Origin of the sequence: Planomicrobium sp. CPCC 101110 (assembly GCF_007859395.1) — a bacterium.
GTDB lineage: Bacteria > Bacillota > Bacilli > Bacillales_A > Planococcaceae > Planococcus.
The window spans coordinates 479,028-707,787 of record NZ_VOHD01000003.1; the positions used below are offsets into that span (position 1 = coordinate 479,028).

General features: G+C 46.4%; 233 protein-coding genes, 1 pseudogene, 3 riboswitches and 1 other annotated feature (1 of these 238 running past the window's edge). Of the genes and pseudogenes, 157 read left to right on the top strand and 77 right to left on the bottom strand.

Annotated elements, in window-relative coordinates; genetic code table 11:
* A pseudogene (locus FQV30_RS18100) lies at positions 1 to 228 on the top strand (polar amino acid ABC transporter ATP-binding protein); the annotation flags it as partial.
* A gap of 234 nt (positions 229 to 462) precedes the next feature.
* The gene (locus FQV30_RS02455) at positions 463 to 888 is read left to right on the top strand and encodes a CBS domain-containing protein (protein WP_146498555.1); all 426 of its coding nucleotides are present in this window, start codon (positions 463 to 465) and stop codon (positions 886 to 888) included.
* 91 nt (positions 889 to 979) lie between these two features.
* Here FQV30_RS02455 and FQV30_RS02460 read toward each other — a convergent pair whose 3' ends face one another.
* The 3 genes from FQV30_RS02460 to rluF all read right to left on the bottom strand — a co-directional run bounded on the left by FQV30_RS02460 (position 980) and on the right by rluF (position 2,956).
* Positions 980 to 1,396, bottom strand: coding sequence for a hypothetical protein (locus FQV30_RS02460; RefSeq protein ID WP_146498556.1), 417 nt, complete (start codon positions 1,394 to 1,396; stop codon positions 980 to 982).
* Between the two features lie 122 nt (positions 1,397 to 1,518).
* Positions 1,519 to 2,235, bottom strand: a complete 717-nt coding sequence (locus tag FQV30_RS02465) for a DUF6904 family protein (protein WP_146498557.1) — start codon at positions 2,233 to 2,235, stop codon at positions 1,519 to 1,521.
* Between the two features lie 13 nt (positions 2,236 to 2,248).
* A complete protein-coding gene (gene rluF, locus FQV30_RS02470) occupies positions 2,249 to 2,956 on the bottom strand; it encodes a 23S rRNA pseudouridine(2604) synthase RluF (RefSeq protein WP_146498558.1) in 708 nt (235 codons plus the stop codon).
* A gap of 232 nt (positions 2,957 to 3,188) precedes the next feature.
* Between rluF and adh the strand changes: the two genes are divergently transcribed.
* The 4 genes from adh (at position 3,189) to FQV30_RS02490 (ending at position 6,060) form a co-directional block, all read left to right on the top strand.
* Positions 3,189 to 4,709, top strand: a complete 1,521-nt coding sequence (adh, locus tag FQV30_RS02475) for an aldehyde dehydrogenase (RefSeq protein WP_146499544.1) — start codon at positions 3,189 to 3,191, stop codon at positions 4,707 to 4,709.
* A gap of 22 nt (positions 4,710 to 4,731) precedes the next feature.
* Entirely contained in the window at positions 4,732 to 5,094 is a 363-nt protein-coding gene (locus FQV30_RS02480) for a DUF779 domain-containing protein (protein WP_146498559.1), read from the top strand.
* A gap of 197 nt (positions 5,095 to 5,291) precedes the next feature.
* On the top strand, positions 5,292 to 5,477 hold the full coding sequence (locus tag FQV30_RS02485) for a hypothetical protein (RefSeq protein WP_146498560.1): 186 nt from the start codon (positions 5,292 to 5,294) through the stop codon (positions 5,475 to 5,477).
* The gene (locus FQV30_RS02490) at positions 5,470 to 6,060 is read left to right on the top strand and encodes a Fic/DOC family protein (protein ID WP_146498561.1); all 591 of its coding nucleotides are present in this window, start codon (positions 5,470 to 5,472) and stop codon (positions 6,058 to 6,060) included. The genes FQV30_RS02485 and FQV30_RS02490 overlap by 8 nt, the downstream gene beginning before the upstream one ends.
* A 9-nt stretch (positions 6,061 to 6,069) precedes the next feature.
* Here FQV30_RS02490 and FQV30_RS02495 read toward each other — a convergent pair whose 3' ends face one another.
* The gene (locus FQV30_RS02495) at positions 6,070 to 6,894 is read right to left on the bottom strand and encodes an AAC(3) family N-acetyltransferase (protein WP_146498562.1); all 825 of its coding nucleotides are present in this window, start codon (positions 6,892 to 6,894) and stop codon (positions 6,070 to 6,072) included.
* An 89-nt stretch (positions 6,895 to 6,983) separates the two neighbouring features.
* Between FQV30_RS02495 and FQV30_RS02500 the strand changes: the two genes are divergently transcribed.
* Positions 6,984 to 7,463, top strand: coding sequence for an acyl-CoA thioesterase (locus FQV30_RS02500; protein WP_146498563.1), 480 nt, complete (start codon positions 6,984 to 6,986; stop codon positions 7,461 to 7,463).
* Positions 7,464 to 7,505: 42 nt separating this feature from the next.
* Here FQV30_RS02500 and FQV30_RS02505 read toward each other — a convergent pair whose 3' ends face one another.
* From FQV30_RS02505 to FQV30_RS02520, 4 genes are all read right to left on the bottom strand, one after another.
* Positions 7,506 to 8,009 carry a DUF421 domain-containing protein gene (locus tag FQV30_RS02505; RefSeq protein ID WP_146498564.1) on the bottom strand — a complete coding sequence of 168 codons (504 nt, stop codon included), beginning with the start codon at positions 8,007 to 8,009 and terminating at the stop codon, positions 7,506 to 7,508.
* A gap of 200 nt (positions 8,010 to 8,209) precedes the next feature.
* Entirely contained in the window at positions 8,210 to 9,232 is a 1,023-nt protein-coding gene (locus FQV30_RS02510; RefSeq protein ID WP_146498565.1) for an SEC-C metal-binding domain-containing protein, read from the bottom strand.
* 51 nt (positions 9,233 to 9,283) lie between these two features.
* Positions 9,284 to 9,808, bottom strand: a complete 525-nt coding sequence (locus tag FQV30_RS02515) for a GNAT family N-acetyltransferase (RefSeq protein ID WP_146498566.1) — start codon at positions 9,806 to 9,808, stop codon at positions 9,284 to 9,286.
* A gap of 11 nt (positions 9,809 to 9,819) precedes the next feature.
* Positions 9,820 to 10,722 (bottom strand): acetamidase/formamidase family protein, encoded by a 903-nt coding sequence (locus FQV30_RS02520; RefSeq protein ID WP_146498567.1) that lies wholly within the window; start codon positions 10,720 to 10,722, stop codon positions 9,820 to 9,822.
* Positions 10,723 to 10,861: 139 nt separating this feature from the next.
* On the opposite strand from FQV30_RS02520, the gene lepB reads away from it, so the two are divergent.
* Positions 10,862 to 11,392 carry a signal peptidase I gene (gene lepB / locus FQV30_RS02525; protein WP_186725500.1) on the top strand — a complete coding sequence of 177 codons (531 nt, stop codon included), beginning with the start codon at positions 10,862 to 10,864 and terminating at the stop codon, positions 11,390 to 11,392.
* 75 nt (positions 11,393 to 11,467) lie between these two features.
* On the opposite strand, the gene FQV30_RS02530 is transcribed toward lepB, so the two are convergent.
* Positions 11,468 to 12,631 carry a pyridoxal phosphate-dependent aminotransferase gene (locus FQV30_RS02530; RefSeq protein ID WP_146498568.1) on the bottom strand — a complete coding sequence of 388 codons (1,164 nt, stop codon included), beginning with the start codon at positions 12,629 to 12,631 and terminating at the stop codon, positions 11,468 to 11,470.
* An 87-nt stretch (positions 12,632 to 12,718) separates the two neighbouring features.
* Here FQV30_RS02530 and FQV30_RS02535 point away from each other — a divergent pair, with 87 nt between their 5' ends.
* The 3 genes from FQV30_RS02535 (at position 12,719) to FQV30_RS02545 (ending at position 15,158) form a co-directional block, all read left to right on the top strand.
* Positions 12,719 to 13,522 (top strand): carbon-nitrogen family hydrolase, encoded by an 804-nt coding sequence (locus FQV30_RS02535; protein WP_146498569.1) that lies wholly within the window; start codon positions 12,719 to 12,721, stop codon positions 13,520 to 13,522.
* Positions 13,523 to 13,710: 188 nt separating this feature from the next.
* Positions 13,711 to 14,652, top strand: a complete 942-nt coding sequence (locus FQV30_RS02540; RefSeq protein ID WP_146498570.1) for a carbohydrate kinase family protein — start codon at positions 13,711 to 13,713, stop codon at positions 14,650 to 14,652.
* A gap of 32 nt (positions 14,653 to 14,684) precedes the next feature.
* A complete protein-coding gene (locus tag FQV30_RS02545) occupies positions 14,685 to 15,158 on the top strand; it encodes an OsmC family protein (RefSeq protein WP_146498571.1) in 474 nt (157 codons plus the stop codon).
* An 87-nt stretch (positions 15,159 to 15,245) separates the two neighbouring features.
* Here FQV30_RS02545 and FQV30_RS02550 read toward each other — a convergent pair whose 3' ends face one another.
* Entirely contained in the window at positions 15,246 to 15,938 is a 693-nt protein-coding gene (locus FQV30_RS02550) for an NAD(P)H-binding protein (protein ID WP_146498572.1), read from the bottom strand.
* Positions 15,939 to 16,070: 132 nt separating this feature from the next.
* Here FQV30_RS02550 and FQV30_RS02555 point away from each other — a divergent pair, with 132 nt between their 5' ends.
* The 3 genes from FQV30_RS02555 (at position 16,071) to FQV30_RS02565 (ending at position 19,265) form a co-directional block, all read left to right on the top strand.
* Positions 16,071 to 16,751: a TrkA C-terminal domain-containing protein gene (locus FQV30_RS02555; RefSeq protein WP_146498573.1), complete on the top strand. Its 681-nt coding sequence runs from the start codon at positions 16,071 to 16,073 to the stop codon at positions 16,749 to 16,751.
* Between the two features lie 74 nt (positions 16,752 to 16,825).
* Positions 16,826 to 18,934 carry a type IA DNA topoisomerase gene (locus FQV30_RS02560; protein ID WP_146498574.1) on the top strand — a complete coding sequence of 703 codons (2,109 nt, stop codon included), beginning with the start codon at positions 16,826 to 16,828 and terminating at the stop codon, positions 18,932 to 18,934.
* Positions 18,935 to 19,064: 130 nt separating this feature from the next.
* Entirely contained in the window at positions 19,065 to 19,265 is a 201-nt protein-coding gene (locus FQV30_RS02565) for a hypothetical protein (RefSeq protein ID WP_255473354.1), read from the top strand.
* Between the two features lie 600 nt (positions 19,266 to 19,865).
* Here the strand turns inward: FQV30_RS02565 and FQV30_RS02575 are convergent.
* A complete protein-coding gene (locus tag FQV30_RS02575; protein ID WP_146498577.1) occupies positions 19,866 to 20,492 on the bottom strand; it encodes a Na-translocating system protein MpsC family protein in 627 nt (208 codons plus the stop codon).
* A 212-nt stretch (positions 20,493 to 20,704) separates the two neighbouring features.
* Between FQV30_RS02575 and FQV30_RS02580 the strand changes: the two genes are divergently transcribed.
* Complete coding sequence (locus FQV30_RS02580; RefSeq protein ID WP_146498578.1) at positions 20,705 to 21,211, top strand: DUF2243 domain-containing protein; 507 nt, start codon at positions 20,705 to 20,707, stop codon at positions 21,209 to 21,211.
* Positions 21,212 to 21,218: 7 nt separating this feature from the next.
* Positions 21,219 to 22,004 (top strand): cytochrome c oxidase assembly protein, encoded by a 786-nt coding sequence (locus FQV30_RS02585; protein WP_146498579.1) that lies wholly within the window; start codon positions 21,219 to 21,221, stop codon positions 22,002 to 22,004.
* A gap of 54 nt (positions 22,005 to 22,058) precedes the next feature.
* On the opposite strand, the gene FQV30_RS02590 is transcribed toward FQV30_RS02585, so the two are convergent.
* Positions 22,059 to 22,640 (bottom strand): protein-L-isoaspartate(D-aspartate) O-methyltransferase, encoded by a 582-nt coding sequence (locus FQV30_RS02590; protein ID WP_146498580.1) that lies wholly within the window; start codon positions 22,638 to 22,640, stop codon positions 22,059 to 22,061.
* Between the two features lie 80 nt (positions 22,641 to 22,720).
* Positions 22,721 to 24,157, bottom strand: a complete 1,437-nt coding sequence (gene dacB / locus FQV30_RS02595; RefSeq protein WP_146498581.1) for a D-alanyl-D-alanine carboxypeptidase/D-alanyl-D-alanine endopeptidase — start codon at positions 24,155 to 24,157, stop codon at positions 22,721 to 22,723.
* A gap of 178 nt (positions 24,158 to 24,335) precedes the next feature.
* Here dacB and FQV30_RS02600 point away from each other — a divergent pair, with 178 nt between their 5' ends.
* From FQV30_RS02600 to FQV30_RS02620, 5 genes are all read left to right on the top strand, one after another.
* Positions 24,336 to 25,016: a peptide-methionine (S)-S-oxide reductase MsrA gene (locus FQV30_RS02600; RefSeq protein ID WP_146498582.1), complete on the top strand. Its 681-nt coding sequence runs from the start codon at positions 24,336 to 24,338 to the stop codon at positions 25,014 to 25,016.
* Positions 25,017 to 25,112: 96 nt separating this feature from the next.
* Positions 25,113 to 25,808, top strand: coding sequence for an MgtC/SapB family protein (locus FQV30_RS02605; protein ID WP_146498583.1), 696 nt, complete (start codon positions 25,113 to 25,115; stop codon positions 25,806 to 25,808).
* Between the two features lie 145 nt (positions 25,809 to 25,953).
* Positions 25,954 to 26,778, top strand: coding sequence for a metallophosphoesterase (locus tag FQV30_RS02610; protein ID WP_146498584.1), 825 nt, complete (start codon positions 25,954 to 25,956; stop codon positions 26,776 to 26,778).
* 13 nt (positions 26,779 to 26,791) lie between these two features.
* Positions 26,792 to 27,262 carry an NUDIX hydrolase gene (locus tag FQV30_RS02615; RefSeq protein WP_146498585.1) on the top strand — a complete coding sequence of 157 codons (471 nt, stop codon included), beginning with the start codon at positions 26,792 to 26,794 and terminating at the stop codon, positions 27,260 to 27,262.
* Between the two features lie 13 nt (positions 27,263 to 27,275).
* Positions 27,276 to 27,755 carry a GNAT family N-acetyltransferase gene (locus tag FQV30_RS02620; protein WP_146498586.1) on the top strand — a complete coding sequence of 160 codons (480 nt, stop codon included), beginning with the start codon at positions 27,276 to 27,278 and terminating at the stop codon, positions 27,753 to 27,755.
* Between the two features lie 32 nt (positions 27,756 to 27,787).
* On the opposite strand, the gene FQV30_RS02625 is transcribed toward FQV30_RS02620, so the two are convergent.
* Positions 27,788 to 28,111 carry a CHY zinc finger protein gene (locus FQV30_RS02625; RefSeq protein ID WP_146498587.1) on the bottom strand — a complete coding sequence of 108 codons (324 nt, stop codon included), beginning with the start codon at positions 28,109 to 28,111 and terminating at the stop codon, positions 27,788 to 27,790.
* Positions 28,112 to 28,196: 85 nt separating this feature from the next.
* A riboswitch (FMN riboswitch) is annotated at positions 28,197 to 28,352 on the top strand.
* A gap of 455 nt (positions 28,353 to 28,807) precedes the next feature.
* On the opposite strand from FQV30_RS02625, the gene ribE reads away from it, so the two are divergent.
* From ribE to FQV30_RS02675, 10 genes are all read left to right on the top strand, one after another.
* Positions 28,808 to 29,437 carry a riboflavin synthase gene (gene ribE, locus FQV30_RS02630; RefSeq protein WP_146498588.1) on the top strand — a complete coding sequence of 210 codons (630 nt, stop codon included), beginning with the start codon at positions 28,808 to 28,810 and terminating at the stop codon, positions 29,435 to 29,437.
* Positions 29,438 to 29,452: 15 nt separating this feature from the next.
* Positions 29,453 to 30,646, top strand: coding sequence for a bifunctional 3,4-dihydroxy-2-butanone-4-phosphate synthase/GTP cyclohydrolase II (locus FQV30_RS02635; RefSeq protein WP_146498589.1), 1,194 nt, complete (start codon positions 29,453 to 29,455; stop codon positions 30,644 to 30,646).
* Positions 30,647 to 30,659: 13 nt separating this feature from the next.
* Positions 30,660 to 31,124, top strand: a complete 465-nt coding sequence (gene ribH / locus FQV30_RS02640) for a 6,7-dimethyl-8-ribityllumazine synthase (protein ID WP_146498590.1) — start codon at positions 30,660 to 30,662, stop codon at positions 31,122 to 31,124.
* A gap of 294 nt (positions 31,125 to 31,418) precedes the next feature.
* The gene (locus FQV30_RS02645) at positions 31,419 to 31,970 is read left to right on the top strand and encodes a histidine phosphatase family protein (protein ID WP_146498591.1); all 552 of its coding nucleotides are present in this window, start codon (positions 31,419 to 31,421) and stop codon (positions 31,968 to 31,970) included.
* An 85-nt stretch (positions 31,971 to 32,055) separates the two neighbouring features.
* Complete coding sequence (locus FQV30_RS02650; RefSeq protein WP_146498592.1) at positions 32,056 to 33,876, top strand: LTA synthase family protein; 1,821 nt, start codon at positions 32,056 to 32,058, stop codon at positions 33,874 to 33,876.
* A gap of 70 nt (positions 33,877 to 33,946) precedes the next feature.
* Entirely contained in the window at positions 33,947 to 34,960 is a 1,014-nt protein-coding gene (locus FQV30_RS02655; RefSeq protein ID WP_255473286.1) for a GTPase, read from the top strand.
* Positions 34,961 to 35,206: 246 nt separating this feature from the next.
* Entirely contained in the window at positions 35,207 to 35,887 is a 681-nt protein-coding gene (locus FQV30_RS02660; protein ID WP_146498593.1) for a response regulator transcription factor, read from the top strand.
* Positions 35,868 to 37,283, top strand: a complete 1,416-nt coding sequence (locus FQV30_RS02665) for a sensor histidine kinase (protein WP_146498594.1) — start codon at positions 35,868 to 35,870, stop codon at positions 37,281 to 37,283. The genes FQV30_RS02660 and FQV30_RS02665 overlap by 20 nt, the downstream gene beginning before the upstream one ends.
* Positions 37,284 to 37,398: 115 nt before the next feature.
* Positions 37,399 to 38,262 (top strand): peptidylprolyl isomerase, encoded by an 864-nt coding sequence (locus FQV30_RS02670; protein ID WP_186725501.1) that lies wholly within the window; start codon positions 37,399 to 37,401, stop codon positions 38,260 to 38,262.
* Positions 38,263 to 38,273: 11 nt separating this feature from the next.
* On the top strand, positions 38,274 to 39,464 hold the full coding sequence (locus FQV30_RS02675; protein ID WP_146498596.1) for a S1C family serine protease: 1,191 nt from the start codon (positions 38,274 to 38,276) through the stop codon (positions 39,462 to 39,464).
* Positions 39,465 to 39,555: 91 nt separating this feature from the next.
* Here the strand turns inward: FQV30_RS02675 and FQV30_RS02680 are convergent, their stop codons facing one another.
* Positions 39,556 to 39,759: a hypothetical protein gene (locus FQV30_RS02680; protein WP_146498597.1), complete on the bottom strand. Its 204-nt coding sequence runs from the start codon at positions 39,757 to 39,759 to the stop codon at positions 39,556 to 39,558.
* A gap of 41 nt (positions 39,760 to 39,800) precedes the next feature.
* Positions 39,801 to 40,511: a type 1 glutamine amidotransferase domain-containing protein gene (locus FQV30_RS02685; protein ID WP_146498598.1), complete on the bottom strand. Its 711-nt coding sequence runs from the start codon at positions 40,509 to 40,511 to the stop codon at positions 39,801 to 39,803.
* A 208-nt stretch (positions 40,512 to 40,719) separates the two neighbouring features.
* Between FQV30_RS02685 and FQV30_RS02690 the strand changes: the two genes are divergently transcribed.
* From FQV30_RS02690 to FQV30_RS02705, 4 genes are all read left to right on the top strand, one after another.
* On the top strand, positions 40,720 to 41,142 hold the full coding sequence (locus tag FQV30_RS02690) for an organic hydroperoxide resistance protein (protein WP_146498599.1): 423 nt from the start codon (positions 40,720 to 40,722) through the stop codon (positions 41,140 to 41,142).
* 178 nt (positions 41,143 to 41,320) lie between these two features.
* Complete coding sequence (locus FQV30_RS02695; RefSeq protein WP_146498600.1) at positions 41,321 to 41,641, top strand: hypothetical protein; 321 nt, start codon at positions 41,321 to 41,323, stop codon at positions 41,639 to 41,641.
* Between the two features lie 21 nt (positions 41,642 to 41,662).
* Positions 41,663 to 42,487 (top strand): manganese catalase, encoded by an 825-nt coding sequence (locus FQV30_RS02700; RefSeq protein ID WP_146498601.1) that lies wholly within the window; start codon positions 41,663 to 41,665, stop codon positions 42,485 to 42,487.
* 59 nt (positions 42,488 to 42,546) lie between these two features.
* Positions 42,547 to 43,242: a YqjF family protein gene (locus FQV30_RS02705; RefSeq protein WP_146498602.1), complete on the top strand. Its 696-nt coding sequence runs from the start codon at positions 42,547 to 42,549 to the stop codon at positions 43,240 to 43,242.
* 86 nt (positions 43,243 to 43,328) lie between these two features.
* On the opposite strand, the gene FQV30_RS02710 is transcribed toward FQV30_RS02705, so the two are convergent.
* The 6 genes from FQV30_RS02710 to FQV30_RS02735 form a co-directional block, all read right to left on the bottom strand.
* Positions 43,329 to 43,721 (bottom strand): DUF2512 family protein, encoded by a 393-nt coding sequence (locus FQV30_RS02710; RefSeq protein WP_146498603.1) that lies wholly within the window; start codon positions 43,719 to 43,721, stop codon positions 43,329 to 43,331.
* A 95-nt stretch (positions 43,722 to 43,816) separates the two neighbouring features.
* Positions 43,817 to 44,692, bottom strand: a complete 876-nt coding sequence (locus FQV30_RS02715) for an SDR family oxidoreductase (protein ID WP_146498604.1) — start codon at positions 44,690 to 44,692, stop codon at positions 43,817 to 43,819.
* A 161-nt stretch (positions 44,693 to 44,853) separates the two neighbouring features.
* Positions 44,854 to 45,462, bottom strand: a complete 609-nt coding sequence (locus tag FQV30_RS02720; RefSeq protein ID WP_255473287.1) for a superoxide dismutase family protein — start codon at positions 45,460 to 45,462, stop codon at positions 44,854 to 44,856.
* 109 nt (positions 45,463 to 45,571) lie between these two features.
* A complete protein-coding gene (locus FQV30_RS02725; RefSeq protein ID WP_146498605.1) occupies positions 45,572 to 48,202 on the bottom strand; it encodes a YfhO family protein in 2,631 nt (876 codons plus the stop codon).
* Positions 48,203 to 48,221: 19 nt separating this feature from the next.
* Entirely contained in the window at positions 48,222 to 48,617 is a 396-nt protein-coding gene (locus FQV30_RS02730; RefSeq protein ID WP_146499548.1) for a GtrA family protein, read from the bottom strand.
* Positions 48,607 to 49,548: a glycosyltransferase family 2 protein gene (locus tag FQV30_RS02735; protein ID WP_146498606.1), complete on the bottom strand. Its 942-nt coding sequence runs from the start codon at positions 49,546 to 49,548 to the stop codon at positions 48,607 to 48,609. The genes FQV30_RS02730 and FQV30_RS02735 overlap by 11 nt, the downstream gene beginning before the upstream one ends.
* 331 nt (positions 49,549 to 49,879) lie before the next feature.
* Between FQV30_RS02735 and FQV30_RS02740 the strand changes: the two genes are divergently transcribed.
* The 8 genes from FQV30_RS02740 to FQV30_RS02775 all read left to right on the top strand — a co-directional run bounded on the left by FQV30_RS02740 (position 49,880) and on the right by FQV30_RS02775 (position 58,398).
* Positions 49,880 to 50,497 carry a TerD family protein gene (locus FQV30_RS02740; RefSeq protein ID WP_146498607.1) on the top strand — a complete coding sequence of 206 codons (618 nt, stop codon included), beginning with the start codon at positions 49,880 to 49,882 and terminating at the stop codon, positions 50,495 to 50,497.
* A 14-nt stretch (positions 50,498 to 50,511) separates the two neighbouring features.
* Positions 50,512 to 51,090: a TerD family protein gene (locus FQV30_RS02745; protein WP_146498608.1), complete on the top strand. Its 579-nt coding sequence runs from the start codon at positions 50,512 to 50,514 to the stop codon at positions 51,088 to 51,090.
* A 107-nt stretch (positions 51,091 to 51,197) separates the two neighbouring features.
* A complete protein-coding gene (locus FQV30_RS02750) occupies positions 51,198 to 52,346 on the top strand; it encodes an HpcH/HpaI aldolase/citrate lyase family protein (protein WP_146498609.1) in 1,149 nt (382 codons plus the stop codon).
* Positions 52,276 to 53,646 (top strand): phosphoribosyltransferase family protein, encoded by a 1,371-nt coding sequence (locus FQV30_RS02755; protein WP_146498610.1) that lies wholly within the window; start codon positions 52,276 to 52,278, stop codon positions 53,644 to 53,646. Before FQV30_RS02750 ends, FQV30_RS02755 begins: the two co-directional genes overlap by 71 nt.
* Positions 53,643 to 54,749 carry a cysteine protease StiP family protein gene (locus FQV30_RS02760; protein ID WP_146498611.1) on the top strand — a complete coding sequence of 369 codons (1,107 nt, stop codon included), beginning with the start codon at positions 53,643 to 53,645 and terminating at the stop codon, positions 54,747 to 54,749. Before FQV30_RS02755 ends, FQV30_RS02760 begins: the two co-directional genes overlap by 4 nt.
* Complete coding sequence (locus tag FQV30_RS02765) at positions 54,746 to 55,561, top strand: HAD family hydrolase (protein ID WP_146498612.1); 816 nt, start codon at positions 54,746 to 54,748, stop codon at positions 55,559 to 55,561. Before FQV30_RS02760 ends, FQV30_RS02765 begins: the two co-directional genes overlap by 4 nt.
* 16 nt (positions 55,562 to 55,577) lie before the next feature.
* Positions 55,578 to 57,191 carry a YceG family protein gene (locus FQV30_RS02770; protein WP_146498613.1) on the top strand — a complete coding sequence of 538 codons (1,614 nt, stop codon included), beginning with the start codon at positions 55,578 to 55,580 and terminating at the stop codon, positions 57,189 to 57,191.
* A 124-nt stretch (positions 57,192 to 57,315) separates the two neighbouring features.
* Entirely contained in the window at positions 57,316 to 58,398 is a 1,083-nt protein-coding gene (locus tag FQV30_RS02775) for a toxic anion resistance protein (protein WP_146498614.1), read from the top strand.
* Between the two features lie 50 nt (positions 58,399 to 58,448).
* On the opposite strand, the gene FQV30_RS02780 is transcribed toward FQV30_RS02775, so the two are convergent.
* Positions 58,449 to 59,711, bottom strand: coding sequence for a TRAP transporter large permease (locus FQV30_RS02780; RefSeq protein WP_146498615.1), 1,263 nt, complete (start codon positions 59,709 to 59,711; stop codon positions 58,449 to 58,451).
* The gene (locus FQV30_RS02785) at positions 59,699 to 60,199 is read right to left on the bottom strand and encodes a TRAP transporter small permease (protein ID WP_146498616.1); all 501 of its coding nucleotides are present in this window, start codon (positions 60,197 to 60,199) and stop codon (positions 59,699 to 59,701) included. Before FQV30_RS02785 ends, FQV30_RS02780 begins: the two co-directional genes overlap by 13 nt.
* Positions 60,200 to 60,679: 480 nt before the next feature.
* Here FQV30_RS02785 and FQV30_RS02790 point away from each other — a divergent pair, with 480 nt between their 5' ends.
* A complete protein-coding gene (locus FQV30_RS02790; RefSeq protein ID WP_146498617.1) occupies positions 60,680 to 61,705 on the top strand; it encodes a DctP family TRAP transporter solute-binding subunit in 1,026 nt (341 codons plus the stop codon).
* A 100-nt stretch (positions 61,706 to 61,805) separates the two neighbouring features.
* Positions 61,806 to 62,189 carry a 4-carboxymuconolactone decarboxylase gene (pcaC, locus tag FQV30_RS02795; protein WP_146499549.1) on the top strand — a complete coding sequence of 128 codons (384 nt, stop codon included), beginning with the start codon at positions 61,806 to 61,808 and terminating at the stop codon, positions 62,187 to 62,189.
* 17 nt (positions 62,190 to 62,206) lie between these two features.
* Here the strand turns inward: pcaC and FQV30_RS02800 are convergent, their stop codons facing one another.
* Positions 62,207 to 63,130 (bottom strand): AEC family transporter, encoded by a 924-nt coding sequence (locus FQV30_RS02800; RefSeq protein ID WP_146498618.1) that lies wholly within the window; start codon positions 63,128 to 63,130, stop codon positions 62,207 to 62,209.
* Positions 63,131 to 63,279: 149 nt separating this feature from the next.
* Between FQV30_RS02800 and FQV30_RS02805 the strand changes: the two genes are divergently transcribed.
* The 17 genes from FQV30_RS02805 (at position 63,280) to serA (ending at position 81,284) form a co-directional block, all read left to right on the top strand.
* On the top strand, positions 63,280 to 64,215 hold the full coding sequence (locus tag FQV30_RS02805) for a hydroxymethylglutaryl-CoA lyase (protein WP_146498619.1): 936 nt from the start codon (positions 63,280 to 63,282) through the stop codon (positions 64,213 to 64,215).
* Positions 64,216 to 64,252: 37 nt separating this feature from the next.
* Positions 64,253 to 65,047: an enoyl-CoA hydratase/isomerase family protein gene (locus tag FQV30_RS02810; RefSeq protein ID WP_146498620.1), complete on the top strand. Its 795-nt coding sequence runs from the start codon at positions 64,253 to 64,255 to the stop codon at positions 65,045 to 65,047.
* A gap of 46 nt (positions 65,048 to 65,093) precedes the next feature.
* Positions 65,094 to 66,461 (top strand): MmgE/PrpD family protein, encoded by a 1,368-nt coding sequence (locus FQV30_RS02815; RefSeq protein WP_146498621.1) that lies wholly within the window; start codon positions 65,094 to 65,096, stop codon positions 66,459 to 66,461.
* Between the two features lie 30 nt (positions 66,462 to 66,491).
* Entirely contained in the window at positions 66,492 to 67,010 is a 519-nt protein-coding gene (locus tag FQV30_RS02820) for a PaaI family thioesterase (RefSeq protein ID WP_146498622.1), read from the top strand.
* A 3-nt stretch (positions 67,011 to 67,013) separates the two neighbouring features.
* Complete coding sequence (locus FQV30_RS02825) at positions 67,014 to 67,859, top strand: fumarate hydratase (RefSeq protein ID WP_146498623.1); 846 nt, start codon at positions 67,014 to 67,016, stop codon at positions 67,857 to 67,859.
* 9 nt (positions 67,860 to 67,868) lie between these two features.
* The gene (locus FQV30_RS02830) at positions 67,869 to 68,420 is read left to right on the top strand and encodes a Fe-S-containing hydro-lyase (RefSeq protein WP_146498624.1); all 552 of its coding nucleotides are present in this window, start codon (positions 67,869 to 67,871) and stop codon (positions 68,418 to 68,420) included.
* Positions 68,421 to 68,456: 36 nt separating this feature from the next.
* Positions 68,457 to 69,344 (top strand): NAD(P)-dependent oxidoreductase, encoded by an 888-nt coding sequence (locus tag FQV30_RS02835; protein ID WP_255473355.1) that lies wholly within the window; start codon positions 68,457 to 68,459, stop codon positions 69,342 to 69,344.
* Between the two features lie 87 nt (positions 69,345 to 69,431).
* Positions 69,432 to 70,097, top strand: coding sequence for a GntR family transcriptional regulator (locus FQV30_RS02840; protein WP_146498626.1), 666 nt, complete (start codon positions 69,432 to 69,434; stop codon positions 70,095 to 70,097).
* A gap of 58 nt (positions 70,098 to 70,155) precedes the next feature.
* Complete coding sequence (locus FQV30_RS02845) at positions 70,156 to 71,220, top strand: tartrate dehydrogenase (protein WP_146498627.1); 1,065 nt, start codon at positions 70,156 to 70,158, stop codon at positions 71,218 to 71,220.
* Between the two features lie 94 nt (positions 71,221 to 71,314).
* A complete protein-coding gene (locus FQV30_RS02850) occupies positions 71,315 to 72,169 on the top strand; it encodes an HpcH/HpaI aldolase/citrate lyase family protein (RefSeq protein ID WP_146498628.1) in 855 nt (284 codons plus the stop codon).
* Positions 72,170 to 72,209: 40 nt separating this feature from the next.
* Complete coding sequence (locus FQV30_RS02855; protein ID WP_146498629.1) at positions 72,210 to 73,376, top strand: mandelate racemase/muconate lactonizing enzyme family protein; 1,167 nt, start codon at positions 72,210 to 72,212, stop codon at positions 73,374 to 73,376.
* Positions 73,377 to 73,413: 37 nt separating this feature from the next.
* On the top strand, positions 73,414 to 74,106 hold the full coding sequence (locus FQV30_RS02860; RefSeq protein WP_255473288.1) for a class I SAM-dependent methyltransferase: 693 nt from the start codon (positions 73,414 to 73,416) through the stop codon (positions 74,104 to 74,106).
* Positions 74,107 to 74,224: 118 nt separating this feature from the next.
* The gene (locus FQV30_RS02865; RefSeq protein WP_255473289.1) at positions 74,225 to 75,622 is read left to right on the top strand and encodes an SLC13 family permease; all 1,398 of its coding nucleotides are present in this window, start codon (positions 74,225 to 74,227) and stop codon (positions 75,620 to 75,622) included.
* A gap of 96 nt (positions 75,623 to 75,718) precedes the next feature.
* Positions 75,719 to 76,900, top strand: coding sequence for a CaiB/BaiF CoA transferase family protein (locus FQV30_RS02870; RefSeq protein WP_146498631.1), 1,182 nt, complete (start codon positions 75,719 to 75,721; stop codon positions 76,898 to 76,900).
* Between the two features lie 58 nt (positions 76,901 to 76,958).
* Positions 76,959 to 78,134 (top strand): acyl-CoA dehydrogenase family protein, encoded by a 1,176-nt coding sequence (locus FQV30_RS02875; RefSeq protein ID WP_146498632.1) that lies wholly within the window; start codon positions 76,959 to 76,961, stop codon positions 78,132 to 78,134.
* A 121-nt stretch (positions 78,135 to 78,255) separates the two neighbouring features.
* Positions 78,256 to 78,478, top strand: a binding site (T-box leader).
* A 59-nt stretch (positions 78,479 to 78,537) separates the two neighbouring features.
* Positions 78,538 to 79,701 carry a pyridoxal-phosphate-dependent aminotransferase family protein gene (locus tag FQV30_RS02880; protein WP_146498633.1) on the top strand — a complete coding sequence of 388 codons (1,164 nt, stop codon included), beginning with the start codon at positions 78,538 to 78,540 and terminating at the stop codon, positions 79,699 to 79,701.
* Positions 79,698 to 81,284, top strand: coding sequence for a phosphoglycerate dehydrogenase (gene serA, locus FQV30_RS02885; protein ID WP_146498634.1), 1,587 nt, complete (start codon positions 79,698 to 79,700; stop codon positions 81,282 to 81,284). The genes FQV30_RS02880 and serA overlap by 4 nt, the downstream gene beginning before the upstream one ends.
* A 63-nt stretch (positions 81,285 to 81,347) precedes the next feature.
* Here serA and FQV30_RS02890 read toward each other — a convergent pair whose 3' ends face one another.
* On the bottom strand, positions 81,348 to 82,133 hold the full coding sequence (locus FQV30_RS02890) for an HAD family hydrolase (RefSeq protein WP_146498635.1): 786 nt from the start codon (positions 82,131 to 82,133) through the stop codon (positions 81,348 to 81,350).
* A 140-nt stretch (positions 82,134 to 82,273) separates the two neighbouring features.
* On the opposite strand from FQV30_RS02890, the gene FQV30_RS02895 reads away from it, so the two are divergent.
* The 3 genes from FQV30_RS02895 to gndA all read left to right on the top strand — a co-directional run bounded on the left by FQV30_RS02895 (position 82,274) and on the right by gndA (position 86,658).
* Entirely contained in the window at positions 82,274 to 83,374 is a 1,101-nt protein-coding gene (locus FQV30_RS02895) for a nitric oxide synthase oxygenase (RefSeq protein WP_146498636.1), read from the top strand.
* Between the two features lie 311 nt (positions 83,375 to 83,685).
* Positions 83,686 to 85,137 (top strand): glucose-6-phosphate dehydrogenase, encoded by a 1,452-nt coding sequence (zwf, locus tag FQV30_RS02900; RefSeq protein WP_146499551.1) that lies wholly within the window; start codon positions 83,686 to 83,688, stop codon positions 85,135 to 85,137.
* Positions 85,138 to 85,248: 111 nt separating this feature from the next.
* A complete protein-coding gene (gene gndA / locus FQV30_RS02905) occupies positions 85,249 to 86,658 on the top strand; it encodes an NADP-dependent phosphogluconate dehydrogenase (RefSeq protein WP_146498637.1) in 1,410 nt (469 codons plus the stop codon).
* Between the two features lie 31 nt (positions 86,659 to 86,689).
* Here gndA and FQV30_RS02910 read toward each other — a convergent pair whose 3' ends face one another.
* Positions 86,690 to 87,304 carry a cyclase family protein gene (locus tag FQV30_RS02910; protein WP_146498638.1) on the bottom strand — a complete coding sequence of 205 codons (615 nt, stop codon included), beginning with the start codon at positions 87,302 to 87,304 and terminating at the stop codon, positions 86,690 to 86,692.
* Positions 87,305 to 87,465: 161 nt separating this feature from the next.
* On the opposite strand from FQV30_RS02910, the gene FQV30_RS02915 reads away from it, so the two are divergent.
* The 9 genes from FQV30_RS02915 to FQV30_RS02955 all read left to right on the top strand — a co-directional run bounded on the left by FQV30_RS02915 (position 87,466) and on the right by FQV30_RS02955 (position 95,131).
* Positions 87,466 to 87,696 carry a hypothetical protein gene (locus FQV30_RS02915; RefSeq protein ID WP_255473290.1) on the top strand — a complete coding sequence of 77 codons (231 nt, stop codon included), beginning with the start codon at positions 87,466 to 87,468 and terminating at the stop codon, positions 87,694 to 87,696.
* A gap of 125 nt (positions 87,697 to 87,821) precedes the next feature.
* Entirely contained in the window at positions 87,822 to 88,541 is a 720-nt protein-coding gene (locus FQV30_RS02920; RefSeq protein WP_146498640.1) for a YebC/PmpR family DNA-binding transcriptional regulator, read from the top strand.
* A 166-nt stretch (positions 88,542 to 88,707) separates the two neighbouring features.
* On the top strand, positions 88,708 to 89,694 hold the full coding sequence (locus FQV30_RS02925) for a quinone oxidoreductase family protein (protein ID WP_146499552.1): 987 nt from the start codon (positions 88,708 to 88,710) through the stop codon (positions 89,692 to 89,694).
* A 215-nt stretch (positions 89,695 to 89,909) separates the two neighbouring features.
* Complete coding sequence (locus FQV30_RS02930) at positions 89,910 to 91,157, top strand: dicarboxylate/amino acid:cation symporter (RefSeq protein ID WP_146498641.1); 1,248 nt, start codon at positions 89,910 to 89,912, stop codon at positions 91,155 to 91,157.
* 85 nt (positions 91,158 to 91,242) lie between these two features.
* Positions 91,243 to 92,121, top strand: coding sequence for a ribokinase (rbsK, locus tag FQV30_RS02935; protein ID WP_146498642.1), 879 nt, complete (start codon positions 91,243 to 91,245; stop codon positions 92,119 to 92,121).
* A gap of 99 nt (positions 92,122 to 92,220) precedes the next feature.
* Positions 92,221 to 92,490, top strand: coding sequence for a hypothetical protein (locus tag FQV30_RS02940; RefSeq protein WP_146498643.1), 270 nt, complete (start codon positions 92,221 to 92,223; stop codon positions 92,488 to 92,490).
* A gap of 148 nt (positions 92,491 to 92,638) precedes the next feature.
* A complete protein-coding gene (locus tag FQV30_RS02945) occupies positions 92,639 to 93,415 on the top strand; it encodes a gamma-glutamyl-gamma-aminobutyrate hydrolase family protein (protein WP_146498644.1) in 777 nt (258 codons plus the stop codon).
* Entirely contained in the window at positions 93,360 to 94,325 is a 966-nt protein-coding gene (locus FQV30_RS02950) for a dipeptidase (RefSeq protein ID WP_146498645.1), read from the top strand. Before FQV30_RS02945 ends, FQV30_RS02950 begins: the two co-directional genes overlap by 56 nt.
* A gap of 26 nt (positions 94,326 to 94,351) precedes the next feature.
* Positions 94,352 to 95,131: a class I SAM-dependent methyltransferase gene (locus FQV30_RS02955; protein WP_146498646.1), complete on the top strand. Its 780-nt coding sequence runs from the start codon at positions 94,352 to 94,354 to the stop codon at positions 95,129 to 95,131.
* Positions 95,132 to 95,179: 48 nt separating this feature from the next.
* On the opposite strand, the gene FQV30_RS02960 is transcribed toward FQV30_RS02955, so the two are convergent.
* The 4 genes from FQV30_RS02960 to FQV30_RS02975 all read right to left on the bottom strand — a co-directional run bounded on the left by FQV30_RS02960 (position 95,180) and on the right by FQV30_RS02975 (position 98,685).
* Positions 95,180 to 96,022, bottom strand: coding sequence for a YihY/virulence factor BrkB family protein (locus FQV30_RS02960; protein WP_146498647.1), 843 nt, complete (start codon positions 96,020 to 96,022; stop codon positions 95,180 to 95,182).
* Positions 96,023 to 96,140: 118 nt separating this feature from the next.
* Complete coding sequence (locus FQV30_RS02965) at positions 96,141 to 96,500, bottom strand: YolD-like family protein (RefSeq protein WP_146498648.1); 360 nt, start codon at positions 96,498 to 96,500, stop codon at positions 96,141 to 96,143.
* A 104-nt stretch (positions 96,501 to 96,604) separates the two neighbouring features.
* Entirely contained in the window at positions 96,605 to 97,918 is a 1,314-nt protein-coding gene (locus FQV30_RS02970; RefSeq protein ID WP_255473291.1) for a hemolysin family protein, read from the bottom strand.
* 137 nt (positions 97,919 to 98,055) lie between these two features.
* On the bottom strand, positions 98,056 to 98,685 hold the full coding sequence (locus tag FQV30_RS02975) for an HD domain-containing protein (RefSeq protein ID WP_146498650.1): 630 nt from the start codon (positions 98,683 to 98,685) through the stop codon (positions 98,056 to 98,058).
* A gap of 161 nt (positions 98,686 to 98,846) precedes the next feature.
* Here FQV30_RS02975 and FQV30_RS02980 point away from each other — a divergent pair, with 161 nt between their 5' ends.
* Together FQV30_RS02980 and FQV30_RS02985 are read left to right on the top strand one after the other, a co-directional pair.
* Entirely contained in the window at positions 98,847 to 99,041 is a 195-nt protein-coding gene (locus FQV30_RS02980; protein WP_146498651.1) for a hypothetical protein, read from the top strand.
* Entirely contained in the window at positions 99,038 to 99,511 is a 474-nt protein-coding gene (locus FQV30_RS02985) for a metal-dependent hydrolase (RefSeq protein WP_146498652.1), read from the top strand. Before FQV30_RS02980 ends, FQV30_RS02985 begins: the two co-directional genes overlap by 4 nt.
* Positions 99,512 to 99,619: 108 nt before the next feature.
* Here the strand turns inward: FQV30_RS02985 and FQV30_RS02990 are convergent, their stop codons facing one another.
* The gene (locus FQV30_RS02990; RefSeq protein ID WP_146498653.1) at positions 99,620 to 100,051 is read right to left on the bottom strand and encodes a hypothetical protein; all 432 of its coding nucleotides are present in this window, start codon (positions 100,049 to 100,051) and stop codon (positions 99,620 to 99,622) included.
* A gap of 167 nt (positions 100,052 to 100,218) precedes the next feature.
* On the opposite strand from FQV30_RS02990, the gene FQV30_RS02995 reads away from it, so the two are divergent.
* From FQV30_RS02995 to FQV30_RS03100, 21 genes are all read left to right on the top strand, one after another.
* Positions 100,219 to 100,908: an aspartate/glutamate racemase family protein gene (locus FQV30_RS02995; RefSeq protein WP_146498654.1), complete on the top strand. Its 690-nt coding sequence runs from the start codon at positions 100,219 to 100,221 to the stop codon at positions 100,906 to 100,908.
* Positions 100,909 to 100,968: 60 nt separating this feature from the next.
* Entirely contained in the window at positions 100,969 to 101,646 is a 678-nt protein-coding gene (locus FQV30_RS03000; protein WP_146498655.1) for an SOS response-associated peptidase, read from the top strand.
* 136 nt (positions 101,647 to 101,782) lie between these two features.
* Positions 101,783 to 102,229: a GNAT family N-acetyltransferase gene (locus FQV30_RS03005; RefSeq protein WP_146498656.1), complete on the top strand. Its 447-nt coding sequence runs from the start codon at positions 101,783 to 101,785 to the stop codon at positions 102,227 to 102,229.
* Positions 102,230 to 102,345: 116 nt separating this feature from the next.
* Positions 102,346 to 102,795 (top strand): Lrp/AsnC family transcriptional regulator, encoded by a 450-nt coding sequence (locus tag FQV30_RS03010; RefSeq protein ID WP_106533962.1) that lies wholly within the window; start codon positions 102,346 to 102,348, stop codon positions 102,793 to 102,795.
* 314 nt (positions 102,796 to 103,109) lie between these two features.
* Complete coding sequence (locus tag FQV30_RS03015; protein WP_146498657.1) at positions 103,110 to 104,672, top strand: ABC transporter substrate-binding protein; 1,563 nt, start codon at positions 103,110 to 103,112, stop codon at positions 104,670 to 104,672.
* Between the two features lie 316 nt (positions 104,673 to 104,988).
* A complete protein-coding gene (locus tag FQV30_RS03020; RefSeq protein ID WP_146498658.1) occupies positions 104,989 to 105,930 on the top strand; it encodes an ABC transporter permease in 942 nt (313 codons plus the stop codon).
* A 15-nt stretch (positions 105,931 to 105,945) separates the two neighbouring features.
* Positions 105,946 to 106,833 carry an ABC transporter permease gene (locus FQV30_RS03025; RefSeq protein ID WP_146498659.1) on the top strand — a complete coding sequence of 296 codons (888 nt, stop codon included), beginning with the start codon at positions 105,946 to 105,948 and terminating at the stop codon, positions 106,831 to 106,833.
* Positions 106,834 to 106,851: 18 nt separating this feature from the next.
* A complete protein-coding gene (locus FQV30_RS03030; protein WP_186725502.1) occupies positions 106,852 to 108,414 on the top strand; it encodes an ABC transporter substrate-binding protein in 1,563 nt (520 codons plus the stop codon).
* Positions 108,415 to 108,422: 8 nt separating this feature from the next.
* Positions 108,423 to 109,436, top strand: coding sequence for an ABC transporter ATP-binding protein (locus FQV30_RS03035; protein WP_146498661.1), 1,014 nt, complete (start codon positions 108,423 to 108,425; stop codon positions 109,434 to 109,436).
* Positions 109,402 to 110,406, top strand: a complete 1,005-nt coding sequence (locus tag FQV30_RS03040; RefSeq protein ID WP_146498662.1) for an ABC transporter ATP-binding protein — start codon at positions 109,402 to 109,404, stop codon at positions 110,404 to 110,406. Before FQV30_RS03035 ends, FQV30_RS03040 begins: the two co-directional genes overlap by 35 nt.
* A 59-nt stretch (positions 110,407 to 110,465) precedes the next feature.
* Positions 110,466 to 112,070, top strand: coding sequence for a gamma-glutamyltransferase family protein (locus tag FQV30_RS03045; RefSeq protein WP_146498663.1), 1,605 nt, complete (start codon positions 110,466 to 110,468; stop codon positions 112,068 to 112,070).
* Positions 112,071 to 112,111: 41 nt separating this feature from the next.
* Positions 112,112 to 112,663: a chromate transporter gene (locus FQV30_RS03050; protein WP_146499553.1), complete on the top strand. Its 552-nt coding sequence runs from the start codon at positions 112,112 to 112,114 to the stop codon at positions 112,661 to 112,663.
* Positions 112,660 to 113,193: a chromate transporter gene (locus FQV30_RS03055; protein ID WP_146498664.1), complete on the top strand. Its 534-nt coding sequence runs from the start codon at positions 112,660 to 112,662 to the stop codon at positions 113,191 to 113,193. Before FQV30_RS03050 ends, FQV30_RS03055 begins: the two co-directional genes overlap by 4 nt.
* A gap of 157 nt (positions 113,194 to 113,350) precedes the next feature.
* Entirely contained in the window at positions 113,351 to 113,833 is a 483-nt protein-coding gene (locus FQV30_RS03060; protein WP_146498665.1) for an RrF2 family transcriptional regulator, read from the top strand.
* Between the two features lie 16 nt (positions 113,834 to 113,849).
* On the top strand, positions 113,850 to 114,071 hold the full coding sequence (locus tag FQV30_RS03065; protein ID WP_146498666.1) for a DUF896 domain-containing protein: 222 nt from the start codon (positions 113,850 to 113,852) through the stop codon (positions 114,069 to 114,071).
* Between the two features lie 40 nt (positions 114,072 to 114,111).
* Positions 114,112 to 114,990: an Hsp33 family molecular chaperone HslO gene (gene hslO, locus FQV30_RS03070; protein WP_146498667.1), complete on the top strand. Its 879-nt coding sequence runs from the start codon at positions 114,112 to 114,114 to the stop codon at positions 114,988 to 114,990.
* A 172-nt stretch (positions 114,991 to 115,162) separates the two neighbouring features.
* Positions 115,163 to 115,765: an alpha/beta hydrolase gene (locus tag FQV30_RS03075; protein WP_146498668.1), complete on the top strand. Its 603-nt coding sequence runs from the start codon at positions 115,163 to 115,165 to the stop codon at positions 115,763 to 115,765.
* Positions 115,766 to 116,115: 350 nt separating this feature from the next.
* Positions 116,116 to 117,666: a DUF2382 domain-containing protein gene (locus FQV30_RS18105; RefSeq protein ID WP_255473293.1), complete on the top strand. Its 1,551-nt coding sequence runs from the start codon at positions 116,116 to 116,118 to the stop codon at positions 117,664 to 117,666.
* 82 nt (positions 117,667 to 117,748) lie between these two features.
* Positions 117,749 to 117,949, top strand: a complete 201-nt coding sequence (locus FQV30_RS03090; protein WP_146498669.1) for a YwbE family protein — start codon at positions 117,749 to 117,751, stop codon at positions 117,947 to 117,949.
* A gap of 184 nt (positions 117,950 to 118,133) precedes the next feature.
* Positions 118,134 to 120,260, top strand: a complete 2,127-nt coding sequence (locus tag FQV30_RS03095) for an ATP-dependent helicase (protein ID WP_146498670.1) — start codon at positions 118,134 to 118,136, stop codon at positions 120,258 to 120,260.
* Positions 120,261 to 120,309: 49 nt separating this feature from the next.
* Entirely contained in the window at positions 120,310 to 121,578 is a 1,269-nt protein-coding gene (locus tag FQV30_RS03100) for an MDR family MFS transporter (protein WP_146498671.1), read from the top strand.
* Between the two features lie 70 nt (positions 121,579 to 121,648).
* Here FQV30_RS03100 and FQV30_RS03105 read toward each other — a convergent pair whose 3' ends face one another.
* Positions 121,649 to 121,957, bottom strand: coding sequence for a DUF3243 domain-containing protein (locus FQV30_RS03105; RefSeq protein ID WP_146498672.1), 309 nt, complete (start codon positions 121,955 to 121,957; stop codon positions 121,649 to 121,651).
* A 172-nt stretch (positions 121,958 to 122,129) separates the two neighbouring features.
* On the opposite strand from FQV30_RS03105, the gene FQV30_RS03110 reads away from it, so the two are divergent.
* Complete coding sequence (locus tag FQV30_RS03110; protein WP_146498673.1) at positions 122,130 to 122,975, top strand: VLRF1 family aeRF1-type release factor; 846 nt, start codon at positions 122,130 to 122,132, stop codon at positions 122,973 to 122,975.
* Positions 122,976 to 123,007: 32 nt separating this feature from the next.
* Here the strand turns inward: FQV30_RS03110 and FQV30_RS03115 are convergent, their stop codons facing one another.
* Positions 123,008 to 123,688, bottom strand: a complete 681-nt coding sequence (locus FQV30_RS03115) for a hypothetical protein (protein WP_146498674.1) — start codon at positions 123,686 to 123,688, stop codon at positions 123,008 to 123,010.
* A 143-nt stretch (positions 123,689 to 123,831) separates the two neighbouring features.
* On the opposite strand from FQV30_RS03115, the gene FQV30_RS03120 reads away from it, so the two are divergent.
* Entirely contained in the window at positions 123,832 to 124,203 is a 372-nt protein-coding gene (locus FQV30_RS03120) for a VOC family protein (protein WP_146498675.1), read from the top strand.
* A 50-nt stretch (positions 124,204 to 124,253) separates the two neighbouring features.
* On the opposite strand, the gene FQV30_RS03125 is transcribed toward FQV30_RS03120, so the two are convergent.
* Together FQV30_RS03125 and FQV30_RS03130 are read right to left on the bottom strand one after the other, a co-directional pair.
* A complete protein-coding gene (locus FQV30_RS03125; protein ID WP_186725503.1) occupies positions 124,254 to 124,904 on the bottom strand; it encodes a hypothetical protein in 651 nt (216 codons plus the stop codon).
* Positions 124,901 to 125,728: an ABC transporter ATP-binding protein gene (locus FQV30_RS03130; RefSeq protein WP_146498677.1), complete on the bottom strand. Its 828-nt coding sequence runs from the start codon at positions 125,726 to 125,728 to the stop codon at positions 124,901 to 124,903. Before FQV30_RS03130 ends, FQV30_RS03125 begins: the two co-directional genes overlap by 4 nt.
* A 194-nt stretch (positions 125,729 to 125,922) precedes the next feature.
* Between FQV30_RS03130 and FQV30_RS03135 the strand changes: the two genes are divergently transcribed.
* Both FQV30_RS03135 and FQV30_RS03140 read left to right on the top strand, forming a co-directional pair.
* Positions 125,923 to 126,897 (top strand): ABC transporter substrate-binding protein, encoded by a 975-nt coding sequence (locus tag FQV30_RS03135; RefSeq protein WP_146498678.1) that lies wholly within the window; start codon positions 125,923 to 125,925, stop codon positions 126,895 to 126,897.
* On the top strand, positions 126,897 to 128,858 hold the full coding sequence (locus FQV30_RS03140) for an iron ABC transporter permease (protein WP_146498679.1): 1,962 nt from the start codon (positions 126,897 to 126,899) through the stop codon (positions 128,856 to 128,858). The genes FQV30_RS03135 and FQV30_RS03140 overlap by 1 nt, the downstream gene beginning before the upstream one ends.
* An 80-nt stretch (positions 128,859 to 128,938) precedes the next feature.
* Here the strand turns inward: FQV30_RS03140 and FQV30_RS03145 are convergent, their stop codons facing one another.
* Positions 128,939 to 129,364, bottom strand: a complete 426-nt coding sequence (locus tag FQV30_RS03145) for a pyridoxamine 5'-phosphate oxidase family protein (RefSeq protein ID WP_146498680.1) — start codon at positions 129,362 to 129,364, stop codon at positions 128,939 to 128,941.
* A gap of 100 nt (positions 129,365 to 129,464) precedes the next feature.
* Positions 129,465 to 129,692 (bottom strand): hypothetical protein, encoded by a 228-nt coding sequence (locus tag FQV30_RS03150; RefSeq protein WP_146498681.1) that lies wholly within the window; start codon positions 129,690 to 129,692, stop codon positions 129,465 to 129,467.
* A 190-nt stretch (positions 129,693 to 129,882) separates the two neighbouring features.
* On the opposite strand from FQV30_RS03150, the gene FQV30_RS03155 reads away from it, so the two are divergent.
* Complete coding sequence (locus FQV30_RS03155; RefSeq protein ID WP_146498682.1) at positions 129,883 to 130,902, top strand: STAS domain-containing protein; 1,020 nt, start codon at positions 129,883 to 129,885, stop codon at positions 130,900 to 130,902.
* Positions 130,903 to 130,977: 75 nt separating this feature from the next.
* On the opposite strand, the gene pepT is transcribed toward FQV30_RS03155, so the two are convergent.
* The 6 genes from pepT to FQV30_RS03185 all read right to left on the bottom strand — a co-directional run bounded on the left by pepT (position 130,978) and on the right by FQV30_RS03185 (position 137,205).
* Entirely contained in the window at positions 130,978 to 132,201 is a 1,224-nt protein-coding gene (gene pepT, locus FQV30_RS03160; RefSeq protein WP_146498683.1) for a peptidase T, read from the bottom strand.
* 202 nt (positions 132,202 to 132,403) lie between these two features.
* A complete protein-coding gene (locus tag FQV30_RS03165) occupies positions 132,404 to 133,606 on the bottom strand; it encodes a M20 family metallopeptidase (RefSeq protein WP_146498684.1) in 1,203 nt (400 codons plus the stop codon).
* 19 nt (positions 133,607 to 133,625) lie between these two features.
* Positions 133,626 to 134,468: a MetQ/NlpA family ABC transporter substrate-binding protein gene (locus FQV30_RS03170; protein WP_146498685.1), complete on the bottom strand. Its 843-nt coding sequence runs from the start codon at positions 134,466 to 134,468 to the stop codon at positions 133,626 to 133,628.
* Positions 134,469 to 134,511: 43 nt separating this feature from the next.
* Positions 134,512 to 135,162, bottom strand: coding sequence for a methionine ABC transporter permease (locus tag FQV30_RS03175; protein WP_146498686.1), 651 nt, complete (start codon positions 135,160 to 135,162; stop codon positions 134,512 to 134,514).
* Positions 135,152 to 136,183, bottom strand: a complete 1,032-nt coding sequence (locus FQV30_RS03180; RefSeq protein ID WP_146498687.1) for a methionine ABC transporter ATP-binding protein — start codon at positions 136,181 to 136,183, stop codon at positions 135,152 to 135,154. The genes FQV30_RS03175 and FQV30_RS03180 overlap by 11 nt, the downstream gene beginning before the upstream one ends.
* Positions 136,184 to 136,310: 127 nt before the next feature.
* Positions 136,311 to 136,426: riboswitch (SAM riboswitch) on the bottom strand.
* Positions 136,427 to 136,563: 137 nt separating this feature from the next.
* Positions 136,564 to 137,205 (bottom strand): glycerol-3-phosphate acyltransferase, encoded by a 642-nt coding sequence (locus tag FQV30_RS03185; protein ID WP_146498688.1) that lies wholly within the window; start codon positions 137,203 to 137,205, stop codon positions 136,564 to 136,566.
* A 129-nt stretch (positions 137,206 to 137,334) separates the two neighbouring features.
* A riboswitch (SAM riboswitch) is annotated at positions 137,335 to 137,449 on the top strand.
* Between the two features lie 106 nt (positions 137,450 to 137,555).
* Between FQV30_RS03185 and FQV30_RS03190 the strand changes: the two genes are divergently transcribed.
* Positions 137,556 to 138,845, top strand: coding sequence for an O-acetylhomoserine aminocarboxypropyltransferase/cysteine synthase family protein (locus tag FQV30_RS03190; protein ID WP_146498689.1), 1,290 nt, complete (start codon positions 137,556 to 137,558; stop codon positions 138,843 to 138,845).
* 12 nt (positions 138,846 to 138,857) lie between these two features.
* Positions 138,858 to 139,871 (top strand): homoserine O-acetyltransferase MetX, encoded by a 1,014-nt coding sequence (metX, locus tag FQV30_RS03195; protein WP_146498690.1) that lies wholly within the window; start codon positions 138,858 to 138,860, stop codon positions 139,869 to 139,871.
* 97 nt (positions 139,872 to 139,968) lie between these two features.
* On the opposite strand, the gene FQV30_RS03200 is transcribed toward metX, so the two are convergent.
* Positions 139,969 to 140,199: a helix-turn-helix domain-containing protein gene (locus FQV30_RS03200; protein ID WP_106533930.1), complete on the bottom strand. Its 231-nt coding sequence runs from the start codon at positions 140,197 to 140,199 to the stop codon at positions 139,969 to 139,971.
* Positions 140,200 to 140,308: 109 nt separating this feature from the next.
* Between FQV30_RS03200 and FQV30_RS03205 the strand changes: the two genes are divergently transcribed.
* The 4 genes from FQV30_RS03205 (at position 140,309) to FQV30_RS03215 (ending at position 144,298) form a co-directional block, all read left to right on the top strand.
* Positions 140,309 to 141,193 (top strand): DMT family transporter, encoded by an 885-nt coding sequence (locus FQV30_RS03205; protein WP_255473294.1) that lies wholly within the window; start codon positions 140,309 to 140,311, stop codon positions 141,191 to 141,193.
* 100 nt (positions 141,194 to 141,293) lie between these two features.
* Positions 141,294 to 141,986 (top strand): response regulator transcription factor, encoded by a 693-nt coding sequence (locus tag FQV30_RS03210; protein WP_146498692.1) that lies wholly within the window; start codon positions 141,294 to 141,296, stop codon positions 141,984 to 141,986.
* The gene (locus tag FQV30_RS17850) at positions 141,964 to 142,125 is read left to right on the top strand and encodes a hypothetical protein (RefSeq protein ID WP_186725504.1); all 162 of its coding nucleotides are present in this window, start codon (positions 141,964 to 141,966) and stop codon (positions 142,123 to 142,125) included. The genes FQV30_RS03210 and FQV30_RS17850 overlap by 23 nt, the downstream gene beginning before the upstream one ends.
* Position 142,126: 1 nt before the next feature.
* Entirely contained in the window at positions 142,127 to 144,298 is a 2,172-nt protein-coding gene (locus tag FQV30_RS03215) for a sensor histidine kinase (RefSeq protein WP_186725505.1), read from the top strand.
* Between the two features lie 35 nt (positions 144,299 to 144,333).
* Here FQV30_RS03215 and FQV30_RS03220 read toward each other — a convergent pair whose 3' ends face one another.
* The 6 genes from FQV30_RS03220 to FQV30_RS03245 form a co-directional block, all read right to left on the bottom strand.
* A complete protein-coding gene (locus FQV30_RS03220; protein ID WP_146498694.1) occupies positions 144,334 to 144,714 on the bottom strand; it encodes a VOC family protein in 381 nt (126 codons plus the stop codon).
* A gap of 158 nt (positions 144,715 to 144,872) precedes the next feature.
* Entirely contained in the window at positions 144,873 to 145,508 is a 636-nt protein-coding gene (locus FQV30_RS03225) for a response regulator transcription factor (RefSeq protein WP_146498695.1), read from the bottom strand.
* Entirely contained in the window at positions 145,483 to 146,529 is a 1,047-nt protein-coding gene (locus FQV30_RS03230) for a sensor histidine kinase (protein ID WP_146498696.1), read from the bottom strand. Before FQV30_RS03230 ends, FQV30_RS03225 begins: the two co-directional genes overlap by 26 nt.
* Entirely contained in the window at positions 146,526 to 147,224 is a 699-nt protein-coding gene (gene liaF / locus FQV30_RS03235) for a cell wall-active antibiotics response protein LiaF (RefSeq protein ID WP_146498697.1), read from the bottom strand. Before liaF ends, FQV30_RS03230 begins: the two co-directional genes overlap by 4 nt.
* Positions 147,225 to 147,289: 65 nt before the next feature.
* Positions 147,290 to 147,928, bottom strand: coding sequence for a PspA/IM30 family protein (locus tag FQV30_RS03240; protein ID WP_146498698.1), 639 nt, complete (start codon positions 147,926 to 147,928; stop codon positions 147,290 to 147,292).
* Positions 147,925 to 148,284 carry a lmo0954 family membrane protein gene (locus tag FQV30_RS03245; RefSeq protein ID WP_146498699.1) on the bottom strand — a complete coding sequence of 120 codons (360 nt, stop codon included), beginning with the start codon at positions 148,282 to 148,284 and terminating at the stop codon, positions 147,925 to 147,927. Before FQV30_RS03245 ends, FQV30_RS03240 begins: the two co-directional genes overlap by 4 nt.
* A 170-nt stretch (positions 148,285 to 148,454) precedes the next feature.
* Here FQV30_RS03245 and FQV30_RS03250 point away from each other — a divergent pair, with 170 nt between their 5' ends.
* The 5 genes from FQV30_RS03250 (at position 148,455) to trhO (ending at position 156,517) form a co-directional block, all read left to right on the top strand.
* Complete coding sequence (locus tag FQV30_RS03250) at positions 148,455 to 149,540, top strand: metallophosphoesterase (protein ID WP_146498700.1); 1,086 nt, start codon at positions 148,455 to 148,457, stop codon at positions 149,538 to 149,540.
* A 13-nt stretch (positions 149,541 to 149,553) separates the two neighbouring features.
* A complete protein-coding gene (locus FQV30_RS03255) occupies positions 149,554 to 150,168 on the top strand; it encodes a DedA family protein (protein ID WP_146498701.1) in 615 nt (204 codons plus the stop codon).
* Positions 150,169 to 150,247: 79 nt separating this feature from the next.
* Positions 150,248 to 151,198, top strand: a complete 951-nt coding sequence (locus FQV30_RS03260; protein WP_146498702.1) for a 2-hydroxyacid dehydrogenase — start codon at positions 150,248 to 150,250, stop codon at positions 151,196 to 151,198.
* Positions 151,199 to 151,559: 361 nt separating this feature from the next.
* The gene (locus FQV30_RS03265; protein WP_146498703.1) at positions 151,560 to 155,054 is read left to right on the top strand and encodes a DUF6359 domain-containing protein; all 3,495 of its coding nucleotides are present in this window, start codon (positions 151,560 to 151,562) and stop codon (positions 155,052 to 155,054) included.
* Between the two features lie 500 nt (positions 155,055 to 155,554).
* Positions 155,555 to 156,517, top strand: a complete 963-nt coding sequence (gene trhO / locus FQV30_RS03270) for an oxygen-dependent tRNA uridine(34) hydroxylase TrhO (RefSeq protein ID WP_146498704.1) — start codon at positions 155,555 to 155,557, stop codon at positions 156,515 to 156,517.
* Between the two features lie 88 nt (positions 156,518 to 156,605).
* Here the strand turns inward: trhO and FQV30_RS03275 are convergent, their stop codons facing one another.
* The 7 genes from FQV30_RS03275 to FQV30_RS03305 form a co-directional block, all read right to left on the bottom strand.
* Entirely contained in the window at positions 156,606 to 158,132 is a 1,527-nt protein-coding gene (locus FQV30_RS03275) for a tripartite tricarboxylate transporter permease (protein WP_146498705.1), read from the bottom strand.
* Positions 158,133 to 158,147: 15 nt separating this feature from the next.
* Positions 158,148 to 158,600 (bottom strand): tripartite tricarboxylate transporter TctB family protein, encoded by a 453-nt coding sequence (locus tag FQV30_RS03280; RefSeq protein ID WP_146498706.1) that lies wholly within the window; start codon positions 158,598 to 158,600, stop codon positions 158,148 to 158,150.
* 50 nt (positions 158,601 to 158,650) lie between these two features.
* Complete coding sequence (locus tag FQV30_RS03285; RefSeq protein WP_146498707.1) at positions 158,651 to 159,661, bottom strand: Bug family tripartite tricarboxylate transporter substrate binding protein; 1,011 nt, start codon at positions 159,659 to 159,661, stop codon at positions 158,651 to 158,653.
* 138 nt (positions 159,662 to 159,799) lie between these two features.
* Positions 159,800 to 160,477 carry a response regulator gene (locus tag FQV30_RS03290; RefSeq protein ID WP_146498708.1) on the bottom strand — a complete coding sequence of 226 codons (678 nt, stop codon included), beginning with the start codon at positions 160,475 to 160,477 and terminating at the stop codon, positions 159,800 to 159,802.
* Between the two features lies 1 nt (position 160,478).
* A complete protein-coding gene (locus FQV30_RS03295) occupies positions 160,479 to 162,077 on the bottom strand; it encodes an ATP-binding protein (protein ID WP_146498709.1) in 1,599 nt (532 codons plus the stop codon).
* Between the two features lie 239 nt (positions 162,078 to 162,316).
* Positions 162,317 to 163,324: a MerR family transcriptional regulator gene (locus FQV30_RS03300; protein WP_255473295.1), complete on the bottom strand. Its 1,008-nt coding sequence runs from the start codon at positions 163,322 to 163,324 to the stop codon at positions 162,317 to 162,319.
* A 201-nt stretch (positions 163,325 to 163,525) separates the two neighbouring features.
* On the bottom strand, positions 163,526 to 164,449 hold the full coding sequence (locus FQV30_RS03305; protein ID WP_146498710.1) for a diacylglycerol/lipid kinase family protein: 924 nt from the start codon (positions 164,447 to 164,449) through the stop codon (positions 163,526 to 163,528).
* A 122-nt stretch (positions 164,450 to 164,571) separates the two neighbouring features.
* Here FQV30_RS03305 and FQV30_RS03310 point away from each other — a divergent pair, with 122 nt between their 5' ends.
* From FQV30_RS03310 to FQV30_RS03330, 5 genes are all read left to right on the top strand, one after another.
* Positions 164,572 to 165,759, top strand: coding sequence for an alanyl-tRNA editing protein (locus FQV30_RS03310; RefSeq protein WP_146498711.1), 1,188 nt, complete (start codon positions 164,572 to 164,574; stop codon positions 165,757 to 165,759).
* Between the two features lie 63 nt (positions 165,760 to 165,822).
* Positions 165,823 to 167,976 (top strand): beta-propeller domain-containing protein, encoded by a 2,154-nt coding sequence (locus FQV30_RS03315; RefSeq protein ID WP_255473296.1) that lies wholly within the window; start codon positions 165,823 to 165,825, stop codon positions 167,974 to 167,976.
* Between the two features lie 103 nt (positions 167,977 to 168,079).
* The gene (locus tag FQV30_RS03320) at positions 168,080 to 169,219 is read left to right on the top strand and encodes a zinc-dependent alcohol dehydrogenase (protein WP_146498713.1); all 1,140 of its coding nucleotides are present in this window, start codon (positions 168,080 to 168,082) and stop codon (positions 169,217 to 169,219) included.
* Positions 169,220 to 169,322: 103 nt separating this feature from the next.
* Positions 169,323 to 170,078: a threonine/serine exporter family protein gene (locus FQV30_RS03325; protein WP_146498714.1), complete on the top strand. Its 756-nt coding sequence runs from the start codon at positions 169,323 to 169,325 to the stop codon at positions 170,076 to 170,078.
* A gap of 12 nt (positions 170,079 to 170,090) precedes the next feature.
* Positions 170,091 to 170,558 (top strand): threonine/serine exporter family protein, encoded by a 468-nt coding sequence (locus FQV30_RS03330; RefSeq protein WP_146498715.1) that lies wholly within the window; start codon positions 170,091 to 170,093, stop codon positions 170,556 to 170,558.
* A 36-nt stretch (positions 170,559 to 170,594) separates the two neighbouring features.
* Here the strand turns inward: FQV30_RS03330 and FQV30_RS03335 are convergent, their stop codons facing one another.
* Positions 170,595 to 172,601 carry a sensor domain-containing protein gene (locus FQV30_RS03335; protein ID WP_146498716.1) on the bottom strand — a complete coding sequence of 669 codons (2,007 nt, stop codon included), beginning with the start codon at positions 172,599 to 172,601 and terminating at the stop codon, positions 170,595 to 170,597.
* A gap of 165 nt (positions 172,602 to 172,766) precedes the next feature.
* Between FQV30_RS03335 and FQV30_RS03340 the strand changes: the two genes are divergently transcribed.
* The 6 genes from FQV30_RS03340 to FQV30_RS03365 all read left to right on the top strand — a co-directional run bounded on the left by FQV30_RS03340 (position 172,767) and on the right by FQV30_RS03365 (position 180,015).
* Positions 172,767 to 173,342 carry a copper resistance CopC family protein gene (locus FQV30_RS03340; RefSeq protein WP_146498717.1) on the top strand — a complete coding sequence of 192 codons (576 nt, stop codon included), beginning with the start codon at positions 172,767 to 172,769 and terminating at the stop codon, positions 173,340 to 173,342.
* Positions 173,339 to 174,400 carry a copper resistance D family protein gene (locus FQV30_RS03345; RefSeq protein WP_146498718.1) on the top strand — a complete coding sequence of 354 codons (1,062 nt, stop codon included), beginning with the start codon at positions 173,339 to 173,341 and terminating at the stop codon, positions 174,398 to 174,400. The genes FQV30_RS03340 and FQV30_RS03345 overlap by 4 nt, the downstream gene beginning before the upstream one ends.
* A 52-nt stretch (positions 174,401 to 174,452) precedes the next feature.
* On the top strand, positions 174,453 to 175,364 hold the full coding sequence (locus tag FQV30_RS03350) for a DMT family transporter (protein ID WP_146498719.1): 912 nt from the start codon (positions 174,453 to 174,455) through the stop codon (positions 175,362 to 175,364).
* A gap of 134 nt (positions 175,365 to 175,498) precedes the next feature.
* Complete coding sequence (locus FQV30_RS03355; RefSeq protein WP_146498720.1) at positions 175,499 to 177,226, top strand: ABC transporter ATP-binding protein; 1,728 nt, start codon at positions 175,499 to 175,501, stop codon at positions 177,224 to 177,226.
* A complete protein-coding gene (locus FQV30_RS03360; protein WP_146498721.1) occupies positions 177,219 to 179,042 on the top strand; it encodes an ABC transporter ATP-binding protein in 1,824 nt (607 codons plus the stop codon). Before FQV30_RS03355 ends, FQV30_RS03360 begins: the two co-directional genes overlap by 8 nt.
* 124 nt (positions 179,043 to 179,166) lie before the next feature.
* Positions 179,167 to 180,015, top strand: a complete 849-nt coding sequence (locus FQV30_RS03365; protein ID WP_146498722.1) for a GNAT family N-acetyltransferase — start codon at positions 179,167 to 179,169, stop codon at positions 180,013 to 180,015.
* Positions 180,016 to 180,060: 45 nt separating this feature from the next.
* On the opposite strand, the gene FQV30_RS03370 is transcribed toward FQV30_RS03365, so the two are convergent.
* Positions 180,061 to 180,570 carry a YusW family protein gene (locus FQV30_RS03370; protein ID WP_186725506.1) on the bottom strand — a complete coding sequence of 170 codons (510 nt, stop codon included), beginning with the start codon at positions 180,568 to 180,570 and terminating at the stop codon, positions 180,061 to 180,063.
* Positions 180,571 to 180,697: 127 nt separating this feature from the next.
* On the opposite strand from FQV30_RS03370, the gene FQV30_RS03375 reads away from it, so the two are divergent.
* Both FQV30_RS03375 and FQV30_RS03380 read left to right on the top strand, forming a co-directional pair.
* Positions 180,698 to 180,940, top strand: coding sequence for a hypothetical protein (locus tag FQV30_RS03375; RefSeq protein ID WP_146498724.1), 243 nt, complete (start codon positions 180,698 to 180,700; stop codon positions 180,938 to 180,940).
* A gap of 69 nt (positions 180,941 to 181,009) precedes the next feature.
* Positions 181,010 to 181,723 (top strand): glycerophosphodiester phosphodiesterase family protein, encoded by a 714-nt coding sequence (locus FQV30_RS03380; RefSeq protein WP_146498725.1) that lies wholly within the window; start codon positions 181,010 to 181,012, stop codon positions 181,721 to 181,723.
* Positions 181,724 to 181,749: 26 nt separating this feature from the next.
* Here the strand turns inward: FQV30_RS03380 and FQV30_RS03385 are convergent, their stop codons facing one another.
* From FQV30_RS03385 to FQV30_RS03395, 3 genes are all read right to left on the bottom strand, one after another.
* Positions 181,750 to 182,769: a DUF2804 domain-containing protein gene (locus FQV30_RS03385; RefSeq protein ID WP_146498726.1), complete on the bottom strand. Its 1,020-nt coding sequence runs from the start codon at positions 182,767 to 182,769 to the stop codon at positions 181,750 to 181,752.
* 184 nt (positions 182,770 to 182,953) lie between these two features.
* Positions 182,954 to 183,808, bottom strand: coding sequence for a DegV family protein (locus tag FQV30_RS03390; RefSeq protein WP_146498727.1), 855 nt, complete (start codon positions 183,806 to 183,808; stop codon positions 182,954 to 182,956).
* A gap of 131 nt (positions 183,809 to 183,939) precedes the next feature.
* The gene (locus FQV30_RS03395) at positions 183,940 to 184,506 is read right to left on the bottom strand and encodes a glycerol-3-phosphate acyltransferase (protein ID WP_146498728.1); all 567 of its coding nucleotides are present in this window, start codon (positions 184,504 to 184,506) and stop codon (positions 183,940 to 183,942) included.
* Positions 184,507 to 184,525: 19 nt separating this feature from the next.
* On the opposite strand from FQV30_RS03395, the gene FQV30_RS17855 reads away from it, so the two are divergent.
* Positions 184,526 to 184,699: a hypothetical protein gene (locus tag FQV30_RS17855; RefSeq protein ID WP_186725507.1), complete on the top strand. Its 174-nt coding sequence runs from the start codon at positions 184,526 to 184,528 to the stop codon at positions 184,697 to 184,699.
* Here FQV30_RS17855 and FQV30_RS03400 read toward each other — a convergent pair.
* Positions 184,694 to 186,067 carry a dipeptidase gene (locus FQV30_RS03400; RefSeq protein ID WP_146498729.1) on the bottom strand — a complete coding sequence of 458 codons (1,374 nt, stop codon included), beginning with the start codon at positions 186,065 to 186,067 and terminating at the stop codon, positions 184,694 to 184,696. The two genes, FQV30_RS17855 and FQV30_RS03400, sit on opposite strands and share 6 nt — an antisense overlap.
* 153 nt (positions 186,068 to 186,220) lie before the next feature.
* Here FQV30_RS03400 and FQV30_RS03405 point away from each other — a divergent pair, with 153 nt between their 5' ends.
* The 3 genes from FQV30_RS03405 (at position 186,221) to FQV30_RS03415 (ending at position 190,013) form a co-directional block, all read left to right on the top strand.
* Positions 186,221 to 187,462, top strand: a complete 1,242-nt coding sequence (locus tag FQV30_RS03405) for a hemolysin family protein (protein ID WP_146499556.1) — start codon at positions 186,221 to 186,223, stop codon at positions 187,460 to 187,462.
* Between the two features lie 406 nt (positions 187,463 to 187,868).
* Entirely contained in the window at positions 187,869 to 188,402 is a 534-nt protein-coding gene (locus FQV30_RS03410; RefSeq protein WP_146498730.1) for an RNA polymerase sigma factor, read from the top strand.
* A gap of 156 nt (positions 188,403 to 188,558) precedes the next feature.
* Positions 188,559 to 190,013, top strand: coding sequence for a phospholipase D family protein (locus tag FQV30_RS03415; protein WP_146498731.1), 1,455 nt, complete (start codon positions 188,559 to 188,561; stop codon positions 190,011 to 190,013).
* A 45-nt stretch (positions 190,014 to 190,058) separates the two neighbouring features.
* On the opposite strand, the gene FQV30_RS03420 is transcribed toward FQV30_RS03415, so the two are convergent.
* Both FQV30_RS03420 and FQV30_RS03425 read right to left on the bottom strand, forming a co-directional pair.
* A complete protein-coding gene (locus tag FQV30_RS03420; RefSeq protein WP_146498732.1) occupies positions 190,059 to 191,630 on the bottom strand; it encodes an ABC-F family ATP-binding cassette domain-containing protein in 1,572 nt (523 codons plus the stop codon).
* Positions 191,631 to 191,840: 210 nt separating this feature from the next.
* Positions 191,841 to 192,023, bottom strand: coding sequence for an SE1832 family protein (locus FQV30_RS03425; RefSeq protein ID WP_146496278.1), 183 nt, complete (start codon positions 192,021 to 192,023; stop codon positions 191,841 to 191,843).
* Positions 192,024 to 192,205: 182 nt separating this feature from the next.
* Here FQV30_RS03425 and FQV30_RS03430 point away from each other — a divergent pair, with 182 nt between their 5' ends.
* From FQV30_RS03430 to FQV30_RS03485, 12 genes are all read left to right on the top strand, one after another.
* Positions 192,206 to 194,029: a cation:proton antiporter gene (locus tag FQV30_RS03430; RefSeq protein ID WP_146499557.1), complete on the top strand. Its 1,824-nt coding sequence runs from the start codon at positions 192,206 to 192,208 to the stop codon at positions 194,027 to 194,029.
* Between the two features lie 167 nt (positions 194,030 to 194,196).
* The gene (locus FQV30_RS03435; protein ID WP_146498733.1) at positions 194,197 to 194,760 is read left to right on the top strand and encodes an NADPH-dependent FMN reductase; all 564 of its coding nucleotides are present in this window, start codon (positions 194,197 to 194,199) and stop codon (positions 194,758 to 194,760) included.
* A gap of 147 nt (positions 194,761 to 194,907) precedes the next feature.
* Positions 194,908 to 197,067 carry a DNA topoisomerase III gene (locus FQV30_RS03440; protein ID WP_146498734.1) on the top strand — a complete coding sequence of 720 codons (2,160 nt, stop codon included), beginning with the start codon at positions 194,908 to 194,910 and terminating at the stop codon, positions 197,065 to 197,067.
* Positions 197,068 to 197,124: 57 nt separating this feature from the next.
* Positions 197,125 to 197,616 (top strand): Cys-tRNA(Pro) deacylase, encoded by a 492-nt coding sequence (ybaK, locus tag FQV30_RS03445; RefSeq protein WP_146498735.1) that lies wholly within the window; start codon positions 197,125 to 197,127, stop codon positions 197,614 to 197,616.
* A gap of 64 nt (positions 197,617 to 197,680) precedes the next feature.
* Entirely contained in the window at positions 197,681 to 198,322 is a 642-nt protein-coding gene (locus tag FQV30_RS03450; RefSeq protein ID WP_146498736.1) for a YczE/YyaS/YitT family protein, read from the top strand.
* A 101-nt stretch (positions 198,323 to 198,423) separates the two neighbouring features.
* Positions 198,424 to 199,074: a class I SAM-dependent DNA methyltransferase gene (locus FQV30_RS03455; RefSeq protein WP_146498737.1), complete on the top strand. Its 651-nt coding sequence runs from the start codon at positions 198,424 to 198,426 to the stop codon at positions 199,072 to 199,074.
* Positions 199,075 to 199,260: 186 nt separating this feature from the next.
* Positions 199,261 to 199,734 (top strand): S-ribosylhomocysteine lyase, encoded by a 474-nt coding sequence (locus FQV30_RS03460; protein ID WP_146498738.1) that lies wholly within the window; start codon positions 199,261 to 199,263, stop codon positions 199,732 to 199,734.
* 11 nt (positions 199,735 to 199,745) lie between these two features.
* A complete protein-coding gene (locus FQV30_RS03465; RefSeq protein ID WP_146498739.1) occupies positions 199,746 to 200,681 on the top strand; it encodes a PLP-dependent cysteine synthase family protein in 936 nt (311 codons plus the stop codon).
* Positions 200,678 to 201,811, top strand: coding sequence for a bifunctional cystathionine gamma-lyase/homocysteine desulfhydrase (locus FQV30_RS03470; RefSeq protein ID WP_146498740.1), 1,134 nt, complete (start codon positions 200,678 to 200,680; stop codon positions 201,809 to 201,811). The genes FQV30_RS03465 and FQV30_RS03470 overlap by 4 nt, the downstream gene beginning before the upstream one ends.
* Before the next feature lie 200 nt (positions 201,812 to 202,011).
* Positions 202,012 to 204,108 carry an immune inhibitor A domain-containing protein gene (locus FQV30_RS03475; RefSeq protein WP_146498741.1) on the top strand — a complete coding sequence of 699 codons (2,097 nt, stop codon included), beginning with the start codon at positions 202,012 to 202,014 and terminating at the stop codon, positions 204,106 to 204,108.
* A 100-nt stretch (positions 204,109 to 204,208) separates the two neighbouring features.
* Positions 204,209 to 205,399 (top strand): glycine C-acetyltransferase, encoded by a 1,191-nt coding sequence (locus tag FQV30_RS03480; RefSeq protein WP_146498742.1) that lies wholly within the window; start codon positions 204,209 to 204,211, stop codon positions 205,397 to 205,399.
* A gap of 77 nt (positions 205,400 to 205,476) precedes the next feature.
* Positions 205,477 to 206,825 (top strand): IS3 family transposase gene (locus tag FQV30_RS03485; RefSeq protein WP_146498743.1). Its coding sequence is split into 2 segments (ribosomal slippage): positions 205,477 to 205,921 and positions 205,921 to 206,825, totalling 1,350 coding nucleotides; the frame shifts between segments, so codons are not numbered across the junction.
* A gap of 76 nt (positions 206,826 to 206,901) precedes the next feature.
* Here the strand turns inward: FQV30_RS03485 and FQV30_RS03490 are convergent.
* From FQV30_RS03490 to FQV30_RS03505, 4 genes are all read right to left on the bottom strand, one after another.
* Positions 206,902 to 208,086 carry a M20 metallopeptidase family protein gene (locus FQV30_RS03490; RefSeq protein WP_146498744.1) on the bottom strand — a complete coding sequence of 395 codons (1,185 nt, stop codon included), beginning with the start codon at positions 208,084 to 208,086 and terminating at the stop codon, positions 206,902 to 206,904.
* A 124-nt stretch (positions 208,087 to 208,210) separates the two neighbouring features.
* Positions 208,211 to 208,960, bottom strand: coding sequence for an amino acid ABC transporter ATP-binding protein (locus FQV30_RS03495; RefSeq protein WP_146498745.1), 750 nt, complete (start codon positions 208,958 to 208,960; stop codon positions 208,211 to 208,213).
* 35 nt (positions 208,961 to 208,995) lie between these two features.
* Positions 208,996 to 209,697: an amino acid ABC transporter permease gene (locus tag FQV30_RS03500; protein ID WP_146498746.1), complete on the bottom strand. Its 702-nt coding sequence runs from the start codon at positions 209,695 to 209,697 to the stop codon at positions 208,996 to 208,998.
* Positions 209,684 to 210,514 carry an amino acid ABC transporter substrate-binding protein gene (locus FQV30_RS03505; protein WP_146498747.1) on the bottom strand — a complete coding sequence of 277 codons (831 nt, stop codon included), beginning with the start codon at positions 210,512 to 210,514 and terminating at the stop codon, positions 209,684 to 209,686. The genes FQV30_RS03500 and FQV30_RS03505 overlap by 14 nt, the downstream gene beginning before the upstream one ends.
* Before the next feature lie 442 nt (positions 210,515 to 210,956).
* On the opposite strand from FQV30_RS03505, the gene FQV30_RS03510 reads away from it, so the two are divergent.
* Positions 210,957 to 211,901 (top strand): L-threonine 3-dehydrogenase, encoded by a 945-nt coding sequence (locus FQV30_RS03510; RefSeq protein WP_146498748.1) that lies wholly within the window; start codon positions 210,957 to 210,959, stop codon positions 211,899 to 211,901.
* 38 nt (positions 211,902 to 211,939) lie between these two features.
* Here the strand turns inward: FQV30_RS03510 and FQV30_RS03515 are convergent, their stop codons facing one another.
* From FQV30_RS03515 to FQV30_RS03535, 5 genes are all read right to left on the bottom strand, one after another.
* Complete coding sequence (locus FQV30_RS03515; RefSeq protein ID WP_146498749.1) at positions 211,940 to 213,292, bottom strand: YjiH family protein; 1,353 nt, start codon at positions 213,290 to 213,292, stop codon at positions 211,940 to 211,942.
* Between the two features lie 145 nt (positions 213,293 to 213,437).
* Positions 213,438 to 214,127: a bacillithiol biosynthesis deacetylase BshB2 gene (gene bshB2, locus FQV30_RS03520; protein WP_146498750.1), complete on the bottom strand. Its 690-nt coding sequence runs from the start codon at positions 214,125 to 214,127 to the stop codon at positions 213,438 to 213,440.
* A gap of 12 nt (positions 214,128 to 214,139) precedes the next feature.
* On the bottom strand, positions 214,140 to 214,490 hold the full coding sequence (locus FQV30_RS03525) for a YojF family protein (RefSeq protein ID WP_146498751.1): 351 nt from the start codon (positions 214,488 to 214,490) through the stop codon (positions 214,140 to 214,142).
* A gap of 274 nt (positions 214,491 to 214,764) precedes the next feature.
* Positions 214,765 to 215,598: a pyridoxine/pyridoxal/pyridoxamine kinase gene (gene pdxK / locus FQV30_RS03530; RefSeq protein ID WP_146498752.1), complete on the bottom strand. Its 834-nt coding sequence runs from the start codon at positions 215,596 to 215,598 to the stop codon at positions 214,765 to 214,767.
* A gap of 60 nt (positions 215,599 to 215,658) precedes the next feature.
* Positions 215,659 to 215,913 (bottom strand): hypothetical protein, encoded by a 255-nt coding sequence (locus FQV30_RS03535; protein ID WP_146498753.1) that lies wholly within the window; start codon positions 215,911 to 215,913, stop codon positions 215,659 to 215,661.
* A gap of 67 nt (positions 215,914 to 215,980) precedes the next feature.
* On the opposite strand from FQV30_RS03535, the gene FQV30_RS03540 reads away from it, so the two are divergent.
* From FQV30_RS03540 to FQV30_RS03555, 4 genes are all read left to right on the top strand, one after another.
* Positions 215,981 to 216,700 (top strand): DUF4230 domain-containing protein, encoded by a 720-nt coding sequence (locus tag FQV30_RS03540; RefSeq protein WP_146498754.1) that lies wholly within the window; start codon positions 215,981 to 215,983, stop codon positions 216,698 to 216,700.
* A 12-nt stretch (positions 216,701 to 216,712) separates the two neighbouring features.
* Positions 216,713 to 217,387, top strand: coding sequence for a uracil-DNA glycosylase (locus tag FQV30_RS03545; protein WP_146498755.1), 675 nt, complete (start codon positions 216,713 to 216,715; stop codon positions 217,385 to 217,387).
* A 116-nt stretch (positions 217,388 to 217,503) separates the two neighbouring features.
* Complete coding sequence (locus FQV30_RS03550) at positions 217,504 to 217,767, top strand: YwdI family protein (RefSeq protein ID WP_146498756.1); 264 nt, start codon at positions 217,504 to 217,506, stop codon at positions 217,765 to 217,767.
* An 18-nt stretch (positions 217,768 to 217,785) separates the two neighbouring features.
* Positions 217,786 to 218,163, top strand: a complete 378-nt coding sequence (locus tag FQV30_RS03555; RefSeq protein ID WP_146498757.1) for a DUF423 domain-containing protein — start codon at positions 217,786 to 217,788, stop codon at positions 218,161 to 218,163.
* Between the two features lie 240 nt (positions 218,164 to 218,403).
* On the opposite strand, the gene hemQ is transcribed toward FQV30_RS03555, so the two are convergent.
* Positions 218,404 to 219,153 carry a hydrogen peroxide-dependent heme synthase gene (gene hemQ / locus FQV30_RS03560; protein ID WP_146498758.1) on the bottom strand — a complete coding sequence of 250 codons (750 nt, stop codon included), beginning with the start codon at positions 219,151 to 219,153 and terminating at the stop codon, positions 218,404 to 218,406.
* A gap of 173 nt (positions 219,154 to 219,326) precedes the next feature.
* Here hemQ and lipL point away from each other — a divergent pair, with 173 nt between their 5' ends.
* Genes lipL through FQV30_RS03575 form a run of 3 tightly spaced genes read left to right on the top strand, consistent with a single transcriptional unit; the run spans position 219,327 to position 222,007 of the window.
* Positions 219,327 to 220,148: an octanoyl-[GcvH]:protein N-octanoyltransferase gene (gene lipL, locus FQV30_RS03565; RefSeq protein ID WP_146498759.1), complete on the top strand. Its 822-nt coding sequence runs from the start codon at positions 219,327 to 219,329 to the stop codon at positions 220,146 to 220,148.
* Between the two features lie 53 nt (positions 220,149 to 220,201).
* Positions 220,202 to 221,506, top strand: a complete 1,305-nt coding sequence (locus FQV30_RS03570; protein WP_146498760.1) for an HD domain-containing protein — start codon at positions 220,202 to 220,204, stop codon at positions 221,504 to 221,506.
* Positions 221,507 to 222,007, top strand: coding sequence for a YwgA family protein (locus FQV30_RS03575; protein ID WP_146498761.1), 501 nt, complete (start codon positions 221,507 to 221,509; stop codon positions 222,005 to 222,007).
* Between the two features lie 424 nt (positions 222,008 to 222,431).
* Here FQV30_RS03575 and FQV30_RS03580 read toward each other — a convergent pair whose 3' ends face one another.
* A complete protein-coding gene (locus tag FQV30_RS03580; RefSeq protein WP_106532804.1) occupies positions 222,432 to 222,617 on the bottom strand; it encodes a 2-hydroxymuconate tautomerase in 186 nt (61 codons plus the stop codon).
* A 61-nt stretch (positions 222,618 to 222,678) separates the two neighbouring features.
* Between FQV30_RS03580 and FQV30_RS03585 the strand changes: the two genes are divergently transcribed.
* The 7 genes from FQV30_RS03585 to argS form a co-directional block, all read left to right on the top strand.
* The gene (locus FQV30_RS03585; RefSeq protein ID WP_146498762.1) at positions 222,679 to 223,200 is read left to right on the top strand and encodes a YwhD family protein; all 522 of its coding nucleotides are present in this window, start codon (positions 222,679 to 222,681) and stop codon (positions 223,198 to 223,200) included.
* A 510-nt stretch (positions 223,201 to 223,710) separates the two neighbouring features.
* The gene (gene speE / locus FQV30_RS03590) at positions 223,711 to 224,544 is read left to right on the top strand and encodes a spermidine synthase (protein ID WP_146498763.1); all 834 of its coding nucleotides are present in this window, start codon (positions 223,711 to 223,713) and stop codon (positions 224,542 to 224,544) included.
* Positions 224,545 to 224,547: 3 nt separating this feature from the next.
* A complete protein-coding gene (gene speB, locus FQV30_RS03595; protein WP_146498764.1) occupies positions 224,548 to 225,420 on the top strand; it encodes an agmatinase in 873 nt (290 codons plus the stop codon).
* 136 nt (positions 225,421 to 225,556) lie between these two features.
* Positions 225,557 to 226,780 carry a cation:proton antiporter gene (locus FQV30_RS03600; protein ID WP_146498765.1) on the top strand — a complete coding sequence of 408 codons (1,224 nt, stop codon included), beginning with the start codon at positions 225,557 to 225,559 and terminating at the stop codon, positions 226,778 to 226,780.
* A gap of 136 nt (positions 226,781 to 226,916) precedes the next feature.
* Positions 226,917 to 227,414 carry an antibiotic biosynthesis monooxygenase family protein gene (locus FQV30_RS03605; RefSeq protein WP_146498766.1) on the top strand — a complete coding sequence of 166 codons (498 nt, stop codon included), beginning with the start codon at positions 226,917 to 226,919 and terminating at the stop codon, positions 227,412 to 227,414.
* Positions 227,415 to 227,584: 170 nt separating this feature from the next.
* Positions 227,585 to 227,995, top strand: coding sequence for a YwiB family protein (locus tag FQV30_RS03610; RefSeq protein WP_146498767.1), 411 nt, complete (start codon positions 227,585 to 227,587; stop codon positions 227,993 to 227,995).
* On the top strand, positions 227,992 to 228,760 hold the beginning of the coding sequence (argS, locus tag FQV30_RS03615; protein WP_146498768.1) for an arginine--tRNA ligase. The gene runs 893 nt beyond the window's last position; only the first 769 of its 1,662 coding nucleotides appear in the window; its start codon is at positions 227,992 to 227,994; its stop codon lies off the right edge, out of view. The genes FQV30_RS03610 and argS overlap by 4 nt, the downstream gene beginning before the upstream one ends.

The following is a 228,760-nucleotide window of genomic DNA, read 5'->3' on the forward strand; positions in this document are numbered from 1 at the left end:
GCACTTGACCTGGAACTGGTAGGTGAAGTGCTGCAAGTCATGAAGCAGCTGGCTGAAGAGGGAATGACGATGGTTGTTGTAACCCATGAGATGAAATTTGCGAAAGAAGTGGCTGACCGCATTATCATGCTTGATAAAGGGAAAGTGATTGAATCAGCCGATCCCAAGACTTTTTTCGAAAATCCAAAAAACGAACGCACTCGTCAATTTATCCAATTGGTCGAGTAGGCGGACATGCTATTTCCGAAAGGCGCTGGTTATATGAACCGGCGCCTTTTTCTTGTTTGGATACGTTTTTAAATTGGAAAATCGGTTAAAGAATACTAGAGGAAACGAAGGGAGGCATGGCGGACTAAGGACAAAGGAAACTAATGGCACAGATACAGCAAGAAACAGCCGTCTTTAGAAACGGGTCAAGTCTTTCAGGAAAGAACATATCAGATTGAATGGGAGGCATAAAAAATGAAGATTGCGGATATCATGACGCCGGATGTAGATGCTTGTTCACCGCAAGCAACAATCCAGGAAGTTGCGACAAGAATGAGAGATCTGGATGTAGGTTCAATCCCTGTTGCCGAAGGCGACAAATTGATCGGGATAGTCACAGACCGGGATATTGTTGTCCGGGCAATAGCAGATCAATTGTCTTTAGATCGTCCCATTTCTGAAATCATATCTTCTGAGCCTGTGACTGGCAATGTTGACATGTCTGTTGAAGACGCTGCTAATCTTATGTCCCAGCACCAAATTCGCCGTTTGCCTATAGTTGAAAACAACCGCCTGGTCGGCATTGTCTCTTTAGGGGATATTGCAGTAAAAGATGAAACTTACGACAATGCCGAAGTCGCATTGGATGATGTGTCAGAACCGGCAGAACCGGACAGATAAAGGCGAGATCATAGCAACTTTTTTTCGATCCATACACAGTTAAGCGATGGCAATCTTAAAAGCCGGCTCCAAGGAGCCGGCTTTTGACTTATTATGGCGTTTCAATAATATCTACGGAAACAAGCGGCATATTTTCTTCGGCCTGGCCTTCATAGATGCCTTGCACAGTGACAGTATCCCCGACAGCGACTGCGGTTTCAGCCATATTCCGTACATATACTTGTTGGTCTCCATCAGTCAGTATAAAAGCGGGAAAAGCGTTATCATCCGTTAATTCTTCTACAGTACCGGTTAAACTTACAGGTTCCCCGTCCGGAATCTCACCGTTTGCCAATGCTGCAAAGGTGGCCGGTTCTGCTTCATCCGCTTCTTCAGGTGATGTGGGATCTAATTCTCCTTCAGGAGCTGAAACTTCTGTTTCGCTTTCTTGGGTTGTACTGGCATTTTCATCATTTCCGCATGCCCCCAGCAGCAACGAAAGCGAAAACAAAAAGAGCAATTTGTTCATCATCATCACTCCTAAACGTTATAAAAACCTCATACTACAACATACCCTTTAAAAGTCGAGGCTTAAACGAAAACTCCTGAAATCATAATATCAAACAGCTTTCCGCCGTTTGGCGTCGGCTATTACCACACAATAGTTTCCGGATAATCAGCTTGAAAAGGTATTTCATGAATCGCTTTTTTTGCTGGATTTGCCACAGCCAATACTTGCTTGCGAAAAGACAGGTAGTCTTGATCTTTTGCAGCAATTTTTGCTGCAATGGCGGGCAATATTTTCTCGCGCTGCAATGCGGTCAGGCCAATATATTGAAGGTTCAAAAAATCGATGTATTGAATTGCGTAATCTTTCATAGGTGTTGCTGAGCTGAATGCTTGAAGGAGGGCTTGGTAATCTTTCTCGCCGATCTGGCCATGTAAGCAATCAAGAATCAATGACTGGAAATGGGCGATAGTGTGGAGATGGAAATTCCATTCCGGATTCTGCACTTCCTTCCGGTGCAAAAGGGAAAAGTCCCTCAAAGCAAGAGCTGCAAACAATATTTCGGGCCAAAGTATTTCAACGGAAAAATAGATGTTCTTGTCTGGCGCAATGAAATTATGTTGCTTTTTCACATGTTCATGAAATCCATTAAATACAGTTTCAATATTGCGGCTCCCTTGTGCCGCCTGTCGAATAGCATATGAAACGCTAAGAAGGCGCATTCTGGCGCCAGTGTAATCATAATACTTTTCTTCCTCGCCGATTACGTGATAGATGGCTTGGTTCAATCCATCCAAATCAAAATAATCGCCGCTGATTTTAACTCCCGTATGATGCGGTGTATTAGTAATCGTTAGCACAAGCGGATCCTCCTCAGCGTTTTGGTGTGTAATTCAATTGCTTAAACAACTCTTCCCGCTCCGCGTCAGTTAAATCCCGCCATTGTCCGACAGGCAAATCACCCAGATGGATGTTCATAATGCGGATTCTTTTCAAGCTTCGGACCTCGTATCCGAGAGCGGTGCACATGCGGCGGATTTGACGGTTCAGTCCTTGTCGGATAGTCAGGCGGAATGTGTATTTCGCCAGCTTTTCCGCTTTAGCGGGGAGCGTTTTTGTTTCGAGGATCTCTACGCCTGCCTCCATTTTTTTGATGAAAGAATCTGTTATAGGCATATCCACTTTTACAATGTATTCTTTTTCATGTTCATTTTCCGCCCGCAAAATTTCGTTGACGATATCTCCATCGTTGGTTAACAAAATCAACCCTTCGGAATCTTTATCTAATCGCCCAACATGGAAAATGCGTTCGGAGTGGTTGACGAAGTCAACGATATTGCCTTCAATATGGCGTTCTGTTGTGCTCGTAATGCCGACCGGTTTGTTAAGGGCAATGTAGACATATTGCTGTTTAGGCTGCTCAATGATTTTTCCATCCACCTTGACTTCGTCGCCCGGTTCCACTTTACTGCCCAGTTCAGCGGCTTTGCCGTTTATTGTCACTCGTTGGGCTTCTATATATTTATCTGCTCCACGGCGAGATGTAATTCCAGTTTCGCTTAAAAATTTATTGATTCGCATTTGAAATTCCCTTCGTTTGTAATTTAACTTTTATTTTAATATTATACCCTCAATCAGCATTTAACAAAACGAACACAAGCAAATGGAAATTTATTAGGAAAAAACTATTGCAATTTTTCGATAAGTTTGACAATATGAAAGAGAAGCCGTGTGTTTGCGCTAACTTTTCGAATGAAAATGTAAGCGCATACTGTTCGGCAATCTTAATCAAAGGGGAGGAAACAAAATGGTAATGGTTTATGCTTCACCGAACAGCGAAGGGGCAAAAAGCAAATTTAAAAGCAGATATGAAAACTTCATAAATGGTGAATGGAAAGCGCCGGTAAAAGGACAATACTTTGATAATGTATCACCGGTCAACGGCAAAAAGTTCACTGAAGTTGCCCGTTCTACTGCAGAAGATGTGGAATTGGCGCTGGATGCTGCACATGCTGCAAAAGATGCTTGGGGACGCACGTCCGTTACGGAGCGGTCAAATATCCTGTTAAAAATTGCCGATCGCATGGAACAGAACCTCGAGATGCTGGCAGTTGCCGAAACTTGGGATAACGGAAAAGCAGTCCGCGAAACGCTGAATGCCGATTTGCCGCTGGCGATTGACCATTTCCGCTATTTTGCGGGAGTAATACGCGCACAAGAAGGATCAATCAGCCAAATTGACGCGGATACGGTTGCGTACCACTTCCATGAGCCGCTTGGTGTCGTCGGGCAAATCATACCATGGAACTTCCCATTGCTTATGGCTACCTGGAAATTGGCGCCGGCGCTTGCAGCAGGTAACTGTGTCGTATTGAAGCCGGCTGAACAGACCCCTGCAAGCATTCTTGTCTGGGCAGAATTGGTTGGGGATCTGTTGCCGCCGGGTGTTGTGAATATCGTAAATGGTTTCGGCTTGGAAGCTGGGAAACCGCTGGCTTCAAGCCCGCGCATCAGTAAAATTGCATTTACTGGCGAAACGACAACCGGCCGTTTGATCATGCAATATGCTTCCCAGAACTTGATACCGGTAACACTGGAACTTGGAGGCAAATCACCGAACATTTTCTTTAAGGACATCATGGACCAAGATGATGCTTTCCTGGATAAGGCAATCGAAGGCTTCGTCATGTTCGCATTAAACCAAGGCGAGGTTTGTACATGCCCTTCACGGGTGCTTATTCACGAAGATATCTATGATGAATTCATAGCGCGTGCAATCAAACGCGTAGAAGCCATTAAAATCGGGAATCCGTTAGATCCGGACACAATGATGGGTGCCCAAGCTTCACAGGAGCAAATGGAAAAAATCATGTCCTATTTGGATATCGGCAAGCAGGAAGGCGCTGAAGTACTGACTGGCGGCGACCGCAATATGCTCGACGGCGACTTGGCGGAAGGCTACTATATCAAGCCTACTGTGTTTAAAGGAAACAACAAGATGCGCATTTTCCAAGAAGAGATTTTTGGGCCGGTCGTATCGGTAACAACATTCAAGACCAAAGAAGAAGCGCTGGAAATTGCGAATGACACATTATACGGATTAGGGGCGGGGATTTGGACGCGCGATACGAATACCGCATTCCGTTTTGGCCGCGGCATCCAGGCAGGCCGTGTATGGACGAACTGCTATCACCAATACCCTGCGCACGCAGCATTCGGCGGTTACAAAATGTCCGGTATCGGCCGCGAAAACCACAAAATGATGCTGGAGCATTATCAGCAAACAAAAAACATGCTCGTAAGCTACAGCGAAGACAAGCTCGGGTTCTTCTGATTCAGAAAGAAGGTGAAAGGCAATGGTCGAACGCGTTACCGCAACAGATGCAGCGCTGGAGTTGATTGACCTTTTGAAGAGCAAACATGGGGCGCTCATGTTCCATCAGTCTGGAGGCTGTTGTGACGGAAGCTCTCCGATGTGTTATCCGGAAGGAGACCTTTTTCTCGGGGACCAAGATGTGCTGCTTGGTGAAATCGGCGGCTGCAAGTTCTACATGCATAAAAACCAATTCGACTACTGGAGCCATACGCAGCTGATCATCGACGTTGTAGATGGGCGAGGCGGAATGTTCTCGCTTGAAGGTGTGGAAGGCAAACGATTTTTGACAAGGTCACGCGCTTTCACTGCAGAGGAAACAAAAGAATTGCAGCAGCAAGCATAAGAAAACCGGATGCAAATGCATCCGGTTTTCTGCTTTTGAAAATGGATTGAATTGAATTGAAAGTGTTCCAGTAATCTTTTCTGATTGCCGTTTTTTCCATACTAAAAGAACAAGAAACCTTGTAAGAATAAGGTTTCCAATGGAAAATGCAATAGAAAAATGCTATAATCGGAGAATGAAAGGTGGTTGTGAAATCGATGAAATTAGCCAACGGGGTTTCCCGAGAACAAGCCGCTCATGCGCTTTCTTATGCGTCACATTCCCTTATAACGGAAGGGTTCAAAGTGACAAGTGAGGACCAGAAATTTGTTTTGTCGGTACTGACTGGTGAACAAACGGAAGCTCAATTCCATCAAGCCATCAAAATGAAGTTCAATGTCTAAATATCGGCATACCTCGATGTACTGCTACCCGGATACCAATGTCTTGATCAACGTGTTTGGCTTGAAAGATGAAGAGAAATTGAAAGAAGTGGAGAAAGTGTATACGCTTTTCCGCTTGTCCGAGATGCAGATGCAAAAACCTCGAAATCCTTTGGATAAAGAGGCATTTCTGGCGATTCATCATGGTATTTTAAAAGATGTTTATCCATTTGCTGGAGAATTGCGGAAAGAAATGATCTCTAAAGGCTCGTCCTCTTTTGCGCATCCCGATTTTATCGAACCTCAGCTGAATAAAATTTTTGATGAATTGGCAGAAGAAAGTTACTTGAAAGATCTGCCCCGTGAGCAGTTGATTCCAAGGCTGGCCTACTATTTAGCCGAATTGAACGCACTCCATCCATTCAGGGAGGGGAACGGGCGCACATTGAGGGAATTTGCCAGGCAGCTGCTTTTGAATGCCGGTCATCAATTGAGCTGGGAGAAAGTGCCGGAGCCGGCAGAAATCATCAACGCGTTTGTGGATTCTTTCAATTTGAACAACGATCGGTTGGAAAAATTGTTAAATGAAATCATTTCCATGTGAAAGGCCGGCTCATCCATGAGCCGGCCTTTCACATGGAAGCGGATTGTTTTTCAGCCATTCAACTCCAAATTCAACCAAAGGCTGCATGGCTGTAAATTGAACCTCAGCTTGTCCAAGCTTTCCTTTTAAGATAATTCCAGTATAATCTTTAACGAGTTCCGGAAATCGTTCAGAATCCGTATCGACACAATCGTATGTCCGCCAGATACGCTTGCCGTCTTCGCTGACGGCGGCGCCTTGGGGGGACGCTGTCCGGTTCTCTTGCAGGAATTCAGCCAAATGGAGGGCTGTGCATGAATCAAATCCGACTCCAATCAGCATGATTTTAACCTCAGCCTGCAGCATTTTGCCGAGCGGCGAGCCCATGCCGAATGAATCTTCAAGCGGATGTTCACTCATCCATTCAGCAGCTTTTTTGCCCCATGCCATGAATGAATGGCTTGGGTGCGGGCTGCGTATTGTTGAAGGGTGCCGATGAAAGCATTCGGCAATTTTCCCCATCCCTCTCAGGCCTGTTAAATGAGGGTCATAGGCTGGCAGCGACTCCCGCAGGGGCTGATGCCAGTTTTCGGGGATTGGCGGCTCCATCCAATAGCGAGGATCGGAATTATCGGCTGATTGGGACGGCATGACGATTGTGCCTTCCCCGGTGACCGTTTCCATCAGTGATTCAACAACGGCTTGTGCACCGCCGGCAATCCAGCCCATGGATTTTAAGGAAGAATGGACAATAATCGAATCGCCGGCTTTGATTCCAAGCTGGCTAAGTTGTTTTTTCAAGGAATCTTTCGATTGAAATTCAGGTGTATTTAAAATTCGCAGCAGTTCTGTCATAGATGCCCCTCCTTGAATATCAATATACCACAAGAGGAATTTGCTGTTTCTATAAAGCCGAGTTAGCATTAAGAAAAGGAGTGGATAAAATGGAAGCAATTCCAATGAAAGAATCACGCACAATACAGACAAAATTGGTGTTGCCGCCAGATACCAACCATATGGATTCCATCTTCGGAGGAAAAGTACTGGCATATATAGATGAAATTGCAGCTATTACTGCTATGAAACACGCCCGCCAGCAAGTAGTGGTCACCGCTTCGATTGACTCGGTCGATTTTCTTTCTTCAGCGCGTGTTGGAGATGTCCTCGAACTTGAGGCGAATGTGATATCGACCGGGCGTACCTCAATGGAAGTATATGTACGGGTCAAATCCCATAATTTAGAGACCGGTGAAGAAAAATTGACAACCGAATCGTTCCTGACCATGGTGGCAATGGGGGCAGACGGGAAACCGACGCCGGTGCCGCCGGTATTGCCGGAATCAGAAGGCGAGAAAATGTTTTTCGAAACGGCTCCTGCGCGCAGGGAGTACCGGAAAAACCGGGTGAAAGCGCCAAAAGTCTAATCAGTAAAAAAACAGTGTTCCGGACAATTCCGGAACACTGTTTTATTTTGGTGTTTTAACATTCTCCAATGCATCTTCAGGTTTGCTGCTAATGACTGACAAGCTGCCATCAGTTTCTAAAACGACAGCTTTCGCTTCGGATGTGGAGCCTGAACCGGAACTGCGGATAGCTTGAAGGATTTCAATCTCTGTTATTCTCTCTTTTTTCATCGCACTGCGCAAAAATTCACCATTCAAATAAAGCAATTTAGGCTCTGATTTGATCAGTTTGTTGAACCAACTGAAATGAACCGACCCAAAAGAAATGACATATTGGAGCAAGAGCAGCAGTGCGAAAGCAGTCAGCCCTTCAAACAAAGTGAGCTTGCTGTCCAATAAGATTGTTGAAAGGGTAGAACCCAGCGCAACTGTCACTACCAGGTCGAAAGCATTCAATTTTGTTAAAGTCCGCTTTCCGGAAATGCGCAGAAACAAGATGAGTCCGATATATGCCAGTGTTCCAACGGTTATCATTCGTACAAAACTGTCCCAAGTAATTTCGAACATTGTTCCGCCTCCTTAAAGTGTGGATAACTGAAGAAAAATTACTTATCCACATGTGAATAATTGTATTTTTTCTAAATTGTCCACACAATTACTGGACAACTTTTTGAGAATGTTGATAAATATGCTTGATTGCTTTGCTTATTCAATGAATAGTGGATAACTTGATAGAAAAAGACGAATCCAAAGGATTCGTCTTTTTATTAATTGCTTTTAACTAACAGCTCATCAAAATAAGAATTGAATTCTTTTGAGCGTTTCAAGATGGTGCTGGTAGCAACGCCGAATTTTTCACTCAAATCTTTTGAAGAAAGCATAGGTCCTTGGATAAGTTCATTGTCTTGTAAAAATCTCCAGAAACCGGCAACAAGCGCTTCCGGTTTTTGCACAGCAGGCTGCTGGCTTGTAAGATAACTGTTCATGATGCTGGTCACATTGCCGACAGTTTCTTCGTCAAAATTGGCTGTTTCAATATGTTTCGCAAGTTCAACCATTACTCCGTCATGTTCCGGGGACAATTGCGCATGTTTTTCTACAGGGCCTGTAGAATATTGAACGATGTGTTCCACAACAGTCAAATAATTTTCATGCAAATAACGTTCACCGGCAGTTGCGCCAGCTTCCGCCATTTTTGCTTGAAGCTTCTCGAAGAATGGAGCGAATTCACCAACAACCGTCAAATAACCATTGAGGAACAAGACGCCATTAGCGCCGGCGCGGGAATCAGGCAGCATGATGGCAAGAAGGCCTTGGCCGTTTTCCATGTCTGTCGGCGGCTGGTCGGTCATCACGTATTCTTCTCCTGTAAACGCGTCTTTCAGTTTGGCTGTCTCCAAATCGCCTTCCACCAATTGGCCAAGGAAGACTTTCACATTTTTCCAGTTTGTAAGAACGTCTTTTGTGATTGGGCGTTGAGCCAATTCAATTTGTTTTACCAGGAATTCCTGCCATAGTTCCGGTTTTTTCATGAACAGGAAATTCTCGATCACGAAGGCTTGCGCATCGTTTTCAGCCATCGATTGCATCAAACGGGGCTGCCATTCCTGTTGAAGCTCACGGAAGCTTGCAAGCTGCTGCTGATTCGGATTTTCAGAGAAAAATAACTGGCGCACTTTAAAAAGTTCATCATTCACCAAGTCATTAATGGATACTGCTTGCACGTTGCCGTGGCACTTTTTATATTTTTTGCCGCTGCCGCATGGGCATGGGTCGTTTCTTCCTACCATTTACAATCACCTACAATTTTTTCTTGAGTGTAACATAAAATTGAGCTCCACTCAAAAGTCGGATGATTCTGACGTTAATAGGCCATACAAATACATATCGAAACGCTTGCCATCCCGCTGCAGAAATTCCCGGTAAACGCCTTCTTTTTTAAATCCGAGTTTTTCATACATGGCGATTGCTGGTTTGTTGTATTCAAAAACAGTGAGCTGGACGCGATGGAGGTTAAGCTCATTCCAAGCGTAGTTCAACAATATCTCCATCGCTTCCGTTCCATAGCCTTTTCCTTGGTAGTCGGTCCCGAGGGCTATGGAAATCCAGCCGACTCGATGGGTCCATTGTATATCTTCGATTGCACAGACACCGAGGAATGTATCCAGTTTGACCGGGCGGATGGAAAAACGGAAATCGCGCTCAGAATCTTGCCGGAACCATTCTTCCGCCTGCTTCTCGGAAATTTCGCGGATCGGGCTGGAATTGTAATTGCGGCCAAAGCCCATTTCGCTGTTCCATACTCGGTAGATGGGCAAATCTTCTTCTTTCATCGCGGTCAAGCAAATTTTCTCTCCCGTAAACAAGCGAATTCCTCCTAGGCGAACAAATTGATGTCAAGGGAATCAAGAATGGGCTGCGGTACGAAAAAGCGAACGGTTACAAGCGGATCGACCACTTGGCTTATTTGTGTTTCTCCGGCAGCACTCATCAGCATCGTCATTTCACTGACAGTCAGATCGGTATGCGGCAGCAGGAGGTCGATCATTTCCTCCACGGCAATTTTTACCGCTTCATCAAGCGTCATGGCGGAAACAAGCAGCGCCACACCATCTGCATTCTGCAGGACCGGGTATTTGGAATGGAGGCCTTTGACAACATCAAACGTTACGGTTGCGCGGCCTGGCACTTCAATGCCGGAAACACTGACTTCGCCATCTCCCATCGCTGCATGGAAATCTCCTAAGGCGAAAAGTGCCCCATCCGTAAATACAGGGAAATACAAAGTAGCGCCTTTGGTAATCAGTTTTGTGTCCATGTTGCCTCCATGGGCGCCGGGGGTTCCGCAAGAAACAGGTTCTCCTTCGGGCGCAACGCCGATCACCCCGATCATCGGATTCAATGGCAATTGCAATTGCTCATTGAAAATCGCTTTGCCTTCAGCAATCGGAATGATCTTGGATTCCATTTTTTCCATTCGGTGGCCCATGACGCCGAGCTCGGGCCCGGTTACCATAACGCCTTGATCGCCGATTTCCAGCTCGTCAATCGTTACTTTCAGAAGATCGCCATAAGCAGCTCCTTCAATGAAGATTGGGCCAGTGGCAGGATTTATTTCGTTCCAATCTATAGCCGCGACTTCCTGCTCTGGGGAGGTTAGCTGGTTCTTGAAACAGTCGTATGTTTCAATAGTGACTGTATCACCGGGTTGTACATGCATCACTGGCTTGTTCAGGCGGGAAAAGGCATAAATAACATCTTGCCTTGATAAGGTTTTCATAAAGGAACACTCCTTTTTTGTAATATTTTAATAATTGTAGCAACTGGTGAAGCGAATAGTAAAGCTCCAAGTGCAAGGTTTAAAAAGCTGTAGTAACATAAAGGGAGAAAAAGATTAGAAGTTGGAAGGGGGCTTTCCTGTGTATGGGAATCCAGTGAATTTGATGATTTCTTGGATGAAAGTCATTTTTCTGACGGCTTTGATAGTCGTGGCCACCAGGCAATTTTTGTTTGAACCGGTAGAAGTGCATGGCAAATCGATGATGCCGACAATTGAGGAAGACGATAAGGTGATATTGACCAAAATTAGCCGGGTCGCTAATTTTGATTTGGTTGTTTTTGTGGCTCCGAACGGGAAGAATCTGATTAAACGTGTAATCGGAACACCAGGCGACCTCATAAAAATGAAAGACGATCAATTGTTTCTCAATGGCCGGGCGGTAGCGGAACCATACTTGGAAGAAAATTTAAGGCTGGCAAAAAAACAAGGGTATATACGGTTGACGGAAGATTTCCCGGAATTCAGAGTTCCTTCCGGTTCTTATTATGTGCTTGGAGATAACCGGCTGAATAGCGTGGATTCACGAGTTTTCGGATTTATATTGGAAAAATCCGTGGTTGGGGAAGCGAAATTCCGCATTGCGCCGGCAAAACATATGGGACCACTTTAGCAAGGTCCGGGAATGTCCGGTCTTTTGACGATAAAAAAACTGCCATTCAAGCGAAAGGCAGTTTTTGCAGCAGAACTAAAACAAATTCAATTTTTCGATGCGCCCGATTGCCTCTGCGATTCGTGGCTCGTCCACGAGCAGGCCGACACGGACATATCCTTCTCCGCTGGCGCCAAAGCCGCTTCCTGCAGCAACGGAAATATCTGCATGATCCATCAGGTAATTGCTGAACTCGACACTGGTAAACCCTTCCGGGATGGGCAGCCAAGCAAAAAAAGAACCTTTGGGAGCTTGGATTTTCCAGCCGATGCGGGCGCACTCAACTGCAAGTACTTCCCGGCGTTTTTCATAAGTTCCCACAAGTTCGTCGACGCATCGCTGATCGCCGGTTAAAGCGGCTGCCGCTGCGACTTGAAGGGCAGGGGACAGGCCGGCAAACAAGTGGTCTTGGATCAGGTTCAACGATTCGATCATCTTGGCATTGCCAACAGCGAAACCGATACGCCATCCCGCCATATTGTAGGTTTTGGACAAGGTATACATCTCGATGCCGATTTCTTTTGCGCCTTCTGTTTGAAGAAAGCTCGGCGGCTTTTGGCCATCGAAGCCGATAGCTCCATAAGCGAAATCATGGACAACTCCGATGCCGTTCTGTTTTGCAAAAGCGGCTGTTTCATCAAAAAACTCTTTAGTGGCCACACCGCCAGTTGGATTGTTCGGGTAGTTCAAATACATCAATTTTGCCCGCTGCAAGACAGTTTGCTCCAATTCTTCATAATCCGGCAAAAAGCCGTTAGCGGCTTTGAGCGGCATTAAAGAAAATTCGACATCTGCAAGCGGGGCTCCGGATAAATAATCGGGATATCCCGGATCGGGCAGCAACAGCAAGTCGCCAGGGTTCATCAAAGCGAGCGGCAGTTCTACTAATCCGATCTTAGTGCCTCCGAGTATCGCGACTTCTGTATCGGGATCGATAAGGACGCCATACTCCCGTTTATAAAAATCAGCCGCGGCTTGACGCAATTCCGGAATGCCGCGGAAAGGTGAGTATTTATGGTTTTTTGGGTCAGCCACCGCTTCTTGCATGGCTTTGACGATATGAGAAGGAGTCGGCTGGTCTGGATTGCCTTGCCCTAAGTTGATGATGTCGCGGCCTTCTGCAATGGCGCTGTTGGTTTTGGCTGCAAGAGAAGCGAAAAATTGATCGGGTAATTGTTGTAACCGTTTTGAAAATTCCATTCGAATGTCCCTCATTTTCTAAATAATTGCGCATCTACTCCAAATCTTATAGAGTTTAAAGTAACTTGTCTACTGGAGGAAAAACATATGAAAATTGCATGCATACAATTTGATATCGCATTCGGGCAACCGGAAACGAATTTTAGCCGGTTGGCTGAAAAAATGGCCGAGGCAAAAGACAACGGAGCGGATATTATCGTTTTGCCGGAAATGTGGAATACCGGCTATGCGCTAACTGACTTACAGGAGCTGGCAGATGGAGAGGAAAAGGCAAAAGCTTTTATTGCGGATTTCGCTAAAAAACATCAAGTGCATGTAGTAGGGGGATCAGTGTCCACCCGAAAAAACGGCTCCTTCTATAATACGATGCATATCGCCGACAAAAACGGCGACGTTATCGGAGAATATGATAAAGCCCATCTATTCGGGCTGATGGATGAACATATATATATGAAAGCGGGAAATTCGCTGAATCTTTTCGAATTGGATGGCGTCACATGCGGCGGAGTTATCTGCTATGATATCCGTTTTCCGGAATGGATCCGTGCCCATGCGCTGAACGGAGCCCAAATCATGTTTGTGCCGGCAGAGTGGCCAGCGGCACGAATCGATCATTGGCGCGTATTGCTTCAAGCCCGGGCAATTGAAAATCAGTGTTTTATTGTGGCGGTCAATCGCGCTGGAAGCGATCCGAAAAATGAATTCGGCGGCAACTCGATGGTTATTGCCCCATGGGGGGAAATCCGCATGCAATTGGGAGCAGAAGAAACTATTGGCTATGCCGAAATCGACTTGAACGAAGTGGACGAAGTTCGCGGACGGATTCCTGTGTTTGACGATCGTCGGGAGAAATTATATGAAAAAGCACTGAAAGCCGATCGGTTGAAGTAAAGCAGGCAAAATTGCCTTCCCCAATGTTTTTCTTTTATCGTATGATAAAGAAGCTATTTCTAATCTATGTTGTTACAGATTTACTATAAGGAATCTGAGTGGGTTTTATGATAGAATTATACGAAATGAGCAAAAAAAAGAACTTTTGAGGCGCGTGAAATGCGGGCTGATGGGGTGGAGGCAAACCAATGACCAATTCAAAGCACGTCCTTACGTATGGGGATGCTTTTGTGGATTATATAGCAAACAATACAAACAATGATTCGTTCACTCGCCATCTTGGCGGTGCAACAGTGAACGTCGCAGCAGGAGTCAGCCGCCTTGGCGTGCCTTCTGCATTCATCACTGTAACAGGGGATGATGAAACGTCCGCTTTCGTCCGCGGGGAACTTGAAAAAGAGAACGTGATCCTTGATCCATCCATAATGGTTCCGGAAAAGCGGGTGAGCGGAGTTTTCATCCATCTGACACCTGAATATGACCGGATTTTTGCGGAGTATGTCAATGAGACTCCAGATATCCAGGTAACTTCAAGGGACCTTCAAAAAGAAGCATTTGAACATGCCAGTGTCTTTCATATCTGTTCCGGCACTATGTTCCATCCGACGGCACTGGAAACAACGGAAAAAGCAGTGGAACTGGCAAAGGCGAACGGTGTGATCTGTTCGTTCGATGCCAACATTCGGCCGCTCCGCTGGGACAGCGAACAACGCAGCCGGGATACAGCCCGAAAATTCCTGCAAACTACCGATGTGCTGAAAGTGACAACGGATGAACTGGCATTTTTGATGGAGACGGACTCGATGGAAGAAGGCATTGCGCGCCTGGCGGATTTTAATATCCCGCTTGTTTTCCTGACGGACGGGGAAAACGGAACTTTCGCTTTGTTTGAAGGGGAAGTTTTTCATGTACCGGTTATACCGGTGAAGCCAGTGGATACAACAGGAGCTGGAGACGCGTTTGTAGCGGGAACCATCCGCCATATACATTTGAATGGCATGCCTGGAACCAGGCAGGAAGTGATTGAATGCGCTTCGTTCTCCAATAAGCTTGGCGCGCTTTGTGCGACAAAAGCGGGTGCACTTACTGCAATGCCTAGAATTGAAGAGTTGGAACGACTGAACCGCTGAAGTATAAAGCAAACGATAGGAGAGAGATCAAAGTGGCAAAACACAGTTTTCATTTACAAGCAAATTGGCCTGGCCTCCGCAACGATGTCGGGGACATTGAGGCAGGCAACTTAAAAACACAAATTTCAATTCCACCGGAAATGGATGGGCCGGGAGTCGGGACCAATCCTGATGAAATGCTGCTTGGCGCTGCCGCAACATGCTATATCATCACACTTGCGGCGATGATGGAGCGGAGCAACCTGGACAAAGAGTCATTGACGATGGAGTCAGAAGGAATCGTTGATGTAACAAATGGCGTCATCACTTACGAACGCATTATCCATAGACCGCGTGTTGTGCTGAAAGCCGATGCTTCAGACCGCGATTTTTCTTTGGCGCAAAAGCTTGCCGAAAAAGCGGAGGCTTCATGCATGATCAGCCGGGCCATCAAAGGCAATGTGGAAATTGAATTGCAGGCTGATATCAAAGCTGCAGAAAAAACTGCAGAAACAGTCAACCATTGACTGCCTAACCAAGACAGCTGCAGTTTGCAGCTTCCAAAATAATTCAGATGATTTCCATAAAAAAAGATGAGGCCGGATTTTCCGGCCTCATCTTTTTAGCTCTTGCAAGGGCTGCTGGCTAATTTTTTTAATCTGGTCTGAAGGATAAGTGAAAATGCCGGTCTGGTTTGTTTGAGCGGCTGCATACATGGCGTTAGCGACGCTTCTCGCACTGACAGGTTTGTATTTCTGCAAAGGGCCGGTAAGGAAAGGGCTGAAAATCGGGCTCAAAACACTTGCCGCTTTTTCAGCTAAGCGAAACTCTTGCCGATTGCCGAGCAGCAGCGAAGGCTGGAAAATGTGAAGAGCCGGCAGTTCAAGCTTTTTCAGCTTTTCTTCAAGCTCCCCTTTTGTTTTGCTGTAGAAAACTTTCGATTCGGCATCCGCTCCAATAGCAGAAACGATAAGGAAATTTTGGACGCCGTGGACGCTCGACATATTGGCAAGCCTAACTGGGTACTCATAATCCACTTTCCGGAAAGCTTCTTGGGAACCGGCTTTCCTGATGGTCGTGCCCAAGCAGCAATATACGTCATGGACCTTGAAATGAATCGTGTAGTTTTCAAGTTCTTCGTAATCGACAATGACCTGCTCTAATTTAGGGTGCTTGGCATCCAACGGCTTTCGGACCATGATTTTCACATATTCATAGACAGGATTTTCGAGCAGTACGTGCAACAACTCGGTTCCGACCAGCCCACTGGCTCCTGCAAGCAAAGCAGATCTGCTGTTTACTGTCATAGGTTTCTCTCCATTCTTTTCACTGGAACAACTCGTATTTTCTTATTATACTACGGAGTATTTCTTTTTCGGAGGATTTTAAACTTCTATTTACGGGAATATGCCCCGTATAGGAATGAATGGGGGAGAAATATGCTTGAAATTCAATTTATCTTAATCTACGCGTCCATCATGTGGCTAGTAATCGAAATTGCCACAATGCTCTTTGTAGCAACCGGACTCAAAAAACAAATAGCCCGCTACCAAGTGATTTCCATGCTGACGGCAACCGGTTTTACCACGGACGAAGCTTCGTTGATCATTGACCATCCTATCCGCAGGAGAATCAGTGCGGGGGTAATACTGTTCGGGTATTTTTCTCTGGCGGTCATGATTTCTTCCATAGCAACGATCTTATCGAATGATTTGCAAATCAATTGGATGCTGGCTGGCATTGGTTCTCTCTTTGTGGTTTTCCTGGCTTTGCGGAGCAAGTGGGTCCATGGGTTTTTAGCGGATAAATTTGAACATGAAATGGATGAAGAATATGACCTGGAAGACTGGCCGCTTAAAACGGCCTTATCATTAGAAGAACAGGACATGGTGGCCCTTGTGTACATCCAAGAAGATTCGAAATACGTGGGCCTTCCCTCTGAAGAACTGATCCGGAAAGATGCGGATCTCCATTTGCTGTTCATCCGGAGAGGCGACGTGATTTTGAGGAAGTCCATATTTGATGTAGAACTGCAAGCCGGTGATAAAGTGATGATTTTCGGTGAAAAGGACCATATCAAGAAAGAATTCGGCGATATGTTGTCCGAGAGTGGAAAATAGCCGGTTAAATTCCTTTGTTTCTCTTTCGAAAAGAGTACAATAAAAGAAAGGATATGCGTGAAAGGACGAAGACAATGAAACCAGTAATTGTGGCCGAAAAACCAAGCCAGGCCAAAGCATATGCGGATGCCTTCAAAACAACCAAGCGCGACGGCTATATAGAAATTGCCCCAAACCCGATTTTTCCGGAAGGGGCATACATCACCTGGGGAATTGGCCATCTCGTGGAGTTGAGGGAACCGAAAGCCTATGATCCGAAATGGGCCAAGTGGTCGCTTGCTGCGCTGCCTATTTTGCCGGCGTCTTATCAGTTTCAAGTGGCGAGGGGGAAAGCCCAGCAATTTGGCGTCATCAAAAAACTTATCAAACAAACCGATACCGTGATCAATGCGTGTGACGTAGACCGGGAAGGTTCTAATATTTTTTACAGCATTTATTACCAGACGGGGGCAAAAGGAAAGACGATCAAGCGCCTGTGGATCAACTCGCTTGAAGTGGACGAAGTACGTAAGGGGTTTCAGGAACTGCGCGATAACCGGCAGGACCTTCTGCTGTACGAGGAAGCGAGAGCTCGCCAAATCAGCGACTGGCTGGTCGGCATGAATGGCTCGCGATTGTATTCGCTTTTGCTTCAGGCTAAAGGGATACGCGAAGTGTTTGCCATCGGCCGGGTGCAGACGCCGACGGTTTTTCTGATTTATCAGCGGGAAAAAGAAATTGAAGCATTTGTGCCTGAACCATTCTATGAAATCGAAGGCATTTTTGACGCGGAAAAAGGCCGCTACAAGGGCAAAGCGAAGTTGAAGTCAAAAGAGCGGAAAGAAGCGGAGGAGCTGCTTTCCAAACACGGAATTTCCGGTAAAGCCGATGGCACAGTCACTTCAGTGAAAACGACCGAAAAGCGGACGCCCCCTCCTCAGCTGCATTCGCTGTCGACCTTGCAGGCAGCAGCGAATCGGAAGTGGAAATACAGCCCTTCCAAAGTGTTGTCGGTCATGCAAGGGCTATACGAAAAAAAGCTTGTCAGTTATCCAAGAACCGATGCGCAGCATATTACGACAAGCGAGTTCGCGTATTTGGCCAACCAAGTGGAAGCATATCAGCAATTGATCGGAAACCCTTTTCCGATTGCTTCAAAAGCGCCGAAAAAACGTTTTGTCGACAACGCGAAAGTACAGGAGCACTACGCCATCATCCCGACAAAAACCTTGCCGACAGCCAGAAAGCTCGAAAGCTTGGCCCGTGATGAGCGCAATCTGTATGAAGAAGTGCTGCGGACGACATTGGCGATGTTCCATAGGGATTACCGCTATGCGGAAACGAAAGTAACGACCAATGTGAATGGCTTGGAGTTTTTTACGACCGGCAAAACAGAGCTTGAGCAGGGCTGGAAAGAATTGTTCCCGGCTGCCCGGGATGCCAAGCAAGAACCGTCGCTTCCGGAACTCAGGGAACAAGAAGCGGTGAAAAGCGAAGTTGCGGTCAAGGAAGGCATGACAACACCGCCGAAACCGTATACGGAAGGCCAGCTGATCGCCATGATGAAAACTTGCGGAAAGTTCGTTGACGATGTGGAAGATACCGAAATTCTAAAAGAAATTGAGGGACTCGGCACAGAGGCGACCCGGAGCGGCATTATCGAGACGATCAAACGGCATGAATACATTACCGTGAACAAAAACATCGTCTCCATTACCGGAAAAGGACGGATCTTGTGCCAGGCCATTGAAGGGAATTTGCTGTCGAGCCCGTCCATGACCGCAAAATGGGAAACCTATTTAAAGAAAATCGGCAATGGGGAAGGCTCATCAGAAGTGTTCCTTACGACCATCGGCAAGTTTATCCAAAAATTACTGGATGAAGTACCAGCCCAGATGCAGAAGAACGGCTTGCCTGAAGAAATGGCGATGCCCGGATCAAAAGAGGAAATTGCGCTTTGCCCCACTTGCAAAAAAGGCATGATTGTCTCTAGCAAGGGCTATTACAACTGCACGGAGTACGCGAATGGCTGCAAGCAGTCGTTTCCCGCTGTCTTCTTGAAAAAGCGGCTGACCGCCAAACAAATCGAGTATTTGTGCACCAAAGGCAAGACACCGGTATTGAAAGGATTTGTCTCGAAAAATGGCAAAAAGTTCAATGCCAAGCTGTTGCTTGAAGAAGGAAAAATAAAAATGGAATTTTGATCAACGCTTACTAGCATCGGAGATTTTTCATCTCCGATGCTTATTTAATGAATCAAAAACCTTTTATCCTCTATCTTTTCAGGGTATGGAAAAGAAAGTGAAATTTGAAAGGATGATTTTTGTGGAAACAATGACAATCTACGTAAAAGAAGCGACCGAAGAAAAGCCGCTGCAATTGCTGGAAGCCTTTTTGCTTGAAATGGAAGAAGTGGAGCGGGCATTGGTGGATATTGAAGAAGGGGAAGTCGCTATCACTTATGACCCGGCTCAAATATCGGCAGACCAGCTGACAAAACGAATTCAATTGGAAGGATTTCATCTTACTGAGTAAAGCAGGTACATATTCCTTTACTTCGCTAACCGAAGCAAGTATGCTTAAAGCACTTGGAAAACAATAGTGTTTCCATTTTGAAGATATTTCTTTGTTTGTCAGCGTAATTCTTTAACCCCCAATATAGATTGGTTCAATGTTACAGACGATAGAGCTGTAAACAAAGCCGAAAAGAAGTTCTCCGATGTGAGAACTCTTTTCGGCTTTTTTTCTTGTGAAAAGGAAGGGCGATCATTTACATGCGTTATTTTGTTGATCATAAACAAAAGCGGATCCATCAAAAATTATATGCCGGAGACCGTTGCGGCTTTACGGAAACCCCTGTTGAAAAGCGGGAGTTTACAGATTCCAGTGCCTATATTGAAAAGTTGGCGGCTCAAAAGTTATATGTGAAATGCGAATACTGCCGTTCCTTTCAAACTGTTATCAAATGACTTGATATTTCTTTCGAGCGGCATCAGGAAAACAGAATTGCCTCCAACAAGGCGGAAGTTTTTCTGCTTCTTGAGGAATGCCAATCTTTCATGCCGGCGTTGCTTCAGTGCGAATTGCCGCTGCCAAGCGCCTATCGGCAACGGCAAGTTGAAAATCCGAATGGTGTCAGTTTGTATCTGGAATCTGTTGAACCGCCTTTGGATTTTGCGGAACGGCTTTCAACTGCATTTCAGGCCATTGATTGAACGGTCTTGATAAAACAAAGCGCCTGCCATGTTTGGCAGGCGTTTCTATTTTTTTCTCGGGTTCAAGCACCAAAAATGTTCGGTCATTCAGCCAATAAACCTCCGTGCTTCCAGGTTCTCTCTGGGCTTTGACACTGGCTTTATTCAATTCTTCCTGAAAGGCTTTTTCGTCAAAATTTGCCGGCCGGGCAAAAGATTCCGGGTTTGCTTCTTCATTTAAAACCACGATAATCATTCCGCTTTCGTGGATGAGGTTCCAGTCAGCATAAACTTCCTTTACATCACATTCTGCCAGTTCTGATAGTACGAGTTTAATCTCGGCTATCATTTCTTCCATAATCAAGTCGCTTATTTTATAGACATGGTTTACTTCATTTCTTTTCAATAAAATCTTTTCAGTTGCTGTCAAGCATCCGCGAAGATGAATAGCGATAAAAGGGTAGATGATGCTTACGAAAATGGATGTAGGTCCTTTGCCGAAATGTTCGCGCATCAGCGTTGAAACAAATCCTCCAATTTCGGTTTGGATTGTTTTTTCTTGCGGCATTTGGGTGGGCTCCTCTGAATCGGAAGCGAGCTTCCTCTTCCGTTTAGCCTCAGTATACGCTTTAAATGGAGCAATAGGCAGGAGATGCAACTGAACGCTGGAATGTTTGAACCAAGCATAAGAGGGGTATTTTTTACCAAATGATATGGAAAAATTTCAGAATGGTAAAAATGCAAGTAAAAAAGCAGCAGAAAATAAGGGGGGAGGAATTCATGGCTATTACCAATGGCGGCTCAGTGGATCATGCAACAGCCAAAAACCGTGTTGTATACTCATCTTTCAATCTTTGGTCCGGCTTTCTGTTCGGTCTTGGATTTGCTGCTTTTGTTGATGAGAGCGTCTTTCATCAACTCTTGCATTGGCATCATTTCTACGATAAATCGACCACCGATGTCGGACTTGTTTCTGATGGTATTTTTCACGCATTCAGTTGGTTTGCGACAGTAGGCTCCCTTTTTATGTATGCCAATCTTCGGCGCAGAAAAGGGCTATGGCCGAAAAGGTGGATTGGCGGAGCTTTTTTAGGTGCCGGTTCCTTTCAACTGTATGATGGCCTCATCCAGCATAAAGTGATGAAGTTGCATCAAATCCGTTATGAGGTGGACCTTTTTATGTACGATGTGGTCTGGAACGCAAGTGCGCTTATTTTAATGGCGGTTGGCGTCATTTTAGTGCTGCAGACGCGCAGGACATCCACTAAGGCAAAAGCGGAGCGGTGAGGAAAACATGCAGCATTCGGCACATACCGAGCAATTGGCAATTGAACCTTTGTATATGACAATGATGCTGATTGGAGTTCTGCTTTATATTGCGGCAGTTCTTCGGTCCAACAAAAAGCTCCGGCCTTGGCCATGGCATCGTACAGTTTTCTGGTGTGCCGGGATTATAAGCATAGCTCTATCCTTAGAAGGCCCTTTGGCAGTGCAATCGCATATAAATTTCATCGCCCATATGGCTGGGCATTTACTGCTGGGTATGCTGGCGCCGCTCCTCATTGCGCTTGCCGCTCCCATGACACTGGTTTTTAGGATATTGAGCATTCCTTCCGCAAGACGCCTGACGCGTCTTTTGAAAAGCCGTCCATTTTTTCTGCTCAGCCATCCCGTAACGGCTGCACTCCTCAATATCGGAGGGCTTTACGTTCTTTATACTACGGACTTCTATATGGCCATGCACCATAATCTGTTCCTGGAGATGCTTGTTCATGTGCATATCTTTTTAGCCGGATATTTGTTTACAGTGTCCATCATTTACATCGATCCCATAGCACACCGGTTCAGCTTTATATATCGGGCTATCGTGCTTATGCTGGCGCTGGCTGCCCACGGTATTTTGGCGAAATACATTTATGCCCACCCTCCAACCGGCGTACCAAGAGAAGAGGCAGAGGCAGGCGGTATGCTGATGTATTACGGAGGCGACGCCATCGATTTGATATTGATCACCATACTTTGTTATCACTGGTATAGAACATCGCGGCCGCGCATGGCGGGAGCGGGGGAGATCAAGTGAACCGAAAGGCCGCCTTCAAGTCTTTTGACGTTGAAAACGGCCTCTTTTTGCTTGCTATTCGTATTTTCCTTTCAAACGGACAAAGATCACTTTGTTGAGTACGATGGAAGAAACTTCCCCATGTCCATTTTTTGCAATCAGCCGCAATTCCTGTGCCAACGGGCCGCCGACAGGAATGATCATTTTCCCGTTATTGGCCAGCTGCCCGACCAGTTCCGATGGAACTTCCGAGGCTGCGGCGGTCACCATGATCCGGTCATATGGCGCGTGTTCCCGCCAGCCTAGACTGCCATCTCCCAAATGAAACATGATGTTGGCAAAACCGGATTCTGCTAGCCTTTCTTTAGCCCTGAAGTGCAAAGCTTCAATTCGTTCAACAGTATATACCGTCTTAGAAAATTCAGCAAGCAATGCTGTCTGAAAACCGGATCCGGTCCCAATTTCAAGCACTTTGGAATCAGGCTGTAAATCCAAAGCCACTGTCATTTCCAAAACAAGGGAAGGCTGGGATATTGTCTGCTCATAGCCGATGGGAAGTGCTTCATCCAAACCAGCGAATTCCTTGTTGACGTCCATAAAAAAACTTCGATCCATTTTCTCGAAATAGTCAGTGATCTCTTTTCTTCGGCTATTCATGGCGATTCCCCGCTTTCTTCAGTTTAGGGTCTGAACATGAATGTTTATGGAGTGTTTGGCTTTTTGAAGAACATTGATGCTTACATTTTTTTCGATTGGGCAATGGCTTCGACTAACCGGTCAATGGCAGGGACGGTCGGTGTTATGAAATCCTGTGTAAGAAAAGTGAATATCAGCCATTCCCCGTCTTTTGTTTTCGCATAGCCGGAAAGGGAACTGACTCCAGTCAGCGTTCCGGTTTTCGCCGCCGCGTTCTTTTGGGCGGCTCCGGTTTTAAATCGCTTCCTAAGCGTTCCTCCGGCCAGGCGGCCAGGAGCTCCTGCCAGAGGCAGCCCATTTGAAAAATGCGGGAACCATGGCCGAAAACGTACGGAATAAAGCAGCTTGGTCAATTCTGAAGCTGTAACTTTATTGGTGTGGGACATGCCGGAAGCGTCTTCAAATATCCACCGGCTCTCATCAAGGCCAAGGCTGGAAAGAAATTCGCGCATAACGCGAAGGCCGGAATTCCAGCTGCCATCTTCATAGACTGCCTTTCCCATTTCTTTTGCTAATACTTCGGCATGTGAATTGTTGCTTAGTTTCAAGAACGGCACAAGCAACTTCTGGAGCGGCATGGATTTTTTCGAGACCAGCAGCTGGGCAGTTTCAGGAACTTTGCCGTCAAGTGTGTTTGAGGTCCCGGAAAACGTGATGCCGCTTTCAGCTAAAGCGAGCTGGAAATTATATATGGCATACGCGGTCGGGTCGGGAACGGAAATCCAATCTTTTGTTCCCGAGCTTCCAAGCGGCGCATTTCCGGTGATGATGATTTTGTTGGTGCCGGCTTTTCGTTCGATCAGCAGCGTGTTTGCTTTATTTTTTGATACGGTTACGGCCCGGTTGTCCACTTCCATAAACGCGGATCCGGCTGCCAGCATCACTTTTACAGGGCGGCCGATACGGGAAGGTTTCACATCCACTTTTATAGAACCGGTATCAAAATCAGCATTCGGCGAGAGATTTAACGCAGAGATGCGGGCTGCATAGTAATAGGATTCGTCTTCTTGTGATATTCCAGGTGATAAGCGGGCAGCGTCAAACCATGTATCATCTCCGACAAGGTCGCCGTCCACTTTTCTTATGCCGCGCTTTGACAAGCTTGCCGCGAAATCGTCCAAATCCGATTTTCGCAAGGTTGGATCGCCTTGTCCACGCAGGTAAAGGTTCCCCTTCAAAATCCCTTGATCGATGGTGCCATCCATCAAGACGGCGGTGGAAAACCGATGGTCCGCCCCAAGGGTTTCTAAAGCTGCGGCGGCAGTTAAGATTTTTAAGGAAGAGGCAGGGGTTATGCCGTAATCCGCGTTTTTCGCGTAAAGCAGTTCACCGGTTTCCGCATGCCGGACCGCAAGGCCGCAAACCGAATTGGATAGGTGGCTGCCGTATGTGATTTTATCGATTTCATGCTGTAAAGACTCATAGCCGAACGCGGCGGCAATTGTCTTATTGTTTGCTGTTGCAGTTGAGTTTTCCATCCCAGATCAGTCCCATCTTGATATATCGGAAGAGCCGAAAATTGTTATTGTCCTTAAAATTCATTTTACCATTAAACTGTCAGAAAATATCGCCTTTTCTTTAGGCATCTCCAGTATTTTATAGGGTTTCCGGATAGATTTATAATATATGCAACAGCAGGCAGAGGAGTGTGCGCAGATGGAACAAGAACAAATCACCATCCAGGAAATTGAACGCGGATTCGAAAAAAAGGCTGAAGAATATGAGACAGCTACGTTTGGCATGGGCTGTTTTTGGGGGCCGGAGGCGCGATTCGGCGCCTTGCGGGGAGTCATACGGACTCGTGTCGGTTTTGCTGGAGGCACACTTACGAGCCCCACTTACCGGAATATGGGCGACCATACAGAAACAGTGGAAATAGACTTTGATCCGGCTATATTGAATTTCGAAGATGTCCTCCTGCATTTTTGGAGAAATCATTATCCGAACCGGGATAATTATAAAGGGCGGCAGTATATATCACTGCTCCGCTATCACAACGGCAAGCAAGAACAAGTGGCCAATAAGGTGAAAGCCCAAATGGAAAAAGAATTGGGTGAAGCAATTGAAACAGACATAGCCCCTTTTACCGGATTCACCCTTGCAGAAGAACGCCATCAAAAGTATTACTTGAAGCGGTATCCTAAAGCTTTGGATCAACTGGAAAATTTGTATCCGACGCCTGACCTGCTTTTGAATTCCACTTTTGCTGCCAGGATGAACGGTTTTGTCAAAGGCTATGGCACGAGAGAAGAACTGAAGCATGAAATAGCGGGCTGGCCGATCGAAGAAGAACATCGGCAGTTTATGATAGCTCTCCTGTTTCAATTGAAATGGTGAGGGCCAGCCTTTCTCATTCGGAAACTCCGTGAATGCAGACGGAATTTCGGGGTAAACTGTTAAGGGATATTGCAGTAAAGTCAGGGGGAGTACAGCATGGGATTTATACCAGAAGATTATATGGACATCACCGTTCGCTTGTTGTTGACCGCAGCATTAAGCGGCTTGATCGGAATTGAACGAGAGTCCAAAAAACAAGCTGCTGGGCTTCGGACCCATGTTCTAGTGGGAACAGGCGCTTGTCTGATGATGATTTTGTCAGTTACAGGATTTGATTCATTTTTGAATATGGACAATGATGCAATCCGGTTTGATCCAGGGCGGATTCCTTCTTATGTCATAAGCGGAATCGGTTTTTTAGGGGCAGGAACTATCATCGTCCAAAGAGGTTCGGTAAAAGGGCTGACGACTGCGGCATCTATTTGGGTGGCTGCGGGTATTGGTTTAGTCGTAGGCATCGATATGTATTTTGTTGCAATTTTAACTACGCTTATTGTGCTGGTAACGCTGCACTTGCTGGAGAAGCTGGAACGAAAATTCTTGGCAATCGGCAATCATAAAGTTATTGTTGTAATTGTGGAAGATCAAAAAGACAGTTTCGCAACTATCAACCAAATTTTCGAGGAATGCCAGCTTGAAATTCTGGAATTTGAAATTGACAATGAAGAAGTCTACACTGAAAAAAACAAGTCGAAATTCATTTTTACGGTAAAAGGAGGCAATGTGAAAAAGGAAACTGAATTAGTCAAAAAGCTATGGAACTTCAATGCCGTTTGTAAAGTCATCCTTTAAACACTTCCGGCTTTTGCCGATGCAATCATATTGCTTGTACCGCGAAGGGGCAGCTGAGCTGCCCGCTTCTTTTTTGTCCGGTCCGTTCAAAGAAAGGGCTGCGATTTGCTGAAGGAAAGTACTTTTTTGGAACAGGAGTAGCTATATGAAAAAGTTGATAGTCCTGCTGGCGCTCGTTTTATTTGCATGGGGCTTTGTATGGGTAAACAATAAGTGGATACAGACCACTGAATACACAGTAGCTTCAGAAAAGATGCCAGAAGCGTTCGAAGGAACAAAAATCGTTCAAATTTCAGATCTGCACAATGCTACATTCGGAAAAAATCAATCTTCCCTGATCAAGAAAGTGGAGGATGCTCAACCGGATGCGATATTTTTGACAGGCGACTTGATTGATAGCAATCGCTATGATTTGCAGACAAGCCTGACGTTAGTGGATGCTTTGGTGGAAATGAGCGAAGTTTATTTTGTGATTGGAAATCACGAAGTGGCAGTAAATGAAGTGGACAAAATTACAGAAGCTTTAGAAACACGAGGAGTGACCGTCCTGATGAATGAAACGGCAGAGTGGGAAAAAGGCGGTGAAACCATTCAAATTGCCGGCATTAACGACCCGCTTCTTAATGTGGAAGTTAAGGAAGAAGACTATATACAGCAAGCGATTGAAGAAACAGAATTGGCCGATGCGTTCACTTTAATGTTGTCGCACCGTCCCGAAGTGTTCAATGTCTATGTAGAAGAGGCGATTGACGTCGTCTTTTCCGGGCATGCGCATGGCGGGCAAATACGGATCCCTGGAATTGGAGGGGTCTTGGCGCCGGGGCAAGGATGGTTCCCGGAAATGACTACAGGCGTTTTTAGGAAAGAAGAGACACAGCTGGTGCTGAGCCGTGGGCTGGGGAACAGCGGCTTTCCCCTTCGTGTGTTCAACCTTCCTGAGATTGTCGTAGTGACTTTAGAAAAAGAATAGGATGTGCTGCAGGATGGATGCGACCTTTAAAGTGAAAAACGCCGTATTCAATTATCGGGTGGCGGGAATCTGGATTGAAAATGGGCATGTCTTGCTGCACAAACAGGCCAGTGACAGCCATTGGGCATTGCCAGGCGGCCGCGCCCAGGTGCTGGAAGATTCCAGATCATGTTTGGCGCGGGAAATGGCGGAAGAGCTGGACGTTGTGGTGGAGGCGGATCGGCTGCTTTGGACAGTAGAAAACTTCTTCACTTACGGGGGTAAAAAATTTCACGAAATCGGCTTTTATTATTTGATCTGCGGTGCACAAAACCCACTGATTTTTCAAACCGGCCCATTTTTTGGACCCGAAGGCGACCGGTTGGTGTACCAGTGGATTCCGCTTCCGAAAATTAGCGAAGTGGCTTTATATCCGGAATTTCTGCGCGAAGCGTTAACAGAATTGCCGGAAGCGACACAGCACTTGATCGTTTCTGACGAATAAGGAGACTAGCGATATGATTCATAGAAAAGATGTTTCTCTTCATAATTACACATCAAAAGTTTCGGTGAAATACGATTTGCCTTCTGATCAATTGCAATTCACAGGATTGCCCCAGGACATCATCAAGCGGGACGCAGAAAATCCGTTAAAGCATTTGGTGGTTATTTTCGCCCGTGATGAAGTTGCCGGTTTTTTTGAGCTGGACGAATCGGATGACCGGAAACTTTACTCGAATAATCCAAAGGCGCTGTTGCTCCGAGCTTATTCTGTGAATCCGAAATTTCAAGGAAGAGGCATTGCAACAGGATCGATTTACGCACTTCCCGACTTTATCAAGCAGGAATTTCCGGAATTCAATGAAGTGGTATTAGGGGTTAATGCACAGAATAAAGCTGCGCAGCATGTATATAGACGCGCGGGATTCGAAGACACCGGCCGGCGATTGATGCGTTCAAAAGGCGAACAGATTGTCATGTGCATGCGGATCATGTAGAAAAGAGCGGAGACGCTCTTTTTTTATGCCCATCATTCGAAATACAGGTGCTTATGCAAACTGCAGCCGGGGTTGAATGATGCTGAACAAGCAGGACAAACCGAAGTGCAGCCCAAATACTCCTTTACTGTCAGTTCATGGCCGCAAGCTCCGCATAGAACCGCCTTTTCATCAAACCGTTCTTTTGGCCAAACCGCGCTCTTTCCGCATCCTGCCGACTCGTGGCATTGATAGCAGGGATAATATTTGCCGCAGCAGAAAAACTTGATAGCGATCCTGTCAATTTCAGAATGGTAGTGGGCGCAGCGCGTCTCCGGGTCGACATTTATGCCAATTACCAATTGATTGTGTGCCATACAGTGCCCTCCTTTCAATAAAACGTTTAAATTAGGGGAATTGCTTTTCTTTTTATGCTACTATGGAATGGACAATAAATCGAACCAAATTCTTCGGGGCAAGGTGAAATTCCTTACCGGCGGTGAGCAGGAAACTGCAAGTCCGTGACCCGAACAAGAAAAGCCCTTGCGTTTTTCTTATTCGGTGGAGCTGGTGTGACTCCGGCACCGACAGTTAAAGTCTGGATGGGAGAAGAATTCGAGTCGGAAATTGTCATGCGCCTTTCTTTTCGGTTTTGACGCCGGCAAGAAGATTTTTTGTGTATAAAAAATAAGCATTCAAGCAATTATCCATGTTCTTCATATCGCACCAAAGTCGGCCGTTTCCTCAATGGCCGGCTAATAGCTTCCGTTTTGCAGGAGAGGAAACCTCTTCTGAAAGATGGTTGGCAGACTTCTTTGCCAATGCTATTGGGCTGATATGGACCTGTTTATATACCATCCTTTATCCGCCACCCAACGCCCCTTGGCGGAAACCATTCACTTTATGTTTTATGGCCGGCAGCATTTACTCCCGGTCCACGTTTTTCGTGCTTCAACTGCCTTTCAATTCATCAGCAATTTGCGCTGGGGACAGCAATCTGCCATCCTTCCAAGTTTTATGAAAAGGCTTTTTGAAAAGCACTGCGCTACACTGTATTGAAGAGGAGGCCGTATATGTTTACGGGAATTGTAGAAGAAGTCGGGAAAATCACTTCTGTCCGCGCAAAACCGCAAGCTATGGAGTTGACTATTGCCTGCTCGGTTGTTTTAGAAGATGTGAAGCGGGGAGACAGCATCTCCATCAACGGCGTTTGTTTGACGGTGTCATCATTTACCGATAACACGTTTACAGTGGACGTCATACCGGAAACTGTCAAAACATCCACGATGATCGGATTGAAAACGGGTTCCCGGGTCAATCTGGAACGGGCGATGCCGGCAAACGGCCGATTCGGAGGCCATTTTGTCAGCGGCCACGTCGATGGCGTCGGTGTTATCCGGGCCGAGAAAAAAGAAGCGAATGCAATCACCAAAACGATTGAACTGGAACCGCATCTTATGAAATACATGATGCTGAAAGGATCGATCGCTATTGATGGCACTTCTCTTACCGTATTTGGAGTCGGACACAACACAGTGACAATTTCGCTGATTCCGACGACTCAGCAAGATTCCCTCCTGGGGGAAAAAGGCATTGGCTCACGGGTCAATATTGAATGCGACCTGCTTGCCAAGTATACGGAGCGCATTCAGGAAGCAGCACCGAAAATGACCAAAAACTGGCTTTCGGAACACGGATTTTAAATGGAGGCGTTGCATATGTTTTATACAGTGGAAGAAGCTGTCCGCGATTTGAAAAACGGCAAAGCCGTTATTGTCATCGATGATGAAAATCGTGAAAACGAAGGAGATTTTATTGCGTTAGCAGAATACGCTACGCCTGAAATAGTCAACTTAATGGCGACGGAAGGCAGAGGGCTGATTTGTGTTCCAGTGGATGAAACCATTGCGTCGCGTTTGAAGATCGGTTTGATGACGGACAACAACACAGATGAATACGGCACAGCTTTTACGATCAGTGTGGACCATAGGGATTCTACAACTGGCATCAGTGCGTTCGAGCGTTCCCATACGATCAAAAGCATGTTGGATCCGAATGCGAAAGCATCAGACTTCAAAAGGCCCGGCCATGTTTTTCCGCTGATTGCAAAAGCGGGAGGAGTTCTTCGCCGCGCGGGCCATACGGAAGCTGCGGTGGATTTGGCGAAACTTTGCGGTTCCGCCCCTGCAGGCGTAATCTGCGAAATCATGAATGCTGACGGCTCAATGGCCCGGGTCGATGACTTGCAGAAAGTGGCTGAGCGTTTGGGGCTCGGCATCTTGACGATCCAGGATTTGATTTCCTATAAACGAAAACACGAAAAGCTCATCAAGCGGGAAGTGGAAGTGGCTCTTCCGACGGAATATGGGGTGTTTCGCGCAGTCGGCTATACGGAAGTATTGACAGGGCAAGATCATGTGGCACTTGTAAAAGGCGATATTGATCCGGATGAAGCTGTGTTGACGCGCGTCCACTCCGAGTGCTTGACCGGAGATGTTTTTGGCTCCAACAAATGCGACTGCGGACCGCAACTGCACGCCGCTCTTAAGCAAATAAACGAAGCGGGTTCAGGAATCTTGCTTTATATGCGGCAGGAAGGCCGGGGCATCGGCTTGATAAACAAGCTTAAGGCCTATGAGCTTCAAGCGCAAGGCTATGACACTGTGGAAGCCAATCAAAAGCTCGGCTTTGCCGATGATTTGCGCGATTATGGAATCGGAGCCCAAATCCTTCGCGATCTTGGTGTGAAAAAGATGAAGCTCTTGACCAATAATCCGCGGAAAATCGCTGGAATCGGCGGATATGGATTAGAAGTCGTCGAACGGCTGCCGATTGAAATGCCGACAAAGGAAGAAAACGAAACATACATGAAAACTAAAAAATCAAAGCTCGGCCACATGCTGAACTTTTAAAGGAGAATGGATAATGGCGGTTTTATACGAAGGATATTTGAATGGTGAAGGATTACGGATTGGCATTGTAGTAGGACGTTTTAATGAATTTATCACAAGCAAATTGCTGGGCGGAGCAGAAGATGCATTGAAGCGCCACGGCGTTGAAGAAGAAAATGTATCGATTGCATGGGTTCCAGGCGCATTTGAAATTCCTCTTGTCGCCAAGAAAATGGCTATGAGCGGCAACTATGACGCGGTTATTACTCTTGGTACTGTTATCCGCGGTGCGACTCCGCATTTCGATTATGTTTGCAGCGAAGTGGCTAAAGGCGTATCGAGAGCGAGCGACCAAGCCAACATTCCAGTCATTTTTGGTGTTTTGACAACAGACTCGATCGAACAGGCAATTGAGCGTGCAGGCACTAAGGCTGGAAACAAAGGCTGGGAATCTGCAGCCGGTGCAATTGAAATGGCGAATTTGTTGAAAAAATTATAAAAAAACTCCGGGGCTTTCAATGGCTTCGGAGTTTTTTGCTTTAAAAGAAGGAATTGCGGGAATAGGAATTATATTAGAGTGCTGTTTCAAAAAATATAAAACAAAATAGCCGCTGCAATATGATTTCCATAATCGCATTTCCTGCGGCTCTGTATTGCAGAAATGCCGCGGATTCAGTTAGCCATTGCATGAAGAATTGAGAAAGGAAAGGTATACTGATCTTAAGAAAGCTTTCAATGAGATGAAAAAAGTTTTATATGAAAATTATCAGGAGAAGAAACAGGAGAGGAAAATATGGAAAAAACCTTATATTTGGTTCGGCATTGCAAAGCGGCCGGACAAGCTCCGGAAGCGCCGTTGACGCCTAAGGGGCAGGAACAGGCAAAGAGTTTGGCCGGCTTTTTCAAAGAGAGGGAAATTTCCGGGCTCATTTCCAGTCCATTTGTCCGCGCAATCCAAACGATTGAACCATTGGCAAGCGAGTTGAATATGGCTGTAGAAATCGATGAACGTCTTGCAGAACGGGTGTTAAGCACTGAAGACTTGCCGGATTGGCTTGAACGGCTGGAAGAATCATTCAGGGACCTGGATTTGAAGTTATCAGGAGGAGAATCCGGAATTGAAGCGATGGAAAGAGGGGCGGCTGTACTGGAAGCGGCGCCGGATAAATGTGTGCTGGTCACCCATGGGAATATGTTGGGGCTTTTGCTCAAGCAAATTGATGCCGATTTTGGATTTGAAGAATGGATGAAACTATCCAATCCTGATGTGTATGAAGTGAAAATATGGGATGGAAACAGGGCAATCAGCCGGTTATGGCGAGAGAATATTGGCAGACGTATGTAAAGAAGGAGCGGCCCTTTTCAGGTATTAGCCTTTTTTCAACGCAGCTTTTTTCTGGATTTTTCGTTACATAAAGGAGGTGATTTCCATGGAAAAACATACTGCCTTCCCTTACCCGTATTTGTTTCTTTTATTGTTCATAAAAGTCATCGCCTTTAGAGTGCTGATTTTCGACACAAAATCCTTATTGTCCATCGCTTTTATCGAATTTCCAATGTGGGCGCTGCTGCTTGCGCTTGTATTGCTGGCGGCCAAAAAAAGGGTCTGGCTGGCAGTTTGGGTCTACAACTTCCTGGTTTCAGTCATATTCTTCACTGTGACCCTTTATATTCGGTACTATTCCACCATCCCTTCATACTACGATCTTCAGCAAACAACGCAATCCGGTTCTGTCGGCAATACGATCGTGATGCTGTCAAACCCATTCGATTTCCTGTTTTTCCTTGATGCCGTACTTGTACTGGTTTTTGCGCGCAAATGGAAGGCTCCAGCGAAGATGCAATCGACCAAATATGCCGCGGTAGGTATGGCTTTGCTGTGCGCAGCAACAACCGCTTATGCGCTAAAGCAGCCGCTTGTTGACGTTTCTTACTTTGCAAAAGAAAACGGTTACCTGCAATCCCAAGTGGTCCAGCTGTATCACCGGGCCGATGAAACAGCGCACGCATCCACCACGAAACTGTCGCCTGAGCAATTGGAGGCGCTAAAAGGAAATGAATATGTGGAACTGGAGAAGCAAAAGGCATTCGGCTTGGCAAAGGACCGGCATTTGTTTGTGATCCAAGTGGAGTCGCTGCAGAATTTCGTAATCGGCAAATCGTTGAATGGCCAGGAAATCACCCCCCACTTGAACAAGTTATTGGGTGAAAGTGCGTATTTCTCCAATGTGTTCCAGCAGATTGGCGCCGGCACCACTTCAGATGCCGAATGGATTGTGAACACTGGCCTGTATCCGCAAGGAATGATTCCGACCGTCAATAGCCTGAACGGAAAAGCGGTGCCTTCTCTTCCGCGCACTTTGAAAAAGAACGGTTATGGTTCTGCGACTTATCACGCCGATGATGTGACGTTTTGGAATCGGGACGTTCTATATCCGGTGCTCGGCTATGATGAAGTCTATTCGATAAAGGAAATCCCGAATATCAAACCGGTGGGTTTTGGTCCGGCGGATGAAGTCGTGTTCGATTTTGCGGCGGAAAAGTTGCCAAAACAGCTGGGGAAATATGACCGCCTTTATACGAATATTGTAACAGTGACCAGCCATACTCCTTTTGTTATGCCCGAAGAGATGCAAGGATTGGATTTGCCCGCTGAATATGAAGGCATGTATGTCGGAAACTATTTGCAGGCTGTCCATTACGCAGATGAACAGGTCGGGGCATTCATTGAGGAGCTGAAGGGCCAAGGGATCTATGACCAATCCCTCATTGTTGTTCTAGGAGACCATTCTGGTATGCACGGCTCGCTGGTTACCGAACAAGATAAAGTTCTGCTCGAAAATTTCATAGGCCACCCTTACACAATAAAAGATCAGTTTACTGTACCGCTTCTGTTTACAGGAGGAAATCTGTTTAATGGGATTCATATGGAACGTTTAGGCGGGCAAGTGGATATTATGCCTACCATTCTGGCGCTTCTTGGCATTGACCATGAAAATCCGATGATGGGCCATAACTTGTTCCAGTATGAGAAAAACTTGTTGGGCATGCGCTATTACCTGCCAGGCGGTTCGTTTATCCAATCCGAGCAGATTTACAAAGCGCCTGGAGCGAAAATGCCGGAGGTGCTGTATGATATGAAATCCATGGAGACCCGCGCGAAAAATAGTGAGGCGAAAAAACATATCCGAGATACCGATACACTATTGGATTATGGGGATTTACTGCTGAAACCATACCTGGAAGATTGAAATGATATACGAAAAAACATGATTTGTTTATAATAAAAAGAAAGTTATCGTTTAAGGGGGAGGCAAAAACGTGGTCAAAGAATTCGAAGAAGAAGTTATGCATGTGATGGATAATATGTTTGAAAATGAGATGAAAAAAGTCAACGATATGCTTGGACAAGAGCTGTTGATTTCGCTGATCGGGGAAGTGAACGCCGGGAAATCCTCGACAGTCAATAAAATTATCGGCGAAAACATTGCCAGCACGAATCCGATGCCCGGTGAAACCGTCAGTGTGGATCCTTATAATATCCGCGGGCTCGAAAACATCAAGTTTATGGATACGCCAGGATTGAACGACCCGAACGATGAAAACCCGAAGAAGACCCTGGAGTTTGTGCAAAGTTCAGATGTAGTGCTTTTTTTCCTGAATGCTGCAGGAACGGTATTTTCCGACAGCGAGAAGGAAAAGTTTGAGGAAATTGAAAAACACAATAAGGACATCTTGATTGTCTTGAACAAAATTGATGCTGCTGAAGACATTCCATCGCTTGTCCAGTTCATCAAAAAGCATACAAAAAATAAATACAAAGTGGTGCCGATTTCATCTAAAACCGGCGAAAACCTGGAAGTATTAAAAAAAGATATCCTTTTTTTGCTCGAAAAGAAGGGAAAAGATCTTCTCTTCGCTAAAAGCATGAAAGAAAAATCAGCGGCTGCAAATCGTTGGATCATTGGCTCAGGTGTTTCTGCCGGCGTTATCGGAGCTTCTCCAATCCCGGGATCCGATGTGATTCCGCTTACATCGCTGCAAGTAGGATTGATCATACGCCTTTCAAAACTCTATGATAAGCCATTGACGAAAAAAGCGGCTCGGGACATGATTGTCATCACAGCCACCCAAACTTTGGGCCATACTTTGTATCGGCAAGCGCTGAAATTCATCCCAGGAGCAGGTTCTGTTATCGGCGGAACTGTTGCTTCAGCAATGACACTGGCCCTAGGATACGGCGTAAAGTACGCGTTTGAAAACAATATAGCCATCGATTATGATATGATTGCCGACTTGTTCGAAAAGTACAAAAAGCGCGAGAAAAACGCATAATTCAAACGGAACCGCCCTTTCAGCTGAGAGGGCGGTTTTCGATTGGCTTGCTTCTTTCCTGAATGTGAATTACTTTTATAACTATGCAAGTTGCGCTGCTTTATATCATTTATGCAAAAAGTTAATTAGGAGGGAGCAGATTTCTCATAGCTCTTTCAGCAGGGATCCTTCCTGCAAAAATGGCAGAGCGGCATTTGAAATCTGCTGCTTATTAGTTCAATCCATAGAGATGACTGGAGGTACGGCATGAAAATTTTAGTAGTTGAAGATAATCCAAGCGTAAGTTCCATGCTGGAAATGTTTTTTTCAAAAGAAGGAATCGAAGGCGAATTTGAAGCGGATGGGCTTGATGGTTACCGGTCCTATAAAGCGAACGACTATGACTTGCTGATATTGGACTGGATGCTTCCGGGACTGGATGGCATGGCTTTATGCCGTAAAATCCGGGAGGAAGGCGATTCGATTCCGATTATCATGCTGACAGCGAAAGACAGTGAATCGGACCAAGTCATCGGATTTGAAATGGGAGCCGATGACTATGTGACCAAACCGTTCAGTCCACTGGCGCTGATGGCACGCATCAAGGCGGTGACCCGCCGGACACAAAAAGCGGAACCGGCATCGGATGCGATTCAAACGCTGCATTTTCAGGTCAACAAAGAAACGCGAGACGTGCAGAAAGATGGAGAAAAGGTACAAGACTTGACGCCGAAAGAATTTGACCTGCTTGTTTTTTTCCTGCAGCATCCTAAGCAGGTGTTTACCCGTGATCAATTGCTGGAGCAGGTCTGGGGCTATCAATTTTATGGGGATGAACGCACTGTTGATGTCCACATCAAACGGCTTCGCAAGAAAATAACGGGGGGCGATAAACTGTTTCATACGGTCTGGGGAGTAGGGTATAAATTTGAAGAAGCCGAGAATTAAGTATTTCTACCAATTGATTGGCAGCCATCTGAGCATTCTCCTCATTGCGCTCCTGATATTAAGCATCTTATTCGTGCAGTATGTGGAGGAATTTGCCTATGAGGAGAAAGCCGAGGAGCTGGAACGTTACGGTGAACAGATTTTGCGGGAGCTGGAGCGCCCACGTCCGGGAACGGATCTTCAAACATATGTTTCGCTGCTGAAGGCGCAAGGAATCGATTTTATCGTTTTTGATCAGCAAAGCCGTGTGTTATATCCGTTTTCTGAAGCCTTTCCGCCCATAGATTTGACCGAGGAAGAGTGGAACATCATTGAACAAGGGGAGACGCTCGTTGTGAACAGGGATGTTGAGCGCTTTGAAATTACTATGACTTTCGTCGCGATGCCTTATGTCAGCGATGGGGAATTGGTAGGCGGAGTGTTGCTGGCCTCTCCGGTCAGCGGAACGAGGGAAATGGTTTCCGAACTCAACAAAACACTCGTGACCGCTATTTTGATTGCTCTTGCTGTTGCTTTGCTGCTTAGCTTATTGCTGTCGAAATTGCATGTCAGCCGCATCCAGCGCATGCAGAAAGCGACCTCAATGATTACGAATGGCCGTTATGACGTGAACCTTCCTGAAACGAATTTTGATGAAATCGGCGATTTGTCGAGAGACTTCAATAAGATGGCCAACAAGCTTCAACAGTCGAACGAAGAAATTGAACGCCTTGAAAACCGCAGACGCCAGTTTATGGCGGATGTGTCCCATGAGATGCGGACTCCGCTGACCACTATTGCCGGTGTTATTGAAGGCCTGCGCAATAATATGTTCGAAGAAGACCAACGGGAAAAAGGCATCCGCTTAGTAAGTGATGAAACAAAGCGTCTTATCCGTTTGGTCAATGAAAATCTGGATTATGAAAAAATTCGGTCCAACCAAGTGACGCTCACCAAAGAAGAAGTCGAGTCGGAAGAATTGCTTGAAATCATCCAGGAGCATCTGTATCTGCAGGCGGAAGAAAAAGGCGACCACATTGTAATCGAGCCGGAAGCAGGCACAGTCATTTATGGGGATATGGACCGGCTGATTCAAATTTTGACGAACATTGTTAAAAACAGCATCCAGTTTACCGACCATGGCCAGATTTTCTTGCGCGCTTTCAAAGAGCCGGCGCATATGGTGATTGAAGTGGAAGATACCGGTTCCGGCATCGATGTCGAAGAAATCGATCTGATCTGGCGCAGGTTTTATAAAACGGATTTCTCACGGGGCAGCGGACAATTCGGCCTGGGGTTGTCAATTGTCAAACAGCTGGTCACCCTCCATGAGGGAGACATTCAAGTGGAAAGTACAAAAGGGCAAGGGACGAAATTCACTATCCGATTGCCGCATAAAAAAGACCCGGAAGCTTAAGCTTACGGGTCTTTTTCTTTCGTGAAAGTTTACATCTCTATTCAAAGTTCGGTCATAGTTTGTTCATAACTGCTTGTTAATATGGGCTTAACGAAAAGAAGAAAGAGGGCTGGACATGAAAAAAGCAATGTACATCGCAATGGGAGCTGTGTTGGCTGCAGCTATAATTTTAATGGCAGGTTTTATCCAGAAAGAGGCGGTGGCGTCTGTAAACGGGACGGATATCGATAAAGAGGCATTATATGAAGAGTTGGTGGCTGCGAATGGAACAGCAGCACTTGATACGATGATTTCCGAAGAAATTGTCAAACAGGAAGCAGAAAAAGCGAATGTTGAAGTAGCGCAAGCAGAAATCGATGCGGAAATGAAAATATACGAAGAACAGTACGGCGGAGCCGAAGCGCTTGAATCGGCAATCGAAACAAGCGGGATGACAGTGGAGCAATTGGAAGAGGAAATGAAGAATTACTTGCTGATCGAAAAGTTAATCGGACCGGATATTGAAATAACGGATGAGCAGATTGAAACATATTTTGAAGAAAATAAGGAATCCTTCGCACAAGCGGAGCAAGTTGAAGCGAGCCATATTTTAGTGTCCACGCAAGAAGAAGCTGAAGAAGTAGCCGAAAAATTGGAAGACGGTGGAGATTTCGCTGAGCTTGCAGCAGAATACTCAACGGATACAGCAACAGCCGAAACTGGAGGCGAACTCGGATCGTTCGGAACCGGTGAAATGGCAGCAGAGTTCGAAGAAGCGGCTTTTGCAATGGAAGTGGATGAAATCAGCGATCCGGTAGAAACGGAATACGGATTCCATATCATCAAAGTGACAGGCAAAACAGAGGCGGCAGAAGCAAATTTGGAAGACAATAAAGAACAAATCAAAGAAACCTTATTTGACGAGGCATTAAACACACAATACGCAACTTGGATTGCGGAGAAAAAAGAAGAAGCCGACATTGAGAACAAACTTGAATAGGAGGACATATAATGGGCTACTATAATACACCTGAACCAAAGACAAAACAAAAAGGATATTTTGCTTCAAGTTTTACGGGATTGATCGCAGGAGCTTTGCTTGTTGGAGTGGTGCTTCCGGGATTTACCGATTCAGACGCTGCTGTCCAGGAAAATACAACTGCAGCGGTGGAATCTGCCAGTAATATTCAAAACGTTTCTTCTGTCGTAACAACGGATGTAACGAAAATTGTAGACAAAAATTCAGCTGCGGTAGTAGGGGTGACTAACATGCAGACTGCAGCACAAAACCCGTTCGCTCCGTCAGCCCAAACAGAATCCCAGGAAGCGGGGACTGGGTCGGGTGTCATTTACAAACAAGAAGGCGGTTCGGCTTACATCGTCACCAATAACCATGTAGTTGATGGAGCTGAAGAAGTGAAAGTCACTTTATCGGATGGGACAGAACTGGAAGCGGAAGTTCTTGGTGCAGACATCTGGACTGACTTGGCGGTATTGAAAGTGGCGGGAGACTCCATAACAGCTGTTGCGGAATTCGGCGATTCTTCTGTGTTAAAGCCAGGTGAACCGGTTGTCGCAATCGGCAATCCGCTTGGCCTTCAATTTTCCGGCTCTGTAACAACAGGAGTCGTTTCCGGAACAGAACGCGCTGTACCAATCGATATCAATGAAGATGGAACAGAAGATTGGGAGTCAGAAGTCATTCAAACGGATGCAGCGATCAACCCGGGAAACAGCGGCGGTGCGCTCATCAATAGCCAAGGGCAAGTCATCGGCATCAACTCGATGAAAATTGCCCAAGACGCCGTAGAAGGAATCGGACTTGCAATTCCGATCAATGCAGCGGTTCCGATTATTGAAGATTTAGAGAAAAATGGAGAGGTTGAACGGCCATCAATGGGCGTTTCCATCATCGACTTAATGGAAGTACCGGCCCAATCCCGCCAAAACCAATTGAATTTGCCAGAGGATATTGAAGGCGGAATAGTGGTTCAATCTGTCTCGCCGGGATCCGGTGCAGAAAATGCCGGCCTTCAAGCTTATGACGTGATTGTAGAAATGGACGGAGAAGCCATCAATACTGTGCTTGATCTTCGCCAGTATCTATATAACGAAACAAAAGTAGGGGATACGGTAGCTGTCAAAATATACCGCAACGGAAAAACTGAGAACCTTGAAGTTGAACTGGCTGAAAGCCTGTGATGGAATAGCAGTCCCTCGCCAAATGGCGAGGGACTTTAATGTTGAAAGTAAAATGTTCTTCCTAAAACAAAAACTGATTGCTTGGAAGCAATCAGTTGAGCAGGCCGAACATATCGGTACTTACTAAAACGATTATAATGATTATTACCAGGATAACGAAGGCGACGATTCCGCCTTGCACTTTATTGTATTGCTTCACATTCGGTTCTTCTATGCCCTCTTTATGGTCCGGCGAAGGCTGCATCGTCTCTTTGTTTTCTTTCATATACTTTTGTTCGCTATCTTTTTTATCCATGACTGTTCCTCCTCCCTATTTCTCAATATCGCCAGCTGAACTTATGGGTTGCTGAAAAAGGCATCCTCTTTTTCTTGTTCACGCTGTGTCAGTTTCTTTGCCAGCTCTCTTCCAAACAAGGCCGAAGAATGAGGGTCTCTGCCGGTCAAGATCTGGTCGCTGCCCCACACAATATATTCTTTTTCATCCGAGCCTTTAGAGTAATTCGCGATTTTGCTCAATTCATCTTCCAAGCTGAAAGGCAATAGACCGTCCACTTCTTTCGGCTCTTGGTCGTTTGGATAACCGGTTACGTTCAAACCTTCCAAAATGCTGCGTCCTTCTTTGGTTTTCGTGTAGATGAGCGGTGCTGGGCCATGGCATACTGCAGAAACGATTCCGCCATGCTCGTAAACGATGTTGATGATGGCGTGCAGATCTTGATTGTGCGCCAAGTCAAACATGGCGCCATGCCCGCCGACAATGAAAATAGCGTCATAGTCGCTTGCTTTCACATCGACAATCGGTGTTGTCTTATCTGCGATTCCCGATTCATACAACTTTTTGTATTTTCCTTCCGGATCATAGTCTTCAGACAAGCTTAACGGATCGACAACCGGTTTGCCGCCTTCCGGTGAAGCAAGGCCAACAATATGCCCGTCTTCCTGCAGCGCCAGCACAGGCTCGAAAAGCTCCTCTGCCCACCATCCTGTAACGTAATCATTTTCTTCATCAACGTATCCACTTGATAGAACGGCCATTACTTTTGCCATAGTATCTTCCTCCCCGGAATATATTACCTATGTCTTCTTTTACCCTTTCACCACATCCTGAAACGTAGCGGAATCTCCTCCGGGAAAAGCATGGAGGCCCCTAAGGAACTTTGGTAAATCAACCATATCAATTGACTCTTGATGGCAAAACAAGTACGTTTTAATTGTTTAGAATTTTTAAAAAACAAATCAGGGAAGAGGTTGGAAAATGTCGAAGAAATTATTTACAACATCTGTGTTGGCAACCGGCGGCCGTTCTGGAAGAGTAGTCTCGGAAGATAATGTGATCGATATTGAATTGGTTTCACCTAAAGAATTGGGAGGCAGCGGCGAAAAAGGCACGAACCCTGAACAGCTTTTTGCGGCTGGATATGCGGCTTGCTTCGATGGTGCGTTGGGAATGATCATTCGAAGAGAAAAGGCGGATGTTACAGGCACGTCCGTCAAAGCGGATGTCGACTTCTTAAAAGATGAAGCCGACAATGGTTATAAACTTGGGGTGACGCTCAGTGTTTCTATCCAGGGGGTCGAAGAAGACAAAGCGAGAGAGCTAGTGGAAAAAGCTCATCAAGCCTGTCCGTATTCCAAAGCGACAAAAGGCAATATTGATGTAGAACTGAAACTTATATGAAATATTATGCAAAGACCGCTGGGCAGCAAAAAGCTATTCAGCGGTCTTTTTTTCATATCGTTTTGGGTATTAAGCCTTTTGTATCTGTTTTATGAATAGTTAGATATTGGGTTTTAAACAAAAATGGCAGGGTATTCAAATAATGCACAAAGATAACTACTTCCAAGGAGGAGGTCATATGGAAAAAGAGGGAAATCGCAAAACGGATGAGGAAGAATTGGAATCGAAGAACGACAAAGATTTTAATGCTGGTGGAAATGATTCCGATTACGATGGAGGCCACCCGAAAGATGCTTCTCCCCAAAGCGATAATCAGATCAATTCCAGTGAAGATCGTTTGAACCGCGAAGAAGCAAGCCGCAGTGAAGATGCTGCGAATTCTTTCAATGCCGGAGGCAACGATTCCGATTATGATGGAGGCCATCCGGATGATGTTTCTCCCGGCAGCAGCGGGAGCATCAACACGGAACACGCTAACTCCAAAAAAGATCAATCCTAAAAATTTCAGGAGGTTATGTCTATGTTTTTTCACAGAAGCGAGCTTCAATTCGAATCAAAACCAGATGCGCCAGATGCGGTATTTGCCAAGAAGGTCCAAGAGCTTATCGGCGGCCAATTTGGTGAAATGTCTGTTGCGATGCAATACTTGTTCCAAGGGTGGAGCACCCGAGGAAATGAAAAATACAGAGATCTACTGATGGATACAGGAACACAGGAATTAGGGCATATCGAATTGCTTGCAACAATGGTTGCGAGACTTTTAGAAGGAGCTCCTGTCTATGAACAGGAAAAAGCTGCCGCTGACCCGATTATCGGTGCCATCATGGGCGGTATGAATCCTCAGCACGCAATTGTGCATGGCCTAGGAGCCTCTCCTAAAGACAGCAACGGTGTACCGTGGAATGCGGGCTATATTGTAGCAAGCGGAAACCTATTGGCTGATTTCCGTGCCAACGTCAACGCTGAATCCCAAGGCCGCTTGCAAGTTGCACGCCTCTACAGCATGACCGACGACCGAGGTGTGAAAGACTTGTTCTCTTTCCTTATTGCACGGGATACAATGCACCAAAACCAGTGGCTTGCAGCGATCAAGGATCTTGAAGCGAAAGAAGGCCCAATCGTGCCGTCTACAGTTCCGCCGGAATGGGAAGCCACTCAATATTCGCATATTCTTTACACAAATCCTGAAACAAGCACTGCTTCCCAATTGCCTTGGGTAAGCCAGCCTGCGCCAGACGGCCATGCAATCACTGTAGAAGCACCTGCGCCATTAGCGGGCAGACCGGTGTTAAAACCAGGCCCGCCAGAGTCGCATGATACTTTACCGGCTGAAGACGCGGAATAAGATGGGAAATAGCCTCTTGTGAAAGAGGCTATTTTTTTATGGGATGAAAGGAGAACGGTATGAAAAAGCCATGGATCATGACACAGGAATGGCACCATGTTCTTTTCTTGCATTGGGCGATCGAGCCGCGTTTTGTCGAAGCGCACATTCCGCCGGAGCTCGAGTTGGATGTGTACGGAACGCATGCCTGGATCAGCGTCGTCTTGTTCAAAGCGAAAAGGACGCGGCCGCGTTTTATGCCTCCTATACCGATAGCCGGAACCTATTTGGAGCTGAATGTCAGAACCTATGTGAAATACAAAGGAAAATCCGGAGTGTTCTTTTTCAGTTTGGATGCCGACAGCCCTTTAGCCGTAAAAACCGCCACCACTGGCAATTTCCTGCCTTACCGCCATGCCGAAATGGCTTTTAAAAAACGCGGCGAAACATGGAGCTTCAAAAGCAGGCGCATCCATGAAAACTCACCTCCTGAAGCTTTGGATCTTTCCTATCGAAAAGTCTCATCGCCCCTGTTGAAAGACCGTCTTGAGAAATGGCTGACAGAACGCTATTGTTTATGGACGAAGCCGAATAATCAGCTGTTTCGTGTGGATATCCGACATTCACCATGGCAGCTTTCCTATGTGGAGGGAACCGTTTATCACAATTCAATGGGGAGTTTTCTGCCTATAGCGCTTCAGCAAGAGCAGGCTATCACCCATTATTCGGACAGAAAAAAGGTGCGTTTTTATCCGCCTGTCCTTGAAGTGCCTTAAAACTCTCTGGAAAGCGTCCATGAGTATACTAGACAGCTTCCGGACTTTCTCGACAGATAAAAAACCGGAGCATTAGCTCCGGTTTTTCAATACCTTTTCGGTTCATGCTTTAATGTGTGGGATGTTTCTTTATGGCCGAAAAGCCGTTTTGACAAATAAATATGGAAGAACCATTCACCTGCTGCAATCAATACTGCAGAAGAAAGAGCGGCCCAAAAAGGCGAGAAGTCGGGATTTTCAACCAAAGCCATCAATAAAAGCCAAATTGCCGCAAATGACAAAACCAAATCGCCGGCTGTTGCGATTTTATTGGACGTTCTTCGGTAAATAACCAGATCTCCTATATATCCAAGTACGCCTACAACAAGGGCAATGAGGGCAATATCACCAACCTGCACGCCAAAGGCGATTCCAAGGACGATGAACAACACGACAAACGTCATCAGATATTTCATGATGAAAGCTTCAATATGCCTCAATTCTTCCACCTCCTTATTTGTATTCTTGTAGTAACTGTTTACCCCGATTTCTATGAATCACTCCAGAAACCACAAGAAAGTGGAACAGACAGGGATCAAGAAGAAGTAAAGTCGCCGCCGTTGATATGGATCGCTTGTCCGGTAACATATGAGCCGTCTTTCGACGCCAAGTAAACATAAGCGGGAGCTACTTCCGCCGGCTGGCCCCGGCGCTCCAAAGCAGTATCGCTGCCATGTTTTCCTACTTTTTCCTCGCCGAATGTGGAAGGAATCAGAGGCGTCCAGATAGGGCCTGGAGCTACAGAATTCACTCGGATTCCCTTTTCCGCCAAGTTTTGCGACAGGGAACGGGTGAAAGCAGTAATCGCTCCTTTTGTGGATGAGTAATCGATCAGCTCGGATGATCCGCGGTAAGCGGTGACAGATGATGTATTGATGATCGAATCGCCTTTCTCCAAATGAGGAAGGGCGGCTTGCGTCAAATAGAACATCGAGAAGATATTGGTTTCAAATGTCTCCCTTAATTGGTCGGGTGTAATCGCTAAAAAATCATCTTGGGGAAATTGTTTGGCGGCATTATTGACCAAGATATTCAATTGCCCGAATTCCCCGATCACATCCACGATCAATTGGTTGCAGTTCTCGACATCACTGATATCGGCAGCTTTTTTGAAGCAGCGGACACCATACGACTCAACAACTTCAGCTGTTTTGTCGGCATCTTCATGTTCGTCCAAATAAGCGATTGCGACATTTGCGCCTTCTTTTGCAAAGGCAACTGCCACTGCACGGCCAATTCCGCTGTCTCCGCCAGTGATCAATGCCACTTTTCCTTCGAGCTTGCCGGAACCTTTATAATCTTTGTCATCGTATATCGGTTCAGGATCCATCTCGCTTTCCAATCCTGGTTGTTTTGACTGGACTTGCGGTTCTACTTCTTCATCAATTTTTTCATACTTGTCGTTTGTCATAAGCAGTTCCTCCTTGAAGTTAGATTTATGGTATTTATTCCCGAATGTGCTTGCCATAAACGTGGAGGAATCAAACGAGAATTGGTATCCGGCCTTTTCCTTTATAGAAAACAGAAGGGGGCAAATAAAAAAGAGCGGAAAATATCCGCTCCTCCATCCAATTATTGAGTTTCTCCAGTTACTACTCCGCACGCCACACGTTCTGAAGCATCTTCCTGGGCATAGACCACCAGTGAAGTGCCGCCGGATTGGAGCAAGGAATTTTCTGCATCTGTTTTCATTGAAACGTCCTGAATAACAAACTCATCTTTGGCAGTCCCATCGTCGCCGACTTCGATTGTTTGCATGCCGCCCGCAAACGGTTCACCTGCAGAATCGAAACCAGGGACCTCACATTTACCGGTGTCATGAAATTGGATGCCATGAATGCCAGCTTCCAGATTTTCTAAGTTAAGCGCAACACCAATTCCGTCGCTTTCAGTAGTCAATTCAGCAGTCCCGACGGCATCGCCGTCCGTATTCAACATTTCCACTGTAGCCATCAGAAGGTCTTCACTCGACCCTTCGTCCTGATTATCTTCTGCTTCTTCACCGTTTGGAGGTTCTTCCTGTCCTTCATCCATTTTTTCGTCTTCAACTTCTGTTGCTCCGTCTGTTTCCGTTGGAGGCTCAGAACTGCCGGTATTGGTGCTTCCGCCGCCACAGGCGGAAAGGATCAACAGAAAAGCTAGGGTGATAAAAAGCATTGGCCAGCGCTTCATTGGTGTCATCATCTCCTCTTCGAATAACGTGCTATTCTTCCTTACACGCTTTTATCAGGAAATAAACACATTTCCGCCAAAGCAGACCTTTAGTAGGAGGGATTCTCAAATTAGAAGATTATCGGCTGCCTTTCTTTCTACGTCCCTTTTTGATGAATAAAAACCAGATTCCTATAATGGCTGAAAATATGCTGGCAATGAGCGCCGGGAAGAAAAAGGGAGGCCGATACGTCAACTTCACTGTGTTTTTGCCGGCTTCCAGCGGAACAGCGATAAAGGCATAGTTGGCCTTTAATGCATCTGTCTTTTGCCCGTTCACGGAAACGCTCCATCCTCTTTCATAAGGGATGCTGATAGTTAAGTACTTATCGTTTTCCGTATTTTCATAGTCCACTGTCACTTTATTGCCGTCGATATCCACTTCTGTCAATCCGGTGTATTTCTCTTTCTGGGATTTCAATACATCGTAGGTTTCTGTGGAAATTTTAATATCCGACAACTTATAGCTTCCTTTGGGCATCCGGATTTGGATGCGTTCAGCAACTGGCACCCGTACCGTAATGTCATCGACATACGTTTTATAGACGGATTGATTTGATTTTCTTGAAGTCAAATAATCGTTTACCGCCAAGTTGAAACCTTTATCGTGCGCTTGATTTTCTAAATGGAAAGAAACATAGAAGTCGCCTTCCGCAACAGTAGAATCAGGGATCAAGTCGATACCGCCAATTTTTTCTTCTATTTCCAGGAAGCCGTTTTGATAAGTGGAGCCAATATTTTCGACTGCGAAATCCGTTTCTTGTTCTTCAACATCCGGGAGGGGCTCTGTATTTCCGGCCTCGTCCAGGACGACTCCTTCAAGCATGGCGTGTTCCCGCGCCAATGGATGGGCTCCTTCTAACTGCCTCTCTTGATATACAGATGAAGTGGAGCGCGCAAACGGCAACAGATACTCATTTTCGTAAACAATAAAGTTTTCCGACTCAAAAATTTCCGAAAATCCGTACGGCACATTATCCATGCCTTCCGCGCTCGGCAAAACATCCGCGGTTGGCGCATCTTTTGGAGCAATAACGTATTTGCCCTGCAGCAAACTGAAGAGGTTCGCGCGGTTGCCGAGTGTCGCGTAGCGGCTCACGCTTTCCCGTGCCATGTCGATTTCCAGGTCATATAAATAAAAGTAAAGCAGGTTTTTGTTCAATATGCTTGAATAAGCACTGAGTCCTCTGAAATCCTGAACAAGAGGGGTATTATTCCGGACGCCTTCCATCCAGTCAATCCGGTAAGTGAGTCCAGTGTCCCGTTGTTCAATTTTCTCCAGCAACTCCCGTATTTCGGGATCATCGTATTCTGGTCCTGTCATCAGTTCTTCATCCACTTTAGAAAGTTCTCCAGCGTCGAGCAGCTTTTCCATTTGATAGATGTTGGCTGAAACAACCAACCAGACAAACAAGAAACCTGCCAATGCGATTTTGAAGACAGGCTTCTTGGATTTTACAAAGACAAACATCAAAAGCAAGGTAATAGGCAAGCTGATTGCCATGAAATATGAATACCGCTTATTGAAATCCAATTTTTCGTCGCTGAGAGCCCAAGTTAAATAAAAGAGGACAGTAAAAAATGCAGCAACGGCAAATTGGCGGAGGGTAATCTTTTGCAAGTTTGCAAGCCCGACGGCGATAGCACCGCCAATTATAAATGATAAAAAGTACTCCCAGCGATTTTGCGGGGCTGATAATCCATTGAAAAAGCTTCCAGCCATCGGGCTATGGTGAAGGGCGATGGATATCAGACCGAGTACCGCGAAAAAACGGAAGAGCTTAGTGCGGTAGAGGAACGCAGAAAATAGCAGCAAAACGAAAATTGCCGGCAGTACTATGATCCGGCTGGTATATAAAATGTTCTCCGGAATCTCTAGCCAAGGTATATCTTGGGAGAAAGGGGGACGGTGATTGTTCAAGTAAGCGTAAACTGCTGGGATAAATGCGACTGCACTGATGCCGAAGCCGATAAGTCCCGTGAGCAGAAACAAGCCAATCGCTTTCTTTTTCCCGGTTTCTTCCGGAGCCAATGGGATGAACAGCCGGACCAAGATGTATATTCCTGCAAGCAAGAAATTGATATAGGAAAAATAGAAATTATTGATAAGGGAAATTGCTACAGCGAACAAAAACCAGCCAGGTTTCGCTTCCCTGAATATTTTCTCGATGCCGAGAATGAGAAGCGGCAGCCAAAGAAAAGCATCCGCAAAAAATTCCCAATAGGCCGTATGGCGGAAAAACATGCCGGAAACGCCGTAGAAAGCAGCGCCGATAAATGCATAGCGGCGGGCAATGCCCATATACATGAAGACCCGGGCTGCAATATACAAAACGAAACTCAAGCGAATTACACTTATAAAGACGGCCGCGTTTGCCCAGAAAAGAACGTCAGGCGAACCGATCAGCCCGACTTTCTCGAGTAGAAAAACAGCGGCGGCTGTCAGCCAGAAGACTGTGGAAGTGGAAAAATAATAAGACAAACCGCTATAGATCCCGGCGCCAAGACCAAAAGAATACGAATAGAAAAAATCTCCATTCGTATATTGCTCATATAACAGATGTTTGAACGGCATCATTTGTGCGAGCCCGTCATTGATGCCTATCATGAAATGATTTTCTGTCCATTGATGGAGAAAGACCGCATGGCTCAAAACCGCCAATGCGAAACAGCAGATAAAAAGTAAAAGGTTTGGGTAGTTCTTTTGCATGGATTCACCGTCTTTTTGCTTAATTTGGCCGAGCAGTTCCTTTTAAGATTTTGCTGGAAACGATAAAGGTGATCGGCACAGTAAATAGAACCGCTGCAAAAGGCGCAATGTTGCTGTCAAGGTGCAGGAATTCCACGAAAATGAAAATCAAAATCGTGGATACCGACATATTGACAACTTGGGTCAGCGGAAAATATAAATATTTTTTTAAGGTTGGTTTGATTTTATAAGTCACATAGCAATTCAGGAAAAACGACACATTCAAGCTGATGATAAAACCGACAAGATGCGACCACAAATAAGGGAAGGAAAATACATTGTGCAGCACGAGGTAAATCGAATAATAAGTAAACGTATTGATGACACCGACAACTACAAATCGCGTAAATTCTGTATTCAGCCGCTTAATATCCATCGTATTCATCCACATTGCTGATATCCACTAAATAATTTGGGCGCCGTTTCGTTTCGTTGTAAATGCGTCCGATGTATTCCCCGATTACGCCGAGACTGATCAACTGAATGCCTCCCAGAACAAGGACAGCGGTGATCGTGGTAAAGTACCCGGGTGCACCGATTCCTTCTTTCATAATTTGATAGAACGTCACACCGATATAAAGGAGTGACAGAAACAAGACAAGAAAGCCTGTGTAAAAACAAATCCGCAGCGGTTTTGTGTTGAATGAAATGATGCCATCTATTCCATAATTGATGAGGCCGCCGAATGACCATTTGGATTGCTGGCCGTCCGCCCTCAGGACATTTTCATAATTGATGATTTTTTTACTCAGGCCGATCCAGGAATACAAGCCTTTGGAGAACCGATTGGTTTCGCTGAGTGCGAGGAGCGAGTTGATCGCTTTCCTGCTGAGCAAACGAAAGTCTCCTTCACCGTCCACAAAGTCCACATCGGTAATCGAATTGAGCAATCGGTAATAGAAGACAGAGAAGAGGCTCCGGAATCTTGAATCGCCGGTTCTTGAACGTTTAGCCACAACTTGGTGAAACCCTTCTTCAAACCCTCGGACCAATTCGCCGATCAAGTGAGGCGGATGCTGCAGATCGCTGTCCATTAGAATTGCTGCGTCGCCTTTACACCGCTTTAGCCCTGCGAGCATAGCGGACTCTTTTCCGAAGTTCCGTGTCAGGGAAATATATTTTACGTTATCATGCGCTTCTGATAGGGCCAGGATTTCTTGAAGTGTTCCGTCGCGGCTGCCGTCATTGATGAACATGATTTCGTAGCGGTATGGAAGCGGCTCAAGTTCTTGTGCCAACTGGTTGTACATGGAAGAAATGTTTTCTTCTTCGTTATAAGCTGGAACAACAATGGAAATCAACTTCATTATACTTCTCCTTTCAAAACTTATCTAAAACTTTTCTCTGCCCGTTTTCTTCATGCGATAGTTGCCAGGCGGAGCAAAAGAGAGAAATACGGTTCTTTCTGTCTAAAGTGAAACTTCTTTCTGCCTGGATACGTATAGTATACATAAGCTAATTTCAGATAGCATCTTTCTGAAAATTTGGCTTGGGAGCGAGTTTATGCAAAGTGAAAATATATTCTATTATAAGTTGCAGGTGAGGGACATTTTGCCGAGCCCCTTTATAATTGAAATTTTCCGGTTGTACCCATACTATTAGAAGTATATACATATTGATGAATGGAGTGTGTTAAGAATGGCTATCAATCTTGTAAAAGGTCAGAAGATCGATTTAACAAAAGGACGTTCATCTCTTTCAAGCATCATGGTCGGCCTTGGCTGGGATCCAGTGGCCGCTAAAAAAAGCGGGGGGTTTTTAAGCGGATTGCTTGGCGGCGGGGGCGGAGGCGGCTCAGACGTCGACTGTGACGCTTCTGTCATCATGCTGGATGAGAACGGCAAGCTGAACAGCAAGGAGAACTTAATTTACTTCGGCAACAAAAAAAGCAAGGATGGCAGCGTAGTCCACTCCGGCGATAACTTGACTGGCGCAGGAGAAGGCGATGATGAAACCATTCAAATCGATTTGAAGCGAATTTCTCCATCAATTCATCGTTTAGTATTTGTCGTAAACATCTATAACGCCAAACAGAAGAAACAGGATTTCGGCATGATCCAAAACGCTTTTATCCGTTTGGTGGATAACCAGTCAAGGGAAGAATTGGTGCATTACAACCTGACTGATAATTATTCAGGAAAAATGTCGCTTCTCCTTGGCGAAATTTACCGCCAAGGCAGCGAGTGGAAATTCTCGGCAGTCGGTGAAGGGACAATTGACCCGGATATCGGTTCAATCGCAAACAAATACGCATAAGGAGTGAAGGAAGAATGGCAATCAATTTATCAAAAGGGCAAAAAGTGGATTTAACAAAATCAAATCCCGGTTTATCTAATGTAATCGTAGGTTTGGGCTGGGATACCAATAAATACGATGGCGGACAAGATTTCGATTTGGATTCTTCTATCTTTTTATTGAATGCAAATGGCAAGTGCGCTTCAGAGAAAGATTTCATCTTCTACAACAATACGATTGGTGCAGAGGGCGCAGTTGAACATACGGGCGATAATAAGACAGGAGAAGGAGAAGGGGACGACGAGCAAGTAAAAGTGGCGCTGTCTTCCATCCCGTCATCTATTGAACGGGTGACTTTTGCGATTACCATCCATGATGCGGAAACGCGTGGCCAGAATTTCGGCCAAGTAAGCAATTCTTATGTGCGGATTGTCAACGGAGATACAAACGAAGAGTTGATTCGCTATGACTTAGGCGAAGATTTCTCTATCGAAACGGCTATTGTAGTGGGCGAGTTATACCGCCACAACAATGAATGGAAATTCAATGCCATCGGCAGCGGCTATCAAGGCGGGCTTGCATCTCTTGTCCGGGACTTTGGGCTAGACAGCTAATCAGCGATCAAAGAAAGCAAGGAGCTAGCCTCCTTGCTTTTTTCTCCATTTATACTGTTAAATTGGAGGAAACAGCAAATGCTGGTGTATAGGTTGGGGGAATAATAATGAGGCATTTTAATATGTTGACCGATTACGATTTGAATACATTTTTCAAATACTCTCCGGTGGAGTTTTCCCGTGATTCCGAACGGGAAACGTTAGGGCTTGCTCTTGGGGCGGCACTATATACGCCAGGTTCCCGGCCTGGTTTTGCTGCTAGAATCCTGGCAGGAGATTATACCCGAGGTGCATTTGCGGGGCTGGCCACATTGATTGTATGCCTAGAAGATGCGGTGGCCGATTCGGAGCTGCCATGGGCAGAAAAAAACGTTGCGGCCCAGCTGAAAGAAATTGAAAAAGCTGATTATCATGGGGGAAATAGCGATCTTGCCCTGTTTTTGCGCGTCAGGGATGCGGAACAGCTTGACCGGTTGATCTGCACCGCTGGATCGGCTTTGAGTGTATTAACTGGAATCGTTTTCCCCAAATGCCTTCCCCAAAACCTTATGGAATTTTTCCCAGCCCTGGACCGCGCCAGTGAGGCAGCAGGACGTTTCCTTTATGCATTGCCGTTATTGGAAACGAAAGAGGTCCTTTATTCGGAGACACGGGAGCAGGCTTTGCAGGACATTTATGATATTTTGCGGTCGGAACTTCACCGGGTATTGACTGTGCGCGTCGGCGCCACTGATTTTTCCAGTCTCTATGGATTGCGGCGTCCGGTTGAACGCACCATTTATGAAGTGCATGTTATAAGGGATTGTTTAACGTCTGTACTGAACCGCTTCAACAGAGCCGAAGATGGATTTGTTGTATCAGGTCCGGTATACGAGCATTTTTCAACGGCAAATGGCGGATGGATGTCCTCGAAGCCGGAGAAGGTCTTATGGGAAGAAGTCCAGTTGGATGTATTGAATGGTTTCAAAGGAAAAACTTGCATACATCCCTCCCAAATCACCATTGTTAATGCAGGGCATATCGTATCTTTGGAAAATTATGAAGACGCAATGCTGATTCTTTCTGAGGGCCAAAAGAAAAACGGTGTTTTGCAAAGCCCGAAACGCAACAAAATGAATGAAGTAAAACCACATTTGAGCTGGGCAAAAAGAATTGCCGCTCAAGCGGAAGTCTATGGGGTGCTAAATGAAAACTATCAACCAATCGATGTGCTCAATCATATCCGAGCCCACCAGTTCTCGAAACAACTACTATAAATTATGGGAGCAATTGGAACTGTCTGTTGCAATCCATCGAACGTATAAAGGGTTGTCCCCTGATTCCCTTTTCTCCATGGCTTTACGGGTCAATAAGAAACGGCAGTTTCTTTTTGTCAGCCCTTTGCTTGCCAAGCATTTAGCGGTGCATCCGGCGCTGGCGCTGGGCACTGGTACGCTGCTCGCTTCTTTGCTGATGGAAGATGCCGGCTTGCCTGCCCATCCCCATGCACCAGAAATCGTCCAAATGATCGAAACCGGCGTGCCGGACGTGAAAAAAATCCGAAAAGCGCTGGATTACAAGTCAATCTTGCCGGAAAAGACAGTTTTCATCGGGATGGCGGAAACGGCAACCGGCCTCGGCCATGCTGTTTTTCATCACTTCGATAAAGCGGTGTATGTGCATACGACGCGTGAAGAAATAAGCGGACTCACTCCATCTTTCGTATTTGAAGAAGAGCATTCACACGCGACTTCCCATAAAGTCTATGCGCCTGAGGGAGTGCTTGAGGATGCGGAAATGATTGTGCTCGTAGATGATGAAATTTCAACCGGAAACACACTGTTAAATCTGGTCAGTGCATTAGACGGGCAATTCCCCGGAAAAACCTATAAATCATTGTCGATTTTGGATTGGCGAAATGAAAAGCAGCAGCAAAAAATAGGAGAAATGGCAGCAGAGCGCAGCATCAGGCTTGATGTATTATCGCTCATGTCAGGCGAGTTTGATTTGATCCATGGTTCTTCACCTGATGAGCCTGAACTCGCTTCTTTGGCTGGCACTGGTTCAGTTGCGCCGGTTCAGATAAAGGATCCTGGCATTTTGCTGCACCGATCGAAAACTGGACAGCGATATGTGCCGCTTACCGGGAGATTCGGATTGACAAGCGGTGAACATCGGGGCATTGACGCATGGACAGAAAAAGTGGTGTCTACGCTTCAGGGAAGCACAGGCAAGAAGCCCCTGGTGATCGGCGTCGGTGAAAATATGTACTTGCCGCTGCGCTTCGCTCTTGCTTTAGACGGAAATCCGCTTGTGCAGACAACTACGCGAAGCCCTATTTTTGCATCTGATACAGAAGGGTATCCGATAAAAGAAAAAGTGAAATTCAAGCTGCCGGATGCCCATGGCGTCGACCAATATCTTTATAATTTGAACGGGCTGGAAATCGATAAAATTTACCTGGTTTCGGAATCGGTGGTCGATGCTGATCTTTGGCAGCCATTGATTGCCTGTTTGCAGAAAAAAGCGCCGGTTGAATGGATTTCGCTGACAGAAACAAAAGGGGAGATCCTATGATTGCAGCAGGGTTAGTGAAGTCGAGCTATTCAGAAGAGGATATCACTTTCTTACTGAAAGACCTGACAGAATCTTTTTCCGAAAGCACGCTTGAAGAACGGGAAAAAGCGGTGCAGACCGGAGCTCATTATGCAGAGAGGCTGCCGGTGGAATATCGTCCCTCGGAAGAATATACGGGACTATACAAAGAGTCGGTGGAAAAAACAAAAGAACAATGGAGTTATTTTATCGGTCTTTTGACGATGCGCATTCGCTTGAATGCGAAAAACGACGATGTTGTACTGGTTTCCCTTGCACGTGCCGGCAGCCCGGTCGGCATTTTAGTCCGCCGCTTTGCAAAACAAAAAATGGGGCTGGATTGGCCGCATTACAGCGTTTCTATTTTGCGGGGAAAAGGCATGGATGAAAATGCGCTCCGGGCAATCCGCAAATGGCATCCGAACAGCCGTATCCAGTTCGTAGATGGCTGGACCGGCAAAGGTGCTATTCAGACTGAATTGACAAAGTCGGTCCTTTCCTTGAACGAAGAGGGGATGGGACTGTCCGACGATTTGGCGGTTCTGGCAGACCCAGGGGCATGTTCTGTGCTATTTGGAACAAGAGAGGATTTGTTGATCCCGAGCGCTTGTTTGAATGCTACTGTATCTGGACTGGTCAGCCGCACCATCTTGAATGAACGGTTTATCGGGGCTGGTGATTTCCATGGCGCCAAGTTTTACGGGGAACTCAAAGAAGAAGATGTCTCAAATGATTTTATAAATCAGATTGCGGAGTGTTTTAGCCGAACGGCAGAAAAGGCGGAAAAAGAGGCCTGCAGCACCCCGATTACCGCTGAACGAACGTGGCAAGGGAAAATGGAAGTAGAAGAATTAGGAAGAAAGTTGTATAGTGGAATGGATTACCACCTTATCAAGCCTGGTGTTGGGGAAACTACACGCGTCCTGCTTCGCCGGGACCCATGGAAGATTCTTGTAAGAAGCTTGGATCATCCAAGCGTCCAGCATCTTCTGGTACTGGCTAAGGAAAAACATACGCCTGTTGAAGTGGTGCCGGATTTGTTTTACCGGGCTATCGGTTTGATAAAATCAGGTTCTGAAATATGAAGGTTTTGTTTGCGAGTGATTTGGACCAGACGTTGATTTACTCAAGAAATTCGATGGGCGCCAATGTAGCGGAAGAAGAATTGGTTGAAGTCGAGAAGATAAATGGCAAGCCTTACTCCTTCATGACCCAAACGAGCCATCAGGCTTTGCTGAATATTGGTTCTTCAGCCTTTTTTCTGCCGGTTACCACCCGGACTCAAGCACAATATGAGCGGGTGACGGGCATTTTTGATGGTGCTGCACCTCCGCAATATGCGGTTATTTCAAATGGAGCGGTCATTTTGGAGAATGGAAAACCGATAAAAGAATGGTCAGAGGGAATCCGGCAGCAATGCATCAGCAAAAAAACAGTGGTGGAAGCGCTGCTTCCATTGATAAAACGTTATTTTTCCGAAGAATGGGTATTGAATATCAAGCAGGCAGACGACTGGTTTGTCTATTTGATTATAGACCGGGTGCGTTTTCCGGATGAAAAGCTGGCATCATATGTTCAGGTATTCCGTAAAATTGGCTGGTCAATGTCGCTTCAGGGAAGAAAACTGTATTTTATGCCGGAAAGCATCACCAAAGCAAGAGCAATGGAGTGGATCAAAACACGTATATCAGCCGACTATGTGGTTGCGGCAGGAGATTCGCTGCTGGATTTGGATCTGCTCGAAAGCGCGGATAAAGGTTTTCTGGCTGCACACGGTGAAGCTTTCCGGAACAATGCAGCGATTTCTTCGCATATTCAAATCACCAAGCAACTCGGCATAAAAGCAGGGGAAGAAATTTTGGCGCATGTGGCAGGCATAGCGCAGCAGCAAGGGTAAGCAAGGAGGAATTCCCATGGTTCAATTGCATCCGGTTCGCGTGAGAACGTGGGATCCGGAAAAGATTGGGAAATGGCTCAATCAGCCGATCATAAATCATCCCGAAACGAAAATAGAAGAAGAAACAATCACTTATCCGCAATTGCTTGGCCAATTTGTCGGTATGCCGCTTGATGCAGATGATTACTTCGCATCGATCCATGAGCTGCTTGAAGAATCGGAAGGCCGGTTGATACGGCTTTCCGATAAGCTGAACAAGCAAATTACTCCTGAGCGGCTAAGGGCTTTGCAGGATTTGTTTGAGATGAACAATAAGGAGCGCGGCTTGTCGCCGAACCGGATTGTTGCCTTTTTGGATGGCAAAGGTTTGCTGCCGCGGCTGCAAGATCCGGGATTGAACCGGCGGCTTCGATTGACGCTGATCGATATATTGAAAGCGTTTAAAGAACAATCTGCCGGCAGTACCACGCATTCTTCTTTCCGGCGAATTGTCACAGATCTCGTGAAATGGACATTCAATCATATCGAACCTGAACTTGAAAAGCTGACGCTGGAAAAAGGGCTGCCTGGTTTTTTATGGTATGGCAGTGTGACAGAAAGCCAAAAATGGTTTTTAAAGTTTTCGGGAATGTTCGGTTTTCATGTTATTGTTTTTGATCCGGCAAGAGAACAGTGGTTTGCCGAAACGATGGACCTTTCAGATGCACTGACCTACAATTTTCAGATAAGTGCCGACTTCGTCCCGCCTTTTCCGGAAGAAAAACCGCAGCGCGTTGGAACAGTCGCTTACCGGGCCACTCAAGAAGTGGACCGTCTTTTGCATCACGATGATTCCGGTCTTTACAAGCCTTTTCAATTCAAATCCTATTTAACCCGTTCAATCCGGTTGAAGACGACACTTGACGAAGCTTTTATGCTGGCGAAAGAAAGGGCAATGGTGCGCCCTTCTTTTGCAGTTGAAGGCGGCAGCGTGATAATTCCGGTTGTCTTTGCCAAAGTCATGGGCATCGAAAAAGATCGGAAGCGCTTCTGGGATAACATCCATAATCTGACGGAACGGGAAGATACCAAATTGGTGCGGAGTTTTCCATTTATCGAAGAACGGAGAGGGAATCAGCAATTCCATTACCGGGCGGCACTTGGAAAAGACGGAAGGCTGGATCCGGAAAAGATGAAAACAGCCCATTGGTGGAAATACAGCAAACTGCCGAATGGCTTGCAGACCGCCATTGGCGAAGCTATCGCCCGGCATGTGGAAAAACCGCTGCTGCTTCCGCAACAAGGCGAATCATTTGAAGAATTGCAGCTTTACGCTTTTTCACAATCAATGTCGCTTCCGGATTCTGTTGTGCAGCTTATTCAGCTGTTTGATTATCCGCAATTTGTGCCTACCATGCTTTTTTACAACGAAGAAAAAGATAGGGAACTGGGCCGGGCAGATGCTAACGCCATCGCTTTGATTCATACGTTCGGGCTGGATGTTATCATCGTCAATCCGCAGGGGCATCAGGACATCGAACGGTGGATCGATCCGGAAGCGATCGATACCCACTGGCTGGATGAAAGAAGCTTCAATGAACCGTACCGTGAACCTTCAGTGGTCAAAAAGCTATTTAGAAAATGGCTGTAAGCATCAGGTATGAACCACATGAAAGTGGAGCAAAACAGTGAACAATTCCGAAGGCAAGCAAAGCTGTTTCGCGGAATCGCAAGAAAAAATCACCAAGTCGATAAAATATTAAGGGGGCTTACCGATGAATACTTTGCCAAAAGGGATGGAGCAGCAGGAACTGGTTATGAAGGAAGACAATGAATTGTTAGCAAAACTAAAGCAGGACCCGGAAGTGCTTAAACTCGCCGCCAGCATTGATATCAAAAACCAAGTGGAGCTGCTGGAATTCGGGCGCGAACCGGCAAATGAAATTTCTGCGTTTACAGGTAAAGTATTAAACTCGGTTCAAGCGAACAGCATGGAAGAGTCCAGCCAACTGCTGAACCAACTTGGGAAAATCATGGACAAGTTTGACAGCAAAGATTTTGTTGAAAAGAAAGGCTTGATCAATAAAGTCTTTAATAGAGGCAATAAGATCATTGAGAAGCTATTCAACAAATACCAGACTATGGGTACAGAAATCGATAAAGTTTATGTCGAGATTACAAAATACGAGTCTGAAATGAAAAAATCGACGACTACGCTGGAAGAGTTGTACGACCAAAACTTCCGCTATTTCATGGAACTGGAAAAATATATCGCAGCCGGTGATGTGAGAATCCAGGAATTGAAAGCGGAAGAGCCAGTGATGCGTTTAAAAGCGGAAACCGGCGACCAATTAGCTATGATGCAGTTGACCTCGCTGCAAAATGCAATCGAACTTTTGGAGCAGCGCGTTTATGATTTGGAAATGGCCAAACAAGTGTCTTACCAGGCAGCGCCGCAAATCCGGATGCTGCAGCGCGGCAATACGAAACTGATCGGCAAAATCAATTCAGCTTTCGTGACAACCATCCCGATCTTCAAAACAGGGCTTATCAATGCCATTGCGGCCAAGCGCCAGAACCTGGTTGCCCAATCCATGAATGAATTGGACCGCCGCACGAACGAAATGCTGATCAAAAACGCAAATGATATCTCCCGCCAAAGTGTGGACATTGCACGCATGTCCGGCCAGCCAAGCATAAAAATTGAGACGATCGAACAAACTTGGGAAACCATCATGCAAGGCATGAACGATACGCGTGAAATCGAACAGGAAAACCGCAGAATGCGCGAAGAAGGGCGCATTCGTATTGAAGAACTGCAAAAGCGGTATGAAGAAACACAACGAAAAGCCCAATAACCCAAAAACCGGCCATCAGAAATATCTGACGGCCGGTTTTTGGTTTTAGATCAAGTGAGGATCAAAGAAATTTGTGGGAAGATGATTATAATCACAAGTACAATTATGAATATAGCAAAGAAAGGAACTACCCCTTTTATAACACTTTCGACTTTTTCTTCAGCTATTCCACTCACTACGAATAAATTCAGTCCTACAGGCGGAGTGATCATCCCCAATTCCATGTTCACTACCATAATAATAGCAAAATGAATCACATCGATCTGCAAAGCAGTAATGATTGGCAGAAGAATAGGAAGTGTAATCAAAATGATAGCCGTTGGCTCCAAAAACATCCCAAGGACAAAGAACAGCAAACTGACTACGATCAAGAAGGTCCATTTATTAAAGCCGCTCTCACTGACCCACATCGCAAAGGATTGCGGAATTTGTTCAGTCGTCAGGAACATCCCCAAGACAAGAGCTGCAGCAATGATCAGGAAAATCATTGCGGTGGTGTTGATCGATTCCATCAGAATGCTTTTGAATTTCTTCCAATCCAATTCCCGATAAACAAAGACTGAAATAATCAATGCGTATAAAGCTGCTAAAAATGAGGCTTCTGTTGGTGTCACTATACCGGTATAAATACTGCCTAAAATAATGATTGGCATGACCAATCCCCACACCGCTTTTAAAGTAGGTCTCCAGCGCGCCTTCAAAGGAACCTTTTCCAATCCCCCATAGTTTTTTCGGTAAGCCACTAAAACTGCATAAATAATCAATGCCAATCCCAATAGTAAGCCAGGCAAAATACCCGCAGAGAACAATCTCCCCGTTGACTGCTCCGATACGGATCCATATAGGATAAGTGGGATGGAAGGGGGTATCAAAATTCCGAGTGTACCGGCGGAAGCAACTAGCCCCATAGAGTATTTCTTATCGTAACCGGCTTTAACCATCATCGGAATCATAATAGCGCCGATTGCTGCAGCAGTTGCGGGGCTGGATCCGGAAATTGCTGCAAAAATCATGCAGGTAAGGACTGTTACGACGGATAAACCGCCTTTTGTATGTCCAACCCAAGATCGGATGCATTCAATCAAATATTTGGAAATTCCTCCTTGCGCCATAATCAAACCTGCAAAAACAAAACCGGGTATTGCCATCAAGGTGGTGCTGTTTATACCGGTAAACATCCTTTGGATAACGGTATCAAGAGAAAAACCTGCAAAATATAAGCCCATGATGCTGGACACGGCTAAACTGATCGCAATTGGAACGCGCAATAAAGCTAATACGAACAATAATCCAATTACTACTATTGCTTCCATAGTATGTCCTCCCCATCGCTAGCATCGTCTTCTTTTTTCACGAAAAATTTGTATGCCTTCTCGCAAAAGCGTACAAATAACAAAATCCCTGCAATTGGCATGATCAAGTAATTGATCCAAATGGGAAACCCAACATCAATTGTTTTGATGTTTTGGCTATATGCTGTCAATACCATTTCAAGCCCCGTCCAAAAGAAAAATGCACTAAAAAAAATACCGACTGCCAAAGTGATGACTTGTGAAAATTTCCTGAACCCCGGTCCCGATCTGTCATAGAGAAGATCGATGGCAATGTGTTTGTTTTCTTTCAAAGCGGTGGAAAAACCTATAAAAATAGCCCATACAAGAAACATTGTATAAATTTCAGTAGCCCAACTTTGTGAGGCTCCTAGAACATACCTAGTAAATACAGAATAAAGACTGATTCCAACACCAACAACAAAAAACAGCATGGAGAAAGCGCTTTCAATTTTATCTAAAATTTTCACTGATTCTCCTCCTCATTATATTTTGTATTTTGGATACGAGAATAACAACTAAATCATAATATAAGATATAGTGAATAACAAGATGAAATTTAAAAATATAAAATATTCAAAAAATAAAACCTTTCAGTTTTTTGGGGAATTTAAAGCGTAAATTGTTAAGAGAAAATCAAAAAAATACTTTGATTTAATAGATTTCAAGTGGAAATAATAAAAATTTTTTTAACTCCGCCTATGAAAAAAGCCGTGACTTATAAATTTAGAAAATTAAAATATTTCTTTACAAGGAGATTTTAATATGCTAGTTTTGTGGTGAGTTGTATCCAAAAATCATTTTAGGGAGAAGCGGCTCTAAAAATTGAACTGATAAGGTGAAAAATTAAAAGGAAAGGGGGAAGTATCATTTTTTATGAAAGCCCTTACAAAATGCTGCTGGGTAATATGAGCGGCCATATTATTAAAACCAACTAGGGGGGATTTTTTATGAAAAAGGTTACCTTATCCTTATTATTATTGTTTTCGCTGATTGTTTTAACGGCTTGTGGAGGCAGTGGCGGATCTTCTGGAGCAGGGGGCGACGGCGTCCAAGAAATGACAATTAAATTTTCTCACGTTGTGGCGGAAAATACACCTAAACATCAAGGTGCACTAGCGATGAAGGAGTATATTGAAAGAGAATCCGATGGAGCAATTACTGTGGAAATATATCCGAACAGTTCATTATTCGGTGATCAGGACGAATACCAAAACCTAGTGTCGAACAACGTACAATTCATTGCACCGGATTTAACGAAATTTGTAGGCAATAATCCGCAATTCAACGTTCCGGCTCTTCCATTCATGTTTGAGAACGATGATGAAGCCATTGCATTCTGGGATGGTGAAAAAGGCCAGGAAATTTTAGGGAGCTTGAAGGACGACGGCGTTGTAGGGCTATCTATGTGGCCGAATGGCGGAAAGCATTTAACGAACAACAAGCGTGCTATCGATTCGCCGGATGATTTGGAAGGATTGAAATTCCGCACACAAGGCGGACAGGTTCTAGAAGCGATTTATTCGGAACTTGGAGCGGGTTCAGAATCAATTCCTTTTGGGGAACTTTATACTGCCCTTGACCAGGGGGTCGTAGATGGTCAAGAAAATACTTTCAGCAATATTGAATCCAGAAAGTTTGACGAAGTTCAAACTCATATGACGGTCATGAATCATACCCGTGTTGACTACGCTGTTTTTACTAATACAGAATTCTGGGACAGCATGAATGCTGCGACGAAAGAAATTGTTCAAGCTGGCTTGGATGAAGGTACGAAAGTGGCCCGGGAAGAAGCAAAAACGTTGAATGAGAAAGCATATGAAACCATCAAAGAGCGGGGATTGGTTGAAATCGTAGAATTGACTCCAGAACAAATTGAAGAATTCAGAGCTGCCCTAGAACCGATCTATGCAGAATTTGAAGAAGAGATTGGTACAGATGTTTACGAAGCTGCCCGTGAAGCAGCCGGACAATAGTTGAAGTTCTGGTTATGCTGAATTGAAAAAGTTGGCTGGATTTTCAGGCCAACTTTTTCCGTTTAATGAGAATAACTTCCAAAAGAAAAGGAGACTGACGATGAATAAGGAACTGTTTGAAAAAGGATTGGAAATTAGAAGAAGCGTGCTAGGCGCGGAGTATGTAGACAATTCGATTCAAAACGCCAATGAATTCAATATGCCTATGCAAGAACTAGTAACGCAATATTGCTGGGGCGAAATTTGGGGCAGGCCCGGCTTGCCGAGAAAAACAAGAAGCATCATCAATCTAGCAATGATAACTGCACTGAACAGACCTCATGAGTTGAAGCTTCATGTCAGAGGAGCCATTAATAACGGCCTGACTCGAGAAGAAATTCAAGAAATCTTTCTGCAAACAGCTATTTATTGCGGAGTGCCTGCAGCTATCGACAGCTTTAGGACCGCTAAAGAAGTTTTTGATGAAATGGATAAAGAACAATAAAACCCTCTAAAGTGCTTTTATAAAAAAATAACTTTTGACAAGTAAATGACAACAGTGACCGTTGCAGCACTCAGAATGGTGGAGATCAGGACAGCTTGGGCGGCGAATTCAGGTTCATTATCATATTCTTGGGCGAGGATGGCACTGTTGACTGAGCTTGGAACAGCTGAAGCGATGAACATAGCTTGGGCGGTAATGAGATCTGTATCAAGAAACTGGATGATAATGAACGCCAAAAGCGGACTAGCCAACAAACGTACTCCTACATTCATGTAAACAGTTGCCATGTTTTTTGAAAAATTCAGCTGCACCACTTGCGCCCCTAGTGTGAGAAGCGCTATTCCTATAAGTGCATCGGCTATGTAGGATCCGGATATATATAGAAATTGAGGAAGCATGACATTGAAGGCGTTAACAGCCAAACCGGCCCCCATGGCATAAAGTACGGGCATCTTGAAATAGGGAATAGATATATTCGACTTGCTTTTATTCAGTTTTTGCAGCGTGATAATCCCATAGGAGTAGACGAGAAAATTTTGGAAAGTAAGGACCAAAACTTGAACGGCCAAAGCGACAGTATCCTGCTTAAATACCAAATCATTGACTGATATTCCGTAATTTCCGGAATTATAGAAAAGGGAACTATGGGAAAATGCCAACTGTTGTCCTTTAGTCAAGCGCAAGATTTTAGTGAGAATATTGGATACAAAATACAATGAAACGCTTAACGTAATGAAAAAAATAAGTACTTTCAAGAATAGGGTCCATGCCAAATCCGCCTCATAGAGCCGGGTAAAGATAAGGCCGGGCACCAAATAGTAAATGTTGATTTTTGCCAATGTGTTCAAATCGAAGCGGAATTTTACATGCAGAATAGCTCCTAATCCAATAACGATAAGGACCGGCAATAAAATATTTATGAAAATGCTTAATATCTCCATGATTGTTCTCCTTTGGTTTCAACTAAGTAAACAAAATATATCATAATGTCTCTGTATATGTTTGAAAACTTAGAATGTTAAGATGGATGGTATTTTGGATACACTATTTTTATTTTGTCGAGACTCCTACTGAAAGAAAGTGATTGAGAATGGATTATATGAAATTGCCAAGTCAAGTAGAGTTGAACGAAGTAGTATTGCGGGACGGCTTACAGCTTGAAAATAAGATTATAAGCAAAGCAGAAAAAAAACTGATATTTGACCAATTGGTGGATGCAGGGGTAAAGACACTTGAATTTGGATCTTTTGTCCATCCGAAGTTAGTGCCGCAAATGGCCAATACTGGCGAATTATATACAGCTATTTCCGCGCATTCTGAGGAGTTGGCACTGATTGCTTTGATTCCCAATCTGAAAGGGGCTGAAAATGCTAGGGCTTCTGGAGTAAGACGCCTTAACTTTGTATTTTCAGCAAGTGATACCCACAATCGGCAAAATGTTAAAAAAAGCACCGATGAATCGCTGGAAGATTTAAAGGCCATTCACGATTTTTGCAGCAAGCAAGGAATTTCATTGACCGTCGCTGTCGCAACTTCGTTTGGTTGCCCATTCGAAGGAGAAGTTCCGATAGAAAGAGTTCGATATGTAATAGGAAAAGTCGCTGCGCTTGGAATGGAAAGCATTACGCTCGCAGATACGACAGGGATGGCAAATCCGAAACAGGTCTATAATTTAGTTTCTGAGATGGGAGAGAAATTTCCGCTGCAAAAGTTTGGACTGCACTTTCACAATACAAGAGGAATGGGGCTTTCCAATGTTTTAGCCGGTTTACAAGCTGGCATTACTAGTTTCGATGCTTCTTTAGGAGGAATTGGCGGATGTCCTTTTGCTCCTGGCGCAACAGGGAATGTCTGTACTGAAGATGTTGTTCATATGCTTCATAGTATGGGCATTAGAACAGGCTTATCACTGGAAAAATTGTTGAAAGCCTCGGCGGCCCTAAAGAAAATCGTTGAACATGAAACACCCAGCTATATCTTAAAAGCGGGGCCGTATAACCGGAAATATCCGGTTCCAAATGCATAAGCCGTTCATATAGTCCAAAAAATTCAAGGAGGCCATCATGACAAAGTGGCAGACAATAGCATTAAAAGAAGATTACATTTCTGAAAATGTATATGTTTTGGAATTGAACCGGCCAGAAGCGATGAATTCATTGAATACGCTAATGGGGACTGAATTGATAGACTGCTTAAAATTTCTTCGGAGCAACGAAGAAGGAAGGGTGTTGGTTCTCACCGGTTCCGGGGAAAAGAGTTTCTGTGCCGGCGCAGATTTAAAAGAACGAAAAGGCATGACAAACGAACAATGGAAACAGCAGCATGATATTTTTGAGGAAGCTTATGAACAACTTCGGAATTTCCCTTTTCCTGTCATTGCTGCCGTGAATGGTTTTGCGCTTGGTGGAGGAATGGAAATCGTATTAAGCTGTGATCTTCGGTATGCGGCTGATCATGCGAAGATGGGTTTGCCGGAAGTACGGCTTGGCATCATTCCGGGAGTTGGAGGGACGCAACTTTTGCCTCGTGCCATTCCAGTTGGGCTAGCGAAAGAAATGTTATTCCGTGGAAATCAAGTTAACGCACAGAAAGCGTTGGATTCAGGTGTTTTAAATGGCCTATTCTCTAAAGAAGAGCTGTTTCCGCAAGTTTTGGAAATCGCAAAAGAAATTGCTAGAAATGCTCCCCTCTCTTTAAAATCGATCAAAAAATCAATCCATATGGGCTTGCAAACAGATCTTAATACGGCCATGGCAATTGAATTGGATCAATATTATAAATGCGCCAATTCGGAAGACCGAAAAGAAGGAATCCTTTCATTTAATGAAAAACGAAAACCGCAATGGCAGGGGAAATAACCGATAAAGCAAGTTCCTTTTGCTAAGCGGAAAATCGGAGGTTTTGATGTTGCAAATAAAAGGAGAGAAAAGAACAGGGCTAAGCGACCGATTGGCGCAATACAGCTTAGATGTGGCTTACGAAAAGTTGCCTGCTGATGTTATAGATTTTACAAAGCTTTGCATCTTGGATTATTTCAGTTCGGCAATTGCCGGTTCTGATAAGGCGCCTGTGCAAATGATTAGCGAATTAGTAAAAGAAGCTGGCGGAGCGGAGCAAGCCAGGTTGTTTACAGGAGGCCGCTCCTCTGCTTTGAACGCGGCGTTAGTAAACGGTGCCGCGAGCCATGTGATGGAATTGGATGATATTCATAAAGGGTCGATTATCCATGCTGCGACAGTGGTTATTCCAGCAGCACTTGCAGTTGCAGAATGGAAACGGCTTTCGGGGAAAGAGCTGATTGCGGCGGTTGTTATCGGCTATGAAGTGTGCTTTCGCATCGGGGAAGCGGTTTCCCCTTCCCACTATTACTACTGGCACAATACAGCTACATGCGGAACGTTTGGAGCCGCGATTGCAGCCGCCAAATTGCTTGGTTTGGATCAAAAGAAAATGGTATATGCTCTGGGCAATGCCGGAACACAAGCTGCCGGATTGTGGGAATTCATCGTAGACGGGGCTATGACGAAACAGTTGCATGCCGCCAAAGCGGCTATGAATGGTTTGATGGCCGCGCTTCTGGCTGAAAAAGGCTTTACTGGGCCACAAAAAATTCTGGAAGGCAATAGGGGGTTTTTTAACGCTATGAGCGACGAATTTGACTCGGCTAAAATAACGGATGGATTGGGGGAGGAATTTAAAATATTGGAGAATTCCTTTAAGATTCACGCGTCATGCCGTCATACGCATCACGCGATAGACTTGCTCATCGATATTTATAAAGAAAGGCAACCGTCTTTAGCGGAGATAGATTCTGTTACGGTAAACTCGTATCAAGTCGCGCTCAATATAACTGATAACGACAACCCGCAAACTCAATATGCCGCTAAATTCAGCTTGCAGTTTTGCTCCGCTTTAGCCCTTTTAAAAGGCAGGGCGAGCCTGAATGATTTTAGTGAAACCATTCTTTGGGACAAAGAGATCCGGGAGTTGACGAAAAAAGTAAGAGTGGTTACCGATCCGCAAATTGACGCCAGTTATCCGAAACAATGGGGAGCTGCGGTGGAAGTCCGGCTGAAAAACGGAGAAATCATCGAAAAACAAACCGATTTTCCAAAAGGCGATCCTGAAAATGCCGTAACTGGAGGAGAGCTGCTTGAAAAGTTCATGGATCTGACCAGCAAGCTTCCGGAAAGAAAAAATAAGCAAATTGCTAAAGATATTTTAGCATTAGAGACGGTTGACGACATATCGGACTTGATGTCAAATCTCTAACATAGACCGCTAGGCAAAGAGGGCGAATACATGATAGAAGAAAAAAACAACCAATTGGAAGCCATTCAAGAGCAGCTTCAAAATTTCAGCACTAAAGAACTTGAAGAATTATCTTACTTGATATCGCTTTATCGGGGATTTCCTGATAAAAACCGTCCAAAAGAAATCCCGATGCATTTCTTAGGCCGTTTTCTAGGGATAAGCCAAAATCCTGATGGGACTGCGGAGATGAAACTGGGTATGCAAAACGGCAATACGTACGGAGTAGCACAGGGAGGCGCCATTTATACGCTTGCCGATGTAGCAATCGGCTTTAGTATTTTGCAAGAGATTTCAAAAGAAGAAAAAGTTTTTACATTAGAATTGAAAATGAATTTTATTGAAAAAGGGGAAGGTGCACGATTGCTAGCGAAACCCGTTATTCTTCGTAAGGGAAAAAGTACCGTAGTCGCCGAATGCAGTGTGACGGATGAAACCGGCAAGTTGGTTGCTAAAGCTCTAGGAACTTTTTATATAGCCCGCCAAAGAACCGGAAAGAGCGGAGGGTAAACCATGAAGGAAATTTATTATGAAGAGATTGTCAATGAAGTAAAGGAGATGTGCAAAAGAGCCAATTATGATTTGGGGGAAGATGTTTATACTGCATTCAAGCGGGCATTAACCACTGAGCGTTCAGAAACCGGTAAAGAAGTTCTTACCCAGCTGATTGAAAATGCGGATATTGCAAAAGCAGAAAGGGTTCCGATGTGCCAAGATACAGGAACAGCGGTTTTTATTGTGGAGCTTGGACATGATTGCCGCATTGTTGGGGGGAATTTGCTGGATGCCATCAATGAAGGTGTAGCAAGAGGATATGATGAAGGTTATTTGCGGAATTCCATGATTTATCACCCGTTAAATCGTAAAAATACCGGAAACAATACACCCGCAATTGTCCACATCGAACTTGTCGAAGGGGAGGAGCTTACGCTTCATATGACAGCCAAAGGCGGCGGAGCGGAAAATATGAGTGCCCTCAAAATGCTCAAGCCTTCCGATGGCATAGAAGGGATTAAAAATTACATCTTATCAATTGTCAAAGAGGCGGGACCGAATGCTTGTCCGCCGCTCATTGTAGGGATTGGCATCGGCGGGAATTTTGAACGATGTGCATATCTTGCTAAAAAATCCTTATTCCGGCCAATCGGCGAACGCCATGAAGATCCGGCAGTCGCAGAACTGGAAGAAGAATTGATTGGTGAAATAAACCGATTAGGCATCGGCCCCCAGGGCATGGGAGGAAGCACAACAGCGCTGGATGTAAAAGTGGAAGTGGAATCTTGCCACATTGCGGCATTGCCTGTAGCCGTGAATCTGAATTGCCATGCAAGCCGCCATCAAATAAGTATGTTCAAGTGAGGCGAATAAATGGAGCCTAGAAAAATCACTTTACCATTAACAGAAGCTGACCTGCATTCACTAAAAGCGGGAGACCGCGTTTTGCTGTCCGGTATAGTTTACACGGCAAGAGACGCTGCACATAAACGAATGGTCGAACAAGAGCGAGAAGGAATCGTTTTTCCGATAGACTTTGCCGGACAAGTTATCTATTATGTCGGCCCCACTCCTTCAAGGCCTGGGGAAGTAATCGGGTCTGCAGGGCCAACAACGAGCGGCAGAATGGATTTGTATACACCTAGGCTTCTTGAAAAAGGCTTAAAAGGAATGATTGGCAAAGGCCATCGCAATCAGGAAGTTAAAGATGCACTGGTAAAGCATAAGGCGGTTTATTTTGGAGCGGTAGGCGGAGCAGCTGCATTAATCTCCCGGTCCATCAAATCAGCTGAAGTGATTGCATATGAAGATTTGGGGACGGAGGCTATCCGGAAGTTGACTATTGAAGACTTTCCCGTGTTCGTTATCAACGATATCCATGGAGGCGACATCTATCAAGAAGGGGTTGCCAAATACAAATCATAGCAATGCGGTGAAAACTAGCGAGGAGGCTTGGAAGTGATGAGAGCTGGAATTGTTGGATTGGGAAATATGGGCGGGCGGATGGCAAAAAGATTGCTGGGACAAGGCATTGAGGTCGGCGTCTTCGATTTGAATAAAAAAATCATTCAGACCTATGTCGGTTTAGGAGCTAAAGAAGCTGGAAGTCCGGCAGAACTGGCTTCTGAATTCCCGTATATCTTAACGGTTCTGCCGAATGTTTTTATTGTGAAAGACATCTTGACCGGATCTGATGGTTTGATGAAGGGGATGCGGCCAGACAGTTTATTGATTGAAATGACCACCTCCATTCCTTCGGTGACAAAAGAGTTGAGCGCTATCTTGAAAAATGAGGGGCTTCGAATGATTGATGCTCCTGTCAGTGGAGGAGTAAAAAAAGCGGAAGACGGCACATTGTCGATAATGGTGGGCGGTGAAGAACGCGATTTTGAAGAGGCGAAGCCGCTTTTAGCGTGTATGGGCCAGAATATCGTCCATGTTGGCGGAGCTGGGGCAGGACATACGATCAAAGCGCTGAACAACATGATTTCAGCTACTACACTGGCAGCGACAGGAGAAGCAATGGCATTGGGAGTCAAACTTGGATTGGATCCAGTTAAAATGCTTGATGTCATCAATTCCAGTACTGGAAAAAGTTTTTCGAGTGACTTTAAATTTCCGAACCAGGTGCTGACAAGGAAATTCGAAGTTGGGTTTACTCTGGATTTGATGGTCAAAGACTTGAAAATTGCGATGAGTATGGCGGAAGAGGAAAAGGCCCCTATGTTTATCTCCAGCGCATCATTCCAATTATGGAAACACGCTTGGTCACAAGGCGGCGGGGACCAAGACCATACAGCCATCGTGCAATATATTGAAAAAATGTTCGGTGTCGAAATAAAAGGTTGAAGAACTCCCATGCTTCTGAAATGGAATTAATGATAAAATAACTTCATTCTTCCTTTTCAGAAGGAAACAGTATTTGAGGGGTGCAGTATGGAAAAATTCAGGCTGACAGAACAAGATAGAGCAACGCTGCAATTCAAAGTAACCACAAAGCTGAGGGAGCTGATTTTAAAAGGCGAATTTAAAATGGGTGAACGTCTCATGCAAGAAGAATGGGCACATAAACTAGGCGTCAGCAGAATGCCGCTTCGAGAAGCTTTGCGCCAATTGGAAGTTGAAGGGCTGGTCCGCATCGAACCGAGAAGAGGGGCAGTTGTAACTCCTGTATCAGCCGATGATATCGAAGAGATCTATCAATTAAGGGCGCTGTTGGAAGGTGAAGCGGTGATGAAGTCGTTGCCTTTTCTTGACGAAGAAGATATTGAGGAATTGGAAAGCATCTATGAGAAAATGATCGGCTTAAAGGCGGATGAAAGCGATTTAGAACAATACATGAATCTTAATGCGAGATTTCATCAAATTATACGCGAGGGCTGTCCATGGAGAAGGATACAAGGATTCATTGAAACCCTATGGAAGGGAATCCCGCCTTATACGCCAAGTTTGCTCATCAACCATCTTGAAGAATCGCATAATGAACATAGGTTAATGGTCGAATATATAAAGCGAAAAGATGAAGAGAAATTAAAAGAAGTAACGGTAAAGCATATTTTAAGAACAAAAGAAAATTTAATTAAGATGATTGAGAAGAGATAGCCCCATTTCATTTGACCGCAGATTGTGTATCCAGGCATGAACGAAGGGAGCGCATTTTATGAAGCAATGGGATTTAGCGGTTATTCCTGGCGATGGAATAGGAAAAGAAGTTGTACCGGAAGCTTTAAGAGTGCTGGATGCTGTAGCAGAAGTTCATGGAGGGATGAAATTCAACTATACACATTATCCATGGAGCTCTAAATATTACGTGGAACACAGCATGATGATGCCGGAAAACGGGCTTGATCTAATAAGCCAAAGTGACGCTATTTTTTTAGGTGCGGTAGGAGACCCAGCGTTAGTGCCGGACCATGTCTCGTTGGCCGGCCTTTTGTTGAAAATCCGTAGGGGGTTTGAACAAGTCATTAACGTCAGGCCGGCCAAGCAATTAAAGGGAATGGTGTCGCCATTGACCGATCCCCGGAATTTTGACATCATGATTGTCCGTGAAAATAGCGAAGGTGAATATAGCAGTATCGGCGGACGGGTTCATAACGGTGATGACGAAATTGTGGTTCAAAATGCAGTATTCACGAAAAAAGGCGTTTCCCGGGTGATGGAGTACGCTTTTAAATTAGCGAAGCAGCGGAACGGGCATGTAACAAGTGCCACAAAGTCAAATGGAATTGCTCATTCAATGCCGTTTTGGGACGAAGTATTTGCCGAAGTTTCCAGTGGATTTTCTGAAGTTCAAACAAATAGCATCCATATTGATGCCTTGTCCGCTTTTTTCATAACAAGGCCCCAGACTTTGGATGTAGTGGTGGCAAGCAATCTGTTCGGAGATATTTTAAGCGATATAGGGGCGGCGATCATGGGGAGTATTGGGATCGCTCCTGCTGGCAACATCAATTTGAACGGCAAATACCCTTCAATGTTCGAGCCGGTACATGGTTCAGCTCCCGATATTTATGGCCGGGGAATCGCAAATCCGATCGGCCAGATTTGGACAGCCAAAATGATGCTTGACCATTTCGGGGAAATGGAAATGGGCGCTGTCCTAATGGATGCGATTGAAAACACTTTGCAGACAGGCATCAAGACTGGAGATATTGGAGGAACTGCCAATACGAAAGAAGTGACGGACGCAATTATCGCTGCTGTTCACCGCCCAGAAAAATAGTTACATAAATTGATCTCTTCATGAAATTTTTTCATTGCAAAGTTGAAACATTATTGTATCCAATATCCTCAAAGGAAGAAATGGGGAAGGCAGTATGGTTTTCTTGCGTTCGTATTTGTTTGTTCCTGGAAACAATTTATCTGTAGTTAAGAAAGCGGTTTCATCTGCGGCGGATTGCATTATTCTTGATCTAGAAGACGCTGTCGCCCATTCGGAAAAAGAAAAGGCCAGGGAAACCGTTGAAGAAGCATTGTTGAAATTCGGGAAAGAAAAAACCATGTTTGTAAGAATCAATGATATTGGAACTTCTTATTGGAAGAAGGATGTAAGCTGTGCGGTTGAAAATGGAGCGAAAGGAATTATAGTTCCAAAAGCGGAAAGTGAATATGGCATTAAAATGGCTTGCAATGAAGTGAAAAGCTGCATCGGAAATGCAAAGAACGAATTTTGCATCGTTCCGCTAATTGAAACGGCAAAAGGGGTGCAATTCGCCTATGAAATTTCTTCTGCGGATAAAATGATTCAACGGCTGGCTTTTGGCTCCATCGATTTTTCACTCGACATTGATTGTGAACTCACCCCGAGCGGTTTGGAATTGCTGTTTGCCCGTTCGCAGATTGTCATTGCTTCAAAGGCTGCAAAAATCGCCCCTCCTATTGACGCGGTATTTCCAAACATAAAGGATGAACAAGGGTTAGAGAGAGAAGCACGCTTTGCGAGGCAAGTGGGCTTCAAAAGTAAATTGGCAATCCATCCTAAGCAGCTTGCGACTATTCATGCGGTATTCTCGCCTAACGAAAAAGAAATCGCGGAAGCAAAAGAAATTGTAGAAGCATTTGAAGCTGCCGAGAAAGAGGGAGTCGCCTCCATTACTGTAAATAACACGTTGGTTGATTACCCCGTTTACAAAAAAGCCGTAAGCCTGCTTTTCCAAATTGACAATAGCTGAAAGTCATTTAAATTCAAAAAATTACGATGGGATGGATCTCATGAAAATCACTAGCATTGATGTCAAGACGGTACCGATCAGCAGCCCAATAAGAAATGCTTATATTGATTTTAGTAAGATGACCACTTCCGCACTCGCAATCACAACAGATGTTATAAGGGACGGCAAGCCGGTTGTAGGCTACGGGTTCAATTCCAATGGCAGGTATGCACCCACATGCTTGTTGAACGAACGCTTTATTCCGAGGTTGTTAGAAGCTGATTCCAAAAAAATTGTTACGGATGATGGGACCAATCTAGACCCCCACAAAATCCATAAAGTTCTTATGGCTAACGAAAAACCAGGCGGTCACGGGGAACGGGCAGTGGCCGTAGGTGTCATCGACATGGCGGTCTGGGATGCAGTTGCAAAAATTGAGGAAAAGCCATTGTATCAGCTGCTTGCGGACCGTTATGGCACGGGCCGAACGGATGAAAAAGTTTATATTTATGCAGCGGGCGGCTATTATTTTCCGGATAAGGGACTGGAAGAGCTTCAAGATGAGATGAAAGGCTATTTGGATTTAGGATATAAGGATGTGAAGATGAAAGTTGGCGGAGCATCGCTGAATGAGGATCTGCAGAGAATTGAGGCGGTACTTGATGTTTTACCTCCGGGCAGTGGATTGATGGTGGACGCTAACGGCCGCTTTGATCTTGACTATGCAATTGAATTTGGAGAAAAAATAAAAGACTACGAACTGATTTGGTATGAAGAAGCGGGTGACCCATTGGATTACCATCTGCAGGCGGAACTATCAAAACACTATCCACATGCTATTGCCACTGGTGAGAATATTTTCTCTTTGCAGGATGCAACAAATCTCATCCGCTATGCAGGGATGAATCCGGAAAAAGATTTTTTGCAATTTGACTGTGCGCTAAGTTATGGATTGGTGGAGTATTTACGTATTTTGGATATGCTGAAGGAACATAGATGGTCGTCAAGACGCTGTATCCCGCATGGCGGGCATCAGCTTTCGCTCAATATTGCTGCAGGGCTTGCCCTTCATGGCAATGAGTCTTATCCAGGAGTATTCGAACCTTTCGGCGGCTTCGCAGATCATTATGCTGTCGAGGACGGCTATGTGAAATTGCCTGATGTTCCAGGCATTGGTTTTGAGGCGAAATCCAATTTATATGAACTTTTATTGAATGTAGGAAAATAAGACGGCTAACAGAGCATTTCAGTGAGGATTTGATGATATGGCTGAACCGATGAAATTTGATTCACAGCTGGCGGCGGAATATGACAAAGGAGTGCGCCGCACACTGCCCACTTACGATTCCATGCTTCGGCTGACCCATACATTTCTGCGTGCTAATCTTCCAGAGCAGTCTTCCCTCCTAATTGTCGGGGGCGGGGGAGGAAATGAAATCAAAACATTTGGTCCGGAAAACCGAGATTGGATATTCACTGCCATCGACCCTTCTCAAGCGATGCTTGAAGCGGGAAAAGCGAAAATTCAGCAATTAGGAATTGATGAAAGGGTGGAGTGGATTGCAGGCACTGTTTCAAATATTCCCGCCAAGGCGATTTTTGATGGGGCCACATGCCTTCTCGTACTGCATTTTATTGCTGATGTGAATGAAAAACTGATGCTGCTTAAAAAAGTGAGAGCACATTTAAAAACAGGAGCGCCTTTTGTCTTAGTCAGCAAAGCGGGAGATCCGAATAGTGAAGAGTTCAAAGAACAAGTTGAATTATGGAAGAACTATTGGCTGGATACAACTGGGCTGGCGGAAGAGAAAATGGATGAACTGATAAAAGGGACATTGACAGAAGCGTCTATAACAGAAGAAAAATTGCGGGAACTATTAGCCGAAGCCGGCTTTCAGCGGATTGCCCGTTTTTTTCAGACAAATCATTTTTGCGGCTGGATTTGCCATGCCGATTGAATAAACTGCAGGAAACAGCAAGCTGAACAGAATGAGGGTGAGGCGTGCCATAATCTTCTTTGCCTGGCAGAGAAGAAGTAAATGGCAGGAAAGGTCGGAAGCTATGCAGACGGGTGATATGAAAGTTTTTGCATCATTTGCACTGGCTATTGCTGGGTTCATCATCATGTTTTTTGGATTGCCTGATACGTTTTCGGATTCAGCAAAGATTATGACAGGCATCATCACTCTAGGAATCGTTTTATGGTCTTTGGAACCGATTCCGATTGGGCTTACAGCAATTATCATCTTGCTGCTAATGCTTCTATTCCAAGTAGCTGATTCGTCTATCATCTTCAGTGGTTTTTCTTCTCCTGCCACTTATTTAATCGTAGCCGGCATGATGCTGGCAACTGCAGTAAACGAAACAGCCCTCATCAAAAGGATGACATATAACATTCTCAAGCGATGGGGGAGCCATGCAAAAGGCTTACTGGGAAGTATTATTGTTATTCAGCAAATTCAGGCATTCTTTATTCCTTCCACTGCAGTACGTTCTGCCCTTGTTCTGCCAGTTTCAGCCATGATCATTGAAACGACAGAAGCCAAACCGGACAGCAATCTGCGGAAAATGATTATGCTGGGAGTCGCTTTTGGAGGAGTGGTTAGCGGGACGGCTATTATGACTGCTGCCATTGGCAATATTTTAACTGTGGAACTTCTTGATCGTTTTGCTGGAATTAAAATCACGTATTTTCAATGGTTTTTCTATGCCTTTCCGATCTGGGCCATTCTTATTCCAGCTATTTGGTTCCTCTTATTGAAAATATTCCCGCTGCCCAAAGAGCAGCAGCATTTCCCGGAAATTGCAGAAGAAATGGAACTTAGAATCAAAGAGCTTGGACCGGTGAACAAGCGGGAAATCCGCTGCCTGCTTATCCTGCTCTTCCTTGTCGGACTCTGGTTGACGGAACCGCTGCACGGAATGCATCCAAGTACGCCGGCCTTGATTGGGGTAGTGCTGATGACTTTGCCGAAAATCGGCATTGCTTCCTGGGAGCCGGTGATTAAGATCAACTACAATACGGTGTTGCTGCTGAGCGTCACATTGTCCATGGGCTATGTATTCGTCGACTCTGGTGCGGCCCATATCATAAGTGAATATTTAAGTGTGGACTGGTTCATGGAACTTATTAGGCGTCCATTTCTAGCCGTCATTCTAGTGATTGTACTGGCTCAAGTGTTCCATAAAGTGATTTCGAACGTTTCAACAGCGGTAGTCGTGCTTGTGCCGATTATCATCAGTGTGGCGAAAAATGCAGGGATTGATCCATTGGCAGTGAGTTTTGCAACGGGATTAACATGCCTCTTCGGTTTTATTTTGATTGTGGAATCAATGCCGAACTTATTGGCTCACAGCACCGGCATGATCACCCAAAAAGACTTTCTGAAGCCTGGATTGTATGCGACGCTCATTTCAATCGGGGCTACTATACTGATTGCCGCAACTTGGTGGAAATGGATTGGTTTGGTTTGATGATCCCGGCGTTTGCAATTGTGCAAGTTGAAGAAAGTGGCCGAAATCGTTTGAAATCCCCAGCTATGCACAAAGGTTTGAAGAGGAGGAATAAGTATGCTGCCACTACAAGGGATAACAGTCGTCTCGCTGGAACAAGCAGTTGCTGCTCCGTTTGCTACCCGGCAATTGGCAGATTTAGGCGCCCGTGTTATAAAAGTTGAACGGCCAGGACCAGGGGATTTTGCCCGGAGCTATGATAAAACAGTTAAAGGAATGGCCAGCCATTTTGTCTGGATCAACCGTTCAAAAGAATCGCTGACACTTGATTTGAAACAGGCAGAAGCAAAACAGGTTTTGGACAAACTGCTATCAGAAGCGGATGTTTTTATCCAGAATTTGGCGCCGGGTGCTGTAGACCGGCTGGGGTTCGGTCCTGCTGAGTTGAAAGACAAATACCCTCAGCTGATTGTTTGCGGAATTTCCGGCTACGGTACATTCGGTCCCTATACCAATAAAAAGGCCTATGATCTGCTTATTCAGTGTGAAGCGGGATTGGTTTCAGTTACCGGAACGGAAGATACACCTTCTAAAGCAGGCATATCGATTGCGGACATTGCCGCTGGAATGTATGCCTATTCCGGTATTTTGACTGCACTGATTGCCCGCTTTAAAACAGGAAAAGGAGCGATTATTGAAGTGTCAATGCTGGAAGCGCTGGCTGAATGGATGGGATATCCCCTTTACTATTCTGGATATGGAGGCGAAGAACCGAAACGGTCAGGCGCCAGCCATGCAACAATTTATCCATATGGCCCATTTCAAGCAGGCGACAGCAAAATGGTGTTTATGGGGATTCAAAATGAACGGGAGTGGGTTCAATTTTGCGAAGAGGTGCTGGAAAATGCTGAAGTGGCAACTGACAGCCGATTCAATAGCAACTCGAACCGTGTAGCAAATAAAAACGAATTGAAGGAGATCATTGAAACTGCCTTTAAAAAAATGGATGCAAATAAAATTATTGCCCGATTGGAGAATGCGAAAATAGCGAATGCCCGTCTCAATACCGTCAAAGAACTGATTGATCACCCTCAATTACAGGCGCGGGGACGTTGGCGGGAAGTAGCATCTCCAGTTGGTGCGTTGAAAGCTTTAGTGCCGCCAGTCACATTTGATGAAATTGACACAGTGATGAAACCGATTCCGGAAGTAGGAGAGCATACGGAAGCGATTTTAAAGGAATTTGGCTTCAATTATGAGGAAATGCGAAAAGTTACGGCAAGCAATCCGAAAGACTGATCAACCATGAGGCTGGCTATTATTTTCCAGTGATGCAAAAGAGAGGATGATAAGATTAATGGCAAAGTTAAGCGACTTGGAACAAGAACAATTAAGAGGCCGGATACGGGAACTATGCTCAGACTTTCCGAATTCCTACTGGAGAAAGCTGGATTTAGAACGGGAATACCCTTATGAATTTGTTGATGCCTTAACGAAAAGCGGTTATCTCTCTGCGCTAATTCCTGAAAAATATGGCGGCAAAGGGTATGGCATGACTGAAGCCACGATTATTCTAGAAGAAATCAACCGTTCCGGCGGACATGCCGCAGGATGCCATGCCCAAATGTATACAATGGGAGCGCTGCTGAAGCATGGGAGCGAAGAACAAAAGCAGAAGTACCTGCCAGGAATCGCTGCTGGGGAAATCCGTTTTCAAGCTTTTTCGGTAACTGAAGAGAGCGCCGGTTCCAATACACCAGCTATTCAAACTTTTGCGGAGAAAACAGAGGACGGCTATATCGTTAATGGGCATAAAAATTGGACAAGTCGCGTAGAACAATCTGATTTGCTGATGTTATTGGCCAGAACCACTCCTTTGGAAAAAATCGGAACAAAGAAAGCAGAAGGCATTTCTTTGTTTTTGGTGGATTTACGGGAAATCCGCGAAAACCAGCCAGAAACTTTTGTTGTGGAGCCTGTACGTACTATGTTCAACTATGCAACCAACCAGGTATGGTACAAAGACATGGAAATTCCATTAGAGAGCTTGATAGGAGAGGAAGGAAAAGGTTTTCGGTATGTGCTGGATGGGATGAATGCCGAGCGGACTTTGCTTGCAGCTGAAGCGATTGGAGATGGTTATTTCTTCATTGAAAAAGCGGCCAGCTACGCAAATGAGCGTGTGGTTTTTGAGCGGCAAATCGGTGCCAACCAAGGCATTCAATTTCCGATTTCCCGTGCGTATGCAGCTTTGAAGGCGGCTGATTTGATGCGTTATGAAGCTGCACGGAAATTCGACGAAAATGAAAAATACGGAGAACAGGCTAATTTGGCGAAGTACTTGGCAAGCGAAGCGAGTTGGCAAGCGGCTAACGTATGTTTGGATACACACGGAGGCTACGGATTTGTCGACCAGTACGATGTGGAAAGGAAATTCCGTGAAACCCGGATGTACCAAGTTGCACCGATAAGCAACAACATGATCTTAGCGTATCTTGGCCAAAACGTTCTCGGCATGCCGAGGTCCTACTAAATTTTTAAAAAAGTTTAACGCTGCTCTATCAAGGTTGTAATCGGTTTCAATTAAACTGAATATTTTTTATAGATTGACAACTAGCTTTGGTCTGATATGATAAGTTCAATCCAAAATATAAACAACTATTTTGATGGAGATAGGCTTATGCAGAGAAATCTTAAGAGAGCTGATGGTTGGTGAGAATCAGTGGTTTCGGCAGAAGGCAGCACTCCGGAATAGGTGGACTGAAATCTAGTAGGCCCATCCGCTTCGTGTCCGTTACGCATGAGAACCAATGAGGCTGCCTGTATAATGGGCAGTGAACTAGGGTGGTACCGCGAAAAAGACTCTTCGCCCCTTGCATTTTATGTAGGGGGCGGAGGGTCTTTTTGCCGTTTCACTTGAAAGGGGAAGATTGATGATGTTAGCAGACCAACAAATTTTAAGAATTCCAGGGCCGACGCCCATACCGCCTAGTGTCCAGCGCGCCATGGCCCAACCGATGATCGGGCACCGTGGCCAAAGCACTTCCGATCTGATTTCCCGCATCCGCCCGAAGTTGAAGCGCGTTTTTGGAACTGAGCAGGAAGTTGTGATTTTGACAGGCAGCGGTACGGCAGGACTGGAAACAGCCGTGGTCAATGCAGTCGCTCCAGGTGAAGAGGTATTAGTGATTGTTACAGGCGCTTTCGGCGACCGCTTTGTGAAAATATGCAAAGCTTATCATATTCCAACCCATGTTCTTCAAGTGGAATGGGGGAAAGCGGTAAACCCGGATCTTGTAAGGGAATTTCTGAAGGAACATCCTGGCATAAAAGCTGTATTATCCACCTATTGCGAAACTTCGACAGGTGTACTGAATCCGGTGAAAGAACTGGCAGCGGCAATCAGGGAAGTATCAGAAGCCCTGGTTATTGTGGACGGCGTTTCTTGTGTCGGCGGAGTAGAGACGAAAATGGATGAATGGGGAATTGATATTCTCGTGACTGGTTCGCAAAAAGCATTCATGCTTCCTGCGGGGCTTGCTTTCGCTGCCGCAAGCGAACGGGCGTGGGAAAAAATCGAAGCCAATCCGCAGCCGCGTTTTTACTTGGACCTAAAAAGCCACAGGAAGAATCTGGAGAAAGATGCCACACCTTTTACTCCTGCCCTATCGATTTTGTTTGGCTTGGAACAGGCTCTTGACCTGATGGAAGAGGAAGGCTTGGAAGAAGTATACGCACGCCACACTTTAATGATGAAAATGACAAGGGCTGCATTTGAAGCGCATGATATTCCGTTATTGACGGCAGCAGCAGATGCTTCACCGACTGTGACCGCTGTAAGGCCGGATGATTTTGACGCTGAAGCGTTCCGGAAAGTGATGAAAGCGGAGTTCGGCATTTCCATGGCAGGAGGCCAGCAGCAGCTGGCGGGGGAAATTTTCCGCATTGGGCATATGGGCTATTGCTCGGCGGCAGATGTGCTGCAGATCATTTCAGCGATTGAAATCGGCTTGATGAAAATCGGTAAAAAGATTGAACTTGGCAAAGGAACCGGAGCGGCACAGCAAACTTACTTGAACGAAAGGGTGGAGCAGCAATGACTTTTCACATTCTGATCAGCGATCCATTAAGCGAAGAAGGCATTTACCCATTGCGGCAAGCAGAGGGCATGAACATTGTCATGGAGACCGATTTGTCGCCGGACCAATTGGCCGAGCGCATCGGTGATTTTGACGCCCTGCTTGTCCGCAGCCAAACACAAGTGACGCGCGCCATCATTGAAAAAGGCCATAACCTGAAAATCATCGGGCGTGCAGGAGTCGGCGTCGACAATATTGACCTTGAAGCGGCAACCGAACACGGCATCATCGTGGTCAACGCGCCGGACGGCAATACCAATTCGGCGGCTGAACACACAATGGCGATGCTGATGTCGATGGCGCGGAAAATTCCACAGGCTTTCCACGCTCTGCGCAATAAAAACTGGGACCGCAAGTCGTTTGTCGGGGTAGAACTGAAAAACAAAACACTGGGAGTGATCGGACTGGGGCGCATTGGCGCTGAAGTGGCAGCCCGGGCAAAAGGGCAGCGCATGAACGTCATGGCTTACGATCCATTTTTGACGGCGGAAAAGGCGGAGAAGCTTGGAATCGGCTTCGGCACAGTTGAAGAAGTGCTGAAAGTTGCGGATTTTGTGACCGTCCACACACCATTGTTAAAAGAGACGCGCCACCTTATCAATGCCGACGCATTTGCCATCATGAAAGACGGCGTCCAGATCGTCAATTGTGCACGTGGGGGCATCATTGACGAAAATGCCCTTTACGACGCCATCCAATCAAAAAAAGTGGCGGGCGCGGCGCTTGATGTGTTTGAGCAGGAGCCGATTGTCGACTACCGCCTTATCGGCTTGCCGGAAGTCGTAGCTACTCCGCACTTGGGAGCGAGCACGATAGAAGCGCAGGAAAGCGTTGCGGTGGATGTCAGCATGGATGTTGTCAGCTATTTCACCACCGGAACTGTCCGTAATTCCGTGAATCTGCCTTCTGTACCGAAAGATCTCATGGTGAAAATTGAACCGTATTTCGATTTGGCGGAACGCCTTGGCGCTTTCCTGACAGATCTGGCGGAAAGCGCTGTAGAAGAAGTGAATGTCTACTATTCCGGTGAACTGGCTGGAATGGAAGTCGGCCCTTTGACGCGCAATATGCTAAAAGGCTTGCTGAAGCGGCATCTTGGCGAACGGGTCAATGTGGTTAACGCCTGGTATTGGGCTGATCAGAAAGGCGTCGTGGTCAATGAACATAAATCATCGGTTACAAGAGGATTCACGAATTTGATATCAGTTGAAATCAAAACCGCAACAGGCACTAGGAAAGCGGCAGGCACTTTGTTGAATGGCCAAGGCGCACGCATCGTAAAAGTGGATGAGTATCTGGTGGATGTAGTGCCGAAAGGGCATTTGCTGTTCATACGCCATACCGATCGGCCAGGTGTGATTGGGCGTGTCGGAACTTTGCTCGGCAAGGAAGACGTCAATATTGCGACAATGCAGGTAGGACGGTCAAATGCCGGTGGAGATGCAATCATGATGCTCTCGATCGACAAATACGCCAATCCTGGAAGTTTAGAGCAATTAAAGGAACTGTCGGAAATTCAGTACGTACGCGCGATCGATTTATAGAAGAAAACAAAAAGAAGGAGGCTCGCTGTGAGCCTCCTTCTTTTATTTGCTGACGAATGAGCATTACAGTTCTTCGAGAATCGGAAACAGCTCTTCCAGATGGCGGATTTCGTAGGTCGGAATAATGGTTTCGTGCGGCGATTTTTGTTCCCGGTTGATCCAGACGGAACGAATGCCCGACTGTTCAGCTCCTATGATGTCGGTCATTAAATTATCGCCGACCATCAACACTTCTTCAGGCGATAGACCGAATTTCGATAAAGCGTATTGGAAAATTTCCGGATCGGGCTTGCCTTTTCCAAAGGCTCCAGAAATGACAATATGATCGAAATAAGTGGCGATTTCCGGTGTGATTTCAAGCTTGGTATTTTGCAGTTGCGGCGAGCCGTTCGTCAACAGCAAAAGCTGATAGTGCGGTTTCAAACGATCAAGTACATGATATGTTTCTTCATAAACAAACGGGCTGCTTTTGCGCGCTTCCGTAAAATAGGCAGCCAGTTGTCCGCCTAGTGCCGGATCGTCTATGCCGATTTTTTGCAGCCCTTCAGTCCAAGCCTTTCGCTGATAAGCTGGAGCAAAAGCTTTCATCTTTTGAAACTCTTCGCCTTCATCATCGAATGTGCCCCACAATCCTTCAAATGGATTGATGCCGATCATTTGGGTGAACGGGTACGTTTCATAATTGCTGTAAAGGGCACTCGCTGCTGACCGGACAGCTTCCTCTAATCCTTTACAGTCAATCCCGGTTGTTTGTTCGGCATAGCGGCATGTTTTCTCAAATGCCGTTTGGATGCTTTTTTTATCCCATAACAATGTATCGTCCAAATCAAAAAATATCGCTTTCAACATTCTGCAAACCCCTTTTTTCGCTTTTGTTCAGTTTACTGTAACAATCGATAAAAACAAAGGAGGATATTATGGCGGTTTCAGAGTTTCTAAGTTAATAAACGCAGAGATAGGTGCTAAGATGTTCACAAGGAGTGACGTTAATGGCTATCATTGAAACAAATACCGCGATTATCAAAGAAGCAATGGAATTTATCTATATATGCTACAGCGAACTGGGGAAAACGGAAGAGGAAACGGCTCAGCGCTTTTCCCAAATTCAAACAGAAGTTAGTGAGACAGGAGCGTACACCCATACGTTGGAAGAACTGGAGCACGGAGCGCGCATGGCATGGCGAAACAACAATCGCTGCATCGGGCGCCTTTTTTGGAATACACTGACCGTGTTTGATGAAAGGCAGCAACAGACGTCAGAAGGCGCATTTGAAGCTTTGCTTCGCCATATCGGCTTTGCGACGAATGGAGGCAAAATCCGTCCGGCAATCACAGTCTTTCCGCCAAGCCACAATGGACAGGACGCCATGCGTATCTGGAACCATCAGTTGATCCGTTACGCCGGATATGAAAAAGACGGGAAAGTGGTTGGAGATTCTACGTCAATCGAATTTACGGAAGCATGCGAAAAGCTTGGCTGGCGAGGAGCGGGTACGCATTATGATGTTTTGCCGATTGTTATCCAAGTGGCAGGAGAAGAGCCGCGCTTTTTTGACTTGCCGGAAGAACTCGTTCTGGAAGTGGAACTTGACCATCCGGAAATTCCGGCTTTCGCTGACTTGAAAGCGAGATGGTATGCCGTTCCAATCATTTCGGAAATGAAATTAGAAATCGGCGGCGTTTCTTACACAATGGCGCCTTTCAACGGCTGGTATATGGGCACTGAAATTGGCGCCAGAAATCTTGCCGATGAAGAACGCTACAATTTATTGCCGGCTGTGGCGGAATTGATGGGGCTGAATAGAGACTCCAACCGTTCTCTATGGAAAGACAAAGCGCTGGTGGAATTGAATATTGCTGTACTGGACTCATTCCATCGGGCGGGAGTGACCATTGTAGATCACCACACGGCGTCCAAGCAGTTTAAAAGTTTTGAAAGAAAAGAAGAGACTGCCGGAAGGAAGTTGACAGGGAATTGGGCTTGGCTCATTCCGCCTTTGTCTCCGGCAACCACCCATATTTTTCATAAGCCATATAAAAACGATATAGTGAAGCCGAATTTTTTCTATCAAAATTCCGCTATAAAATAGGCTGAAATGCCAGTGTTGAAGAAAAAGGGCCTATTTCATGCAGGCTCTTTTTTGTATTTTTATTAGATGAATGCTGTTTTTAAGGAAATGATTAAGGGTATGGGGCTAGGGTGTACCATTAGGAGCTTTTCACGGCGTCATAATGTAAAAATCTGCCCTTCCATTCTGCTTGATACAACGTATACTTAAAAACAGTGTGATTGTAAAAAACGTGTTTCTGTGCACGGCGAAAATGGAGATGTTTAACTATGAAAGACTTAGCTGCAATCGATAGTAAAAACCACATAAGTGCATCATTACAGAAGAATGGCGTGGAAGGAATGACGTTGGTCTTATTTGGGGCTACTGGTGATTTGGCACAGCGTAAATTATTTCCTGCTTTATATAATTTATATCTGGATGGAAAGTTGCCGAATGCTATTTCCATCATCGGACTGGGCAGAACCAATTACTCGGATCGTGTTTTCCAAATGAACGTTGAAACTTCACTCCGGGAATTTTCCAGAAGGCCGGTACAACCCGAAAACTTGGAGGATTTCAAAAGCAAATTCCGATATTGCGTGCTGGATGTATTCAATGCCGCTTCCTACGAATCTTTGCTGGAACTTATTCAATTACGGGAACAAGAACTGAAAATTACGGAAAACCGCTTGTTCTATCTATCCGTTGCGCCAAATTTGGTTGAAATCATTACAGCGAATTTACAGGCAAGCAAAGTCAGCGATACAAAAGGCTGGAAACGCCTGATTGTTGAAAAGCCATTTGGAACCGATTTGAAAACCGCGCGCGAATTGAATGACAAACTCAGCAAAGTATTCAATGAAGAAGAAATTTACCGGATCGATCATTATTTAGGGAAGCCGATGGTCCAGAATCTTGAAACCTTGAAGTTTGCCAACCCGATTCTGGAATTGTTGTGGAGCCACGACCAAATTGCGAATGTACAAATCACAGCGAGCGAAACAGTGGGCATTGAAAAAAGAGCCGGGTATTACGATCAGGCCGGAGCAATCCGGGATATGGCCCAAAACCATCTGCTCCAATTGCTTATGATGACCGCTCTTGACATTCCGGTGAATCTGACCGCTAAAGAAGTGGAACAGGAGAAGCGGGAAATCGTTGAAGCGCTTCGCCCCATCCCTAAAGAAGAGGCTTCTAAGCATATCGTCCGAGGACAATATACGGCAGGCGAAGTATTGGGGGAACCGGTAATCGGTTACCAAGCAGAACCGGGAGTCGTAGAAGAGTCAAAAAATGATACGTATTTTGCTGCTCGTTTATACATTGAAACGCCTTCTTGGAAAAACATTCCGTTCTATATTCGTACAGGCAAGCGTTTGGAACAGAAGTCCACACGGATTGTCATTGAATTCAAGAACAAATGGAAGGACAATCCGGCTTTCAAAAATGAAGGCATCAATCCGAACTTGCTCATTTTTGAAATCAATCCGAATGAAAGCGTCTCGTTATTGGTAAACTTGAAAAATCCTTCTACAGAGCGTTATGAACCGACGAATATCACTTTTTCGGTTAACTCAAATATTCAGCCTGAATCTTATGAACTTCTGTTGTCGGATGCATTGGAAGGTGATAAAACCTTCTTTGCGCACTGGAAAGAAGTCGAGCTTTCCTGGGCATGGATTCAGCCGGTATTGGAAGCTTTCCAGGAGGATGTTTTGCCTTTGTATCCATATTCTGCAGGGTCGAAAGGTCCTGAAGCTGCCGACCGCTTGTTGGAGGAAGATGGCTTCAGCTGGTGGTAATACGCTCTGAAGGCACAAGGTGTGCTGAATATACCGGATAAAAAATGGTATACTTTTGTAGAAATATTAATAATAGAAGTTCATTAAATTTGCATGGAATGAGGTAATAGTATGGCAAAGCAGCAAATGGGTGTTATTGGTTTAGGCGTTATGGGGAAAAACTTGGCGCTGAATATTGAAAGCAGAGGCTATTCCGTATCAGTATACGATTACTGGACAGACCGGACAGAAGAATTTGCGAACAACGAAGTTCAGGAAAAGAATATAGTTGGAACCGGCAGCCTCGAACAGTTCGTAGCGTCGCTTGAAATTCCCCGCAAAATCCTGATGATGGTCAAAGCTGGAGAAACGACAGATGCCGTTATCCAGTCGCTTGTCCCGCACCTTCAAAAAGGTGACGTGATCATCGATGGCGGAAACACGTTTTTCAGGGACACTAACCGGCGTACAGCAGAACTTCAAGAACTGGGGATCCATTTTATCGGCGCTGGTATTTCAGGCGGCGAAGAAGGCGCCCGGTTCGGCCCTTCCATCATGTCAGGCGGCTTGAAAGAGGCGTACGAAAAAGTGGCGCCGATTTTTGCTGCGATTTCGGCAAAAGTGGACGGCGTTCCTTGCAGCGCGTATATGGGTGCCGAAGGAGCAGGCCATTACGTGAAAATGGTGCATAACGGCATTGAATACGGAGATATGCAGCTGATTTCGGAATCCTACTTCATTTTGAAACATGCCCTCGGATTGAATGCCCAGGAACTGCATGAAATTTTTACCGAGTGGAACAAAGGTGAATTGGATAGCTACCTGATTGAAATCACAGCCGATATTTTCACGAAAATTGATGAGGAAACAGGAAATCCGCTTGTCGATCAGATTTTGGACAAAGCTGGTCAAAAAGGCACCGGGAAATGGACCAGCCAGAACGCATTGGATCTTGGAGTATCCTTGCCAATCGTGACAGAATCTGTTTTCGCGCGTTTCATATCAGCGATTAAAGAAGAACGGGTAGCGGCGAGCAAATTGCTTGCTGGACCGGAAGCGGGGCAGTACAGCGGGGACCGCGCAGAACTGGTTGAAGCAATCCGCAAAGCGCTATACATGAGCAAGATTTGTTCATATGCCCAAGGATTCGCCCAGCTTCGTGCGGCTTCGGCGGAGTACAACTGGGAAATTCCATACGGCGACATCGCAATGATTTTCCGCGGGGGCTGCATTATCCGTGCCCGCTTCCTGCAAGAAATCAAAGAAGCATTCGACCGCCAAGCGGATTTGCCGAACTTGCTGCTTGATCCTTACTTCCAATCCGTAGTGGGGGAGTATCAATCATCCCTTCGCAAAGTGCTGGCAATCGCCATTGAACAAGGCATCCCAGTGCCGGCATTTTCAAGCGCGCTTGCTTACTATGACAGCTACCGGTCAGAAACTTTGCCGGCGAATCTGATCCAGGCCCAACGGGATTATTTTGGTGCGCATACGTACGAGCGCACGGACAAAGAAGGAACTTTCCATACAAAATGGCAATAAAAAAGAATGGCTTCCTTGGAAGCCATTCTTTTTATTCGTTTTCGATTAAGATCACACGTGCCGGAGAAGCGTCGATGCCGATCAATTTAAGCGGCGCCGCGACCATCAGATAGCTTTTCGCTTCAACGTCTTTCAGCTGCAAGCCTTCGATGACGATGATATCCGCCTTGAACAGCGCCTTATGCGTAGGGTGGTTAGGCTGGCTGCGCTCTACGCCAAGTGCGTCGATGCCAACGCCTCTGATTCCGATTTCAGCCAAGTAGTTAGCTCCGTCTTCTTTCAAGAAGATAAATTCAGGATTGAAGTCTTCATCAAAAGAGTTGCTTGTTTTGAATAAAATAAAATCGTCCTTTTCAATAGAAAGGGATTCTAAATCCGATTTGGCAATGCCATCTGTTACATTGGTCAAATCCACGACTTTTGCTTGGCCAACCAGTTTCTCAAGTGATATGGATTCAAAAGTATCGCCGTCATTCAGCATATGTAGCGGCGCATCGATATGGGTGCCGGTATGAGCATCCATCTCAATGCGCGATTCTGTCACATGTCCGTTTGTATTGGTGATGAATTTCGGTTGTTTTTCGGCCTTGTTCTTATAAACAGGCATTCCTTCGTAAATTGGGGATGAAATGTCAAAGATTTTCATGCAATCGCTCCTTTGTCTGCGTTCATTTGCTTGCCTTTCTTATTTTCTCATTTAATCGATAAGCCATCAACTTTAAGCTTTACAATCGAAGCAAAGTTGAAGCGGCTGCCCGAAAGCGATAAAATATTGTTTGTGGAAGCTCGACACGAACCGTAAAGGAGATGGCGAAGGTGAAAGAATTCAAAGTCACCTATTTCTTTGATGAAGAGCATTACATTCGCCGGTTTATCCATGTAGAATCACAGGGAAAAGCGGAAGAGCTCATTCAAAGCGAACGGGACCAATTCGTCTCATTTACCGACAGCCGAGGCATCTACCATGAACTGCATACAGGCAAAGTCCGCGTGATCCAGATTTCCGAGTACCACCGCATTGATAAAACCAAAAAGTAGCGGAATTGTTCGCCAGGATGCTTTTCTTTTTCGAGTATAGAAGTCGAAAAAAGGCAGGGGTTTATTATATAATAGAACGAGTGAACATACTTCATATTCAAAGTTGAAAGAAAGTGGGAAATACTATGGGCCGCAAGTGGAACAACATTAAAGAAAAGAAAGCATCAAAAGACGCCAACACAAGCCGTATCTATGCAAAATTCGGCCGCGAAATTTACGTGGCTGCCAAACAAGGCGAGCCGGATCCAGAATCGAACCAAGCGTTGAAAGTCGTGCTTGAACGCGCGAAAACATATAGTGTCCCGAGAGCGATCATTGACCGTGCGATCGAAAAAGCCAAAGGCGGGTCAGAAGAAAGCTATGATGAACTTCGCTATGAAGGCTTTGGGCCGAATGGTTCGATGGTCATCGTCGACACGCTGACAAACAATGTAAACCGGACAGCTTCGGATGTCCGCGCTGCTTTCGGCAAAAACGGCGGAAACATGGGCGTCAGCGGATCGGTCGCTTACATGTTCGATCCGACAGCAGTTATCGGCGTTGAAGATAAAACGGCGGACGATGTGCTGGAACTGCTGATGGAAGCGGATGTTGATGTGCGCGATATCATCGAAGAAGAAGATTCTGTCATCGTTTATGCGGAACCGGATCAATTCCATGCGGTGCAAGAGGCCTTCAAAACAGCCGGCATCACCGACTTTACAGTTGCAGAATTGACGATGCTGGCGCAGAACGAATTGGAGCTGCCGGAAGATGCACAAGCACAATTTGAAAAAATGATCGATGCAATCGAAGACTTAGAAGACGTTCAGCAAGTTTATCATAACGTCGACTTGGGCGAGTAAAACAATAGAAGCAGCCTGTCGCACTGGAGCGAAGGCTGTTTTTTTTTGCTGCATGAATCCCAAAGAAACCTGTTTGGTTTCAATTTGTCTTTCCTGTCCCGAAATTCTATACTGTCAATAAGAAACAAAACACGCTGCAAAAATACGGGTTTGGAGGGTGATGAAAATAAAAGCCATCGTTGTTAACGAACTAGGCGGACCGGAAGTCCTGACGTTGAGCGAAGTGGCGATTCCTGCCATTTTGCCCCATCAAGTGCTGATCCGCATCCAAGCAATCAGCGTCAACTTTGCGGATATTAAGGCGCGCCAAGGGCAGTATCATGGAAAAGGGGACGGTTCCCCTTTTGTTCCAGGGCTGGACTGTGCTGGAGAAATCATTAAAGTTGGCGCCCAGGTTACCCGTTTTAAAATCGGGCAGCGCGTTATGGCTTTCCCAAAAGCTGGATCCTACGCTGAATACGCAGCGGCAGATGAGCAACTGACCTTTGCTGTTCCGGAGGGGCTGGACATCGAAACTGCCGCTGCATCTTTGACAGTGGGGATTACTGCTTATAATGTCCTAAACAGGGTGGCGCGTCTTGTTCCAGGAGAAACAGTTCTAATCCATGCTGCTGCAGGAGGCATTGGCACTACTGCCATTCAGCTTGCCCGGTTAGCCGGCGCTTCCCGTATTATCGGCACCGTAAGCAACGATGAAAAAATGGAGGCGGCCAAAAAAATGGGCGCTGATCATGTTATTAATTATGTGACGGAAGATTTTGCGGGAATAGTGAACAGCCTAACCGATGGGGAAGGCGCTGATGTTATTTTAGATACTGTAGCAGGAGAAAATTTTGAAAAAAGTTTGGATTGTTTAGCCCACTTTGGAAGAATTGTGGCTTTTGGCCATGGGAATACCGGATCCCTTCCCGGGAAAGTGACGACTGCGGATCTCCATTCAAGCTGCCGATCCGTTCTCGGCTACAGCACCGGCACTTACCGGAAACTCCGTCCGGATTTTTTACAGGAGAGCGCTGATAAAGTGACCGATCTGCTGCTTCAATCCAAACTGGAAATCCTCATTTCAAAACGCTATTCATTGGCGGAGGCGGCACATGCCCATTCCCATATCGAAAGCAGAAAAAGCATCGGTAAAGTCATGCTGATTCCCTGACAGCCCGCTCTTGTCGTAAGATCGGTTTTGCCAGAAGCGATTGCCGAAAAACAAAAATGGTTTCCTGTGGAAGGTTTTTATCTTCCGCAGGTTTTTTATTTTTTAGCCCATCAAAGTTATATTGAAATTGCTTCTCTCTTGCTTATCGCTGTAAATTTTTGTTTCGTTCCTTTAAAGTAAAGGGTATGGCTAAAAAAAAGAAGGAGACTAGATGAATGAAGAAAAACAATATGACACTAAAAGTACTCACCGGCCTCATTCTGGGGGCAATTGTCGGTCTGCTCATCAATTTATTTGCACCCGGCGCTTTTGAAAGTTTAAACTCATACATATTTGTGCCGCTCGGCCAAATTTTCCTTAGCTTGATCAGTATGCTTGTCGTGCCGTTAGTCCTATTTTCCATTATTCTAGGGACAGCCGGTCTTGGCGATCCAGCTAAGCTGGGCAGAATCGGCTTGAAAACGATTGTTTATTTTTTGGTGACTACCACCATCGCCATTGTTATTGGCCTAGGTTTAGCGGCGGTCATCCAGCCAGGGCTTGCAGGCGATTTTGATTTGGACAGCGCCACATTTGAAGCCGAAGAGGCGCCTTCAGTGGCCGACACCTTATTGAACATCATTCCGAAAAATCCCTTATCCGCTTTGACGGAAGGGAATATGCTTCAAATTATCATTTTTGCAGTTTTTATTGGCTTAGCGCTGACTGCTCTTGGCGAAAAGACAAAAGGCATTATCAATCTTATTGAACAGGGCAATGAAGTCATGATGTATCTGGTAGGCATTGTGATGAAATTCGCTCCATTCGGCACATTTGGTTTGATTGCTACAGCTATCGGTTCCCAAGGATTCTCAGCGATCAAAGCAATGGCTTCCTACATGTTTGTTGTGCTGGCGGCTCTTGCGATCCATGCAGCGTTTACATACGGCGGAACAGTTGGGCTCTTGGCAAAGAAAAACCCGGTTTGGTTCTTCAAGAAGTTTGCGCCGGCTATGAGTGTGGCGTTCAGTACTTCAAGCAGCACCGCGACATTGCCTGTATCGATGGAAGCGGCGCAAAAAGATTTGGGTGTGCCTAAATCGATCAGCTCCTTTGTCCAGCCGCTTGGTGCCACCATCAATATGGATGGAACAGCGATTATGCAAGGTGTCGCCACCATGTTCATCGCTCAGGCCTACGGTTCGGATTTGACAATGATGCAGCTTTTGACGGTCGTGTTGACTGCGGTATTGGCCAGCATCGGTACAGCTGGAGTTCCAGGAGTCGGCTTGATCATGCTTGCGATGGTGCTTTCAAGCGTTAACTTGCCGGTAGCGGGAATCGGGCTTGTGCTTGGAATCGACCGCCTGCTGGATATGACGAGAACTGCAATCAATATATCCGGCGACGCGGCTTGCGCGTTGTACGTATCTGAGACGGAAAAGAAGCGCGGGTTAAAGGCGGAAGAAGCCACAGCAGGATAAGTCAGTCAAAATAAGAAGCGGACGAGCTATAAATCGTCCGCTTTTTGTATATCGGCTGAATGGCGGTTAATAAGGGGGTTATTAAATGATTACAGTAGTGGGCAGTGTCAATATGGATTTAGTGGTGAGGACAAAGCGTTTTCCGGAGCAAGGGGAAACTGCGATGGGGGAGTTGTTCGCAACTGTTCCGGGGGGCAAAGGCGCAAACCAGGCTGTAGCAGCAGCCAGGCTGGGAGGCGATGTACAAATGATCGGTGCTGTCGGGACAGATGCATTCGGAGATCAATTGCTGCGGGGGCTGGAAGCGGAAGAAGTGAATGTAACGGCAGTGAAACGGAAAAAAGGAGCAAGCGGAATTGCGAACATTTTACTGTCTGAAGGCGATAATCGCATCATTGTCGTTCCTGGGGCAAATTATCGAGTGACGCCTGAGGAGGTAAGCGGCTACCAGACGATTTTCTCCTCTAGCCACATGGTCATGATGCAACTGGAAATGCCTGCGCCGGTAATTCAGCGGACACTGGAGATTTGCCGATCCCTTGGTGTGCCGACCATATTAAATCCCGCGCCGGCTGATGGATTTCGAAAAGAGTTTTTGTCGCTTGCGGATTACCTGACGCCTAATGAGACAGAGGCGGAAGCATTGTTCGGGAAAATGTGGACAAAAGCATTGGAAGACTTTCCGAACCGGCTAGTTGTAACACTGGGGAAAGAGGGGGCGCGCTTTTATGATGGAGAAAACCATATTCATGTCAAAGGATTCCATACACAAGCAACAGACACAACCGGGGCGGGTGACGCTTTCAACGGCGCATTATGCGTTGCTTTGTCAGAAGGAATACCATTCAAAGAATCGGTCTATTTTGCGAATGCAGCGGCATCGCTTGCGGTGGAGAAATTTGGTGCCCAAGGAGGCATGCCGGATCGGAAAAAAGTACTCGAACGGCTAAAAGGACACAGCTGAAATCCATTGAAGAACGTCTGCAGTTCTGGATGCTCGCTTCGGCTAAAAGGAGCGTCATCTGCTATACTGGCAGTAAAGAAAAGGGCAGGGGGCGACAGTATGAAAGACATCTGGAAGCTGAAGTATGGGTCGCATAGTATACAGATTGAGAATCGGCTGGAAGGGAGCCGATTGTACGTTGATGGTGTGCTGCAGGATGAACAAATAGGTTTTCATTTGAGTTCCCGGCTGTTCGGAAAAGTGAAAAATGAGGAAGGCGAGGCTGAAGATATCAAAGTATCCATAGGCTGCAGCTTGTTAAGGACAGATTGCCGTGTTTTTATCGGGGAGCGGCTGACCTATTCGACTGATTTGCAATGGGAAATGTAATTGGAGAAAGCGAAAATGCCGGACGCTGGCTGCGTCCGGCATTTTCTATGGCAGGAGGGGGAAAACTGGACAGCCCTGGCATTTTTCCGATAAATTCTGTATGTTTAATATATTCAGTGTATAAAAAGGGAGTATAGGAGGGGCATATATGAAACCATTCATCGGCATTACGTCGTCAGTGGAGCTTGGACGGGATGAATACGCTATTGAAATGGTTGATACGGAAGCGATTTTGAATGCTGGCGGCTTGCCGCTTATGCTGCCGCACATAATGGAAGAAGCAGACATCGACGGGCTGGTTGAAAAGCTTGATGGCCTATTTGCTGCAGGCGGCTATGATATTGATCCGACGTTATTCGGTGAAGAGCCGCATCCGAATCTTGGCGTCATCATTCCTTCGCGCGACCACTTTGAGCTTTTGCTGATCCGAAAAATGCTGGAGGCTGGAAAGCCGATCTTGGCTATTTGCCGAGGTGCCCAGATTTTGAATATTGCCGTTGGCGGCGATATGTACCAGGATCTTCCGGCGCAGTTTGGTGGGACATTGCTGCAGCACCAGCAAAAGGCTCCGAAATTCCATGGTTCGCATTTTGTCGAAGTGGCAAGAGATTCCTTGCTGTACCAGCTGACAGGAGAAGAACGGCTGAAAGTGAACAGCCGCCACCATCAGGCCAACCGCTTGGTTCCAAAGCCTTTCATCATCAGCGGAAAGGCAAGCGACGGCGTTATTGAGGCGATCGAGAGCAAGGAGCACCGCTTTGCCCTCGGCCTTCAATGGCATCCGGAAAATATGGCGCGGGTCAAGGATGTGCCGTCTCTTCGCATTTTCAAAGGGTTTATCGCGGCATGCCGAAAAAAGGAGCGGTTTGATGAAAATCATCGACACGCATTGCGATGCGCTGCTGAAACTGCAGCTGACAAATAGAAAACTCATGTTTGATGGAAACCCTTTGAGCTATATGGATTCCGATAAATTGGACACAAATTTCCAGCGTCTGCAGCAAGGCGGTGTAAAGGTCCAATTTTTTGCTGTCTTTGTTTACCCGGAGATTCCGGCTGATGAAAAGTGGCAGCACGCGCTGGAACAAGTGGATCTGTTTTTCACACAAGTGGTCGGCGCAAATCCAGCTATGAAGCATATCCGGAAGTGGGAAGACATCGATGCCTTGAAGGAAGGGGAAATCGGGGCCGTGCTGACACTTGAGGGAGCAGACGCTTTCGGCAATGATTTGGCGAAGCTCCGCACCTTATACCGATTAGGTGTTCTTTCGATCGGTTTGACCTGGAACAACGCCAATCTCTGCGCAGACGGGGCCGGAGAGCCTCGCGGGGCCGGTTTGACGCTGCTCGGCAAAGAAGTGGTCCAATTGAATAATGAGCACCGGATATTCACCGATGTTTCGCATTTGTCCGAGAAAGGTTTCTGGGACGTCATGGAGCTCGCGGATTATCCGATTGCCAGCCACTCGAATGCCCGGGCGCTTTGCGACCATCCGCGCAATTTAGACGATAAGCAGATTCAAGCGTTGATTGGGAAGAACGGCTTGATCCATGTGGTCTTTTGTTTGGAATTTATTAAGAAAGAAAAAACAGATGTGACAATGCGGGATCTTATCAAGCATATAGATCATCTCTGTTCTCTTGGAGGGGCAAAGCATATCGGAATCGGGTCGGATTTTGATGGCATATCCGCTTATATGAAAGACTTGGAAAATGCATCGAAATTCCAGAACTTGATCAATGAACTGCAGAAGCATTACACGGAAAGTGAAGTGGAAGGCTTTGCCTGCCGGAACTTTTTGGAACACCGGCCGGGCTTGCCGGCCGCCACTTGATCAAATAAAAAGGCGGGGATAGGCTGATGGACAAGCCAGCGAAAGAAAAAGTGAAAGAGGTCTTTGGCCGAAATGCTGAAAAGTACAGAACGAGCGAGCTTCATGCAAAAGGCGATGACCTGCCGTTGCTTGCAGAATGGCTGGAGCCTGAAGACGCATGGACCGTATTGGATATTGCTACAGGCGGGGGGCATGTGTCAAAAGCGCTCGCGCCTCATGTGAAAAATGTCTTTTCAACCGATTTGACCGAACAAATGCTGGAGAACACAGCCAGCCATCTGGATGCCTTTTTTGAAAACGTATTCTATGTGATTGCAGATGCAGAGGCGCTTCCTTTTTTGGACAATCGATTTGATGCGGTCGTTTGCCGGATTGCCCCCCATCATTTCCCGCATCCCGAGAATTTCATCAAAGAGGCAGCGAGGGTGCTGAAACCAAGCGGCAAATTTGTTTTAATCGACAATGTCACGCCGGAAAACCCGGAACTGGCTCAATTCATGAACCGGACAGAAAAACTGCGGGACGACAGCCATGTTCGTTGTTTAAGCAAAGCGGAATGGACCGAGCTTTTGCACCAGCATGGACTGGTGCAAACAAAATCGCTTGACCGGAAAAAAACATTCCAATACCCTTCATGGGTGGCCCGTACCACAGAAAGCGAAGAACAAAGGGAGCGTGTAAAGCGGCACTTGCTTTCAGCCGACCGGGAAACGGCCGGATATTTCTCTTTGAACATCCAAGGCGATGCCATTCAGAGTTTCACAATCGATGAATGGATGGTCATGTGCATAAAAGAAGAGGCATAAAAAAGAAACCCTTCAGTTCGTTTGTGAACCGAAGGGTTTCCTCAATTATTATTGGACTTTTGCAGGTGCATTTTTTACGTTTTTCCGTCTATGGAGCAAAGCATTGATCTCTCCACCGATTACAAGGATCAGGCCTGTAAGGAAGAACCAAAGCATTAAGACGATAAGTCCTCCAAGGCTGCCGTATGTGGCAGAATAGCTTCCGAAATTTGAAACGTAGAACGAAAAGCCGAGTGAAACAACTTGCCACAAAACAGTGGCAATGACTGCTCCTATGATGACTTCTTTAAATGGGAATTGCTTGTTTGGCGCGAACTTGTACAAGAAAGCGAGCACGACACTCATCACTGCAATGGAGATGACCCATCGAAGCACTTGGAACAAGATTTCTGTTTGCGGAGGCAAACTCAAGATACGTGTCACTAGGTCGATAATTGTTCCGCCGAAAATTGGAAGAATAAGCGCTACGATAACTGCGACCAGCATGAAAAGCGTCAAAACGATGGCCATGAGCTTCAATTTGATGAATGAACGTGTTTCTTCCACATCGTAAGCTTGGTTGATGGCTTCAATAAATGCAGTCATAGCATTCGAAGCGGACCAAAGTGTACCAAGAATACCGAATGTCAATAAACCGCCGCGCGGTGTCGTGACAACACTGACGATAGTCTCCTGGAAAGTGCTGGCCACTTCCCCTGGAAGGATGCTGCCGATAAAATCAACTGCACGCTGCGGATCGATCTGCAGATAAGGCAGGATGGAAAGCAGCAAGATCAGCAAAGGGACGATGGCTAATAAATAGTAATAGGCCTGTGCTGCAGCAAGGGTTGTGGCATGGTCGTTTTTTATTTCGCCCATGAGATCTTTTGCCATAGATGGTTTTTTTGCCATAGTGTAACCTCCAAAGTTTAGGTGTATTTATTCTTTGTATCCCCAAATTGGGAGGCGATTAATCATTAAAAAGCAAAAGCGGCCCCGAAAGCCTTTTATAATGGTTTGATAAGCTTCATCATTCCATTGTTTTTGCCCCGATAATATCGTTGAAAGGAACCTTTTCCGTACGGCCGGCTTCTTCCAGGCAAAGTATTTTTCTGTTCAAATCAATAGTCACAATCAGTCCGGTTAACGTGCGCGGACCATTTTGCCAAAGGGAAAGCTCAATTTCGCATGGCCGCGCATAGGCTGCTTGAATTTCTTCATAGATGGATTCCAAATCGAACTCGTCCAATACCGGTTTGGTGTTGTAGCGGTCCTCCTCCTTCAAATCTTTCAATAATTGGATGTGTTCAGTAAGCATCATGGCAGTCCATTTGATTTGGCCGCGATCTTTGATTTGGCCTTTTACAGTCATATGCTTGTTTTTCTTCATCACATGCACCTCCTTTTCGAAATAGGAACATTTGTTCTTATTTTAAAGAAGAGATAGAAAGCGGTCAATAAAAAGAAGGAGACCAAAATTTGGCCTCCTTCTTTTTATAGTTCATCACTTTCTGGCAAGACGTCCACAGCAACTTTCAGAATATGATGGTTTTCCATCTCGACGATGGACCATCGGTATTTCCCTTTTTCAAATGTGCTGCCGGATTCGGCTTCAATCAGCTGATGCTGGATCCAGCCGGCGATAGTGTCAATATCATCGCTGTCCTCGAACTCCATATTAAACCGTTCTTCTAAATCTTTCAGGAGGACACGGCCATTCAAGAGATAGCGCGTATCACTTTCTTTTAAAATTTCAGCTTCTTCTTCCTCGTCAAATTCATCGCGGATTTCTCCGACGATTTCTTCCAAGATGTCTTCCATTGTAATGATTCCTGAAGTTCCGCCGTATTCATCAATGACCAGCGCAATGTGCGTCCGGTCTTTTTGCATTTTCACGAGTGCCGTATGAAGCGGTGTCGTTTCGTGGAAGTACGGCAAGTCATGGATGAATTCGGACAGGTTGATATGCCCGTTCAACGCATAATAGGTCAAAATCTCTTTGGCATTGATAAACCCGATCAAATCGTCTTTGTTTCCTTCTTTTGCAATGGGGTAACGCGTAAACTGATGTTCGCGGATTTCAGCAAGCAGCTCTTCGGAACTTAAGCCGTCCGAGATCGCAATCATCTGCGTACGCGGAACCATGACATCTTTTGCGCTCCGCTCGTCAAAAGCGAAAATGTTTTGCATATACGATAATTCGGTTTGATTGATTTCGCCGCTTTGGAAACTTTGTGCCATGATGATTTTCAATTCGTCTTCCGAATGGGCTTGCTCTTCTTTTGTGTTTTGCACCCCGAACAGGCGCAAGAGCACACGGGCGGATCCGTTCAACAAAAAGATGAACGGCGCCATTATCTTGCCGAACCAGTAAAGGGGCAGTGACATGAACAGGGTCATGCGCTCGGCAAATTGAAGAGCCAGTGATTTCGGCGCCATTTCGCCGATGACCACATGCAGGAAGGTCACCAGGGAGAAGGCGAGGACGAACGAAATGACGACAGAAACAGAATCAGGAACGCCAATCACTTCAAACAATGGATGCAGCAACCGTTCAACAGTCGGTTCTCCAAGCCAGCCTAGGCCAAGGGCGGTGACGGTAATGCCAAGCTGGCAAGCGGACAAATAATAATCCAAGTCACTGACAACTTTCTTTACGAGTACCGCTTGTTTGTTGCCTTCTTCTATCAGTTGCTCGATGCGCGACATGCGGACTTTAACGACGGCAAACTCAGCACCAACGAAAAATGCGGTTAACGCGATCAATAAAACGAGTAAAGCTAAATTCACTAAAAGTATGGGGTCCAATAAATTCCCTTGATTAAGGGATTCACCTCCGAAAAATTTTATTAACATTAAGATTACCATAAATTCCGGGCAAAGTGAAACCGCCGTCAGCGGCGGTAAATCCGCTAAGGGCCGGTCAAGGCAAGCGGAGCGGAAGATTATTTTCCTTCAATCACTTGGCGGGTGAGTTCCTGCACATCGATTGCGGTTTCTTCGCTCATCACGTCTTTGAGCATGACATTCTTGAAATAATCAACGCTTGCAGCAAGCGGAATATTCAGCAACTTTGTCAAAGCGATGCGGTACATTTTTGCGAATTCGGGATCGGAATTTCCGCGTTTCAACTCAGCGAAAGACTCATAGAATTGATCAAGCTTATCGGCTAGCTCCAACAGCCGGCCTTCCACGGTGTCGTCTTTTCCTTCTTTCATCCGCTCAAAGAAAACTTCTTGGAATTCTTCAGGAATTTCCGTTAAGATAAACTTTTCCATCATCCCTTCTTCCACTTTCGCAATCATTTCCTTCAATTCAGGAGAAGAGTGCTTGACGGGAGTTTTGATATCGCCGATAAAAACTTCGGCAAAATCATGATTGATGGTTTTTTCGTACAGCGACTTCCAATCGATCGTTTGCCCTGCACGCTCCTCGATTGTCGCAAACAACATTGCGTACTGGCTTACCTTCCAGGAATGCGCCGCAACGTTGTGTTCTTCAAATTTAAACCTTCCAGGTGCGCGGATAATCCGCTCCAAATCGTTCAACGATGTAAAAAACGTATGAATTCCCATAAAAACGACTCCTTATACTATATTTCTCTATCTTCACCATACCCGAAATTAGTATAATTAAATAGGGAATCGAAAGAAAAGCGGAAACGGCCGTTCTGCTCCGACAGGCGTAAGACGATTTGCCGCATAGGCAGAGTGCTTACGCCCCGAGGAGCAGGCCGTTGCAGCTGGACAAAAGAAAAGCGCAGGCGCCTGATCAGCCTCGACAAGCGCTGGAGGGCTTGGCGGTCATGGCGCATTTTGCCATGGCAGTCAAGACAGACCGCGACCTCGAGAGGCTAGGCGCCGGAGCTGGACAAAAAGAAAGCGGAAGCAGTATAAAGCTTCCGCAAAAATACAGAAGGAGCAAAGCATGACAGGAAAAACACATATTATAGGCGGCATCACGGCAAGTCTTGCCTTTGCACAAATCACCAGTTATGATCCATTCATTTTAGTAGGCGCAGGCGTTATCGGCGCCATTTTGCCGGACATCTGCCATGGAGGCAGCAAAATCGGGCGCACACTGCCGCTATTGTCGAAGATAGTCAATAAGCTTTTTGGGCATCGGACATTCACGCATAGCTTGTTGTTTTTGGTTCTTATGGCTGTTCTTATGAACGGATTCGTACCGAATGAAGCGTTCACAGCAGGTGTGCTTGTAGGAATGGCCAGCCATTTATTGCTGGATATGGCTACTAGAAACGGCATTAAGCTGCTGTTTCCCGTTAAACTCACTGTCCGCTTTCCAATTACAGCAAAAACCGGAGGAGCAGCGGAAAACGCTGTGTTTTCCGTATTGTCTTTGTTCACGGTTTATTTTGGCTACGGTGTTTTTATTTCTTGAAATCAAATAGAGAGGCGGCCTGAAAATGATTTAGGCCGCCTTTTTGTATGCCAAAAAAATAAAAAGCCATTTGCTCAGCTGCAAATAGCTTCCTTCTTCCTCCGGCTGTTACATTTTTTTGAAAAACGAAATGATCTGTTTTTTCGTCGGTTCTTGCAAACGATAGCGGAGTTCTTTGTTTTGAGTGTTTACAAGATGGTATGCCGGATTTTCAGCCACTGTGAATTTCCAGTGGGGCTTCGTATTTTTCTTTGAAATCAAAAGTTCGGGAGGCATCATCTTTTCTTTGAAGCTATCGAGTTTGGCCATTAAAAAGGTATCCATATACCGTACGATCAAAAATCCTTGCTGGCGCTCGGGATCAAACTTCGCCAAGTTGAATTCACTGATATCAAAGCCTTTTTCATACCGCTGAACCGAAGGGGATAACACAAAACAATCTTCATTCATAAAGACGGTCGAGTTTCCTTGTTGTTTCAGCCCAAGTTCTTCTACCAGAAAATCCTTATTTACCAGGCTCATTTCTCGTGCAGTAGCCATGTCATTCCTCCTAATAGAAATCGTTGTATTTCTATTATACCACTCTTTGGCTGTTAAAGGGATGATAAAGGTACTTTGTGCAGCATGGATGGTCTGAACAGGCAGGTGCAAGGCAAAAAAAGAAGAATTGTTTTAAGGACAGAAAAAGAAGGGAAGTGTCCCGCAGTATGAAAACAATCGGTTTGATCGGCGGAATGAGTTGGGAGTCTTCGGCAGAGTACTACCGGATAGTAAATGAAGAAGTGCAGCGGAGATTGGGAGGGCTGCATTCGGCAAAATGCATCCTTTTCAGTGTGGATTTCGAAGAGATTGAACAATTGCAGCGGCGCGGGGATTGGGCAGAAGCGGGGCGGCTGTTGGTTGAAGCGGCAAAGGCTCTTGAAAAATCGGGGGCGGAATTGATTGTTTTATGCACCAATACCATGCATATCGTGTTTGAGGCCCTTGAAAAAGGGGTGGAAGTTCCACTTGTCCATATTGCCGATGCCACCACAAGGGAAATCCGGAAAGCGAGCCTTGCTGCTATCGGTTTATTGGGCACAAAATATACGATGGAAATGGATTTTTATAAATCCCGGCTGACAAACAAGGGGCTGAATGTTTTGATTCCTGATGAAACAGAACGGAACCAATTAAACCGGATTATTTTCGAGGAATTATGTTTAGGGGAAATTCGGAAGCCCTCAAAGGAGTATTATCAAATGGTCATCGACAAACTCATCAAACAAGGCGCCGAAGGAATCATTCTCGGCTGCACAGAAATCGGCTTGCTGATCAGACAGGAAGATTCACCGGTTCCTATCTTTGATACAACAGAAATCCATGCAAAAACGGCAGTAAGGATGGCATTGGGTTGAAAAAGGGAACACTGGGGAAAATACTTTATATAATGAAAATCAATCGAAGGAGTGAACGGTATGTGTGGAAGATATTCCTTGTTTACGGATTATGCAGCCATATTGGAACGCTTTGATATCGAAGAAGTCAGTATAGGGGAAAACGATTATTCCCCAAATTACAACATCGCGCCATCTCAGCAAGTTGTTGCAGTAGTAAATGATGGTACGAAAAATCGGCTTGGGCTGCTGAGATGGGGCCTTATTCCGCCCTGGGCAAAAGACGCGAAAATCGGTTATAAAATGATCAATGCGCGTGCTGAAACTGTGGCGGAAAAACCGAGTTTCCGCAATGCATTCAAGAAGAAGCGCTGTTTGATAGTGGCGGACTCTTTTTATGAATGGCAGCGTACGGATGAACAAAAAACCCCCATGCGCATCAAGCTGAAATCAGGAGAACCGTTTGCGTTCGCCGGCCTGTGGGAGTCGTGGAAATCGCCGGATGGGGAAACTATCAATACATGCTCCATTTTAACGACAAAGCCGAATGATTTGATGGCTGACATTCATGACCGGATGCCGGTTGTATTGTCAAAAGAAGCCGAAAAAGTTTGGCTGGACCCGAATGTGCAAGATCCGGAAGTTCTGGGTGGATTATTAAAACCATTCGATGCCAAAGATATGGAAGCCTACGAGGTTTCTTCTGCAGTGAATTCCCCGAAAAACAACGGGCCGGAATTGATTGAAAAAGTAGGGTGACGACAAGCTGGCAGTATTCAAAGCCAGCTTTTTTCAATGGAGAAACCGGGTAAGCAAATATTTGGCTGATTGACTTTCTATGTAAAAGTAATACGTTGAAATTAAAAGAGGAAGAGAAACACAGGGAGGAATCGGATTGATCCAGCAGCTTGGCAATCACCAGGAAGAAATTGCAAAAGCCATTTTGGATGTGCAAATTCCTGCTTATCAAATAGAAGCTGAATTGATCGGCTTTGATGGAATTCCACCGTTAAAAGAATCGGTTGAAGACATCCGTAAAAGCGATGAAACGTTCTTCGGTTATTTTGACGGCCATTTGATAGGCTTTATCTCGTACAAGCAGAAAAATAAGCTTATCGATATTCATCGGCTCGTTGTACATCCTGATTTTTTTCGCCAAGGAATCGCCAAAAAATTGATCGGTTTTCTGGTATTGAAATTTCCAGGCCATCAATTTATCGTATCTACCGGTCAAGAGAATGTCCCTGCAAAAAAATTATACGCTTTTTTCGGTTTTGTAGAACAAAACAGCTTTGAAGTGGCACCCGGCATTTGGTGCACAAAATTGCTTTTAAACAATTAAAAGTGCTTGGAATATTCACTTGTCTTTTCAAAACGGAAAAAAATATAATATTTTTCTTTCAAAACGGAAGAGAAAGTCTTATAATCAATTCAAGACTATAGCGTTGGGGTGCTTTTATGAAACTAGATGATATCGATAAAAAGATTCTCGAACTATTGACGGTGAATGGACGCTGCTCTTACGTTGATATCGGAAAGGAACTGAATCTTTCCCGGGTAGCTGTCCGTGAGCGGGTTCATAACCTGTCGGAAGAGGGCGTTATTGAGAAGTTTACAGTGGTCATCAACAGCGAAAAAGTAGGGAAAAAAGTTTCAGGATTTTTTGAAGTGGATTGTGAACCTTCATCGCTGGTAGAAGTAGCGCAAGCATTGGCCGATAATCCGAGTGTGGCAAGCTGTTACCAAATGACAGGGCCATCCACATTGCACATGCATGTTTTGGTCGATGATTTTATCGACTTGGAAAAATTCATCAACGAGGAACTTTATGCTTTAGAAGGCATCACGCGGGTGGAAAGCCATATTCTTCTGCGAAGATTCAAAAGCAGAAACGGCCTTAAACTTTAAAAGCTTGCAGCAATTTCTCCTGCTGCAAGCTTTTTTGTTACCTGGATAAAAATTAAAAATATTTAAAATATTCTTATTGATTTAGAAGAAACGATACCATATAATTGCCTTATTGTTTTTGTTAAGTGAAAATGAAGAAACGATTAACAAACGAATAAGAAAATGGTGGATTTGAACCTTTTGTTCAATTCATAAAAAACTCACAGAGAAGGGAAGAGGGTTTGACGTTGAAGAAAAGCCGAAAGAAAAACCTTTTGGCTGCAAGGCAAAGATAATGCTTACGGTTTAAGAAAATTAAAAACGGGGGTTTATAAATGAAAAAAAACTGGCTGCTTTTATTGATGATGTTTGGCTTAATTCTTTTAACTGCTTGTTCACAGAGTACAATACCCGAAGGCGCAGAAACTTCAGGCGCAAATACAGGTACAGAATCAGAAGGTGCGGAACAAGAAATTATTTATGCCTCGACTTCGGATGCAGTTGGGCTTTCACCGACTTTGACGAATGATTCTGTCTCATCGAATGTCATTACACAAGTTTATGAAACATTAGTGGAAAGAAATCCGGAAACGATGGAACTTGAACCGAAATTAGCGGAATCTGTTGAATCAAAAGATGAACTGACTTGGGTTTTCAAATTGAAAGACGGCATCAAGTTTCATGATGGAACCCCGTTGAACGCTGAAGCTGTAAAATATTCGTTTGAAAAATTGATCGATCCGGCTACTGCCGCACCACGCGCTTCTTTGCTGGAGCCGGTTGATACAATAACGGCAGTGGACGATTTGACAGTGGAAATCAAAACAAAATATCCATACGGACCGATGCTTGCCGCTTTGTCTCACGTAAACGCATCTATCATTTCACCGACGGCCGACGAAAAGCAGGAGTTGATGAAAGAACCGGTAGGAACAGGCCCATTCAAATTTGTCAGCTGGAGTACAGGAGACCAAGTCGTCCTTGAAAAGAATGCAGATTATTGGGGGGGCGCACCGGAACTTGATAAAGTGACGTTCAAAGTGGTTCCTGAAATTTCAACAGCCATTTCAATGCTTCAAACTGGGGAAGTTAATTTCTTGGATGCTTTGCCGCCTGAACAAATTTCACGGATTGAATCAATTGAAAACGTTGAAGTGACAAAAGGTGAAGCCACATCCATGAACTACTTGACGTTTAACTTTTCGAGAGAACGCAACCAAAATCCTGATTTCCGAAAAGCGGTTGCAAGCGCGATAGACCGTGATGCTTTCGTTGAGAAATTGGAAGGGCTGGGAGTTCGCAGCGACAGTATCCTAGGGCCGCAAGTTTTCGGCTATGATCCGGCTCTTGATAAAGCTGGAACAGCTTATGATCCCGAAGCAGCCAAAAAATTGGTTGAAGAAAATGGATTTGGCGACGAGCCGATCAAATTGCTTACTGCAAACCGCGAAAACTTCGTGTTGATGGCAGAAATTGTGCAGTCCCAATTGACAGAAGCAGGCTTCGATGTGGAAATTGAAATGCTGGAGTGGGCAACGTTCCTTGAAACAGCGCGTGCTGGTGAATTTGATATGACATTCCTAAGCTGGGCTAATGTTACAAGTGACGGTTCGGAGATGTTTTATCCAAACTTCCATTCCGATAACATTGGCACTTCAAACCGTGCCCAGTATAACAATCCAGAGTTTGATAAAGTAGTGGAGGAATCACGTACCACGATCGAACCTTCAGAACGGGAAAAATTATTGAGTGAAGCAAATAAGATGATGCTCGATGATAACGCGGCCATCGTCATGTACCATGGAATGACAACATCCGCTACACCGAAAACAGTGGAAGGATTGAAAATCGATCCAAACGGCATTTGGTATCTGAACAAAGTAACAAACCGACAATAGGCAAAAGAAGAAAAATAGGAAAACCTGCGGTATATAACATATGCTGCAGGTTTTTCTGCTTTACTTGCGATATGTCAAGTAACCGTTTGCAAATAAAGGTAACAGATGATGGATTAATGGGAATTAACGCCGACAAAAAGTAAGAGATTCGGATGGTTCATTGTCAACTTGTAAATTAAAAATCGGAAAATATCACTTTTTTGAAAATTCATATAGATTTTTATATTTCATTACTTTATAATCGGATTTATCAAACTATTTACTTTTGTTAAGTGAATTTAATTAATTGGTTAACAAATGATATGGAGGTGGGATTTTGGTTTCTCTAATTATTCGTCGTGCCCTGCAATTAGTCTTTTTACTTTTTGGAATATCTTTCTTGGTGTTTTCTTCAATGTATATAGCTCCGGGAGATCCGGCGGCTATCATCGGGGGACCGACAGCGACAGAATCAGATATTGCTGCCATTCGAGCGAACTTGGGGCTGGATGATCCGTTTCTTGCACAGTATGCACGCTATGTCGGCAATGCCATCCAAGGGGACTTCGGTTATTCGTACCAAACGACCCAACCGGTAGCGGATGCCATTACCGTACGTTTTCCGAACACACTCAAGCTTGCTGTTGCCAGCATGATTGTAGCGGTGATTATCGGGATTCTTACAGGTCTAGTTTCAGCGTTGAAGCAAAATTCTTTGCTTGACGTATCTGCTACTACTTTCGCTCTTGCTGGAATTTCAATTCCGAACTTCTGGCTGGGGGCATTGCTGATTCTTGTCTTTGCCGTCAACCTTCAATGGCTGCCGGTAGGAGGGATGTCAAATCCGTTTTACACAGTGGCCGGCATCAAGGAATTGATTTTGCCGGCGATTACACTGGGAACCGGCTCTGCAGCAATGATTGCCCGGATGGCAAGAAGTTCGATGCTTGAAGTTATCCGTGCTGATTATGTGCGGACGGCCCGAGCTAAAGGAGTTAAAGAAAGCAGTGTTATTTGGATCCATACATTGAAAAATGCCATGATCCCGATCATCACAGTTATTGGATTGAATTTCGGATTTTTGCTTGGCGGCACCATCATCACCGAAAAGGTATTTGCGATCAATGGAGTAGGGCGTTTGATGATCGACGCCATTGCAGCACGGGACTTTCCGATGGTCCAAGGTTCGGTCTTGCTTGTCGCTTCGTTATTCGTCCTTGTTAACTTGGTCGTTGATATTGTGTATACCTACATCGATCCTCGGATTAAATATGATTAAAAAGGGGGGAGTGCTATGACAACGGTCGAAACAGTAGAACTGAAAGAAAAAAAGAGGGAAAAATACATCGTCACCACGATGAAGCGTCTGTTTAAAAACAAGTTGGCCATCATTGGCTTGATAATCGTCTTGCTGCAAATACTGATGGCTATTTTCGCGCCGATGATTACAACGCATGACCCCATCAAGCAAACCTTGGCCGACAGTGAACTGCCGGTGTTCAGCCCAGGGCATTGGCTTGGCACTGACAATTATGGCCGGGATGTCTGGAGCCGGATTGTATACGGAGCCCGAATTTCTCTGGTGGTCGGCAGTATAGCTGTCACACTCGGCTTGATCGGTGGGATTATCCTGGGAATGCTTGCGGGCTATTACCGCAAATTAGACGCAGTCATTATGCGTTTTGTCGATCTTTTGTTCTCTTTTCCAGGAATCCTGCTTGCGATGCTGATCATCGCAGTGCTTGGGACAAGCTTAGTGAACGTGGCAATTGCTATCAGTATCTGGTCGATTCCGACATGTGCACGGATTGTCCGCGGTTCCGTTCTTTCTATTAAAGAGAAAGAATACATCATGGCGATGCGTTCGATGGGCGCTTCTGATTTGCGGATCATGGTCCGGCATATTCTGCCGAATGCTTCCGCCCCGATTATCGTGTTTGCCACAATGCGGATGGCAACTGCAATTCTCTCAACTGCTTCACTTAGTTACTTAGGCCTCGGGGCACAGCCGCCGACACCTGAGTGGGGCGCAATGATTTCTCAAGGGCAAGCATTCATGTGGTCATCGCCGCATTTGACGATTGTTCCGGGTATTGCCATCATGCTGACAGTTTTCGCATTCAATGTTCTGGGCGATGGTTTGCGGGACGCACTCGATCCAAACATGGACTTACAGGATTAAATTATAGGAGGAATATTGATGAAAAAATATTGGTTGGTTATCTTAGCGGTGCTCGGAATTATTCTTTTAAGCGCATGTTCAAAAAGCACAATTCCTGAAGGAGCCGAAACTTCGGATTCCAGTTCTTCAGGTTCTTCAGCACCGGCAGAAGGACAAGAGGTTATTTACGCATCGACAACAGATGCAGTCGGGCTTTCGCCAATTTTAACAAATGACTCAGTTTCATCTAGCGTTATCGAACAAGTATACGAAACTTTATTTGAACGCGATCCTGAAACGTTGGAACTCCAGCCGAAACTTGCAGAATCTTATGAGAACCCGGATGAACTAACTTGGGTGATCAAATTGAAAGAAGGCATCACTTTCCATGACGGAACGCCTTTTAACGCAGAAGCCGTTAAATACACATTTGACAAATTGCGTGACCCTGCTACTGCAGCACCACGCGCTTCACTTTTAGAGCCAGTCGAAGAAATTACGGTTGTAGATGATTTAACTGTAGAAATTAAAACAAAATACCCATACGGTTCAATGGTTGCCGCTTTGTCTCACTCAAATGCATCTATCGTTTCACCGACAGCAGATGAAAAACAAGATTTGATGAAAGAGCCGGTAGGAACAGGCCCATTCAAGTTTGTCAGCTGGGCAACAGGTGACCAGATTGTCATCGAGAAGAACGAAGATTACTGGGGCGGCGCACCTGCTTTGAGCAAAGTAACATTTAGGGTTGTTCCTGAAGCGTCAACTGCTATCTCAATGCTGGAAACAGGTGAGGTTAACTTCCTGGATGCATTGCCTGCAGAACAGTTATCCCGTATCGAAGCGATTGAAAACGTCGAAGTAACGAAAAAAGAAGGAACACCGGTTTACTGGTTGTCCCCTAACCATAATACTGAACGCGGCCAAAACCCCGAGTTCCGTAAAGCTATCGCAGCGGCCATTGACCGCGATGCAATTGTTGACCAGTTGAACGGGTTGGGTGTAAGAAATGACAGCATCATCGGACCTAAAGTTTTCGGATACAACGAAGCTGCGGCTAATGGCGCAACAGCATATGACCCTGAAGCTGCAAAACAATTGGTTGAAGAAAACGGATTTGGTGATGAGCCGATCAAATTGCTTGCCGCTAATCGTGGAACTTTTGTTCAAATGGCTGAAATTGTCCAATCGCAATTAACTGAAGCTGGATTCAATGTCCAAATCGAAACAATGGAGTGGGCAACTTTCTTAGATACAGCACGCGCTGGAGATTTTGACCTTACTTTCTTAAGCTGGTCGAACGTGACTGGTGACGGTTCAGAAATGGTTTACCCGAACTTCCATTCAGATAATGTAGGTGTTTCAAACATGTCGCAGTACAGCAATCCGGAATTTGATAAATTGGTTGAACAATCCCGTACAACTATTGATCAAGCTGAACGCGAAAAATTCTTGAACGAAGCAAACGAATTATGGCTTAACGAAGACGTTGGAGTTGTTATGTACCACGGTGTGGTAACTTCTGCCACTGATAAATCGATCAAAGGCTTGCAATTGGATCCGAACGGCCAATGGAGCCTGTACAACGTAACAAGAGAGTAGGGAAAACTATGGCAGAGACATTACTTGAAGTGAAAAATTTAGTGACGTCGTTTCGTACAGCTGAGGGTTCATTGCAAGCGGTCAAAGATGTCTCTTTTCATGTCGACAAAGGAGAAACGCTTTGCATCGTCGGGGAATCAGGGTGCGGGAAAAGCATCACCTCTTTGTCCATCATGCGATTGCTGGCGTCGAACGGTGAAATCGAAAGCGGAGAGATTCTGTTGAACAACGAACCTCTCCAAAAGCTTTCAAACGAACAGATGCGGAAGCTGCGCGGCAATAAGATGTCCATGATTTTCCAAGAGCCGATGACTGCATTGAATCCGGTGCTGACGATCGGCTACCAGCTGAGAGAGCCGCTGATTTTGCACCATCAAGTGTCAAAAGCTGAAGCGTCAAAACAAAGCATCGAACTTCTTAGGCAAGTGGGGATTCCCAATCCGGAAAAAAGGCTGAACCAGTATCCGCATGAACTAAGCGGAGGGATGCGCCAGCGGGTCATGATCGCCATGGCCCTGGCTTGCCACCCGAGCTTACTGATTGCAGATGAGCCTACTACTGCACTAGACGTGACCATTCAAGCGCAAATTCTCGATCTGATCAATGACTTGAAGGAAAAGCTCAATATGGGCGTATTGATGATTACCCATGATATGGGAGTCGTTGCGGAAGTCGCGAACCGGGTAATGGTCATGTATGCGGGTAAAAAGATTGAAGAAGGGCCAGTTGAGGAAATTTTCAACAACCCTCAGCATCCCTATACAATCGGTTTGCTGAATTCGGTGCCTAATGTCGACGATCCGGATTTTGAACTTGAACCGATTCCCGGAAATATGCCAGGATTGAACGAGCATATTCCTGGATGCCGTTTCCATCCGCGCTGCAAATTTGCTATGGAAAAATGCAAAGTCCAAGAACCGCCGCAATTTACTGTATCAAAAGGACATTCTGCGAGTTGCTGGCTTGCTGAAGGGGAGGCCGAAAAATATGGAAACACCGGTAAAGTCACCGTCCAAACCTGAAGTTCTGTTAGAATTGAATGGAGTTAAAAAATATTTCCCGATCAAGGGCGGCGTGTTGAAGCGCGTCCAAGGCAATGTGAAAGCTGTCGAATCGGTTTCCTTGAAGCTTTATAAAGGTGAAAGCCTTGGGGTCGTCGGTGAATCCGGATGCGGAAAATCAACACTTGGGCGAACGATTCTCGGCCTTGAAGAGCTGACAGAGGGAAAGATTAAATTCAACAATGAAGAAATCCAAGACTTGAAGCGAAAAGAGAAAAAGAAATTTGTAAAAGAGATGCAAATGATTTTCCAGGATCCATACGCTTCGCTCAATCCAAGACAGCGTGTAGGCCATGCACTGGATGAAGTGTTTAAAATGCACACCGATTTGTCTGCGCAAGAGCGGAAAAACGCTGTTGTGGATCTATTGAAAGAAGTGGGATTGAAAGCAGAACATTACGACCGTTATCCGCATGAGTTCAGCGGGGGGCAGCGGCAGCGCATCGGCATCGCAAGAGCGATTGCTCTGAACCCGCAGTTCATCATTTGTGATGAAGCGGTATCGGCGCTGGACGTATCGGTCCAGGCCCAAGTCTTGAAATTGCTGAAAGCTTTGCAGAAAAAGTATAATTTGTCTTATTTGTTCATTTCCCACGATTTAGGGGTTATCCGCTATTTCTGCGATCGGGTATTGGTGATGTATTTAGGGCATACAGTTGAAATGAGCGATGTTTCAAAGATTTTCAATAACCCGCTTCACCCGTACACTCGAGCCCTGTTATCTGCGATTCCAAGGCCGAACATGAACGCGAAAAGAGAACGGATCCGTTTGGTCGGCGATATGCCGAACCCTTCAAATCCCCCAAGCGGCTGCGTTTTCCATACACGTTGCCCGATGGCGCAGGAAGTCTGCAAAGTCGACAGACCTGCATTTATCGAGCACGAAGAAGGCCATTTTGCGGCATGTCATTTTGCTGGCGTTAAACTCTGAGCCGGGTGCAGGGGAACTTCCCTGCAGCTGGCTCTTATCATGATACTGGAGGAATTTTAATGGATTACTTACAACATCCGTTTGAATCAAAACGGCATACGGTTTTTTCAAAAAAAGGAATGGTCGCAACATCACAGCCTTTAGCGGCCCAAGCGGGAATCGAAGTAATGCAAAAAGGCGGAAATGCCATTGATGCAGCGATTGCTGCAGCAGCAGCGTTAACAGTAGTGGAACCGACCTCGAACGGCATTGGCGGAGATGCTTTTGCACTTGTTTGGGTAAAAGACAAGCTGCATGGGTTAAACAGCTCAGGCCCTGCCCCTCAAAGCATTTCCCCTGAAGCGGTAAAAGCGCTTGGCCATGAAAAAATGCCTGTTCACGGCGTTGTCCCAATCACAGTTCCTGGAGCTCCAGCTGCATGGGCTGAACTGTCAAGGAAATTCGGGAAGCTGCCGCTTGCAGAAGCGTTGAAACCGGCTATCCGTTACGCGGAAGAGGGGTATCCATTAACACCGATTCTCGGCAAGTATTGGAAACTGGCCTATGACAAATTTAAAACTTCTTTTACTGCTGAAGAATACCAGGCTTGGTTTGATACCTTCGCGCCAAACGGCAAAGCGCCGGAAATCGGTGAAATGTGGACATCTCCAGGCCATGCTTCTACTTTGAAGGAGATTGGCGAAACCGATGCCCGGTCATTTTATGAGGGAGCCCTTGCCGAAAAGATTGCGGATTATGTGCAAAAGCATAATGGATTTTTGTCAAAAGAAGATCTTGCAGCCTATCAGCCGGAATGGGTGGAGCCGGTCTCTGCCAATTACCGCGGTTATGACGTGTGGGAAATACCGCCGAATGGCCAAGGCATGGTGGCGTTGATGGCGCTCAATATTTTTAAAAACCTGAACGAACCGAAATGGCAATCTGCTGAAACGTACCATGAACAAATCGAAGCGATGAAGCTGGCATTTACTGACGGCAAAGAATTTATCACGGAACCGGCTGAAATGCCGGTTAGTGCGGAACATTTGCTTTCTGATGAATATGCGAAAAAGCGCGCGGAAACAGTCGGAGAAACGGCGTCTCATCCAGAACCTTATGAATTGCCGAAAGGCGGGACGGTTTATCTGTCTGCAGCAGACGAAGAAGGCAATATGATTTCTTATATACAAAGCAATTACATGGGCTTCGGTTCTGGAATTGTGGTGCCTGGGACCGGAATCGGACTGCAGAACCGCGGCGCCGACTTCTCGCTCGACCCAGGCCATCCAAACGTTCTGCGAGGCGGCAAGCGCACTTATCATACGATCATTCCAGGGTTTTTGTCGAAAGACGGAAAAGCTGTCGGACCATTCGGAGTCATGGGCGGCTATATGCAGCCACAAGGGCATTTTCAAGTGGTGGCGAACACCATCGATTTCCTGTTGAATCCACAAGCTGCGCTTGATGCGCCAAGATGGCAGTGGATGGAAGGGAAAACAGTCTTAGTTGAACCTCACTTCCCGAACTATTTAGCCCAAGCATTGGCCCGGAAAGGGCATCAAATCCAAGTGGCGACAGACGGCGGAGCATTTGGCCGCGGCCAGATCATTTGGAGAAACCCGGAAACGGGCGTATTATCAGGCGGCACTGAATCACGTACGGACGGAGCCGTGGCCGCTTGGTAAGTGAAGGCAAAACGCGAGGAAAGGGAAGCGGAGTTTCAGGCCTGAAAACAAATGCCGACATTTTTGCCGCCTTTTTCCGTGTCGGTATTTTAGGGTTTGGAGGAGGACCTTCTTCCATTCCGCTTTTTCATCGCGAAGCCGTAAAAAAATACAAATGGATGACAGACGATGAATTTGGCGATACGTTGGCGCTAGGCAATACTATGCCTGGTCCGATTGCGACAAAGATGGCCGGCTATATCGGCTACCGGGTCAATGGGATAACTGGATGCCTTGTTGCTTTATTGGCATCGGTTGTCCCGACAGTCCTGTTGATGATCCTGTTGCTGGGTGTATTGCAGCAATTCAAGAACTTGGAGTGGGTCAATAATATGTCGGCGGCTGTTGTGCCAGTTGTAGGCGTCATGCTTGCGGTCATGACATGGGATTTTCTGAAGAAATCCGGAGAGTCGCTAGGCTGGAAGCGGGCAGTGGTATTGACCATCGTGTTTGCTGTTTTGCTGGAAGTGCTTCACATCCATCCGGCGGTGCTGATTGTCGGCATTTTGCTCATCGTCTTGCTGCCATTCAAGAAAAGGGGGGGAACTATGTGATTTACTGGTCCATTTTTCTCGCGTTTTTCATTCCTGGAATTTTAGGGTATGGCGGCGGTCCAGCTTCGATCCCGCTGGTCGAAAAAGAAGTGGTTGACCGCTACGGGTGGATGAGCACACAGGAGTTTGGGGAAGTATTGGCCCTGGGAAATGCCTTGCCTGGTCCGATTGCGACGAAGATGGCCGGTTATATCGGGTATATGGAAGGCGGAGTGCTCGGCTCAATTGTTGCGCTGTTCGCTTCTGTCGCACCTTCACTTTTTTTGATGCTCATCCTGATGGCAACCCTTATGAAATATAAGGATTCAATGCAAGTGAAAAACATTACTAAACTGATCCGTCCGGTCATTGCGGTTTTGCTTGGGGCGATGACTGTACAATTTTTCGTAACGTCAAATGAAACATTCGGCAGCATCCAAACCGTCGTGTTGGTAGTGGTCAGTTATTGGCTGCTTGAAATAAGGAAGATCCATCCGGCGTTCGTCATTGTTTTGGCGCTGGTATACGGCGCACTCACTACGTTTATATGAAAGAGGAAAACCACCCGAATAAGGGTGGTTTTTTGTGTGAAATTTAAAGCTGACGTTTTGTGCAAGCTTAATTTGTTTACTTATAATACGCCATCCGCTATTATTTACTAACGCGGACAATTATTATCCGCTTTAGTATTTATCGGGGGTAATAATGATGCACATGAAAACAGGGGTCGAACAATCGGTTTATGCAATACTGCTGCTGAATATGCTGCCGGACAAAGCCGTTTTGCCATGCGAAGCGATAAGCCAGCAACTGAGCGCATCCCCCACTTATTTCCAGAAACTTTTAAGGAAACTGGTATCCGCTGATTTGATCACATCAGTGCCAGGGGTAAAAGGCGGATTCAAACTTACGAAAAAACCGGAAGATATTTGTGTTTACGATATTTATTTGGCGATAGAAGGGCAGAAATCGCTTTATTCTTCAAGCGGAATTTTAGGAGATTTGCTTGAATTGGAAAAAGATGAAGATTGCTGCTTGTTGACCGATTTGATGGACGAGGCCGAAGATGCGTGGAAGTTAGTGATGAAACGGGAAACCATCGCGGCGCTAGCACAAAAAATGCATAGAGAGCCTTTTCAGCTGAAAATGAAAGAGTTACAGCGATGGGTCCAAGAAAAAATGGTTGCATAAGAAAGGCGGGAGAAAGATGATAGCCAGCTTGGCACGTATCAACGAATTAGCAAAAAAAGCAAGGGAAATCGGATTGACCAATGCGGAAAAAGTGGAGCAGCAAGTTTTGCGCGAAGATTATTTAAGAGAAATTCGCGGGCAGGTCGAGAACACTGTAACGGGCCTTACTGTCTTGGATCCAATCGGAAATGACGTCACTCCCGAAAAAGTGCGCCAAGAAAAATCTTTGTTGAACTGATTTCTTCTTACTACTTATATAGAAAGAGTGTGAAAATATAATGAACGATTATTTAGTGAAAGCTTTAGCATATGACGGACAAGTGCGCGCTTACGCTGCACGTACAACAGAAACAGTAGGAGAAGCACAGCGCCGGCACTATACATGGCCAACCGCATCAGCAGCGTTAGGGCGTTCAATGACAGCAAGCGTCATGCTTGGTGCAATGATGAAAGGGAAAGAGAAATTGACCATCAAAATCAATGGCGGAGGCCCGCTTGGCACTATCCTGGTAGATGCCAATGCCAACGGGGAAGTTCGCGGTTATGTTTCGAATCCGCAAACCCACTTTGATTTGAATGACCAAGGCAAACTGGACGTCAGAAGAGCTGTCGGAACCGAAGGGACTTTATCAGTGTCCAAAGATATCGGATTGCTCCAGCCGTATGTCGGCCAAGTGCCGATCGTTTCAGGCGAATTAGGGGAGGATTTTACCAACTACATCGTCAATTCAGAACAAACCCCTTCTTCTGTCGGCGTGGGAGTGATCGTCAATCCCGATAATTCAATTCAGGCGTCTGGCGGCTTTATCATTCAGCTGATGCCGGGGACGGAAGAAGAAGTGATCGTCAATATTGAAGAACGCTTGAAAGAGATTCCGACGATTTCGAGGATGGTGCGTGATGGAATGACTCCGGAAGAAATTCTGGTGGCGGTGCTTGGCGAAGGAAATGTCAATTTCCTCGATACGATGCCGGTTCAATTCCAGTGCCAATGTTCAAGGGAACGGATTTCAAACGCCATCCAAAGCCTAGGCACTGAAGAAATACAGGATATGATCGAAACAGATGGACAGGCAGAAGCACAGTGCCATTTCTGCAACGAAAATTATCATTTCTCAAAAGAAAATCTGGAAGAATTATTGAAAGCCACTATTTAAGGATTTTAAAGACCGCTTAGTCTTCTGGGCGGTTTTTTCTATTTTCATCATCTTTTTATTTGAATCTGCAGCTGATAGTATGATAAAATTATCTTGAATTCAAGATAAGTTTTGATTTCTCTTTAAAGGGAAAAGCTAAAATAGCAAGATAAAAACTGGAGGTTTTATAACGATGGAACATATTTTTCAGCAAGGTTCACGACCGGCAAGCCCCACTTTTTTGATGCTTCACGGCACTGGAGGCAACGAACGGGATCTTTTGCCTTTAGCAGGGCACATCGATCCAAGCGCATCAGTCTTGAGCGTCCGCGGAAATGTATTGGAAAACGGCATGCCGCGTTTTTTCAAGCGTTTGGCTGAAGGTGTTTTTGATATGGAAGATTTGGCCATCCGCACGAAAGAACTTTATGATTTTATCGGTCAAGCATCTGAAAAATACGGCTTTGACCGCAGCAATGTAATTGCGGTCGGTTACTCAAACGGCGCTAACATTGCGGGGAATTTGCTGTTCACTTATGCGGATGCATTGAAAGGCGCCATTCTTCATCATCCGATGGTGCCGAACCGTGAAACGGAACTTCCTGATTTAACCGGGACTCCGGTATTTATCGCCGCCGGGACAAACGATCCGATCTGTCCCGCTGAAGAGTCGACAGACCTTGAAAAATTGCTTCAAAATGCCGGGGCAAAAGTGGAACTCCATTGGGAAAGCAATGGCCATCAATTGACGATGTCTGAAGTGGAAGCTGCAAAAGCCTGGTACAGCAAATTGTAATAATTGCCCTCCTTTGTTCAAACAAAGGAGGGCTTTTTACGGGAAAAAAAGGGTCAGCCTGTAAGGTTCCCGTGCCGAAATCCCGGTAAAATAAATTGTCTGAATTGTTGGCGCGCCAAGTTTCCTGCTGATTACATAGGGTAGTAGAAGAGTAGATAGACTGTTAAGGAAAATAGTGTAGAAGGAAGGGAGGCAGAGGATAAGGCGCCGGCTTTTAATAGGGATAATGTGTTGCGTCTGCCGCCGGTGGAACCGCCAATTGCTTGGAATGTTTGAGAAACCAACAGCGGGGTATTTTTAAGGCAAGAAAGATTATCATCGATACACATAATGAATTGGAGGAAGAGAAAATGGCCGACAATAAGTTTATGGGAACGTTCGACACGGAACAAGAAGTATTGAGAAAAATTGAAGAACTGAAAGCGCAAGGGGCTACAGAAGACCATATGTACGTTATGGCGAAGGACGAAGAGCAGCTTTCAATGGTGCGCGGCCGCACAGACGTGGATTATAAATCGTCAGAAGGCAGCTGGAAAGACAAGTTCATGGGATTCCTGTCCGGCAATGAACCTGTACGCCAGGCATTTGCAGGGATGGGTGTAGACGAAAGGGAAGCAGATCGCTATTACCACGAAGTCCAAAACGGGAAAATTCTGTTATTCGTTGACCGGGATTATATGAATGACAATCAAACTACAGCTGCAGCAGGAACTACGGAAAATGCGGCATACGGCACTCCGTCGCCTGACCGGACCAATTACGTGGATACAGGCACAGTAGGCCGTGATGGCTTGACAGTTGATACAAACGATCAAAACAACGTTTATTTCAACGAAGACCGGAGAGATTTATATTCAGACGGCTCGAAAAGCCCGAGTTCCAGCGACAATGCAAGCTATGACGAAACAGCTGGCGTGGGAGATAAAACAGGCACCGGCTTTGGACTGGGGACAGGCGGAGCGGTAAACGATACCCCAAATCCCGACCGGAACGTAAACGATTTTTCAGCAACTAACAGGGACCGCGACAGCAGTGCGACAACAGACGGCTCTTCTGGCATGTTCGGCTCAGGCGGCCAAGGCGCTGATGACAGAACGACAGCCAATAGCGATTCAGGCAGCCTTTTTGGCGGATTGGACAAAGACGATAATTCGAAGAGCGGCGGCGGAATTCTTGGCGGCCTCTTTGGATCAAACGATTCGGACAAGGATCGTGATCGCCGTGATACCGACACTTATGGAACTGATGAAGGTTCTAAAGCATCGGACAGCGGTACATTCGATACAGGACGCAATGATACCGCGGCAAACCGCGATTCTACCCTTTTCGAAACAGGCGGAACTGGATTGGGAGCCGATTCCAGCAGAGGGCGCAGCGATGATTCCCGTGGTTTAGGAACGGGAGCGGATACAAACCGCAACGCGGGAGCCTTTACTTCTGGCAACCCGGATGCCCGAAGCGGGTCAGACACCGATGAAGAAACTCTCCGTCTTCACGAAGAACGTTTGCAAGTTGATAAAGACCGTGTGCAAACCGGTGAAGTGAACGTCGGCAAACGCGTGGTAGAGGAAAGGCAAACTATCGATGTGCCGGTTGAGCGGGAAGAAATTGTAATCGAACGACGTCCCGTCAACGAAGATTCCACTGCTGCAACTCGGGGTGGTTCAGGAGGCATCTCAGCCGATGCTTATCAAGAAGGCGACAGCATCCACATTCCGCTGACGGAAGAACGCGTGGAAGTCAGCAAGACGAATGTTGTCAGTGAAGAAATTGTCGTCGGCAAACGCAAAGTCCAAGACACGGAAACCATCAATGAAACTGTTCGCCGCGAGGAAGCGGATATTGATGAAGACGCAAACACAAACACTGACTTGAATCGTGATGAAAAAGACCGTTTTTAATTGAAACACACGTGCAAGGCGGGGGAATCCCCCCGCTTTTTTGCGTTTTGCGATATGATAGAAGAAAAGTGGAGGTAATGGGATGGACGGCAAGAAAAGAAGCGACGTAAAACCAGGGTTAGAAGTGAACGTAATATTGAAGCAGGACCAGCGCACCGGAAAGAAAACGCGCGGAGTGGTGAAAGATTTGCTGACGAATTCCGCAACGCACCCCCATGGCATTAAAGTGCGCCTTGAAGACGGCCAAGTAGGCCGGGTATGTGAAATTTTGAGTTCGAAATAAAGGAAGTTCAAAAAACAGGATTTCAAGAAAAAGGGCTCAGTATTCTGGGCTCTTTTTTATGTTTGGACCGGCTGTGCGGTCAAGAACCCAGCTTCGCCAATCCGCCTTATGCCCGTCGATTCTGCCGGGCGCTGGCGCTTTTCTTGTGTTAAAATAAAAGGACTTAAAACCGGAGGAGTATCAGATGAGCCAATTTTTTGAACGCAAACAGCAGGAGCTTGGAGTCCAATTGAATAAAATCCAACGAAAAGCGGTGGAGCGCACAGAAGGCCCATTGCTGCTTTTGGCGTGCCCTGGATCTGGGAAGACGACTACGATGATCATGCGCATCGGCTATTTGATCGAAGAAAAAGGAGTCGCTCCACAGCGGATTAAAGCGATAACGTTCAGCAAGGCGTCTGCCGTTGATATGCTTGAGCGCTATAAGCGTTTTTTTCCTAAACAAGCCCCAGTCGATTTTTCGACCATCCATAGCCTGGCTTTTGAAATTACACGCGAGTATTTCTCAGGCTCCCGCTACGTGATGATTGAGGGCAGTGAAACCAATGGCCTTCATAAGAAACGTTTACTGCGTGAAATGTACCAGACCGAGAACGATGAACCGATTACAGAAGACCAGCTGGATGAGCTGACGTCATTTATCAGCTTTGTTAAAAACAAGATGATGCCGCGGACAAAGTGGAGCAAACTTGAAGGGCCATTTCCTGGCGCTGTCGAAATCCTGAAAACCTATGAAGCTTTCAAAGAGAACTATGACGTAAGGTTAGTGGATTTTGATGATATGCTGACGCTTGCCAATGAAGCGTTGGAAAAAGACAAGGTGCTTCTGGCGAAGTATCAAGCGCGGTGGGATTACGTGATGACGGATGAAAGCCAGGATACCTCATTGATTCAGCACTCGATTGTTGAAAAACTGGTGGCTCGGCACAAAAATCTGTGTGTCGTGGCAGACGACGACCAATCCATTTACACATGGCGGGCGGCAGAACCGACTTACTTGTTGAAATTCAAAGATGTCTACCCAACGGCGTATGTCATGAAGATGGAGCGAAATTACCGCTCCTCAAAAAACATTGTTGATGCGGCAAACCTTTTTATCAAATCAAATAAAAAACGGCACGACAAAAATATGTTCACCAAGCAAGAAGAAGGCGGCCCGATTGTTTTGCGGAAGCTCGCTTCCGAGGAAGACCAGCTGAAATACTTGAGAAAAGAATTGCAGAAATTGCCGAGTTTCGGCGATGTGGCCATTTTATACCGCAACAACTCCTCTTCTACTTTGCTGATGAGCGAGCTGGACCGCCTTGGCATTCCTTTTTATATGAAAGATGCAGACAACCGCTTTTTCTCGCACTGGATTGTGGAAGACATGCTGAATTTCATGCGCTTTAGCTTGAAGCCGGAGCGCTTGGATATTTACGCGAAAATCGCGTCAAAAACCAATGCTTATTGGTCGGGTTCGCAGCTCAAGCTATTGAGCCGCATGAAACCGACAACTAAAAACGCCTTTGACGAAATCAACCTCAATGTGGCATTGAAGGATTATCAAATCAAAATCTTAGGGGAGCAAAAAAAGTGGTTTGAAGCATTGAAAACGATGAAGCCTTTAAAAGTTATCCGGACCATTCGGGCGGATCTCGGCTATGACCAGATGCTGTCGAGCCGCGCTGAAAAATTTGGCATGCGAATGGACTATCTGTCACAAATTCTGATCACGCTCGAACAAATTGCGGAGCCGCTGGCTTCAATGACCGAGTTTGCCAAACGCTTGAAAGAACTTGAACAAGTGACACAACAGGCAAAAACAGAGAAAACAGATGATATGCTGACGTTGTCGACATTCCATAGCTCGAAAGGGCTGGAGTTTGACCGGGTTTATATGATTGATCTGGTGGAAGGGGTCATTCCGACAGAAGAAGATGCAGAACAACCGGATTTGCTGGAAGAAGCGCGCCGATTGTTTTATGTAGGCATGACGCGGGCAAAAAAACATCTGGAACTGATCAGCTGTGGCAGCGAATCCCGGTTTATGGACGAGGTGCGGGAAATCGTGGTGCCTGTGAAACAGCCGGTAAGAAAGCAGCCGGCTGTTCCTGCAAAACCGATCAAAGTGAAAGTTCCGGACAATCCGAATGCCGTGCAGCAGGATGATGTGCTAGTAGAAGGCGCTAAAGTCCGCCACCGGGTTTTTGGTGCCGGAAAAATTGTGGGGCGTGACCACGAACGGCTTGTCATCCAATTTGCAAAAGAACGCAAAGAGCTGATGATCGACATCTGCCTGAGTTATAAACTGCTGGAATTGATCAAATAAAAAGCGGGCTAAGAGGTTTGGGGAAGTATAAAGAACGTGAGGATAAAACATGAAAATCAGGGATTGGGACCGAAGTTTAAAAGTTCGCCTTGTAGGCGAATTTTTTATGAATACAAGTTATTGGATGGTATTTCCGTTTTTGGCGATATACTTTGCTGCAGAATTCGGAAAAGGGCTGGCGGGTTTTTTGCTTATAGTTTCCCAAGTTTTTTCTGTGGGGGCAAATTTAGTTGGAGGATATTGCGCGGACCGCTATGGACGGAGACACATGCTGATGGTAGCGTCGGTAGGGCAAGGACTAGCATTCCTCTTGTTCGCTTTCGCAAATTCACCTTGGCTTGAGTCGCCTGTACTTGGATTTGCCGCTTTCACGATTGTCGGGATGTGCGGTTCTCTTTACTGGCCGGCCAGCCAGGCGATGATTGCCGATGTAATACCCGAGAAATACCGGAGTGACGTATTCGCTATTTTTTATACCACATTGAATATAGCTGTAGTTATCGGACCGCTTGCCGGAGCGGTGCTGTTTTTCTCTTTCCGGTTTGAATTATTGCTGGCTGTTGCTCTAATTTCCATGGCGCTTGGGTTGGTGATGCGGTTATATACCAATGAAACCTTGTCACAGAAGGCTATGGAGAAATGGGGAAACAATGTGTCGCCAAGCTGGATTGCTGCAGTAGGGAAGCAATTCCATGAGTATGGCTTGATTTTCAAAGACCGTCTGTTCCTGCTTTTTGTTATTGCGGGAATTCTTGGGGCGCAGACTTTTATGCAATTGGACTTGCTCATTCCGGTGTACTTGGAAGAACGGATAGATGTGCAAACCGTAGCTTCGTTGTTTGATTGGGAATGGACGGTAACAGGAGAAACCTCATTCGGATTTCTGCTGGCCGAAAATGGCTTGCTTGTGGCGCTTTTCACAGTGTTCGTCACAAGGTGGATGACAAAGTTCCGGGAGAAATGGGTATTTTTCATGTCGGCTGTCCTTTATGGAGTGGCGATGTGGATTTTTCCGCTGACTTCACTTTTTTGGATTCTGGTGCTGGCGATGGGGATTTTCACTTTTGGCGAACTGATGATAGTAGGGCTGCAGCAAAGCTTCATATCGAAACTTGCGCCTGAAGAAATGCGAGGACAATATTTTGCAGCAGCCAGCATGCGCTATACAATCGGGCGGATGATTGCGCCGATATCCATTCCGATGACGGCATGGTTCGGTTTCGGCTGGACCTTCGCCATTTTAGGAATACTGGCGATCGCCAGCGGTTTTGTATACCTGCTGATGTTCCGCTTGTTTGAAAAACAGCCCTCCTATTGAGGAGGGCTGTTTCAAATCATGTGTTGATAAAAAACAAAAAGCCTTCCATCTAAGGAAGGTCTTTTTTGTTTTACTCTTTTTTAACTAACTTCAATAGCATATGCGCCATCATGTGCTGTTCTTCTTTGTCCCCGACTTTCCACAATTCCTGCAGCAAATATTCTTCGCGGTTTTTCGGTTCTTCGTGCTTCGCCAAATAGCTGGCTACTTTTTCGGTGATCTGCGCTAAACGTTCTTCGCTTAACCCCATCTTTTCACCGATTTCAACTTTTCCGCTCAAGTACTGTTTAAAGTGATTGAAATTGGCCAGAATTTCTTCTTTCTTTTCGTCGTCAAATGTCCGTAATTTCTCGTCTACTTTTTTATCAACGTTTTCCATTTCTTTACTCACTCCTTTTAGTTACTTGCATTGTTGCTTGCATTTCTTGTTTACCACCTGGAGATTCTTTTAAACGTCAGATTGTTCAAAAAGAAAGCGCATTCTCGTTTAGGGGAAATGTCTTCGGGTATTCACTATAACAAGGATGGAATTTAAGGAGGATGATGAATGCATGATTTTGTATAACGAAATCCAAGAGTTGAAGAACTTTGACTGTGAGGACCGATGTGTACTGAGCGTTTATTTGAATACCAATCCGGCAGATTTAGATGCTCAAAACGGTGCTTGGAGAATCCATCTTAAAAATGGGCTTAAGCGATTAGAGGAATACTTAACGGCGTCCCAGGACGAGAAAGAAATAAATAACTATAAAAAATTAAAGAAAAAAGTAGAACGTGAAATTCTGGACCACCAAAACGATCTGCACAAAGGCGTCATTATTTTTGCATCACCCCATCAGGACCTTTGGTTTGTGCACTATGTCCAAGTGCCGGTGAAGACCAGCTTCCATTGGGAGACAAAACCGGTGCTTGATGAATTGCGCTATATGTATAAGGCTTATCCTTATGCCGGAGTAGTTTTGCCGAGCATGAAAGGGGTCCGTATTTTAGATACTTCCATGGGAATCATCAACGAAGAGATTTTCCATGAATTCGATTCGGGGCTCGATTTTTGGAATGAGCAAAAAGGCGTCCATTCCGCAACTCACACAGCGGGCAGCAGCACTAGTTCCTTCGGCCAGCAAAGCCATGTGGGAGGAAACTCAGGAAGCGCGGCGGATGATTTCAACTGGCGCATGAAGGAAAACTTAGAGCGTTTCTATAAAGAAACAGCAGCGAAAGTTGAAAAAATGAAAAAAGAGCGCCATTGGGATGAAATCCATGTAGTAGGCGAGACCGAACACGCCAAAGCGTTCTCGAAAGCGCTGCAGACGAAACCTGCAAGCTGCTTAATGAAGAACTTGGCCAATAGCTCCCCAAGCCAGATTCTGCATGAAGTATTTGAGAATCTGAGTTGACAAAACGCCTCAGCGCTATGCTGAGGCGTTTTTTATTTTGGAGATGGGCAAAATGTGCAAACAGCGAAATCAGGCAGCTCTTTGTACAAACAGCATGTCTTTCGAAGAGGGCTTGATATGGCGCGTTCAAGCGGTTGGGAGCCGATCAGTTTTTGCATATAGGAAGTTTTGATGGGATGCCAGTTCTTGGATTCGAGCAGCCATTCCATGTCTTCGGCGGCTCTTCGCGGCTGGCGTTTTTCAAGGCTGGCATAGAACCATAACAAGGAACCTAGAATGTTTTCCCATAAAGTGATGGGTGAAATTTTAACAAGTTTGCGGAACTCGGCTATAAACTCCTCGGTTTGCCTATAGAGTACAAAATGCATTGCCGCAAAACGATTTTCTGGTAAAATCGCCAGGAAATTGCGAGAGTCTGCATGGGTCTGCAGCAGGTTATAGCCGTAATTGCGGACCCGGCTGAATTGAAGTTCCTGCCACGAACAAGCAAAATAGCCATTGTGGCTGGTTATCAAATCAAATTGAGCTGAGACAAAAAGCGCATATTGGCGGAAGAAATAAGAGACGGCCACACCATCGTTCTGTGCGCCGCTCCAATGCCTGATGTCATCCATCATCGATTTTAAGTCCTGCGGAAGCGGACGAAGCGGAGGCTGATCGACGGCAACGGAATGGGCCGCAAGGGAATATTTAAGCTGGTCAGGAAAAGGCATAAGGAATTGCTCCTTTTAGTCTTATGCTACGGGAAGAACGCTTTTTTGCAAAGACATAAGGAAATCTTATCAAAATACATAAAAACAATTGAATTTCCTTTTCAAAGAGAGATGAGTATGCTGAAAAGAAAAGGGGTGGAGTTATGGACTTTTCAATTGATAAAATCGACCACATCCAAGTAGCGGCGCCAAGCAATAGCGAACAAGCCGCTATCAGCTTTTACAACGGCATCCTGGGGATGAACCAAGTGGAAAAGCCTGATGCGCTAAAAGGCAGAGGAGGGGTATGGTTCGAGTTTGCGTCTTACCAGCTGCACGTCGGAGTGGAAGAACCTTTTTCTGCTGCTAAAAAAGCGCATCCCGCATTTCAGGTAACCGGTTTTGAACAACTGCAAAAACACTTGTCAGCAAGCGGAATCGAAGTGAAAAATGATGACAGCATTCCAGGCGTATTGCGCTTTTTCATCGCCGACCCGTTCGGCAATCGGCTGGAGTTTTTAAAATCGGGTTTATGACTGTTTGCAGACTCAAAGCCAAAACAAAACGCTCCGCAATTGCGGAGCGTTCATTTGTTCAATGGGCAATAAGGGCATTTGTCGGTGCCTGGCACTTCTTTCAATAAGCAGCATGTGAGGCGCCTGTAATTGTTTTTCGCTTCAGGAAAAGTTTGTCCGCCTAAAAACTGATAAAAAAACGATTTGCGCATTTCAGGGCGCCAAAGCTCCGCATCCATGAGGGATGCGGCATCGCGTTCGGCTTGGGCGGAATCCTGCATGCCGTACATCCAAATAACATATCCCCAAATGTTTTCCCATAAAGTAACTTTAGACACATGGCCGATTTTTTTGAAGGCCTCCACGGCCGGCATGGCATATTGTTTCAAAACTATTTCCAGATCGCCTGGCTGGCGCTCCCGAAGAAAACGCTCATCAATGGAAAACGAAATCCCGCTATCGTTTTTGACCAGATGGACATTATGCAGCTGTCCATCCCACATTTTGCCTTGAGCCAGCAAATAAAGCTGGGCGGTAATGAAAAAGCCGAAGCGTCGCATAAAAACGGACGAGGCTACGGCTTCATTTGGTGCTTCAACTGTTTGGCTGATTTCGGCTAACAGTTCAGCGGAGCGATTGTCCATGCTTTCCTGAACAGTCAAAAATCCACTCGCGCCTTTTTGGACAGCCACTTGAAAAACTTCCAATTCATTCATCATCATGAACCGAGTTTGGCTTCCCGGAGTTCCGGAACGATGCAGCGGCCTCTGCCGAATGGCACACAATGCGGCGTGCCAAACAGCGGATCTTTGGAAACTTGGCATTCCATGCCGAATACGGAGCGGACCAAATCGCAATTGATAACATCTTCCGGGGTGCCTTGGCCAAAGACTTCGCCGTCTTTAATGGCGATAATATTGTGGGCATAGCGGGAAGCCAAGTTCAAATCATGGAGCACCATGATAATTGTACGGCCCTGTGTTTCGTTCAGTTCAAACAGAAGATCGAGAATTTCGATTTGGTGGGTCATGTCCAGATATGTTGTTGGCTCGTCCAATAGAATAATGTCGGTATCCTGGGCCAGAGTCATGGCAATCCATGCGCGCTGGCGCTGGCCGCCGGACAATTCGTCGACTGGCTTGTCGCGGAATTCATCGACGCGTGTCGCTTTCATCGCCGCTTCGACTTTTTCCGTATCTTCCTCAGTCCAGCGCTTCAGCCAAGACTGGTGCGGATAACGCCCTTGTTTCACTAAATCGTGGACCGTCAAGCCTTCCGGCGATACCGGCGATTGCGGCAAGATGCCCATTTTCTTCGCAACTTCCCGCGAAGACATGCGGTGCACTTCTTTGCCTTCCAATAAGATTGAACCTTCTTGTGGTTTCAATAAACGCGCGATTGAGCGAAGAAGAGTGGATTTGCCACAGCCGTTGCTGCCGACAAACACCGAAATTTCGCCGCGCGGAATGGATAGATTCAAATTCTCGAATAGCAGGTTTTCATTATATCCAATAGATAGGTCGTTTGTTTGGACAGCCATCGTCATTGTGTAATTCCTCCACATCTTTCGCTGGTTAAATAACTGATAGGATTTCTCAATACGCTAACTATATCATAAAATTGCAATAAGTGAGAACGATTTTCACTATAATTCAAAAAAATCCTTTACAAATGTGACGAAAAACAATAGAATGAAAACGTATTGAGAATCATTATCAAATAACCTTGGGGGTTAAAAATATGCAACAGCGAATTTTATTGTTATTGGCAACATTGGTGCTTGTCCTTGCAGGATGTTCTTCTGCAAGCGAAGAGCCGCCAGCGACAGAAACAGCAGCGGAACCCGTTACAATTACAGGGACAAATGGAGAAGTGACGCTGGATGCGCCAGCTAAAAAAGTCGTCGTTCTTGAATGGACTTATGCTGAAGATTTGCTGGCGGTTGGCGTTCAGCCGGCAGGTATGGCGGACATCGCTGATTATGGAAACTATGTCAATATCGAACCGCAGTTGGATGAAACAGTAGCAGACGTGGGAGGGCGGCAAGAACCTAACTTGGAAGCGATTGCCGCCATTGAGCCGGATTTGATCATCGGCGTCAGTTTCCGCCATGATGCAATGCTTGCGGATCTGGAAAAAATCGCACCGACGGTAATTTTCAATCCATATCCGGAAGATGAAAGCATCGATCTTTATGAGGAAATGGAAACAACATTCAAAGAAATTGCAAAAGCTGTAGATAAAACTGCAGAAGCCGACCAAGTGCTTGCAGATCTAGAAAGCGAATACGAAGAAAAAGCGGCTGAGATTGAAGCGGCGGACCTGAAGACAAAAGACGTTATCTTAACTTTGGCTTACACAGGGCCACAGGCGCCGGAAATTCGCGTCTTTACGCCAAACTCCATGGCATCGATCATTTTGGAGCGCATCGGCTTGAACAATGTCCACCAACCGGATCAATTTGAAATATTCGGCTCTAGCACATTCAATGTCGAAGGCTTAGTGAAATATGAAAATGCCAACTATTTGTATACGGTGCCGGACGAAGATAATATTTACGAAAACCAATTAAAAGGCAATGAAGTATGGGAAAACCTGGCTTTTGTTAAAGAAGGCCGCACATACGATTTAGGCGCTGACACGTGGCTGTACGGAGGCCCTTTATCAGCGAAGACACTCATGAACCAAATTACGGAAGTTATGGTGAATAACTAATGCAAGGAAAAGTAAAACAGAAGTCCTTTGTCTCTTTGGCAGGGGGCTTTTTCCTGCTTATTGCGCTATCCCTCGTCCATTTGACGCAAGGGCAAGCGGATTACACATCAATAGAGCTCCTCCAAGGAGTCTGGGCAGAAGGCCGTATCCAGGATATCGTCACAAGCCTCAGGCTGCCGCGGCTCGTCATCGGGCTATTGGCGGGCGGGGCGTTGGCAGTGTCCGGCGCCGTCCTGCAGACATTGACCAACAATCCGCTTGCTTCGCCAGGGACGTTGGGAATCAATGCCGGCGCATTTTTCTTCGTGGTTGTCTCGGTTATTTTCTTTCCTTCGTTCTTTGGGCAATTTCCATTCATCACGGCACTTTTAGGGGCGGTCATTTCTTCTCTATTGGTTGTGGGGCTATCAGGAAAGCAAATGGATCCCGTTCGGGTCGCGCTTACAGGAATGATCATTTCGCTGTTATTTTCTTCAATGACCGGGGCGATGCAATTATTGTTTGAAAACCAGACCAATGGCCTCTTTTTATGGGGGTCAGGGACTCTCGTCCAATTGAATTGGGACGGAGTGCAATTTGCGGCGCCGGTCATTGCTGCTTTCCTGCTTGCTTCCTTATTGCTTGCAAAATCGATGGACGTGCTGTCGCTTGGTGAAGACATAGCTTCATCTCTCGGCCAAAATGTCCAACTCGTCAAGCTGTCTGCATGGGGAGCCGCCATCGTACTGTCCGCTGCGACAGTAAGTGTCGTCGGGCCAATCGGCTTTATCGGCCTGATGGCGCCACACATTGTCCGGATGATGGGAATCCGAGGCCATTTGCCGATTTTCATCCACTCCTTTTTATGGGGGAGTGTCATGCTAATCGGAGCTGATGTGCTTGGGCGGCTCATCCAGCCCGGACAGGAAGTGCCTGTCGGTGCAATGACTGCGCTGATTGGCGGACCGTGGTTGTTGTATCTGGCATGGAAGACAGCAAAATCGCTGAAACGCGGCGATCGCCAAATGGGCGGCACCACAAAACCGATTCGTTTGAAATTGGTTGTGCCGCTCCTCATGGCCATGATCGCTATCATCATAACGTTGGCGCTGAGCTTTAATGGGGCCGAATGGTCATTTGACTGGATGAAGCCGGTAGTCTGGAATTTCCGGGTGCCCCGGGTGCTTACTGCATTTATCGTCGGCGTCATGCTGGCGATTACCGGAGTGATTTTACAAGGCGTGCTCCGCAACCCATTGGCCGATTCAAGCGTACTTGGCGTTACGTCGATGGCTGGAGCTGGCGCGATGCTCCTGCTCGTCGTATTTCCTGAAATCCCTCCGGCATTTTTGCCGCTTGGTGCAACGCTTGGTGCGGTTTTGGCGCTTGGCATCATCTTGGTGACGGCTTGGAAGAACAATTTTCAGCCGATGCTCGTCGCTTTAATGGGCATTGCCATTTCAGCCTTCGGTTCCGCCGCTACTCAAGTGTTTGTGGTCAAAGCAAAATTGGCTGTTGCCAGCGCGCTTGTCTGGCTGTCAGGGAGCACATACGGCAAAGGGTGGGAAGATGTCCAATTTGCCCTGATTTTATTTGTCCTGTTTATCTGGCCGGCAGTTTACATCACCCGCAGCCTGGATACACTGACATTCGGCGACGATGTAGCGGCTGGCCTTGGCTTGAATATCCGCTCAACGCGTGTATGGGCATTGATCATCGGCGTAGCGATTTCAACAATTGCGGTGTCGGTGGTCGGGACAATCGGTTTTATCGGCTTAGTGGCTCCGCATATCGCGCGCCGATTGGTCGGCTTCCGCCATCTGCCCCTTATGCTTGCTTCAGGCTTGCTCGGGGGCTTGCTGCTGGTAACCGCTGATTTTATCGGACGCATTTTGATTGCACCAAAAGACATTCCAAGCGGCCTCGTCGTCGCATTGATCGGAACACCTTACTTGTTATATTTACTGCGAAAAATGAAATGAAAAGCAGAGGACTGCTGATGGATTGAAGCAGGAATTTCACCAATATAAAAAACGGCTCGATCAACGCGAGCCGTTTTTTATTATTGCAATTCAATTGTTTGAGGCTCTTCGCCTTTTTTATTGATGAGGCGGACCCGGCTCGGCTTGATGGCCAGAATGACCAAGTTCGGATCATCTGGACCTGTAAACCAGCCCTTCAAGGCATCGTTCCATACTTTGTCAATCATGCTTTGTTCGTCGTGGATACCCATTTCGCCTTCGATTTCAAGGAAAGCATCACCGACCCCTTGACCTTCATAGCCTAAAAGAATATGGGCGTGGGGGTTAGCTTCAAGCTCCTCAACTTTTTGGGTTTGTTTGCTGGTCGCCGTATACAATGTGAATTCGTCATTAAAAAATGTCATGTAGCGGGAATGCGGTTTGTTGTCTTTCACTGTCGCCAAAGTTCCCACATGGCTTTCTTCTAGAATTTTCAATGCATTGTTCTTCAATTCTTCTTGGGTCATTGTCATCTCTCCTTTAAGTTATTAATCATATTCAAATAAAAAAGAACCGTATGGAACTATTCATGCGGTTCTTTTGATGAAAGCTCTTGTGCATTCAATATCAATCCGGATATTTCTCCTCGCTGGCTGAATTTTCTTTTGTTGCACGTGGGTTCGCTTCATCTCGCATATCTTGTTTCAAATCTTCTAATGGAATGCTATCCACATTTTGTTCTTCTTCGAACATATCTTGAATGCTTTGGTTATCAGTAGTGAATTGTTCGGGATTATCCATGGAAGGAACTGCTTTTTTTTCAGGCTTGCCATCACCAGGATGATTGTTCGTCATTGATCAAGCACCTCTTTCTTTTGATGTTAGTTGTATATTCCTTTATTGGTGACATTTAAAACATGGACGGGTCTGGCAGGCAAAGTACAGGAGAGGCATTTGCGCTATTCCGGTTATAGGAAAACCTGAGAATAGCTACTTGCAGAAATACTATGATAAGATAGAATCATTGAACGAAAGGAGTTGCATCATGGAAAATAAACCTTCGATTACAGTGGGCGGATTGCAATTCAACTGGGATTTAGACAAAGGGAAATTTCAATTTGAAGGACAAGATTCCGTCCTTTTTTGGACTTCCACTGCCATGAAAATGTTCTTCGACTCGGTAGAAGAAATTTCTGGGGAAGAAGCGGCAGGTGTAGTGCTGGAAACAACCGGGTTCCGCCAAGGAATGGTGGTTGGCGATTACTTCGCTGATAAAAAAGATGTCGATGTAGCAACAGCCGCTGGACTGATAACTAATACATATGCTTCTGCAGGTTGGGGATTGGCTGAAATCCGGGAATTGAATACGGAAGAAGGCACGCTTGAAGTTCACTTAAGCAATAGCTGGGAACATGAAATAAACGTTGCGCAAGGCAAAAAAGTGGGCGGCAATTTTCTGCCGGCCCATTATGCTGGGATTTTCACGAAACTTTTAGGGCGCAACATCTGGTATAAAGTTGTTCATCATCAAATCGAAGGATTTGATGAGACGCGGATTCAGTATTTTCCTTCTGAGGAGAACGTTGAAAAGAACATCCACCGGCTTGCCCGCTCAAAAGAAGCGGAACAAATCAGCAAACTGGAAAATCTGGTTGAAGAAAAAACCGCCGAGTTGAGCGAATTGATCAAAGAAATCTCTTCGCCGATCATTCCGGTTTTGGAAGACATTGTAGTCGTTCCGCTCTTAGGGACTTATGATGAGAACCGCGCGGAAGAATTGCTGGTGAAGACCTTGCAAAACCTGCCGACCCATAAAGCGAAATACCTGGTCCTGGATTTGACCGGCTTAACAAACAAATTTACCGAGCATGCGGCAAGTTTGATCGATAAACTTGGAGCCACCGCTTCGTTGATCGGAACGACCACAATCCTGGTTGGCATTTCGCCGCAGATGAGCATGGTCATCGCCGAATCCGGCATCAATTTATCTAAATTCAACTGTTTCCAAACTTTGCAGCACGGCATCCACTATGCTTTGGCGCAAAATGGACGAAGCATCATCTGAAAGAAAAAGCCCGTTCAACTGTTAAGTTGAACGGGCTTTTTGTATGGCGATATTTAGTGTCTGCAAAAAGGTATCTTATTTTTGTTCCATTGATTTGACGATTTCCACAATGACTTGCGCGGCTTTTTCCATGTTCTCCGCGGAAATGAACTCGTATTTTCCGTGGTAGTTTTCACCACCGGTGAAGATGTTTGGAGTTGGCATGCCCATGTAGGACAATTGGGAGCCGTCTGTTCCACCGCGGACAGGAACGATATTCGGCTCGATGCCTAGAGTTTTGAGGGCTGCTTCTGCAGAATCGACGATTTCCATTACCGGCTCAATTTTCTCGCGCATATTGTAGTATTGGTCTTCGATCTCAAGTTTCACAGCATCCACACCGTATTCGCCTTGCAGTTTTTCCGCTGTTTGCTGCATGAATGCTTTTTTCGCTTCAAACTCGCCTTTGTCAAAATAGCGGATAATATAGGATAAGTCGGCTTTTTCCACATCGCCATGAAAGCTGTTCAGGTGGATAAAACCTTCGTAGTCTTCTGTTAACTCAGGCACTTCGTTTTTGGGCATTTCCTGCTGGAAGCGGATCGCCACTGCGGAAGCGTTGACCATTTTATTTTTTGAAGAACCAGGATGGACGCTTTTGCCTTGGACTGTCAGCTTAGCCGCTGCAGCGTTGAAGCTTTCATACTGCAATTCGCCAAGCGGTCCGCCATCCATCGTATACGCAAAGTCCGCGCCAAAGCGGGCAACATCGAACTTGTGCGGTCCTTTGCCGATTTCTTCATCAGGAGTGAAAGCTACACGGATTTTGCCGTGCTTGATTTCCGGATGCTGGACCAGGTATTCCATCGCTGTCATGATTTCAGCGATGCCTGCTTTGTTGTCGGCGCCGAGCAGCGTCGTGCCGTCTGTCGTAATCAATGTATGACCGACGTAATTTTTCAATGCCGGAAAATCAGCAGGGGACATGACCACCGTTTCGCTTAACTGAATATCGTTGCCGTCGTAGTTTTCAACCCGCTGCGGATTGACGTTTTTGCCGGTGAAATCTGTCGCGGTATCAATGTGCGCCAAAAAGCCGACGACCGGAAGATCCTTGTCTGTGTTGGAAGGGAGCGTGCCGAACAGGTAGCCATGCCCGTCCATTTCGACTTCCTGAAGGCCGATTGCGTTCATTTCCTTTTCCAGCTCCCGAAGCAAATCCCATTGTCCTGGTGTCGAAGGGGTGGAGCTGGTGGCGAAATCGGATTGCGTATCGATTTTTGCGTAGCGCACAAGGCGTTCAATTAACGTTTCTAACATAGATGAATCCTCCTATTATATGTATTACTTCCATTTTAGCATGAAAAGAACGAATTTTGGCAATATGCGGAGAAGAAGAAACGCACCAAGAAAATTCAGATCAACCTTATCGGCATGAAATTCTTGCCATCAAGCTTTGCATGCGAATCCGCACAAATGAAAAAGGCAGGGTTCCCGGGAAGGAGCCCTGCCTTACTGTAACTTATTTTGATTTCGCTTCTAAAGCCTGCGCATGGGATTTTTTAACTTCTGCCAGCAGCTCCGGATCAGTCAATAAGCGATAGCCTGTATTGGCAAGGGCTTTTGCACCTTTGATGAGCGCTTCATTGCCTGCTTCCGATTTTGCTGCTTCACGGAATTCAACCGTATGGGCAATCAGATCATCCGGTCCGATTTTGATGTAAGGATGGGCTGTCGGCACTTCGTAACTGATATTGCCTGCGTCTGTCGAACCAAGACCTGTTGAACGTGAAGCGGCGACATCTTCGCCGACCTCCTGCAATTCCTCACGCACAACTGCATCCAATGCGTCGGTAAGAACCAAGTCTTTCACTTCATTCTGGAAACGTTCAATCTTGACAGTCGCGCCTGTTGCAAGGGCAGCCCCTTCTGCAATGGCCCGGATTTTTTGTGCAGTGTCAGCCGTTTTTTTCCAGGAATCGCCGCGTATAAAGAAACGGGCGGAAGCATATTCCGGAATGATGTTCGGTGCGTCGCCGCCATGAGTGATGATGCCATGGACACGCGCATCGGACGGTAACTGCTGGCGGAGCGCATTGACGCTGTTGAACAACTGAATGACCGCATCCAGTGCGTTGACACCTTCTTCGGGTGACGCCGCAGCATGTGCAGGTTTGCCGTAAAAATGAAAATCCAGGGGATCGACAGCGAGAGAAGGGCCGGTAATCGCCGATTTCCCGGAAGGATGAATCATTAACGCTGCATCGATGCCTTTGAGGAGGCCATGCTTCACGAAACTGCCTTTCGCGCTGCCGTTTGGGCCGCCTTCTTCGGCTGGCGTGCCAAGCACTACTACACGTCCACCGGTGAAGGAGAAGGTTTCCGACAATGCAATCGCAGCTGCAACACTTGTTGTTCCGATAATGTTGTGGCCGCATGCATGGCCGATTTTCGGCAGAGCGTCGTATTCCGCCAGGTAGGCGATAGTCGGGCCAGGAAGGCTGCTTTCTTTGCTGGCAAAAAAGGAAGTTTCATGGCCAGCCACAGCCGTTTCCACAGTAAATCCGGCGTCTTCGAGCAATTCAACCAGCGTGGCGCTGGCGAAAACTTCTTCGTTGCCGATTTCCGGTTTTGCATGGATGGCCTGGCTTGTCGCGATATACTCTCCGCGTTTTGATTCGATTGACTGGGAAATGGTTTCAGCTGCTTCTCTAACTACTGTCATATGGTTTCCTCCTCGAATATTATTGGTAATCGACCAATTCTTCCACAGGGATGAATGTCGGGATTTGTGCCCCTTTAGTATGTTCGATGATAAATTCTTTAGTGTCTTCTTGTTGGTATAATTCAACGATTTTCAAGTAATCCGGATCATCCGCGTTTTCTTTGCTCGCAGCGATCAGGTTGATGTATGGCTTCGCTGTATTGCTTTCGCGGGCAATTGGATCTTCAGTAGGGTTCAGCCCTGCATCAACAGCGATTCCGTTGTTGATGATAGATGCCGCAACATCCGCCATTGCGCGTGGTGTCTGGCCGGAAACCATTGGAACAAGTTCGATGTTTTTCGGGTTTTCAATGATGTCTTCGGCAGTTCCAGTCAGCCCTGCATCATCCGATAATTTGATCAAACCAGCTTCTTGCAAAAGCAGAAGTCCGCGGCCCATGTTTGTCGCTTCGTTCGGCAAAGCGATTTGAGCGCCTTCCGGCAATTCTTCAATAGACTTGTATTTATCAGAGTAAAGGCCCATTGGAGCAATTACAGTAGAACCGATTGGCACGATATCAATTTTGTGCTCTGCAACGAATTCATCGAAATAAGAAATGGTTTGGAAAGCGTTCAAGTCCAGCTCGCCTTCAGCAAGCGCGATATTCGGTGCTACATAATCAGAGAATGTAACGATTTCAAGGTCAATGCCTTCTTTTTCCGCTTTATCGGCAACGAAATCCCAAATTGTAGTGTCAGAACCACTGATGCCCAAGGTGATTTTTCTGTTCCCCTCAGCGCCGGACTCTTCTCCGCCGCTTCCGCAAGCTGCCAAAATCAAAGCTGTTAAGGCTAATACTAATAATGCTGTTATTTTTTTCATGTTTTACTTCCTCCAATAATTTAGTTTAGTCTCTGGTGAAAATTTAACTGCGTCGCACACGTTTCGATAAAATATTTCCAAGGGACTGTACCCCTTGCACCAGCACTACAAGAATAGCGACAGTCAATACCATGACAAGCGTATCAAATCGCTGATAGCCATAGGTGATGGCCAAGTCGCCGAGACCGCCTCCGCCGATTGCACCAGCCATTGCTGAGGCTCCGATCAACCCGACGATGGCTATGGTCAATGCCAGGACGAGCGAGCTGAGCGCTTCCGGAATGAGAAAGCGGAAAATGATTTGACCAGGAGATGCACCCATCGCTTGAGCAGCTTCGATTACCCCTTTGTCAACTTCAAGCAGCGAGTTCTCGATCAGCCTGGCGATATAAGGGCCCGCATAGAAGACGAGTGGGACAATCGCTGCCGATGTGCCGATTGAAGTCCCGACAATAAGGCGCGTTAAAGGGATGATGGCAACCATTAAGATGATAAATGGCACAGAACGGAAAATATTGATGATGACGTTCAGCACTTTGAAAATGGCTTCGTTTTGAAGCAGGTGCCCTCTGCGTGTTACCACCAGCAAGATGCCGAGCGGAAAACCGATCAGGAGCGAGAAAGCAAAAGAGACACCGGTCATGTAAACCGTTTCCCACAGGGCTTCTAAAATTTGTTCGTTGTTAACTAGCATAGTTTGTTACCTCCTCGACCGTGGCGTCGCTTTTTCGGATAGCAGATAAAGCACGGTCAATTTCCGGGCGGTCGCCGATAAATTCGACAATCAAGTTGCCGTACGGCGTGCCTTGCAATTCTGTAATGTTGCCGAACAGAACATTAAGGTCGAGGTTGAATTCCCGTGATATCTGGGAAATAAGCGGCCGGCCTACAGAAGTGCCGGTAAACTGGATGCGGTAGATTGAATGATCGCTTCCCGCATTCTGTATTTGCTGCAACAAGGTTTCCGGCAGTTCATCATTCATGACAGAGCGGACAAAACGTTGTGTTGTCGGCTGCTGCGGATTGGTGAAGACATCGAATACCGTTCCTTGCTCAATCACTTTCCCCGCTTCAAGCACAGCCACTTTATCGCAGATTTCCCGGATAACGCCCATCTCGTGGGTAATCAGCAAAATAGTGATGCTGTACTCGCGATTGATCTTCCGGAGCAGATCCAAAATGGATTGGGTCGTTTGGGGATCCAGGGCGGAAGTTGCTTCGTCGCATAGAAGGACGGAAGGGTTTGTGGCAAGAGCACGGGCAATTCCGATGCGCTGCTTTTGTCCGCCTGATAATTGGTCCGGGTATTTTTCGGCCTGATCGGCAAGACCGACAAAATCGAGCAAGTTTTTCACTTGATCTTTAATTTTGTTTTTGGGGGTTTTCGCCAGGATAAGCGGCATTGCCACATTGTGGAAAACTGTTTTCGAGTTCAGCAGATTGAAATGCTGAAATATCATGCCGATATCCTTGCGCGTCGTCCGTATTTCTTTGCTGGTAAAAGTGGAAATATCTTTTCCATGTATTTTCACACGGCCGGTGGTCGGCCGTTCCAGTAAGTTGACTGTACGGATGAGCGAGCTTTTTCCAGCCCCACTGAAACCGATGACGCCAAAAATTTCCCCGGTTTCCACTGTCAGGTCGATTCCGTTCAATGCATGGATCTCTTGTTTTCCTGACTGGTAGGTCTTGGTGACTCCCTCAAATTGAATCATATGTCTTCCTCCTCAAGCAGTGTAGATCTTAGCAAACCTTTTATACATCAGCTTTTCCAAAAAATAAAAAAGCCTTCTTTTTTCTTGTCCGCAAGAAAAAAGAAGGCTTCGCATGAAACCATCTAATTTCTCATCTTCCAAACACGCAAAAGCGCATTTGCAGGAATTAGCACAGTGTCCGCAAAAAGCGAACCCGCTGCCGAAACGTCATAGGGCCTGTCCCTCGGTTTCTCTGGATAAGAAAGTGATGTACGTATTTGATTTGTGAGTTTTACTTTAGTGTGAAATAATAAAAAAGTCAAGAACCTTTTGAAAAAAGTTTTTCAAACATAGAAATTTGCAGCAGAAATAAAGGCGTTTTGAAAGGAAAACCGGCTCTTTCAATTAGAGCCGGCCGTTTTTTTCTTGAACACGGAGGATACTTTTGTTTCCGTCCCGTTTCTGATGCGCGCAATATTCTCAAGATGTTTCCACACCGCCATGGCAAAAAGCAGCAAGGCTGTTACAATCGGCCAGACACTTTCAGCCGGCCATAAAGCGATAGCCATGAACATGCCGTAGAGAAGAAGCACGCCAATCACCAGATACCCGGTTGTCAAAGCTGCTGCCACCAGCAGCAAACCGCCGGCCAATCCCAATTCCCAGTCAAGCGCAAGCATCACCCCAATCACTGCCGCAGTCCCTTTTCCGCCATCGAAATTCATGTAAAAAGGGAAGTTGTGTCCAAATACCACTCCGGCGCCGGCAACAAAAAGCATTGTCCATACCATTTCATTCGGCAAACTAATCCCTTCAAGCAGCATCCTTAAACCAGCCACCGCGGCAAACCCTTTGGCAATGTCCAGGAAAGCGACAAGGGCTCCGTATTTCCAGCCGAGCACGATAGCGGCGTTCGAAGCCCCGGAATTTTTGACGCCTTCTTTTTTGATATTGATGCCTGATAGGAACTGGGCTGCCAGGGATCCATGCAGACATCCGATAAAATAACCTGTTATAAGTGCAATAGCAATCCATAAAATCATCTTAATCCCCCTCTTGAATAATAAACGTTTTAGCAGCGAGAAAGTTTCTAAATTTTATAATAACTTCCCTTGACAAATGGGAAAAGACTTTTTATACTTTTCCACATGATGGAAAACTAAATCTGAATACTCTTATCAAGAGAGGCGGAGGGAATAGGCCCTGCGATGCCCGGCAACCTGCAAGCGATCCTGCTTGCAAAGGTGCTAAATCCTACAGACCGGCGATAGGTCTGGCAGATAAGAGGAGGTATCTCCGTATATGACGGCCCTCTTCTTAACGAAGAGGGCTTTTTTCTTTTCCCTCCTCGTCTTTGGAATCCATCTATAAAAAACACTAGGAGGAATTGACAATGACAAATTTCAAACCGGAAACGCTTTTACTGCACGGAGGACAACAGCCTGATCCAGGAACAGGGGCAAGAGGGGTGCCGATCCATAAAACAACTTCTTATGTGTTCAAAAGCACAGAGCATGCCCAGAACCTTTTCGGCTTGAAAGAGCCGGGAAACATTTATTCGCGCATCATGAATCCGACAGTCGATGTATTCGAGCAGCGGGTGGCGCTTCTTGAAGGCGGGACAGCTGCCGTGGCCCTCGCATCCGGCATGGCGGCCATCGCGTTTTCAGTGCTGAATATCGCTGAGGCGGGGGATGAAATTGTTGCAGACAGCAATTTATACGGAGGCACTTATAATCTTTTCGCCAATACACTGCCGCGCTATGGCATCAAGGTGAAATTCGTGGATGCCGCGGATCCGGAGAATTTCCGGGCAGCAATCACCGATAAGACTAAAGCGCTGTTCGGAGAAATCATCGGCAATCCGAGCCTGAATGTTTTTGACGTTGAGAAAGTGGCGGACATCGCGCATGAAAACGGCATTCCGCTGTTGATCGATAATACATTCGCTTCTCCATACGGCAGCAACCCGATCGGATTCGGGGCGGATGTTGTCATCCATTCGGCTACGAAATGGATTGGCGGACATGGGACGACGATCGGCGGCATTGTGGTCGATGCCGGCAAGTTCGATTGGAACAATTCACGTTTCCCGAACTATACGGAACCGGATGAAAGCTATCATGGCATCCGTTTTGGAATCGATGTGCCGGAAGCGGCATTTGCGACCAAACTCCGCGTCCAGCTGCTGCGCGATTTTGGGCCGGCGCTAAGCCCGGAAAGTGCCCATGCATTTTTGCAGGGCCTTGAAACCTTGCATTTGCGCCTGCCGAAACACAGCAGCAATGCACGGAAAGTCGCCGAGTTTTTGCGGGAGCATCCACAAGTGGAATGGGTCAATTATATCGGCTTTGAAGACCATCCGTCGCATGTCCTTGCGCAGAAATACCTGAAAGGCACATTCGGCTCCATCGTCAACTTCGGCGTGAAGGGCGGACGCGAAGCAGGCAGAAAAGTCATTGACAGCGTTGCGTTATGGTCGCATGTAGCCAATGTCGGAGACGCGAAATCACTCATCATCCATCCTGCTTCGACGACGCATCAGCAATTGCAGAAAGAAGAGCTGGAATTGTCAGGCGTTACGGAAGAATTGATCCGTTTATCGGTCGGACTCGAGAATGCAGATGATTTGATTGCGGACCTTGAACAGGCGATAAAAGCTGCGGTGTTAGAAAACGTATAGGAGGGGATTCATGTGGCTTCAGTATCCATCGGCTCTCTTGTTCTTGAGTCAAACCAGGTTTTACACGGCGCATCGCTCGCCTATGAACGGGTAGGCAAAAAGGATGCCCCAGCCATTCTTGTTTGCCATGCGTTGACTGGAGACCAGCATAGCGTCGGAACAGAAGAAAGGCCGGGGTGGTGGGCAGGATTGATCGGGCCGGGAAAAGCAGTGGATACAAATGTGTTTCAAGTGATCACGTTTAACGTACTCGGCGGCTGCAATGGATCGACAGGCCCACAGTCGGTCAATCCGGAAACCGGAGAACCTTACCGCGCCTCTTTTCCGCTTTTGACGATTCGCGATATGGTCAGGGCGGAGCGGGCAGCTTTGGAAAGGTTGGGCGTCAGCCACTTGGCCGCTGTAATCGGCGGCTCGCTCGGCGGCATGAAAACTTTGGAGTGGGGGCATCTGTATCCGGACTTTGTGGATATCATCTTTCCGCTTGCCGTAACGCCGGCTTACAGCGATTACGGCATTGCCTTCAATCACATCGGCATTCAAGCGATTGAAGGGGATGCCGAATTCAAAGGCGGAAACTATGAAGATTCGGCGCGGCTGAATGGATTCCATGTCGCGCGGATGGCGGGCATGGTGACATACCGGAGCAGCCAGCTGTTCAACAGACGCTTTTCCCGCGAGCATAACGGCAGCCAGTTTGATGTCGAATCTTATTTATCGTATCAAGGGAAAAAGTTGGCTGAACGCTTTGATGCCAATAGCTATATAACGTTGCTGAAGGCGATGAACACACACGATGTGCGAAAAGCTGGAATCGAAACGGAAGTTTTTTCCTTATCCTATTCCCATGACCTGCTTTATCCGCAAGAACTGATGGCTCCCTGGTTGGACTCATTGCCTAAAGCGGCTTGGCAGCTTGTCGAAACGGACTTCGGCCATGACGGTTTCTTGGTCGAGTTCGAAAAATGGGGAGGGCATATCCAAACGAAATTGAACCAGTTATTCGTCTCTCAGCCTGCTGGTTAGAAAAGGGCGATAGTTAGGCGGAATCTCCAATAAGCCAAAAAGCCAATCAGCTGAACCCTTTCAGCTGATTGGCTTTTTATTTTGGAATGGAAATTTTTCAATCCTCGTCTTTAATGTCGATGTCATCCGGAATCGGTGTGTTGCGCCATTCTTCAAGTTCTTGTTTGATCTGTTCCAACTGCAGGAAATGCGACTCGAACTGTGAGGTGTTGACCAAGTATTGTTCACCGTCATGGACTGCGCGGATGCGGCCTTCGAGCACATAGCGGGTCACTTGTTCCTCGGGCATGGATAAAAAAGCGGCAGTTTCCGGGACTGTCATATACATATGATCGCCTCCTCTTTTTCCTTTATTATAATTCATGGAAAGCCGGGTCTCAAACAATTAAATTCGTGGTAAGGTATTTATGGAGATAGGAAAGGTCAGGTGCAACGACGTGAATTTTTTACCTTATTTATGGGTTCTGTTGGCAGCAATGCTTTGGGGGACGACTGGAACCGCCCAGACATTCATCGATGGAACCGCGCATCCATTAACGATTGGCGCCCTTCGTTTAAGCATTGGCGGCTTTTCGCTTTTGGCTTTTGTAATATGGGCAAAAACCTTGAACGCCAGAACGATTCCATGGAAAGCGGCTTGGTTATCGGCTGCCGCGATGGCGCTGTTTCAGCCTTTATTTTTTTCATCCGTCCAACTGACGGGCATTGCGGTCGGAACAGTAGTGGCAATCGGGAGCGCGCCTGTTTTTACCGGGATTCTGGAGTGGACTTTCTTTAAGAAGAATCCGGACCGCATCTGGATGATTGCCACGGCGTGCGCGATTGCCGGCTGTTTTCTGCTGTTCGCAAACACTGAATCAGCGACCATCGATTCGTTCGGCGTCCTATTGGCATTAGGGGCAGGCTTGTCATTTGCGGGATACGCCATCGTCAGCAAATCCGTGCTTCAAGCGATGGAAGCGGTGCCTGCGGTCGCAGTGATTTTCTCATTGAGTGCGCTGTTTTTGCTGCCATTTTTGCTGTTTTTGGATTTAACATACATACAGGCTCCACAAAACTTAGGTGTCATTTTATATTTGGGCATTGCAGCCACCGGCCTTTCCTATATCTTGTTTTCAACAGGATTAAAACAAATCGCGTCGTCATCCGCCGTCACGCTGTCGCTGGCAGAGCCGCTGACTGCATCTCTTCTTGGAGTGCTGGTTGTCGGGGAAACCTTAAGCGGCACCGCATGGTCGGGCGTCTTCTTACTGCTTTGCGGAATTCTGGTCTTGACCCTTGCAAAGAAAAAAACGATCGGGAAAAAGACGGCCAGCAATTGATGCGCCGTCTTTTTTTCTTAAGAATTTCTTCATATTTTCCCTAAGCTCTACTTAAGATTTAACTTATACAATAAGGACATAGATGAAAGAGGTGTGGACAATGAGCCAATTTACGGTACTGGTAACAGATGATGACCAAGATATCCGGGACGGTATAGAAATCTATTTGAAAAACGAAGGCTACCGGGTCTTGAAAGCTTCAAACGGCCTTGAAGCAATCGAACAGCTGGAGTCCAATGAAGTGCATGTCATTATTCTGGACATTATGATGCCAAAATTGGACGGCATTTCCGCAACGTTTAAAATTCGGGAACGGCGCAACATCCCGATTATCATGCTCAGTGCCAAAGCGGAGGATTCCGACAAAATACACGGACTATCCGTTGGAGCAGATGATTATGTGACCAAGCCGTTTCATCCGATGGAACTGGTGGCACGGGTCAAATCTCAACTAAGACGATACGTCACACTTGGGACATACCAAGAGAAAAATCAGCGCCTGGAAATTGACGGATTGGTGCTGGATGCCGAATCAAAAGAAGTCAGCCTTCATGGTGAACCGGTCAAACTGACACCTATCGAGTTTAAAATTACCGAACTATTGATGGAAAATGCCGGACGTGTTTTCTCTATACGGGATATTTACGAACGGGTATGGAACGAACCCGCCTATAACGCAGAGAATATTGTCGCTGTCCATATCCGGAAAATCCGGGAAAAAATCGAAGCGGATCCGAAAAATCCAAGATACTTGAAGGTGGTGTGGGGCATTGGCTACAAAATTGAAAAATGATCTTTGGTCAATTGCTGCTGTTATCATCGCTTTGTTCAGCTTGCTTTACTGTTTTTCATTTATCTGGGATATGCTGTTTTCTCCGCCGGCATCCGAACTGCTGGCTTCACTTCGGACAATGACACAAGGGGATGCTTAAAATGAAAAAATGGATATGGTTAGGGGTTGTATCCCTGGTTTTGCTTGGGTTTTTCAGCATGTTGGAAATGGGTTCAAGGCATTTTGGCAAATCGTATGTTGAAACAGAAGAATTCAGCCACAATTATAACCTCTTTACAGATCAGTTGATTGCACTTGTACTAGATCCAATAACAAAAGATAAGGAATGGCCAATAACTGCTGAAGATATTGAAGAATATCGCAACCGTTATGGAAACCTGGCTGATCAGATCAGGAGCATTCAAGATCAATACATTATTGATATTGAACAGGCCCAAAGTTCAAATAATGAAAGCCTCGAGAAAGTCCTTATAGAAGAACGCGATAAAAAACTTGGAGCCATTACTGCCAACTTTGCAGACGACGATGTGGTGCGCGAAAAGATAAAAGAAGAGCGTGCAGCAGGACTTACTCAAGCAATCAATCAAATTAGCAGTTCAAAGTCTTCCTTTTTAGAAGAGTCGGCTTACTATGTGTACCGGTTAAAGGATATTGAAACCGGTGAAACCTTCACAAAAGGGACAATTAAGGAAAATCCGTTTTTTGAACAAACATATACTGCGGGAGATCCGTTAAGCTCGTCCTATACTAGCTACTATACGTTAGATATGGCTGTGCCAGAAGATGTGCTGTATTCCAATGCGAAATTTGAAGGGACGGTTCAAATAGATAAGGATTTGCTGGCTGCTTCAATGTATGCGGAAGAAATACAGCGATTTGAATTTGCCAAAAACATGTTGTTTATATTTGCGGCTATGGCAATTGCCGGCATCATTCTGCTCTTTACTACGCTAAAATATGAAAAAAAGTGGTTTGTTAGCGTTTTTTTATACCACAAGTGGAAAAAGTTAATGATTGAAATTCGATTTTTACTCATTCTCTTTACCTTAATATTTGCATTAGGTGCATCAGCAGATCTGTTTTCAATCATTCAGTATACATGGTCAGATAGCAGTATGGTGCAGAACTCAATATGGATGTTCGTGCATTTTAGTACTGCCTTGCTACTTATCGGCTTAGCTGTTTTGCAATTGATTTGGTTTACAGCATATTACAAAAACGAACGATCATTGAAAGTCGAATTGCAGCAAAGCATTGCACTGCAAAGCTTTTTTACTGCCCAGCAAGCTTTTCTGAATAAATCAATCGGCTTTCAAGCGCTTATGTTATTGATCGTCATCTTTTTCTGGGGCTTCGGTACAGCTCTAATGTTCTTTGTTGGGGGAACGATACTCATCTGGATTCCGGCGACGCTCTTTATCGGCCTTCCGGTTCTGTTTTTCATGCTGAACCGCTTCGGATATTTGAATGTCTTGATGCAAGGCACAGAAAACATTGCGAATGGGCGATTGAATGAGGAGCTTCCAATCCGAGGCAAATCAGCTTTGGCGCATCATGCGCGCCAGTTGAACTTGCTGAAAGAAGGGGTTCGGCAATCGATGTCCGAGCAGGCGAAAAGCGAGCGGCTGAAAACGGAACTGATCACCAATGTCAGCCATGACCTTCGCACACCGCTCACTTCTATCATCACCTATACCGATTTGATGAAAGCGCCGGATCTTTCCGATGAGGAGCGCTTGTCCTATGTGGCAATTCTTGACCGCAAATCACAGCGCTTGAAAACGCTCATCGAAGATCTGTTTGAAGTGTCGAAAATGGCGAGCGGCAATATGGAGCTTCAGCGGACTCGTCTGGATCTGACGCAATTGATGACCCAGGCACTTGCGGAACATGCGGAAGACATTGAAGCGTCCGGCCTTGATTTTCGGATCAATGCACCGGATAAAGCAATCTGCATTCATGCGGACGGCCAGAAATGGTGGCGCGTATTGGACAACCTAATTATCAATGCAATCAAATATGCCTTGCCGGGCACGCGCGTTTATATTTCTTTGACCGAAGCGGATGGCCAAGCGGAATTTGTCATTAAGAACGTCACCCGCTATGAACTTGGGGAGAATACAGACGAATTGTTTGAACGCTTCAAGCGAGGAGATGTTTCGCGGCAAACCGAAGGATCCGGCCTTGGCTTAGCAATTGCCCAGTCTATTGTCGAACTTCACGGCGGCTCCATGAAAATTGAAGTCGATGGGGATTTGTTCAAAGTAACGGTGGCAATTCGAAATATTCGAAGAGGCGACTCTATCCAATAATAAGCCAAAGTAAAAAGGACTCGAACGAGTCCTTTTTACTTTGGCTTTTCCATCACCGCAAAATAATTTTCTTCACTGTCGGCAAAGTTGAACACTTTGCCTGTGGGCATGTCTACAATATCTCCTGCGATAATCCCTTTTTCGGATAAATCGTTATGAAGCTTTTCCGCATCTTCCGTAAAAAACATCAATGAAGGTGTGCCTAGATTGAGTTCAGGCGACATTTTAGCTACCGCTTCTTTGTTATGTAAAACAATGTTGCTTCCGGAATTCCCAAGCGGGGCAATTTCAATCCATCTCATTCCATGGCCGCTTTCATCAGAAACTACAATAAACCCTAGTTTTGTTGTCCAAAAATCCACTGCTCTGTCTTGGTCTTTAACATACAGCATAACCTGGCCCACTTTGCTGATCATTCTTTCCACTCCCTTGCAATCTCTAAAGTCATAGATATACTTCATTTTATAATTAAATTCAGAGAATTCAAACTGGTTGTTCGTATAGTTTCATGTTTTTACTTTTGACGGATAGAGGACGCAAAAAAGGTCAGTAGAAAACTAATGGCCGCAAAAAATCACTGGGGTGGAGATACAAGTTTATGCTGGAACGCGTAAATGACCGCTTGCGTACGGTCGTGGACTTCAAGTTTCGCGAGCAGATTGCTGACATGGGTCTTGACGGTTTTTATGGCGATGAAAAGTTCATCGGCAATTTCCTGGTTTGAATAGCCGCTGGCCATTAGCAGCAAAATCTCCATTTCGCGCTCGGTTAAATCATCATGGAGCACGTGGCTATGGCGCATTTGCTTCATCATTTTGCTCATCACTTCAGGTTCAAGGACCGGAGTCCCGTTCATCGTGTCACGGATGGATTCAGCAATTCGGGAAGCTTTGGATGTTTTCAATATGTAACTGACGGCACCGGCTTTGAGCGCCGGATACACTTTGTCATCGTCTAAAAAGCTTGTAACGATCATGATCTTGGCTTCGGGCCACTGCGTTATGATAGATTCTGTTGCTTCTGCGCCGTTCATGATAGGCATGACCATGTCCATTAAGATAACGTCAGGGCGTAAGGCAAGCGCCATTTCTACTGCTTCTTTGCCGTTTGCCGCTTCACCGATTACCTCCATGTCTTTTTGGGCTTGCAGATAAGCGGAGACGCCGATGCGCACCATCTCATGGTCATCGACTAATAAGATTCGTATCATGGCCAATCTTCCTTTCGATGGGTACTTTTACTTCGACAATCGTTCCTTCCGAAGGCACAGAAACAATTTTGCTGGTGGCGCCGATTTCAATGGCACGTTCTTCGATATGCTTTAAGCCGTAAGAAGTGGACTTGGACTGTTCGCTTTCAAAACCGATGCCGTTGTCTTGTATACGTAAAATGGCAAAGCCGTCTCGTTCGACAAATAAGATATGGACTTCGGTCGCTTTTGAATGACGAAGCGTATTTGACAGTGTTTCTTGTGCAATCCGGAACAGGTGGTCTTCAGCTCCTTTTTGCAGCGGTACGTCTTCCAGTTTATGTTCGATTGTGAAGTTCACTTTTTCCTTCAGCTCGGCCACAAGTTCAAACAATCCTCGCTGAAGCGTTTTGTCATGAAGAGCGGCAGGGCGCAGGTGCAGAAGAAGGGCGCGCATCTCAAGCTGCGCCTGCTGTACCATTTTCTCTGTTTGAGCCAAGCCCGGCGCCGTCTCGCCGCTTTCGGTCATCGAAGACAGAAGCATGGAAGCGGCGAATAATTGCTGGGATACGGAGTCGTGCAATTCCCGCGCGAGCCGTTGGCGTTCCATGACGAGCCGTTCCTGGATGATTTTATCTTGCGTTTCCGCCCGTTCGTTCGAAATGCGCGCTAAGCTTTTCCGCTGGGATTCCAACAGCTTCTGCAACTTCAAAATAGAAGCTGACAGGTTGCTCGGTAAGGTTTTCATATGGGCCGCTCTAATGACCGTCTGATCTTCGTTTCTCAGGAGGGCCTGAAATATGGCGTTCACTTCTTTTACTTTAGAACGCGACAAGGATTCCGACCACCAGGAGATGCCGCCGGACAGCACAAGCATGATGACTATGAGCCACAAGCCAAATGGCAGGCCTGCGACAAAATTTTCCCAGAGAATCGACCACCGTTGGACAGTAGGCATGCCTAAAAGAACAAGCAAAATGCCGAAAATAATAATGGCAAACACACCCATGAAAAACAGGCTGCGCGGCAGGATCTGTCTCATCGGCGAATCACCTCGACATCTCCCATCCAGGTTGAAATCGAAAGAATCATCTCGGCTTTATTAATTTCTGCCTCCTCGTAGCCATCTTCTGTATGGACAGTGCCATACCAAATGCGCTGCTTATCCTTGTTGAAAAAGCAGGCCTCACCCAGAAGCGTCGAGTAGTAAATGCGGACCGGCACTTCGTAAGGGACGATGATGCGCACTTTTCCAAATCCTTGGCGGATGGAAACCAATGAAGTTTTTTTAGGTAAGACCGTTTGGGTCGCATCAATCAGAATATCGCCGACAAAACCTTGAACATGGATGTCCTTCCATTCAAATGCTTCAATCGGCGTGCTTTGGACAGCCAGTAGTTTATTTTTGATCAGCGCGTTATCTTCCGGTTTTCTGATGGGCACTTCTTGTTGCCATTCCTCGCCTTTCCAAAGCCTGACCAACAAGTAGACGGCTACCACAAGAATAAGCGCGCGTAAACTCCACATCGAAAGGATTGAAATGCCGATCAAGATAAAGCCTGTCCAAAGAAAAGACTTTCGCGCCTTTTTTTTATTTTTTAACTCTGAATAAATCAATCCGATACCAAGAAGAACCAAAAACACGCTGCCGTTGCCAAAAAAGGCAACTTCCACGAATATGAGGAGCAAAGCGCTGAACAGGAAAAACGCTTGTTTGTTGGTTGAAAATCGTTGCATGGCTGTTTTCGCCTCCTTCTTTGTAGCAGAAAAGTGAGAAGAAGTTTTCTTCTTCTCACTTCAGTTTAACCAATTTCCTGTTGTTTTGCGCTGTTTTTCTCTAAAGCTTCCAACCGGCGCTCCATGGCGGAACGTTCATATTCCTCTTCCACTTTGCTGCCTAGTTTCTTGATGTAAGAAGCCATGTCGTCATACGAACCGATGCGTTCCGCCACAAGTTCCGGGCTTAGCACTTTGTCCATTTGATAATGGGCGCGTGTGGCATTTTCTTTGCCCATCAATTGGAGCTGTTTGACTTTCATATCCTTCACTTTATGCTTCATTTCCTCGTAACGCTGTTCGAGCCTTGTAAGTTCGGCCAGGTTTTCGTTAATGCTTGTTTTCAGTTCAGCCACCCGGTTTGAGTAGGCGGCAACTTCCATTTCAGCAAAGGCGGCCAAGTCGCTTTCGCCGGAAGCGTCGGCAAGTTCCAACTGGGATGTGCGCTTATCAAGCATGCTTTCAGCTTCCGCCAGTTCTTTTTCCAGTTTGCGGGTTAACTGAGCCTGGCGGCCAAGCCATTTGCCGGTTGTTTCTGTCTGTTTTTCAGCTTCTGTAATATACTGGTTCAATAAGGCAATCGGATTTTTTTCTTCCCGTTTTGCCAGCACTTTGTCCATGTCGGTTGCGACTGCGAATTTAAAGCGTTCCCATAGTGTGGTCATTTGTACTCCTCCTGTTTTGAAAGTCTGCTCCATTGTTGTTCAAAGTTCGTGAACGGGTCGTTTGTTTCTGTGAAGCGAATTGCCGGTTTGCTGTTCCACTGGCGGTAAATCATCCAAAGGGCTGCGATTGCCGCTGCACCGATAAGTGCCGGAGCGTTGGAGATTGCTGAAATCGCACCGACAATTCCGACGAAAGCCCACCAGACTTTCTTAGCTGTTGATGTGCTTTGAAGATAAAAGTGTAGACCCATGTAGATGATGAAGCCCGAGACTGCCAATCCGATCATTGGCCCGATGTGAGAGAGTGCGACGATTCCGGCGATGATGCCAAATGTGATCAACCAAAATTTGTTCAAGGTATTTCCTCCTCTCGATTTATAAGCTAATCTTAACAACGGGGAAGATTCCGCAACACGGCCCTTGACTGCATCTTTATCTAGGACTTGAGGCGTAGCCGGGAGTAGGAATTATTGTTTTGGAAATAGAATGGTATAATGGCTTCTATATTGGAAAGAGGAGAGTATTGATGAGAATAATTACGGCCAGTATTGGCACTTTAATCATTTATACGAGTCTTGCGGCCTTCATCGGCTGGAATGTGTACTTATGGCTGCATAGTTTGTTTCCTGGATTGAATCCTTGGATCTTTGCGATGCTATGGCTCTTATGGGCTTTCAGTTATTTAGTGGGAAGGCTTGGGCATCAATGGCTCCTGTTTTCAGTTATAGGAGCTTACTGGTTCGCCTTTTTTGAATACGGGGTTCTTCTCCTTCCGTTGGCTGATATCGCCAGTTTGTTTGTGCCCTCAGAACAGCCGGCTTTGATTGTCGGTTCGGTGATGGCAGGCGTGTTTCTGTTGATTTTCATGGCAGGATCTTTTTTGGCTTACAATCCGGTTGTAAGGGAACTGGAAATTACGGTGGATGCTCCTGAAGCGGAGCCGCTGCATATTGTCCTGGCCTCGGATTTTCACCTGGGCGTTCTGTCCGGCAAAAATCATCTGCAGCGCTTTGTCAAAAAAAGCAATAGCTTAAACCCGGATATTGTTCTTCTGGCAGGCGATTTGGTCGATGATGATCCAATTTGGTACGGCCGTTATGGAATGGCGGATGTTATGGCCCAGCTAAAAGCGAACATTGGAGTTTACGGCATTCTCGGCAACCATGATTATTACGGAAAAAAAATACCGTTGCTTGTGCAGCTGATGGAAAAGTCAGGCGTCCATATATTGCGGGATGAAACCATTTTGGTTGAAAATCGTTTCTATCTTACAGGAAGAGAAGACCGGACGTTCCGCAATCGGCCGCTTCTTGAGACATTGAAACCTAAAGATAGCCTGCCATGGATTGTCATGGACCACACACCGCCAAGATTGGATGCCCCGACTCAATTAGGTGTAGACTTGCAGGTGTCCGGCCATACCCACAAAGGGCAAATGTGGCCCAACCGTTTTATAACGAAGAAAGTGTTTGAATTGGATTACGGCCATCGGCAAATAGGAAAATCGCATTTTCTCGTATCTTCCGGTTTCGGTTTTTGGGGGCCTCCTATACGGATCGGCAGCCGTTCAGAGCTATGGTCGATTAAAATGAAATTTAAAGAGCAAACGTAAAGGGAGCGGACAAATGGAACAATGGATTACATCAATTATGTCGGATTATGGTTATATAGGAATTTTCTTGCTTATTATGCTCGAGAATATATTCCCGCCGATTCCGTCAGAAGTTATTTTGACAGTGGGCGGTTTTATGACCACCACAACGACAATGACGATTCCAGGAGTTATCGCTGCATCAACAGCAGGTTCTGTGATCGGGGCCGTCGTGCTGTATGGAGTCGGATTATTGCTGGATGTGGAACGGCTGGAAAAGATTATTGATAAATATGGCAATGTGCTGAAAGTGAAACATTCGGACCTGCACCGTGCAGATGCTTGGTTTGACCGATTCGGCATATGGACCGTCTTTTTTGGACGGCTGATTCCGCTGGTACGAAGCTTAATCTCCATTCCTGCCGGGATGTCAAATATGCGGTTTTGGCAATTCCTGCTCTTCACCACACTTGGGACGGTTATCTGGAATACCGTATTGGTTTTTATTGGGGAAGCGGTTGGCGACAATCGGGAAGCGATTCTGGAGCAATTGGAAATTTACTCGAATATAGTTTATGCATTGATAGTCTTGGCAGCACTTGCAGCAGTCTGGTATTATTTCAAGAAAATCAGAACGCGGACAAATTGAAAACAGTAAAACTGCAGGCGTTTGCCTGCAGTTTTTTTAATTGATATAATTGTTAGACTATGAAGTTTGGAGGGACAGAATGAAGCCAATCATATACATAACACAAAAATTACCGGAACAGGCAGTTGCGAAGCTGCGGGATTCATATGAAGTACGCATGTGGCATGATGACCAAACGGCCGCACCGCGCGAAGAATTATTGGAGCAGGTCAAAGAAGCGCACGCGCTTTGGACCATGCTTTCCGATACCATCGACCGGCCGGTGTTTGAAGCGGCGCCCAACTTGAAAATCATCTCCAATCTCGCTGTAGGCTATAACAATATCGATTTGGACGCCGCCCATGAATACGGGGTGATGGTCACAAACACACCGGAAGTATTGACGGAAACGACCGCCGACTTGACGTTCGCGCTATTGCTTGCGACGGCCCGCCGCATTGTAGAGGCCGACCAAACAGTCCGTTCAGGCGAATGGAAATCTTGGACGCCGATGGGGATGACTGGCCAAAATGTCGGTGGCGCAACGCTTGGAATCATCGGCATGGGCCGTATAGGCGAAGCGGTGGCGAGGCGCGGCCAGGGATTTGGGATGAATGTGCTATACCATAACCGGACACGAAAGAGCTTGGAAGATGTCAAATATGCAGCGTTAGACGAACTTCTTCAAACTGCTGATTTTGTTGTTCTTTTAACGCCGCTTACGAAGGAAACAAAAGGAATGATTGGCGAGAGGGAATTGTCGCTGATGAAAGAAACGGCTTGCCTGATCAATGTGGCGCGCGGAGGCGTAGTGGAAGAAGCGGCTTTATATGAAGCGTTAAAAGCCAAAAAAATCTGGGGAGCGGGACTGGATGTTTTTGAACAGGAGCCAGTGCCGACAGACCATCCGCTGCTGACTTTGCCGAATGTGACGGTCCTGCCGCATATCGGCAGCGCTACCGTCCAAACGCGTTTGGCAATGATGGAAATGAACGCTGAAGCCATCGCCGCTTGCTTGGAAGGCCGATCGGTCCAGAACCGTGTGTGCTAAAAGCAGCTCTTAAGCCAGATGAAAAGTTGAATTCTCATAGGGTTTTATCAACAGAGCGAACTGTATAAAACGATGGAAGGCAGGCCGCTTTGAGGCCTGCTTTTTCATTGGAGGAAACTTATTTTATATAGAGCGGATATAAACACCGCTTGAAAGGCACTGAAAGTTGATAAACGGTTCTGCAAGGATTTTGATAGCGTAAGTTAAGCATCCTTAAACTTCATTCTTAAGGTACATAGCTATTTTGTACTAACAAATAAATGGTAAGAAAATTAAAAAATTACACAATTTTAACAAACTCATCTGGTGATTCCTGTATAATAATTTTGTATCACCAAATTATTCCAAGGAGTGAATGAGCTTGTCAAAAAAAGCAGGAAGTAAGATTTTTCTGAGCTTCATTTTGTTTTTGTCAGCAGCACTGCCGTTTACGGCGACGGCCAATGCCGCAGAGCCGATTACGGTAGCGGAAGCGATTGCGAATAATACTGGAACAGCGACAGTAAAAGGATATATTGTCGGGACTGCCAGCAGCAAGACTAGTTATGATCAAGAGGCACCATTTACAGTAAACACGAATTTAGGCTTAGCTGATTCGCCGGATGAAACAGATCCAGCGAAAATCTTGCCGGTGCAACTCCCTTCAGGTTCAATCCGTACAGGCTTAAATCTTATGGATAATCCAACCAATTTCAAAGCTCAAGTGACTATTACAGGCTCACTCGAAGCTTATTTTTCAACAGCCGGTTTGAAATCGCCGTCTGCTTATACAATCTTATCTGAAGGTGAAGCGCCGCCTGAACCGACAGCGGTCGATTCATTGGCGGAAGCACGGACAATGCCTGGTGAATTGATTTCGGTCAAAGGCACAGTGACGACTGGAACCGGTTTCTGGGGAGGGAATGCGTTCTATGTCCAGGACGAAACTGCAGGGCTTTACGTTTATACATCAAAAGCGACTGTAGCGCCAGGCGACAATGTACGCCTTGTGGGCTCTGTATCCGAGTATTCGGGTGAGCTTCAGCTGCAGCCGAATACAATAGAAGTGCTTTCTTCCAACAATGACCTCCCGGAAGTCCAAACCATCACTCCGGCTGGCGTCGATGAAGAAGCGCAAGGCGAATTGATCAAACTCGAAAATATCACGATCACAGGCCTCCAGTCAGTGAACACATATGGCACATTCGAGTTTACGGCAACTGCCGAAAACGGCGAAAAGGTCGTCATACGAAACGACAACCGCAATGGATTGGCATATGACCGCTTTATACAGCAGTACAAAGAAGGCGATCTGATCCATGTTGCAGGAATCGCCTCTAAATACAACGATACCTATCAAGTGAAGACATTGGGCATCGAAAGCTTTGACCTGGTCAACAAACCTGCAGTCTTCACTGATGTTTTCCCGGGCGTCGTTTCGCAAGGGACGGAAATAACCCTGCAATCGGGCTGGGAAAATGCAGGAATCTACTATACGCTCGACGGCTCAACGCCGACAGCGGCAAGCACTCAGTACACCGCACCAATTCCGTTGACAGAAGACACAGTGATCAAAGCCATCGCTGTCGGCGAAGAGACATCCGAAGTCTTCACATTCGAGTACACAGTACTGAAAACCGAAGACTTGAAAATCCGCGATATTCAAGGCAAAAAGCATCATTCGGACTATGAAGATGTTTTAGTGGATGAAATTACAGGCGTCATCACACATTTTTATAATGGCTCTAACTTTGTCATTCAAGATCCAAACGGAGACAGCGACTGGAAAACTTCCGAAGCCATCATCGTCAACCAGTCAAATGCCAGCAATTCACTTCAAGTGGGTGATACGGTAACCGTTGCCGGTACAGTGGAGGAATGGTTCTATAAAGGCTATTCCGATATGAGGGACAACGATCTTCCTCTTACACGCATCCGGTCAACGGAAGTTGTAAAAGGTGGAACAGCGGAACTTCCGGAAGCGTTGATTATCGGTGAAGATGTTTTCCCGCCGACCAAGAACATCGACAATGACGGGTTGACCCAATTCAATCCGGAAGAAGACGGCATTGATTTCTGGGAATCCCTTGAATTGATGCGTGTCGGTGTGGCTAATGCACAAATCGTCGGACCGCAAGACTACGGCGAAGTATTCGTCGTATCTAAGAATGCAACAAACAATGATTTCCATAAGCAGGGAGGAGTCTTGATTTCTGAAGACGACTACAACCCTGAACGCATTACCGTCACAACTGGGGAAAATGTAGTGGCAAAAGCCGGCGACATATTCGCCGAGACGCCAATCGGTGTCCTTGGCTACGGCTACGGCAACTATCAGATTTGGACAGAAGAAAGTGAACTTCCAGAAATCGTTGACGGCGGGACAGTTCCAGAACAAACATGGATCGAAAATGCAGAAGATAAATTGACGGTCGCTTCCTATAATGTCGAGAACTTCTCTGCAGATCCAAGCCATACAACAGACGCAAAAGCAGAGCGCATCGCCGAGTCATTTGTCAATGACTTGAATGCGCCGGACATCATCACGCTTGTCGAAGTGCAGGACGGCGACGGCCCGGCAACTTCAGGAAATACGGATGCAGCAGCAAGCTATGATCGTTTGATTGCTGCAATCGAAGCGGCAGGCGGCCCGGCATACAAATGGACCGACATTGCACCTGAATACAACCGGGACGGCGGACAGCCGGGCGGGAACATCCGCGTCGGCTTCTTGTATAACCCTGAACGCGTCACACTTTCTGAAGGAACAAAGGGAACGGCGACCCAGGATACGGTATGGGTGGATGGCGAGTTGTCGCTTAACCCTGGACGCGTCCAGCCGATCCCGATGCCGAACACCCGAAAACCAATAGCGGCGCAATTTGATTTCCAAGGCGAACAAGTCGTCGTCATTGGCGCCCACTTGAATTCCAAAGGCGGAGACCAGCCGCTATTCGGACAGAATCAGCCGCCAGTCCTTGGCTCTGAAGAAGAACGCATCGAACTGGCTGAAGCCATCAGCGGCTTTATCCAAGAAGGGCTTGCGCAAGATCCTGACTTGAACGTGATTGTAGCCGGAGACTTGAATGACTTTGAATTCACACCGGCTCTCGAAGCGTTGGAAGGCGGCATCCTGACGAACAAAGTTGAAGATGTGCCGGTGGAAGACCGTTTTTCTTATTACTACCAAGGCAATTCACAAGTTCTTGACCACCTGTTTGTAACAAACAACTTGGCAGACAGAACAGAGCTTGATATGGTCCACATCAATGCGATGTTCATGGAACAACATGGCCGCGCATCAGACCACGATCCGTTGCTTGCCCAAATCACGTTCGCTGATCCGGCCGTTCCCGGCGAGCAGGAAGCGGATCCTGATATGGCAGGTGAAACAGCTGTCATCACAGCTGGCGAATTTGATGAGGAAGGCACACTCGACATTGAATTCTCTGAAGGAACAGTGGAAGAATTGATCCAAAGCGGCAAAGATCTTTTGATCGACCTGCCGACAGCAGATTTGACACTTTCCAATGAGAATCTGCAGCAGCTCGCTGAAGCGGCAGGTGCAGGCTTCACCTTGGCTCTTGCAGTGGACGATGCGGCGGCAGTAGACGGCCGTCCGGCATTGACAAACCAGATCGGCATTGCCATAACGGACGCTGAAGGCGAAGAGATTTCGGTCAAGTTCACTTCAAGTGTGGAATTGGCATTTGACACAACTGACGTCAAAATCCAATTCGGTGCGCGCGAAGATGCTAAAGGCAAATGGAAAATCATCCAAGGCGAACTGAACGGGGATGTGTTCACACTCAGCATCAATGAGTTTGGAAACTATACAGTCGTAACAAACAAAGGCCAAGCGAAAAAGAAGAACTAGGCCTTATTTTAAAAAAGCATCCGCTTGTGCGGATGCTTTTTTCCAGCTTGTTGAGAAAGTTAACATTGTATGAGCGTCTTCCTTAACCGATAGGTCGCCAACCAGCTGCGCTTGCCGCGGGCGAGCGCCAAGCCTCCTCAGCCGCTTCGCGCCTTGCGGGGTCTCGGCTGTCTCGCTATCCCGCAGGCGTCTCCGCTGCTTGGCTTTCTATCTGGAGAGCAGGACACACTAACAGCGAATTTGCTCAAACAATCATGATCGTAGAGAATCTCTAAAGAGAATGAAAAGAAGTGCGATGCAGGAGCACAAGGTTTTCGAAGCGAGCGAGGAGGCTTATGCCGCACTCCGTGGAAAGCATCCGCCTGGAGCGCAATGTGAAAAGAGTAACAAGAGTTTTTTCGGCGGGAAGTTGAAAAACCCCTCGTTTTGTTGTAGAATTGATAAGGTTTTGAAGCCTTAAGAGGCAAGGAAACAAAATGAAAAAATAGGAGGTATGATTCATGCAAAATCATACACACAACGTTTTACTTTATTATTTATACACACCGATCGAAGATCCGGAAACTTTCGCGGCTGAACACCTGGCAGCGTGCAAAGAGCTGGGATTAAAAGGGCGTATTCTTGTGTCCCACGAGGGCATTAACGGAACTTGCTCCGGTACAATCGAACAAACTGAAGCCTACATGGAAATGGTGAAAAGCGACCCGCGCTTTTCGGATATCGTCTTCAAAATAGATGCGGCTGAAGGCCATGCGTTCAAAAAGATGCATGTCCGCCCGAAAAAAGAAATCGTCCACCTTGGATTGGAAGACGATGTGGATCCGAACGAATTGACAGGCACATATTTAGAGCCTGCGGAATTTTATAAACGCATGCAGGATCAAGATACGATTGTTCTTGATGCGCGCAATGACTATGAATATGACCTTGGCCATTTCCGCGGAGCTGTCCGTCCGGATGTTGAAAACTTTCGCGACCTTCCGGAATGGGTGCGTGAAAACAAGGAAATGTTTGAAGGCAAGCAAATACTGACATATTGCACAGGCGGAATCCGCTGTGAAAAATTCTCAGGCTGGCTGAAAAAAGAAGGATTTGAAGATGTAGCCCAATTGCACGGGGGCATCGTCACTTACGGAAAAGACCCGGAAGTACAAGGGAAATTATGGGACGGCCAATTGTATGTTTTTGATGAGCGTATCGCGGTTCCGGTTAACCAGGTGGAACACGTAGTGGTCGGAAAAGACCATTTCACCGGGGAACCATGTGAGCGCTATGTGAACTGTGCAAATCCTGATTGCAACAAGAAAATTTTGGCGTCTGAAGAAAACGAACATAAATACATGCGTTCATGCTCTGATGAATGCCGTGAACACCCGCGCAACCGCTATGCGTTCGAACACGGATTGACAGGCGTGGAAGTGCAGGCGCGATTGGATGCACTTAAAGAAACAACTGAAGTTTAAACAAACAAAAACCGTCCCTCAAGGACGGTTTTTTGTTTGCCGTAACATTCAAATGATATGCCGGAAAAAAGTTTTCAATACCGGTGCATCAGCCTTCTTCGTTCAACACAACTGAACGGCCTTTCAATTTCAAAAGCAGAGGAACAAGCAGCCATGCAGCAGCCACTATCAAAAGAGCCAACGAAATCGGGTTTGTGACAAAAGTCGAGAAATCGCCGTTTGAAATAGTGAGTGCACGGCGCATGTTGTTTTCAATCATTGGGCCTAGAACCAGCGCCAAGACAAGAGGTGCAACCGGAAAGTCGTTTCTTGTCAGCAGATAGCCGAGCACACCGCAAGCTAGAAGCAGATACAGGTCGAACGTTGTGTATTGCACGGCATAGACGCCGAAGAACGAAATAGCGATAATGATGGGCAGTAAATATTTCTTAGGTGTCTGGATGATTTTAGCGAACACTTTGACCAGCGGCATATTCAGCACAAGCAGCATGAGGTTTCCGACAAACATGCTCGCAATCAGGCCCCAGGCCACTTCTGGATGGTCATCGAACAATAACGGGCCGGGCTGGATATTGTACATGATCAAAGCGCCCATAAGAATGGCGGTTGTCCCGGAGCCGGGAATCCCTAAAGTCAGCAGGGGAATCATGGCACCGCCGGAAGCGGCATTGTTGGCAGCTTCCGGGCCGGCAACACCAGCGATGGCCCCTTTGCCGAATTGTTCCGGTGTTTTACTGAACTTTTTCTCTCCGATATAGGAGAAAAATGAAGCGAGTGTAGCTCCTGCACCAGGCAGAACACCAATGAAAAATCCAAGAAATGAACCGCGCATGATAGGTGCAGCACTTTCCTTCAAATCTTTCCTTGTCGGGAGGATCCGGCCGATTTTCGCCATTGTGCCATCTTCATGATCCCGCTCCAAAACAGTTTTGAAAACTTCTCCCAAGGCGAAGAGGCCGACAGCAATCGTCAGGAATTCGAGCCCGGAATACAGGACAGGGATATCATAAGTGAAACGGGCAATTCCGGAAACGGCATCGATTCCGATTGTGCCGAGCATCAAACCGAACACGGTCATCATCAAAGCTTTTGTCATCGACTTTCCAGCAAGCCCGCTTACTGCAGCAAGGCCGAGCAGCATAAGGGAGAAGTATTCGGCAGGGCCAAACTGAAGAGCTACATTTGATAAAGGCTCCGCCAGCAATACAAGGCCGATCAGTGAAATGATCCCTGCCGCAAATGAACCGATGGCGGCTATGGACAAAGCCGATCCGGCGCGTCCCTGCTTCGCCATCTGGTAACCGTCAAGTGTCGTAACGACAGAAGAAGACTCGCCGGGTGTATTAAGCAGGATGGAGGTTGTTGAGCCGCCATACATGGCACCATAATAGACGCCTGCCAATAGGATGATTGAACTTGCCGCTGCCGCTTCTGTCGGCAAGCCGGCCGTCAAGGTCGCCGTAACGGGGATCAGAAGCGCTACTCCGCTCATTGGCCCTATTCCGGGCAACACGCCGACTGCAGTCCCGATCAATACTCCGACAAAGGCGAAGAGGATGTTCTGCCATTGAAAAGCGATACTGAATCCATCCATCAAAAATTGTATAGTATTCATGTTGCTCCTCCTCTCTTATAGAAATACCGGAAATCCTGGCAGTGAACCGCCGAGGAATTCTGCGAAAAAGTAATAAACGCCAAAGGAGAACAGTCCTGCGATCACAATGGACTTGATCCATTTTCCGCGCTCCATTGTTTGGAACGCAACGAGAAGAAATGCGAAAGTCGTAATGACGTACCCCAGCGGCTCCAGCAGTGCAGCATACAAAAGGGCACTGATAAAAATCACGAGGAATTTTTTATATAGTATGAGTTCTCCCTTTTGGGTGTCGGATTGATAACGGAACGTTTCGTATAGCAGCCGCAGGCTCAATAAAACCAACACTGCGCCAAGGCCGATGGGGAAGATGTCCGGGCCGACCGCTGAACCGTATGAACTTTGGGAAATCCGCTGGCTCTCGATGATAAACAGAAGGCCAATCAGTAAAAATGCGATTCCAGCAAAGCGATCGAACGTTTTACTCATTGTCTTTCACTCCTTTTTAAAGTAAGAAAGCGGCCGAAGCCGCTTTCGCATTATTTTTGCATATCAAGCGCCGTCAATAATTCTACAATTACCTTTTCCTGGGTTTGAAGATATTCCTCGAAACCTGCGGCATCTTTGTATTCACTTTGCCAGCCGTTCTGTTCAAGCTCTTGCTTCCATTCTTCGGTTTTAGACATTTCTTCTAATTTTGTGGACCAGTATTCCTTTGCATTATCGCTCATGTTTTTAGGGCCGAAAATTCCGCGCCAGATGGTGAATTCTGCATCGATTCCTTCTTCCATGAATGTCGGCACTTCGCTCAGTTCGCCTTCAAGGCGTTCCGGGGAACTGACAGCAAGCACGCGGACATCTCCGGATTTTACGTATTCCGCAATTGTGGATGCGTCGGTTGCAATAACATCAGCATTGTCGCCAAGCAAAGCAGCCACCGCTTCACCGCCGCCGTCATAGGAAACGTATTTTACCGCTTTCGGGTCAATGCCGTATTCGAATGCCGGCAAGATGCCCACCAAATGATCCATCGAACCAGGAGCGGAACCGCCTGCCAAAGTCACAGCAGTAGGATCTGCTTTGATGGCTTCCAGAACATCTGTCAAAGTTTGGAATTTGGAATCTTCCCTGACAACGATAGCGCCATAGTCGCGTGTCAGCTGGGCAAGAGGTGTTGTATCTTTGTAGCCATATGGGCTGTTGCCTTCCGCTTTATTGTTGTTGATCAAGATCGGAGGAGACTTCACCAGCATCATATAATCGTTTTCCGCTTCTTTAGTAGCGTACTCTGCCATATAGACGGCTCCGCCGCCGCCAGGTTTGTTCTCTACAGTGATCGGTTCTTCGATCAATTTAGTGGCGTTCATGGTTTTTGCGATGGAACGGGCAGTCAGATCCCAGCCGCCGCCAGCTCCGGACGGTGCAACGATAGTGATTCCGCGTTCAGGATATTTCGCTTCACTTGCAGTCGTGTTTCCGCCGGAAGAACAGGCAGCGAGACTTAGAGCTAAAACACCAGCCATTGAAACTGAAAATATTTTCTTCAACATATAATTCATCCCCCTTTATGATAATAAAAAAGACAGCGCTTTCATTTGCTGTCTTTAACTTATCAGAACTTTTATGAAATTCAATGTTTATGGGCATAAGAGAAATATTGTCCAAATTATTAATATTGTTCATAAAGTTCACGGGCGGGGAAAATACCGCCTCTCGGGCCTGCCGATCGTTCCATAGAGCAGTTCGGCAGCAGCCGACTGTTCGGAAACCAGGTGCTCAAGATAACGCCGGGCAGTCGAACGGCTCATTCCGCAGGCGGATCCCATTTCTTCTGCTGTCATGCCTGTGCTGGAAGCTGCCAGTTTTTCTTTGATTCTGGCCATCGTACTCGGATCGATTCCTTTCGGTGTCAACGGTTGTTCGCTAGGAGCGGAATGGCTTTTGTTCCAAAGCAGCTTGATGGATTCTTCGTCCAACGAGCCCTGCTTTTCCAGTGAACTCCTTTTTTGATGATAGGTAAGGAGGCTTTCTTTAAAGCGGTCGAAAGTCAAAGGTTTTAGGATATAATCAAAAACCCCTCCTCTGAAGGCTTTCTTGACAATATCGGTTTCAGAAGCTGCAGTGATAAAGATGATATCCGATTCCGGGCTTTCATCCTGGATAAAAGCCATCAGTTCAGTGCCCCTCATATCCGGAAGATATACATCTAGCAAAATCAACTGCGGCTTTAACGTTTGGATCCAGTCTTTTGCCTCGGATCCCGTGTTGGCCGAACCGACTACTTGGAACCCTTCGATTTTTTCGATAAAGCGCTTATGTATATCGGCAATTCTTTTATCATCTTCGATTATTAAAACTTCAATCATTTCAATTTCCTCCAATTTTTATGGAAATAATCATTAACGCTCCGCCCAAATCCCCTGATTCCATGGCAATATCCCCGTTCAGATCACAAACATTCTCATATACTTTGACCAGTCCATATCCCCGGTCTTCGCCATTTTTTGTGGATATGCGCTTTTTAAAAAGATCCGTAAGAATGCTGGGATCCAGTCCTTCTCCTGAGTCTTCCACTTCTATTAAGATCTCTGATCCATTATTGGAAAGAAACAGCCGGACGATCCGCTGTTCTTCCGGAAGGTGTTCGACCGCTTCAAACGAATTTGTCACGAGGTTTCCAAGGATGGAAATGAACAAGCTTTTTTCAAACTGTGGAGGAAGCTCTTTCAAAAAACTTTCCTCATCCAGCAGAAACTTCACCTTCAATTCGCGGGCGCGGTTGAAAAGGCCGATCAAAATGCCTCCAAGAAGCGGATCCTGTACATGTTTTAAAACAAAATGCACGAGTGATTGCTGTTCTTCTGTCTCATTATGGATCAACTCCATGGCTTCTTCGAGAGAATTGAGCTGGATCAAGCCGGAAATGGTATAGAGCAGATTGTTGTGTTCATGGGTTTGGGCACGCAATGCATCGGCATATTGGCGCACTTGGGTTATTTCGTTCCGCATCCCTTCGATATCAGACTGCAGGCGGAAACTGGAAACGGCTCCTATGATGTCATTTCCATGGCGGATCGGTATGCGGTTGACAATCGTCTTGTTTCCGTGAATGGTCATGGGCCGGTCCAGCTGGGATTCCCCTGTATTCAGGACATGGGGCAATTGTGTATTCGGAAGGACCTCTTCAATCAGTTTGCCAATCAGCTGGTTCTCTTTAGGCACGGACAAAACTTCATAAGCGGAGTTGTTCGCCATGGTGATTTCGCCGTTTTTATTTACCATGATGATGCCTTCGCGGACAGATTCTATCAGCGCATTGCGCTCTCTATAGAGGCTGGCAATCTCTTCCGGTTCCAAACCGAAGAGCGTCTTTTTGATGTTGCGGGCAAGGACCATTGAACCGATGGCACCCGAAGCAATGGCGATAAGGACAATGCCGATGATTGAATCGGCATATTCAAGGAAAGTGGATGTCATGCTGGTTTTTAAAAATCCGACTGAAATAACGCCGATGATGTTGCCGGCCTCATCAAATATGGGCGCTTTTCCTCGAAGGGAAGGGCCCAGTGAGCCGGTGGCTTCAGAAACATAGGCTTCACCATGCAGGAGGGCCCGCTCATTATCATCCCCGATCATCTTTTTCCCTATCCGATCTTCTAAAGGATGTGCGAAGCGAATTCCCTCCTGATTGCCGATTACCACATATTCGGCATCGGTTTGGGCCCGGATGTTCTCGGCAATCGGCTGAAGAGCGGCTGAAGGGTCAGGCAGTTTGAATGCCATTATGACATCTTGGCGCTCGGCAGTCGTTTCCGCAATGTCCAGTGCGCGTTCACCAGCCTCTTTTTCGATTGCATCCGATATGGTCAGATAAAACGAAATACCTGCAAGCACCATGACAGTGGAGATGAAAAGCGCTCCATATAAAAAGATTCTTCGTTGCAAAGGCATTTCGGATTCACTCATTTCTATTTTTATATAGCATCCAATCAACTTAACAAGAAGTTTAAAGTAAGAGAGGAGGGAACACAATTGCCATTTTTATCAGCAGATAAGAAACCCCCGCAAAAAGTTACTTTTGCGGGGGTTTTTCTTGAGATTCTGCACACTCGTTGCAAAGCAGTTTGCCATTGTTATAAACGCCTTCCAAAAAGCCATCTCTGCAATAGACATCTTTGCCGCAGTTAGTGCACGGTCCAATCAGCTCACGCATTTTCGATGCCATCCGCGTAAATGTACATGGCATTTTTCAGGTACTTGGACAAACCGGCACCGTGCTGGTCGATATTATGGGAAAAGCGGCTGTCTGCGGCATACAAGTCGCCAAGGCCGCGGAACATTTTCGGATTGCAATTATAGAAGCGGTCCAACAATATGTAGTAAGCTCCCATTTCCTTCTGGACTGCCGGTGATTCCGGCGGCAAATGCATCAACGATGCTACTGTGGTATAAATGCGGTTGCCCTCCCGATTGATTTCTTCTAAATCTTCCTTTTCTTTTCCGGAAGCCGGTTCTTCAGCAGGGACTTCGTCTTCTGAAAAGGCAAGCTCAGCTTCCGGCACCAGTTCTTCTTCAAGCGCAGTTTCTTCAACAGCCTCGGTTTTTTCAATTGATGTGGAATGTTCGGGCAGGCGGATCGTTTCATCAGCTGCTGACTTTTCCTCAGAAGCGGTTTCTTCCGAATACACGGTTTCTTCGCTTAAAACAATTTCTTCAATCGCAATCGGCTCTTCTGCAAAAGCAGCTTCACCTGCAGCGTCTGGAACTCCAGCAGCAACGGCAGTTTTAGGAGCTTCCTGCTTTACTGCTGCTTTATACTGGTCGATGCTTTCAATTCCTTTGCCATCGGCAAAGGCGCTGAAACGCTGTTCATTCGTCAAAGTTTCTTCCCCTTGAAACTCACGCAGCGTTATTTCAGCGTTTTGGATCAGCTTCTCCAGGCGTTCTTGTTTCTGGCGTAAAAATGCCGCATGGTGGTCAAGCGCGGATTCCGGATCAAATCCTTCAGCGACAATTTCTTGAATCTTTTTCAACGAAAAACCGATTTCTTTAAAGAAAAGAATATGCTGAAGCAGTTTCAAATCTTCATCATTATAATAACGGTACCGGTTAGAGCCGATATTCGATGGCTTCATAAGGCCGATGCTGTCATAATGGTGAAGGGTTCTGACACTGACTCCTGCAATTTTTGCCACTTCTTGTACTTTGTACATGATTGATCACCTCAAGACTAGTTTAAACTATAACGCTCCGTTACTGTCAATCTGTTTCAATAAAAAGAGTTCAATTGATTCCTTATACATAGAACAAGAAAGACTTTTGCCCCGAAAGCAGCTGTGTCCATCAAAAAAACAGCGATTGGGCTCTTCCATTGAAACAGCAAAAGGATGGCCGGGAATCCGGCCACCCTTTTTTCAAGCAGAGATTTCTGCAACAGTATCTTCTGATTTCGGAACTAGCATTTTCAGTCTTTTCGGTTCCACTTCAATTTCCAGCGGAGTCTTCATATAGATTTCCCCATCGGTATCGACATCCATTTCTTGTTCGGTCCGGATGGCAATCCGGCGCCCTTGATAATGGGTTACATGCTCCAGTTCATCGGTTAGTATTTCCGGCTGCGAAAGAGAAAGCCATTCGCGAACGGCTGCGATGGAAGAAGACTGGATGACAAACACATCGAGCAGCCCGTCAGCGGGATCAATCAGCGGCAACGGAACCGTATGGGTGCCGATCGATTTGCCATTCATCACTAAAATAACTACGCCTTCTTCAGGATGGACGATTCCATCCACATCGATAGTGGCAGAAAAAGTTTCGGCTTGCCTGAGTGAACGGAGGCCGCTCATGAAATAGCTTAATTTGCCATAGCGTTCTTTCAGTTCGGGATCGATATTGGTCGATGCCTCGGTAATGACACCGACCCCGGCAAAATTGAGGAAGGAATTTCCGTTGATCCGGGCTGTATCAATTTCTTTAATATCTCCGCCGACGAGGGAGGCGGCAGCTTCATCCAAAGAAAGAGGAATGCCGAGTGTCCGGGCAAAGTCGTTGCATGTCCCTCCAGGCAAAATTCCAAGAAGCGGAGGATTTTCCAGTGTGGTCAATGTTTGGACCGCTAAATGGATCGTGCCATCACCGCCGACCACGAACAGTGCATCCGCAGATTCTGCCGCTCTTTTGCAGGCTTCGGTAAATTCTTCGGGAGAATTCGTTTGGACCAGTTCCAGTGCTTGGGATTCTGCTGCCAGCGCAGGGGTGGTGAGGGCAATCATCTCTTCGCTCATGGACTGGCCAGCCTGAGCGTTATACAATAAAACAGTATGGTTGAATCTTGGCACACCACTAACCTCCTTTAAACCTTCTATTAGTTATCATTTTCCACTTGGGTATTTTTTATAAACACAGGATTTAGAGGAGCCGTAAAGACAAGCGATTATTATCCGGAATGAGGGGATTTTACATGACCACGAAATTGTACTATGAGAATCCGAAACTGAAGAAAACCAATGCTGCTGTAGTTAGAAGTGATAAAGACGAAAAAGGCTATTTCTCGGTGCTGGATCAAACATGCTTTTATCCGGAAGGCGGCGGACAGCCGGCAGATGCCGGGGTTATCAACAAGGTTAAAGTGGTCGATGTCCAGACAGTAGATCAGGAGATTCGCCATTACACAGACCAGCCGCTGCCGCTCGGAGCTGTTTCAGCGGAGCTTGATTGGGAGCGAAGATGGGACCACATGCAGCAGCATGCGGGCCAGCATGTGCTAAGCGCCATTTTTGACGACCATTATGGCATGAAAACAAGCAGCTTCCATTTAGGCGCCGAACGTGTCTCCATCGATTTGGATATACATGATATCACAAAAGAACAGTGGATGGACGTTGAAAAAAAAGCGAACGAAGTTATTCAGCGGCACCTTCAAATCCAGTCAACTTGGATTACGGCAGAAGAAGTTTCAGCTTTGAAATTGCGAAAGCCGCCGGCAGTTGACGGCCCTATCCGTTTAGTCATCATTGATGGCGTCGATTCGAATGCATGCGGAGGGACGCATCCGCTGAATACGGCAGAAATTGGCGCTATAAAATTGATCAGCATGGAAAAGTCGAAAGGCGGCATGCGCGTCTACTTTTTATGCGGCACCCGGGCATTTCGTTATTTTCAACAGCTTCTTGAAACAACGGATGAACTCGTGCGCCAATTGAACGCTCCGGTCCAGGAATTGAACAAAGCGGCCATGGCAATTCTGCAGGAAAAAGCGGCGAATGAAAAAACGATAAAAGAACTGAATGCCGGATTGCTCGAAGCAGAAGCGGCCCTGTTGAGCCCCGACCCGGAAAAAGGGACGATTGAAAAAGTATTCGGGAATCGGGCTATCAAAGAAGTCCAGCAGCTGGCCAAGCTTACGGCTGCAAACCATCCGGGAGCGGCGCTTTTGTTTTTAGCGACCAATCAGGAAGAAGTGCGCTTCGTCTGTGCAAGAGGCGCTGACGCAGATGGCGACATGCGAATTCCCCTGAAAGAACTGCTCGCCATGACTGATGGAAAGGGCGGTGGGAATGCCCAGTTCGGACAAGGCGGAGGAGTGTTTGCCCAGCCTGTGGAAAATTTGTTCGAAGCTTTCAGGAATTCATTGAAAAATTTACAGTGAAAATTGTAACTTTTTCAGAGCGTTGCTGTCTAATGGGGAAAGAACGGCCGAAAGGATGGGAACATGATGAAGAAAAGGGGAGTATGGCTGTTGGCCGCTGCATTGATTGCAATTTTCGGGGTGGCTTTTGCTGTCATAAGCGATAAAGTTTCCGTCAGTGCATCTGCTATTGCCTTGGCAGAGCAGGGCTGGAGCGCAAGCTTTTCTTCGGAGCTCCATCCCGCTGCGATCGAAAAAGGAGATCTGTACATCACTGATGCCAATGGCAATCGGGTAGACGTAGAAATGGTTTTACTCGAAAACGGGAAAACCATCAACATTCCCCGGATTCCTGCGGGTGATTACAAATTGCATATCAAAGAGTCGGCAGTGAAAGGCGGTTTTCTCAAATCGCTGTCTGCTTCAGAGGTTTCATTTGCGGTCCAGGAAGAATTGAAAAAATTATCGAATGCCGAAGAACTGGAAGCATATTTCAAACAGTTGATGGTTTTGGAGAAAAGCAGCGGACAACCCGGACTGTTTACAAACGAAGGATCTGTCGCTACGGAAGAAGCGGCTGATAGCAGTTCTGCAGGCGGGAATGGCGGGGAAAACCATTCTACTACGAACAATCAAGTTGAAGGGGTGGATGAAGCGGACCTCGTAAAGACAGATGGTTCCTTTGTTTACGCCATCAGTGAAGCGAAGGTCGTTATTACGGATGTAAGAAATCCGGATGCGATGGCAGTTGCAAAAGAACTGGCTTTCCAAGAGAATATGTACCCGCAGCAATTGTTTTTATCAAACGGAGTGCTTGTGGTTCTTGGAAGCGAGTATTCTGCGATGCCGCTGGCCGGCGGCGACATTCTTGAGTTCCGGCCGCAGACGGCATTGACCACTGTCCATATATACAACATAGAAAACCCGGAAAATCCCGAGCTGATCCGGGAATTCGGCACGGAAGGGAATCTGAACGGAGCCAGGCTGACAGACAGCCTCTTGTATTACGTAACCAATGTCACACCGGATTACCGCGTATTGGAAGAACCGGACAATGGGGAAATCCGGCCGCATATGTACGATTCGAAAAACGGTGAAAAACTCCAGCCGCTGCCGTATGAAAGCCTCGCCATTTTGCCGGGGACAACTTCAGCAAGCTACAGTATAATCACGGCCATCGATCTGGCCGATCCGGAGGCAAGCGAACTTGTGATGGAAGGATATTTAGGAGGCAGCGAGCAGCTATACATGACAAAAGAGCATTTGTATATAACGGCTTCGGCTTATATGCCAATCAGTGAAGAAGAAAAAGACGAAGAGCTTGATATGTCGATTTGGCTGCCTCAGCAGGCAAATACCAAAATATTCAAATTCGCGCTGGATGATGCCGCTGTACGATATTTGGCTTCAACAGAAATTACAGGCTCGCTTCTCAACCAATTTTCCATGGATGAGTTCGATGGCTACTTCCGGGCCGTAACGACCGAAGGATTTGCTTGGGATGAAGCAGCGCCTTCCAAAAATCATTTGTTTATACTTGATGACAAACTCAAGCAAGTTGGTTCAGTGCAAGATCTTGCTCCAGGCGAACGGATCTATTCAGCGCGCTTTATCGAAGACAAAGCGTATATGGTGACCTTTAAAGAAACAGATCCACTTTTTGTCATTGATGTTTCGGCTCCTTCATCTCCGGAAGTGCTGGGTGAATTGAAAATCCCTGGCTTTTCCAACTATTTGCATCCGATGGGTGAAGACCATTTGATCGGTTTCGGCTATGATACAAAACTTGAACCGGTAAAAGGCGGAGAACCCCGGGTTGTGACAGGCGGGATGAAGATTTCGTTGTTTGATATCACCGATTTTTCCAATCCAATTGAAAAAGATACCGAAATTATCGGAGGGGCGGGAACGTATTCGACGCTTCAATATGACCACAAAGCGCTGTTCACCCATGCCGATAAAAACTTCTACGGCTTTCCGGTTTCCGTTTTTAGCGGAACAGACAGCGACTATGTGAAGTTTGAAGGAGCAGGGGCGATGATTTATACGATTACACCGGAAGGGATCGAAGAAACAGCAAACCTCCTGGCTAAGACGGAATCGGGCATCGAAAATTGGGAAACCAGCGTCCAGCGGCTTCTTTACATCGGCGACTCGCTTTATACGGTGTCCCCGACTGAACTGAAAAGCTATAGCTTGGAAAACTTCAGTTTAAAGCATACATTGAGCTACAGATAAATAAAAGCGGAGGCAAAGAAAATTCTTTGCCTCCGCTTTTAACGTTTTTTAATGAAGGAAAGAGGGAAGATGTACAGTATTCTGAAAAAACGGAGGGATATGGATGAAAGCAGTTACCTTTCAAGGTGTAAAGAATATGCAAGTTAAAGAAGTAGAAGATCCGAAGCTACAGAAAAAAGACGACATTATTGTCAAAATAACTTCTACAGCAATATGTGGTACGGATTTGCATATTTATCAAGGGGCTTTGCCGGCCCGTAAAGATTATGTCATTGGGCATGAACCGATGGGGATAGTCGAAGAAGTGGGACCGGAAGTGACAAAAGTAAAAAAAGGCGACCGCATCGTCTTGCCATTCAATGTCAGCTGCGGACAGTGCTTTTATTGCAACCACGATATGGAAAGCCAGTGTGATAATTCAAATGACAATCCCCACTTCGACACAGGCGGCTATTTGGGCTTAACAGAACGCTACGGTGATTATCAAGGCGGACAAGCCGAATACTTACGCGTGCCTTACGGCAACTTTACACCACTTCTCATTCCGGAATCAACAGAGTTGGAAGATGAATCGCTGCTGTTTTTATCAGATGTTCTGCCGACAGCTTGGTGGAGCGTCGAGAGTGCCGGAGTAAAGCCGGGAGATACAGTTGTTGTACTTGGCTGTGGTCCGGTTGGTTTAATGGCACAGAAGTTTGCCTGGATGTTTGGGGCGAAGCGGGTCATTGCAGTTGATGAGCTTCCTTACCGGATGGAACGCGCCAAGAACATGAATAATGTAGAGATTGTCGACTTTTCGAAGCATGACAATACGGGAGCGTTTATCCATGAAATTACAGCTGGCGGTGCTCAAGTAGTCATCGACTGTGTAGGGATGGACGGAAAAAAATCTGCCGTAGAAGCTATTCAGCAAAAATTGATGCTGCAAGGCGGTACGCTTAGCGCAATTGATATAGCCAAAGATGCAGTCAGCAAATTTGGAACGATTCAATTGACAGGAGTATACGGATTAACTTACAATCAATTCCCGTTGGGGAATATGTTCGAACGCAATGTAACGCTGAAAATGGGTCAAGCACCGGTTATTCACTTGATGCCGATGCTATTTGAAAAAATTAAAAATGGTGAATTTGATCCGCGTGAGATCATTTCGCATGTGGTGCCATTGGAACAAGCTAGCGCCGCATATGAAGTTTTCAATGACCACTTGGATGAATGTACAAAAGTAGTGTTGAAACCATAACAACTAATCAGTAGTATTTTGGACTAAACGCTCCGGACTATCGGGGCGTTTAGTTTTTTGTGTTGTTAGGTTAAGATAGACAGAAAGAAGAGGGGGAAAGCATGTGGCTCATATAAAAGAGACGAGGCGGGAGCTTGCCCTGGACTGTTGTTTGTTAGCTGGTAAGATCATGATGGAAAGCGGTGCGGAAACGTACCGGGTGGAAGATACGATGATGCGCATGGCAGTATCGCAAAATATGATGAATGCCCATTGTTTTGTCACTCCAACGGGAATCATGTTTTCGCCAAGCGATGAACTTGCCACCCGGTTTGTGCGCATCAGCAGCCGGAAAACGGACTTGGAGCAAGTGGCTCTTGTAAATTCAGTTTCAAGAAAGCTGGTCTCAGGGGAATTCTCGCTGCAAGAAGCTTATGAAGAAATGCAAGTTATCGATAAAACCAACTATTCGTTCAGCATGCGCCTGCAAGTATTAGCAGCTGCAACGGCAAGCGGATGTTTTTTAATATTGATGGGGGGAGACTGGAGTGATTTGCCTTTCGCCTTTTTGTTCGGGGGCATCGGCTATTTGATAGTAGATATCATTTTGGCCCAAACCCGCGTCAAGATTTTCTCGGAATTTATCGCTGCATTCGTAATTGCTGCATTGGCCCTGGCCGTGGTCAGGGCAGGGCTTGGCACAAATCTGGATACGCTGATTATCGGTTCACTTATGCCGCTAGTGCCCGGTTTACTGATTACGAACGCGGTAAGGGACTTGATGGCCGGCCATTTTGTTTCAGGGCTATCAAATGGGGCGGAAGCTTTTTTAACGGCATTTGCAATCGGTGCCGGCGTTGCGCTCGTTTTATCTTTTTAAAGGAGGAATTGGATGAACTGGCCATTGGAAGCATTTCTCAGTTTTATCGCAGCGGCATCATTCGGCATCATCTTCAATGCTCCGCGCAGGACACTGTTAAGCTGCGGATTGGTAGGCATGAGCGGATGGCTCATCTACCGGTCATATTTTTTGATGTTCGATGATTCGGTACAAGCCTCTTTTGCTGGAGCTTTTGTGGTAGCGCTCGTTGCCCATATTTTGGCGAAGAAGTTCCGGATGCCGATGATCATTTTCAGCATCGCCGGCATCATTCCGCTTGTGCCTGGCAGCAAAGCGTATAATGCAATGCGCAATATTGTGGAAAACAAATATTTGGATGCAATCGCCTTTGCATCGGAGGCGCTGATGATTTCAGGAGCGGTGGCTATGGGCCTCGTTTTTGCAGAAGTATTAATGCAGCTGTTTTTCAGGCAGCAAGCGAAAAGAACACAAAGAAAAATCGGCATGACAAGAACTTGATTCTCTGTCATGCCGATTTTTTATAGTGTTTCTATATTACTTTAGCCATTTTTCAAGCTCAGCCGCTTCCATTGGATGGCCGATGATAAACCCTTGGATGCTGTCGCAATTCATGACACGGAGCAGTTCAAGCTGTTCGTTCGTTTCCACGCCTTCAGCCGTCACTTGAAAATCAAGCGATTTGCCGAACTGAATCATGCCGTTGATCATTTTTTGCATTTTTTCTTGCCGCGTAATGGACTGGATGATGGTCCGGTCGATTTTTAGCGAAGAAATTGGCAATAGGAGCATATAGCGGAATGAAGCATAGCCGGTGCCGAAATCGTCCAACGTGAAGCTGAGCCCTTGTTGATGCAATTGCTGCATCTGCCGGATGATGGAGCGTTCGGCTTCCGCTTCAAGCGCAAACTTTTCAGTGATTTCGATAGTCAGCGAACGAGGATCGCAGCCATGCAGTTCAACTTGTTTCATCAATGCAGTCGCCATGTCTTTGTCCCGGAATTCCCGGATGGATGAGTTGATGCTGACATGGAGATCCAGTCCCCTTGAATTCCAGTCTTTCAATTGGGCGCAAACTGTTTCAAGGACAAACAATCCAATTTCATGAATCATGCCGCTTTCTTCAGCAATTGGAATCAATTCATTCGGAGGCACGATGCCAACTTCGCTGTCATTCCAGCGGACGAGCGCCTCCACACGTTCCACTTCGCCGGTCTTCAGATTGACTTGCGGCTGGTAAAGCAACTGTAAATTCCGGCGGTCGAGCGCATGGATAAGGCGCTTTTCGATTTGTGCTTTGCGGTTCAACTGTTCGTGGTCATCCGCGGTCAACATGGAAATGGCGCTGCCTCCGCGGTCTTTCACTTTTTTGACTGTCGCGTGCGATGCTTTGATCAAATGGACGAACGTTTGCTGATCTTCGGGATAGCGAGTAATGGCTCCGCTGACAGTCATCGGGATGGCAACTCCGTGCAAGTAGATCGGATGCTGCTGCAAATAATGAAGGAATCCTTCAATGAACCAATTGCTGAGCGGAGTGATCAAAGCAAATTCATGCAATCCTGCCCGTGTAATGATGGAGTCCGAGAAATACGTGCGCAGCCGTTTTGTGAATTCAATCAGCAATTGGTTTTCTGTATCGGTTTCCGAGACATCCCGAAGTGTATAAAAATGGTCGATGTCCAAAAAGACAAAAGAAAAATGTTTTTGTTCTTCTATAAATTCATTGACCACTTGCTCCAAGCGGTGGCGGTTTTCCAAACCGGTCACAGGGTCGATAAAGGCGATTTCCTCCAAATGGTGCTGGGCATTCTTTGTTGCGGTAATATCTTTTTCAAGGAATATATAATAGGCGTCATCTCCTGCTATGTGCATAGGGATAGCAGTTAAATCCACCCAATAAACTTCTCCGTCTTTTTTCAGTTTTTTAACTTCGCCATTCCAGACATTTCCATTCTTCAATGTGGACATGATGGTCTCCACTAAATGGACATCGTCAGCTTCACCATCAAACATCTGCCAAATCGGTTTTCCAAGAATTCGCTTCGGCGTCCATTTGCTCAACTTCAAAAAAAGCGGATTTGCGTATGTAATCAAAAACTCTTCATCAAAATACAAGAGCATAAACGAATCATCCAAGCCTTGGCGCAAACTGTCCAATTCTCTGCTTGCTGACCCTTCTGCCTGGGATTCATCGATTTCGAAAATAGTCATGACAAATTGATCCTGTTCTGAAGTGAAAGCTTTTGCAACAACAGTTGTATATATCCGTATACCATCAGTCAGCTCGATTTCAACGTCTTCAAATCGTATCGGTTCTCTGTTATGTAGTATTGCTTCCCAAGGCTGCTTTAACATGGCAGCTTTTTCAGGATTCATATAAGGAATAGTTTTGCCTTTGACCGTTTCCGATTGGATTTGAAAAGTTCGTTCCGCATGGCGGTTGCACCATACAGCGAGCCCGTTTTTATCCATAATAATAATGGGAAAAGGGATATGGTTAAAAACGAGGTTATCGGATAACAGTTCTTGCATTTCACTCATTCAATGACGCTCCTTCTCCATAGTTTCTTTTCATTATAAAGAAGAAAAGGCAGAACGTCATCTATTTGGAAATATTCTCTATCATTTTATGAATATTGTTCACTATGATAAACTCAAATGGCATGAGACAATCGAAAAAAATAATAATTCATTGAGGAGAACACTATGAGAAAAATATTACTGGCTTCGATTTTCCTGATCTTGGCATTGCCGTTTTCGGTACAAGCCCATACGGCATTGACGGCTTCTAGACCAGCTGAAGGTGAAGTGGTCAAAGAGGTGCTTGAGGAAGTGCAGCTTACATTTGGCACAACGATCGAGCAAGAAAGTACAATGGTTCTGCAAGGGGAAGAAGGGACATACGAATTCGAAGGCATCGCAGTGTCCGATGATAGCATGACAGGGAACATTGCGGAAGAATTGCCAAATGGCGCATATACGGTGCAATGGAAAATCATCGGCGCCGACGGCCACCCGATTGAAGGTGAAATTCCATTTGCCGTGGATATCAAGACCACAGAAGAGCCAGTAGTGGAAAATGAAGGAACAGCTGATGAAGAGCCTGCTGTCGAAGAAGAGGGTACTTCGGAAGAAGAACCGGCTATGGAAGAACAGCAGACCAGCGAGCAGGCAGCACCCGTCGGCGAAGAGAAAAGCAGCACGCTTGTCACGGTGCTTATTGTCGCTGCAGCGCTGTTAGTGGCGGCTGGGATGTTCAGCCTCTTCAAAAAGAGACAATGACAATTTTTACAGCGCTAGCTGATTTTCTGCTTTATACTGCTTTTTCGTATCTTGCCGGATCGGTTGTTTTGAAATTCGTCCCTGAAGATAAAAAGCCGCGGATTGTTGAGTCAAAAACTGTATTGCTGATTTGTGCTGCTGGCATTGCGCTGTTTTCACTGGCGCCGCTTATCGAATTGGCGGCTTTCCTGGAAAATGGCGAAGGCTGGACAAAGATATTCCTGACAGTCTTGCTCGAATCGCGAACAGGGCATGGCTGGCTTGTTGCACTTGCCTTATCGCTTCTTTTGGGACTCGCCATTTTCTTTGACACTTCTAAATATAATCAAGCCTACTATTTGGTTTTATTGATTTTAGTAATCGGTTACTTTAGTCATGTTGCGTCACTGTCTTTATGGTCTGGCTTCGCCAGCCATTCTCTCCATTTCTTTTTTATGGCGATTTGGACAGGAGTGTTATTGCACGTTGCCTGGTTCTCAACAGATGGCTCCAATTGGCCGCGGTTTTTAGCTTGGTTTACGCCATATGCCATTTTTTGTGTAGCGGCATTGATTGCCACAGGTGTTTTCATCATGTTTTACTTTATCGAACCTCAAAGCTATGCAAATTCTTGGGTGCTGCCATATGGGCAGATGCTGCTGCTGAAACATTTAAGCATCATTCCGCTCCTTGCCGCGGCTTTCATCAACGGTTTTTTGAACAAAGGACGTCCGCTGGAGCGCGTATGGCTGAAACTGGAAAGCTTTTTGCTTTTCTTTGTCTTTCTGTTTACGGCGTTCATGAGCAAGCAAGCTCCCCCTCACGAAGTCCATCATACTTTCCAGGCGGAAGGGGCCGCGCCTTTGGTTGTTTGGTTGAAAGGCGAGCAATTTATTCCATTTGACGCTTCACTTGACTGGTCGGCAAATGGCATTGCGCTTCTTGCAATCGGGGTTTTGCTGCTGGGAATGATGGTATTCAGTTCTTATCGGCAAATTTCGTCATGGCTGCCGTTTCTTTTTGGCACAGGTTTTATCATCACTGTTTACATCGGCTTGATGCTGAACGTCACTTTCTGATTTCGAAACCTGGCAAACGTGCATTTTATATTCTGAAGCAAGGGGTGGTCGTGTGAATCGATTGAAAGGAATCGCCATGGTCATCGGCGGCGCCATGCTATGGGGCGCGACAGGTCCTTTGATAGAATGGACGTTGGCATTTTACAAACTGTCTGTCCCGTTTCTTTTGACGATCCGTATGTCAACGGCGGGCATTTTGCTGCTCGTTTTTTTGAAAATCAAGAAAGTGCATTTGACTGGCATTTTCCGGGACAGGATTTGGGTGCGCCAATTAGTCATTTTCTCGATTCTTGGCATGCTTGGGTGCCAGTATGCTTTTGTTACAGCAATTCATGTAAGCAATGCAGTAGTCGCAACGCTTCTGCAGTTTTTAGCGCCAGTCTATATTATCCTGTTTGTATCACTGGGCCGGCGTAAATGGCCGCCTTCTTATCAATTGGTAGGGGTGATAGGAACTCTTGCCGGCTTGTTTTTGCTGTTGACGAATGGGCAGCCGGATAAATTGGCCATCAGCGGCATTGCTTTGGTCTGGGGGCTTTTGCTGGGCGCAGCTTTCGCGTTCTACACAATCTATCCGGCACGGCTGATGCAGGAATGGGGTGTCTTGCTGGTTGTTGCCTGGTCCATGCTCATCGGAGGCGTTTTTGTTGGATTGGCAAATCCGATTTTCCTTTCGGCTGAATGGCCAAAAATTATGAGCTTCCATGCAATCCTCTCCATAGTCGGTATTGTTGTAATCGGAACACTCGCCTTTGTGCTTTTTTTAAGCAGCATGCGGTTCATTGCGGCAGTAGAGACCAGCATATTATCAGCGTTTGAACCATTGACTGCCATGATCCTTTCGGTTTTCTGGTTTGGCGAATTTTTGGCACCGGTCCAATTGTTTGGAGCATTCGCAATGCTGGTCTTTGTCACATGGCTGTCGCTTGCCGGAAAAGAAAAGCTCGAAGAAGAAAAAGCATAGCGGCACTTGGGACAGCATCTTTTCCTGGATGCTGTTTTTTGATTTGAAGGAAAAGTATTATGCGTTATCAGAAAGTTGTGGCATAATAATTACCATAAAAGTTCGTGTTTCGAAATGTTTAAGGGGATGGTTGCTTGAAAACAGTTTTTTCCTATGCAAAACCATATAAAGGATATATTGTCTTTGCATTATTTTTGATGTTGCTTGAATTGACGGTTGAATTGATGCAGCCTTTGGTTATAGCGAAAATTGTGGACGAAGGCATCGTGGCCGGCGACCAAGACCGAATTGTACAACTGGGAATTTTGCTTGTTGGACTGTCTGTGATTGCACTTATATCAGGTATTACCAATTCCTATTACGCTTCCCACGTTTCACAGAGTTTTTCTTTCGATTTGCGCCGTGTGCTTTACGGCCGGGTCCAGTCATTCTCGTTAGCCACTTTCAATAAATTCCCGGCATCAGGTTTGATTACGCGGTTGACGAGCGACGTCAACCTTGTCCAGCAAGTGCTTTTTATGGGGCTGCGGATCATGCTGCGGGCGCCATTGCTTGTTATAGGAAGCATGTTGATGGCGTTTGTCGTCAATGCTGAACTAGCCGTTTACTTGGTCGTCGTTTTTCCGGTGCTGCTTATATTCCTATATGTCATGGTGCTGAAAGGGGTCGCTCACTTCAGCTTTGTGCAAAAGCGCTTGGACCGGGTCAACCGATTGATTCAGGAAAATCTGCAGGCGGTGCGCTTGATCAAGGCTTATTTGCGGGGCAACTACGAGTCAAGCCGATTTTCTGAAGTGGCGGGATCGCTTAAAATCGATACTGTGAAAGCTTTCCGAATCATGGAAGTGGTTTTGCCGGTTTTGTTGTTTGGCATGAATCTTTCATTATTGGCGGTGCTGTGGTTCGGTGCTTCATCCATTCAGACAGGCGGTGCACAGATTGGTGAATTGGTGGCCGTTGTCAACTACGCTATGCGCATGACAGGCGCTTTTTCCATGTTTTCTTTCATTATTATGGCGTTCGCCCGGGCAAAGGCTTCTTCAGAACGAATCGAAGAAGTGCTGCGCGCGGAAGATTCGCGTGAAAAAGAAGAGCAGGGCGAGGCTCATGAAATCCGCCGCGGGGAAATTGTTTTTGAGAACGTTTCGTTCACTTATCCGGGAACAAGCCGCGAAGTGCTGAAAAACATCTCGTTCCGGATGCAGCCCAATGAAAAACTGGCTATCATGGGGGCGACAGGCTCTGGAAAGACATCACTGCTGCAATTGATTCCGAGATTTTACGATGCTGCTGAAGGCACTGTGTACATTCATGGGCATGATGTGAAAAACTGGTCATTGCGTGCGCTCCGAAAAACGATCGGTGTCGTGCCGCAGCAATCGCTCCTTTTTACCGGAACAATCTCCGAGAATTTGTCGTGGGGCAAAGAACAGGCTGAGCAGAAAGAATTGGCGATGGCTGCAGGGAAAGCCCAAATCCATCAGACAGTGGAGCGTTTTCCAAAAGGATATGGCACGCGGGTAGGGCAAAAGGGAGTCAATTTGTCGGGCGGCCAAAAGCAGCGGTTGTCTATTGCGCGTGCGCTCGTCCGTAAACCATCGATCCTCATCTTGGATGACAGTACCAGTGCTCTGGATGTGAAAACGGAAGCGGCGCTCTGGGAAGCGTTGGAAACCGAAAAAGCGACAATGCTTGTCGTTACTCAGAAAATCAGGACGGCGAAAAAAGCCGATCGCATTTTGCTCATGGAAGAAGGGGAGGTTTCAGCTTATGGCACACATGACCATTTGATGAAACACTCAGAGTTGTACAGGCAGATTGCGCTTTCCCAACAGGAAGAGGAGGTGGACGAATATGTTTGATGCGATCCGCCGCCCTTTCGGCTATGAACCGGTTATCAAAAAAGAAGACCTGAAAAAGAAAACGGCGAAAAAAGCCGAACGGGCAGAAAACTGGCAATCGACTTTGCTCAGAATCTGGAAGCTCGTTGATGAGCACCGCATCTTATTGATCGTTGTGCTGAGCATGGTGTTTTTCAGTTCGGCTTTAGCGCTGCTCGGTCCATATCTTGTCGGCTATATCATCGACCAGTACATCGTCCCGCAGAATTTTAGCGGAATGGGTCTGATTATCGGTTGGCTGATTGTTGTTTATACGGGTTATTCTTTGACGATGTATTTACAGAACTACTGGATGGTTGGAATCGCCCAGCAGGTCATTTATCGAATGCGGACTGGATTGTTCGAGCATTTACAGCGTTTGCCCGTTTCTTTTTTCGATAAACGGCAGCATGGTGAATTGATGAGCCGGATGACGAACGATATCGAAAATGTCTCATCGACACTGAACAGCTCGTTTATCCAAGTGTTTTCAAGCATCTTGACTTTAGCCGGCACTGCTGTCGTCATGGTGATGCTTAGCCCGTTGCTGACGGTGCTGACGCTTGTCATCATTCCGCTCATGTATGTGTCGATGCAATGGATTACAAAACGGACAGGCAGATTGTATAAGGAACAGCAACAAGCGATTGGCGATTTGAACGGCTATATTGAGGAAACAATTTCTGGCCAGAAGATTGTTAAGGCATTTTCCCAAGAACCGCGTGTCATGGAAGAGTTCCTGGTTAAAAGCGAACGGATGCGGAACACCGGTTTCTGGGCATGGACATATGCCGGATTTATCCCGAAAGTGATGAACTTCCTGAACAATGCGAGCTTTGCGATTGTAGCCGGTGTGGGTGGGGTGCTGGCGTTGAACGGCTCGATTTCAATTGGCGTGATCGTCATTTTCACGGAGTATGCCCGGCAATTCACACGTCCGTTGAATGATCTTGCGAACCAGTTCAATACTATTTTGTCGGCAATCGCGGGCGCAGAACGTGTATTTTCGATTATGGAGGAAAAGGAAGAGCCCGATGACCAAGTTGAAAACGCGGACAAAGAACTCCGCGGCCAAGTCGTTTTTGATGATGTCTCTTTCAAATACGAGGGAGCCGAAGAGGACTGGACGATCCGCAATGTCAGCTTTACGGTGAATGTGGGCCAAACGGCGGCGCTTGTAGGAGCGACCGGCGCAGGAAAAACAACCATCATGCAGCTGCTTGCGCGTTTCTATGATGCCAACGAAGGCGAAATCCGTTTGGATGGTACGCCGATTGCGTCGATGCCGCGGGAAACTTTGCGCAAACAGATTGCGTTTGTTCTGCAAGATCCATTTCTTTTCGAAGCTACAGTAATGGAGAACATCCGTTATGGCCGTTTGGACGCAGCCGATGAAGATGTGATAGAAGCGGCGAAAAAAGCCAATGCCCATGAGTTTATCGGAAAATTGCCCGATGGCTACGATACCGTTCTTTCGGGCGATGGATCGATGATCAGCCAAGGGCAAAAGCAGCTGCTGTCGATTGCCCGGGCATTGATCGCGGACCCCGTCATCTTACTGCTGGACGAAGCGACCAGCAGCATTGATACGGTCACCGAATTGAAGATCCAGGAAGCGCTGGAACGGCTAATGAAAGGGCGGACAAGTTTCGTCATTGCCCATCGCTTGAACACAGTCCGCCAAGCGGATCTGGTCATGGTTATGAATATGGGCGAACTGGTCGAATCCGGCACACAGCAGCAGCTGCTAGCCCGCGGAGGAATGTATGCAAACATGCTGGCAGATGCCGACGGATAAAGAGAAAGAAGCTGTCCTTTTATTTGAGGGCAGCTTCTTTTTGGGGCTTATGCATCTCTGGGATGGTCGTAGGATCGGATTTGTTATGATAGGATAAAAGAAAAATGGATAAGGGGGACATAAGATGAATGTGTCTTTATCGATTGATTCGTTTCCGCTTGATGATGATACAGCCCGCGACATGCAGGAGCTGCTGGATCAGATGCCGATAGACTACGGGACGGTGTTGAATGCGCCGGTTTGGCGGCTTCCCGAAGCGAGAGGTTTTGCGGTTTTGGCTTATTTGGAAGGCAGCGGCTTGATCGGCTTTGCAACGTGCCTTGATATTGTAGGGCTTCACCACTACGAGTGGTCGGTTATTGTTCATCCGGAGTTCCGCCGGCAGGCTATTGGGACGGCTCTTGCTGAAGGCGTCGCGTACGGGCTCCAGCAGCGGGAAGCGGAAAGCGAGTTAGCAGTATTTATTGAAGACGAAAAAGCTGCGGCTTTTCTGCAGAGTTTGGGATATGCAGCCGGCTTCAAGGAGATTCTGCTTGGGGCGCCGGCGCATGAAGCGGAAGAATTGCCGGCCGGCTTGTCGGTTGTGCCCTATGGCGGCGAACAAGCCGAATTGGCAGCAGTTTTAGTGGCTGCTTTTGATGAGGATGTACTGCCGGTCATGGCCCATAATATTGATGAAGCAGGACGGGAAATTTGGGTGATGAAAAAAGAAGGCCGGATTATAGCGGCAGCGACGCTAATCGCGGAAGAAGACGCGCTTTGGGTCACCGCTTTTGCAGTGGATCCGAAAGAACAAGGAAATGGCTATGGCCAGGCATTTTTGCGCTGGTGCCGCAATCAGGCTTTTGTTGAAAACAAATGCCAAGTGCTGTTAGACGTTGAAACGACGAATGATGCAATCCGGGTTTATGAAAAAGCTGGATTTTCGCCAGTGGATACGGTTCATTACTGGAAGCGGAAAGAAGGGGAATAAATCAAAAAAACCACCCTTGTTTCGGGGTGGTTTCATGCATTTGAATCAGTTTCCGGATGCTTGATATTCTTTATCTTCTCCGCCTTGATACTGCACTTCAATTTCAATATTGCTGTAGCCCTCTTTTAAACCAAAAGCCTCCGCGACTTGCGAAATAACATCTTCATCAGACATGTCAGGCTGAAGCTCCATATTTGTAAAGGCCGGTTCAATCTCATCCCATGCCTCGTTGCCGCTAAGTTCTACATTGTCGATTTTGTTTGTATAGGTGGCTTCGACTTTCTCGCGGATTTCTTCGTAGCTGACGGCATAGGCTTCATCTTGGTCCGGATAGTCTACTGTCATTTCAAATTCCGTGAAGCCGAATGTCCCGCCGCCGACTTCCTGGCTGTCAACACCGCCGCTGGTGGCTGCGTCAGCATTCGTGTCAGAAGGATCGGTGGATTCTTCGTTTTGGACCGGTTCAGTCACTTCTTCATTGCTGCCGCAGGCAGCAAGCATGATTGTTGAGGATAGAAATAAAACGGTCAATAGGGGATACTTGCGATACCTCATGAGTCTCATCCTTTCGCTGTCGTATTTCTTATTATGATCATCATTCCCGATTTTCGTGCTTTTAATCTTTAACGGGGATTTCCTAAAGCGGCGAAATTTAGAAGAAGGATGTCCGAGAGGGGCAGGAATGGAGTTTTTCCAGTTGGCTGCGATAATGCCAGCCGCGTATATGAAATTCCGCGATGGCTCAGGAAATTCCAGCGCTTTTCAATTTCATCAGTGCCGCATGATTGGCATCGTATTGGGGTATAAAACTAAATATATCCTAAAATTAATGAAAAAAGGAAATGCTTCATCAAAAGCTGGGAGAAGCTATCCGAACCCCAGGATTGTACGCTGCCATTCGGAGATTGTGGCATCAATCACTTAAAGAAAGTGCCCGATCAATACTTCTTCCCGGAAATTCGGGAAATATGCACGGATCTATAGGAGGAGCTTCATGAAAATTTACGCAAATAGAGGAAGTTCAGGGAATTATCCTGAAAATACACTTGCCGCTTTCAGAGCTGCCGCTGAGCTGCCGATTGCAGGAATTGTTATGAATGTACAGCTCTCAAAAGATGGAAAAGTTGTCGTTATCCATGATGAGAGGCTGGAACGCACTACAGATGGGCAAGGGTATGTGAAAGACAAAACACTCACGGAACTGAAGGATTTGAATTGCGGAGCCTGGTTTTCTCCTGACTGGGAAGAAGAAAGAATTCCGACTCTCGATGAGGTATTCGATATATTCCAGGGAACTGACCATCGCCTGAATATCGAATTGAAAACGGATTTTTTTCCATACGACCAGCTGATTGGAAAAGTGATTGCAATATCGGACAAGCGTGGTATGACTGAAAGGCTCATTTTGTCTTCGTTCAATCATGAAGATGTTCAAAAAGTATGCAGAGAAACGCATGTTGAATCAGCTATCCTGACATCGGATATTTTAGTGGACGCTTATGATTATGCGCGGGTAATCGGCACAGACCGCATCCACATATCGTTGTCGGGCGCCTACCGGAGAACTGCTACCGATGCGCTGAGAAAAGGCGCGATTGTCTACGTTTACGCCGGAGATGACCTGCAATATGCCGAAGAGCTCCAGCAAATCGGGATACACGGATTGATCACAAATCATCCGGAAGTGATGTTAAAGAGATTGCCGTAAAAAAGAGGCGCCCAAGGGCGCCTCTTTTACCATTTAGCATGATGTTCTTCGATTGCCCCAAGCATTTGAAGGATTTTCACCTTTTTCCCATCGGGTTCGCGGACATAGCCGTTATAATAGCCGAAAAGCTGATGCATTTCTGATTTCACAAGCCGAACATCCGTTTTGGAGACTCGTTCAAAAAAAGGAACGAAGGTCAGCTTCACATCATCAGAAAACTTTGTATGGATAAGCCATGGTTCTTTATAGTTTTCCCGATTGTATCGGAACAAGACATCTTCATGGATTTTGGTCATTTTCCCATTTATGAAAAAAGCATTTTCAGTCATACCGGTTCCATCGGTCCACTTGCCGCCGAAATTCAATCCGATGACTTTGCCATGAAAACGCTGGGAGGCCATAGCCCAGTTCCAAGATGTTTCCCGAGGCCAGACGCCTCTTCCATAATCCAATATGGCGTAGGTGTCATCCACATCAAATTCATATCGCTGGCTGCCGATTTTTACCGAACCGGAAGTTGGAAGAGAGAGATGTTTCCCGGTAAACTGGAACGTCTGCCGATTCCAGGGAATGACGACGTTCAGGGAATCATGGCTCTCAGGATGATGCACTTCGAGATCAGCCTGCAGCGATTCGCCTTCAAAGTCGTTTACGGTTACAGTAATATGTGTTTTATTTTGGCTGTAATCAAATTGAATCACCATATCATCATGGCGGAAAAAGCTGCTTTCCAATACTTGTCCAGGAAGCTTGAGCTGGCGTGTGAATGGAACAATGACAGTTTTCTCCTGAAAGCGCAATGTTTCATAATTTAAAAAGTAGACGTTGCAAATAGTGGCGTAGTCCAAGTGGCTGATAGTTGCGGAAAACATCAATTCTTCCCCGAAAACACACCAATAGTTCCACTTTTTCTTGCGCAAAAAGTTCCCCCGTAAATTGCACTCGATAAGCGGCTCTCTCGCAAAGCCGATGGCGTTGGGATTTAATTGGCCTTTTGCATCACAAAGCATTACGTGTTCTGTAAGTTCCCGTTCTACATGCTGCATTAAATCCACCTCGCACCTTATTCTCTTCCTTATTGTAGCAGACTAAGAGAAGAAAGTTAGTAAAGAAGGGGCTGCAGAAGAATCGACAAGCTAAAAAAAAATAAAGAATGGCCAAAAACAGGACTATACTACTGATTGATTGCAGCTTGCTCTTCTATAAGCGATTTGAAGTTGCGGCGTTTTGTTATTGGGGTGGTTTTCTCCACATTAAGGCAAGTGTTCCTTCACCGGCATGGACTGCAAGAGAAGAACTGATGTCACCGATCAATATATCCGCTTCGGGAGCAATTTTCAGCACTTCCTGCTTCAAGCTTTCGGCTTCCGCTGGAATATTGGCGTGGATTACCTGGAAAGTATTTACGCCATGCTCTTCGTGATCTTTCTTGGCATGGTTCAACAAATATTGAACCGCTTTTTTATGTGAGCGGACTTTGTCGATTGGGGCCAATTCCCCTTCCGGAGTCAGTTGGACGATTGGCTTCACCTGGAGCAAACTGCCGATGTAATATTGAGCACCGCTCATCCGGCCGCCTTTATATAGTTGAGTCAAGTTGCCGATCAATATATAATTGCGGAAATTTTTGGTTTCCGCTTCGAGCTTAAGCGCAATCGCTTCTGCCTCCAACCCTTGTTTGGCCAATTCAAATCCTCTTTCAAGCAAGCCCGACAAGCCATAGGACAGAGCCATTGAATCAACAGCGTATAATTTGAAATTGCTCATTTGAGCTCCTGAAACAGAAGAAGCGATCGTGCCGCTCAATTTAGCGGAAGCATGGATAGCGATGCCGCATTCGTATTCTTCCTTTAGCTTCTCGTAAAGTTCTGCGAATCTGCCGGCAGAAGGCTGTGACGTTTTAGGGAATTCCGGAGCGGCTTTGATGCGTTGATACAGCTGTTCATTTGATAAATCCACTCCGTCTACAAATTCTTCCAAACCGAAATGCAAATTCAACGGAACTACATAAACATCCGGATGAGCCTTAAACTCTTCAGTGACGTAGGCTGTACTGTCTAAAATCCAGGCGAATGGTTTTTTCATTTTAAACATCCCATCTTTTATAATTTGAATAATAAAACTATACCATTAATAATATTGTCCCGGTAGCATAATCCTATTTCCGCCCAAATGAGCGTGTATGTTATAAACGAAATGGCATTCATTGAATAATATCAGGCTTTAGAAAAACGGTTTTCGAACGATTCCTTCAAGTCTTTTTGGTGCTTGATCAATATGAAGAGAATGGCAATTATGAGCGGCCATGTCCAGCCCAATTGCTGCCAAAGAACCGCTGCGACAATGAAAGCGCCATAGCTAAAAAGCATGGTCAATGTTGCACTTCTGACAAATGGCAAACAAAGAGCGAAAACGATGAACATGACCAGAAAAAGCTTGGGAGTCAAAAACACTGTCACTCCGATAAACGAAGCAATGCCTTTTCCGCCGCGCCCCTTTAGCCAAAAAGGAAACAAATGGCCGCCAATCACCAAAAGCCCCGCTGCGGCAATTATCCACAAATCGAATTGAAAATACCTGCCAAGCCAGACAACGAATGCCGATTTTCCGGCATCACCTAAAAATGTGAGGAAAAAAGCGGATTTTCCGATGACGGCTCCAGCATTCCGCGCCCCAAGATTGCCGCTCAACTCGGTCCGCAGATCGATGCCTTTCCACTTTCCGACCCACCAAGCCGTCAATAAATTTCCGATAAGATAGGATGCAATCCAGTATAAAATCATCAAGTGCCCCCTAATTTGGTTGTTACAATTATTAAAACAGTTAGGGAAAGAGAAAGGAAGGGGCATAGGGAAAAGAACTGGGGCATGGCGGACCAATCGGCATCTCACGACCGAAGAAATCCGTTCAATCGGCAACCAAGCGAAAGCAAAACAGCCATTCCGCAATTTGGAATGGCTGTCTGATGCTTTATAGATTAGAAGCTTCAAACAAGTAATCGCTGATGACGCGAAGCCCTTGATCAAAGTTTTCAAGATGGAAATGTTCATTTGGTGCATGGAAGTTTTCGGATGAAAGGCCAAAGCCCATCAAAACAACTGGCAGTCCAAGGATTTCATCAAATGCCGCTACGATTGGCACCGATCCGCCCATACGTGTGAAGGCGGTCGGAACCTTATACACTTTTTCATACGAACGGCCTGCCGCTTGTATTGCCGGATGGTCGTATGGAGTAAGGAACGGTTTTCCTTTGTCGAATTCGGAAATTGAAACAGTCACGCCAGCCGGTTTGTGGCTTTCTACATGTGCTTTCAATTTTGAGACAATATCGTCCGGATCTTGGCCGGGCACCAGACGGCATGTGATTTTTGCGCTGGCTTCTGATGGCAGGACGGTTTTGATGCCTTCGCCTGAAAAGCCGCCGGTAATGCCATTGATTTCAAGCGTCGGGCGGATCCAGGTCCGTTCAAGGAACGTAAAGCCCTTTTCGCCGAAGTCTTCCGTAATGCCAAGCGCTTTTTTCTCTTCTTCCAAATCGAACGGAAGAGCAGCAAACTCAGCGCGTTCTTCATCGGAAACAGGCACTAAGTTGTCGTAAAAGCCATCGACCGTAATGACTCCGTCTTTGTCATGGAAAGAAGCCAAAATTTCAGAGATGGCGTGCAGCGGGTTTTGTACGGCGCCGCCGTAAAGGCCGGAGTGCAAATCGCCTTTAGGGCCTTTCAGGTCGATCTGGATGCCGGCCAAACCGCGAAGTCCGTAGCAGACTGCCGGGCGTCCCGGACCTTGCATTCCAGTATCGGAAATAACGATCAAGTCAGCTTTTAGCAACTCCTGATTTTCTTGCACATACACTGGAAGGTTGGGGCTGCCGATTTCTTCTTCGCCCTCGATGATGAATTTCATATTCACCGGAAGCTCTCCATTCAACTGAAGCAAAGCCTCCACCGCTTTGACGTGCATGAATGTTTGGCCTTTGTCATCGCTTGCGCCGCGGGCGTACAGCTTGTTGCCGCGTACTTGCGGATCGAATGGGGCCGTTTCCCATAGATGAAGCGGGTCGACAGGTTGGACATCATAATGGCCATAAACCAAAACCGTCGGCTTGCCTTCTGCGTGGAGCCAGTCAGCATAAACTACCGGATGGCCAGCGGTCTCATCAACCTTTACATTTTCCAGACCAGCTTTTTCCATTGATTCTTTTAGCCACTCCGCGGCATGGCGGACATCTTCTTTATGTTCTGACAGAGAGCTTACAGAAGGGATGCGCAAAAACGCTTTCAGTTCTTCCAGATGCTCTTCCCGGTGTTCTATAAAATAAGTGTCTACTGCTTGTGCATTCATTTACCGTACCTCGCTTTTTAGGATTTGTAATTATGAAAAAAATTATAACATACCAAGTTCTGGTTTTCGACATGCTGAAAATCCATATGCTATAATGCATAATACGGAAAGAGTTCGTAAAATTTTGTGTTCAATATAAATGGGGGAACTGATTTGTTTATCGCATTAGGGTTTTTTTTATTTATGTCGTTTTTCTTTTCAGGAAGCGAAACGGCTTTGACGGCAGTTAACAGGATGAAGGTCCAGCTTCGCGCAGAGCAGGGCGAGGTGAAAGCACAGCGGCTGCAAAAGCTGATCGCGAAGCCGGACCGGATGATCACTTCACTATTGATCGGAAACAATATCGCCAATATCATGCTTCCGACTTTAGTAACAACAATCGCATTGACGAGAGGATGGGAAGTAGGGATAGCGACAGCGGTATTGACTGTTGTTCTCATCATTTTTGGTGAAGTGCTGCCAAAAACGATTGCGGCAACATTCTCTGACCGCGTTGCTTACCTGGTATTTCCGGTCATTTCGTTTCTGGTTGTTCTGTTCAAGCCGATCACTTGGGTTTTATCGCAGTTTACCAATATTTTTATCCGCATCATTTCCAAAGGCGCCGTAAAAGAGGCGACAATTTCAAAAGAGGAATTGCGGACAATGGTGGATATTGCGTCAACAGAAGGAACGTTTGAAGAAGAAGAGTCGGAGCGGATCAAAGGGGTCTTGGACTTCCCGAACAAGGACGTGTCAGACGTCATGTCGGCTCACCGGACGGATATTGTAGGCATCGCAATCAATTCCACGTATGAAGAGGTTCGGGATTTGATCTTGGAATCTTCGTATACGCGCTATCCTGTTTATGAGGAAAGCATGGATAATGTAGTCGGACTTTTTTACTCGAAAAAGTTGATTGAATGGTCGATGAACCCGAACTTGACTCTGGAGGAATTGATGGATGATAATCCGTTGTTCGTTGTCCAGTCGGTGAGCGTAGAGAAAGTCTTCAAATTGATGTTGTCCAAGAAAAAACACATGGCGGTCATTTTGGATGAGTACGGCGGAACACTTGGCATTGTCACGCATGAAGACATCATCGAAGAAATGATCGGCCAGGAAATCGAAGATGAAACGGATATTGAAGAGGAAGAGCTGGTTTTTGAAATGACGGAAACCAGATTGTCATGCCATGGCCGCTTGGAAATCGATGACGTCAATGCGATGTTCCATATTAATGTGCCGAATGACCATGATACGATTGCGGGCTTTGTCATGCAGCAGTTGGGCCATGTGCCGGACGAAGGCGAACAATTCGATTACGAAAATCTCCATGTCGAAATCAACGAAATGGACCGAAACCGGATTGTCCGTTTGACGATTACAAAAACAAATGAAGAAGTGTATGCATAAACTCTTTGCCTCAGGGCAGGGAGTTTTTTCTTTTTAGGCGTTTCCGCTTTTCTTATTGTCCAGTTTCGGCGGCCAGCAGCCCTCGAGGTCGCTTCGGTCTCACCGCTCATGGCAAAAAGCGCCATGTTCGGCAAGCCCTCCAGCGCTTGTCGGGGCTGAACAGCCGCCTGTGCTTTTCTATATTGTCCAGACTCCAGCTCCTAGATTCTAGGGTCATAAGCCAGCCCTGCTGTGCGGCATAAAGGCGCCGCTTCGCCGGTCTAGCTTATGCCCGTCAAATCTACACAGGCGCTTCCGCTTTTCTATATTACATTTTTGTAAGAAAAATGAAAGTCGATGCGATAGAGTGAAAGCTTTGCTTCCGGCACAATAAGGGTAATAAGAAAACCGGACGGGGGCATGGAAGATGGAACAGTTATATTCGGAATACAATCGCTATATTTATCATTTATGTTTGAAACTGACACGGAACAAAGCCGAGGCGGAAGATTTGATGCAGGAAGTTTGGCTGAAAGTTGTGCGCTATGAGTCTTCTATAGATAAAGTGGAACACGCGAAAGCATGGCTGACTACAATCTGCATGAATACATTCCGCGACCGTTACCGCAAAAACGTACGCCGCAGCAAGCACGTAATGCACCAGCCGGAAGGTTTGGATGTGTCGCTTCTGGATTTGATCGCTTCGGATGAAGCAGGTGCTGCCGAATTATTGGAGCAACAAGACGTATCCACAATGATCCGCACTAAGATTGCTGAATTGGACGGCATTTACCGGACGACAATCCTTTATTTCTATGTTCATCAGCTATCATTGATTGAAATTGCGGAAGCGATGAAAGTATCGATTGGCACGGTGAAATCCCGTTTGTTCCGTGGAAAACAGCGGTTGAAGGACATGTTGATTGAAGATGCGCGGACACGCGAATACGTTACAGTTTAATCGGATTACCCGTCAGATTATACATTCAGAGTGGCATATGACCCCGAGGGTATGATCACTAGAAAGAACCAGCCGGTTGCGGCTGGTTCTTTTTGCATTAAAATATTAAAAATCTTTCCAGCACTTATTGCTATAATAAGGGGGAGGTGGAAGAGTATGAAGGGACAGAAATGGCAGGGATGGGGCAGAAAAAAACAGGTGCAGGTTAGTTTAGCTGCTGTTTTTGTATTAACTTATATAGGTGTAATGTTATGGCATACATATAAACCTTTGCCGGAAGGGATTTCTTACGCAGGTGAAATGCATAATGTGGAGACGATAGACATGCTTTATGATTTGTCTTACGCGCCGGATAAAGAAGGAACCGGAGCAACGCATGAATTGCAGATATTTGATGAGATCAATCAGGCAATAGACCGGGCTGATGACTTTATAGTTTTGGATTTTTTCTTGTTTGACAATTACAATGACCAGAAAATCGATTTTCCGAAAATAGCTGGAACCTTGACCGATCATTTGCTGGCAAAGAAAGAAGAAAATCCTGATTTTCCAATTACTTTTATAACTGATCCCGTCAATGGAGGATATGGCTCTTATGAAAGTGAATTGATCGACAGTTTGAAAGATGCTGGAATAGAAGTGGTCTACACCGATTTGACGGTGCTTCGCGACTCGGTGCCTATCTATTCCGGTTTGTACCGGATTCTCTTCCAATGGTTCGATTTTGGAGAAAAGGGCTGGATAGCCAATGGCATGTCAAGCGAAGCTCCAGAGATGAAATTGGCATCCTACGCGAAATTGATGAATATCAAGGCCAACCATCGCAAGGTGGTTATTACAGAAAAAGAGGCGATCATCAGTTCAGCCAATCCGCATGACGCCAGTGGTTTTCATGGGAACATGGCGTTCAAAGTGAGCGGGCCTGTCATCAACGATATGCTGGAATCGGAAGAAGCGGTTTCCAGATTGTCAGGCGGCCCTGACTTGCCAAGAACGAAGGCAAAAGAACAAGAAGGCCCATATCAAGCGCAATTTGTTACGGAAAAGAAAATTCTCGATGCTTTGCTTGGAGATATCGCCGGCACGGAAAAGGGGGATACGATTTGGCTTGCGATGTTTTTTATTTCCGAAACAGATGTGGTGGAAGCATTGACTGATGCGGCTGGTCGAGGCGTCGATGTCCAGATGATTCTCGATCCGAATGAAAATTCCTTCGGCAATAAAAAAACCGGTCTTCCCAATCGGCCGGCTGCCAACGAAATGCTGAGAGAATCGAATGGCCATTTGAAAGTGCGCTGGTATAACGCGTTTGTTGGGCAATTTCATACAAAAACGATTATGATTCAAACGGCTGAAGAAACAATCATTTCAGCAGGAGCAGCGAATTACACGGAACGCGCGCTCAATAATTACAACTTGGAAAGCAATATACGGATCATTGCCCCGAATGACAGTGAGCTGGTAAAAGAAATGGACAGGTATTTCACCCGGTTATGGGAAAACGAAGACGCGCTGTATACATTGGATACAGGAGAATACCAGAATTCCTTTTCCTTTTTTCAACGCAGCATATACGGCTTCCAGAAAATCTTCAAATTGACGACCTATTGATAAAAAAAGCCCCAGCTATAAATTCAGCTGGGGCTTTTGTGAATCTTATTTTTGTTCTTGCGGCTGTTTGCCCGCATTGATCCATTCTTCGACGTTCCAGACTTTTGTGACTAGGCCTTCATAGAATTCCGGTTCGTGGCTGACCAGGACAATAGTGCCTTTGTAAGCTTGCATTGCGCGTTTCAATTCTGCTTTCGCGTCGACATCCAAGTGGTTGGTCGGCTCATCGAAAAGGAGCCAGTTGCTTTCTTCAAGAATCAATTTGCACAAGCGGACTTTCGCTTGTTCGCCGCCGCTCAGTTGTGCCATTGAACGCGAAATGTGTTCACTTTTCAGGCCAGTGCGTGCTAATGCGCCGCGTACTTGGCCCTGTTCCATGCTCGGATAAGCGGCCCAAATTTCGTCAAGCGGTGTGTGGGCCGGGGCTTTCACTTCTTGTTCAAAGTAACTTGGCGTCAAGTATTCCCCGCGGATCACTTTGCCGTCCAACGGTTTGATTTTGCCAAGCATCGTTTTAAGAAGCGTCGATTTACCGACACCGTTCATACCGACAAGCGCGATTTTCTCGCCGCGTTCAATCATGAACGACAAAGGCGGCATAAGCGGCTTGTCATAACCGATGACCAATTCTTCCGCTTCGACAACATAGCGGCTAGGACTGCGGGTTTCTTTGAACGAGAATTGCGGCTTCGCTGCAACTTCAGGTTTTTCGATCCGGTCCATGCGGTCAAGCAATTTCTGGCGCGATTTCGCACGGCCGGTTGTAGAGGCGCGGGCTTTGTTTTTTGCGATGAACGTTTCTGTCTTTTTGATCATATCCGCTTGTTTTTCATAAGCATCCAAATGCTGCTGCTTCGCCAGTTCGGCAAGTTCGATAAATTTCTCGTAAGTCGCTGTATAGCGGCTCAAGCGTGAAAACTCCAAGTGGAAAATAACACCGGTAACACTGCTCATGAATTCCGTATCGTGCGAGATCAAAAGGAAAGCATGCGGGTAGTTTTTCAAGTAGTTGACGAGCCATTGAATATGCTCTTCGTCCAAATAGTTGGTCGGCTCATCGAGCAATAGCACTTTCGGTTTTTCAAGAAGCAGTTTGGCAAGAAGCAATTTTGTGCGCTGTCCGCCGGAAAGGGCTTCAACATTGCGTTCCAAGCCGATTGCATCAAGACCTAGACCGCGTGAAATTTCTTCGATTTTCACATCAAGCGTATAGAAATCGCCGGCATCAAGCGCATCTTGCGCTTCAGCCATTTCTTCCAACAACTCTTCAAGGCGTTCCGGGCTAGCTTCGCCCATCTGCATCGCAATATTGTTCAATTCTTCTTCTTTCTTATATAAAGGCAAAAACGCGTCTTGCAATGTTTCCCGGATCGTCCGTCCCGGAGTCAGCTGTGTGTGCTGGTCCAGGTATCCGTAATGGGTCTTTGGCTGCCATTCCACCCGGCCGTCATCGTGGATCAAGTTTCCGGTCAAAATATTCATCAATGTGGATTTCCCGACGCCATTCGCGCCGACAAGCCCTACATGTTCGCCTTCGACCAAACGGAACGACACATTGTTGAAAAGCGTACGGTCGCCAAATGTATGGCTTAAATTTTCTACTGTCAATAAACTCATTTATAGTATTCCTCCATATTTTAAAAGTAAAGTGCAAGCGCCTGTGTCAGTCCCGACAAGCGCTGGAGGGCTTGGCAGTCATGGCGCTATTTGCCATGGCAGCCAAGACAGACCGCGACCTCGAGGGGCTAGGCGCTGAAACTGGATCAAAAGTAAAGTGCAAGCGCCTGTCTGGCGAATTTCCTGTCTAACAGCAAAAAAAAATCGCGGTTACAGTTCCGCGAGTTTTCGGTTCAATTCTGCTAATCGTTGTTCCATTTTTTCCAAACGTTCTTCGGCTTTTTCCACCATGCCGGCGTGTCCAGTCGTTTCCAACTTTTCAATATCGCCTTGCTGGCGGACATAATCGGATTTCAGTTCAGCAATTTCAAATTCAATTTCCTGCCTGCTCACAAAATCACCCTTATTTTTCTATCATTATAGCATAAAAAATTCAATTTTAAATCCCTCACGCCTTGCAAGTTCTTTCCCTTGTATCGATAAAACCCGTATAATGTTCAAAATAAGAAAGCATGCCTCGAAAAAGGCACAGATTAAGGAGGCAAGATACTATCGATACGTTGTTATTCGATTTAATGTTGATCATCTTTTTAGGGATATTATCTCAATGGCTTGCATGGCGTTTGCAGTTGCCGGCGATTGTTCTTATGTCTATTGCGGGGCTTCTTGCCGGACCGTTGCTGAACATTATCCATCCAGCTGAAAGTTTCGGGGAAATGTTCAGTCCGATTATCTCCTTGGCAGTAGCTATTATTTTGTTTGAAGGCAGTTTGAATTTGGATTTTAAAGAAATTAGGGGATTCAATAAGCCAGTCTGGCGGATTGTCACGGTCGGAGCGTTCATTGCTTGGATTGCCGGATCGCTCGCAGCCCATTATATGGCTGGATTGTCGTGGGCTGTTGCGTTTGTGATTGGCGGATTGTTTATCGTCACCGGACCGACTGTGATTCTGCCGATGCTGCGGCAATCCAAATTGGCGTCGCGGCCCGCTGCCATATTAAAGTGGGAAGGCATTATCGTCGATCCGTTCGGCGCGCTGCTTGCACTATTCGCATTCCAGTTTGTCCTGTTCGCGAAAGGCGACGAGACAGCAGCCGCGTTCGGCCTGTTCTTTTTGGCGTCATTGTTCGCTGTGCTGTTAGGGGTAGTAGCCGGCCGTGCCATGGGGGCGATGTTTGAAAAGGGGCAAGTTCCTGAATTTCTAAAGTCGCCGATGGTCTTTGCAGTGGTCCTGCTGACTTTTACGCTGTCGGACATGGTAATGCATGAAACAGGATTGCTCGCTGTGACGGCAATGGGGATGACGATGGCCAATATGCACATCTCTTCGATCAATGACATGCGCCATTTCAAAGAAAATATTTCGGTTCTTCTCATCTCGAGCATCTTTGTCATGCTTACTGCATCGATTCCATTGGATATTTTGATCAGCATCTTCAATTGGCGGATCGTCGCCTTCGTGCTGGCCATGCTGTTTCTGGTCCGGCCGCTCTCCATCTGGCTCTCGACGATCGGCACAGACATGACAGTGCAAGAAAAAACACTTGTCGGCTGGATTGCCCCACGCGGAATAGTGGCGCTCACAGTTTCGGGTTATTTCGCCAAAACTTTATTGGATGCAGGCTTTGAGGACGCGGAACTGTTGACGGCGTTGACATTCGCTCTGGTATTGGCGACCGTAGTGGCCCATGGCTTCACAATCGGCTGGCTGGGCAGGAAGCTGGGCTTGGCATCTTCTGCCGAACCCGGAATCATCATTGTGGGCGCCAGCAAATTTGCTACAATGCTTGCGAAAACATTACAAGATCTAAGCAAAAATGTCTTGATCATCGATTCGGCTTGGGGGCGGCTGCAGGAAGCGCGGCTTTCCGGGATTCCGGTTCATGCCGGAGAGATATTGTCGGAGCATACCGAGTACGAAGTGGATTTGACGCCTTATGAGACGATGGTCGTCGCAACCGAAACCGATTCTTACAATTCACTTGTTGTCAGCAATTTCGTGCCGGAACTTGGCCGGGACAACCTTTACCAAACGGCGCTGCAGGTCGGGGATCCGACTGTTTTCCATTCGTCGCTCAGCGGCCGGAATTTGTTTGGCGATGAATGGAATATCCATAAGCTTGATAAAAAATTGGAAGAAGGCTATAGCATTCGCAAAACGCCTTTGACGGCTCAGTACACGTACAATAATTTCCGGAAAAACAAGATAGAAGGCACCATTCCGCTGTTTGTGAAACGTGCACAAGGGCGCATCGAATTTTTCACCGGCAGCCAGGAAGTGGAGCCGAAGACCGGGGATGTTATTGTCAGTTTCTCCCCGCCTGCCTATCAGCAAGGGCGTCTGCAGGAAAAAATTGAAACAAACCGGCAAAAGGTGTTGTCTCAGTCTAAAGAATGAAATCTTCAATTCGTGAGGTTTTTCTATACGTGTTCTGAATCCTTCTTTGCTATGATAAACTCAACCGGTTATCCGTTTAGTGTGGATTACCGCAAACGGGGAAACCAAAGGAATATCCAAAGCGGCTGTTGCCGCTCTGCATATGCGCATTCAGGGAGGATTTAATGATGAAAATTTTGTTAGTGGATGGAACAATTATCGGCAGCAAAACCGGTGCCATTTTAGAGCAGGTCCAAACATATATCCAGGATTTCAATCCGGAAATGGAATTGAAGATGCTCCGCCTTGCTGATTTCGAGCATCAATTTGTCGATGGACGGCCGCTCGCCGAATACAACGACGATATGCGTGAAATCGTGCGCCGCTTTGAAGATGCGGATGGCTACATCATCGCATCGCCGATTTTCCAGGGCTCTATTCCAGGGGTCTTGAAAAACACATTCGATATGCTGCATCCGCATACAATGCGCTATAAGCCGGTATCAATCGTCGCAAACGGAGGCACTTATCAGCATCATTTGGTCATTGAAAACCAATTGAAGCCGATACTCGACTATTTCCGCTGCCTAGTGACGCCAAATTATGTCTACACGCATTCCAGCCATTTCGATGCAGCCAATACAATCATCAATGATGATGTCCACAACCGCCTTCGCGAACTGGCTCGGGTTTTTGTGCAATACGCCGAAATGAGCCAGCATTTATCGAAAGTCACACTGGACAACCATTGAGACAAAAAGAAAAAACCTCTTAGCGGAGGTTTTTTCTTTTTGCTGGGAATAGGCTCCGTGGATTCTCAAATAGGATTCCGGCGCATCTTTTCCTCTGGAAAACAGAAGATGCTATAATAATTCCTGTAGAAATGAGGGTGAAACGAAATGAAATCTTTAGTACTGGCAGAAAAACCATCTGTGGCACGCGATATTGCGCGCGTCTTGGGATGTTCACAAAAGGGAAACGGTTATCTGGAAGGAAAACAATATATTGTAACATGGGCGCTCGGCCATTTGGTGACACAAGCACAGCCGGAGCAATACGATGCTGAGTATAAAGAATGGAAAATGGAAAACTTGCCGATCATTCCGGATCCATTCAAGCTTGTGCCGATCAAGCAATCAATGAAGCAATACAATGCGGTCAAATTTCAGTTAAGCCGCGGCGATGTCAATGAAGTGATCATCGCAACCGATGCTGGCCGAGAAGGCGAGCTTGTGGCGCGCTGGATCTTGGAGAAAACGAAAACGCGCAAACCGATCAAGCGTCTATGGATTTCGTCTGTTACCGATAAAGCGATCAAAGACGGTTTCAACAATTTGAAAGATGGAAAAGCCTATGACAACCTTTATGCTGCAGCAGTCGCGCGCTCTGAAGCGGATTGGGTCGTCGGCATCAATGCGACTCGCGCACTGACGGTGAAACATAACGCGCAGCTCTCCACAGGACGCGTGCAGACGCCGACTCTTGCGATGATAGCTGAACGCGAAAAGCAGATCCGCAACTTCCAGCCAAAGCCGTATTACGGTTTGCAGGCAGTTACGGAAAAAGCTGCATTCACTTGGACGGACGGCAATTCGGCACAATCGTTCGACAAGGAAAAGGTCGACAAGCTTTTCAAACAATTGGACAGTGCGCATGAAGGTACGGTAACGGATATTAAAATCACGCCAAAACGGCAGCCGGCACCGCCTTTGTTCGACTTGACGGAACTTCAGAAAGAAGCGTACAAGCGCTATGGCTGGTCTGCGAAAGAAACGCTCAATACGCTGCAGGGTTTGTATGAGCGCTATAAAATCGTCACATATCCGCGGACAGATTCGAAGCATTTGACGTCCGATATGAAGGATACATTGAAAGACCGCATCAAAGCAGTGGAAATGGGACCTTACCGCGCGCTGGCGAACACCATTCTGAAAGGGACGGTAGCTGCTCAAAAAGGCGTTATCGACGATGCGAAAGTATCCGACCACCATGCCATCATCCCGACTGAGGAAACACCGCCGCTCCACGACTTGGGCGACAAAGAACGTAAACTTTACGATATGATCGTCAAACGGTTCCTGGCGGTGTTCTATCCGGTTCATGAATATGACCAGACAACAGTGAAGCTGACTGTCGGCGGTGAAACGTTCCAGACAAAAGGCAATACCATCCGCAATGAAGGCTGGAAACGAATCTACAATGATGAAGACGACGACAACGAAACGTTGCTGCCGGCATTTGAAAAAGGGCAGAAGCTCAACATCAAAGCAGTCGTTTTGACAGACGGCAAAACAAAGCCGCCGGCATTCTTCAATGAAGGAACACTTCTTGGTGCAATGGAAAACCCGGCGCAGTTCATGGCTGGCGAATCAAAGGAATTGATCCAGACATTGGGCGAAACTGGCGGACTCGGCACTGTTGCTACTCGCGCTGATATCATCGACAAACTATTCAACACATTCCTGATCGAGAAAAAAGGCAATGACGTCATGACAACTTCAAAAGGGCGGCAGCTGCTGGACCTTGTCCCGGAAGACTTGAAATCACCGAAGCTGACTGCGAATTGGGAGCAGCAATTGACGAAGATCGCCAAAGGCCAGCTGAAAAAAGAGCAGTTTATGAAAGAGATGATCCTGTTCGCCCAAAAATCGGTGTCGGACATCAAGAAAAGCGACCAGAAATTCAAGCATGATAATGTCACCGGCAAAATGTGCCCGGACTGCGGCAAGCCGCTGCTTGAAGTGAACGGCAAGCGCGGCAAAATGAATGTTTGCCAAGACCGCGAATGCGGCTATAAAAAACAAGTGGCTATGCAGACAAATGCCCGCTGCCCGAATTGCCATAAAAAATTGGAGATGCAGGGGGAAGGCGAGGGCAAGATATTTGTCTGCAAATGCGGATACCGTGAAAAACTATCGGCTTTTGAAAAGCGGAAAAAATCCTCACAGTCGAAAGCGACAAAGAAAGACGTCAACAAATTCCTGAAGCAGCAAGACGAGCCGCCGGTAAATACGGCAATGGCAGACGCACTGAAAAAATTGCTTGGACAAAACGATTGAGGGCTGCCGCCAATGGCAGTATGCTGATAAAAGAACGCTGAAAGGTCTGGTGGCGCCATGGCAAAGAAAATTGCAAAGACCAATGCTGCACGGATTTTAGACAAAGAAAAAATCGCCTACGATATCCTGCAATATGAACCGGGAGACGGGCTCGTTGACGGGGTTTCTGTTGCAGCGAAAATCGGCTATTCGGATAAAACTGTCCATAAAACGCTGGTGGCGGCTGGCCATTCAAAACAGCATTATGTTTTTGTCATTCCGGTTTCAGCGGAACTGGATTTGAAAAAAGCGGCAAAAGCCGCTGGCGAAAAGAAAATTGACATGGTTCCGGTAAAAGATATTCTTGCGCTGACCGGTTATATCCGAGGAGGCTGTTCGCCGGTCGGAATGAAAAAACCATTTCCCACCTTTATATCCGATAAAGCCAAGGAATTGGATGAAATCATTGTGTCAGCTGGGAAAATCGGTATGCAGATCAAACTCCTCCCAGAAGAATTGCTGAAAGTGACAAATGGACAATTGGCGGATTTAACGGTGGGAGCCGAATAACAATGCCACCCATTTATGATGAATGGGTGGTTTTTCTTATTACAAGACAGAAAGAAGTGATCGGATGAAACGTTCGTTGTATTATCGGTGGCTATTTTTCCTGTGTGGATTGATTGTTATGGCGCTCGGCTTTACGCTGACGATCAAAGGGAACAGGCTTGGGATCGGTCCCTGGGATGTCCTTCATGTCGGGCTCTTTATGAATTTCGGTTTGACGATCGGGACATGGGCAATTATCGCCGGGCTCGCCATTTTGGCGTTAACTGCCTTTTTATACCGCCGGATGCCGCAAATCGGGACATTTTTAAATATGGTTTTGGTCGGGATTTTCATCGATATTTTCAACTTCGCCATTCCTGATGTTGAAACGATGTCAGGGCAGGTTTTTGTTTTGGTGCTTGGCATTTTATTGGCCGGTATTGGCATTGGCTGCTATGTAGCGCCGAAGATAGGTGCAGGCCCAAGGGACAGTTTAATGCTGTTTGTGGTTGAAAAAACCGGTCTAAGCATCAGTGTTGTCCGGGCGGGCATTGAGGTGGCCGTGGCGTTCGTGGGCTGGCTGCTCGGCGGACCGGTCGGCATCGGCACGATTGCTGTCGCGCTCATCACCGGCAGGATCGTCCAATTCACTTTGCCATGGTTTGAAAAGGTCTTGAAAAAAATCATTGAAAAAAAGAGCGACATACCGCCAGTGCTGAAAATCTGAATGCCAAACTGGATAGTTGAAACCCCTTTCTACATATGATATAAATAAAACCGAGTAATGCTATTGGGTTTATTATAATAACCCGAAAAGGGGATATTTTCATGGGATTGGAATTTGTAGAAATTTTTGATGACTGGGTTCATACGTATGACGATTCTGTCAGCGGAAAAGATAAAGAATATAGAGATGTCTTCTTGAAATATGATGAAATTTTACAGGCGGTTGCAGATGCAGCGAGCGGTCCTGTTGTGGAATTTGGTGTCGGAACGGGCAATCTGACAGAAAAATTGCGTGCTAGTGGGCTCGAAGTGATTGGCGTCGAGCCAAACAATGCAATGCGCACAGTCACGGCGGAAAAAATGCCGGATGTCGCTATTCTTGACGGCGACTTTTTAAACTTTACAATAGAGGTTGAACCCGAAACATTTGTCAGCACCTATGCGTTCCACCACTTGACGGATGAAGAGAAAGCGGAAGCATTCAAGCTATATGCAGAAAAACTTCCGGCAGGCGGGAAAGTGGTCTTTGCTGATACGGTGTTCAAATCAGTTGAAGCACAGCAGGAAATAATCGAATTTGAAAAAACGCGTGGACATGTAAACCTGGTGGAAGACTTGAACCGCGAATACTATACTACTCTGCCGGTGATGAAAAGCCTGATCGAAGCAGCAGGCTTCACAGTGGAATTCACGCAGCTTAACAAGTACGTTTGGCTGATCGACGCGACAAAGAAAAGCGGCAACGGCCGGTAAGCTCTGACAAAGAGAAAAGCGGAAGCGCCTGTTCAGCTCTGACTTATGTCCTGAAGAGCTAGGCACCGGAGACTGGACAAGCGCTTGAGAGCTTGAGGTTCATGGCGGTCTTGGCCATGGGCAGAAAGACCGAAGTGCCAACGGCCAACAAGGGCAGAACAACAAACCAAAAGGAGATGGGTACAAATGAAAAAAATGAATGTTGAAAGCTTTAACTTGGACCATACGAAAGTAGTGGCGCCATACGTGCGTTTGGCTGGAGAAAAAACAGGCGCAAACGGCGACACGATCCGCAAATATGACATTCGTTTCAAACAGCCGAACAAAGAGCATATGGATATGCCTGGCCTTCACTCGCTTGAACATATGATGGCTGAGCATAGCCGCAACCATTCGGACCAGATTATTGATATCGGGCCGATGGGCTGCCAGACCGGTTTTTATTTGTCGGTCATCAACCATGACGATTATGATGATATCTTAAGAATCTTGGAAAACACATTAAAAGATGTGATTGCGGCTGACGAAGTTCCAGCTTGCAACGAAGTGCAATGCGGCTGGGCGGCAAGCCATAGCCTGGAAGGTGCCAAGGAATTAGCGCGTGAAATGCTGGCGAAAAAAGATGAGTGGCGCCAAGTTTTTGCAGACGAAGCTGTTTAAGGAGAAGAGACATGAAATATGCAACAGGAATCCAGCAGCTGATTGGAAACACGCCGCTGCTGGAATTGACACATATGGACATCCCGAACCAATGCCGGATTTTCGCGAAGTTGGAATATTTTAACCCGGGCGGCAGCGTCAAAGACCGCCTGGGTGTTTCATTGATTGAAGATGCAGAACGCCGCGGATTGCTGAAGCCAGGCGGCACAATGATCGAACCGACTGCCGGCAACACCGGAATCGGTTTGGCGCTTGCGGCAATCGGCAAAGGCTATAAAGTGAAGTTTATCGTACCGGAGAAGTTCAGCCAGGAAAAGCAGGCGCTTATGCGCGCACTTGGAGCGGAAGTTATCAACACACCGACCGAAGCCGGCATGAAAGGCGCCATCGCGAAAGCGAAAGAAATGGCAGAGCAGGAAAACGCCTTTTCTCCTTCCCAATTTTCAAACCCGGCCAATCCGGAAACTTATGTGCGGACACTCGGCCCGGAGCTTTGGGAAGCATTGGATGGCAAAATCGATATCTTCGTAGCGGGTGCAGGATCAGGCGGCACATTCATGGGAACATCGCGTTATTTGAAATCAAAGAACAAAGCCATCAAAACGTCCATTGTCGAACCGGAAGGGTCAATCCTGAACGGCGGCCAAAGCGGTCCCCATTTGACGGAAGGAATCGGCATGGAATTTTTGCCAGGCTATATGGACGAATCTTATTTCGGTTCAATCCATACCATTACCGACAAAGAAGCATTTGCAGCATTGAAAGAATTGGCGAAAAGGGAAGGGCTGCTAGTGGGAAGCTCATCCGGGGCCGCGTATGTTGCGGCGCTGCGGGAAGCCGCAACAGCGGAACCTGGAAGCCATATCGTCACCGTATTTGCTGACTCGAGCGAACGCTATATGAGCCAGGATATTTACGGAAGAACGTTCGAGGAGGATAACAAATGAGAGCAAAAACTAGATTGATTCACGGCGGAATTTTTGGGGACGAGACGACTGGTGCCGTTTCCACGCCAATTTATCAAGTCAGCACATATAAACAAGATGCAGTTGGCAAGTTTAGAGGCTATGAATATTCACGTACAGGCAATCCGACGCGCCATGCGCTTGAGGAATTGATTGCTGATGTTGAATACGGCCATGCAGGATTTGCGTTTGCTTCAGGGATGGCGGCTATTTCTTCCGTTATGATGATGTTCTCTTCGGGAGACCACATTGTTTTGACTGATGACGTTTACGGCGGCACTTATCGTGTGATGAATAAAGTCTTAAACCGTTTTGGCCTTGAATTCACATTCGTGGATACAGGGGATTTAGCTGCAGTCGAAGCAGCGGTCCAAGAAAATACAAAAGCGATTTTCATTGAAACACCGACAAACCCGTTATTGAAAGTGACGGATATTGAAGCGGTGGCCGAATTTGCAAAATCGAAAGGTTTATTGACGATTGTGGATAATACGTTCATGACGCCATATCTGCAAAATCCGATCAAACTTGGTGCGGATATCGTCTTGCACAGTGCAACAAAATACATCGGCGGCCACAGCGATGTCGTTGCGGGATTAGTTGTAGTGAACACAGCAGAACTTGCCGAGCAGCTCCACTTTGTCCAAAATTCAATCGGCGCGGTTCTTGGGCCGCAGGATTCCTGGCTGTTGATTCGCGGATTGAAAACGCTTGGCATCCGCATGGAAGAAACAAATGCCAATGCCCTCAAGATTGCACAATTCCTTGATCAGCACGAAAAAGTCGGCTTGGTCATTTACCCGGGCCTTGAATCGCACGTGGGCCGCGAATTGATGCAGAAACAAGCCACCGGTTTCGGCGGCATGATTTCATTTGATGTAGGCAGCAAAGAAAAAGCGGGCGAACTTATTGCGAAACTCAAGTACTTCACGCTTGCGGAAAGCTTGGGAGCGGTGGAGAGCTTAATCTCGGTGCCAGCTCAAATGACCCATGCTTCGATTCCTGTCGAACGCCGCGGGGAGCTTGGCATTGTTGAAGGCCTTGTCCGTATTTCGGTAGGCATCGAAGATGTGGAAGACTTGATGGAAGATTTGAATAATGCTTTGCAATAATTGGGAGAGAAAGAGCTGCAGCGAGATGCAGCTCTTTTTTATATGGAAAGGAAATCATAAATTTATCAAAAAGATAATTATCTTTCTTTAATTTATTTTGATAGGCGAAATATTACATATGTCCTATTTTGAATAATATTATGAGTTGATAATATACTTATAAGAAGGAAAATTCTGATAGCGATGAGAGGGGAAGGAAGATGAAGAAAAGCAAATGGGTTTCAATTTTTTCTGCAAGCGTGCTGGCATTAAGCTTGTACTCTCCGGCAGCTGCTGCACCGACTGAATCCGTGCCTTCAGCTTCGTTGAAGGACTGGAACAGCGAGCGTTATGGGGAACGGGTGGATATTGACCAAAAATTAAACGAGCTTTCTCAAAATGCGGATTTCTTGAAAGAAGCGGAAAAGAAGATAAAAGCACAGGCGGATGAAGTGGCGGCTTCCGAAGAATCGGCAGATGCGAACTCATCATTTACATATGACGGCGGAACTAAACTCTTTTTAAATCGAAACTTGAAATTCAAAGAGTTCACCCTCCGCAGCGTAGGCGACAATGTGGAAATTTGGGTAGCAAACGATTTGGCATATGGCCCGAACAATCCGAAACCGGCTGACGTCGTGACACAAGCGCAAGTCGACAAATTGCGCAACGAATTCGACAGCAATATCTACCCGAAAGCGACCGAATTCTTTGGGACGCCGGATCAGCTGGACGGCTCCAAATCCCCTCTTCCAGGAATGGTCGGGCTGCCTGAAGGTTATTATGAAGGCTCCGACAAAGTCATCATGCTTGTGGACAACGTCCAGGATGAAGGATGGAACAATCCGGCGTATCCATTTTTCGTAGCCGGATTCTTCTGGCAGACACTTGAAAACTACACGGACCGCAATATCATCACAATTGATACGAATTCATGGGAAACTCGCCTTGAATCGACATTCTTCGGGACGACGATCCACGAATTGCAGCATTTGATCCATGCCGATAATGACGGCGCGGAAGAAACATGGTTGAACGAAGGGATGTCAACATTCTCCGAATTCCTCGGCGGTTACGGCCACGGAGAAGGTTCAATCAATTTCTACCTGGATCATCCGGAAAATTCGCTGGTCAACTGGGATGAGCATGGAACTGCCAAAACAGGACCGGAAACGATTGCAGATTACGGACAAGTTTACTTGTTCACGCTTTATATGTACGATAAATTCGGCCAAGAGTTTATTCGTGAGCTTGCGGTTGACGGCAATAGCCAAGGCATGGCAAGCGTAGATCAAGTTCTTAAGAAATACGGCTCTGATAAAACGTTTACGGAAATTTACCAGGACTTTATGACAGCGCTGACTTTGGACAATTCAAATGTTGATAGCGACTATAACTTCGACAGCATCAACCTCCGCGAATTGCCGGTTGGCACTGATGGAAGCGTCCGCGGAAAAACGATCGACTTTGAAAAAGCGAAAACATTTGAAAAAGAAGGCGTGCCTGCTTGGGGCGGCGATTTCAAAGAATTCAACTTTGGAAAAGACGTACGCGGCTTGAAGTTTGACGGCGCTGATTTCCTTCCATTGCAGTGGAAGACGGTTGCTAACCCTTTGGATCTTGCCGAACAAGTGCTGCATGCCAACAACGGCGATGAAGCCGACCAAGCTTTGATCTTTGGTGCCACGGTTCCGGCTGGAAATGCAGTTTTGACATTTGACCATTACTACGATATTGAAAAGAATTGGGATTACGGTGTTGTTCAAGTATCCGCGGATAATGGGGAAACTTGGACTTCATTGGCAAACGGCAACACAAGTACTGAGGTCGTTGATGAAGGTCATCCGACAATCAAAGAAAATGTACCAGGCTTTACTGGCCATAAATTGGCTTGGTCTACAGAAACTTTCGATCTTTCGGCATACGCTGGCCAAGAGGTGCTGGTTTCATTCCGCAACTTGACGGACTGGGGCTATAACGACACAGGGTGGTTCATTAAGAATATTCAACTGGGTGATTTTTCTGCTGATGGAACTTCCACTGAGCCGTTCCAATCACTTGGGCAGTTGAAAGGGGAATACGTGAATTTCACAACAACGTTCGTCCAAACGAAGAAGAATGGCGAAGAGCGCGTCTTCCATGTAGATCCATTCAACGTGACAAACAAAGAAGCTCTTGATCTGCAGCAAGTGCTCCGTGAAGGCAATGTGAAGATGATCACTTCTTACGCAGCTGAGCCGGGACAAAAAGAAGCCCAGGAATTCACATACGAAGTGCTTTATAAAAAAGATAAGCCGAACAAAGGGAAAAAAGAATAACAAGCAAGGGAAAAGCGGACTGCAGTCCGCTTTTTCTTTTGGCCGATTTTTGGGGTATGATAAGATAAGTACAGAATTTTGTTTTGAAAGGAAGAGAACATTGTCGAAAAAACTAGATGCTTTTTTAGATGCTAATTTGAGCGAACTAAAAGAACAGGGATTATATAACGAAGTGGATCCGGTAGAAGGGCCGAATGGGCCGATCATCAAAGTGCGCGGCAAAGACTTGATCAATTTGTCTTCGAACAATTATTTGGGCCTTGCAACAAACGAAGATTTGAAAAAAGTGGCGAAAGAAGCCATTGATAAATACGGAGTCGGCGCTGGAGCAGTCCGTTCGATCAATGGAACATTGGATTTGCATGTGAAATTGGAAGAGAAATTAGCGGAATTCAAAGGGACAGAAGCGGCAATTTCCTACCAGTCAGGTTTTAATTGCAACATGGCTGCGATTTCTGCTGTAATGGACAAAAACGATGCAATTCTTTCCGATCAGCTGAATCATGCGTCAATCATTGATGGCTGCCGCTTGTCGAAAGCGAAAATCATTGCTTTCAAGCATTCCGATATGGAAGATCTGCGCGCGAAAGCGAAAGAAGCGACAGAATCCGGTTTGTACAGCAAAGTGATGGTCATTACAGATGGCGTCTTTTCAATGGACGGCGATATTGCGAAGCTTCCGGAAATCGTGGAAATCGCCAAAGAATTCGACTTGATCACATATGTGGATGACGCGCACGGTTCAGGTGTAACAGGCAAGGGGAAAGGCACTGTAAAGCATTTCGGCCTTGAAAAAGAGATTGATATGCAAATGGGCACATTGTCCAAAGCGGTCGGCGTTGTCGGCGGTTATGTTGCCGGGAAAAAGAACCTGATTGACTGGCTGCGCGTCCGCTCACGCCCGTTCCTGTTTTCGACAGCAGTGACGCCTGGTGATGTCGCGGCAATCATTTCTGCATTGCAGATGATCATTGATTCCACGGAACTCCACGATAAACTATGGGACAACGGAGATTATTTGAAAAAAGGCCTGAAAGAGCTTGGCTTTAATATCGGTGATTCTGAAACGCCAATCACGCCATGCATCATCGGCGACGAAAAATTGACGCAAGAGTTTTCAAAGCGCTTGTTCGAAGAAGGCGTTTATGCAAAATCCATCGTCTTCCCGACAGTTGCCAAAGGCACGGGACGCGTCCGCAACATGCCGACAGCGGCGCATTCTAAAGAAATGCTCGACAAAGCGATCGAAGTTTACTCTCGAGTCGGGAAAGAACTTGGCGTTATCAACTAAATTAAAAAACCCGCCCGGCTTCCTGAACTGCACCGAAATTGTTAGACACAACTAACAAGGGAGGTGCAGTTTTTTCTATGGCGAAATTTACGGTTGAAGACAAGATACGGGCTGCTCGCGCCTATTTAGCCGGCCAGGAGTCGAAAGAAGAACTTGCCAAACGGTATGGCGTCAACGCCAGAGGGCTCCAACAATGGGTGGAACTTTATCGGCATCATGGCGAAGACGGGTTGCGGAAACGGTATACAAACTACACAGCCGAGTTTAAACTGGACGTACTGAACTTTATGAAAGATACCGGGGCATCCTCGCTTGAAGCAGCCGCCGTTTTCAATATTCCAAGCCGGACCACGGTAGGGAAATGGAAGAAAGCGATGGATCAAAGCGGAACGGAAGCCCTCATTCCAATGAAAAAGGGGCGTCCACCCATGAAAAACAAACCGAAAAAACCGACAAATCCCGTAATGCCGAAAGAATCCCTCCAAGAAGAAGTGGAACGGCTGCGCATGGAGAACGCATACTTAAAAAAGTTGAATGCCTTAGTGAAGGAAAAGGAACGCTCACAACGCAACTCAAAGCCCAAGTAATCTACGAGCTAAGGCATGATTTCAAGGTCGTCGACCTCATCAAGGTGGCAGCTCTTCCGAGAAGCACCTATTATTATTGGATCAAACACCAGGAACGCCCCGACAAATACAAAGAGGCAAAAGAGCTGATTTCCGCCATCTTTCACGCGCACAAAGGACGTTACGGGCATCGGAATATCCACATCGAATTGAGGAAAAGAGGCATCCAGCTTGATCCGAAAACCGTTCTGAAGTTGATGAAAACGATCGGCCTTACGTGCCGGGTACGGATGAAGAAATACCGTTCCTACCGGGGGAGCGTCGGGAAGGTTGCCCCGAATGTATTGGGGCGAGATTTCTCTGCCGAGAAACCGAATCAGAAGTGGGTAACCGATGTGACGGAGTTTGCTCTTTTTGGCCAGAAGCTTTACCTATCGCCTGTGCTGGACCTGTTCAACAGCGAAATCATTGCCTATACGGTTCAAGGCCGGCCAACGTTCGACCTGGTTTCCACGATGCTTGAACAAGCTTTTGAGCGGCTGGATTCCGAAACGGAACTGGTCCTCCATTCCGACCTGGGCTGGCAGTACCAGATGGCGAAATACCAAAAAGCGTTGGCCAACCGAAACATCACCCAAAGCATGTCCCGTAAGGGGAACTGCCTCGACAACGCTGTGATTGAGAACTTTTTCGGCATTCTCAAGACGGAGCTCCTGTACCTGCAGGAATTCGAGAGTGTGGAGCACTTCCTCCAGGAACTGGACGCCTATATGGTGTATTACAACCAGAAACGAATGAAGTCCAAATTAAAAAACATGAGTCCGGTTGACTACCGAACTCATGTGCAACAAGCCGCTTAAATTATTGTCTAACTTTTTTGGGTCAGTTCATTCCCGGGCGGGTTTTTTATATGGATATAGAGAGGGGCTTTTTAGCTCAATAACTTGTTTGGTTCTGGGCTTCAAAATAAACTGCCGCGAACACTTTCGCCGCAATGAGCATCGCTTCTTCATTAAAGTCAAAGTTTTCATGATGGTGCGGATAGACAAGCGTTTCATCCGCCATTTTCGCTCCGACAAAAAAGAATGCCCCGGGAACGACCTGCGTATAGTAAGCAAAGTCTTCAACCGGCATGACCGGCTGAATTTCCCTTACCGCTTCTTCGCCGATTGCAGCGCGGGCGGCTGTACGGACGATGTCCATCGCTTCGGGATGATTCCATAGAGAATCATAGCCGCTTTCGATAATCACTTCCGCGCTGGCTCCCATTGCGCTGGCCACGTTTTCGGCTATTGCGGTCACCCGTTCGCTTGCAAGCTTCCGGAGTTCGGGATTGAAGACGCGGATTGTCCCTTCCAGCACAGCCTCACTGGGGATGACATTGTCGGCTTCACCGGCATGGAATTTACCGATGGTGACCACCAATTCCTGCAGCGGATCGGTGTTCCGGCTGACGACCGATTGCAGCGCAATCATAATATGACTTGCGGCCAAAATGGGATCCACGCCAAGGTGCGGTTCAGCCCCATGGGTTCCGGAGCCTCGCACAATGATTTTGATGGTATCTTCAGAAGCTTGTAAAAAACCATCGCGCACAAACACTTTTCCATGCTCCAAACTGCTTTGGACATGCGCCCCATACACCAAGTCGACGCCTTCCAGGCAGCCGTCGGCAATCATCGCCCGGGAACCGCCAGGAGGTGCTTCTTCGCCAAATTGATGGATCAGGACGATGGTGCCTGGCAGTTCTTCCTTTATGGATACCATTGCTTTGGCAAAGCCCAGAAGGCCTGCTGTATGGCCGTCGTGGCCGCACGCATGCATGACTCCTGGAACTGTTGATTTATAGGCTGCTTCTTTTCTGTCGTCAATAGGCAGTGCGTCAAAATCAGCACGGAAAGCGATCGTCTTGCCGGGCTTGCCGCCCCGGATATAGCCGACAACGCCATTTCCTCCTATGCCGCGGTGCACTTCAATGCCCATTTTTTCAAGTTTGGAGGCAATGAATTCAGGCGTTTCGACTTCCTGATGGGACAGCTCCGGATGCATATGAAGATGGCGGCGGATTTCAACCATTTCATCGAACAGGGATTCAAGTGTATCTATGATCAGCGTTTGCATATAGTAAAGGCTCCTTTAATGTGGAAGTATATTAAACACAATATAAGTATAATTATACAGCAAGAAAGGAGCTGAGGAAATCACTCCATAAAAAAACTCGCCGCCATTTTTGGCAGCGAGTCTTTTAGATAACATCTGTCTTTTCAATCAAACTCAAAAATTGGCGTGTGCGCGGTTCTTTCGGGTTGTTGAAAACCTCTTCAGGACGGCCGCTTTCGACGATTTTGCCGCCATCCATAAACAGGACTTCATCCGCAACGCCTTTGGCGAAGCGCATTTCATGCGTTACGACGACCATTGTCATTCCCTCAGAAGCCAAGTCCTTCATCACTTGCAGCACTTCACCGACAAGTTCCGGATCAAGCGCCGAAGTCGGTTCATCAAACAGCATGACTTTCGGTTCCAGCGCAAGCGCTCGGGCAATGCCGACACGCTGTTGCTGTCCGCCTGACAATTGGAATGGGTAATAATCCTTCTTGTCGCTAAGGCCGACCTTTTCCAAAAGCTGCTCGGCTTTTTTTCGGGCCGCCGCTTTATCTTTCTTTTGGACAATAACCGGGCCTTCCATGACATTTTCAAGCGCCGTCATGTGCGGAAACAGATTGTAATGTTGAAAAACCATGGCGGACTGCTTGCGGAAAGCCGTCACTTGTTTTTTCGAAAAGGTTTTTGAAAAGTCGGCGGTCTGATCATCGATTGTCACCGTGCCGGCAGTGGGCGTCTCCAGGATATTCAAGCATCTTAGAAACGTCGTTTTACCGGAGCCGGAAGGGCCAATGACCACAACAGCCTGCCCTTTTTGAACGTCCAGGTCAATGCCTTTCAGAACTTCAAGGTCGCCGAATTTTTTGTGTAAATTTCGAATGGAAATCATAGCTCGCTCCTTACTGCAATTGTTGAATGCCCTTATTATCTGGATACATAACGGTCAAATCGGTGCTCCAGTCTGCCTTGGCCGACTGACAATGCAAAACAGACGACCCAGTAGATAAGTGCCGCTTGCCCGTATAGCAATAGAAATTCATAGTTCGTTGCGGCAATTTGCTGAGCAATGCGGAACATTTCCGTAACAAGAATAAGTGATGCCAAGGAAGTATCTTTTACCAAACTGATGAATGTATTCGAAAGGGGAGGGATGGATACACGCGCCGCTTGCGGCAAGATCACGCGGCGAAGCGCCTGTGTATAGGTCATGCCAATTGTATTGGCAGCTTCCCATTGCCCTTTCGGTATGGACAAAATTGATGCCCGGATAACTTCAGATGCATAAGCCCCCACGTTCAAGGAAAAGCCAAGGACAGCGGCCGGAAACGGATCAATAACGACTCCGATGGAAGGCAATCCATAAAATAGAATGAACAGCTGAACCAATAATGGTGTACCTCGGATAACGGAAACATATACACGCGCAATTACCTGGAATATTTTAATGGTAGAAATTCGGGCTAAGGCAGTAATGACCGCCAATACCAGCCCGAGTATAAAAGTGATAACCGTTAAAGGTATTGTATACTGAACCAACCCTTCCAGTAATGGCACCCAGGCTGATTGAGCAATTTCCATGAGCCGCTCTGTTCTGACTGGATCTGAGAAAATACTACTCAAGTACATTTTCGCCAAACCACTTATTGGAAATTTCTTCGTACGTGCCGTCTTCAATCATTTCATCGAGCGCTTTGTTGACTTCTTCAACGATTGCGCCGCTGTCTTTTCTGAATAGCAAACCGCTTTGAGCTGCATCATCAGCTTCATCGACCACTTTGATGTTTGCATCAGGGCGTTGTTTCAAGAAGTCCAAAACAGTCAAGTTATCGTTGACAGTTGCATCAACCCGGCCTGAGTTAAGCAGTTCAATCGCCTGGTTAAACCCTTCGACGCCTTCGATTTCAGCTCCGAAAGAGCGTGCTGTTTCCGCATAGTTGCTTGTTAAAGACTGTGCTGATAATTTTCCTTCCAGATCCTCAAAGCTTTTGATTTCCGTGTTGTCTTTTCCTACAACCAGTACCGCTTGTGAAGTGATATAAGGATCTGAGAACTCATAGCTTTCCTGGCGTTCAGGATTGATGCCGACTTGGTTTGCGACCATATCAAAGCGCCCTGCATCAAGTCCGGCAAACATGGCATCCCATTGCGTTTCCAAAAATTCAACTTCAACGCCAAGGCGCTTTCCGACTTCCTGCGCGATTTCCACGTCAAACCCGGTCAATGTTCCAGCATCATCGTGGAAAGTGAAAGGAGGGTATGTCCCTTCAGTGCCGACAACCAATTTTCCTTCTTCCTGCACTTTTGCCAACAGGTCTTGTTCTGTGCTTCCAGATCCTGCAGCATCATCTGTTGTTGGATCTTCCTGAGGCGAACCGCCGCCGCAAGCAGCGAGCAATACTATAGTGCTTAGCAGCAATAATAACAACAAGCTAATTTTTTTCATTTTGATCTCCTCTATTTCCTATAGAATTTTTGTTAATAGACCGCTTCCCCTGCTCCTTTGCACCAAATCCATACTCCTCATTTTTATACCCTGTTTTGGCGGAAAGAAACGGCAAAACTAAGCAGAGCGGAATAGTAGGTTTAAAGGGCGGAAAACCCTATTAATAATTAAAAAAGAGCCCATAAATACTTTGTTTCCAGGGCTGTTTCATTATAGCACCCCTTATTCGCCAGCTCAATAAAATAGTTTGAAGTCAGTATATTGCCATGTGAAAACGTAAGGGGCCCTTTTGAGAAACTGCTGAACAGTAAAAGTGATTGTGTTTTTATAACGAACAACTTATAATGGCATCATAGGAAACCGCGTAAAATCAATAGATATCTCAGTATAAATGTTTTTCTGCACAGGACAAATGTTTTCTTATTTGGAAGGAGTTTGAAAGATGAAGCGTATTATGATTACCGGGGCATTAGGCCAGATCGGATCTGAACTTGTTGGGAAACTGCAAGGGATATATGGTATGGACAATGTATTGGCGACAGATATCCGGCCGGCGGCAGCGGAAAACGGGCCGTTCGAGCTGCTTGATGTGACAGATGGACAGCGGATGTTTGATTTAGCGAAAGATTTCAAAGCAGATACCATGATGCATATGGCGGCATTGCTGTCGGCGACAGCAGAAGAAAAACCATTGCTTGCCTGGAACTTGAATATGGGGGGATTGGTAAATGCACTTGAAGCTTCCCGTGAATTAGGCATGCAGTTTTTCACGCCAAGCTCAATCGGCGCTTTCGGCCCTTCAACTCCAAAAAAGAACACTCCTCAAGACACTTTGCAGCGACCTACGACAATGTACGGAGTCAACAAAGTAGCGGGGGAGCTGCTGTGCGATTATTATTTCCACAAGTTTGGCGTCGATACCCGTGGTGTGCGCTTTCCGGGCTTGATTTCGTACGTGGCACAGCCAGGAGGCGGCACAACAGATTACGCAGTGGACATTTACTATAAGGCGATTGAACAACAGGAATATGCCTCTTATATTGCGGGCGGAACTTATATGGATATGATGTATATGCCTGACGCTCTGCAGTCGATTGTCGATTTGATGGAAGCTGACGCGTCGGGCTTAGAGCACCGCAACTCTTTTAATGTAACGGCGATGAGTTTCGAGCCCGAAGAAATCGCGGCATCAATCCGCAGGCACATTCCCGGATTCAAACTGTCTTATGCCGTCGATCCGGTTCGCCAAGCGATTGCTGACAGCTGGCCGGACAGCATCGACGCTTCAGCAGCGGAAAACGAATGGGGCTTTAAAACCCGATACGATTTGGATGCTATGACAGCCGATATGCTGGAAAAATTGAAAATCAAATTACAGAACGTATAAAAAAGAACCCTTCGCAAATTTTGCGAAGGGTTCTTCCATTAAAACAACAAATGGGCGATGCCGACAACAATCGGCAAAGCGATAATTGTACGGAGCAGGAAAATGACGATCAAGTCAAGGATGCCTACCGGTATTCTAGAACCGAGCAGCAATCCGCCGACTTCAGACATATAGATAAGCTGGGTAACAGACATTGTCGCTACGACAAAACGCGTCAACTCAGATTCGATGTCTGCCGCAAGAATTGCCGGCAGGAACATATCGGCAAAACCGACGACCATCAGCTGGGCAGCTTCTGCGGCTTCCGGGACGCCAAGCAAGTTCAAGTATGGTACAAACGGCGCGCCTAATATTACAAACACGGATGTATACTCCGCCAAGATCAATGCGATCGTACCGAAGGCCATGACGACCGGAGCCACACCAATCCACATGTCCAGCACATTTTTAAAACCATCTTTGAAGAATTCACTGGCTGAACGATTTTTTTCTGCTGTTTTTAAGCCGCTTTCAAGGCCGTGGGAAAAGACGGTATGTCCTTCAGGAATGTCTTCTGATTGTGTATCTTGCGGTTTACCGTTCATGAACGTTGTCGGTTTTTTTGACAGCGGATAAAGACGCGGCATGATAAGGGCAAGCACAATTCCGGCCAGGATGACCGTACCGTAATACGGCAAGAAGTATTGGGCAAGCCCGACTTCCTGGATAACAACGATGGCGAATGTGATTGAAACAACAGAAAATGTTGTTCCGATAATTGCGGCTTCCCGCTGTGTGTATTTGTTTTGGATATATTGTGTGTTTGTCAACAATACGCCGATTGTTCCATCGCCTACCCATGATGCAAGCGCATCAACTGAAGAACGCCCAGGCAAGCGGAACAAAGGACGCATGACTTTCACCATCATAGTCCCGAAAAACTCCAATAATCCAAAGTTCATCAAGAGCGGCAATAATAAGCCCGCAAACAAGAAAATGGTGAAAAGGAAGGCAAGAAGCCCGCCGGCAGATAATAGAAGTCCGCCTGTATTTTCGCTCCAAACAGCTTCTGGCCCCAATTGGAACATGACCATGACAGCAAAAACCGCTCCTAGGATACGGACGATGGTCCAAAACAAATTGACATTGAACAATTTATCAAGGAACGAAACATGATGTTTTTCATTAACTCTTCTTGTGATAAATACGAGTGAGCCAAGCGCTGCAATGATCATTATGCCCATCATGATCCACGGGGCATAGGCCTCGATTTCGCCGGCCAATAAATTTGCCAACAAGGCAACCGTTACGACCCAGCCTTCTGCAGTTGGTACGGGCACGATAAACAACAGGATGCCCAGTAATGAAGGAATTAAAAATAATAGCCATGTTGACAGTGGATACTTTTTCACGAATGACTCCCCTTTTCCGATGAAATAAAAATGTAACTCTTCAGAGTATACATGATTTCTTTAGTGAAAGCGCATACTTTTTTCAATTTTAATATAATAAAAAAATAAAAAGCACGGTTTCATAATAAGAAACCGTGCTTTGGCATTAGAAAGTTTCTTCGAAATCCTGGTCCCAGCGATAAGCATAGAAGCGTTCCTGTGTCAGCCAGTTTTCCGTATCCATATCGCCTTGCGCAAGTTTATGCTCCATTTCCTCAAGCATCCAAGCGGTTTGGGAGATATGGGCTTTCATCGCGCCCATTTTTTGGTCGCGTACAGCACTCATATCATGGACAATATCAGGTGCCCCGAGCACTTCAAGAGTATTGTTGGCAAAAGCGACGCAGTGGAGTTTCGGCCGGTCTTTCATCCGGCGGACCGCTCTGACGACAGCCCGGGCGGTCGCTTCATGGTCCGGATGGACGGATAGATTCGGATAAAACGTGATGATTAGCGATGGATTCAGTTCAGTGATCAATTCAGCCATCATGCCGACCATTTTTTCGTCCTCTTCAAATTCGACCGTCTTGTCCCGGAGGCCCATCATGCGCAAATCGGTCAGCCCCATGGCCTCTGCAGACGCCTGCAATTCTTTTTTCCGAATTTCCGGCAGAGATTCCCGCGTTGCAAAAGGCGGGTTTCCAAGATTGCGCCCCATTTCGCCAAGGGTTAGGCAAGCATATGTAACTGGAGTTCCTTGTTTGATATAAGTTGAAATTGTTCCCGATACACCGAACGCTTCATCGTCGGGGTGAGGGAAGACGACCAATACATGCCGTTCTTCTGGTAATGCCATGTTCGTTCCTCCTTAATAACTGAACGGTGTTTCGCTGATTTCCAGCGCCACCGCCAATTTTCCTGATCCGTCATGTCCAGCGAGCAGCAATCTGCCTTGCTCGTCCATTTCGTAATGAGTGATGCCTTGCGCATACACCCAGCCGTGCGGCAGTTTCAGGCCGACCCGATGCGGGCTTTCGCCGACCACTTTTCCGAGTTCGTAATTTATGACGACATTGCGGATAAACGCGCCGGCATTGAAAAAACCTTCGTTAAAGTGGGTGGCATAAGACCCGTTAGTTGTTTCAAGATGCAAATACACATCTTTTCCTGCAAAAGCATCCAACTGAACCTGCAATTTTTTTACTTCGACTAATTCCATAATGCTCCTCCTCAACAATCCTTCTTTTTTTAGTATAGGCAAAAGTCCAAAAGAAAGCGAAAACGATGCTTTACGAGAATACTAACAGCACCAGGGAAAAGAAATTTGAAAATAAAAAATAGGGGTTTGGAACTGATTGTGGAAATGGAGCCCAATTGGTATGGCGCTAAAATATTTGCGGCAGATACAGTGAAGCGCAATGTCAAACCTATATCCCTTTCTCGGCAGAATGAAAAAAGGAGGCCGCGATAGCGGCCTCCTTTGGATATATGGATTAAACTTCAGTTATTTCAATTTCAGGTTTCTCGAACTTGTTGGCAGCTCCGTGCATTACTGGGCCGACATATTCGTTCAATTTCCAGCCATGCTGGATGGCGGCGGAAACGAATGTTTTTGCGTCAAGTACAGCTTCTTTAACGGATTTGCCGTTTGCCAAGTTGGCGGTGATTGCAGCAGCGAATGTGCAGCCGGCACCATGGTTATAAGTTGTGTCCGTTTTTTCGGAAGTCAGCAAATAATGTGTCGTCCCGTCAAAAAGCAGGTCAGCAGCTTTTTCATGTTTCAATTGCTTGCCGCCTTTGATGACAACGTATTGAGCGCCGTGCGCGTGGATTTTTTCCGCTGCAGCTTTCAAATCCTCAACTGTCTGAAGTGTTCCTAAACCGGAAAGCTGGCCAGCTTCGACCAAGTTCGGTGTTACAACTTTAGCGACCGGCAACAAGTGGGCAATCATTGCGTCGACGTTTTCAGGAAACAATACTTCATCTTCGCCTTTGCATGCCATGACCGGGTCGATGACGACATCTTCCAAACCGGATTTTTGAATGGCTTTGCCGGCCATTTCGATAATATCGACTGTCGGGAGCATCCCTGTTTTCAAGGCATCAACACCTGTAGAAAATGCGGTTTCAAGTTGAGCGTGAAGCGTTTCGACCGGAATCGGATGGATGCCGTGGCTCCAGCCGTTGTTCGGATCCATGGTTACGATGACGGTCAAAGCGTTCATTCCGTATGTTCCGTGTTCTTGGAACGTTTTCAAGTCAGCTTGGATGCCAGCTCCGCCAGATGTATCTGAACCTGCGATTGTTAAAGTCTTCTTAAGTGTCATCGGTCAAACTCCTTTAAAGAAATTGATTTTATAGTTTTATTTTATCAAAAACCAGCCCATTTACAATGAATCGGTCTTTTGAGGCGTGAGCAGAATTGCGGCGCTTATGGTGCTTAGCGCGAAGAACGCTGCGATGAACAATGCGATGATCCAGCTGCCGCTTCTGAAAAGACCAATCGCGATGATAAATGTTAGAATGGACACAGCGATTAAGAACGCTGCCAGGCATCCGATGCCGGCTTGTTTTGCCCTTTCTGGAGCACTGGAACCATCCGCTGCGGAAATTGTTTTTATTTTTTCTCGCCAATCAGCCATCGTTATCGCCCCTTTTGCTTATCCTATCATGGGGCGATAATGAAATGAATAGAAAGAGGGATGTTATATGGCAAAAGATCCGAAGTTGACGGAAATTGAGCGTTTATTGAATGAAGTGAAAGGAAAAGGAGAAACAAAAGAATCAGGATTCTGGCGGACAGCCAAAGTCATGATGGGGGTTTTCCGCAATTCTTTTTTTGTGCTTATTACAGCTCTCCTGTTGTTGCTGGTCGCTCTGCCTCTGGGTACATGGTGGATGATCCAAGGCTCCACCGCGACCGAAAGCAAGGGTGCGTTCTTGGAACGGATCCAGGATTTGAATGAGTTATCGACAGCGGAAGCTTATTCGAAAGTGATTATCGAGCGCCAGGACAATGCGCTGTTCGGAAAGGAAATCGGCTTGGATTTGCCCGGGACAAAACGCCAGCTGCTTGTTGTGATTCCGGGGTCAGTCCGTGCGGGCATTGATTTTTCTGAAGTCACCGAAGAAGATATCGTCCTCGACGAGGAAGCGAAGACTGCGACATTGACGTTGCCGCCTGCAAAAATTCTGGGAGGCCCTGAATTGTTCATGGACCAAGTGGAAGTGTATTCGTACGAAGGCCTTCTCCGTGGAGATACCGATATTTCGGAAGCATATGAACTTGCGGAAGAAGCGAAAAAACTGATGGTGGAAGAAACGACCGGCCAAGGGGTGCTGGAAACGGCCGAAGCTAATGCGGCCCGGTCTGTGCAGGAAATGTTCAACTTGGTCGATTATGATGTGGAAGTCCAATTTGAAGATTGAGGAGTGGGGTCTATGGGAAAGCAGATTTTTCAAAACGATTGGCAGGACGTATTGGGAGAAGAATTTGAAAAACCTTACTACTTGAAGTTGCGGGAATTCCTGAAAGAAGAGTATTCGAACGAGACCATCTATCCTGCCAAGGAGAACATCTGGTCAGCGTTCGAGCATACACCTTTCAAAGATGTTAAAGTCGTTATTTTAGGGCAAGATCCGTACCATGGCCCGAACCAGGCGCATGGATTGAGCTTCTCTGTGCAGCCGGGAGTTCCGCATCCGCCGAGCTTGCGCAATATGCTGAAAGAGCTGGAAGAAGACCTCGGCTGCCAAAAGCCGAAAGACGGCACATTGACAAAATGGGCGGACCAGGGCGTCATGATGCTCAACACAGTCCTGACGGTCCGGGCGGGGCAAGCGAATTCGCACCGCAATCAAGGATGGGAAACGTTCACTGATGAAGTGATCCGCAAATTGTCGGAGCGGGAAGAACCGGTCATCTTTGTGTTATGGGGCAAACCCGCACAAAAGAAAAAGCCGCTTATCGACTTGGAAAACAACGATATTGTGGAAGCCCCGCACCCGAGTCCGCTTAGCGCCAGCCGTGGATTCTTCGGCAGCCGGCCTTATTCAAAAGTGAACGAAATGTTACAAAAACGGGGGCAGCAGCCGATCGATTTTTGCCTTGCCTGATGCGGTTTAAGCAAGGCATGTTAAAATAAGGGGAAACCCTGCTTGATGGGGTGTTGTTGCCTCGGCTGACCGTCAAAGCGAAAGGGAAAAGATTAGAAATGAAAGGGGGATTTACGATGGCTGTCGCACCTGCACGTATTTTGAGTGAGATTGAGAAATACGCCGGCAAAGCGCGGACTGAAGATCCGGCGAAAATGCGCGAATCGGTCGCCGCTATCCGGGCTTTGTGCAATCTGTTGCTGGATGAGGACGGACCCGTTCAGGAACAAACGCCGCGTGCTATGCCGCTCACGCCCCCAGCTTCAAAGCCACCAATTTCGTTGGGCGAGAACAAGTTGAAAGAAGAAGGCGCCAACGGGGATTCATTGTTTGATTTTTAAGCGGAAAGAGGAGAAAGCATGAAGTTTTTCTTGATTGCCGGAGCGGTCAACGCGTTGTTGTCTGTCGCTTTCGGTGCATTTGGCGCGCATATGCTGGAAGGGCGCGTTGCGGATAAGTACATTGCCACTTGGCAAACAGCGGTGCAATATCAAATGTTCCACTCGATCGGTTTGATGATTGTAGCAGTCTTGATGAGCTCCGCGTTTATCGGGCCTATCAGCTCGTTGAACTGGGCTGGGTATTTGATGCTTGCGGGCATCATCATTTTCTCAGGAAGCCTTTATGTCTTGAGTCTATCGGGCATCAGTATTTTAGGTGCCATTACGCCAATTGGCGGCGTCGCATTCATCGTCGGCTGGATCATGCTGATTGTTGCAGCGGCAAAAGCATTATAAGATAATGCAAAAAAGCAGTCCGCCAAGGCGGACTGCTTTTTTGCGGATTTCATATAGAAGAGCGCGAAGCGCATGAAGAAAGTGCACTTTGCCATGTAAAGGGTGCGGAAATTCATGTTGAAACTCCGGAAGTTCATGTTAGGTGCGAAAAGATAGAATTGGGATGCAGAACTATAGGCGGAAGATGCGTTCAAGGTTAAAAGCAATAAAAAAAGCCGCCTAGAGGCGGCTTCCAACTATTTATACTTCCAAAAACTTCACGAAACGGTCTGCGTCTAGGCGTGTGCCGACATAGAACGAACCGAATTCGGCATAGCGGGCGCTGACTTCGTCAAAGCGCATTTCGTAGACCAATTTTTTGAACTGAAGAACGTCGTCCGCAAACAAAGTGACGCCCCATTCATAGTCATCAAAACCGACAGAACCGGAGATGATCTGCTTCACTTTGCCGGCGTAGCTGCGGCCGATTTTGCCGTGGCTCAGCATCAACTCTTTGCGCGCGTCCATCGGCAGCATGTACCAGTTGTCTTCGCCTTGGCGGCGTTTGTCCATCGGATAGAAGCAGATGTATTGCGACCGCTGAAGTTCCGGGTACAGGCGCGCACGGACATGCGGGTTTTGGTATGGGTCTTCATCCGATTTTCCAGCCAGGTAGTTGGAAAGTTCGACGACAGAAACATACGAATAAGTTGGAACTGTATAAGCGACCAATGTCAGCTTGTTGTATTCTGTTTCAAGTTCCCGCAGTTCGTCCATCGTCTCGCGCAATAACATCAACATCAAATCGGCTTTTTGGCCGACGATGGAATACAAGGCGTGCGCTCCGGTCTTGTTCTCATCCGCTTGGTTGACTTTTTCGATAAACGCTTGATATTCGTCGATTGCGAACTGGCGCTCTTCGTCCGTCAACAATTTCCATGAAACCCAGTCCATCGAACGGAAATCATGAAGGACGTACCAGCCGTCTAATGTAATTGCTGCTTCGTTCATTTATCAAACACTCCTTTTAGTCTTGCTCTCACAAAATCAGTTTATCACAACACCTTGGCAACTTCCTCCAAAAGAAGGGGCTGTCACCAATTCGTCATGGCTTGGACGCCTTTTCAGCAAGGCTTGAGTCGGGTAAACTGAAAGGAAGTTATTCGGGAAGAGGAGAAATCGTTATGCCGTTATCTATAGAACAAATCAAGTGGCGTTTCTGGGACCAGTCCTTGAGCGCGAAAAACCGATCCGCACTGGAATCGTTTGCCGCAGACGACACATTATGCGAGCTCGTCGGTTCGGGCAAAAGCCTGCCGGCCGTCCGCACATGGGTCCATGACAACACGGTCGTGCTCGGCATCCAAGACCACCGGCTGCCGCATCTTGAAGCGGGGATAAAGGTGCTTCAGTCCCGCGGCTTCACGCCGATTGTTCGCAATTCGGGAGGGCTGGCTGTCGTGCTCGATGCCGGTGTCTTGAATATTTCACTCGTCATGTCGGAAAAGGAAAGTGCCATTGATATTTCCTCAGGATATGATATGATGCTCGAATTGATCCGGAATTTGTTTCCCGATGCCCCGATTGAAGCTTATGAAATCGTCGGCTCCTATTGCCCGGGTTCTTATGATTTGAGCATCGGAGGGAGAAAATTCGCAGGCATTTCCCAACGCCGCATCCGCAGAGGGGTCGCAGTGCAAATTTATCTTTGTGTCGAAGGAAGCGGAGCGGAACGGGCGGAACTGATCCGCGATTTTTACGAAGCAGGCCTTGCAGGGGAAGAAACGAAATTCGCATACCCTGTGATCCAGCCGGAAGTGATGGCGTCGCTCAGCGAGCTGTTGGGAAGAACCATCACTGTTCCCGAAGTGATGCTCGATTTGTATGGCATGTTGGGCATGCCGGCGCCGCAGCCGCTTCTTCCGGAAGAAATGGAGCTGTACGGGTTTTATTTGGACCGGGTAGTGGAACGGAATAAGAAAATGCTGCCAGCGCCCCTTGAATGAGAAATTGAGGGCAAGTTAAAATATGAGTTGATAGAACAAATTGGAGGTGTGCCATGAGCTATGCTGCACAAAAATTAGCAGAAGAAAAAGTGTTCAAAGATCCGGTTCATAGGTACATCCATGTACGCGACCAAGTTATCTGGGATCTGATCAATTCGCGTGAAGTGCAGCGCCTTCGCCGGATCAAACAATTAGGGACTTCTTATCTGGTGTTCCACGGAGCGGAGCATAGCCGCTTTAACCATTCGCTCGGCGTTTATGAAATCGTCCGCCGGATCGTCGATGATATCTTTCATGAACGTCCGGCATGGGATGAGAGCGAACGGCTTGTCGTTTTATGTGCGGCGCTTCTTCATGATCTCGGGCACGGACCGTTCTCGCATTCGTTCGAGAAAGTTTTCCACGTCGATCATGAAGTGTTCACACGGGAGATATTGCTTGGCGAAACGGAAGTCAATGGGATTTTGTTGAAGGTCGCGGCTGATTTTCCGAAGAAAGTGGCTGAAGTGATAGCGAAAACCTATTCAAACAAGCAAGTCGTCTCGCTGATTTCAAGCCAGATTGATGCGGACCGCATGGACTATCTTCAGCGTGATGCATACTATACAGGCGTTTCTTACGGACATTTTGATATGGAACGCATCTTGCGCGTCATGCGTCCGGTAGAGGACCAGGTGGTCATCAAATCGAGCGGGATGCACGCAGTCGAGGACTATATCATGAGCCGCTACCAAATGTATTGGCAAGTGTATTTCCACCCCGTTGCCCGGAGCGCGGAAGTGATTTTGCGGAAGATTTTGCAAAGAGCCAAGGAATTGAGCGAATCCGGCTATAAATTCGAGCAGCCGCCGACCCATTTTATGGCCTTTTTCGATAGGTCGTTCAATTTGAAGGATTACTTGGCGCTTGATGAAGGGGTATTGATGACATATTTCCAGCTATGGATGACGGAACGCGACCCGATTTTGTCCGATTTGAGCGACCGCTTTGTCAACCGGCGGCTGTTCCAGTATGTCGATTTTGATCCGGGCAAAGACTACCGGAAACTCGGAGAGCTCTCCCAATTGTTCAGAAAAGCGGGGATCGATCCCGATTATTATTTGATTGATGATTCAACGTCCGACCTGCCTTACGATTTCTACCGTCCGGGCGAAGAGGAGGAGCGCCTGCCGATCCATCTCTTGATGCCGTCAGGCGAAATCAAAGAATTATCCCGGTCCTCACAAATCGTCGATGCCATTTCCGGCAAAAGGCGGACCGATTATAAATTGTATTTTCCTGCAGAGTTGCTCATTGATGGCAAGAAAAAGGCCGTCAAACAGCAAATCCTGCAAATGCTTCGAGAAGGAGGAGTATAATTGCTCCAGGAACACGCAAAAATAGTAGATTTCATATCATTGGCGGAAGGGATTACCGGCCGCAAGAAGTTACAGAAAATGATTTACATATTGAAGAAAATGGGTGTGCCATTTCAGGAAAAATATGAATTTCATATTTATGGCCCTTATTCGGAAGAGCTGACGGCCCGTGTCGAGGAATTATGCGATATGGGATTTGTTTCAGAAGAGCTGGAAGATAAAGGTTCATATGTACAGTACAAATACAGCGTGACGGCCGAAGGGATGGAATTCTCTAATGCACTTGGAAAATCGGTGCTCGGAAATCCGTCGCAAGCCGTAAAGCTCAATGAAAAAAGCGGCCGCTTTTTGGAGCTGACTGCAACGCTCCTGTATTTCGATCATTTGGAGCGGGCAGAACAAATTGAAAAGCTGCACGTCGTCAAAGGCAAACTCAATTTTACAAACGAAGAAATCAACCAAGCGTTCGAATTCATTGAAGAACTGTCAGTGCTGATGTAAAAGAAAAAACTCCCGCTTTCGGGAGTTTTACTTTATGTAGTAAGTTGAACTTCATATCTTTAGTTGTTGGCATTCCGCAAAACAGCTGCGCTTTCCGCGGGCTCACGCCGAACTGACTCGGGCTTTTGCCCGAGTGGATTTCGGCACTTCGCTATCCCGCAGGAAAGTATCGGCCGACCAGCATTCGGCTGATACTTTGCGACGAAGCGCACAGCGCTGCAGGAGCACATGGTTTTCTCCGCTGTTTTGCTCCATGCCTTTCAGTCAATTAGCAGTAAAACAGCAATTTTACCAGAAGTCACTTGAAATCTTAAGGCATTTCTTAGCTTCGGCGCGTCTGCGGGCTTATTGCGAGAGCCATGCCCAAAGCGAACGAAGCGGTGTGTAAATGATACTTCTTTAGTTCAACTTAAATATATCGTTTTTACTGATCAGAGAACAGTTTCCCTTTTGTACCGTAGTCGCTTTTTTTCATGTCTTCGATAAAAACGACGACGTTTTCGACCGGTGCGCCAGTTGTTTCAGAAACGGCTTCCGTCACTTTTTCAACAAGTGCGCGTTTTTGGTCTTCTGTGCGCCCTTCGAGCATTTTAACAGTCACATATGGCATAATGGATACAGCTCCTTTTCTTGAGATTACCACCATCATAGCAGAACGGAGGATTGTAAACATGGCAAATGAAGAAAAACCAAAACAAAAACTGGGCTTTACCATCATAAAAGACGATCCGACCGATGGACATAAAGGCTATGGCATCGGCTCATTGTCGCTGGAAAACGTCTCTCCAGTCATTATTGACGTGGAAGAAGGGACCGCTGTCGTCGATATCGGCGCCATGCACGCAAGAAGCGAAGTCGAGCGCGGCATCAAGTTCACCACCAACCGTGAGGACTCGGCAGGCGGCAAGGACTACTGGCTCGTATGGGTCACCATCGACTTCAATCCGCAAGGGCCCTATTATGCGGGCGTCGCCGCTTGCGAAATGGTCGTCAACCGCGAAAAACGGCGCGGCTACAAAATTTTGGCCGACCACGTCAACCGGATGGACAAATCGATGAAGCGCAAAATTCTTGTCGACCACATGGATGCGCCGTCAAAGAAAGTGCTGCATGACTATTTGAAGAGCCACAACGAAGAGATGTGGAACCGCAGCGCAGAACAGCTCCATACGGATTTGAACACAGAATTCTAATATAAGATGAACAGTTTGTGACAGTTGGAAATAGCTTCAATAACGGTTGAAGTTGCTTGGAAAAGGAAGTACACTAGACGTACAGCTTTTGAATATAAAGCTAGGACACCTGTAATGCGAGCGGGTGATGTGAGCCATTGCGTCAACCCAAGCCAATGCCTCATGTTTCTTGCTCCGCACCATCAGGATAAAAAGGTTTTCTGTGAAGGGAAAAGGTTCCCTGTACAGGAAACCTTTTTGTTTTGGGGAATATTGTGTGGCCGAGCGGGTAAGGAAGCTATATGGCCGGAGCAAAGCTGTTCCTCCATGAAAATTTTTATAAACGCGTTTTCCTTGGCCGCTGCCGCAGCGCATTTTGCCGAAGAACGTCGGCGGTATGGGCTCCGCAATAGGAAGCGGCAGAAAAAATTATTGCACTTTCCTTGAAAACACTTATACTTTTAAAAGTATGCAAAAAAGCACTTTACTTAAATAACACTTATTCTGGAAGATAAAGGAGTTTGATTATAGATGGCAGGATTTTGGTACACAGAAAAGCAGACGGAGAATTTTGGGATTACAATGAAAATCAACAAAACGCTTCATACCGAACAAACGGATTTTCAGTATCTTGAAATGGCGGAAACAGCTGAATGGGGCAATATGCTGTTTTTGGACGGCATGGTCATGACATCGGAAAAAGATGAATTTGTCTACCATGAAATGGTTGCCCATGTGCCGCTCTTTACGCATCCGAACCCGGAAAACGTATTGGTTGTAGGCGGTGGGGACGGCGGGGTTATCCGTGAAGTGCTGAAGCACCCGTCCGTGAAAAAAGCGACGCTTGTCGACATTGACGGCAAAGTGATCGAGTACTCGAAAAAATATTTGCCTTCTATCGCTTCAGGGCTTGAAGATGCGCGCGTGGAAGTGATTGTCGGGGACGGCTTCATGCACATTGCGGAATCTGAAAACAAATACGATGTGATCATGGTCGATTCAACAGAACCTGTTGGCCCTGCGGTGAACTTGTTCACAAAAGGCTTCTATGCTGGAATTTCAAAAGCGTTGAAAGAAGACGGCATTTTCGTCGCACAGTCGGACAATCCATGGTTCAAAGGCGATTTGATCCAGCAAGTGCAAAAAGATGTGAAGACAATCTTCCCGATTACAAAACTGTACTTGGCGAACATCCCGACTTATCCATCAGGCCTTTGGGCATTCACGATCGGATCGAAAAAATATGATCCGTTGGCAGTGCCTGCTGAGCGCTTCCACGATATCGATACGAAGTACTACACGAAAGAATTGCATAATGCAGCATTCGTGCTGCCGAAATTCGTAAAAGATTTGGCAGGCGAATAAACAATGAGATTCGATGAGACATACTCCGGAAAAGTGTTTATCAAAAGCCATCCGAATTATGAAGAATCCAAGGCGGTGCTGTACGGCATGCCGATGGACTGGACGGTAAGCTACCGCCCAGGTTCACGCTTCGGCCCGAACAAAATCCGCGAAGTTTCAATCGGTCTTGAAGAGTACAGTGCATATTTGGACCGCGAACTTGAAGATGTGAAGTTTTTTGATGCAGGCGACATTCCGCTGCCTTTCGGCAATCCGGAAAAAAGCTTGCTGGAAATTGAAACCTACATCCATACTTTGTTGAATGACGGCAAAATCCCAATGGGCATGGGAGGCGAGCACCTTGTTTCCCTGCCGGTCATGAGAGCTGTCGCCAGCAAGTACGAAAATCTGGCAATCATCCATTTTGATGCGCACACGGACCTTCGCGAACATTACGAAGGCGAAGAATATTCCCATTCGACGCCGATCCGTAAAATCGCCGACCTCATCGGACCGTCGAACGTTTATTCATTCGGCATCCGTTCAGGCATGAAAGAAGAATTCCAATGGGCAAAAGAAAACGGCATGCACATTTCCATGTTCGAAGTGCTTGAGCCATTGAAAGAAATTCTTCCGACATTAGCGGGACGGCCTGTCTATGTGACGATCGACATCGATGTTCTTGACCCGGCTCACGCGCCCGGTACAGGTACGGTTGACGCAGGCGGCATTACTTCCCGCGAATTGCTCGCATCCATCCATGCGATTGCAGCTTCCGAGATCAACGTCGTCGGATTTGATTTAGTGGAAGTGGCGCCGGTTTACGACCATTCCGACCAAACCGCCAACACAGCCAGCAAATTGATCCGTGAAATGATCCTGGGCTGGGTAAAATAAGAAAGCGAAAGGCTCCTGTTTTATAGGAGCCTTTTTATATTGTTTTCCGGCTGGCCCTTTCTTCTGGTGAAATCAGGTTTAACTTGTTCTATTTAGAGAAAAGTATAGTTAAGCGCCAGGTTAGGAGAGATGGATGATGCATGAATTTGATGAGGTTTTTATTCAGCTGCTGGTTTTGTTGGCAATCGCCGTTGCGGTAGTCGGGGTGGCTAAAAAGCTCAAACAGCCGGATACGATTGCCCTTGTATTGGTTGGACTTTTTTTAGGGATTGTGACCCTCCCTTTTCCGTTGCTTGACCATGCGGAAGAATACATTACGCAGTCCAACGTGTTTCACGCAATTATAATTTCTTTGTTCTTGCCGATTCTCCTTGGAGACGCCACGTTGAAACTGCCGTTCCATCATCTATACAAATGGAAAAAGACGGTTTTGTGGATGGCTTTAGGCGGAACTTTTTTGTCGTTCATCCTTATCGGATTTTCTGCTCATTATTTCATCGGCTTGCCGATTGCCGTGGCATTCACTTTTGCCGCTTTAATGAGCGCGACCGATCCCATCAGCGTGCTTTCGATTTTCAAGTCTGCAGGGGTTTCTGAGAAAATATCCACAATTATGGAAGGGGAATCGCTATTCAACGACGGAATCGCGATTGTCCTTTTCCAGATTTCGTCTTTGTATCTGCTGACATATATCGAAATGGGCTGGGCAGGAGTTGGAAGCGGCGTTTGGCTGTTTCTGCAGTTTGCAGTGGGCGGCGTTCTGGTCGGCCTTGTTCTTGGGTTTGTTTTTTCCCAGATCATTCGCTTATACGATGACTACCCATTTGAAATCGCAATTTCCGCCCTTTTGTTTTTCGGGAGTTATTTTATTGCCGAACACCTGCACGTTTCCGGCGTAATCGCGGTCGTAGCAGCCGGATTTGTGTTTGGTGATTATGGCGGAAAAATTGGCATGTCTGAAAACACCGAAAAAAATATCAATGTCTTTTGGGATGTCATTACGCTGATCGCCAATTCGCTGATTTTCCTGATTGTCGGCTTGGAGATTCGGAATATTGATTTCTCGGGCCGATGGGATATTATCATTTACGCCATCGTCATTGTCATAGCAGCGCGAATAGTTGCGCTTTTTCTCAGTACGATGCCTGCAAAGAGCTTGAACAGGAAAGAGCGGGTCCTCTTGAATTGGGGCGGATTGAAAGGCAGTTTGTCAATTGCACTGGCGTTGAGCCTGCCGGCCGATTTTGAAGGAAGGGAAACTGTGCTGCTCCTGACATTTGCCGTCGTCCTATTTTCCCTGATCGTCCAAGGCTTGACCATCAAGCCGTTGATCCGAAAGCTGGGACTCAATGTGAAATAACGCAGCATTGGTTCCGGGTTGTCAGGGACAGCCGATAGAAAGCGGAGAAAGGGATCCATCCAAGATGAGGTTGGATGGATTCTTCCCGCTGAAAACGATAAGATAAATGAATACATAATTGGAAGAGGTGCTGACTATGGAATTGTATAAATGGGTAGGCCACCGGGATCAAGGCATGGGAATTCTCGCGGCCTTTCCAAACTCACGGCTGATTTACATGACGAATGGCGAAGAAGCGGCCGTGCTTTTTGAGGCGGAAGGAAGTTCTCCGGTGCAGGGTTTTGAAGGCTACCAAGTGCTGGATGCTGTCGGAGATATCAATGACGGCTATTTTGCGGTATTCAATAACATTCCGGTGGCAAAGGAAGGCCGGGAGTTATTCGAGTCGCGATTCAAAAACAGGGCAGGGATGGTCGAGAAAGAGCCTGGCTTTGCGGCGATCCGTGTTTTGCGCCCTTTGGACTCGGATACTTACATTATCCTCACTCTATGGAAAGATGAAAAATCTTTCGCGGATTGGCAGGAGTCGCAGGCGTATGGGCATGCGCATGCCAAACGCGGCACCGAAGACGGCATTGACAAGCGCCCGAACATTTTTCCCCGCCCTTCTTATGTGAAGACCTATATGAAGTGAACCGATTCTTCTCTCTGCTTGATTTGAAGCTGAAGGGCCGCATGCATCCGCCAGGCGAATGCATGCGGCGCTTTTTGGTTTCAACGGGAAACTTAATTGAAAAACCCCTTGGATTCAGGCTATAATGAATAGGTTATAAAGCGGGATAAACGAACGGGGAGGCGGAGAGGATGCAGAAATCCGTAATGATCAGGCTCACGACAACAATCCGCCAGCCGAATGTGGATGATCAAGTAATGGAGTTGCGGTCGGAAGGGTTGCTGACGGAGAAGAACAACCGGCGCTATTTGCAGTATGCAGAGCAGCAGGAGGATCTCGAAATCCGGACGGTCGTGAAACTGAGCGAAGATGAAGCGCTTATTTTAAGAAGTGGAGGCTTGCAGATGCGGCTCCCATTTTTATTACATAAAGAACAAACGGGCAATTTGACGAATGCGCAAGGTTCGTTCATGTTGACGACCATGGCGCATGAATTATTAGTCGAGGATACCCGGTTTAAAGTCCGCTACGATTTGGCGATGGGTGCCGACCATGTCGGTGAATACGAAATGGAAATACAGTTTACGGAGGGCAAACAATGAATGCAGTAGAAAAAGTTCAACAAACGATCAAACAAGTGATCAGTGAAGCGGTCCAAAAAGCGGAATTGACAACAGAACCGGTAACGGTTCAATTGGAGTCGCCGAAAGATAAAACAAATGGGGACTACGCGACGAACATTGCAATGCAATTGACGAAGCTTGCGAAAAAACCGCCCCGCGCGATTGCGGAAGCGATTGTCTCCAACCTTGACAAAGAAGCCGCAAACATTGAAACGGTTGAAATTGCCGGACCAGGATTTATCAACATCACCATCAAAAAAGATTATTTGCTGGATGTGGTGAAAACCGTTCTTGAACAGCAAGAAGAATACGGCCGCTCAACATCAGGAGGCGGAGAACGCGTCCAAGTCGAGTTCGTTTCTGCAAACCCGACCGGCGACCTGCACCTTGGCCATGCCCGCGGTGCTTCAGTTGGCGATTCCTTGTGCAATGTTCTTGACCTTGCGGGCTACGATGTGTCCCGTGAATACTACATCAACGATGCCGGCAACCAGATCAACAACTTGGCCCTGTCGATCGAAGCCCGTTATTTTGAAGCGCTTGGCAACCCTGACAGCATGCCGGAAGATGGTTACCGCGGACAGGACATCAAGGATATCGCTGAAGACTTAGTGAAAGAGCACGGCGATAAATTTGCCAATATAACCCACGAAGAGCGTTACAAAGCATTCCGTGAGCATGGCTTGAAAGTGGAATTGGCGAAACTTCAAAAAGATTTGGCGGATTTCCGGGTTGAATTCGACG

Excerpts from the sequence above, each read along its gene's own strand:
- dacB (WP_146498581.1), bottom strand. The coding sequence starts at position 24,157 with ATGGAAAACTCAACTGCAACAGCAAACAATAAGACAATTGCCGCCGCG.
- FQV30_RS02820 (WP_146498622.1), top strand. The coding sequence starts at position 66,492 with ATGATAGAAGAAAAAAACAACCAATTGGAAGCCATTCAAGAGCAGCTT.
- FQV30_RS03525 (WP_146498751.1), bottom strand. The coding sequence starts at position 214,490 with ATGGAATTAGTCGAAGTAAAAAAATTGCAGGTTCAGTTGGATGCTTTT.
- FQV30_RS18105 (WP_255473293.1), top strand. The coding sequence starts at position 116,116 with ATGGCCGACAATAAGTTTATGGGAACGTTCGACACGGAACAAGAAGTA.
- FQV30_RS03105 (WP_146498672.1), bottom strand. The coding sequence starts at position 121,957 with ATGGAAAACGTTGATAAAAAAGTAGACGAGAAATTACGGACATTTGAC.
- FQV30_RS02825 (WP_146498623.1), top strand. The coding sequence starts at position 67,014 with ATGAAGGAAATTTATTATGAAGAGATTGTCAATGAAGTAAAGGAGATG.
- FQV30_RS02780 (WP_146498615.1), bottom strand. The coding sequence starts at position 59,711 with ATGGAAGCAATAGTAGTAATTGGATTATTGTTCGTATTAGCTTTATTG.
- FQV30_RS02485 (WP_146498560.1), top strand. The coding sequence starts at position 5,292 with ATGAAATTAGCCAACGGGGTTTCCCGAGAACAAGCCGCTCATGCGCTT.
- bshB2 (WP_146498750.1), bottom strand. The coding sequence starts at position 214,127 with ATGGCATTACCAGAAGAACGGCATGTATTGGTCGTCTTCCCTCACCCC.
- FQV30_RS03075 (WP_146498668.1), top strand. The coding sequence starts at position 115,163 with ATGGAACATATTTTTCAGCAAGGTTCACGACCGGCAAGCCCCACTTTT.
- FQV30_RS03340 (WP_146498717.1), top strand. The coding sequence starts at position 172,767 with ATGAGAAAAATATTACTGGCTTCGATTTTCCTGATCTTGGCATTGCCG.
- FQV30_RS03315 (WP_255473296.1), top strand. The coding sequence starts at position 165,823 with ATGATGAAGAAAAGGGGAGTATGGCTGTTGGCCGCTGCATTGATTGCA.
- FQV30_RS02600 (WP_146498582.1), top strand. The coding sequence starts at position 24,336 with ATGGAACAAGAACAAATCACCATCCAGGAAATTGAACGCGGATTCGAA.
- FQV30_RS03400 (WP_146498729.1), bottom strand. The coding sequence starts at position 186,067 with ATGAATGCACAAGCAGTAGACACTTATTTTATAGAACACCGGGAAGAG.
- FQV30_RS02650 (WP_146498592.1), top strand. The coding sequence starts at position 32,056 with ATGGAAAAACATACTGCCTTCCCTTACCCGTATTTGTTTCTTTTATTG.
- FQV30_RS02480 (WP_146498559.1), top strand. The coding sequence starts at position 4,732 with ATGGTCGAACGCGTTACCGCAACAGATGCAGCGCTGGAGTTGATTGAC.
- hslO (WP_146498667.1), top strand. The coding sequence starts at position 114,112 with ATGAACGATTATTTAGTGAAAGCTTTAGCATATGACGGACAAGTGCGC.
- FQV30_RS02870 (WP_146498631.1), top strand. The coding sequence starts at position 75,719 with ATGCTGCCACTACAAGGGATAACAGTCGTCTCGCTGGAACAAGCAGTT.
- FQV30_RS03470 (WP_146498740.1), top strand. The coding sequence starts at position 200,678 with ATGAGAGCAAAAACTAGATTGATTCACGGCGGAATTTTTGGGGACGAG.
- FQV30_RS03585 (WP_146498762.1), top strand. The coding sequence starts at position 222,679 with ATGGCAAATGAAGAAAAACCAAAACAAAAACTGGGCTTTACCATCATA.
- FQV30_RS02635 (WP_146498589.1), top strand. The coding sequence starts at position 29,453 with ATGTTTTATACAGTGGAAGAAGCTGTCCGCGATTTGAAAAACGGCAAA.
- FQV30_RS03165 (WP_146498684.1), bottom strand. The coding sequence starts at position 133,606 with ATGACAGTAGTTAGAGAAGCAGCTGAAACCATTTCCCAGTCAATCGAA.
- FQV30_RS02550 (WP_146498572.1), bottom strand. The coding sequence starts at position 15,938 with ATGACAGTAAACAGCAGATCTGCTTTGCTTGCAGGAGCCAGTGGGCTG.
- rbsK (WP_146498642.1), top strand. The coding sequence starts at position 91,243 with ATGATTACAGTAGTGGGCAGTGTCAATATGGATTTAGTGGTGAGGACA.
- FQV30_RS03390 (WP_146498727.1), bottom strand. The coding sequence starts at position 183,808 with ATGAAAAAACCATTCGCCTGGATTTTAGACAGTACAGCCTACGTCACT.
- FQV30_RS02875 (WP_146498632.1), top strand. The coding sequence starts at position 76,959 with ATGGCAAAGTTAAGCGACTTGGAACAAGAACAATTAAGAGGCCGGATA.
- FQV30_RS02945 (WP_146498644.1), top strand. The coding sequence starts at position 92,639 with ATGAAACCATTCATCGGCATTACGTCGTCAGTGGAGCTTGGACGGGAT.
- FQV30_RS02460 (WP_146498556.1), bottom strand. The coding sequence starts at position 1,396 with ATGAACAAATTGCTCTTTTTGTTTTCGCTTTCGTTGCTGCTGGGGGCA.
- FQV30_RS02890 (WP_146498635.1), bottom strand. The coding sequence starts at position 82,133 with ATGTTGAAAGCGATATTTTTTGATTTGGACGATACATTGTTATGGGAT.
- FQV30_RS02750 (WP_146498609.1), top strand. The coding sequence starts at position 51,198 with ATGAGGCATTTTAATATGTTGACCGATTACGATTTGAATACATTTTTC.
- FQV30_RS03385 (WP_146498726.1), bottom strand. The coding sequence starts at position 182,769 with ATGCAGCATGTAGAACGGGAACTTACAGAACACGTAATGCTTTGTGAT.
- FQV30_RS02620 (WP_146498586.1), top strand. The coding sequence starts at position 27,276 with ATGATTCATAGAAAAGATGTTTCTCTTCATAATTACACATCAAAAGTT.
- FQV30_RS02720 (WP_255473287.1), bottom strand. The coding sequence starts at position 45,462 with ATGACACCAATGAAGCGCTGGCCAATGCTTTTTATCACCCTAGCTTTT.
- FQV30_RS02850 (WP_146498628.1), top strand. The coding sequence starts at position 71,315 with ATGGTTTTCTTGCGTTCGTATTTGTTTGTTCCTGGAAACAATTTATCT.
- FQV30_RS02800 (WP_146498618.1), bottom strand. The coding sequence starts at position 63,130 with ATGGAGATATTAAGCATTTTCATAAATATTTTATTGCCGGTCCTTATC.
- FQV30_RS03505 (WP_146498747.1), bottom strand. The coding sequence starts at position 210,514 with ATGAAAAAAATTAGCTTGTTGTTATTATTGCTGCTAAGCACTATAGTA.
- FQV30_RS02680 (WP_146498597.1), bottom strand. The coding sequence starts at position 39,759 with ATGGATAAAAAAGATAGCGAACAAAAGTATATGAAAGAAAACAAAGAG.
- FQV30_RS03320 (WP_146498713.1), top strand. The coding sequence starts at position 168,080 with ATGAAAGCAGTTACCTTTCAAGGTGTAAAGAATATGCAAGTTAAAGAA.
- FQV30_RS02735 (WP_146498606.1), bottom strand. The coding sequence starts at position 49,548 with ATGAAGTTGATTTCCATTGTTGTTCCAGCTTATAACGAAGAAGAAAAC.
- FQV30_RS03225 (WP_146498695.1), bottom strand. The coding sequence starts at position 145,508 with ATGATACGAATCTTATTAGTCGATGACCATGAGATGGTGCGCATCGGC.
- FQV30_RS02860 (WP_255473288.1), top strand. The coding sequence starts at position 73,414 with ATGGCTGAACCGATGAAATTTGATTCACAGCTGGCGGCGGAATATGAC.
- FQV30_RS03365 (WP_146498722.1), top strand. The coding sequence starts at position 179,167 with ATGAATGTGTCTTTATCGATTGATTCGTTTCCGCTTGATGATGATACA.
- FQV30_RS03605 (WP_146498766.1), top strand. The coding sequence starts at position 226,917 with ATGGAATTGTATAAATGGGTAGGCCACCGGGATCAAGGCATGGGAATT.
- FQV30_RS02775 (WP_146498614.1), top strand. The coding sequence starts at position 57,316 with ATGAATACTTTGCCAAAAGGGATGGAGCAGCAGGAACTGGTTATGAAG.
- FQV30_RS03310 (WP_146498711.1), top strand. The coding sequence starts at position 164,572 with ATGACCACGAAATTGTACTATGAGAATCCGAAACTGAAGAAAACCAAT.
- FQV30_RS03475 (WP_146498741.1), top strand. The coding sequence starts at position 202,012 with ATGAAGAAAAGCAAATGGGTTTCAATTTTTTCTGCAAGCGTGCTGGCA.
- speE (WP_146498763.1), top strand. The coding sequence starts at position 223,711 with ATGGCAGGATTTTGGTACACAGAAAAGCAGACGGAGAATTTTGGGATT.
- FQV30_RS02490 (WP_146498561.1), top strand. The coding sequence starts at position 5,470 with ATGTCTAAATATCGGCATACCTCGATGTACTGCTACCCGGATACCAAT.
- FQV30_RS02965 (WP_146498648.1), bottom strand. The coding sequence starts at position 96,500 with ATGAAGAAAAACAAGCATATGACTGTAAAAGGCCAAATCAAAGATCGC.
- FQV30_RS02725 (WP_146498605.1), bottom strand. The coding sequence starts at position 48,202 with ATGCAAAAGAACTACCCAAACCTTTTACTTTTTATCTGCTGTTTCGCA.
- FQV30_RS03490 (WP_146498744.1), bottom strand. The coding sequence starts at position 208,086 with ATGCAAACGCTGATCATAGATACACTTGAATCCCTGTTCGATGAAATG.
- FQV30_RS02455 (WP_146498555.1), top strand. The coding sequence starts at position 463 with ATGAAGATTGCGGATATCATGACGCCGGATGTAGATGCTTGTTCACCG.
- FQV30_RS03600 (WP_146498765.1), top strand. The coding sequence starts at position 225,557 with ATGCATGAATTTGATGAGGTTTTTATTCAGCTGCTGGTTTTGTTGGCA.
- FQV30_RS02835 (WP_255473355.1), top strand. The coding sequence starts at position 68,457 with ATGAGAGCTGGAATTGTTGGATTGGGAAATATGGGCGGGCGGATGGCA.
- FQV30_RS02495 (WP_146498562.1), bottom strand. The coding sequence starts at position 6,894 with ATGACAGAACTGCTGCGAATTTTAAATACACCTGAATTTCAATCGAAA.
- FQV30_RS03375 (WP_146498724.1), top strand. The coding sequence starts at position 180,698 with ATGGAGTTTTTCCAGTTGGCTGCGATAATGCCAGCCGCGTATATGAAA.
- FQV30_RS03465 (WP_146498739.1), top strand. The coding sequence starts at position 199,746 with ATGAAATATGCAACAGGAATCCAGCAGCTGATTGGAAACACGCCGCTG.
- liaF (WP_146498697.1), bottom strand. The coding sequence starts at position 147,224 with ATGCAACGATTTTCAACCAACAAACAAGCGTTTTTCCTGTTCAGCGCT.
- FQV30_RS03155 (WP_146498682.1), top strand. The coding sequence starts at position 129,883 with ATGGAAAATAAACCTTCGATTACAGTGGGCGGATTGCAATTCAACTGG.
- FQV30_RS02810 (WP_146498620.1), top strand. The coding sequence starts at position 64,253 with ATGACAAAGTGGCAGACAATAGCATTAAAAGAAGATTACATTTCTGAA.
- FQV30_RS02745 (WP_146498608.1), top strand. The coding sequence starts at position 50,512 with ATGGCAATCAATTTATCAAAAGGGCAAAAAGTGGATTTAACAAAATCA.
- FQV30_RS02700 (WP_146498601.1), top strand. The coding sequence starts at position 41,663 with ATGTTTTTTCACAGAAGCGAGCTTCAATTCGAATCAAAACCAGATGCG.
- serA (WP_146498634.1), top strand. The coding sequence starts at position 79,698 with ATGACTTTTCACATTCTGATCAGCGATCCATTAAGCGAAGAAGGCATT.
- FQV30_RS03345 (WP_146498718.1), top strand. The coding sequence starts at position 173,339 with ATGACAATTTTTACAGCGCTAGCTGATTTTCTGCTTTATACTGCTTTT.
- FQV30_RS02880 (WP_146498633.1), top strand. The coding sequence starts at position 78,538 with ATGTTAGCAGACCAACAAATTTTAAGAATTCCAGGGCCGACGCCCATA.
- FQV30_RS03300 (WP_255473295.1), bottom strand. The coding sequence starts at position 163,324 with ATGTACAAAGTACAAGAAGTGGCAAAAATTGCAGGAGTCAGTGTCAGA.
- FQV30_RS03440 (WP_146498734.1), top strand. The coding sequence starts at position 194,908 with ATGAAATCTTTAGTACTGGCAGAAAAACCATCTGTGGCACGCGATATT.
- FQV30_RS02715 (WP_146498604.1), bottom strand. The coding sequence starts at position 44,692 with ATGACAAACGACAAGTATGAAAAAATTGATGAAGAAGTAGAACCGCAA.
- FQV30_RS02865 (WP_255473289.1), top strand. The coding sequence starts at position 74,225 with ATGAAAGTTTTTGCATCATTTGCACTGGCTATTGCTGGGTTCATCATC.
- gndA (WP_146498637.1), top strand. The coding sequence starts at position 85,249 with ATGGCAAAGCAGCAAATGGGTGTTATTGGTTTAGGCGTTATGGGGAAA.
- FQV30_RS03460 (WP_146498738.1), top strand. The coding sequence starts at position 199,261 with ATGAAAAAAATGAATGTTGAAAGCTTTAACTTGGACCATACGAAAGTA.
- FQV30_RS02505 (WP_146498564.1), bottom strand. The coding sequence starts at position 8,009 with ATGTTCGAAATTACTTGGGACAGTTTTGTACGAATGATAACCGTTGGA.
- FQV30_RS03285 (WP_146498707.1), bottom strand. The coding sequence starts at position 159,661 with ATGTTGAAGAAAATATTTTCAGTTTCAATGGCTGGTGTTTTAGCTCTA.
- FQV30_RS03550 (WP_146498756.1), top strand. The coding sequence starts at position 217,504 with ATGGCTGTCGCACCTGCACGTATTTTGAGTGAGATTGAGAAATACGCC.
- FQV30_RS02815 (WP_146498621.1), top strand. The coding sequence starts at position 65,094 with ATGTTGCAAATAAAAGGAGAGAAAAGAACAGGGCTAAGCGACCGATTG.
- FQV30_RS03190 (WP_146498689.1), top strand. The coding sequence starts at position 137,556 with ATGACAAATTTCAAACCGGAAACGCTTTTACTGCACGGAGGACAACAG.
- ribH (WP_146498590.1), top strand. The coding sequence starts at position 30,660 with ATGGCGGTTTTATACGAAGGATATTTGAATGGTGAAGGATTACGGATT.
- FQV30_RS02690 (WP_146498599.1), top strand. The coding sequence starts at position 40,720 with ATGTCGAAGAAATTATTTACAACATCTGTGTTGGCAACCGGCGGCCGT.
- FQV30_RS02510 (WP_146498565.1), bottom strand. The coding sequence starts at position 9,232 with ATGGTAGGAAGAAACGACCCATGCCCATGCGGCAGCGGCAAAAAATAT.
- pcaC (WP_146499549.1), top strand. The coding sequence starts at position 61,806 with ATGAATAAGGAACTGTTTGAAAAAGGATTGGAAATTAGAAGAAGCGTG.
- FQV30_RS03510 (WP_146498748.1), top strand. The coding sequence starts at position 210,957 with ATGAAGCGTATTATGATTACCGGGGCATTAGGCCAGATCGGATCTGAA.
- FQV30_RS03230 (WP_146498696.1), bottom strand. The coding sequence starts at position 146,529 with ATGAGACAGATCCTGCCGCGCAGCCTGTTTTTCATGGGTGTGTTTGCC.
- FQV30_RS03150 (WP_146498681.1), bottom strand. The coding sequence starts at position 129,692 with ATGACGAACAATCATCCTGGTGATGGCAAGCCTGAAAAAAAAGCAGTT.
- FQV30_RS02730 (WP_146499548.1), bottom strand. The coding sequence starts at position 48,617 with ATGGATATTAAGCGGCTGAATACAGAATTTACGCGATTTGTAGTTGTC.
- adh (WP_146499544.1), top strand. The coding sequence starts at position 3,189 with ATGGTTTATGCTTCACCGAACAGCGAAGGGGCAAAAAGCAAATTTAAA.
- FQV30_RS03280 (WP_146498706.1), bottom strand. The coding sequence starts at position 158,600 with ATGAGTAAAACGTTCGATCGCTTTGCTGGAATCGCATTTTTACTGATT.
- FQV30_RS02995 (WP_146498654.1), top strand. The coding sequence starts at position 100,219 with ATGAAAACAATCGGTTTGATCGGCGGAATGAGTTGGGAGTCTTCGGCA.
- FQV30_RS02940 (WP_146498643.1), top strand. The coding sequence starts at position 92,221 with ATGAAAGACATCTGGAAGCTGAAGTATGGGTCGCATAGTATACAGATT.
- FQV30_RS02520 (WP_146498567.1), bottom strand. The coding sequence starts at position 10,722 with ATGAAAACCTTATCAAGGCAAGATGTTATTTATGCCTTTTCCCGCCTG.
- FQV30_RS02895 (WP_146498636.1), top strand. The coding sequence starts at position 82,274 with ATGGCTATCATTGAAACAAATACCGCGATTATCAAAGAAGCAATGGAA.
- FQV30_RS02855 (WP_146498629.1), top strand. The coding sequence starts at position 72,210 with ATGAAAATCACTAGCATTGATGTCAAGACGGTACCGATCAGCAGCCCA.
- FQV30_RS03220 (WP_146498694.1), bottom strand. The coding sequence starts at position 144,714 with ATGATCAGCAAAGTGGGCCAGGTTATGCTGTATGTTAAAGACCAAGAC.
- FQV30_RS03545 (WP_146498755.1), top strand. The coding sequence starts at position 216,713 with ATGGGAAAGCAGATTTTTCAAAACGATTGGCAGGACGTATTGGGAGAA.
- FQV30_RS03145 (WP_146498680.1), bottom strand. The coding sequence starts at position 129,364 with ATGACCCAAGAAGAATTGAAGAACAATGCATTGAAAATTCTAGAAGAA.
- FQV30_RS02840 (WP_146498626.1), top strand. The coding sequence starts at position 69,432 with ATGGAAAAATTCAGGCTGACAGAACAAGATAGAGCAACGCTGCAATTC.
- FQV30_RS02950 (WP_146498645.1), top strand. The coding sequence starts at position 93,360 with ATGAAAATCATCGACACGCATTGCGATGCGCTGCTGAAACTGCAGCTG.
- FQV30_RS03455 (WP_146498737.1), top strand. The coding sequence starts at position 198,424 with ATGGGATTGGAATTTGTAGAAATTTTTGATGACTGGGTTCATACGTAT.
- FQV30_RS03260 (WP_146498702.1), top strand. The coding sequence starts at position 150,248 with ATGAAGCCAATCATATACATAACACAAAAATTACCGGAACAGGCAGTT.
- FQV30_RS02960 (WP_146498647.1), bottom strand. The coding sequence starts at position 96,022 with ATGGCAAAAAAACCATCTATGGCAAAAGATCTCATGGGCGAAATAAAA.
- FQV30_RS03125 (WP_186725503.1), bottom strand. The coding sequence starts at position 124,904 with ATGATGATGAATGAATTGGAAGTTTTTCAAGTGGCTGTCCAAAAAGGC.
- FQV30_RS03140 (WP_146498679.1), top strand. The coding sequence starts at position 126,897 with ATGCAAGGAAAAGTAAAACAGAAGTCCTTTGTCTCTTTGGCAGGGGGC.
- FQV30_RS03185 (WP_146498688.1), bottom strand. The coding sequence starts at position 137,205 with ATGATTTTATGGATTGCTATTGCACTTATAACAGGTTATTTTATCGGA.
- FQV30_RS02755 (WP_146498610.1), top strand. The coding sequence starts at position 52,276 with ATGAAAACTATCAACCAATCGATGTGCTCAATCATATCCGAGCCCACC.
- FQV30_RS02845 (WP_146498627.1), top strand. The coding sequence starts at position 70,156 with ATGAAGCAATGGGATTTAGCGGTTATTCCTGGCGATGGAATAGGAAAA.
- FQV30_RS02685 (WP_146498598.1), bottom strand. The coding sequence starts at position 40,511 with ATGGCAAAAGTAATGGCCGTTCTATCAAGTGGATACGTTGATGAAGAA.
- FQV30_RS02705 (WP_146498602.1), top strand. The coding sequence starts at position 42,547 with ATGAAAAAGCCATGGATCATGACACAGGAATGGCACCATGTTCTTTTC.
- FQV30_RS02805 (WP_146498619.1), top strand. The coding sequence starts at position 63,280 with ATGGATTATATGAAATTGCCAAGTCAAGTAGAGTTGAACGAAGTAGTA.
- FQV30_RS03430 (WP_146499557.1), top strand. The coding sequence starts at position 192,206 with ATGTTGATCATCTTTTTAGGGATATTATCTCAATGGCTTGCATGGCGT.
- FQV30_RS02955 (WP_146498646.1), top strand. The coding sequence starts at position 94,352 with ATGGACAAGCCAGCGAAAGAAAAAGTGAAAGAGGTCTTTGGCCGAAAT.
- FQV30_RS02540 (WP_146498570.1), top strand. The coding sequence starts at position 13,711 with ATGACCAATTCAAAGCACGTCCTTACGTATGGGGATGCTTTTGTGGAT.
- FQV30_RS03360 (WP_146498721.1), top strand. The coding sequence starts at position 177,219 with ATGTTTGATGCGATCCGCCGCCCTTTCGGCTATGAACCGGTTATCAAA.
- FQV30_RS03450 (WP_146498736.1), top strand. The coding sequence starts at position 197,681 with ATGAAACGTTCGTTGTATTATCGGTGGCTATTTTTCCTGTGTGGATTG.
- hemQ (WP_146498758.1), bottom strand. The coding sequence starts at position 219,153 with ATGAACGAAGCAGCAATTACATTAGACGGCTGGTACGTCCTTCATGAT.
- FQV30_RS02585 (WP_146498579.1), top strand. The coding sequence starts at position 21,219 with ATGCAGCATTCGGCACATACCGAGCAATTGGCAATTGAACCTTTGTAT.
- FQV30_RS02975 (WP_146498650.1), bottom strand. The coding sequence starts at position 98,685 with ATGGGAATTCATACGTTTTTTACATCGTTGAACGATTTGGAGCGGATT.
- FQV30_RS03540 (WP_146498754.1), top strand. The coding sequence starts at position 215,981 with ATGGCAAAAGATCCGAAGTTGACGGAAATTGAGCGTTTATTGAATGAA.
- FQV30_RS03110 (WP_146498673.1), top strand. The coding sequence starts at position 122,130 with ATGATTTTGTATAACGAAATCCAAGAGTTGAAGAACTTTGACTGTGAG.
- FQV30_RS03090 (WP_146498669.1), top strand. The coding sequence starts at position 117,749 with ATGGACGGCAAGAAAAGAAGCGACGTAAAACCAGGGTTAGAAGTGAAC.
- FQV30_RS02605 (WP_146498583.1), top strand. The coding sequence starts at position 25,113 with ATGGGATTTATACCAGAAGATTATATGGACATCACCGTTCGCTTGTTG.
- FQV30_RS03135 (WP_146498678.1), top strand. The coding sequence starts at position 125,923 with ATGCAACAGCGAATTTTATTGTTATTGGCAACATTGGTGCTTGTCCTT.
- lipL (WP_146498759.1), top strand. The coding sequence starts at position 219,327 with ATGCCGTTATCTATAGAACAAATCAAGTGGCGTTTCTGGGACCAGTCC.
- FQV30_RS03295 (WP_146498709.1), bottom strand. The coding sequence starts at position 162,077 with ATGAGTGAATCCGAAATGCCTTTGCAACGAAGAATCTTTTTATATGGA.
- FQV30_RS03215 (WP_186725505.1), top strand. The coding sequence starts at position 142,127 with ATGAAAAAATGGATATGGTTAGGGGTTGTATCCCTGGTTTTGCTTGGG.
- FQV30_RS03130 (WP_146498677.1), bottom strand. The coding sequence starts at position 125,728 with ATGACGATGGCTGTCCAAACAAACGACCTATCTATTGGATATAATGAA.
- ribE (WP_146498588.1), top strand. The coding sequence starts at position 28,808 with ATGTTTACGGGAATTGTAGAAGAAGTCGGGAAAATCACTTCTGTCCGC.
- FQV30_RS02985 (WP_146498652.1), top strand. The coding sequence starts at position 99,038 with ATGACAGGAAAAACACATATTATAGGCGGCATCACGGCAAGTCTTGCC.
- FQV30_RS03025 (WP_146498659.1), top strand. The coding sequence starts at position 105,946 with ATGACAACGGTCGAAACAGTAGAACTGAAAGAAAAAAAGAGGGAAAAA.
- FQV30_RS02910 (WP_146498638.1), bottom strand. The coding sequence starts at position 87,304 with ATGAAAATCTTTGACATTTCATCCCCAATTTACGAAGGAATGCCTGTT.
- FQV30_RS03035 (WP_146498661.1), top strand. The coding sequence starts at position 108,423 with ATGGCAGAGACATTACTTGAAGTGAAAAATTTAGTGACGTCGTTTCGT.
- FQV30_RS03495 (WP_146498745.1), bottom strand. The coding sequence starts at position 208,960 with ATGATTTCCATTCGAAATTTACACAAAAAATTCGGCGACCTTGAAGTT.
- FQV30_RS03180 (WP_146498687.1), bottom strand. The coding sequence starts at position 136,183 with ATGATTCAATTTGAGGGAGTCACCAAGACCTACCAGTCAGGAAAACAA.
- FQV30_RS02915 (WP_255473290.1), top strand. The coding sequence starts at position 87,466 with ATGGCGAAGGTGAAAGAATTCAAAGTCACCTATTTCTTTGATGAAGAG.
- FQV30_RS03410 (WP_146498730.1), top strand. The coding sequence starts at position 187,869 with ATGGAACAGTTATATTCGGAATACAATCGCTATATTTATCATTTATGT.
- FQV30_RS02645 (WP_146498591.1), top strand. The coding sequence starts at position 31,419 with ATGGAAAAAACCTTATATTTGGTTCGGCATTGCAAAGCGGCCGGACAA.
- FQV30_RS03380 (WP_146498725.1), top strand. The coding sequence starts at position 181,010 with ATGAAAATTTACGCAAATAGAGGAAGTTCAGGGAATTATCCTGAAAAT.
- FQV30_RS03370 (WP_186725506.1), bottom strand. The coding sequence starts at position 180,570 with ATGAGGTATCGCAAGTATCCCCTATTGACCGTTTTATTTCTATCCTCA.
- FQV30_RS03610 (WP_146498767.1), top strand. The coding sequence starts at position 227,585 with ATGCAGAAATCCGTAATGATCAGGCTCACGACAACAATCCGCCAGCCG.
- rluF (WP_146498558.1), bottom strand. The coding sequence starts at position 2,956 with ATGCGAATCAATAAATTTTTAAGCGAAACTGGAATTACATCTCGCCGT.
- FQV30_RS03000 (WP_146498655.1), top strand. The coding sequence starts at position 100,969 with ATGTGTGGAAGATATTCCTTGTTTACGGATTATGCAGCCATATTGGAA.
- FQV30_RS02740 (WP_146498607.1), top strand. The coding sequence starts at position 49,880 with ATGGCTATCAATCTTGTAAAAGGTCAGAAGATCGATTTAACAAAAGGA.
- FQV30_RS02675 (WP_146498596.1), top strand. The coding sequence starts at position 38,274 with ATGGGCTACTATAATACACCTGAACCAAAGACAAAACAAAAAGGATAT.
- FQV30_RS03435 (WP_146498733.1), top strand. The coding sequence starts at position 194,197 with ATGAAAATTTTGTTAGTGGATGGAACAATTATCGGCAGCAAAACCGGT.
- FQV30_RS03500 (WP_146498746.1), bottom strand. The coding sequence starts at position 209,697 with ATGTACTTGAGTAGTATTTTCTCAGATCCAGTCAGAACAGAGCGGCTC.
- FQV30_RS03170 (WP_146498685.1), bottom strand. The coding sequence starts at position 134,468 with ATGAAAAAAATAACAGCATTATTAGTATTAGCCTTAACAGCTTTGATT.
- FQV30_RS02555 (WP_146498573.1), top strand. The coding sequence starts at position 16,071 with ATGCTTGAAATTCAATTTATCTTAATCTACGCGTCCATCATGTGGCTA.
- FQV30_RS03060 (WP_146498665.1), top strand. The coding sequence starts at position 113,351 with ATGCACATGAAAACAGGGGTCGAACAATCGGTTTATGCAATACTGCTG.
- FQV30_RS02695 (WP_146498600.1), top strand. The coding sequence starts at position 41,321 with ATGGAAAAAGAGGGAAATCGCAAAACGGATGAGGAAGAATTGGAATCG.
- FQV30_RS03335 (WP_146498716.1), bottom strand. The coding sequence starts at position 172,601 with ATGAGTGAAATGCAAGAACTGTTATCCGATAACCTCGTTTTTAACCAT.
- pdxK (WP_146498752.1), bottom strand. The coding sequence starts at position 215,598 with ATGACACTTAAGAAGACTTTAACAATCGCAGGTTCAGATACATCTGGC.
- FQV30_RS03030 (WP_186725502.1), top strand. The coding sequence starts at position 106,852 with ATGAAAAAATATTGGTTGGTTATCTTAGCGGTGCTCGGAATTATTCTT.
- FQV30_RS02575 (WP_146498577.1), bottom strand. The coding sequence starts at position 20,492 with ATGCCGCAAGAAAAAACAATCCAAACCGAAATTGGAGGATTTGTTTCA.
- speB (WP_146498764.1), top strand. The coding sequence starts at position 224,548 with ATGAGATTCGATGAGACATACTCCGGAAAAGTGTTTATCAAAAGCCAT.
- FQV30_RS03255 (WP_146498701.1), top strand. The coding sequence starts at position 149,554 with ATGGAACAATGGATTACATCAATTATGTCGGATTATGGTTATATAGGA.
- FQV30_RS03420 (WP_146498732.1), bottom strand. The coding sequence starts at position 191,630 with ATGAGTTTATTGACAGTAGAAAATTTAAGCCATACATTTGGCGACCGT.
- FQV30_RS03115 (WP_146498674.1), bottom strand. The coding sequence starts at position 123,688 with ATGCCTTTTCCTGACCAGCTTAAATATTCCCTTGCGGCCCATTCCGTT.
- FQV30_RS02660 (WP_146498593.1), top strand. The coding sequence starts at position 35,207 with ATGAAAATTTTAGTAGTTGAAGATAATCCAAGCGTAAGTTCCATGCTG.
- FQV30_RS03040 (WP_146498662.1), top strand. The coding sequence starts at position 109,402 with ATGGAAACACCGGTAAAGTCACCGTCCAAACCTGAAGTTCTGTTAGAA.
- FQV30_RS03045 (WP_146498663.1), top strand. The coding sequence starts at position 110,466 with ATGGATTACTTACAACATCCGTTTGAATCAAAACGGCATACGGTTTTT.
- FQV30_RS03250 (WP_146498700.1), top strand. The coding sequence starts at position 148,455 with ATGAGAATAATTACGGCCAGTATTGGCACTTTAATCATTTATACGAGT.
- FQV30_RS03100 (WP_146498671.1), top strand. The coding sequence starts at position 120,310 with ATGAAAATCAGGGATTGGGACCGAAGTTTAAAAGTTCGCCTTGTAGGC.
- ybaK (WP_146498735.1), top strand. The coding sequence starts at position 197,125 with ATGGCAAAGAAAATTGCAAAGACCAATGCTGCACGGATTTTAGACAAA.
- FQV30_RS03415 (WP_146498731.1), top strand. The coding sequence starts at position 188,559 with ATGAAGGGACAGAAATGGCAGGGATGGGGCAGAAAAAAACAGGTGCAG.
- FQV30_RS03010 (WP_106533962.1), top strand. The coding sequence starts at position 102,346 with ATGAAACTAGATGATATCGATAAAAAGATTCTCGAACTATTGACGGTG.
- FQV30_RS03200 (WP_106533930.1), bottom strand. The coding sequence starts at position 140,199 with ATGTATATGACAGTCCCGGAAACTGCCGCTTTTTTATCCATGCCCGAG.
- FQV30_RS03580 (WP_106532804.1), bottom strand. The coding sequence starts at position 222,617 with ATGCCATATGTGACTGTTAAAATGCTCGAAGGGCGCACAGAAGACCAA.
- FQV30_RS02765 (WP_146498612.1), top strand. The coding sequence starts at position 54,746 with ATGAAGGTTTTGTTTGCGAGTGATTTGGACCAGACGTTGATTTACTCA.
- FQV30_RS02770 (WP_146498613.1), top strand. The coding sequence starts at position 55,578 with ATGGTTCAATTGCATCCGGTTCGCGTGAGAACGTGGGATCCGGAAAAG.
- FQV30_RS02760 (WP_146498611.1), top strand. The coding sequence starts at position 53,643 with ATGATTGCAGCAGGGTTAGTGAAGTCGAGCTATTCAGAAGAGGATATC.
- FQV30_RS02830 (WP_146498624.1), top strand. The coding sequence starts at position 67,869 with ATGGAGCCTAGAAAAATCACTTTACCATTAACAGAAGCTGACCTGCAT.
- FQV30_RS02930 (WP_146498641.1), top strand. The coding sequence starts at position 89,910 with ATGAAGAAAAACAATATGACACTAAAAGTACTCACCGGCCTCATTCTG.
- FQV30_RS03210 (WP_146498692.1), top strand. The coding sequence starts at position 141,294 with ATGAGCCAATTTACGGTACTGGTAACAGATGATGACCAAGATATCCGG.
- FQV30_RS03290 (WP_146498708.1), bottom strand. The coding sequence starts at position 160,477 with ATGATTGAAGTTTTAATAATCGAAGATGATAAAAGAATTGCCGATATA.
- FQV30_RS02565 (WP_255473354.1), top strand. The coding sequence starts at position 19,065 with ATGACAATCTACGTAAAAGAAGCGACCGAAGAAAAGCCGCTGCAATTG.
- FQV30_RS02920 (WP_146498640.1), top strand. The coding sequence starts at position 87,822 with ATGGGCCGCAAGTGGAACAACATTAAAGAAAAGAAAGCATCAAAAGAC.
- FQV30_RS03240 (WP_146498698.1), bottom strand. The coding sequence starts at position 147,928 with ATGACCACACTATGGGAACGCTTTAAATTCGCAGTCGCAACCGACATG.
- FQV30_RS03395 (WP_146498728.1), bottom strand. The coding sequence starts at position 184,506 with ATGATTTTATACTGGATTGCATCCTATCTTATCGGAAATTTATTGACG.
- FQV30_RS03535 (WP_146498753.1), bottom strand. The coding sequence starts at position 215,913 with ATGGCTGATTGGCGAGAAAAAATAAAAACAATTTCCGCAGCGGATGGT.
- FQV30_RS03275 (WP_146498705.1), bottom strand. The coding sequence starts at position 158,132 with ATGAATACTATACAATTTTTGATGGATGGATTCAGTATCGCTTTTCAA.
- FQV30_RS03120 (WP_146498675.1), top strand. The coding sequence starts at position 123,832 with ATGGACTTTTCAATTGATAAAATCGACCACATCCAAGTAGCGGCGCCA.
- FQV30_RS02990 (WP_146498653.1), bottom strand. The coding sequence starts at position 100,051 with ATGGCTACTGCACGAGAAATGAGCCTGGTAAATAAGGATTTTCTGGTA.
- FQV30_RS02590 (WP_146498580.1), bottom strand. The coding sequence starts at position 22,640 with ATGAATAGCCGAAGAAAAGAGATCACTGACTATTTCGAGAAAATGGAT.
- FQV30_RS02670 (WP_186725501.1), top strand. The coding sequence starts at position 37,399 with ATGAAAAAAGCAATGTACATCGCAATGGGAGCTGTGTTGGCTGCAGCT.
- FQV30_RS02625 (WP_146498587.1), bottom strand. The coding sequence starts at position 28,111 with ATGGCACACAATCAATTGGTAATTGGCATAAATGTCGACCCGGAGACG.
- FQV30_RS03015 (WP_146498657.1), top strand. The coding sequence starts at position 103,110 with ATGAAAAAAAACTGGCTGCTTTTATTGATGATGTTTGGCTTAATTCTT.
- FQV30_RS03330 (WP_146498715.1), top strand. The coding sequence starts at position 170,091 with ATGAACTGGCCATTGGAAGCATTTCTCAGTTTTATCGCAGCGGCATCA.
- FQV30_RS02580 (WP_146498578.1), top strand. The coding sequence starts at position 20,705 with ATGGCTATTACCAATGGCGGCTCAGTGGATCATGCAACAGCCAAAAAC.
- FQV30_RS02530 (WP_146498568.1), bottom strand. The coding sequence starts at position 12,631 with ATGGAATTTTCAAAACGGTTACAACAATTACCCGATCAATTTTTCGCT.
- trhO (WP_146498704.1), top strand. The coding sequence starts at position 155,555 with ATGCAAAATCATACACACAACGTTTTACTTTATTATTTATACACACCG.
- FQV30_RS02610 (WP_146498584.1), top strand. The coding sequence starts at position 25,954 with ATGAAAAAGTTGATAGTCCTGCTGGCGCTCGTTTTATTTGCATGGGGC.
- FQV30_RS02615 (WP_146498585.1), top strand. The coding sequence starts at position 26,792 with ATGGATGCGACCTTTAAAGTGAAAAACGCCGTATTCAATTATCGGGTG.
- FQV30_RS02560 (WP_146498574.1), top strand. The coding sequence starts at position 16,826 with ATGAAACCAGTAATTGTGGCCGAAAAACCAAGCCAGGCCAAAGCATAT.
- FQV30_RS03175 (WP_146498686.1), bottom strand. The coding sequence starts at position 135,162 with ATGCTAGTTAACAACGAACAAATTTTAGAAGCCCTGTGGGAAACGGTT.
- FQV30_RS02500 (WP_146498563.1), top strand. The coding sequence starts at position 6,984 with ATGGAAGCAATTCCAATGAAAGAATCACGCACAATACAGACAAAATTG.
- FQV30_RS03065 (WP_146498666.1), top strand. The coding sequence starts at position 113,850 with ATGATAGCCAGCTTGGCACGTATCAACGAATTAGCAAAAAAAGCAAGG.
- pepT (WP_146498683.1), bottom strand. The coding sequence starts at position 132,201 with ATGTTAGAAACGTTAATTGAACGCCTTGTGCGCTACGCAAAAATCGAT.
- FQV30_RS03095 (WP_146498670.1), top strand. The coding sequence starts at position 118,134 with ATGAGCCAATTTTTTGAACGCAAACAGCAGGAGCTTGGAGTCCAATTG.
- FQV30_RS02535 (WP_146498569.1), top strand. The coding sequence starts at position 12,719 with ATGAAAATTGCATGCATACAATTTGATATCGCATTCGGGCAACCGGAA.
- FQV30_RS03570 (WP_146498760.1), top strand. The coding sequence starts at position 220,202 with ATGAGCTATGCTGCACAAAAATTAGCAGAAGAAAAAGTGTTCAAAGAT.
- FQV30_RS02790 (WP_146498617.1), top strand. The coding sequence starts at position 60,680 with ATGAAAAAGGTTACCTTATCCTTATTATTATTGTTTTCGCTGATTGTT.
- FQV30_RS03555 (WP_146498757.1), top strand. The coding sequence starts at position 217,786 with ATGAAGTTTTTCTTGATTGCCGGAGCGGTCAACGCGTTGTTGTCTGTC.